This is a genomic window from Paraburkholderia sp. A1BS-2L (assembly GCF_051125205.1).
GTDB lineage: Bacteria > Pseudomonadota > Gammaproteobacteria > Burkholderiales > Burkholderiaceae > Paraburkholderia.
The window spans coordinates 629,422-860,107 of record NZ_CP120428.1; the positions used below are offsets into that span (position 1 = coordinate 629,422).

General features: G+C 61.0%; 186 protein-coding genes and 18 pseudogenes (2 of these 204 running past the window's edge). 123 read left to right on the forward strand and 81 right to left on the reverse strand.

The genetic code is table 11. The features are described from left to right. Nucleotides 1–55: the 5' portion of a metalloregulator ArsR/SmtB family transcription factor gene (locus tag P5W98_RS02805; RefSeq protein WP_421042450.1), read on the reverse strand. It extends 308 nt beyond the left edge of the window; the window shows 55 of its 363 coding nt (coding positions 1–55); the start codon lies at nucleotides 53–55; the stop codon falls past the left edge of the window. Between the two features lie 213 nt (nucleotides 56–268). Between P5W98_RS02805 and P5W98_RS02810 the strand changes: the two genes are divergently transcribed. Next, on the forward strand, nucleotides 269–1,177 hold the full coding sequence (locus tag P5W98_RS02810; protein WP_421042449.1) for an MBL fold metallo-hydrolase: 909 nt from the start codon (nucleotides 269–271) through the stop codon (nucleotides 1,175–1,177). A gap of 246 nt (nucleotides 1,178–1,423) precedes the next feature. On the opposite strand, the gene P5W98_RS02815 is transcribed toward P5W98_RS02810, so the two are convergent. Next, a complete protein-coding gene (locus tag P5W98_RS02815) occupies nucleotides 1,424–1,876 on the reverse strand; it encodes a host attachment protein (protein WP_421023180.1) in 453 nt (150 codons plus the stop codon). 290 nt (nucleotides 1,877–2,166) lie between these two features. On the opposite strand from P5W98_RS02815, the gene P5W98_RS02820 reads away from it, so the two are divergent. Next, nucleotides 2,167–2,832: a pyridoxamine 5'-phosphate oxidase family protein gene (locus P5W98_RS02820; protein ID WP_421042448.1), complete on the forward strand. Its 666-nt coding sequence runs from the start codon at nucleotides 2,167–2,169 to the stop codon at nucleotides 2,830–2,832. A 135-nt stretch (nucleotides 2,833–2,967) separates the two neighbouring features. On the opposite strand, the gene P5W98_RS02825 is transcribed toward P5W98_RS02820, so the two are convergent. Together P5W98_RS02825 and P5W98_RS02830 are read right to left on the reverse strand one after the other, a co-directional pair. Beyond that, nucleotides 2,968–3,102, reverse strand: a complete 135-nt coding sequence (locus P5W98_RS02825) for an entericidin A/B family lipoprotein (protein WP_035526646.1) — start codon at nucleotides 3,100–3,102, stop codon at nucleotides 2,968–2,970. Nucleotides 3,103–3,262: 160 nt separating this feature from the next. After that, nucleotides 3,263–4,369 (reverse strand): MraY family glycosyltransferase, encoded by a 1,107-nt coding sequence (locus tag P5W98_RS02830; RefSeq protein ID WP_421073557.1) that lies wholly within the window; start codon nucleotides 4,367–4,369, stop codon nucleotides 3,263–3,265. A gap of 182 nt (nucleotides 4,370–4,551) precedes the next feature. Between P5W98_RS02830 and P5W98_RS02835 the strand changes: the two genes are divergently transcribed. Both P5W98_RS02835 and P5W98_RS02840 read left to right on the forward strand, forming a co-directional pair. Continuing rightward, nucleotides 4,552–5,670: a PLP-dependent cysteine synthase family protein gene (locus P5W98_RS02835; RefSeq protein WP_434718213.1), complete on the forward strand. Its 1,119-nt coding sequence runs from the start codon at nucleotides 4,552–4,554 to the stop codon at nucleotides 5,668–5,670. A 143-nt stretch (nucleotides 5,671–5,813) separates the two neighbouring features. After that, complete coding sequence (locus P5W98_RS02840; RefSeq protein WP_434718214.1) at nucleotides 5,814–6,848, forward strand: glycosyltransferase family 2 protein; 1,035 nt, start codon at nucleotides 5,814–5,816, stop codon at nucleotides 6,846–6,848. Nucleotides 6,849–6,862: 14 nt separating this feature from the next. Here the strand turns inward: P5W98_RS02840 and P5W98_RS02845 are convergent, their stop codons facing one another. Continuing rightward, complete coding sequence (locus P5W98_RS02845; protein WP_421042444.1) at nucleotides 6,863–8,146, reverse strand: calcium-binding protein; 1,284 nt, start codon at nucleotides 8,144–8,146, stop codon at nucleotides 6,863–6,865. 597 nt (nucleotides 8,147–8,743) lie between these two features. On the opposite strand from P5W98_RS02845, the gene P5W98_RS02850 reads away from it, so the two are divergent. From P5W98_RS02850 to P5W98_RS02890, 9 genes are all read left to right on the forward strand, one after another. Then, a complete protein-coding gene (locus P5W98_RS02850) occupies nucleotides 8,744–9,808 on the forward strand; it encodes a sugar transferase (protein ID WP_421042443.1) in 1,065 nt (354 codons plus the stop codon). A 252-nt stretch (nucleotides 9,809–10,060) separates the two neighbouring features. Next, nucleotides 10,061–11,149, forward strand: a complete 1,089-nt coding sequence (locus P5W98_RS02855) for a polysaccharide biosynthesis/export family protein (protein ID WP_434718215.1) — start codon at nucleotides 10,061–10,063, stop codon at nucleotides 11,147–11,149. 128 nt (nucleotides 11,150–11,277) lie between these two features. Next, on the forward strand, nucleotides 11,278–13,446 hold the full coding sequence (locus P5W98_RS02860) for a polysaccharide biosynthesis tyrosine autokinase (RefSeq protein WP_434718216.1): 2,169 nt from the start codon (nucleotides 11,278–11,280) through the stop codon (nucleotides 13,444–13,446). 320 nt (nucleotides 13,447–13,766) lie between these two features. Next, nucleotides 13,767–14,870: a glycosyltransferase family 4 protein gene (locus tag P5W98_RS02865; RefSeq protein ID WP_421042440.1), complete on the forward strand. Its 1,104-nt coding sequence runs from the start codon at nucleotides 13,767–13,769 to the stop codon at nucleotides 14,868–14,870. Next, nucleotides 14,858–16,069, forward strand: coding sequence for a glycosyltransferase family 4 protein (locus P5W98_RS02870; RefSeq protein WP_421042439.1), 1,212 nt, complete (start codon nucleotides 14,858–14,860; stop codon nucleotides 16,067–16,069). The genes P5W98_RS02865 and P5W98_RS02870 overlap by 13 nt, the downstream gene beginning before the upstream one ends. Then, nucleotides 16,054–17,670 (forward strand): hypothetical protein, encoded by a 1,617-nt coding sequence (locus P5W98_RS02875; protein WP_434718217.1) that lies wholly within the window; start codon nucleotides 16,054–16,056, stop codon nucleotides 17,668–17,670. The genes P5W98_RS02870 and P5W98_RS02875 overlap by 16 nt, the downstream gene beginning before the upstream one ends. Before the next feature lie 16 nt (nucleotides 17,671–17,686). Beyond that, nucleotides 17,687–18,490, forward strand: a complete 804-nt coding sequence (locus tag P5W98_RS02880; RefSeq protein ID WP_434661723.1) for a glycosyltransferase family 2 protein — start codon at nucleotides 17,687–17,689, stop codon at nucleotides 18,488–18,490. Further along, nucleotides 18,487–19,593, forward strand: coding sequence for a glycosyltransferase family 4 protein (locus tag P5W98_RS02885; protein ID WP_421042436.1), 1,107 nt, complete (start codon nucleotides 18,487–18,489; stop codon nucleotides 19,591–19,593). Before P5W98_RS02880 ends, P5W98_RS02885 begins: the two co-directional genes overlap by 4 nt. A gap of 273 nt (nucleotides 19,594–19,866) precedes the next feature. Continuing rightward, complete coding sequence (locus tag P5W98_RS02890; RefSeq protein ID WP_421042435.1) at nucleotides 19,867–20,739, forward strand: methyltransferase, TIGR04325 family; 873 nt, start codon at nucleotides 19,867–19,869, stop codon at nucleotides 20,737–20,739. A 315-nt stretch (nucleotides 20,740–21,054) separates the two neighbouring features. On the opposite strand, the gene P5W98_RS02895 is transcribed toward P5W98_RS02890, so the two are convergent. Then, nucleotides 21,055–22,707 carry a flippase gene (locus tag P5W98_RS02895; protein WP_421042434.1) on the reverse strand — a complete coding sequence of 551 codons (1,653 nt, stop codon included), beginning with the start codon at nucleotides 22,705–22,707 and terminating at the stop codon, nucleotides 21,055–21,057. A 336-nt stretch (nucleotides 22,708–23,043) separates the two neighbouring features. Here P5W98_RS02895 and P5W98_RS02900 point away from each other — a divergent pair, with 336 nt between their 5' ends. The 3 genes from P5W98_RS02900 (at nucleotide 23,044) to P5W98_RS02910 (ending at nucleotide 26,255) form a co-directional block, all read left to right on the forward strand. Next, the gene (locus tag P5W98_RS02900) at nucleotides 23,044–23,829 is read left to right on the forward strand and encodes a glycosyltransferase family 25 protein (RefSeq protein ID WP_421042433.1); all 786 of its coding nucleotides are present in this window, start codon (nucleotides 23,044–23,046) and stop codon (nucleotides 23,827–23,829) included. Between the two features lie 153 nt (nucleotides 23,830–23,982). Next, nucleotides 23,983–25,170 carry a GDSL-type esterase/lipase family protein gene (locus tag P5W98_RS02905; protein ID WP_421042432.1) on the forward strand — a complete coding sequence of 396 codons (1,188 nt, stop codon included), beginning with the start codon at nucleotides 23,983–23,985 and terminating at the stop codon, nucleotides 25,168–25,170. Between the two features lie 101 nt (nucleotides 25,171–25,271). Next, entirely contained in the window at nucleotides 25,272–26,255 is a 984-nt protein-coding gene (locus P5W98_RS02910) for a cupin-like domain-containing protein (protein ID WP_421042431.1), read from the forward strand. A gap of 177 nt (nucleotides 26,256–26,432) precedes the next feature. Here the strand turns inward: P5W98_RS02910 and P5W98_RS02915 are convergent, their stop codons facing one another. From P5W98_RS02915 to P5W98_RS02940, 6 genes are all read right to left on the reverse strand, one after another. Next, nucleotides 26,433–28,763 (reverse strand): condensation domain-containing protein, encoded by a 2,331-nt coding sequence (locus P5W98_RS02915; protein ID WP_421042430.1) that lies wholly within the window; start codon nucleotides 28,761–28,763, stop codon nucleotides 26,433–26,435. An 18-nt stretch (nucleotides 28,764–28,781) separates the two neighbouring features. Beyond that, nucleotides 28,782–38,945, reverse strand: coding sequence for an amino acid adenylation domain-containing protein (locus P5W98_RS02920; RefSeq protein WP_434718218.1), 10,164 nt, complete (start codon nucleotides 38,943–38,945; stop codon nucleotides 28,782–28,784). A 426-nt stretch (nucleotides 38,946–39,371) separates the two neighbouring features. After that, entirely contained in the window at nucleotides 39,372–40,541 is a 1,170-nt protein-coding gene (locus P5W98_RS02925) for an acyltransferase family protein (protein WP_434718219.1), read from the reverse strand. Between the two features lie 203 nt (nucleotides 40,542–40,744). Beyond that, nucleotides 40,745–41,413 carry a 4'-phosphopantetheinyl transferase family protein gene (locus P5W98_RS02930; RefSeq protein WP_434718220.1) on the reverse strand — a complete coding sequence of 223 codons (669 nt, stop codon included), beginning with the start codon at nucleotides 41,411–41,413 and terminating at the stop codon, nucleotides 40,745–40,747. Between the two features lie 197 nt (nucleotides 41,414–41,610). Then, entirely contained in the window at nucleotides 41,611–42,528 is a 918-nt protein-coding gene (locus P5W98_RS02935; protein WP_421023203.1) for a glycosyltransferase family 2 protein, read from the reverse strand. Nucleotides 42,529–42,904: 376 nt separating this feature from the next. After that, nucleotides 42,905–44,686, reverse strand: coding sequence for an FAD-dependent oxidoreductase (locus P5W98_RS02940; protein WP_421023204.1), 1,782 nt, complete (start codon nucleotides 44,684–44,686; stop codon nucleotides 42,905–42,907). 458 nt (nucleotides 44,687–45,144) lie between these two features. Here P5W98_RS02940 and P5W98_RS02945 point away from each other — a divergent pair, with 458 nt between their 5' ends. The 4 genes from P5W98_RS02945 to groL all read left to right on the forward strand — a co-directional run bounded on the left by P5W98_RS02945 (nucleotide 45,145) and on the right by groL (nucleotide 50,749). Next, nucleotides 45,145–46,890 (forward strand): SulP family inorganic anion transporter, encoded by a 1,746-nt coding sequence (locus tag P5W98_RS02945; RefSeq protein WP_421079019.1) that lies wholly within the window; start codon nucleotides 45,145–45,147, stop codon nucleotides 46,888–46,890. Nucleotides 46,891–46,910: 20 nt separating this feature from the next. After that, entirely contained in the window at nucleotides 46,911–48,365 is a 1,455-nt protein-coding gene (locus P5W98_RS02950) for a DUF2252 domain-containing protein (RefSeq protein ID WP_421079020.1), read from the forward strand. Between the two features lie 408 nt (nucleotides 48,366–48,773). After that, nucleotides 48,774–49,064, forward strand: coding sequence for a co-chaperone GroES (gene groES / locus P5W98_RS02955; protein ID WP_028202123.1), 291 nt, complete (start codon nucleotides 48,774–48,776; stop codon nucleotides 49,062–49,064). 44 nt (nucleotides 49,065–49,108) lie between these two features. Next, entirely contained in the window at nucleotides 49,109–50,749 is a 1,641-nt protein-coding gene (gene groL / locus P5W98_RS02960) for a chaperonin GroEL (RefSeq protein WP_421079021.1), read from the forward strand. 128 nt (nucleotides 50,750–50,877) lie between these two features. On the opposite strand, the pseudogene P5W98_RS02965 reads toward groL, so the two are convergent. After that, nucleotides 50,878–51,265: pseudogene (locus tag P5W98_RS02965) on the reverse strand (transposase); the annotation flags it as partial. Nucleotides 51,266–51,639: 374 nt separating this feature from the next. On the opposite strand from P5W98_RS02965, the gene P5W98_RS02970 reads away from it, so the two are divergent. The 6 genes and pseudogenes from P5W98_RS02970 (at nucleotide 51,640) to P5W98_RS02995 (ending at nucleotide 56,608) form a co-directional block, all read left to right on the forward strand. Continuing rightward, on the forward strand, nucleotides 51,640–51,981 hold the full coding sequence (locus tag P5W98_RS02970) for a nucleotidyltransferase family protein (protein ID WP_434718221.1): 342 nt from the start codon (nucleotides 51,640–51,642) through the stop codon (nucleotides 51,979–51,981). Beyond that, a complete protein-coding gene (locus P5W98_RS02975; protein ID WP_434718222.1) occupies nucleotides 51,978–52,418 on the forward strand; it encodes a HEPN domain-containing protein in 441 nt (146 codons plus the stop codon). The genes P5W98_RS02970 and P5W98_RS02975 overlap by 4 nt, the downstream gene beginning before the upstream one ends. Before the next feature lie 521 nt (nucleotides 52,419–52,939). Next, nucleotides 52,940–53,350: pseudogene (locus P5W98_RS02980) on the forward strand (TCP-1/cpn60 chaperonin family protein); the annotation flags it as partial. Between the two features lie 244 nt (nucleotides 53,351–53,594). Next, nucleotides 53,595–54,614 (forward strand): IS110 family transposase, encoded by a 1,020-nt coding sequence (locus P5W98_RS02985; RefSeq protein WP_434718223.1) that lies wholly within the window; start codon nucleotides 53,595–53,597, stop codon nucleotides 54,612–54,614. Between the two features lie 477 nt (nucleotides 54,615–55,091). After that, nucleotides 55,092–55,295, forward strand: a pseudogene (locus P5W98_RS02990) (IS3 family transposase); the annotation flags it as partial. Between the two features lie 132 nt (nucleotides 55,296–55,427). Further along, nucleotides 55,428–56,608 (forward strand): IS3 family transposase gene (locus tag P5W98_RS02995; protein ID WP_421023114.1). Its coding sequence is split into 2 segments (ribosomal slippage): nucleotides 55,428–55,680 and nucleotides 55,680–56,608, totalling 1,182 coding nucleotides; the frame shifts between segments, so codons are not numbered across the junction. Between the two features lie 58 nt (nucleotides 56,609–56,666). On the opposite strand, the gene P5W98_RS03000 is transcribed toward P5W98_RS02995, so the two are convergent. Beyond that, nucleotides 56,667–57,518, reverse strand: a complete 852-nt coding sequence (locus tag P5W98_RS03000; protein ID WP_434718224.1) for a hydroxymethylpyrimidine/phosphomethylpyrimidine kinase — start codon at nucleotides 57,516–57,518, stop codon at nucleotides 56,667–56,669. 300 nt (nucleotides 57,519–57,818) lie between these two features. Between P5W98_RS03000 and P5W98_RS03005 the strand changes: the two genes are divergently transcribed. From P5W98_RS03005 to P5W98_RS03015, 3 genes are all read left to right on the forward strand, one after another. After that, complete coding sequence (locus P5W98_RS03005; RefSeq protein ID WP_008342674.1) at nucleotides 57,819–57,989, forward strand: rubredoxin; 171 nt, start codon at nucleotides 57,819–57,821, stop codon at nucleotides 57,987–57,989. 204 nt (nucleotides 57,990–58,193) lie between these two features. Then, nucleotides 58,194–59,735, forward strand: a complete 1,542-nt coding sequence (locus P5W98_RS03010) for a hypothetical protein (protein ID WP_434718225.1) — start codon at nucleotides 58,194–58,196, stop codon at nucleotides 59,733–59,735. A gap of 174 nt (nucleotides 59,736–59,909) precedes the next feature. Next, nucleotides 59,910–60,488, forward strand: coding sequence for a YqgE/AlgH family protein (locus tag P5W98_RS03015; RefSeq protein ID WP_035526577.1), 579 nt, complete (start codon nucleotides 59,910–59,912; stop codon nucleotides 60,486–60,488). 59 nt (nucleotides 60,489–60,547) lie between these two features. Here P5W98_RS03015 and P5W98_RS03020 read toward each other — a convergent pair whose 3' ends face one another. Then, on the reverse strand, nucleotides 60,548–61,681 hold the full coding sequence (locus P5W98_RS03020) for an RNA-guided endonuclease InsQ/TnpB family protein (RefSeq protein WP_434718226.1): 1,134 nt from the start codon (nucleotides 61,679–61,681) through the stop codon (nucleotides 60,548–60,550). 110 nt (nucleotides 61,682–61,791) lie between these two features. Between P5W98_RS03020 and ruvX the strand changes: the two genes are divergently transcribed. From ruvX to P5W98_RS03035, 3 genes are all read left to right on the forward strand, one after another. After that, the gene (gene ruvX / locus P5W98_RS03025) at nucleotides 61,792–62,238 is read left to right on the forward strand and encodes a Holliday junction resolvase RuvX (protein ID WP_434718227.1); all 447 of its coding nucleotides are present in this window, start codon (nucleotides 61,792–61,794) and stop codon (nucleotides 62,236–62,238) included. Then, nucleotides 62,238–62,762, forward strand: coding sequence for a bifunctional pyr operon transcriptional regulator/uracil phosphoribosyltransferase PyrR (gene pyrR, locus P5W98_RS03030; RefSeq protein WP_434718228.1), 525 nt, complete (start codon nucleotides 62,238–62,240; stop codon nucleotides 62,760–62,762). Before ruvX ends, pyrR begins: the two co-directional genes overlap by 1 nt. A gap of 133 nt (nucleotides 62,763–62,895) precedes the next feature. Beyond that, nucleotides 62,896–63,915 carry an aspartate carbamoyltransferase catalytic subunit gene (locus tag P5W98_RS03035; RefSeq protein ID WP_434718229.1) on the forward strand — a complete coding sequence of 340 codons (1,020 nt, stop codon included), beginning with the start codon at nucleotides 62,896–62,898 and terminating at the stop codon, nucleotides 63,913–63,915. A gap of 111 nt (nucleotides 63,916–64,026) precedes the next feature. Here P5W98_RS03035 and tnpA (P5W98_RS03040) read toward each other — a convergent pair whose 3' ends face one another. Further along, nucleotides 64,027–64,482, reverse strand: a complete 456-nt coding sequence (tnpA, locus tag P5W98_RS03040; RefSeq protein WP_434718230.1) for an IS200/IS605 family transposase — start codon at nucleotides 64,480–64,482, stop codon at nucleotides 64,027–64,029. A 40-nt stretch (nucleotides 64,483–64,522) separates the two neighbouring features. Between tnpA (P5W98_RS03040) and P5W98_RS03045 the strand changes: the two genes are divergently transcribed. From P5W98_RS03045 to P5W98_RS03055, 3 genes are read left to right on the forward strand one after another with little or no spacing between them, the layout of a single operon-like run. Then, a complete protein-coding gene (locus P5W98_RS03045; RefSeq protein WP_434718231.1) occupies nucleotides 64,523–65,800 on the forward strand; it encodes an RNA-guided endonuclease InsQ/TnpB family protein in 1,278 nt (425 codons plus the stop codon). 14 nt (nucleotides 65,801–65,814) lie between these two features. Then, nucleotides 65,815–67,101: a dihydroorotase gene (locus tag P5W98_RS03050; RefSeq protein ID WP_434718232.1), complete on the forward strand. Its 1,287-nt coding sequence runs from the start codon at nucleotides 65,815–65,817 to the stop codon at nucleotides 67,099–67,101. A gap of 39 nt (nucleotides 67,102–67,140) precedes the next feature. After that, on the forward strand, nucleotides 67,141–67,920 hold the full coding sequence (locus P5W98_RS03055; protein ID WP_434718233.1) for a lysophospholipid acyltransferase family protein: 780 nt from the start codon (nucleotides 67,141–67,143) through the stop codon (nucleotides 67,918–67,920). Between the two features lie 25 nt (nucleotides 67,921–67,945). Here the strand turns inward: P5W98_RS03055 and P5W98_RS03060 are convergent, their stop codons facing one another. Next, nucleotides 67,946–68,797 carry a symmetrical bis(5'-nucleosyl)-tetraphosphatase gene (locus P5W98_RS03060; protein ID WP_434718234.1) on the reverse strand — a complete coding sequence of 284 codons (852 nt, stop codon included), beginning with the start codon at nucleotides 68,795–68,797 and terminating at the stop codon, nucleotides 67,946–67,948. Nucleotides 68,798–69,192: 395 nt separating this feature from the next. Between P5W98_RS03060 and rfbB the strand changes: the two genes are divergently transcribed. The 12 genes from rfbB (at nucleotide 69,193) to P5W98_RS03120 (ending at nucleotide 87,220) form a co-directional block, all read left to right on the forward strand. Next, the gene (gene rfbB, locus P5W98_RS03065) at nucleotides 69,193–70,254 is read left to right on the forward strand and encodes a dTDP-glucose 4,6-dehydratase (RefSeq protein ID WP_434718235.1); all 1,062 of its coding nucleotides are present in this window, start codon (nucleotides 69,193–69,195) and stop codon (nucleotides 70,252–70,254) included. Nucleotides 70,255–70,265: 11 nt separating this feature from the next. Then, nucleotides 70,266–71,159 (forward strand): glucose-1-phosphate thymidylyltransferase RfbA, encoded by an 894-nt coding sequence (gene rfbA / locus P5W98_RS03070; RefSeq protein ID WP_434718236.1) that lies wholly within the window; start codon nucleotides 70,266–70,268, stop codon nucleotides 71,157–71,159. Beyond that, nucleotides 71,144–71,695: a dTDP-4-dehydrorhamnose 3,5-epimerase gene (gene rfbC, locus P5W98_RS03075; RefSeq protein ID WP_434718237.1), complete on the forward strand. Its 552-nt coding sequence runs from the start codon at nucleotides 71,144–71,146 to the stop codon at nucleotides 71,693–71,695. The genes rfbA and rfbC overlap by 16 nt, the downstream gene beginning before the upstream one ends. 7 nt (nucleotides 71,696–71,702) lie before the next feature. Continuing rightward, complete coding sequence (rfbD, locus tag P5W98_RS03080) at nucleotides 71,703–72,596, forward strand: dTDP-4-dehydrorhamnose reductase (protein WP_434718497.1); 894 nt, start codon at nucleotides 71,703–71,705, stop codon at nucleotides 72,594–72,596. Continuing rightward, nucleotides 72,596–73,495, forward strand: coding sequence for a glycosyltransferase family 2 protein (locus P5W98_RS03085; RefSeq protein ID WP_434718238.1), 900 nt, complete (start codon nucleotides 72,596–72,598; stop codon nucleotides 73,493–73,495). The genes rfbD and P5W98_RS03085 overlap by 1 nt, the downstream gene beginning before the upstream one ends. Before the next feature lie 230 nt (nucleotides 73,496–73,725). Continuing rightward, the gene (locus tag P5W98_RS03090) at nucleotides 73,726–75,708 is read left to right on the forward strand and encodes a glycosyltransferase family 2 protein (protein ID WP_434718239.1); all 1,983 of its coding nucleotides are present in this window, start codon (nucleotides 73,726–73,728) and stop codon (nucleotides 75,706–75,708) included. A 151-nt stretch (nucleotides 75,709–75,859) separates the two neighbouring features. Next, a complete protein-coding gene (locus P5W98_RS03095) occupies nucleotides 75,860–76,648 on the forward strand; it encodes an ABC transporter permease (RefSeq protein WP_434718240.1) in 789 nt (262 codons plus the stop codon). 70 nt (nucleotides 76,649–76,718) lie between these two features. Continuing rightward, complete coding sequence (locus P5W98_RS03100; RefSeq protein WP_434718241.1) at nucleotides 76,719–79,166, forward strand: glycosyltransferase; 2,448 nt, start codon at nucleotides 76,719–76,721, stop codon at nucleotides 79,164–79,166. Between the two features lie 63 nt (nucleotides 79,167–79,229). Beyond that, nucleotides 79,230–80,690, forward strand: coding sequence for an ABC transporter ATP-binding protein (locus P5W98_RS03105; protein WP_434718242.1), 1,461 nt, complete (start codon nucleotides 79,230–79,232; stop codon nucleotides 80,688–80,690). A 74-nt stretch (nucleotides 80,691–80,764) separates the two neighbouring features. Next, complete coding sequence (locus P5W98_RS03110; protein WP_434718243.1) at nucleotides 80,765–84,922, forward strand: glycosyltransferase; 4,158 nt, start codon at nucleotides 80,765–80,767, stop codon at nucleotides 84,920–84,922. A 24-nt stretch (nucleotides 84,923–84,946) separates the two neighbouring features. Continuing rightward, the gene (wecB, locus tag P5W98_RS03115; RefSeq protein WP_434718244.1) at nucleotides 84,947–86,074 is read left to right on the forward strand and encodes a non-hydrolyzing UDP-N-acetylglucosamine 2-epimerase; all 1,128 of its coding nucleotides are present in this window, start codon (nucleotides 84,947–84,949) and stop codon (nucleotides 86,072–86,074) included. A gap of 201 nt (nucleotides 86,075–86,275) precedes the next feature. After that, nucleotides 86,276–87,220 (forward strand): transposase, encoded by a 945-nt coding sequence (locus P5W98_RS03120; RefSeq protein WP_434718245.1) that lies wholly within the window; start codon nucleotides 86,276–86,278, stop codon nucleotides 87,218–87,220. Between the two features lie 132 nt (nucleotides 87,221–87,352). Here P5W98_RS03120 and P5W98_RS03125 read toward each other — a convergent pair whose 3' ends face one another. From P5W98_RS03125 to P5W98_RS03140, 4 genes are all read right to left on the reverse strand, one after another. Further along, complete coding sequence (locus P5W98_RS03125; RefSeq protein ID WP_434718246.1) at nucleotides 87,353–87,880, reverse strand: transposase; 528 nt, start codon at nucleotides 87,878–87,880, stop codon at nucleotides 87,353–87,355. Between the two features lie 299 nt (nucleotides 87,881–88,179). Continuing rightward, nucleotides 88,180–88,563 carry a GtrA family protein gene (locus tag P5W98_RS03130; protein WP_434718247.1) on the reverse strand — a complete coding sequence of 128 codons (384 nt, stop codon included), beginning with the start codon at nucleotides 88,561–88,563 and terminating at the stop codon, nucleotides 88,180–88,182. 1 nt (nucleotide 88,564) lies between these two features. Further along, entirely contained in the window at nucleotides 88,565–89,509 is a 945-nt protein-coding gene (locus tag P5W98_RS03135; protein WP_434718248.1) for a glycosyltransferase family 2 protein, read from the reverse strand. A gap of 41 nt (nucleotides 89,510–89,550) precedes the next feature. Further along, nucleotides 89,551–91,842: a hypothetical protein gene (locus tag P5W98_RS03140; RefSeq protein WP_434718249.1), complete on the reverse strand. Its 2,292-nt coding sequence runs from the start codon at nucleotides 91,840–91,842 to the stop codon at nucleotides 89,551–89,553. A gap of 299 nt (nucleotides 91,843–92,141) precedes the next feature. Between P5W98_RS03140 and P5W98_RS03145 the strand changes: the two genes are divergently transcribed. Continuing rightward, on the forward strand, nucleotides 92,142–93,293 hold the full coding sequence (locus tag P5W98_RS03145; RefSeq protein ID WP_434718250.1) for an IS110 family transposase: 1,152 nt from the start codon (nucleotides 92,142–92,144) through the stop codon (nucleotides 93,291–93,293). Between the two features lie 420 nt (nucleotides 93,294–93,713). Here the strand turns inward: P5W98_RS03145 and P5W98_RS03150 are convergent. The 10 genes and pseudogenes from P5W98_RS03150 to P5W98_RS03195 all read right to left on the reverse strand — a co-directional run. Further along, nucleotides 93,714–93,836 (reverse strand): annotated as a pseudogene (locus P5W98_RS03150) (IS5/IS1182 family transposase); the annotation flags it as partial. A 179-nt stretch (nucleotides 93,837–94,015) separates the two neighbouring features. After that, the gene (locus tag P5W98_RS03155; RefSeq protein ID WP_434718251.1) at nucleotides 94,016–95,596 is read right to left on the reverse strand and encodes a hypothetical protein; all 1,581 of its coding nucleotides are present in this window, start codon (nucleotides 95,594–95,596) and stop codon (nucleotides 94,016–94,018) included. A gap of 4 nt (nucleotides 95,597–95,600) precedes the next feature. Further along, the gene (locus P5W98_RS03160; protein WP_434718252.1) at nucleotides 95,601–96,047 is read right to left on the reverse strand and encodes a sugar 3,4-ketoisomerase; all 447 of its coding nucleotides are present in this window, start codon (nucleotides 96,045–96,047) and stop codon (nucleotides 95,601–95,603) included. Beyond that, complete coding sequence (locus P5W98_RS03165) at nucleotides 96,040–96,393, reverse strand: GtrA family protein (RefSeq protein ID WP_434718253.1); 354 nt, start codon at nucleotides 96,391–96,393, stop codon at nucleotides 96,040–96,042. The genes P5W98_RS03160 and P5W98_RS03165 overlap by 8 nt, the downstream gene beginning before the upstream one ends. 1 nt (nucleotide 96,394) lies before the next feature. After that, a complete protein-coding gene (locus tag P5W98_RS03170; RefSeq protein ID WP_434718254.1) occupies nucleotides 96,395–97,324 on the reverse strand; it encodes a glycosyltransferase family 2 protein in 930 nt (309 codons plus the stop codon). A gap of 4 nt (nucleotides 97,325–97,328) precedes the next feature. Further along, the gene (locus P5W98_RS03175; RefSeq protein ID WP_434718255.1) at nucleotides 97,329–98,279 is read right to left on the reverse strand and encodes a GNAT family N-acetyltransferase; all 951 of its coding nucleotides are present in this window, start codon (nucleotides 98,277–98,279) and stop codon (nucleotides 97,329–97,331) included. After that, the gene (locus P5W98_RS03180; protein ID WP_434718256.1) at nucleotides 98,276–99,196 is read right to left on the reverse strand and encodes a hypothetical protein; all 921 of its coding nucleotides are present in this window, start codon (nucleotides 99,194–99,196) and stop codon (nucleotides 98,276–98,278) included. The genes P5W98_RS03175 and P5W98_RS03180 overlap by 4 nt, the downstream gene beginning before the upstream one ends. Continuing rightward, complete coding sequence (locus P5W98_RS03185; protein WP_434718257.1) at nucleotides 99,197–99,880, reverse strand: acetyltransferase; 684 nt, start codon at nucleotides 99,878–99,880, stop codon at nucleotides 99,197–99,199. It abuts the gene before it with no gap. Between the two features lie 10 nt (nucleotides 99,881–99,890). Further along, a complete protein-coding gene (locus P5W98_RS03190; protein WP_434718258.1) occupies nucleotides 99,891–100,643 on the reverse strand; it encodes an SAM-dependent methyltransferase in 753 nt (250 codons plus the stop codon). After that, nucleotides 100,640–101,761, reverse strand: coding sequence for a DegT/DnrJ/EryC1/StrS family aminotransferase (locus P5W98_RS03195; protein ID WP_434718259.1), 1,122 nt, complete (start codon nucleotides 101,759–101,761; stop codon nucleotides 100,640–100,642). Before P5W98_RS03195 ends, P5W98_RS03190 begins: the two co-directional genes overlap by 4 nt. 581 nt (nucleotides 101,762–102,342) lie before the next feature. Between P5W98_RS03195 and P5W98_RS03200 the strand changes: the two are divergent. From P5W98_RS03200 to P5W98_RS03210, 3 genes and pseudogenes are all read left to right on the forward strand, one after another. Continuing rightward, nucleotides 102,343–102,795: pseudogene (locus tag P5W98_RS03200) on the forward strand (transposase); the annotation flags it as partial. A 4-nt stretch (nucleotides 102,796–102,799) separates the two neighbouring features. Then, nucleotides 102,800–103,948, forward strand: coding sequence for an ISAs1 family transposase (locus tag P5W98_RS03205; RefSeq protein WP_434718260.1), 1,149 nt, complete (start codon nucleotides 102,800–102,802; stop codon nucleotides 103,946–103,948). Nucleotides 103,949–104,128: 180 nt separating this feature from the next. Next, nucleotides 104,129–104,503: pseudogene (locus tag P5W98_RS03210) on the forward strand (winged helix-turn-helix domain-containing protein); the annotation flags it as partial. 1,089 nt (nucleotides 104,504–105,592) lie between these two features. Here P5W98_RS03210 and P5W98_RS03215 read toward each other — a convergent pair. The 3 genes and pseudogenes from P5W98_RS03215 to P5W98_RS03225 all read right to left on the reverse strand — a co-directional run bounded on the left by P5W98_RS03215 (nucleotide 105,593) and on the right by P5W98_RS03225 (nucleotide 108,265). Next, on the reverse strand, nucleotides 105,593–105,790 hold the full coding sequence (locus P5W98_RS03215) for a hypothetical protein (RefSeq protein WP_434718261.1): 198 nt from the start codon (nucleotides 105,788–105,790) through the stop codon (nucleotides 105,593–105,595). Between the two features lie 400 nt (nucleotides 105,791–106,190). Further along, nucleotides 106,191–107,411, reverse strand: a pseudogene (locus tag P5W98_RS03220) (IS91 family transposase). Nucleotides 107,412–107,419: 8 nt separating this feature from the next. After that, nucleotides 107,420–108,265, reverse strand: coding sequence for a tyrosine-type recombinase/integrase (locus P5W98_RS03225; RefSeq protein ID WP_434718262.1), 846 nt, complete (start codon nucleotides 108,263–108,265; stop codon nucleotides 107,420–107,422). 93 nt (nucleotides 108,266–108,358) lie between these two features. Here P5W98_RS03225 and tnpA (P5W98_RS03230) point away from each other — a divergent pair, with 93 nt between their 5' ends. From tnpA (P5W98_RS03230) to P5W98_RS03240, 3 genes and pseudogenes are all read left to right on the forward strand, one after another. Continuing rightward, nucleotides 108,359–108,850, forward strand: a complete 492-nt coding sequence (gene tnpA / locus P5W98_RS03230; protein WP_434718263.1) for an IS66-like element accessory protein TnpA — start codon at nucleotides 108,359–108,361, stop codon at nucleotides 108,848–108,850. Then, a complete protein-coding gene (tnpB, locus tag P5W98_RS03235) occupies nucleotides 108,847–109,203 on the forward strand; it encodes an IS66 family insertion sequence element accessory protein TnpB (RefSeq protein ID WP_434718264.1) in 357 nt (118 codons plus the stop codon). The genes tnpA (P5W98_RS03230) and tnpB (P5W98_RS03235) overlap by 4 nt, the downstream gene beginning before the upstream one ends. Nucleotides 109,204–109,299: 96 nt before the next feature. Beyond that, nucleotides 109,300–109,815: pseudogene (locus P5W98_RS03240) on the forward strand (IS66 family transposase zinc-finger binding domain-containing protein); the annotation flags it as partial. A gap of 32 nt (nucleotides 109,816–109,847) precedes the next feature. Here the strand turns inward: P5W98_RS03240 and tnpC (P5W98_RS03245) are convergent. The 3 genes from tnpC (P5W98_RS03245) to tnpA (P5W98_RS03255) are packed head-to-tail and all read right to left on the reverse strand — an operon-like array spanning nucleotide 109,848 to nucleotide 112,180. After that, nucleotides 109,848–111,434: an IS66 family transposase gene (gene tnpC / locus P5W98_RS03245; protein WP_434718498.1), complete on the reverse strand. Its 1,587-nt coding sequence runs from the start codon at nucleotides 111,432–111,434 to the stop codon at nucleotides 109,848–109,850. Nucleotides 111,435–111,452: 18 nt separating this feature from the next. Continuing rightward, nucleotides 111,453–111,821 (reverse strand): IS66 family insertion sequence element accessory protein TnpB, encoded by a 369-nt coding sequence (gene tnpB, locus P5W98_RS03250; RefSeq protein WP_421079050.1) that lies wholly within the window; start codon nucleotides 111,819–111,821, stop codon nucleotides 111,453–111,455. After that, the gene (gene tnpA / locus P5W98_RS03255) at nucleotides 111,821–112,180 is read right to left on the reverse strand and encodes an IS66 family insertion sequence element accessory protein TnpA (protein WP_434718265.1); all 360 of its coding nucleotides are present in this window, start codon (nucleotides 112,178–112,180) and stop codon (nucleotides 111,821–111,823) included. Before tnpA (P5W98_RS03255) ends, tnpB (P5W98_RS03250) begins: the two co-directional genes overlap by 1 nt. Nucleotides 112,181–112,227: 47 nt before the next feature. On the opposite strand from tnpA (P5W98_RS03255), the pseudogene P5W98_RS03260 reads away from it, so the two are divergent. From P5W98_RS03260 to P5W98_RS03280, 5 genes and pseudogenes are all read left to right on the forward strand, one after another. Continuing rightward, nucleotides 112,228–112,683 (forward strand): annotated as a pseudogene (locus P5W98_RS03260) (IS66 family transposase); the annotation flags it as partial. 488 nt (nucleotides 112,684–113,171) lie between these two features. After that, nucleotides 113,172–113,702: a hypothetical protein gene (locus tag P5W98_RS03265; protein WP_434718266.1), complete on the forward strand. Its 531-nt coding sequence runs from the start codon at nucleotides 113,172–113,174 to the stop codon at nucleotides 113,700–113,702. A gap of 78 nt (nucleotides 113,703–113,780) precedes the next feature. Beyond that, nucleotides 113,781–114,991, forward strand: a protein-coding gene (locus tag P5W98_RS03270; RefSeq protein WP_434718267.1) for an IS3 family transposase whose coding sequence is annotated in 2 segments (ribosomal slippage) — nucleotides 113,781–114,096 and nucleotides 114,096–114,991 — 1,212 coding nt in all. Because the reading frame shifts where the segments join, the coding sequence is not laid out codon by codon here. A gap of 79 nt (nucleotides 114,992–115,070) precedes the next feature. Next, nucleotides 115,071–115,754 carry a site-specific integrase gene (locus P5W98_RS03275; protein ID WP_434718268.1) on the forward strand — a complete coding sequence of 228 codons (684 nt, stop codon included), beginning with the start codon at nucleotides 115,071–115,073 and terminating at the stop codon, nucleotides 115,752–115,754. A 32-nt stretch (nucleotides 115,755–115,786) separates the two neighbouring features. After that, nucleotides 115,787–117,360, forward strand: a protein-coding gene (locus P5W98_RS03280) for an IS3 family transposase (RefSeq protein ID WP_434718269.1) whose coding sequence is annotated in 2 segments (ribosomal slippage) — nucleotides 115,787–116,255 and nucleotides 116,255–117,360 — 1,575 coding nt in all. Because the reading frame shifts where the segments join, the coding sequence is not laid out codon by codon here. Here the strand turns inward: P5W98_RS03280 and P5W98_RS03285 are convergent. The 6 genes from P5W98_RS03285 to P5W98_RS03310 form a co-directional block, all read right to left on the reverse strand. Continuing rightward, nucleotides 117,336–117,590, reverse strand: a complete 255-nt coding sequence (locus P5W98_RS03285; RefSeq protein ID WP_434718270.1) for a hypothetical protein — start codon at nucleotides 117,588–117,590, stop codon at nucleotides 117,336–117,338. The genes P5W98_RS03280 and P5W98_RS03285 overlap by 25 nt on opposite strands. Nucleotides 117,591–118,154: 564 nt before the next feature. Beyond that, nucleotides 118,155–119,768 carry a hypothetical protein gene (locus P5W98_RS03290; protein ID WP_434718271.1) on the reverse strand — a complete coding sequence of 538 codons (1,614 nt, stop codon included), beginning with the start codon at nucleotides 119,766–119,768 and terminating at the stop codon, nucleotides 118,155–118,157. Between the two features lie 155 nt (nucleotides 119,769–119,923). Next, nucleotides 119,924–120,322: a GtrA family protein gene (locus P5W98_RS03295; RefSeq protein ID WP_434718272.1), complete on the reverse strand. Its 399-nt coding sequence runs from the start codon at nucleotides 120,320–120,322 to the stop codon at nucleotides 119,924–119,926. Nucleotides 120,323–120,369: 47 nt separating this feature from the next. Further along, nucleotides 120,370–121,110 (reverse strand): SDR family oxidoreductase, encoded by a 741-nt coding sequence (locus tag P5W98_RS03300; RefSeq protein ID WP_434718273.1) that lies wholly within the window; start codon nucleotides 121,108–121,110, stop codon nucleotides 120,370–120,372. Next, a complete protein-coding gene (locus P5W98_RS03305; RefSeq protein ID WP_434718274.1) occupies nucleotides 121,107–122,423 on the reverse strand; it encodes an FAD-binding oxidoreductase in 1,317 nt (438 codons plus the stop codon). The genes P5W98_RS03300 and P5W98_RS03305 overlap by 4 nt, the downstream gene beginning before the upstream one ends. Nucleotides 122,424–122,426: 3 nt before the next feature. Further along, complete coding sequence (locus tag P5W98_RS03310; protein ID WP_434718275.1) at nucleotides 122,427–123,851, reverse strand: UbiA family prenyltransferase; 1,425 nt, start codon at nucleotides 123,849–123,851, stop codon at nucleotides 122,427–122,429. A gap of 392 nt (nucleotides 123,852–124,243) precedes the next feature. On the opposite strand from P5W98_RS03310, the gene P5W98_RS03315 reads away from it, so the two are divergent. The 4 genes from P5W98_RS03315 to P5W98_RS03330 are packed head-to-tail and all read left to right on the forward strand — an operon-like array spanning nucleotide 124,244 to nucleotide 128,975. Continuing rightward, complete coding sequence (locus P5W98_RS03315; protein WP_434718276.1) at nucleotides 124,244–125,089, forward strand: glycosyltransferase; 846 nt, start codon at nucleotides 124,244–124,246, stop codon at nucleotides 125,087–125,089. Then, nucleotides 125,086–126,042 carry an NAD-dependent epimerase/dehydratase family protein gene (locus tag P5W98_RS03320; protein ID WP_434718277.1) on the forward strand — a complete coding sequence of 319 codons (957 nt, stop codon included), beginning with the start codon at nucleotides 125,086–125,088 and terminating at the stop codon, nucleotides 126,040–126,042. The genes P5W98_RS03315 and P5W98_RS03320 overlap by 4 nt, the downstream gene beginning before the upstream one ends. 25 nt (nucleotides 126,043–126,067) lie before the next feature. Then, nucleotides 126,068–127,081 carry an MraY family glycosyltransferase gene (locus P5W98_RS03325; protein WP_434718499.1) on the forward strand — a complete coding sequence of 338 codons (1,014 nt, stop codon included), beginning with the start codon at nucleotides 126,068–126,070 and terminating at the stop codon, nucleotides 127,079–127,081. A 10-nt stretch (nucleotides 127,082–127,091) separates the two neighbouring features. Beyond that, nucleotides 127,092–128,975, forward strand: a complete 1,884-nt coding sequence (locus P5W98_RS03330) for a polysaccharide biosynthesis protein (RefSeq protein ID WP_434718278.1) — start codon at nucleotides 127,092–127,094, stop codon at nucleotides 128,973–128,975. Between the two features lie 51 nt (nucleotides 128,976–129,026). Here the strand turns inward: P5W98_RS03330 and galE are convergent, their stop codons facing one another. Both galE and P5W98_RS03340 read right to left on the reverse strand, forming a co-directional pair. After that, entirely contained in the window at nucleotides 129,027–130,055 is a 1,029-nt protein-coding gene (gene galE / locus P5W98_RS03335) for a UDP-glucose 4-epimerase GalE (protein ID WP_434718279.1), read from the reverse strand. Nucleotides 130,056–130,081: 26 nt separating this feature from the next. Beyond that, nucleotides 130,082–131,200 carry a glycosyltransferase family 4 protein gene (locus P5W98_RS03340; protein ID WP_434718280.1) on the reverse strand — a complete coding sequence of 373 codons (1,119 nt, stop codon included), beginning with the start codon at nucleotides 131,198–131,200 and terminating at the stop codon, nucleotides 130,082–130,084. A 295-nt stretch (nucleotides 131,201–131,495) separates the two neighbouring features. Here P5W98_RS03340 and P5W98_RS03345 point away from each other — a divergent pair, with 295 nt between their 5' ends. From P5W98_RS03345 to P5W98_RS03355, 3 genes are all read left to right on the forward strand, one after another. Continuing rightward, nucleotides 131,496–131,864, forward strand: a complete 369-nt coding sequence (locus tag P5W98_RS03345) for a CidA/LrgA family protein (protein ID WP_434718281.1) — start codon at nucleotides 131,496–131,498, stop codon at nucleotides 131,862–131,864. Next, nucleotides 131,864–132,565: an LrgB family protein gene (locus P5W98_RS03350; protein WP_434718282.1), complete on the forward strand. Its 702-nt coding sequence runs from the start codon at nucleotides 131,864–131,866 to the stop codon at nucleotides 132,563–132,565. Before P5W98_RS03345 ends, P5W98_RS03350 begins: the two co-directional genes overlap by 1 nt. Nucleotides 132,566–133,205: 640 nt before the next feature. Continuing rightward, nucleotides 133,206–133,859 (forward strand): hypothetical protein, encoded by a 654-nt coding sequence (locus P5W98_RS03355; RefSeq protein ID WP_434718283.1) that lies wholly within the window; start codon nucleotides 133,206–133,208, stop codon nucleotides 133,857–133,859. A 600-nt stretch (nucleotides 133,860–134,459) separates the two neighbouring features. On the opposite strand, the gene P5W98_RS03360 is transcribed toward P5W98_RS03355, so the two are convergent. Continuing rightward, nucleotides 134,460–135,470, reverse strand: coding sequence for a PRTRC system protein D (locus P5W98_RS03360; RefSeq protein WP_434718284.1), 1,011 nt, complete (start codon nucleotides 135,468–135,470; stop codon nucleotides 134,460–134,462). A gap of 112 nt (nucleotides 135,471–135,582) precedes the next feature. Between P5W98_RS03360 and P5W98_RS03365 the strand changes: the two genes are divergently transcribed. The 5 genes from P5W98_RS03365 to P5W98_RS03385 all read left to right on the forward strand — a co-directional run bounded on the left by P5W98_RS03365 (nucleotide 135,583) and on the right by P5W98_RS03385 (nucleotide 138,777). Further along, nucleotides 135,583–135,792, forward strand: coding sequence for a hypothetical protein (locus P5W98_RS03365; protein WP_434718285.1), 210 nt, complete (start codon nucleotides 135,583–135,585; stop codon nucleotides 135,790–135,792). Between the two features lie 108 nt (nucleotides 135,793–135,900). Next, nucleotides 135,901–136,059, forward strand: a complete 159-nt coding sequence (locus tag P5W98_RS03370; RefSeq protein WP_421042379.1) for a hypothetical protein — start codon at nucleotides 135,901–135,903, stop codon at nucleotides 136,057–136,059. Beyond that, nucleotides 136,059–136,304 (forward strand): hypothetical protein, encoded by a 246-nt coding sequence (locus P5W98_RS03375; protein WP_434718286.1) that lies wholly within the window; start codon nucleotides 136,059–136,061, stop codon nucleotides 136,302–136,304. The genes P5W98_RS03370 and P5W98_RS03375 overlap by 1 nt, the downstream gene beginning before the upstream one ends. Nucleotides 136,305–136,915: 611 nt before the next feature. Then, a complete protein-coding gene (locus P5W98_RS03380) occupies nucleotides 136,916–137,665 on the forward strand; it encodes a nuclease-related domain-containing protein (protein ID WP_421042377.1) in 750 nt (249 codons plus the stop codon). 638 nt (nucleotides 137,666–138,303) lie between these two features. Beyond that, on the forward strand, nucleotides 138,304–138,777 hold the full coding sequence (locus P5W98_RS03385; protein ID WP_421042376.1) for a hypothetical protein: 474 nt from the start codon (nucleotides 138,304–138,306) through the stop codon (nucleotides 138,775–138,777). 319 nt (nucleotides 138,778–139,096) lie between these two features. On the opposite strand, the gene P5W98_RS03390 is transcribed toward P5W98_RS03385, so the two are convergent. From P5W98_RS03390 to P5W98_RS03400, 3 genes are all read right to left on the reverse strand, one after another. Further along, complete coding sequence (locus tag P5W98_RS03390; protein ID WP_434718287.1) at nucleotides 139,097–139,903, reverse strand: hypothetical protein; 807 nt, start codon at nucleotides 139,901–139,903, stop codon at nucleotides 139,097–139,099. A gap of 55 nt (nucleotides 139,904–139,958) precedes the next feature. After that, nucleotides 139,959–140,414: a hypothetical protein gene (locus P5W98_RS03395; protein WP_434718288.1), complete on the reverse strand. Its 456-nt coding sequence runs from the start codon at nucleotides 140,412–140,414 to the stop codon at nucleotides 139,959–139,961. Between the two features lie 84 nt (nucleotides 140,415–140,498). Then, nucleotides 140,499–141,536 (reverse strand): integrase domain-containing protein, encoded by a 1,038-nt coding sequence (locus P5W98_RS03400; protein ID WP_434718289.1) that lies wholly within the window; start codon nucleotides 141,534–141,536, stop codon nucleotides 140,499–140,501. A 1,575-nt stretch (nucleotides 141,537–143,111) separates the two neighbouring features. Between P5W98_RS03400 and P5W98_RS03405 the strand changes: the two genes are divergently transcribed. From P5W98_RS03405 to P5W98_RS03420, 4 genes are all read left to right on the forward strand, one after another. Further along, a complete protein-coding gene (locus P5W98_RS03405) occupies nucleotides 143,112–143,360 on the forward strand; it encodes a FitA-like ribbon-helix-helix domain-containing protein (protein ID WP_434718290.1) in 249 nt (82 codons plus the stop codon). Beyond that, complete coding sequence (locus P5W98_RS03410) at nucleotides 143,357–143,788, forward strand: type II toxin-antitoxin system VapC family toxin (protein ID WP_434718291.1); 432 nt, start codon at nucleotides 143,357–143,359, stop codon at nucleotides 143,786–143,788. Before P5W98_RS03405 ends, P5W98_RS03410 begins: the two co-directional genes overlap by 4 nt. Before the next feature lie 124 nt (nucleotides 143,789–143,912). Further along, the gene (locus P5W98_RS03415; protein WP_434718292.1) at nucleotides 143,913–144,299 is read left to right on the forward strand and encodes a hypothetical protein; all 387 of its coding nucleotides are present in this window, start codon (nucleotides 143,913–143,915) and stop codon (nucleotides 144,297–144,299) included. 86 nt (nucleotides 144,300–144,385) lie between these two features. Continuing rightward, the gene (locus P5W98_RS03420) at nucleotides 144,386–144,562 is read left to right on the forward strand and encodes a tyrosine-type recombinase/integrase (protein ID WP_434718500.1); all 177 of its coding nucleotides are present in this window, start codon (nucleotides 144,386–144,388) and stop codon (nucleotides 144,560–144,562) included. A 173-nt stretch (nucleotides 144,563–144,735) separates the two neighbouring features. Here the strand turns inward: P5W98_RS03420 and P5W98_RS03425 are convergent, their stop codons facing one another. The 3 genes from P5W98_RS03425 to istA are packed head-to-tail and all read right to left on the reverse strand — an operon-like array spanning nucleotide 144,736 to nucleotide 147,210. After that, nucleotides 144,736–144,957, reverse strand: coding sequence for a hypothetical protein (locus P5W98_RS03425; RefSeq protein WP_434718293.1), 222 nt, complete (start codon nucleotides 144,955–144,957; stop codon nucleotides 144,736–144,738). Next, nucleotides 144,954–145,718 (reverse strand): IS21-like element helper ATPase IstB, encoded by a 765-nt coding sequence (gene istB / locus P5W98_RS03430; protein WP_434718501.1) that lies wholly within the window; start codon nucleotides 145,716–145,718, stop codon nucleotides 144,954–144,956. Before istB ends, P5W98_RS03425 begins: the two co-directional genes overlap by 4 nt. Then, the gene (istA, locus tag P5W98_RS03435) at nucleotides 145,705–147,210 is read right to left on the reverse strand and encodes an IS21 family transposase (RefSeq protein WP_434718294.1); all 1,506 of its coding nucleotides are present in this window, start codon (nucleotides 147,208–147,210) and stop codon (nucleotides 145,705–145,707) included. The genes istB and istA overlap by 14 nt, the downstream gene beginning before the upstream one ends. A 968-nt stretch (nucleotides 147,211–148,178) precedes the next feature. Here istA and P5W98_RS03440 point away from each other — a divergent pair. The 5 genes from P5W98_RS03440 to P5W98_RS03460 all read left to right on the forward strand — a co-directional run bounded on the left by P5W98_RS03440 (nucleotide 148,179) and on the right by P5W98_RS03460 (nucleotide 150,698). After that, nucleotides 148,179–148,454 (forward strand): plasmid mobilization protein, encoded by a 276-nt coding sequence (locus tag P5W98_RS03440; RefSeq protein ID WP_434718295.1) that lies wholly within the window; start codon nucleotides 148,179–148,181, stop codon nucleotides 148,452–148,454. Next, nucleotides 148,454–148,651 (forward strand): hypothetical protein, encoded by a 198-nt coding sequence (locus P5W98_RS03445; RefSeq protein WP_434718296.1) that lies wholly within the window; start codon nucleotides 148,454–148,456, stop codon nucleotides 148,649–148,651. The genes P5W98_RS03440 and P5W98_RS03445 overlap by 1 nt, the downstream gene beginning before the upstream one ends. A 13-nt stretch (nucleotides 148,652–148,664) precedes the next feature. Next, nucleotides 148,665–148,787 carry a hypothetical protein gene (locus P5W98_RS03450; RefSeq protein ID WP_421042365.1) on the forward strand — a complete coding sequence of 41 codons (123 nt, stop codon included), beginning with the start codon at nucleotides 148,665–148,667 and terminating at the stop codon, nucleotides 148,785–148,787. Nucleotides 148,788–148,882: 95 nt separating this feature from the next. Continuing rightward, nucleotides 148,883–149,674: a phytanoyl-CoA dioxygenase family protein gene (locus P5W98_RS03455; RefSeq protein ID WP_434718297.1), complete on the forward strand. Its 792-nt coding sequence runs from the start codon at nucleotides 148,883–148,885 to the stop codon at nucleotides 149,672–149,674. Between the two features lie 106 nt (nucleotides 149,675–149,780). Further along, nucleotides 149,781–150,698: a LysR family transcriptional regulator gene (locus P5W98_RS03460; RefSeq protein WP_434718298.1), complete on the forward strand. Its 918-nt coding sequence runs from the start codon at nucleotides 149,781–149,783 to the stop codon at nucleotides 150,696–150,698. Nucleotides 150,699–150,723: 25 nt separating this feature from the next. Here the strand turns inward: P5W98_RS03460 and P5W98_RS03465 are convergent, their stop codons facing one another. The 6 genes from P5W98_RS03465 to P5W98_RS03490 form a co-directional block, all read right to left on the reverse strand. Then, the gene (locus P5W98_RS03465) at nucleotides 150,724–151,551 is read right to left on the reverse strand and encodes an ABC transporter permease (RefSeq protein ID WP_434718299.1); all 828 of its coding nucleotides are present in this window, start codon (nucleotides 151,549–151,551) and stop codon (nucleotides 150,724–150,726) included. Nucleotides 151,552–151,579: 28 nt separating this feature from the next. Continuing rightward, nucleotides 151,580–152,827 carry an ABC transporter permease gene (locus tag P5W98_RS03470; protein WP_434718300.1) on the reverse strand — a complete coding sequence of 416 codons (1,248 nt, stop codon included), beginning with the start codon at nucleotides 152,825–152,827 and terminating at the stop codon, nucleotides 151,580–151,582. A 62-nt stretch (nucleotides 152,828–152,889) separates the two neighbouring features. Next, complete coding sequence (locus tag P5W98_RS03475; RefSeq protein ID WP_434718301.1) at nucleotides 152,890–153,936, reverse strand: polyamine ABC transporter substrate-binding protein; 1,047 nt, start codon at nucleotides 153,934–153,936, stop codon at nucleotides 152,890–152,892. Between the two features lies 1 nt (nucleotide 153,937). Continuing rightward, nucleotides 153,938–155,119 (reverse strand): ABC transporter ATP-binding protein, encoded by a 1,182-nt coding sequence (locus P5W98_RS03480; RefSeq protein ID WP_434718302.1) that lies wholly within the window; start codon nucleotides 155,117–155,119, stop codon nucleotides 153,938–153,940. 30 nt (nucleotides 155,120–155,149) lie between these two features. After that, on the reverse strand, nucleotides 155,150–156,307 hold the full coding sequence (locus P5W98_RS03485) for an SRPBCC family protein (protein ID WP_434718303.1): 1,158 nt from the start codon (nucleotides 156,305–156,307) through the stop codon (nucleotides 155,150–155,152). A 175-nt stretch (nucleotides 156,308–156,482) separates the two neighbouring features. Next, the gene (locus P5W98_RS03490; protein ID WP_035526463.1) at nucleotides 156,483–157,409 is read right to left on the reverse strand and encodes a LysR family transcriptional regulator; all 927 of its coding nucleotides are present in this window, start codon (nucleotides 157,407–157,409) and stop codon (nucleotides 156,483–156,485) included. Nucleotides 157,410–157,625: 216 nt separating this feature from the next. Here P5W98_RS03490 and P5W98_RS03495 point away from each other — a divergent pair, with 216 nt between their 5' ends. The 8 genes and pseudogenes from P5W98_RS03495 to tnpC (P5W98_RS03530) all read left to right on the forward strand — a co-directional run. Next, nucleotides 157,626–158,975, forward strand: coding sequence for a flavin-containing monooxygenase (locus P5W98_RS03495; RefSeq protein WP_434718304.1), 1,350 nt, complete (start codon nucleotides 157,626–157,628; stop codon nucleotides 158,973–158,975). Nucleotides 158,976–159,003: 28 nt separating this feature from the next. Next, nucleotides 159,004–159,441 carry a RidA family protein gene (locus tag P5W98_RS03500; protein ID WP_035526458.1) on the forward strand — a complete coding sequence of 146 codons (438 nt, stop codon included), beginning with the start codon at nucleotides 159,004–159,006 and terminating at the stop codon, nucleotides 159,439–159,441. 31 nt (nucleotides 159,442–159,472) lie between these two features. Further along, nucleotides 159,473–160,150 carry a DUF1028 domain-containing protein gene (locus P5W98_RS03505; protein ID WP_434718305.1) on the forward strand — a complete coding sequence of 226 codons (678 nt, stop codon included), beginning with the start codon at nucleotides 159,473–159,475 and terminating at the stop codon, nucleotides 160,148–160,150. Next, nucleotides 160,143–161,306 carry an acetylornithine deacetylase gene (gene argE / locus P5W98_RS03510; protein WP_434718306.1) on the forward strand — a complete coding sequence of 388 codons (1,164 nt, stop codon included), beginning with the start codon at nucleotides 160,143–160,145 and terminating at the stop codon, nucleotides 161,304–161,306. The genes P5W98_RS03505 and argE overlap by 8 nt, the downstream gene beginning before the upstream one ends. A gap of 896 nt (nucleotides 161,307–162,202) precedes the next feature. Next, nucleotides 162,203–163,507: a hypothetical protein gene (locus tag P5W98_RS03515; RefSeq protein WP_434718307.1), complete on the forward strand. Its 1,305-nt coding sequence runs from the start codon at nucleotides 162,203–162,205 to the stop codon at nucleotides 163,505–163,507. 256 nt (nucleotides 163,508–163,763) lie between these two features. Next, a complete protein-coding gene (tnpA, locus tag P5W98_RS03520; protein WP_434718308.1) occupies nucleotides 163,764–164,243 on the forward strand; it encodes an IS66-like element accessory protein TnpA in 480 nt (159 codons plus the stop codon). Next, nucleotides 164,243–164,596 carry an IS66 family insertion sequence element accessory protein TnpB gene (gene tnpB, locus P5W98_RS03525; protein ID WP_133792461.1) on the forward strand — a complete coding sequence of 118 codons (354 nt, stop codon included), beginning with the start codon at nucleotides 164,243–164,245 and terminating at the stop codon, nucleotides 164,594–164,596. The genes tnpA (P5W98_RS03520) and tnpB (P5W98_RS03525) overlap by 1 nt, the downstream gene beginning before the upstream one ends. A gap of 99 nt (nucleotides 164,597–164,695) precedes the next feature. Further along, a pseudogene (tnpC, locus tag P5W98_RS03530) lies at nucleotides 164,696–166,111 on the forward strand (IS66 family transposase); the annotation flags it as partial. On the opposite strand, the gene P5W98_RS03535 reads toward tnpC (P5W98_RS03530), so the two are convergent. Together P5W98_RS03535 and P5W98_RS03540 are read right to left on the reverse strand one after the other, a co-directional pair. Further along, nucleotides 166,112–168,190 (reverse strand): recombinase family protein, encoded by a 2,079-nt coding sequence (locus tag P5W98_RS03535; RefSeq protein WP_421042388.1) that lies wholly within the window; start codon nucleotides 168,188–168,190, stop codon nucleotides 166,112–166,114. Further along, nucleotides 168,177–168,380, reverse strand: a complete 204-nt coding sequence (locus tag P5W98_RS03540) for a hypothetical protein (RefSeq protein WP_213309052.1) — start codon at nucleotides 168,378–168,380, stop codon at nucleotides 168,177–168,179. The genes P5W98_RS03535 and P5W98_RS03540 overlap by 14 nt, the downstream gene beginning before the upstream one ends. Nucleotides 168,381–168,863: 483 nt before the next feature. On the opposite strand from P5W98_RS03540, the gene P5W98_RS03545 reads away from it, so the two are divergent. The 3 genes from P5W98_RS03545 to P5W98_RS03555 are packed head-to-tail and all read left to right on the forward strand — an operon-like array spanning nucleotide 168,864 to nucleotide 172,065. Further along, nucleotides 168,864–170,123 carry a site-specific integrase gene (locus P5W98_RS03545; protein ID WP_434718309.1) on the forward strand — a complete coding sequence of 420 codons (1,260 nt, stop codon included), beginning with the start codon at nucleotides 168,864–168,866 and terminating at the stop codon, nucleotides 170,121–170,123. Then, entirely contained in the window at nucleotides 170,120–171,064 is a 945-nt protein-coding gene (locus P5W98_RS03550; protein WP_421042386.1) for a tyrosine-type recombinase/integrase, read from the forward strand. Before P5W98_RS03545 ends, P5W98_RS03550 begins: the two co-directional genes overlap by 4 nt. Then, a complete protein-coding gene (locus tag P5W98_RS03555; protein WP_434718310.1) occupies nucleotides 171,061–172,065 on the forward strand; it encodes a tyrosine-type recombinase/integrase in 1,005 nt (334 codons plus the stop codon). The genes P5W98_RS03550 and P5W98_RS03555 overlap by 4 nt, the downstream gene beginning before the upstream one ends. 381 nt (nucleotides 172,066–172,446) lie before the next feature. Here P5W98_RS03555 and P5W98_RS03560 read toward each other — a convergent pair whose 3' ends face one another. Continuing rightward, a complete protein-coding gene (locus P5W98_RS03560; RefSeq protein ID WP_421023143.1) occupies nucleotides 172,447–173,712 on the reverse strand; it encodes an IS256 family transposase in 1,266 nt (421 codons plus the stop codon). 148 nt (nucleotides 173,713–173,860) lie between these two features. Between P5W98_RS03560 and P5W98_RS03565 the strand changes: the two genes are divergently transcribed. From P5W98_RS03565 to P5W98_RS03575, 3 genes and pseudogenes are all read left to right on the forward strand, one after another. Next, a complete protein-coding gene (locus tag P5W98_RS03565; RefSeq protein ID WP_434718311.1) occupies nucleotides 173,861–174,706 on the forward strand; it encodes a tyrosine-type recombinase/integrase in 846 nt (281 codons plus the stop codon). Between the two features lie 8 nt (nucleotides 174,707–174,714). After that, complete coding sequence (locus tag P5W98_RS03570) at nucleotides 174,715–175,920, forward strand: IS91 family transposase (protein ID WP_434718128.1); 1,206 nt, start codon at nucleotides 174,715–174,717, stop codon at nucleotides 175,918–175,920. Nucleotides 175,921–176,298: 378 nt separating this feature from the next. Further along, nucleotides 176,299–176,517 (forward strand): annotated as a pseudogene (locus P5W98_RS03575) (transposase domain-containing protein); the annotation flags it as partial. A 54-nt stretch (nucleotides 176,518–176,571) separates the two neighbouring features. Here the strand turns inward: P5W98_RS03575 and P5W98_RS03580 are convergent. Next, nucleotides 176,572–177,348, reverse strand: a pseudogene (locus P5W98_RS03580) (IS630 family transposase); the annotation flags it as partial. A gap of 131 nt (nucleotides 177,349–177,479) precedes the next feature. Here P5W98_RS03580 and tnpA (P5W98_RS03585) point away from each other — a divergent pair. The 3 genes from tnpA (P5W98_RS03585) (at nucleotide 177,480) to tnpC (P5W98_RS03595) (ending at nucleotide 180,070) form a co-directional block, all read left to right on the forward strand. Next, complete coding sequence (gene tnpA, locus P5W98_RS03585) at nucleotides 177,480–177,971, forward strand: IS66-like element accessory protein TnpA (RefSeq protein ID WP_434718263.1); 492 nt, start codon at nucleotides 177,480–177,482, stop codon at nucleotides 177,969–177,971. Then, a complete protein-coding gene (tnpB, locus tag P5W98_RS03590) occupies nucleotides 177,968–178,324 on the forward strand; it encodes an IS66 family insertion sequence element accessory protein TnpB (protein WP_434718264.1) in 357 nt (118 codons plus the stop codon). The genes tnpA (P5W98_RS03585) and tnpB (P5W98_RS03590) overlap by 4 nt, the downstream gene beginning before the upstream one ends. A 96-nt stretch (nucleotides 178,325–178,420) precedes the next feature. Next, complete coding sequence (gene tnpC / locus P5W98_RS03595; RefSeq protein ID WP_434718312.1) at nucleotides 178,421–180,070, forward strand: IS66 family transposase; 1,650 nt, start codon at nucleotides 178,421–178,423, stop codon at nucleotides 180,068–180,070. A gap of 276 nt (nucleotides 180,071–180,346) precedes the next feature. Here the strand turns inward: tnpC (P5W98_RS03595) and P5W98_RS03600 are convergent. Next, nucleotides 180,347–180,580: pseudogene (locus P5W98_RS03600) on the reverse strand (transposase domain-containing protein); the annotation flags it as partial. A 306-nt stretch (nucleotides 180,581–180,886) separates the two neighbouring features. Between P5W98_RS03600 and P5W98_RS03605 the strand changes: the two are divergent. Further along, complete coding sequence (locus P5W98_RS03605) at nucleotides 180,887–181,090, forward strand: hypothetical protein (RefSeq protein WP_213309052.1); 204 nt, start codon at nucleotides 180,887–180,889, stop codon at nucleotides 181,088–181,090. Continuing rightward, a pseudogene (locus tag P5W98_RS03610) lies at nucleotides 181,077–182,987 on the forward strand (recombinase family protein); the annotation flags it as partial. The gene P5W98_RS03605 and the pseudogene P5W98_RS03610, both read left to right, overlap by 14 nt. Here P5W98_RS03610 and tnpC (P5W98_RS03615) read toward each other — a convergent pair. The 6 genes from tnpC (P5W98_RS03615) to tnpA (P5W98_RS03640) all read right to left on the reverse strand — a co-directional run bounded on the left by tnpC (P5W98_RS03615) (nucleotide 182,913) and on the right by tnpA (P5W98_RS03640) (nucleotide 187,879). After that, nucleotides 182,913–184,544: an IS66 family transposase gene (tnpC, locus tag P5W98_RS03615; protein ID WP_434718313.1), complete on the reverse strand. Its 1,632-nt coding sequence runs from the start codon at nucleotides 184,542–184,544 to the stop codon at nucleotides 182,913–182,915. The pseudogene P5W98_RS03610 and the gene tnpC (P5W98_RS03615) overlap by 75 nt on opposite strands. Nucleotides 184,545–184,628: 84 nt before the next feature. Then, nucleotides 184,629–184,892 carry an IS66 family insertion sequence element accessory protein TnpB gene (gene tnpB, locus P5W98_RS03620; RefSeq protein ID WP_434718314.1) on the reverse strand — a complete coding sequence of 88 codons (264 nt, stop codon included), beginning with the start codon at nucleotides 184,890–184,892 and terminating at the stop codon, nucleotides 184,629–184,631. A 45-nt stretch (nucleotides 184,893–184,937) separates the two neighbouring features. Beyond that, the gene (tnpC, locus tag P5W98_RS03625) at nucleotides 184,938–186,470 is read right to left on the reverse strand and encodes an IS66 family transposase (RefSeq protein ID WP_434718315.1); all 1,533 of its coding nucleotides are present in this window, start codon (nucleotides 186,468–186,470) and stop codon (nucleotides 184,938–184,940) included. A gap of 63 nt (nucleotides 186,471–186,533) precedes the next feature. Next, nucleotides 186,534–186,869, reverse strand: a complete 336-nt coding sequence (gene tnpB, locus P5W98_RS03630) for an IS66 family insertion sequence element accessory protein TnpB (RefSeq protein WP_434718316.1) — start codon at nucleotides 186,867–186,869, stop codon at nucleotides 186,534–186,536. Next, a complete protein-coding gene (gene tnpA, locus P5W98_RS03635) occupies nucleotides 186,866–187,252 on the reverse strand; it encodes an IS66-like element accessory protein TnpA (protein ID WP_434718317.1) in 387 nt (128 codons plus the stop codon). The genes tnpB (P5W98_RS03630) and tnpA (P5W98_RS03635) overlap by 4 nt, the downstream gene beginning before the upstream one ends. A 162-nt stretch (nucleotides 187,253–187,414) precedes the next feature. Then, on the reverse strand, nucleotides 187,415–187,879 hold the full coding sequence (tnpA, locus tag P5W98_RS03640) for an IS66-like element accessory protein TnpA (protein ID WP_434718318.1): 465 nt from the start codon (nucleotides 187,877–187,879) through the stop codon (nucleotides 187,415–187,417). Between the two features lie 82 nt (nucleotides 187,880–187,961). Here tnpA (P5W98_RS03640) and P5W98_RS03645 point away from each other — a divergent pair. After that, a pseudogene (locus P5W98_RS03645) lies at nucleotides 187,962–188,255 on the forward strand (transposase); the annotation flags it as partial. Nucleotides 188,256–188,692: 437 nt separating this feature from the next. Here P5W98_RS03645 and P5W98_RS03650 read toward each other — a convergent pair. Next, nucleotides 188,693–189,754, reverse strand: a complete 1,062-nt coding sequence (locus P5W98_RS03650) for an IS110 family transposase (RefSeq protein WP_434718319.1) — start codon at nucleotides 189,752–189,754, stop codon at nucleotides 188,693–188,695. Between the two features lie 303 nt (nucleotides 189,755–190,057). Here P5W98_RS03650 and ltrA point away from each other — a divergent pair, with 303 nt between their 5' ends. Both ltrA and P5W98_RS03660 read left to right on the forward strand, forming a co-directional pair. Then, nucleotides 190,058–191,536, forward strand: a complete 1,479-nt coding sequence (ltrA, locus tag P5W98_RS03655; protein ID WP_434718320.1) for a group II intron reverse transcriptase/maturase — start codon at nucleotides 190,058–190,060, stop codon at nucleotides 191,534–191,536. A 938-nt stretch (nucleotides 191,537–192,474) separates the two neighbouring features. Then, nucleotides 192,475–193,068 carry a sterol desaturase family protein gene (locus tag P5W98_RS03660; RefSeq protein ID WP_434718321.1) on the forward strand — a complete coding sequence of 198 codons (594 nt, stop codon included), beginning with the start codon at nucleotides 192,475–192,477 and terminating at the stop codon, nucleotides 193,066–193,068. On the opposite strand, the gene P5W98_RS03665 is transcribed toward P5W98_RS03660, so the two are convergent. After that, a protein-coding gene (locus P5W98_RS03665; RefSeq protein ID WP_434718502.1) for an IS3 family transposase occupies nucleotides 193,057–194,255 on the reverse strand; the annotation gives its coding sequence in 2 pieces (ribosomal slippage) (nucleotides 193,057–193,940 and nucleotides 193,940–194,255; 1,200 coding nt in all). The genes P5W98_RS03660 and P5W98_RS03665 overlap by 12 nt on opposite strands. A 205-nt stretch (nucleotides 194,256–194,460) precedes the next feature. Between P5W98_RS03665 and P5W98_RS03670 the strand changes: the two genes are divergently transcribed. Further along, nucleotides 194,461–196,034, forward strand: a protein-coding gene (locus P5W98_RS03670; RefSeq protein ID WP_434718322.1) for an IS3 family transposase whose coding sequence is annotated in 2 segments (ribosomal slippage) — nucleotides 194,461–194,929 and nucleotides 194,929–196,034 — 1,575 coding nt in all. Because the reading frame shifts where the segments join, the coding sequence is not laid out codon by codon here. 42 nt (nucleotides 196,035–196,076) lie between these two features. Further along, a pseudogene (locus P5W98_RS03675) lies at nucleotides 196,077–196,184 on the forward strand (IS3 family transposase); the annotation flags it as partial. A gap of 170 nt (nucleotides 196,185–196,354) precedes the next feature. Here the strand turns inward: P5W98_RS03675 and P5W98_RS03680 are convergent. Next, the gene (locus tag P5W98_RS03680; protein WP_434718323.1) at nucleotides 196,355–197,086 is read right to left on the reverse strand and encodes a Crp/Fnr family transcriptional regulator; all 732 of its coding nucleotides are present in this window, start codon (nucleotides 197,084–197,086) and stop codon (nucleotides 196,355–196,357) included. A gap of 2,370 nt (nucleotides 197,087–199,456) precedes the next feature. Here P5W98_RS03680 and P5W98_RS03685 point away from each other — a divergent pair. The 12 genes from P5W98_RS03685 to P5W98_RS03740 all read left to right on the forward strand — a co-directional run bounded on the left by P5W98_RS03685 (nucleotide 199,457) and on the right by P5W98_RS03740 (nucleotide 210,467). Then, nucleotides 199,457–199,642 (forward strand): Flp family type IVb pilin, encoded by a 186-nt coding sequence (locus tag P5W98_RS03685; protein WP_434718324.1) that lies wholly within the window; start codon nucleotides 199,457–199,459, stop codon nucleotides 199,640–199,642. 112 nt (nucleotides 199,643–199,754) lie between these two features. Continuing rightward, nucleotides 199,755–199,943: a Flp family type IVb pilin gene (locus tag P5W98_RS03690; protein WP_434718325.1), complete on the forward strand. Its 189-nt coding sequence runs from the start codon at nucleotides 199,755–199,757 to the stop codon at nucleotides 199,941–199,943. Nucleotides 199,944–200,032: 89 nt separating this feature from the next. Next, nucleotides 200,033–200,581, forward strand: coding sequence for an A24 family peptidase (locus tag P5W98_RS03695; protein WP_434718326.1), 549 nt, complete (start codon nucleotides 200,033–200,035; stop codon nucleotides 200,579–200,581). Between the two features lie 106 nt (nucleotides 200,582–200,687). After that, a complete protein-coding gene (locus P5W98_RS03700; protein ID WP_434718327.1) occupies nucleotides 200,688–202,106 on the forward strand; it encodes an ATP-binding protein in 1,419 nt (472 codons plus the stop codon). A gap of 50 nt (nucleotides 202,107–202,156) precedes the next feature. Next, complete coding sequence (cpaB, locus tag P5W98_RS03705) at nucleotides 202,157–202,987, forward strand: Flp pilus assembly protein CpaB (RefSeq protein ID WP_434718328.1); 831 nt, start codon at nucleotides 202,157–202,159, stop codon at nucleotides 202,985–202,987. Nucleotides 202,988–203,098: 111 nt separating this feature from the next. Beyond that, nucleotides 203,099–204,940 carry a type II and III secretion system protein family protein gene (locus tag P5W98_RS03710; protein ID WP_434718329.1) on the forward strand — a complete coding sequence of 614 codons (1,842 nt, stop codon included), beginning with the start codon at nucleotides 203,099–203,101 and terminating at the stop codon, nucleotides 204,938–204,940. A 22-nt stretch (nucleotides 204,941–204,962) separates the two neighbouring features. Beyond that, nucleotides 204,963–205,268, forward strand: coding sequence for a hypothetical protein (locus tag P5W98_RS03715; protein WP_421042343.1), 306 nt, complete (start codon nucleotides 204,963–204,965; stop codon nucleotides 205,266–205,268). A 93-nt stretch (nucleotides 205,269–205,361) separates the two neighbouring features. Continuing rightward, nucleotides 205,362–206,573: an AAA family ATPase gene (locus P5W98_RS03720; RefSeq protein ID WP_434718330.1), complete on the forward strand. Its 1,212-nt coding sequence runs from the start codon at nucleotides 205,362–205,364 to the stop codon at nucleotides 206,571–206,573. Further along, the gene (locus P5W98_RS03725; RefSeq protein ID WP_434718331.1) at nucleotides 206,558–207,925 is read left to right on the forward strand and encodes a CpaF family protein; all 1,368 of its coding nucleotides are present in this window, start codon (nucleotides 206,558–206,560) and stop codon (nucleotides 207,923–207,925) included. The genes P5W98_RS03720 and P5W98_RS03725 overlap by 16 nt, the downstream gene beginning before the upstream one ends. Nucleotides 207,926–207,988: 63 nt before the next feature. Further along, nucleotides 207,989–208,960, forward strand: coding sequence for a type II secretion system F family protein (locus tag P5W98_RS03730; protein ID WP_434718332.1), 972 nt, complete (start codon nucleotides 207,989–207,991; stop codon nucleotides 208,958–208,960). A gap of 42 nt (nucleotides 208,961–209,002) precedes the next feature. Next, nucleotides 209,003–209,986 carry a type II secretion system F family protein gene (locus P5W98_RS03735; protein WP_434718503.1) on the forward strand — a complete coding sequence of 328 codons (984 nt, stop codon included), beginning with the start codon at nucleotides 209,003–209,005 and terminating at the stop codon, nucleotides 209,984–209,986. A 46-nt stretch (nucleotides 209,987–210,032) separates the two neighbouring features. Continuing rightward, nucleotides 210,033–210,467 (forward strand): MarR family winged helix-turn-helix transcriptional regulator, encoded by a 435-nt coding sequence (locus tag P5W98_RS03740; RefSeq protein ID WP_434718333.1) that lies wholly within the window; start codon nucleotides 210,033–210,035, stop codon nucleotides 210,465–210,467. A gap of 206 nt (nucleotides 210,468–210,673) precedes the next feature. Here P5W98_RS03740 and P5W98_RS03745 read toward each other — a convergent pair. Together P5W98_RS03745 and P5W98_RS03750 are read right to left on the reverse strand one after the other, a co-directional pair. Continuing rightward, nucleotides 210,674–211,225 (reverse strand): annotated as a pseudogene (locus tag P5W98_RS03745) (IS5 family transposase); the annotation flags it as partial. Nucleotides 211,226–211,747: 522 nt separating this feature from the next. Next, nucleotides 211,748–212,173: pseudogene (locus P5W98_RS03750) on the reverse strand (transposase); the annotation flags it as partial. A gap of 228 nt (nucleotides 212,174–212,401) precedes the next feature. On the opposite strand from P5W98_RS03750, the gene P5W98_RS03755 reads away from it, so the two are divergent. Next, nucleotides 212,402–213,211 (forward strand): TadE/TadG family type IV pilus assembly protein, encoded by an 810-nt coding sequence (locus P5W98_RS03755; RefSeq protein WP_434718334.1) that lies wholly within the window; start codon nucleotides 212,402–212,404, stop codon nucleotides 213,209–213,211. 11 nt (nucleotides 213,212–213,222) lie between these two features. After that, a complete protein-coding gene (locus tag P5W98_RS03760) occupies nucleotides 213,223–214,431 on the forward strand; it encodes a pilus assembly protein TadG-related protein (RefSeq protein ID WP_434718335.1) in 1,209 nt (402 codons plus the stop codon). A 109-nt stretch (nucleotides 214,432–214,540) separates the two neighbouring features. On the opposite strand, the gene P5W98_RS03765 is transcribed toward P5W98_RS03760, so the two are convergent. Both P5W98_RS03765 and P5W98_RS03770 read right to left on the reverse strand, forming a co-directional pair. Further along, nucleotides 214,541–215,380 carry a glycosyltransferase gene (locus tag P5W98_RS03765; RefSeq protein WP_434718336.1) on the reverse strand — a complete coding sequence of 280 codons (840 nt, stop codon included), beginning with the start codon at nucleotides 215,378–215,380 and terminating at the stop codon, nucleotides 214,541–214,543. After that, a complete protein-coding gene (locus P5W98_RS03770) occupies nucleotides 215,377–216,639 on the reverse strand; it encodes an oligosaccharide flippase family protein (RefSeq protein WP_434718337.1) in 1,263 nt (420 codons plus the stop codon). Before P5W98_RS03770 ends, P5W98_RS03765 begins: the two co-directional genes overlap by 4 nt. A gap of 320 nt (nucleotides 216,640–216,959) precedes the next feature. Here P5W98_RS03770 and P5W98_RS03775 point away from each other — a divergent pair, with 320 nt between their 5' ends. The 4 genes from P5W98_RS03775 to waaA all read left to right on the forward strand — a co-directional run bounded on the left by P5W98_RS03775 (nucleotide 216,960) and on the right by waaA (nucleotide 222,063). Beyond that, nucleotides 216,960–218,354: a phosphomannomutase/phosphoglucomutase gene (locus P5W98_RS03775; RefSeq protein WP_035527533.1), complete on the forward strand. Its 1,395-nt coding sequence runs from the start codon at nucleotides 216,960–216,962 to the stop codon at nucleotides 218,352–218,354. Between the two features lie 251 nt (nucleotides 218,355–218,605). Then, complete coding sequence (gene waaC, locus P5W98_RS03780) at nucleotides 218,606–219,607, forward strand: lipopolysaccharide heptosyltransferase I (protein WP_421042333.1); 1,002 nt, start codon at nucleotides 218,606–218,608, stop codon at nucleotides 219,605–219,607. A 163-nt stretch (nucleotides 219,608–219,770) separates the two neighbouring features. Beyond that, nucleotides 219,771–220,655: a Kdo hydroxylase family protein gene (locus tag P5W98_RS03785; RefSeq protein WP_434718338.1), complete on the forward strand. Its 885-nt coding sequence runs from the start codon at nucleotides 219,771–219,773 to the stop codon at nucleotides 220,653–220,655. A gap of 70 nt (nucleotides 220,656–220,725) precedes the next feature. Further along, a complete protein-coding gene (gene waaA, locus P5W98_RS03790; protein ID WP_434718339.1) occupies nucleotides 220,726–222,063 on the forward strand; it encodes a lipid IV(A) 3-deoxy-D-manno-octulosonic acid transferase in 1,338 nt (445 codons plus the stop codon). A 254-nt stretch (nucleotides 222,064–222,317) separates the two neighbouring features. Here the strand turns inward: waaA and P5W98_RS03795 are convergent, their stop codons facing one another. The 3 genes from P5W98_RS03795 to P5W98_RS03805 all read right to left on the reverse strand — a co-directional run bounded on the left by P5W98_RS03795 (nucleotide 222,318) and on the right by P5W98_RS03805 (nucleotide 225,829). Next, a complete protein-coding gene (locus tag P5W98_RS03795) occupies nucleotides 222,318–222,617 on the reverse strand; it encodes a flagellar protein FliT (protein WP_434718340.1) in 300 nt (99 codons plus the stop codon). 20 nt (nucleotides 222,618–222,637) lie between these two features. Continuing rightward, entirely contained in the window at nucleotides 222,638–224,227 is a 1,590-nt protein-coding gene (gene fliD, locus P5W98_RS03800) for a flagellar filament capping protein FliD (RefSeq protein WP_434718341.1), read from the reverse strand. A 165-nt stretch (nucleotides 224,228–224,392) separates the two neighbouring features. Further along, a complete protein-coding gene (locus P5W98_RS03805) occupies nucleotides 224,393–225,829 on the reverse strand; it encodes a flagellin (RefSeq protein WP_434718342.1) in 1,437 nt (478 codons plus the stop codon). Between the two features lie 290 nt (nucleotides 225,830–226,119). Here P5W98_RS03805 and P5W98_RS03810 point away from each other — a divergent pair, with 290 nt between their 5' ends. Beyond that, on the forward strand, nucleotides 226,120–228,225 hold the full coding sequence (locus P5W98_RS03810; protein WP_434718343.1) for a helix-turn-helix domain-containing protein: 2,106 nt from the start codon (nucleotides 226,120–226,122) through the stop codon (nucleotides 228,223–228,225). Nucleotides 228,226–228,321: 96 nt separating this feature from the next. Here P5W98_RS03810 and P5W98_RS03815 read toward each other — a convergent pair whose 3' ends face one another. Further along, nucleotides 228,322–229,737, reverse strand: coding sequence for a glycosyltransferase family 2 protein (locus P5W98_RS03815; protein WP_434718344.1), 1,416 nt, complete (start codon nucleotides 229,735–229,737; stop codon nucleotides 228,322–228,324). After that, a protein-coding gene (locus P5W98_RS03820; protein ID WP_434718345.1) for a HEAT repeat domain-containing protein crosses the window boundary here: on the reverse strand, nucleotides 229,734–230,686 show its 3' portion. Its footprint extends 91 nt past the window's final position; the window shows 953 of its 1,044 coding nt (coding positions 92–1,044); its start codon lies beyond the right edge, outside the window; it ends in the stop codon at nucleotides 229,734–229,736. The genes P5W98_RS03815 and P5W98_RS03820 overlap by 4 nt, the downstream gene beginning before the upstream one ends.

The following is a 230,686-nucleotide window of genomic DNA, read 5'->3' on the forward strand; positions in this document are numbered from 1 at the left end:
TCTCGGCGGATTCGCGCAGTGTCTCGCGCGCTTCAGCAGTAAGCGATGGGTTCATGTATGCAGGCGTCTGACACGCAATGGAATGGTGAGCACTGAGGTTGACGTACGCCAACTGACAGTTCATTGACAAACATTATATAAATTTATAGTATGTACGTCAATGAATCGTAGGTCGGGCAAACCGGCGTTCGAGCCGCGCAACCGCCTCGCAACCCGTCCCTTCATTCAACCCCTTTTCGGCAACACATCCGGCCAAATGGAGTTCCCGATGTCCGAGTCCATCCCCACTTCTGTCCCCGTGGCTACGCACGCCACGCACGCCACGCTCGTCGAGCCTTTCTTCGACCCGGTCACGTCCACCGTCACCTACGTGGTGCATTCTGGGCGCGGGTCGGCGTGCGCGATCGTCGATCCGGTGCTCGACTACGACCCGAAGTCGGGGCGCACGTCCACGGAATCGGCCGACCGCGTGGTCGCGTTCGTGCGCGAACACGCGCTCTCGACGCAATGGCTGCTCGAGACGCATGCGCACGCCGACCATCTATCGGCAGCGCCGTACCTGAAGCAGCAACTGGGCGGCCAAATCTCGATTGGCGAGCACATTCGCGAGGTGCAGGGCGTGTTCCGCACGGTCTTCAACCTGGGCGCCACGATTGCCGCCGACGGCCGCGAGTTCGACCACCTCTTCAAGGACGAAGAACGTTTCGAAGTCGGCCCGCTCGCCGCGCGCGCGATGCACGTGCCGGGCCACACGCCCGCGGACCTCGCCTATCAGATCGGCGACGCGGTGTTCGTGGGCGACACGCTGTTCATGCCCGACGTGGGTTCGGCGCGCTGCGACTTCCCGGGCGGCGACGCGCACACGCTGTACCGCTCGGTGCGCAAGCTGCTGGATCTGCCGGGCGAGACGCGCCTCTTCATGTGCCACGACTATCCGCCCGAGACGCGCGGCCCGTGCTTCGAAACCACGGTGGGCGACCAGCGCCGCGCCAACATCCACCTGCACGACGGCGTGACCGAGGAAGCCTTCGTGCAGATGCGCACCGCGCGCGACCGCACGCTCGCCATGCCCAACCTGATCCTGCCGTCGATCCAGGTGAACATCCGCGCGGGGCGCATGCCCGAGCCCGAGGACAACGGCGTGCGCTATCTCAAGATTCCGTTGAACGCGCTTTGAAGAGAGGCGGACGCGGGTTGCGCAATCCGCTACTACAAGCCTGCGGCGTGAAGTCGCCCGCGCCGCGCTCCATCGCGCTGATCGCCTTTTCGGCTAGCCGGCGGGCGAGCCTTCCATCGGCTGCGTGCGCCCATACATCGTCCATTTCCGGGGCTGAATGTGCGTTGTCGCCACCGGATTGCCGTCGCGGCGAGTGAAGCCGGCACGCAAAGTCCACAGACGTCCGCAGACGTCCGCAGAGGCGCCTCAGGTCTGCGCCCGTACGAAGCGCTCCGGAAAATGCGTGCGCAACGTGCGCGCGTCGAGCAGCGCGAGGTCCTTGTCGAGTTCAAGCGTGACGAGGCTGCGCGTTTGCGCGTCGAGCGCCTTGCGCAGCGCGCCGAGAAACGCCGGCGGCGCGGCCAGCACGAGCGTGCCGTAGCGGCCCGCGTGGCGCGCCTGGCCCAGCGTGGTCGCGACCTGCGAGGCGAACAGGCTGGTCTCGTGTTCGTGGTGCATGGTGTCGGGATCGCTCTGCTGGCGACCGGCGGTGGCGCGCTCGATGCGCCCCGAGCGGTCGGTCACGAGGCTCTGCTCGCGCACGCGGCCTTCCGGATGGAGCAGGGTTTCGATTTCCTCGATGGCCCCTTGCGGGGTTTCCGTCGCGAAGATGCGCGCGGTCACGCGGTTGGCGACGACGACCCAGATCATGTTCGACATGCGTGTCTCCCTGCCAGTGCCTCGGCGCAGTGGATGGCCGAAGCGGTGAGTGGACTCGCGCGGCGCGGCGCGAGTTTCAAGGGTAGCGCGTTCGCGGTTTGCGGTGGCGCGACATGGGCGAGTGCCGCATCGGGCGCGCCTCCTGCCGCGGCGTGGGTGAGGCGGCACGTTTGCGGCATGTCCGCGTCTTTCCGGATTTTGGGAGGATGATTCCAGCCGATGCCGGATTCTGTTTCCCTGCGGAAGGATCTATCTTGCAGGCTCCAGAGTGTGCAGCGAAGGAGCCGCAGATGAATACGTCCGCAATCCGCTATCCGAGCGACGTCGCGTTCACCCCCACCGTGAAGGCCATGCAGGCGCGCCTTGGCTCGCGCGACCTCTATGCGCGCATGGAAGCGCAACGCGGCTTCGGCACCGACCTCACGCCCGACGTGAGCACGTTCATCGAGGCGCAGCGCAGCGTGTTCCTCGCCACGGCGAACGCCGACGGCCAGCCCTACATCCAGCATCGCGGCGGTCCGGCAGGCTTCCTGCAGGTGCTGGACGCGCGCACCATCGCGTTCGCGGACTTCATCGGCAATCAGCAATACATCACCCTTGCTAATTTGACGGACAACCCGAAGGCGTATCTGTTCCTGATCGATTACGCGCGGCGCAGGCGCATCAAGATCTGGGGCGAGGCGCGCGTCGTGGAGGATGCGGCGCTGGTGCAGCGGCTCATGCCGGCGGGCTACAAGGCGCGCGCCGAGCGGGCGATCCGTTTTACGGTCACGGCGTGGGACAGCAATTGCCCGCAGCATATTCCGCAGCGTTTCGACGCACAGGACGTGAAGGCGGCGCTCGACGGGCGCGATGAACGGATCCGCGAGATGGAGACGGCGGCGCAGCGGCGCGAGGCGCGCGTGCGGGAACTGGAGGCGGAAGTGGCGCGGCTGCGGGAGTTCGCGCGCGGCTGAGGGTCAAACGGGCTGCAAGGTACGCAAAAACGTACGCAAAAACGTACACAAAAAACGCACTCGGCAAAACGAACGGAACCGGCCGCAAACATCGCTCAAGCGTCGTTGGCGGCCGGTTCCGGCGGTCAGGCGAGCTTACTTGGCTTTTTCGGCCGAATTCGTGATGGCGTTGCCGCCCTTCGAAAGATCCTGGCCGAAGCCGGCCATGGTGTTGCAGGCGGCCAGCGTGACAGTGAAGAGAGCGAGAGCAATCGCGAGATAGCGGCGCATTCTGGTTTTCCTTTTATGTTGACGACGACGGATTACGACGAATGTTCGGGCGCTCGCTGGGCTTGCCCGGCGGGGCCAGCGCGGCGCGTGCCGGAATTGTACGTGCGATCCGGGGACGTATGCGTAAGCACATATTTCCGCGGCATTTGCCCTTATTTGCTCAGATCCGCCGCTGATGCTTGCGCACCACGAGCCACTTGGGTGAGCGAAACCGCACGATGCTCACATAGAGCCAGACGTAAGTGAGCGCAAACACCACCACGAAGCAGAACAGGTGCAGCGTGTGGCGCCAGAACAGCGTGGCCGGAATCACGGCCACGAGACACAGCAGCCACAGATACGGCGAAGTGAGCGAATTGCGGCGGGTGAGCTCGCGTGCGGTGCGCGCGCCGACGGCCCAGCGCATCAGCCGCTTGTAGACGAGCATGTGCAGGTGCACGCCGTCGGGAATGCCCGGCGACATGCCGCGCACGAACTTCTTCCGGTAGATCGAGAAACAGGTCTCGAAGATCGGGTACATGAAGAGCAGCACCGGATACCACGCCGAGACGTCGCGGTTGCGCATCACCAGCAGGATCGCCAGCTCGCCGAGCATGAAGCCGATGAAGTACGCGCCGCCGTCGCCAAGAAAGATCAGGCCGGCCGGGAAGTTCCAGATGAAGAAGCCCAGCACCGCGCCCATCATGATGAACGACGCCGAGAGCACGACCGCGTCGTGCACCTGGAACGCGACGTAGGCGAGCGAGGCGAACATCATGAACGCGACCATCGAGGCGAGGCCGTTGAAGCCGTCGATGATGTTGATCGCGTTGGCGAGCGCCGCCACGGCCAGCACGGTGATGGCGCAGGAAATGACCGCGTATGAGAGCAGGAAGTCGAGCGGCGGCACGCTGATGCGCGTGACTGCGATGTCGAGCAGGAAGTACGCGAGCGCGGCGGCGGCCATGGTGCAGACGAGGCGCGCGAGCGGCGAGACTTTTTTGGTGAGGTCCTCGACGAGCCCGGACGCGAACGCGGGCAGCCCGCATGCGACGATGCCGAGAATGCCGCCCGACACGGCCGGATACGTGAAATGCAGCTGCGCCGCCGCGACGATGAGCCCGACGAGGATGCCCGTGCCGCCGATGCGCGGCACGGGTCGCGCGTGGAATTTCTGCACGCCGGCGAGGTCGGAGTCGACGGAGAATTTTTCATGCAGATGCGCGTAACGCACGATCAGCAGCGTGACCAGCAGCGAGACAAGAAAGCCGAGTGCGAAACTAAGCATGAAAGGTGAACGCAGGGCAGGAAGACGGAATCCACGATTATACAAAGGCGGCGGGGCGCGTCCGGTGCGCGGCCCGTGCCGAAGGCGCGCGGGCGTGGCGCCGGCTCCCCGCGCGCAGCGTCGAAACCTGGCGCGCACCCTTGTGCCATGATGGCCGGACCTTCAATTGACGGGATCCGCCCATGCCCCATTCCGCCTGGGTCCGCGAAGCGATCCGCAAGATCGACGCGGACTTCAACCGCTCCGCCGATACGCATCTCGTGCCGCTCGACCTGCCGGGCTATCCCGATCTGCGCTTCTATTTGAAGGACGAATCGAGCCATCCCACCGGCAGCCTCAAGCACCGTCTCGCGCGCTCGCTGTTTCTATACGCGCTGTGCAACGGCTGGCTTCACGGCAAGAGCACCGTGGTGGAGGCGTCGAGCGGCTCGACCGCGATTTCCGAAGCCTACTTCGCGCGCCTGCTCGGGCTGCCGTTCGTCGCGGTGATCCCGGCCAGCACGTCGCGCCAGAAGATCGAGGAGATCGAGTTCTACGGCGGGCGCTGCCATCTCGTGAACAAGGCCTCGGAGATCTACGAGGAGTCGCACCGCATCGCGCAGTCGCTGGGCGGCCACTTCATGGACCAGTTTACCTACGCCGAGCGCGCGACCGACTGGCGCGCCAACAACAACATCGCCGAATCGATTTTCCGGCAGATGGCGGCCGAGGAGCATCCCGTGCCGGCGTGGCTCGTATCGAGCGGCGGCACTGGCGGCACGATCGCCACGCTCGGGCGCTACGTGCGCTACACGCGGCACCTCACGCGCGTGCTTTGCGCCGACCCCGAGAACTCGGTGTTCTTCGACTATTTCCGCAGTGTGCTGGCGGGGCGGCCCGAGGCCGGGCTCACGCACGACATCGGCTCGCGCGTGGAGGGCATCGGCCGCCCGCGTGTGGAGCGCTCGTTCATTCCCACTTGCATCGACGCCATGGTGAAGGTGCCCGACGCGCTCTCGTTCGCGGCCATGCGTTACCTGGCGGGGCGGCTCGGCAAGCGCGTGGGCGGCTCGACGGGAACGAACTTTGTCGGCGTGCTGTGGCTGGCCGAGCGCATGAAGGCGCGCGGCGAGTCGGGCTCGATCGTGAGCCTCTTGTGCGACAGCGGCGAGCGCTACCGGTCGACCTATTACGACGACGCATGGTTCGCGGCCCAGGGCATCGATCTCGCGAGCGCCGAGGAGTGGATCGCGCGGGCCGTGAACGGCGAGCCGGTGTTCGCCTTGAGCGGGGCGGGCGGGGTGCAGTCCGCCGGGCTGTAGCGCGGGCCGAAAGGCGGGGCGCGCGTGATAGTATGGCGCCCGCGCCGGGGCGGGCGCCCCGGGAGCCCCCCAAGCCCATCACGGGCGCGATCGAACCCCGCGCTCAAACTCATACGCCCGCGCTCGCGGGCTCGTCATTGCCGATGCCTCAGGATCACTCGCAAGATCAAGGACCCGCCGAACGCAGCGAGCCACGCGCGAACGACGCTTCGCGCCCGCTCGTCTCGATGCTGCTGATTGCCTATAACCAGGCGGATGTCGTGGCCGATGCCATCGCCGGTGCGCTGGCCCAGACCTGGTCGCCGCTGGAAATCCTGATCTCCGACGATTGCTCGACCGACGGCACGTGGGCCGCCATCGAAGCGGCCGTGCGCGATTATCGCGGCCCGCATCGGCTCGTGCTCAACCGCAATGAGCGGAACGCGGGCATCAGCGCGCATCTCTCGAAGCTCGCCGCCATGAGCCAGGGCGACCTGCTCGTGGTGACCGCCGGCGACGACGTCTCGGTGCCCGAGCGCTGCGCGCGCCTCGTCGATTGCTGGAACGCGCTGGGGCGGCGTCCGGACCTCATCGCTTCCGACCTCGAAGAGTTCGAGAGCGCTGCGGGGCAGGCGGGCCGCATCGCGCCCACCGATCTCGACCAGTACAAGAATTTCGACGACTGGGCGCGCGAGCGCCCGTGGCTGGTGGGCGCGGCGCATGCATGGTCGCGGCGTCTGTTCGAGCGCTTCGGGCCGATGCTGCCAGGCGCCATGGCCGAAGACCAGATCATGACGTTTCGCGCGATCATGTCGGGCGGCGCGCACAGCCTGCGCGAGCCGCTCGTGCGCTACCGGCGCGGCGGGCTTTCGGGCAAGAGGCGCTATCGCACCGTCGAGCAGTTCATTGCGCGCGTGAAGCTCACCACGGCGTTCGGCCTCGTCGAGTCGGAGCAGTTTCAGCACGATGCGCAGATTGCGGGCGTTGGCGAGCCGATGCGCGCGCTGCTCGTGCCCAAGCTCGCGCGCGAACACTACGCGCGCGACGTGTTCGCGGCGCGCGGCTTCGGCGCGAAGCTCGGGCTGATGCTGCGCACGCCGGGCGTGAAGATGGGCTTCAAGGTCCGCATGTTCTTCTACGCCGCCTGCCCCTGCGTGTACCGGCCGTTTTTCGCGCTGCGCAATTTCGTGAAGCGTTGACGTCGCGACCAGGCTCAGGAGCGGGGCTGGCCACCAAGGGTTACTTCGAGCAGGACCGGGTGATCGGGTACGGCCACGCCGAGCTTGCGCACCTCCCGGTGGGTGGCGAGCGGTGCCGCCGATACACTCGGATCGTAAAGGTCGACGCGGCTCGCTGTCGCTCCAAAGTCGACTTCCACATTCGCGGGTGGGCTCGTGAGCGGGGCGCCTGCCGCGCGATCCCAAATCCGCGTTTCATTCCACAGTACCAGCACGACGCGGCCGTCCTTCTTCTGCAGCAGCAGACTGTTTGCCGACACCGGCATGCCAGATAGCGACCAGGCCAATGTGCCCGGCACTGCCCCATTGGCCCGATGCACGGCGTCCGCCCGCAGAATCGACGTGAGATTGCGGATCGCGTGAGCCACGGGCTTCGGGCTGTTGTCGTTGCGAAAAAGACCGAAGTGCATCTCGTTGTTTTTCTTCTGCGGATCGGGCTTCTGGTCCAGGAGTTCATAGACATAGGTCCGCTTCACGCCTGCCGCCGCCGCGCCCATATAGCCATTGAGGATGCCTTTGGCCTGCGTCGGCTCATCGACACCCAGCATGTACCAGCCAGACTGGGGCATCGAGAAGTATCCGAATTCGGTAATCACGATCGGCAGTTGGAACTTCTTGACGCTGTCGATGGCATTGCCCAGCCACCTGTCGCCGTTTGCCTCGTAGGACGGCTGTTCGCCGTTTTGCGGATAGAAGTGCTGGTTCGCGTAATCGGCGGCGTTCGCGCGGGACTCGACCGGCCTGGTTTCGTAGCCAGTGAGGTCGTAGACGCTCACGCCCGCGAGTTCCGGGCTGGCGTGTACGCGCGTATAGATCTCGCGCTGGACGGCGAGTCCGGCGGGGGTGCCGGTAAGGCCGCGATAGGTGGGCGGCCAGTTATTGATCTCGTTTAAGCCTTCGACGCTCGCGATGCTGCCGGGCACTGCTGTGCTCAGGCGCGCGATTTGTTCGATCGACTCGGTGATGTCCCCATGTACGAGGAAGTCGAATTTGACGCCGCGCTGCGCGAGATAGACATAGCTCGAGAACGGCGCGGCTCCGCTGGCCGGCGACGCGTCGCGAACATGACGAATGCCCAGCCACGCCAGATCGTCGGCGATGTTCTGCACATTCGCGTAGGCGCCGTCCGTGTAATTGACGTGCGTGTTGACGGCAAGCGTGTCGAGGAAAGCGTCGGCGGGCATTACGCGCATCGCATCGCTTCCCTGCGCCAACGATGCGCACGCGAGCGCGCCAAGGATCACGAAAACATGCGCCATGCGCGTGCCAGGCTGCAAGCGCCAGCGGGTGATGCACGAGTATCGGGAACGATGCCGGACGGCTGCGCGAGCAAGCAGGCTGTAACGAGTTACTAAGGAATCCTTCACGGCGCATTCCTCGCGTGGTGCGACTGCCGGTTTCGAGCATCTTGCTTCACGCGGGCGTCGCTGAACCGCTGTTTCTGCGGCGCAGACATTTTGACGTGTCCTGGAGTCCTCGTGTGTGGGATCGCGAACGGATGCGCATGACAAGTCATGCGCATATTTCAGTTGCAACCCATCTCCCGCTGGCGACCGGCCCCCGTGCACAGAAGCACACAGGGGCGCACGCATGAATGCATATGCGCGCCGCGCTTGCGGATTCGCACGCTACTGCGCGGACCGCATTCGTATTCAGAATTGACGTGGCGAATACGCTGCGCATTCAACCATCAAGGCATCTGAACACGATCGTGCGAAGTTGGTGGGATTGCGCACGGATCCCGGCGTGCCCGTTTCGTATCGTGTTGTTGTGGCTTATCAGGTCGTTCTCTCGCAGCAGCCTATCGCGACCGACCACGACAGTCTGACGAATACGACTCGCACTGGGGTAGGGATATGTCTGAACTAACGCAGCGCGCGATCGACATCGCGCTGATTGTGCTTGGCGCAGTAGGCGCAGTCCACCTGAACCCGAATTTTGCGCATGCAGGTGCCGTGCATCACCCTGACCCTACGCTGGTGGCGTTCTGCGCAGCGCTCGCCTTGTCGGTTTTCCCGGCCTGTGGGACCTATGGTTCGCGCGGCAGTCGTTCGCTTTTCAGCGTTGCGGGCCGCACGGCGCTCGCCTGGCTCGCCGTGCAGTTCTGTGGGCTCGTGCTGCTTTACGCAATTCATCATGATCATCTGCTGTCGTTGCCGTGGTTCATCTACTGGACGCTGACGACCGGCATTGCCCTGCTGGCGTCGCACACGCTGTTCTTTGCGGAATTCAGCGTGCTGCGGCTCACGCGTGCGTGGTGGCGCCGCGAGCCGCTCGAGATCGCACCGCGCAGTGCGGTGCGCAGTGCCGTCCTTGGACATGCGATGAAGCGGATCTTCGACATCGTCGCTGCGATGGCAGGCATCGTCGTACTTTTGCCGGTGCTTCTTGTCATCGCGCTATTGGTCAGGCTCGACGGCGGGCCCGCGTTGTATGGGCATACCCGCGTGGGGCGTCACGGCAAGACATTTCGTTGTCTGAAGTTTCGGTCTATGGTCGTCAACTCGGAGCAGGTGCTCAAGGAACTACTCGCGAACGATCCCGAGGCGCGTGCCGAATGGGAGCGCGAATTCAAGCTCAAGAACGACGTGCGTGTGACGCGGATCGGCCACTTTCTGCGGCGCACGAGCCTCGACGAACTGCCGCAAATCTGGAACGTGCTGCGCGGCGAAATGAGCTTTGTCGGGCCGAGGCCGGTTATCGATCAGGAACTGGAGCGCTACGGCGAGGCCAGCCAGTACTACCTGATGGTGACGCCCGGGATCACTGGTCTGTGGCAGGTGAGCGGACGCAATGACATCGACTACGCGACACGGGTACTGCTGGACGTCTCCTACGTGAAAAACTGGACCTTCCGCACGGACATGGGAATTCTGTTCAAGACCTTCTTCGTGGTGATTCATGGTCACGGCGCGTATTGAGCAGCGTAAGGACGCGGCCAGATAAGGATGCGGGCTTCCTGGAACATCGGGAACGCCCCGCGTGTGGGCAACGGGGATGGATGTAGCGGGATGTGGAGTATCGCAATGGGACTGAATGCGAAGCAGTCGAGCGGAGTGGCTCCCGCGTGCGTTGCGCACAATCGCGCAGTGTCGGCAATGTTGCGGCGCCAGGCCGCGTGTGTCGCCTGGCTGGCGCTCGCGGGGTTGGGCGGTTGCGCGTTGGCGCCGGGCATGACGGCCAGTGCGCCACCAGGCGGTGCCGCAGCCACGGCCAGTACGGTATCCGGCTCGCAGGTGCCGGACAGCATGGTGGCCAAGGGGGTCGTGGGTGCGCCACCCGGCCAGGTCATAGAGATCACGAGCCATCTAGTGGAAAAAGAGGCCGAGCAGCGGCCCAAGGGCATTCCCGCCGATGTGGAGAAGCTCTTTGCCACGCCCAAGCCATACGAGATCGGTCCGGGGGACATTCTCAGCATCGTGGTGTGGGACCATCCCGAGCTCAACCTGCCTTTTGCGGGTGGCGGCGCCGATGCCGCCAATGGTGCCAGTTCTGTCGCTCCGGGCTATACCGTCGATACCAACGGCTTTATTCAGTATGCCTATATAGGGCCATTGAAGGTTGAGGGTCTCTCGGAAATGGGCGTGCGAGATGTCCTTGCGGCGAAGCTCGCGCGCTACGTGCGTGAGCCGCAAGTCACCGTGCGCATCCAGACCTACCGCAGCAAACGCGTCTATCTGGATGGGGAAGTCAAAACGCCGGGCGTGGAAGTGCTCAACGACCGGCCCATGACTTTGCCGGAGGCGATCAACCGGGCGGGCGGATTCACCAACAACGCCGACCGTTCGCATGTCGCGGTGACACGTGGGGACACCACCGTGGAAGTGGACATGCCCGACATGATTCGCAAGGGCTTCAATCCTGATCGCGTCGTTCTGCGCGACGGCGACCTCGTGCGCGTCTATGCGCAGACGGACAGCAAGGTATTCGTGGTCGGCGAGGTGGAACGCCCCGGCGGTGTGGTCTTCAACAATGGACATATGTCACTGAACGAGGCGCTCGGCAACGCGGGCGGGATCAATCAGGCGTCGGGCGATGCCTCGCAGGTTTATGTCGTGCGTGGTCGCGATACCGGCAAGCCGGTCGTTTTTCATCTCGATGCCAGCAATGCCGCCGCGATGGCCACGGCCGATTCGTTTGATCTGAAGCCCAACGACGTCGTTTTCGTCGATACGTCAGCGCTCGTGAAGTGGAGCCGCGTCATCAGCCTGATTTTGCCCACGACCCAAGCCGCCGCGGCCAGCCGAGCGGTGGGTTTTTGATGGCGGCATGAACGCGCGCCCGCCACGGCAGCGCGTCACCGTATAAAGAGGAAAAGATGATTCGTCGCGATTACATGCTTGAGGGCCCTGCCGAGGTGGTTTTACCGCAGGCGCCCGAGGGCGGGCATATGAGCAATCTGCTCGACGTGCTGTACGCGGGACGCCGGACGATCCTGATCGTGACGGCGATCTTCACGCTGATCGGCTGCACGTATGCGCTGCTGGCGCCCGCTGTCTACCAATCGGACATGCTCATCCAGGTGGAGGAAGGGCAGAACCCTGCAAAAACGGCACTCGCCGACCTTTCCGCGCAGTTTGCGATGAAGACCGCAGCCACGGCAGAGATAGAAGTGTTGCGCTCGCGGCTGGTCGTATCGTCGGCGGTGAATGCGACGAAACTTTATATCCGCGCGACGCCGCACTATTTTCCGCTCGTGGGTCGCTGGGCCGCGCGACATCTGAATCTGAACGGATGGTCGGGATGGGGCGGTTACGCGTGGACCGACGAAGCCATCGACGTGACGCAATTCGATGTGCCGGATCGCCTGTACGGCAGCCCATTCCTCCTGACTTATCAGGGCGACGGCGCTTATACACTGTCCTCCGGCAGCATCAGGCTCGAAGGGCGTGTGGGCGAACCGCTTCACGCGCAGGCTGTGGGCGGTGCGATCGATCTTCTGGTGAACCGTATCGATGGGCAGCCAGGAACGACCTTTGATCTGATGCGCCTGTCCGAACTGCGTGCAATCCAGTCCTTGCAGACCGCGCTGATGATTTCTGAAAAAGGCAAGGAATCGGATGTTATAGGCGTTGCGCTGGAAGGCGACGACCCGGTCCTCACCAGCACCATTCTCAACGCGATCGGCACTGAATATATCCGGCAGAACGCGCAGCGCACGCAGGAGGAAGCGCAGAAGTCCATTGCCTTTCTCGACCAGCAACTCCCGATGCTCAAGGCGCAGCTCGAGAAAGCCGAGAACGAGTACAACACGTTCCGCTCGCAGCATGGCGCGGTGAATCTGGGCGCCGAAGCGACGGCGTTGTTGCAAAGCTCGGCACTCGCCCAGCAGCGCATCGCCGATCTGCGCCAGCAGCGCGCGCAGTTGATGGCCCGCTTCACGCCGGACAATCCTGCCGTGGTCGCCGTGGACGGACAACTGGCCGAAGCGCAGAAGTCGCTCGCCGACCTTGTGGGGCAGACGCGTGCGCTGCCGCCGGTGGAGCAGGGCCTCGTGCGCCTGCAGCGGGAAGTGACTGTCGATACGAACATCTATACGAACCTGCTGAACAACCGCGAGCAGATGCGTCTGCTAAAGGCCGGCCGCGTGTCGAACGTGCGCATGATCGACGCTGCGGTGCCAGGGGAACAACCCGTTCGGCCCAAGCGTGCCGTTCTGGTGGTCGCGGCGTTCTTCACTGGCCTTTTTGTCGGTGCCGCCATCGTGCTGCTGCGTCAACGGCTCAACCGCGGCGTGTCCATGGTGGACGAAATTGAAGTGCACACCGGCCTGGCCGTTTATGCAGCTGTGCCGCGCAGCCGCATCCAGCAATCCCTTACGCGGCGTCTGCCGCGCACGGCTCCGGGCGTAAACACGGTGCTCGCACGTACGGCCGTGTTCGATGCAGCGGTTGAAAGTCTGCGAAGCTTCCGCAGTGCGCTCGAATATTCGCTGGCCGATGCGGCTAATCGTGTCGTGCTGCTGGCGGGGCCGACGCCCATGGTGGGCAAGTCGTTCGTCTCGGTCAATCTGGCGGCGGTGTTTGGCGCATCTGGCAAGCGGGTGCTGTTGATCGACGCCGATCTGCGGCGTGGCTCGCTGAACCGCCACGTCGGTGTGCCAAGCGCCCCCGGCGTGACGGACATCGTCGACCGCAGTCAGAACTTCGGCGACGCGGTGCGCCGCGAAGTCATGCCAGGCGTCGACTTCATCCCGACGGGCGGCTACGTGACCAATGCGAGCGAGCTGCTGCGCGAAGACAGTTTCACGGAGTTCGTGGCTTGGGCCAATGACGCATACGACCTCGTGCTGATCGACGCGCCGCCGATTTTGCCGGTCGCGGATGCGGGGATCGTCGGCAAGCTCGCGGGCACGGTGTTCGTGGTCGCGCGCCAGGGCGCCACGAGCGTGGCCGATCTGCGCGAGTCCGTGCGCCGCCTGGAACAGGTTGGCGTACCGATTCGCGGCGTGATCTTCAACGACATGACATCGCGCCCTGGCCGCTACGGCAACCAGTACGGCACGTACGGCTACGCTAGCTACGGGTTTTCGAAGGACATGGGGCCGGCGAACCGGTAAGCGCATCTGGATTTATGTCGCAGTACGAATTTGACCGGCTGTGCGGCGCAAGCCGTGCAGCCGGCAAATTTCCCGAGCTTTAGCTCATCTCCCGGATTCAACCGCCGAGCGATCTCCAACGCTACCCGTGCAAGGACCGCGCAACGTGGTTCGCAAACTGACGTCGGATGCGCGGCGGCGAACATTTTTACTCATGCGCGTCGGTCACACTCTGGATCAATGACTGGCATCATGTGAGCCCGTCTAGTCCGGTCGTTTTTGGCAAGGTGACCTTGCGGGCGGAAGGTGACCGGGCCTGAACGATGTCCTGGAATCCGTCGATGAAACCCGTAGGCTTTCCCAATCTGCTGATCAATGGCCGTTTCCTCGCTCGCCGCGCGACGGGGGTCGATCGCTTTGCCTTCGAAACGATTCGTGCTCTTGACCAGATGCTCGAGGCTCGCGAGCCGCTGGTCGCCGAAGTGCGGGCTGAAATCGTCGTGCCGGAAGCCGTGGCAGGCATGGTGAATCCGTTTCGGTATGTCAGGCTTCGGGCGAGCGGTAAAGGCGGCGGCCTGCGCTGGGAGCAGTTCGCGTTGCCGCAGGCAGCGCGCGGGAGGCTGCTGCTCAATCTATGCAATTCGGGGCCGCTGCTGTGCAGGCGCCAGGTGACGGTGCTGCACGATGCGGCGCCAGCACGCGTTCCCGACAGCTACAGTCGGTCCTTCGTGGCCTGGTACCGCCTGATGGTGCCGCACCTCGGCCGCGTGTCGCAGCGGGTGATCACCGTGTCGGAGTTCTCGCGGCGCGAGCTATGCGACGCTTACCGGATTCCAGTCGGAAAGATCGGTGTAGTGCCTGAGAGCGGCGAACATATGTTGCGCGTGCAACAAGATGAAGCGGAAGTCACGCCTACGCTGAACGGGCGTCCGTTCGTGCTCGCGGTGGGAAGCCTCAACCGACACAAGAATTTTCAACTCGTCGCCGAGGCTGCGCGCCTGATTCCCGACGCGCAGTTCGACATCGTGGTCGTGGGCGGGGGCGATTCACGGGTCTATGGCAGTGGCCAGGATGCGCTGCCCGGGTTCGTGAAGCACCTCGGTTATGTGAGCGATGGCGCGTTGGCCGCGCTGTACAGGCGCGCAGCATGTTTCGTGTACCCGTCGCGCTACGAAGGCTTCGGGCTGCCGCCCGTCGAGGCGCTGGCGCTCGGCTGTCCCGTCATCGCTTCGCGCTTGCCTGCGGTGCAGGAGGCGTGCGGCGATGCGATTCTCTACACCTCGCCAGACGATCCAACCGAGCTCGCGCACCTGCTCGAACGGATCACGGGCGACGCCGCGTTGCGTGCAAGTCTGCGCGAGCGTGGTCGTGCGCGGACCGCGGAACTGACCTGGCGCGCCACAGTCGTCAAACTGATCGAGGAGATTTCGCCGTGGCTAATGTAACCCTCGCTCCCCCGCTTGCGAACGACACGCGCCGTTTCGGACGAGTGGCGCTCGTGCACGACTGGCTCACCGCCTACGCGGGCTCCGAGAAGGTCGTCGAGCAGATTCTTCAATTGTTTCCGCACGCCGATCTCTACAGTATCGTTGACTTTTTCCCCGAGTCGCAGCGCAGTGCATTGGGCGGAAAACATGCGACGACCTCGTTCATTCAGCATCTGCCTCGTGCGCGCAGAGCGTTTCGCAACTATCTCCCGCTCATGCCGCTGGCGATCGAACAGTTCGATCTCTCGTCCTACGATCTGGTGATTTCTTCGAGCCACGCGGTGGCCAAGGGCGTGTTGACCGGCCCGGATCAGGTTCATGTGAGCTACGTGCATTCACCCATTCGCTACGCTTGGGATTTGCAGCATCAATATCTGGCCGAAGCCGGCCTCGAGCGCGGGGTGAAGAGCTGGATCGCGCGCTCCCTGCTTCATTACATGCGCATCTGGGATCAGCGCACGGCGCATGGCGTCGATGCCTTTATCGCCAATTCGGCCTTCGTGGGGCGGCGCATCCGCAAGGTCTACGGCAGCGAAGCTGTCGTCGTTTATCCACCGGTTGACGTCGAGCGGTTCGAATTGCGCACGCAGCATGAGGACTTCTATCTCACGGCCTCGCGTATGGTGCCGTACAAGCGTGTTCCGCTCCTCGTCGAGGCGTTCTCAGCAATGCCCTCGCGGCATCTCGTGGTGATCGGCGAAGGCCCCGATCTGGCGCGCGCCGGTGCAGCGGCGGCGGGCAACGTGACGCTGCTTGGCTATCAGCCGGATGCGGTACTGGTCGACTATATGCAGCGCGCACGGGCGTTTGTCTTCGCGGCGGAAGAGGATTTCGGCATCTCGGTGGTCGAGGCGCAAGCCTGCGGGACGCCGGTCATTGCGTTTGGCCGTGGCGGTGTGCGGGAAATCGTCATCGATTCGACGGATCCGGAACGCAGTACCGGGCTCTTTTTCGGCGAGCAGAACGTGGCATCGATTGTCGATGCGGTGGAGCGCTTCGAGCAGCATCAGCCGTTCCGCCCGGACGTGTGCCGCCGCAATGCCATGCGCTTTGCGGCGGACCGTTTCAGGCGTGAATTCCTGAGTGTCGTCGAGCGCGCAATGGAGGGCAACGAGGCGCCCAGCGAGCCGCCGGCCCGGCGTTGGCGTTCTGCCTGAAGCAGCGCGAGACGAGAGCGTTTGCGCACGTACGCGCGTGCAGTCGGATGGGGGCGAGGCAAGTGGGACTGTCGATATTCGGAATCGTAGTCATCGTCAGCGGATTGGCGGCGCTTTATGCGTCGTATCGCGGCGCGATCTACGGGATGGCGGTGTTCGCGCTATTCGGATGCGCGCTTGCGCTGTCGTTGGGCGCGACGGGTGTGATGCCGGCGCAACTCTTTCTCGCCTTCTTCGCGCTGAGGGCCTTCAATCTCGTCGGTGGGCGCAAGCTTGCTGACGCATTCTCTTTGGACAAGCCAGGATTTTGGCTGCTCTGCACCTGCGTGTGGGGAGTCGCAGGCGCCATCGTGCTGCCGCGGTTGCTGGCCGGCTCTACGCTGGTGTTCCCGGTCGATCGCGATGCCACCGGTGCCGGCCAGGACATCCTGCTGCGTCCGCTCGCGCCTGTTTCGGGGAATTTGTCGCAGGCAGTCTATTGCATTGCAGACACGCTGGTGTATTGCTGCATGTACGCGTTTCTGCAATTTCGCGGTGTGTACCGCACGCTCGCGAACGCGATTCTTCTGCTCACCGCGCTGGATGTGCTCGCCGGCGTGATCGATATTGCGACGCACGCTGTTGGCGTAGACGCGCTTTCATTCGTGAAGACAGCACAGTTCGGCTACCTGACCGGCGTCGAGATGGACGGATTGGTCCGTATCAGCGGGACATTCAGCGAAACGTCGGGCTTTTCGGGCTTCACGGTTCCGCTCTTTGTCTTTTGTCTCAATCTCTGGCTGGTCGGCTTTCGTCCAAAACTGTCGGGCATGCTAGCCGCCTCGTCGGGGGCGCTGCTGTTGCTGTCCACTTCAGGGAGCGCCTATGTAGGGCTCAGTGGGTATCTGGTCGTGCTGCTGTTTGGTCGGCCCCAGCGCGTCGCACGCGCCGCTTCCGCGCGCAAGCACCGTATGTGGATCATGGGCCTGTGCCTGGGTGTGCTTGGGGCGCTCTATGTCGTGCTTTTCCTCCCCGCGGTGGCCGACGCGCTCGCGCAATTCGTCGACACCACGATATTGAGCAAGGCCGCTAGCTCGTCGGGCGTCGAACGAATGGGGTGGAACGCTCAGGGCGTGACCAATTTCTTCGATACCTACGGAATTGGTGTCGGCCTCGGCAGCATTCGCGCGTCGAGTTTCCTCGTAGTGCTGCTGGCAAGCCTCGGCATCGTGGGGGTCGTCTGCTATGGGCTATTCATCGGCAAAACGCTGTTCTCGCCGGTGTCGCCCCAGTACCCGTTCACAGAGCGCGCGGTTTGCTACGCAGCGCGGCATAGCACGATCTCGGCGTTGATCGTCGCTTCGGCGTCTGGCGGGGTATTCGAGCTTGGAGTGTGCTTCTACCTGATTGCGGCTGCGGCAGGCGCGCTCTCGCTGGCGCCACGACGCGTGCCCAAGCCGCGAACAACAGTCCGCTACGGACACGTGAACAATGAGGTAAGCGATGGAATCGAGTGTCAGCCCGGGGGAAACCGTGTCGAGAAAATGCATCCAGCCGTCGCCCGGAAAAGCGCCAAGAATCTGCCTGATTTTCGCCACGCGGGGCCGCGCAGAACTCCTTAAGCATGTCATCGCTTCCGTGGATGCGCAGACGCTGAAGCCGGAGCTGATCATCGTTTCCTGCGTGTTGAACGAGGATGCCGGCGACCTTGCAGATCGCCCCGGATTACTCGTGGTCAAGGGACGGCCCGGCCTTACCGTTCAACGCAATACGGCACTGAATCATGTGCCGGCCGGCTTCGACGTCGTGATTTTTCTGGACGATGATTTCCTCATGCATCGCACGTGGATTTCCGAAATCGTCGATGCGCTAAACAGCGATCCCACTATCGCCTGTGTTACGGGCACGCTACTCGCAGACGGCATCCACGGGCCGGGTCTGTCCATTGAACAGGGGCAGGCTATTCTCGCGCGCGCGAGCACGGCGAGGCAGGCGTTGACGGTGATTCCCACCCGGGGGCCCTATGGCTGCAACATGGCGTTCCGGGCAAGCAGCATTGCCGGCCTGCGTTTTGACGAGCGCCTTGTACTCTACGGCTGGCAGGAGGACCGTGATTTCGGAGGCCAGATCCGCAACCGGGGGGGACGCGTCGTGCGTATCACCAGCGCGGTCGGCGTGCACCTGGGAACCAAAGGTGGGCGGGTGTCGGGGCGCAAACTGGGCTATTCGCAGGTCGTCAATCCACTCTATCTGGTGAGCAGGAAGACGATGTCTGTGCGCGATGCGCTCGATCATGTCGTGCGCAATGTCGCCAGCAATGTGGTGCGGAGCCTCGCGCCGGAGCCCTGGATCGACCGTCGTGGTCGACTGAGCGGCAATCTGATCGGCTTTTGGGACTGTATGCGAGGAAGGCTGACACCTGAGCGAGCGGAGAAGCTATGAGCGCGGCGCCGTACAGGACGATAGCGTTCAACGGCAAATTCTTCGGGGCCGGGCCAACGGGTGTGCACAGGGTGGCCGAACAGTTGATCGCCGCGACCGATGCGCTGATAGCGAAGCAAACCGGCAGTGGCGTCGACTATGCGCTGGTGGTGAGAAATCGCATCGCCGTTCCACCTTACCGCAATATTCTGTGCGTCCGCGAAAACGCGCTGGCTCGCAGGATGCACCGCATAGCGTGGGAGCAATGCTATCTTCCGATGGCGCGCAGAAAGGACTTCATCCTCAATCTCTGCAACCTCGGGCCCCTGTTGCACCGTGACTCCGCGACGATGATTCACGACGCCCAGGTCTATTCCGCGCCGGATTCCTATTCGCCGGGTTTTCGGCTCTGGTACAAATTCCTTTTCTTTTTCATAGGCAGACGGCACAAGATTATATTTACCGTCTCGGAGTTCTCCAAAGGCGAGCTCGTGCGATACGGCATTGCCAGCGCGGAAAAGATCACGGTCATACATAACGGCTGCGACCACGTCCTGCTCGTCCAGCCCGACGCGCGGCCGCTGGCGGCTTTGAACCTTGAATCGAGGCGCTATGTTCTCGCGCTCGCCAACACCCAGAAGCACAAGAACATCGCCGTTCTGCTCAAGGCCTTTTCAGCGCCGGCGCTTCGGGACGTTGCACTCGTTCTGTTCGGGGGGGCGACAAAAGCCGACTTCGAAGCGCTCGGGCACGTCGTGCCTCCGAATGTGCGATTCGCGGGCCGCGTTTCCGACCCGGAACTGGCGGGCTTGATGAGCAATGCGGGGGCGCTTGCCTTCCCTTCGCTAACCGAAGGATTTGGCCTGCCGCCATTGGAGGCCATGGTGCTCGGCTGCCCGGTTCTTGCCGCTCCGCTCGGCGCACTTCCTGAGGTTTGTGGCGACGCCGCGCTCTATGCGGACCCGTTCGATCCGCATGCGTGGAGTCTGAAGATCCGCACGGTGCTCGACGATGAAGCGCTGCGTGAAGCGTTGATCGCCGAAGGTCGCCGGCATGCCGCCGCTTTTACCTGGGAAAGAGCCGCACGAGAGCTGCTGGAAGCGGTGAAAGCGGCCAATCAGTAATGCTTTCGGCACCAGGAGGTCGAGCGTTTCATCACGGTGCAACCTCATGTCAGGGCACGCCACGCTCGACCGGGTCGCCCCTGGGCCATCGGGGTGGGATGTTCGTCAACGCACATCTGGCTGATGGGCCGGGGAGTAGCCTAGAAGCACGGTCCATATCTGCGCCTGCTGGCGCTTCGACCTCTTTGTGTGCGCTGCCTGATGGACGCACCGCCGGGCACCTGGCGCCCGTTTAGACGGTACTCAAAATCCACATCGTGTCAGGAGATCGGTATGAGCACATACGATTCCGCCGTGAGACGGCAGCACCTGCGTCGTGGGCTACTGCGCATCGCGCGTGAGATCTCGGAGCTGCCTGGCATCAGGCTCTTGAGTGCGCCTCTGTACCGACGCTATTTTCGCGAGCCCTATCGCAGCGGAAACCTGTACTTTGGCGTCTACGACACTTATGAGGACGCGCTGGACGAGGCGCAGCGTATTTCTTCGGCGAAATTGCCCTCGACCTACGACGTCGAAGAAGTGACCACGAGATATCTGGATCAATTGCATTCGCTGCGGACATGCGACTACCCAGCGCTCTTCTGGATCAACCAGATCCTGAGTGCAGGGGGGCGCCGGATATTCGATATCGGCGGCCACCTGGGTCTCGCCTACTACGGATATCAGCATTACATTTCATTTCCGGCCGACCTGGTTTGGTGCGTGCATGACCTGCCTCACGTGGTAGCCGCCGGCAGGCGCCTTGCCTCGGAACGCGACAAACTGGGCGCGCTGAAATTCTGCGAAACGCCTCACGGAGCGGACGGCTTTGATGTGCTAATCAGCACCGGCGCGTTGCAGTACCTTGGATATAGCTTGCCGTCGCTGATTGGCGAGCTTTCGCATCCGCCGCGCCACGTTTTGTTCAATCTCATACCCTTGCACCCCCAAAAAGCATTCTTCACCTTGCAGAACCTAGGGGTTGCGGTGTGCCCGTACCGGGTGGAATCGATCGGGCGTCTGGTCGCCGACATGCAGGCCCTTGGCTATCGCGTGCGGGATCACTGGGACCTGAACGAGCGCCGCATGCGCATCCCCTTCAAGACCGAGTACGAAGTCGATAGTTACTACGGTTATTACTTCGAACGCGTGGCAGCGCAGACCTAGCCCTCGCCTTGCGAAGCGCTCCGAGCCGTGCGCTGGAACCGCGGCGGCTCGTCTGAATGCAGCGCGCGACAGGGCGATCATTCCCGAAGTTGGGCTTTGACCTATAGTCGGGCGAGCCAGGCAGTCGCTCAGCGCGATGCGCCACCGATCAGCTGGCCACGCGGCCACCAGCCAGAAAACTCCAGGGCGCACTTTCGATGGACGCGGCGATCGCGCGCCGTTCGATAAATGTCATGTTCGCTCGGACGAGGGCTCCGATGCCCTGATCGGAGCTGACAACCCGCAGACGGGCAGATGCGTGAAATCAGGGCTGCCCTAACGCAGGGTCCGTCCGATGCATGTCTCGGTAACACTGGAAGCATTGCTGCGCAAACGCGTGTCGCCGCAAGCCGCAGCCTCGGGTATCGCTTCGGAAGACATGGGCTGCTGACTGCATTCGCGGGTTGTGCGTTTGGGGGCGATCTCGTTGCACGCTACCTGAGCGCTTTTTCTTTTCCAGATGCGCTCGCGATTGCGCTGGAAGAAAGACGCGAGCACCGGGACGATTTGCGCGCAGGCGCCAGGCTCTGCCGAAATCGACCATGCGATGGCCGCGCAGGTGAGTCCCGCCCAGGCCGCCACGCCCGCGAGCGAAAGCGAATCCAGCACGAACGAACTCCCGTAGGCGGCCAGAATCAACAGTGCGGGCACCACGATTTGGCGAAGGTGTTGCCGGCCGAAATGCGCGGCCCAAAAGAGCAGGGCGCCATCGAGCGCGCATCGCCCGCTCCACGCAAGGGCCGCACCCAGTACGCCGAGGGCATGAAGCGCCCACCAGAGGCTGGCGATAAAAAGCACGATTTCGACTAGCTGAAACCGTGCCACGACGCCCGGTCGCCCCTCAGCCTGCAAATGACAAGACAGAACAGCCGCGAGGCAATTAATCCAGACGCCGAGCAGAATGGTCTCGCCAACCGAGGATGCACTGTTCGCGAAGTCGTGGCCCACCCACAACGAAAGAAACGGTCGCATCAGAAAGATGCCGAACACGATGGCCGGCGTCATCACGAGCGTGAGCCCGCGCAAGGCGAGCAGGGAAAGCTGGGCGGCATCGTGACCGCCGAGGGCGGACAGTCGCGGGAACAGCGTGCGGGTGATGACGGTTGGCACCAGACGCGCGCGTACAGCAAGGCTGAACGGCACCTGATAGTAGGTCACGGCTTGTGGACCCAGCACATGGCCGATCAGCAAGCGATCGGCCGTCTCGAGCACCGGCGTCGCGAAACCGGTAATGCTGATCCACGCGCCATAGGAAAAGAGCGGCCGCACATGCTTGCGGTCGGGTCCAGCGGCAAGCCGCAGCGGGAAAACATAGGCCATTGTGCAAAACGTGATGATGAGCGAGATCACGCTGGCAAAGAGGGTCGCGAACACGAGATAGTGCAGGTTCGGTCCGAACACGATCGCAACGCATAGCGGTAGCAGCTGGAACAGCATCATGACGACAAACTGCACGGCATTGGCGATGCCAAACTGTTCGCGCCCCGACATCGCCCCATTGCATGCGGCAATCACGTTCGTAAGCGGCACGAGAGCGCAGATCCAGGCCTGCGCGGGCCTGAGTTCCGCGCTCAGCAGGGGACCGATGTCGAATTGCGCGAGCATGACGTGCATGAGCGCAAATAACAGGAGCGCCCCGACGAGGCCGAAGCCCAGGTTGAGCAGCAACGCGGTCCAGAATACGGATTCCCGCTCGGCAGGTGTCGCGTCGGAAAGCTGTGCAATGCGGTTGGATGCGGCGAAGGACAGGCCGAGATCGAAGAATCCGAAATATCCCTGCAGCATCCAGAGAATGGCGAGTACGCCGAAGCGCTCCGCGCCAATGTGATGCAGATAGACCGGTGTACTGACGAGCGAAACAAAAATGGGTAGCACGCTACCCAGAAAGTTGAAGATTACGTTTCGTTTGAGTGTGGGCTTGGCGGTCATGATATGTGGCAGTCTGGGCCATCCCGGAACAGCGCGCTGCCGCCCGGCAAACAGGTTAGATCAATTGTGCCTGGTGGATCGTGGCCTTGTTTGTGCGCTTGCGTACCCCAGCGGCGCTTTCAGCCGAGGCTCCCAGACTGCCACGAGTGGCGGTGCGCGGTGGTCGCGAGACAGCCTTTCCCGCCCGGAATTGTTGGGCAACCCACCGACCGGTAATAGTAAGCCTTCTTACGATTGGTCAAGGCTGAGCGCGGCATGTGTCAAGGCGAGCGCCAACGCCGATATTCGCATGCGACGCAAAAAAGGGGGGGGCAACGCAGCACGTTGCCGGAGTCAATGAAGATATTCGTCATCAATCTCGACAGGTCCACCGACAGACTAAGCCACATGGCGGAGCAGCTCGACAGGCTGGGCTATGCCTGGGAACGGTTTCCCGCTTTGGGGCCCGCGCACATCGACGCCATGAGTCGAACACTGGCGCTGCCATTGCTGCGCGGCAAGTGCACCGCGCCCGAAAAGGGACTCGCGCTCAGTCACTACACCATCTGGAAAAAGGTGCTGGACGAAGGCATCGATCATGCGCTCGTGCTCGAGGATGATGTTCACTTCTGCCGGGACGCAAGAATGCTTGTCGAATCCATCCAGGAGAAAATATCCCGAGGATTTTGCTACGACATCATAAAGCTGGAGACATTCCTGGCGGGGATATTCGTTGACAGGCAAGGCATGAATTTGCCGGGTCACACGGGACTGCACCGGTTACGGAGCAATCACTCGGGCACGGCCGCCTATATCATTTCGAGAGATGGGTGCCGCAGGATGGTCGAGCGTTTTGCGCGAGCGGATCGCCCAGTGGATCTCGTCATGTTCGACGGCGATCTGGACGAAATGTCCGTGTTTCAATGGCACCCAGCGCCATGCATCCAGGACATGCTGCTAAAACATGGGAGCAAGGGGATGGCCTCTGATATCGGAGCGGCGCGATCCGAGGCGGATCATCGCTCCGGCTGGCTCGAGAGATTGAAATCGCCTTTGCGAGGCGCTTATTACTGGGTTGAAACGCTGCGTGTCTGGCATAGCGGGCGAATAAAAATTCGGTCCACGTATGTAGACGGAATTTGATTGACGGAGGCTCCCGAATTTGGCCTCTTTGATCCTCACGAACGGGGCAAGCGATCGCGAATTCGCCAACCGGTACTGACTTCGTGAAACTGTGCTGGGCGGCCGGTGTTGAACCGGCATGTTCACGGCCGATACATGGGAAAACCGTGTGCTATGTCTCGCTTTCGTAAAGTGGTGGTGGTTGCTGTCTGCGGCACGATGACCCTGGCCGGCCTCATCGCTGCGCGACTGGCCCTGCCCAGTCTGCTGCGCTCGCCTTCAGCCGCCATTGCTGCCGGGGCAGCAGAGGGTGCAGGGGCCGCGGGGGAAACTGGCAGGATACGATTTGCCGTGCTCGGGGATTCCGACAGCCAGTCCTACCATGACACGTTGTTGTTGGGCGATCCGGACGCGCGAGGGGGCCCCCGGCGTGCGACCACCTGGCAGTGGACCGAGGTGCTTGGGCGACTGCGCGGCGACCAGATTGACCTGGGCAAGTGGGGCGCGTGGGGAACCGGAAAGTATCGCGCCTATTTCGACGAAGCCTTCGGCTTGCTTGCCCGCACGCCCCCCAAAGACGACTACCGCTACAACTTTGCAGTCAGCGGCGCGACCTGCAACCAGTTGATGGGACATCCGCTGCGCGAGGCGATCCGGCTCGTGGACTTGATGAACACGGAGCCGCAGGCCTGGCGAGGCGGCATCGTTTTGATCCGCATCGGCATCAACGATATCGGTGCGCACGACGTACTCGATGAGTTGTCCCGTGACCGGAATGCAGCGCGTCCCCGTGCCCTCGTCGACGCTTGCATCAAGGAAATTGGCGCGGCAGTCGCTTTGATCCGCGCGCACCATCCCGACACCTATATTGTGCTCGTTGGCGTACTCAACAACGCGGACTGGTCCGCCGAGTTCGACAATTGGCAATCGGCCAGGCAAATGGCCAATATCGATGCTGGCATGGATCTATTCGATGATGGCTTGCGCAAGTTGGCCGCGGCCAATCCCCATGTCTACTTTCTTGATGATCGCGCCTGGTTCAGGAGCCTGTGGGGCACGCGCGACCCACAGGGCCGCCCGCATTACAAGACGGTGCGTCTGTCGCCAGGCTGGGCAATCACCAATACGTCCGGCGACGATCCGCACAACGCCGTCGTGTCGGACAGTCATGCCGGGGTCGTCTGGAATACCCTTTGGACGCAGCACCTCGTGGCTTCCCTGAATGCCGCATTGGGTTTGCATATCAAGCCGATCACCGATGCCGAGGTCATCGCGTTTCTGCAACCGAGCTTTGCTGAAAGCACGCAGTCAGCTTCGCCGGTGCGCGAGGAGGTGGGCGCAAGCCAGGGTGATCCGAAATGAATACAGGTGTTCGTCAGCGCACATCTGGCCGCCATGCGGGGGCGTAGCCTGAAAGCAGTGCTCTCCAACAAGCTGTGCTCCCCAACCTATGAAGGTGTGCCATGTCTGTATTCAGCGATGGTACCGTCTCGGCGAATTCGTCACATCAACTCCGCGCCGATGAGAACATTCTTCAGGTCTGCGAGAAAGAATTCAAAAGTAATTTCAATTTGCATCCGTTCAAATTCAATCATACGTTGCACGAAAGCGGCTTGTTCGAGATCCCTCGACTCGTCGAGCTCGCCAAGCGGATGATTGACAGAAAAGATGGTCATTTCTGTGCGCTTAAGCACGGCACCATCGACAAAAAATTCAGCGCTTTGTCGCGCAGCGAGCAACTGGCCGAGACGGTATCCCGTCTTGGCGAAAACGGCACATGGATCAAACTCACCCGGGCGCAGGATTACGACCCCGAGTATGCGCAGGTGCTTGATGTCGTGACATCCGAACTCGAGGACCTGTCTGGCTGGCCGCTACGCAAGGATATGACCTGGGTGTCGATGACGCTGCTGCTCACCTCGCCCAGGATCGCCACGCCTTTTCATATCGATCACGAAACCAACTTCCTTTTCCAGTTGCAGGGCTCGAAGGACGTCTGTCTTTTTCCTGCGACCGATCGCGAGTTGGTGCCGGAGCAGGAGATCGAGCGTTATTACAGCGGTAACTTCGAAGCGGCGCTGTATCGCCCGCAACTGCAGGATCGCGGCACGGTCTATCGGCTCTCCCCGGGGGAGGTGGTGCATCACCCCTCATTGGCGCCGCACTGGGTAAAAAACGGCGACAATATTTCGGTGAGCCTCAGCATCAACTACTGCATGAAGTCGCTCGAGCGACGTGCCCGGGTCTATCAGGCCAACTACCTTCTGCGCAAGATGGGCATCAAGCCGTTGCCGCCCGGACTTTCGCCGTTGCGTGACAGCTTGAAGAGGCGGGCCATTTCGGCGCTTGAGCACCGCAATCCAAAGTCCTTTTCCGATGTCGTCTACTCGCCAGTGAGCAGATTGATATCGCCGCTGAACGCGGTCCGGCGGCTGGTCAAGCGCTGAGCGCACACGCGGGCGTCGCATGCGTCGCCCGCACGGTCGCTTCTCATTTCGATCGCGCATTTCGATCGCGCTTCGGTTCACGAACGCTTCGCGCAAATCAGCTATCGCCCGGTCTGCTGGGACACGCCACGGCGTGCCCAGCAGTCCTCATCAAGCCGCTCGGCAACCCGCCGGCCTCTAGGCATTGGCGCGATTCAGGTCTGCCGTGGGAACATCCTGCTCGCCTGGAGCGTCGTCGACTGCAGGGTTGGCCCCGATTCCGCTCAGGCGCTCATGTAGTTGCTTTGCAATGACAGCGGCGCCGGCCGGGCGGAAGATCTGGTCGTGCATGCCCGGGACCGGGGTCACGGCCAGAGTGCCCGTTACCACCGATCGCCATCCCAGATCCCAGGCGAACAGCCTCCCCTTGAGCGCCTGATCGCTGCGGAAGATTTGCACGTCGCCGTCATAGGGCGCTGGACGATATCGCGCCTGCTGAGCCAGCAGATACTCGATGTACCAGCGATTCTCGGCAACGAGATGCTCCGAAGCGTCGCCCTTGATCAGGCCAAGCTTCAGCGCAACGTCTGCAATGTGGAGCCAGCGCACGATCCGGTACTGGTTGAGGAAGGCTGCCATGGAGGTCTCGCCGCGCATGGCCTTGCGAAAGTCGCGCGGGATGTTGTCTGCGCGCACCTGCATTTTGCGCAGCTGCCGGTCGTACCAGGGCATCGTTTCGCGATAACCCGGGCACCAGGAATCGTTGAGGATGATGAGTTCCACCGTTTCGCCCTCGCGCCGCAGCTGATGGGCCGCCTCCAGCGACATCGCGCCCAGCACGCAGTGCCCCATGAGGATATAGGGGCCTCTTGGCCGGGCGAGCCTGATGAGCCGCACGGCATCCGCTGCGATATCCTGGAAGGCCCGCTGCGGGAACTCGCGCGGGGCGCCTTCGGGCACCATCGGGATGTCGATGAGCGGCCGCTCACAGGCGAATTGCTGAGCCAGCCCGAAGAGCACGGCCGTGTTGTTGAGCGCGATGATGGGCGTTCCCGGCGCTTCCTCGTTGAACTGAACGATATTGCGCGCTTTCGCCTCCAGCTCGGCCTGACTCATGAATCCACTGGCGCCCACGCCTGCGACGGCCCCCGGCGTTCCTTTGCCGGGCACATTGACGTGAACCGGCGCCAATGGCCGTTGCGCCACGATCTCGACGGTTTCCAGTACCTCGCGCCACTTTGCGATATGGCGGTCGATCGTCTCCACATCGTAGAGATCCGTGTCGCCTTCACAGGAGATGCGCCAGCCATCCGGGCGCCGCACCATGAAGAAATTGAGGTCGTAGAGCGCGCCCGCATTGAATGAGGGCGAGGTCGTGGCGGCGAAATCGTGCCGGCGTACTTCATCGTCCATGCCGACAAAACTCTTTTGCAGAGCGAAATTGACGGAGCAAAGTGGCGGACGATCCTTTTCGGAAACTTCGCCAGCCAGCTCCATCATCTCCTCGAACGGCAAATGGAGATGTTCGATGGCTTCACTGAGCTTGGCGCCACACTGCGCGGTGACGGAGGCGAGCGTGCTGCCTTCGGGAACGTCGAGGCGAAGGATCACCGTATTGATGAGCGGGCCAACGACGCCCTCCAGCTCCTGCTGATCCCGCAGCGACATCTGGGTGCCCATGGAAACGCGGGTCTGGCCCGCCGCCGCTTGAAGCGCCATTGCAAGGCCCGCCGCCGCCACGCTGAAGAGCGTCACCCCCTGGGCCTTGGCTGCTGCTATCAGGCGCTCGCTCAGTGCGCCGGGCAGCAGCGTGGAGCGAATCACGCCCTGGAAGCGTCGCTCCTGAGGTCGGGGACGATCTCCGGGCACGTCGAAGCGGCTGAAATCCCGAAGCTCCTCGCGCCAATGGGCGCGCGCGCGATCGAGCGCGCCGCTCGCCAGGAACTCTTCCTTCCATAGCGCATAGTCGCCATGGTGAAGCTCGACATCGGGCAGTTCGGGGGCGTGACCGCCATGCAATGCGGCAAGCCCTTCCACGAGTTCGCGCACGAGTATCCCAAGCGACCAGCCGTCCATGACGAGCGAGTGGAAGGTCAGCTGCAACTCTCCCTGCGTGACCGACCTGGGCAGCCATACAGCCCGAAAGAAGGAGCGCGACGTCAATTCGAACGGTGTGCGGGCCTGCTCGCGACCGACTCGCTCGGCTTGTGCAAGGGCGGCATTTTCCTCGATGCCCGCGAGATCGACCACTTCGAGCTGGAAGGGCACGTCGCTCCAGACTTGCTGGCGCAGCCCTGCGCCCGTCATCAGGAAGCCGGTACGCAAGATCTCGTGCCGCGCGACCAGCTCGCCGAGCACCTGTTCGAGATTCGCGGCTTTCAGCGGCCCAGACAGCTGCAGCCGGAAGGCGATGTTCAGCGCCGAGGCGTTCGGCGATGCCCTCTGCTCATGCCAGAACCGTACCTGGCAGGCGGTTGCCGGGAAGAGGGCGTAGCCGGTCTCGAGCTCTTGAGTATCGGCGATGTTCAAGGCTATCCCGTTCATCGCTCACCCCTCGGCATGCCTGCGCTTGAAGTTGAGAATCGAAGGCCGCATGACGGCCGGAGCCTGCGTCGGCTCTTGCGCCTGCGTGCCATCGAGGCTCGCGGCCAGTTCGGCGATCGTCACGTTCTTCATGAGTTGGCGCGCATCCACGCCCAGCCCGCGTTCGTTCATTCGCGCGACGATGCGAAAGAGCTGGAGGCTGTCCGCGCCGAGGCTGAAGAACTTCTGGTCGATGTCGATGTACTGCAGGCCGAGGACGTCGCGCCAGACCGCGGCGATGGCGGCCTGAGTCGGCGTCAAGGCAGCGGGTTCGGCTGCTGCATTGGCCGCGGAGTCGGTCACCGGGTCGGTCACTGATTCGGCTGCTGTTTCGGCCACCGAGTCCGGCACTGAGTCCGCCGCTGAGTCGGCCACTGAATCGGCCACTGAATCGGCCGACACAGGCCCGGAGGGTGTAGTGTCGATTGCCGCCGCTTCGCTCGGCATGGGGGAGTGCGGGACCACCTTGAGCGCGGCGTGCGGCTGGCGCACGGGCGTGGCCACCATGTCCGGCGTTGGCACGGGCAGGGCTTTGCGGTCGAGCTTGCCATTGCTGGTCTGAGGCAGCGCGTCGAGCGTCATCCACAAGGTGGGCACCATATAGGCAGGCAACTGCGCGCCAACATGCGCCGCTACCGCCGCGTGGTCGGCCTTCCCGGAGCTCGCATCGACAAGGTAGCCCACGAGGCGGGCATTGCCGCTGACCGTATGCAGCGCGACGGCCGCTGCGGCAACCCCCGGCGCCTGGCGCAAGGCCGCCTCGATCTCCTCGATCTCGATCCGGAATCCCCGCAGCTTGATCTGCTGATCGCGACGGCCGAGGTGCTGCAGTGAGCCGTCGGCGAGCCGCTTGGCGAGATCGCCGGTGCGGTAGAGCCGGCGCGGCGCGGTGCCTTCGATCGCGACCGACTTGAAGGCGGCGTCGGTGAGATCGGGGCGGTTGAAGTACCCCTTCGCCAGGCCCGCACCGCCAATCCACAGTTCGCCGCTCACGCCTTGCGGCGCCAGATGCAGGTCGTCGGTCAGCACATGCAGTTCCGTATTGGCGAGCGGAGCGCCGATCACCACAGGTCCGTTCGCGTTCACGCGAGAAGCCGAAGACCAGATTGTCGTCTCGGTCGGGCCGTAGAGGTTCCACACCTGAGCGCCGGTTGCGAGCAGCGCGTCGGCGAGATCGCGTGGCAACGGCTCACCGCCGCAAAGGATCTTGAAGCCCTTCGGTGCCTTGAAGCCCGCCTCCAGCAGCATGCGCCAAAGTGTTGGCGTCGCCTGCAAGACGGTGGCGGCTTCTTCCTTCAGCCGCGTCACCAGCTCGTAGCCGGTGCGCACCTCTGCATGGCCGGCGATGAAGGTTTGCCCACCCACGATGAGCGGCAGGAATAGTTCGAGCCCCGAGATATCGAAGGAGAACGTGGTGACCGCGACGATGCTGTCCCTCGCCGTGAAGCCGGGGGCTTGCGCCATCGACAACAGGAAGTTGCTCAGCGCGCGATGGCCAATCTCTACGCCCTTGGGTTGCCCGGTCGAGCCCGAAGTGAAGATCACGTAGGCCGAATGCGCATCGGACACGACGGGCAAAGGCACGGCTTCGTCATCGCTTTGCTCGAGGAGGGCCTCGAGATTCAGCACGCGATGTGCGCCCGCTTCGAGCACCAGGCGACTGATTTGATCGCTGAGGATGGCGGCTGGCTCAGCGCCATCGAGGATCTGGCGCACGCGTGCGGGCGGCATCGTCATGTCGAGGGGCACATAGGCACAACCGGCTCGCCACACGCCAATCATGGCGGCCACGGTCAACGCCGTCCGGTCCATCGCGATGGCGACGCGTGAGTGCGGCGCGATGCTCGCCGCCACGAGCCGGCGCGCGATCTGGTTCGCGAGTGCGTCGAGATCGCCATAGGACAGGCTTGCCGTTTCGTCAGATACGGCGGTCGTATCGGGCGTCAGGCGGGCCTGCGTGGCGATCATTGCCGGGGCCGTCTGCGACAGATCGAAGGCGCACAGGGAAGCGTTCAGCTCGTCGCGAAGATGGTGGATCTCTTCTTCGCGCAAGAGCGGCAATGCGGCGACCGGCGTTTCGGGATCGCGCGCGATCGCGCCAAGCAAGGTCTCGTAGTGGCCAAGCCAGCGCTGGATCGTCGACTCGTCATAGATGTCGGTGTTGAAATCGCAGTCCAGACGCAGGCCGTGCGCCGATTCGATCACGTTCAGGAACAGATCGAAGTTGCTGTAGGCCTTCGCGTTCGGCGTAAAGCGCGTCGTCACGCCGGCCATGTCGAGCTCGCCGTCGACCTTCTCCAGGTTGAACTGCAGATCGGTGAGCGGAAGGCGGTTGAAATCGCGCTTGATGCCGAGGTCGCGCACCAGCGCGCCATAGGTGTAGTTCTGCCGGTCACCCGCGTCGTAGAGATGGTCGCGCACGGCCTTCATGTGCGTGGCGAAAGGCTTGTCGCGCTCGAACCTCACACGCAAGGGCAGGAAGTTCACGCAGTGCCCGACCAGCAGCGCTTCGCCGGCTTGAGACTGGCCCGCCATGGGTGCAGCGATGACGACATCGTCATTGCCGGACAGCCTGCCAAACAGCACCTGGGCCGCGCCGAACAGGGCGGCGAAGAGCGAGCAGCCTTGCTTCGAGGCAGCGGTCTTGACCTGCTTGAGCAGATCGGCACTGAGATGGCGTGTGGTCGATGCGCCGTTAAAGCTCTTGAGCGCCGGGCGCGGACGGTCGCCGGGCAGTTCGGGCTGCGGTGCCGGGTCGCGATGGAGATTCAACCAGAATTCGCGCGTTTGTTCATCGACGCCGGCCTCGTCCTGTGCCTTGGCGAAAGCGAGGAAGCTCTGCACTTCGTCGAGTTGCGGCTGCGTGCCCCACACTTCGGCTGCGTAGAGGGCAGCCAGGTCGCGCAGGATGATATTGATCGACCATCCGTCACAGACAATGTGATGGGCCGTGAACACGAAGGCCCACTTCTGGGCTTCAAGGCGCACGAGCGCGGCGCGCGCAAGCGGCGCGCGGGTGAGATCGAAGACTTCGCGCGCTTCCGCATCGACAATCTCCGCGAGTTCGCCTGCCCCATCGGCGTGGCCCAGGAGATCGATGAGCACGAGCGGAACGGTTGTGGCCGCATCCGCGTACATCGTGGTCCCGATGCGCGAGAAGTGCGCGCGCAACGCATCGTGGCGTGCAACGGTCGCATTGAAGGCGCGCTCGAAAGCGGCCTCGTTCAGCTTGCCCGTGAGTTCGAGCGTGAATGACTCGTTGAAGACGAGCGATGCTTCGTGACCCTGCTGAGCCGACATCCAGATTTCTTTCTGGGGCTCGGTGAGCGGCGATTGCACGAGCGGCTCGCGTTCGACCGGCTGCGTGCCAGCGAGGGCTTGCGTCGTTCCGCCGAGAATGCCCACGGCCTGGAGCGCCGCGAGGGTTTCGATGAAGGCGTCACCAATCCTGCGGATGTCCTCATCCGAATGGCTCGTGGTCAAAAAGCACGGGAAGCCTTCCATGATGTGGATGCCGAGGTAGCGCATATAGGCAAAGAACAGACTGCCCAGGCGGTCCTCGCCCGCAAAGTTGATATAGAACCAGCTCGAGAAGCATTCCGCCCGCGTGGCGATGCCGACTTTCTCCAGATGGGCATTGATACGCTGCACGAGGCCGTCCATGCGCGCGCCAAGCGTTGCCTGCAGCGCCGGGCCCGCCTCCTTCAGATGCAGCAGCACGGCTTTCATCGCCGCCAGGACGAGGGGATGACGCACGAACGTGCCGGCGAAGAAGGTGGGCGGGACTTCGGGCACCGACGCATCGCCGAATTGCCACTGGCCGCCGTCAAGCGCGTCCATGAATTGCGCGCTGCCGGCGAGCACCCCGACGGGCAGGCCGCCGCCGACCACCTTGCCATAGGTCGCCATGTCGCCCTTGATGCCCCAGTAGCCTTGCATGCCGGCCGGATGAACGCGAAAGCCGGTCACGACCTCGTCGAAGATCAGGGCGGAGTCGTTGGCCGCCGTGAGCTCGCGCAGTTGCTGCACGAAGTCCCTCGGCCGCAGGTTGGGGTGGCGCGATTGCACGGGCTCGATCAGGACCGCGGCGATGTCGTCGATGTTGGCTTTGATCCACTCGAGGCTTTCGGGCCTCGCGTAGGGCAGCACGAGCATATTGCCCACGGAGCTCTGCGGGATGCCCGGCGCGACCGGGAACGCACGCGGCTGGCCCGCTTCGCTGCCTGGCTTGACGAGGACTTCATCGAACTGGCCGTGATAGTCGCCGTCGAAGCAGACGACCTTGTCCTTGCCGGTCACCGTGCGTGCGAGGCGCATTGCTGCCATCACGGCCTCGGAACCGGTATTGCAGAACGTGACGCGCTGATGCCCGGTCATCTCGGCGAACATCTGGGCGACTTCGCCCGCAAGCGGGGACTGCGGGCCGATGGCGAAGCCCTCGGCCATCTGGGCGTTGACGGCTTCCACCACGAAATCCGGCGTATGGCCAAACGCGGTTTGACCATAGCCGTTGACCAGATCGATATATTCATTGCCGTCGACGTCCCAGATCTTCGAGCCCTTCGAGCGCTGGGCGACGATGGGATAGACGAGCTCCTTCCATTCCTCGCGAAAGCCACTGGCAGTGCGCGGGTCAGCAAGCACAGCGCGATAAGACTGGGTGCGCGCCTTGGAGGTGAGCGTCTTCGCCGAGTAGCGCGCCGCCAGATCCTCGACGAACGCCGTCTGGGCAGCGGTCATCTGCGCCGAGCTGGTTGCGCCGGGCTTGTACGCGTTAAAGCGCGATGGCCGGCTCTCGTCGAACTTGATCTCGGGGCAGGTGGCGCGCGAGGCGGCGTCGGGCACCGGCGCCGCAGGTGCGGCTGCGAGCTGGATTGGCGCCGCAGACGGGGCGGGTGCCGCCGCCGAGGGTTGCTGGAGCGCGAGTGGCGTCCCTTGAAGCATCTCGAGCTGACGCGCCATCAGGGACTGCATCGCAGCGAGCTGGTCACGGATGACCGCGTGGAGGTCGCCCGCCGCTGGCACGCCGGCCAATTGCGCGGCGACGATGGAAGCTGCCGGTGCCGCAGCGGCAGGCGGCGCGCTCGCGGCGGCCGTTGCGGCAGCGGCGGGTGCAGCGGAGGATGCAGCGGCGGGCGCAGCGGCCGCGACGGGCGCGATCGGCTGCTCGGGATCGGGCGGCAAAGCGCCATCGAGGAACGCCGCCAGGGCAGGCAGCGTGGGATAGTCGCTCATGATTTGCCGGAAGCTGATCGTGACATCGTAGCGGCGGCGAAGCTGGCGGGAGACTTGCCCCATGAAGAGCGAGTCGTAACCGAGATCCCAGAAGGTCACATCCGGATTGGACGTATCCGGCGCCTCGCCGGACATCTCGGCAAGAAGCGATGCCAGTTCGGCGACGAGACGCGGTTTGCGGTCGATTGGGGCGGTTTGGGCCATGGCGGTCTGGGCGATGTCGGTGATGGCGGCGGACGAGGCCGGCGCGGCTATTGGCGCGGCGTCCGCAGTCGGTTGAAGGGCAATGGCAGCTTCGGTGGTCGCTGCACTCGCCGCTGCGCAAGCAGGTGCAGGCGCAACGGCCGACCGAACTGCCGATCCGGCTGCCGACCCAGCTCCGGGCGCTTCAATCCAATGCCGTTCGGGTTCGAAGGGGTAAGTCGGCAGCACGATGCGGCGCGCACCTTCGGTCTGGACGGTTTTCCAGATCGGCGTGACGCCGTTGATCCACAGCCGCCCGGTCGCATCGGCGAGGACGGCAAGTTCCCGGTCGCGCATGGCGAAATCAGGCAGGGAGGCAACCGCGGCCAGATAGCGCTCCTTCGACAACCCTTGCATGGCGAAGGTCGTCAGCGTCCGGCCCGGGCCGATTTCGAGCAGAAGCGGCTTGCCTTCTGCCGTCACGGTGGTGAGCGCATCGCCAAAGCGCACGACGTCCCGGCAATGGCTGGCCCAGTAACGTCCCGACACGGGCTGATCCATGGCCGCCCACTGCCCGGTCACCGAGGATACATACGGGGTCTTTGGCGGTGCGAAAGACAGGCTGTCGGCGACCGTCGCAAGCGCTTCGACGACGCCGGACATCATGCGCGAGTGGAAGGCATGCGAGGTGTGCAGGCGTCGATGCTCGATGTCGCTCGCTTTGAGCGTGGCCTCGAAGGCCTCGATGGCCGCGAAGGAACCGGCCACGACGCTGAGCGTCGGCGCATTGATGGCGGCCAGATCGACATCGGCGGGCAGAAGCGGCCGCAATTCGGCTTCCGAAAGGCGCACGACGAGCATCGCGCCCGGTTCGGCCGACTGCATGAGCGCCCCACGCCTGGCAATCAGGTACAGCGCGTCGTCGAAGGCGATCGCCTCGGCCACGCAGGCCGCGACCAGCTCGCCGATGCTATGGCCAATCATGGCCGCCGGCTTGATGCCGCGCGAGATCCACAGTTGCGCCAGCGCGTATTCGACGAGGAACAGCGCCGGCTGCGCGTAGATTGTCGAACGGATGGGGTGCGCGGCGTCGTCCCCCTGGGCGGCATCGCTGAACATCAGCGTGCGGATGTCCAGCCCCAGGTGCGGCATCAGCGCCTGGGCGCCCTTGTCGATCCATTGGCGATAGACTGGCTCGGTGCGATAGAGCGCTTCTCCCATGCCGGGATACTGGGCGCCCTGGCCGGGAAACATAAAGACCACCGCGGGCGGGGTCTGAGGCGCCTGGGCTTCGATGGCACCCTTCTGAAGCTTCGCCTGGGCCTGATCGAGGCTATCGGCGATGACCACGGCGCGGTGGGTAAAGGCACGGCGACCCGTTTGGAGCGTCGCGGCCACGTCGGCGAGCGAGAGCGCGGGATGGGCCGCCAGATGGTCGGCGAGCCTTGCCTTCGCGCGATCGAGCGCAGGTGCGCTGCGCGCGGAAAGCGGCAAGATCTGGAGCCCTTCTTCCGCCTCGCACGCGCTGGCACGGCATGGCGCTTCTTCAAGCACTACGTGGACGTTCGTGCCGCCGACGCCGAAGGAACTCACGCCGGCGCGGCGCGGTGTGGGCCCTTGCGCCCATGGACGTGCCGCCGTGTTGAAGAAGAAGGGGCTGTTGGCTGCATCGATGGCCGGATTGGGCGAGCGAAAATGCGTGAGCGGCGGCAGGGTATGGTGGCGCAGGGCGAGTGCCGCCGATATGAAACCCGTTACGCCAGCCGCCGCGTCGAGGTGTCCGACATTGGCTTTGGCCGAGCCGAGCGCGCAGAACTGGCCGCCCTCGACGCCGCCGAGGCGGAATGCCTGGACGAGGCCGGCGAACTCAATCGGGTCGCCTAATGGTGTCGCCGTGCCATGGGTTTCGATATAGCCAACGGACGCCGGATCGATACCCGCCTCTGCGTGGGCAATGGCAATCGCGCGGGCCTGCGCATCGACACTGGGTGCCGTGAAGCCGACCTTGTCGGAACCGTCGTTGTTGATGCCGACGCCACGGATCACGGCATAGATTGGATCCTCGTCGGCGATGGCGTCGTCAAGGCGCTTGAGCAAGACGACGCCGGCGCCGCTGCCGAACACCGTGCCTCTGGCATCGGCATCGAACGGGCGGCAAACGCCATCGGGCGCGCCCATTCCGCCTTCCTCGTAGAAGTAGCCTCGCTTTTGCGGGAAGGTGATCGACACGCCGCCGGCCAGCGCCATTTCGCAGCGGCCCGCGCGAAGGTTCTCGACGGCGAGGCCAATCGCTGTCATCGAGGTCGAGCATGCCGTCTGTACCGAGATAGCGGGGCCGGTCAGGCCCAGCTTGTAGGCGGTGCGCGTGGCGACAAAATCGCCTGCGCCGACGAGCTTTTGATACTCGCCGATCTGAAACTGGCTCGTGAATTCGTCGATGACCGCGCGGTCGGACAGGACGTGCTTGAGGAAGTAGGTGTTCATCGAGGTGCCGGCGAACACCCCGACGGCGCCAGCAATCGTCGCTGGATCGTATCCGGCGTCTTCAAACGCCTCCCAGGCAATCTCGAGAAAGAGCCGTTGTTGCGGGTCGGTGAGCGCCGCTTCGCGCGCGAGCATTCCAAAGAAGCCGGCGTCGAAGCGATCGACGTCCGGAAGAATCGGCCGCGCTTTCACATAACTTTCTTCGCGCCTCGCGCCCTCGTCGAAACTGTCTTCCAGCTCCGCCACGTCGAAATGTGTGACGCAGTCGCGCCCCGCGAGGATATTGCCCCAAAGCTCCGAGACGTTGCGCGCCCCAGGAAAGCGTCCCGCCATGCCGATCACGGCGATCGCCCCGCCATGCGTGTCACCGCGGGGCTGGACAGAGAGCCCGTTCGCGTTGTCGAGCGTGGCGCGCATATGGGCGGCCAGCGCGTCAACATTCGGATGACGAAACAGGTCTACCAGCGCGATCGTTGACGCTACGTCGCGCATGATGATGGCGTGCGAGCGCATCAGGTCAAGCGAGCGCAGCCCAAGGTCGAAGAAGTTCGCGCGGCGATCGACGGGTTTGCCGAGAAGACTCTCGAAAACCGCCGCGAGCTTCTCGGCGATATCGTCATTGACCGGCTGCGGCGCGGCTGGTGATTCGGCTTGCGTATCAAGTCCAGCAAGCAGGGCTTTGCGATCGATCTTGCCGTTCGGCGTCAAGGGAAAGGCCGCGAGGACGCGCAGTTCCGCCGGCACCATGTAGTCGGGCAATGCCGTCTTGAGATGGGCGCGCAAACCGCTCAGGAAGACGGCACCCTCGGCGACATCGGCGACATCGGCGACATCGGCCTTCACGAAGCCGGCGATGGACTTGCCCGTGCGGCCTTCGAATGCCGCCACGGCGGCGTCGGCCACGCCGGGCGCCACGCGCAGCGCGTGTTCGATTTCGTCTAGCTCGATGCGTTTGCCGGCGATCTTGATCTGCCGGTCGTTGCGTCCCAGGAAAGCAATGGCACCGTCCGGGCGCCGCCGGACCAGGTCGCCGGTACGGTAGAGTTTGGCACCGGGGTTGAAAACGTCGTCGACGAATTTTTCCGCAGTCAGTTCCGGACGATTGAGGTAGCCAAGCGCAACGCCGTCACCGCCCGTGACGAGCTCACCGACTTCTCCCTCCTCAACAGGCTCAAGCTTGTCGTCCACGATGTAGACGCGCGTGCCCGCGATGGCCTCGCCGATGGGAATGGCCTCGCCATGGGCCAGGGCCTCGCCGTCGCGCGGAATGCGGTAGCAGCACGTGAAGGTCGTGTTTTCGGTCGGACCGTAGCCGTTGATGACCTGCAGCCCCGCGTGCGCCTGCATGACCTTGCGCACATGGATGGGCGAGAGCACGTCTCCGCCGGTGAGCACCTCCTTGAGCGGCTGGAAGGCTTCCAGCTGATAGTCGGCGAGCGCATTGAAAAGGCCGGCTGTGAACCAGGCGCTCGTGACGCCGAGCCGCGCCATTTCGGCGGCGATCGTGTCGAGCGAAGGCTGAACCTCGTTGATGATGGCGGCGCATCCGCCGTTGAGAAGCGGACCCCAGATTTCCAGTGTGCTTGCATCGAAGGCGAGGGGCGCGAGGTTGAGAAAGCGGGTGCGCGACGAGAGCTCAGTGAAAGACTGATCGTGCACCAGGCGCAAAATCGCGCGGTGCGGCACGATCACACCCTTTGGCTTGCCGGTCGAGCCGGAGGTATACATGATGTAGGCAGGATCGTCTCCACCGCAGGCTCGCAGCGCGGCGGGTTCGGCCGCCTCCGATGACGCTACGATATCCGCGAGATCGATTAGTACTCCGTCGAGCGCGCCAACGTCTGCGAGAGCCGCACCTTCGGCAACGATAAGCTTGGGCGAGCAATCTGAAACGATGAAATCGAGCTGCGCCCTGGGATAGGCCGGATCGAGCGGCACATAGACGGCTCCAAGACGCAGGATCGCGAGCATCAAAGCCAGCGTGTCCCGACTGCGCGGAACCATGATGGCGCAGCGCTCACCTCGTTCGAGTCCATGGCGGCTCAGGATGGTGGCAAGGCGGGCCGAACGCCCGGCGAGTGTGGCATAGCTTTCTTCGCCTGTTGCGTCGATCACTGCGAGATGATCGGCATGCTCAGCACATATGGCATCGAAGCGTGCTGCCAGGCCAGGTCCGTGATCGGTTTCGCCCGGCAGGGCGCCTGACAATCCATCTCTATGTGACATTTGCCGCTCTCCAATGATGGTGATGAGGGGCCTTGCAATGAGTCACGTCTCGCGATGCGAGCGCTATTCGCGCACCGATCGGCGGCCGGTCACGGTGGGGCAAGCAGCACGAGGCGATGCGCGTCTGATCCGTGTCTCAAGCGCGGCATGTGCTGTAAGTCAAATTTAATCTTCTTGCGGGTTACCGATCCGTTCGCCTTCGTACATACGTTGCGATGCAACAAGCACTACATCAAGGTGCCGGCGAGGCATGGTCCCGCGTGCCGCTAATGCGAGCCGGCAACGGAATCGAAGAGAGAGTGGCCGCACCAGGCCCAGAACAATGCAACGTCAGCGTGGCGAAGACGCCCGAAATGTATGGCTTGCAGGACCTGCCACGTCGGGGCGGGCCGCGTCTCGCACAGCCATGCGCACCATGCGCGGCGATCATCCAGCGTTCCGATCCGTCAATCCACTCGGTGTCATGGCCGGATGTCCTGTAAATCGCTTCGACAGGAAAGCGCGCACGGGTTCCTCGACGTATCGCGTCACGATGATTGCGCTCACGAACGTGACTGCGCATGTGACGAGTGTCGGAACGATCACCGATCCGTTGGGCGTGCCGACAAGCATGTATACGGCTCGGCCGATCGGAAAATGCAGGAGATAAATCGGGTAGGAGAGCCAGCCGAGAAACCGCGCGATTTTCGCTTCGAACACGCCCGCACAGGCGAGATTGGCGCCGACCATCACCAGGCAGGGTGCAACGCAGAAAATGGCGAACACCGGGTACATGCCGCGAAGCGACAGCGGAAACATGAACAGGAGCAGTGCACCGGCATACAAGCCGTATGAATTGCGAAGCACTTGTTTCAGTCCATCTATGATGCGCAGATCGACGCCGGAGATTTTTGTCTTATGGAGCAGGACGCCAATCGTGAAGCCGAATATTACGCGATAGAATCCGCCATCAATTCCTCTGCCAACCGAACCATCTTCGAGATCGACGATTGAGTGTCCATGAATCTCGAAACTGGTCAGGATGCCTGATATTATAAGCATGAGGCCGCTCGCGAAGATGATCTTGAGCATTGCGGGCCTGCCCAACCGGACGATGAACACGAACGCAATGCTTGCCACCATTTCAAAGAAAAGCGACCACGCGGGGGGATTGGTCGGGAATATTTCGCCGAATGTGAGATAGGCTGCAGCATCGGCGCCCGCCGTCGCCATGTTCGCGGTGCCGTAATGGGCAATGTACGGCGTGAAGAACAGGTTGGAGATGGTTCCAGAGATGATGCTGCGCATCGGATAGTTCGATATGCCGAGCGTTCCTGCCTCGATCAATACGGGCAAGCCCAGCAGCAACGAAATCACGAGCATGGGATAGAGTCGGATAATGCGCCTTTTTACATATTCATATGTCGTCATGCCGCCGAGGAGCCGTGCGCGATAAGAGTGAGCAATGACAAAGCCGCTCAGCATGAAGAACAGATCGACCGCCACGTACGCGTTCTTGAATATGGCGCCCTGGGTAATATGCAGCAGCATCACTGCAATGGCGGCGACGCCTCTCAAACCGTCCAGGGCATCGTATCTGCTGTTGCTCGGAGCCATCACACCCCCTGTCGTCCGGGACCCACAACCCCAAGGCAGCCGCCTGACACTCTGGCCTTAGCTGTCAATGAGTCTAGCGGCCCAGGCAGGACGCTTGTGTTCGGTGGGCAACGCAATGCCGGCGAAGCCGCAATGGAGCGAACGCCCGAAACGCCCAAATGGGCGCGCAGTCGTCAGGGCGGGGCTCGTGCGGGCGCCGCCGCTCAATTCATCTTAAGAATTGACCAGCCCGTGCGCCGGGCCGCCACCGCTCCGACACAGGCCGGACTCACCGGGAGGGTTCTAATGCGCCAATGTGTTGCTTCCAGTGTCTTGCCGCCGACCAGGCGGGGTGTCGTGTCACCGCGGCTGGAAAGATCGAACTCGAAGTGGCTGGCAGGCAGGATGAAGCCGGTGCCTAGTGCTTTCAGACAGGCTTCTTTGCGCACCCAGGTTTCAAAGAAAATGGTTTGCCGTTCGGCATGTGCTAGCGCGGTGAACTCGGCGCGCTCCCGGGGGGAAAAGACTTCAAGGGGCATCGACTCTTCGATCGGGCGAACGAACTCGACATCGACGCCGACCTCGAAACCACTCGAGATTGCAAGAACCGCCGTATTCTCGCTGTGGCTGAGGTTGAAGCAAATTCTCCCCTCGGGCGGCTGGGCCGCGCAAAAAGGCTTGCCTTCCGGGCCGTAGCCAAGCGCGATTGCCTGAGGCGGTAGCGCCAGATAGCGGCCGAGGATTCGCCTGAGCTCGCCTCGTCCCGCCACGTAGCGATGGCGATGCAGTGGGAAGCGGAATTTGTCGGCGCGCTCGCGTTCCTGTGCGGACAATATCTGCCAGTCCAGATTGAAATCGCCGCAGTCATCGAGATCCCACTGCCAGATATGCACGTCTTGTGACGACGGCGGTGGTAGGCGAGGAGAGGACATTGAGTAACTGGAATCAATGGTCGGCGGTGCTTGTCGATTCTACAGGATCGATGGGCGCGAACCGGCGGAGGGGCGTGGCAGCCCGATGCTCCGCGGAGCAAGGCTGCCGGAGTGTCTACATTCGTACATGGATAGCCCGGCAGAGCAATGCGTCGAATTTAAATTTTTTGCTTCACTCGCTTGATCATATTGATTCCGCTTCTCCCGACAATCAATCGCATAAAAGATGATATCTTTCCTTTTCCTGGTAGTTTTATTTCATTCGCCATAAGTTTTTTGGCGATATGAAATCTCGACAGTAAGTCGAGGTTTTTGTAAATCAATACGTTGAATACAAACCATGACATATGCCGCTTTGACATGAATTTTTCGTATTTTCTAAGAAATTTCCAGCTTGGCTCGCAATTGGTCCCGGCAGATAATCTTTTGGCATTTGCGCTCAACGAGTATTCAACCAGGGCTTCGTGCATATAGATGAATTCGCTGCCCACCATCTCCGCATTGATTGCAAAATCCCAATCTTGATGACGGCGCAAAGATGCGTCGAAGCTAATCAGCGGATACTGATGGCGCCACATCATAATAGATGAAGTTTGGCAATATCCGCCTTCCAGTAAAATGAAGTCAAACATCGATTGACCATCGTATGGAAACGGGTTGCCAGGTATGCGCCGGCTCCCGTCGACGAGCATGACGTTGCTGAACAACACCCGCGCGGCGTGTTGTGGAGGCTTGGGGCCAAGCGCGGCGATGCATCGTTCCAGCTTGTCCGGTAGCCATCGGTCATCCGCATCCAAAAAAGCGATCAGGTCACCAGTCGCTTCCTCTATGCCCCTGTTTCGACACCACGCCGCTCCGCGATTCTCGGGCTCGCGAATCAGGCGCAACGCTATCTTGTCTCCACAATGACTTGGCAATTCGAATTGCAGTCCCGATGCATCATCTATAACAATAATTTCGCGCGGAGCGATGGTTTGTCTGGATATTGATTCTATGGCGATAAAAAGCAAATCAACACGATTGTAGTGTGGAATTATTACGCTTACTCCATAGGGATTTTCGAAGTCGCGCCTCATCTCGTGCCTGATTTCGCTCTTGTATGAAGGAGAGTGTGTTTGCGTCGGATTGATGCGCCAGGACAGTCGCGCTGCATGCGTGACGCATATTGTGGATATCAAAGAATGGGCGCGTTCGTGCGCCATCGCACGTATAACGGGAGATCTAGCCTATTCGATGAAGATGCTTTCCTGTAAGTTGGCTCAATGTTTGATAAATGTTTGTTTTTTGAAAGCATAAGCGCGTCATGAGAAGTTTCCCTATACTGCCAGGCCGAACAAGAACTGCTCCCAGGGCCGTCCACCGCCCGCGCAAAAAGGCCCGCAGTTCGTCACTGCGGGCCTTTTTGCGTCTGGCGTCGGCGTCATTCCCGCCGTTAAGCAATGCAGGGATGTGTCAGCTCTCGAAGTGTGTCAGGCGATGCGCGACCACTCGCGTTTTAAGATGGTCGGCCAACCGGATCGCGAGAGCCATGATGACCATCGTCGGATTGGCATGTCCGCTCGTCGGGAATACAGAAGCGCCTGCCACGTAAAGGCCGCGTATGCCATGTACCTGACACGTGTCGTCCACGACGCTCGTCGCGGGGTTCATGCCCATTCGCGTAGTCCCGGCGGTATGGGCCATATCGTGCAAGACGAGCTTCGTCATGTCGCCGGTTGCCAGCTCCGGAGCAAATTCAAAGCCGATACCCGCGGCGGATAGATCCTGTTTCAGCAGTTGCGAGAACCTCAGCACGGAGCGCCTCATGAAAACTCCGGGCTCCCAGGTGACATGGGCAAGCGGGAGTTCGAGGCGATCGCGCTTGTCGGAGAGGGTAATTCGGTTTTCGGGCAGCGGTGTTTGCTCGCAGATCAGATTTAGCGTCAGCGCTTCGATCTTTCTCGCCGTGCCTTGGGTCACATAGTCTCGCGCCACAAAATTGGCATTCAGCAGAACTGCGGCGTCTGCAATCGCGCGGCGTAGCCGGTAGGGCACTTTCTGGCTGCCCAGGATTTTGCGACCGATGAGACTCAAGACGATTCCCGAACTTTTCACGACCAACAGCATGTCCGACACCGGATGCTCGCTCTGCCGCCTGATCAAGCGCTTGAGCGCGACCATTGGATCATCATCCGAAATATGCATGTGTGCAAAAACGGCCATGTTGGGCAGACGCTCGCCTTGTTGCACCTCATGGCGAAGAGCGAGTCCGTGAAAATACATAAAGGCCCGATACTTCAGGCGCAGTGGAAAAAAGCCCAGCAATGTGGCGACACGCGCGTGGCTATCGGGTGAAACAACGCCCAGCGCAATGCACGGATGGTCCGTCAGGTAGCGTCCGACGACGTCATGCTGATTTCCCAGCGCGCCGCCCGTGAGATCTTTCGACATGAGCAGCAGGCGGGCATTTTCTATCGCGCCGGCGGCAAGCACCACATGCGCCGATTCAATGGTTCGCCTCCTGCTACCTGAGAGCGACGAGATGATGTGCACGCCCGTTATCCCGTCTGCATCGACATTCACCGCGGAGACCGTCGCGTTAAAAAGGACCGTCACGTTCTCATGTGCTTCTCGCATGAAGTCGGGCCCGAATCGCATGATGTCCTTTGCGTCGTGACGAGAGCGGGAGAATTGCCAGAAGAAGGACGTCAAGTGCTGCATTCGCGAGACTTCGGCTGGTTCCTTCAGTTTCGCGGTGCCCCAGAACGTGCGGTCGTGGATGGTCGGTCCCAGGTCGAGCCATTCGGCTGCCCGGTCGATATAAGGTGCGATGGTGGCGCAATCGATTGGCCATCCGGAGTTTGGTATCCAGTCGCGCTGAATAAAATCCGTCGTGTCGAAGGGCGCAACCTTGCCCGCCCAGCCAGTCGTCGATCCCCCCAGTACTCGGCATCGGACGCCGAACTTCTGGATTTCGGCGCTCCAGAACTTCAATTGATATGCGTGGAATTTCTGACGCGCTTCGCGCATGCTCGCGTCGTTGAGGGCACCCTGTACTTCCACCTTGTTCAGCGCCTCGTGGCTGGAAGACTCCTGGAGTCCACCGCTTTCCAGCAGTAGAATCTTGAGCCCAAGGCCGGACAATTCGCGCACGATGGTCAAACCGGCCGCACCGCTGCCAACCACGATGAGATCAAACGGCTCGCACCCGATGGGCGACGCGGCGTCTGCTTCGAAATCGATAAAATGCGTCATCTCTCAACGACCTCGAATCGCGTTGAAGATAGCTTCGGATACTGGAACGGCGTAACGAATGCGACCGGCTCCAGTCGAAACGCGCCTGGAGCGCGGACTTGGGTCCGGCGCCAAGTCGGGATTGGCGGCATTCACCGGACGCGGTCTGGAATCAAACAAGATGAGGCCGGGTTTGGACCAAAGTCTCTTCGACACGCGTTGTCTTCCGGGAAGCTATCAACAGCTATCGATAGTTTCCGTTCGCTAGCTAACCCAGTGTGATTGGGTGGGGCGCGTGACTATTGACTATTCGTATAAAAGAGACGACGGTGTCAGTCTCGAATCAGGTTTGCTGTTGTCTCAATCGGATCCCATCCCCTGCCGCATTTCCTGACAAACGGTTTAAAGCAGGTTTTCAGCGGATTTTGAGCGTTTTGGGACGGGACAATCTCGCCACGACACCCGCTGGAGGCGACGACATGAAACCGGCTGCTGCCACGGAGTCCCGTCCGCATCGCCTGCCATTTCTGCAAGGCGTCTTGCCAGTCAAGCCTGCCCAGTTGCCGCACGACATCGTTGCGGGCATCACGCTCGCCGCGCTCGGCATTCCCGAAGTGATGGGGTACACGAAGATTTCCGGCACGCCCACCGTGACCGGGCTCTATACGATATTGCTGCCGCTGATTGCGTTTGCGGTGCTAGGTGCGTCGCGGCAACTGGTGGTCGCGGCGGACTCCGCAACCGCCGCCATCCTTGCGGGCGAGCTTACGACCGTCGCTGCGTTGGGAAGTCCGAAATACGTCGGGCTCACCAGCACGGTGGCCCTCGCGGTTGCCGTGATGCTCGTGATCGCGCGGGTGTTCCGGCTGGGGTTTCTGGCCGACTTCCTTTCTCGCAGCGCATTGATCGGCTTTCTGACCGGCGTGGGCGTGCAGGTCGCCGCCGGCGAATTCGCCGGGCTGATCGGGCTGCCGAAAGAGGGGCATGGCCCGATCATGCAAGCCGTCTCCGCATTCGAGCGCATCCCGGCAGCGCACCTTGCAACCGCGGCGCTTTCGTTCGGCGTGCTGGCGGTGATCATCGGCTGCAAGCGTTTCGCGCCGCGCGCGCCGGGTGCGCTGATCGCCGTGATCGGCTCGATTCTCGCGAGCGGCGTTTTCGATTTCGCGGGGCGCGGCATCGCGGTAACGGGCGATGTGCCGGGCGGCCTGCCGTCGCTGTTCCTGCCGCGCCTGACGGCGGCCGATGTCAACGAGGTGCTGGTCACGGCCGCCTCGTGCTTCATCGTCATCATCGCGCAGAGCGCGGCGACCGCGCGCGCCTATGCCAACCGTTACAACGAGAAGGGCGACGACAACGCGGACCTCGTCGGGCTCGCGGCCGCGAACGCCGCGGCGGCATTCACGGGGACCTTCGTCGTGAATGGCAGTCCAACCAAGACCGAGATGGTCGACGAAGCGGGCGGCCGCACCCAGATCGCGCATCTCACGACGGCCGCCATCGTGCTGCTGGTGCTGCTGTTCCTCACGCGCCCGCTAAGCCTCTTGCCCGCGGCGGTATTGTCGGCGATCGTTTTCATGATCGGCGTGAAACTGATCGACGCGAAAGGCATGGCCGAGCTCTATCGCATGCAGAAGGACGAGTTGATCGTCGCCTTGCTGACGGCGGGCGTGGTCGTGTTCGTCGACGTGATGCACGGCATTCTCGCGGCCGTCGTGCTGTCGCTGATCGCGCATGTGCGGCACAGCTACCGCCTGCATACGCGCGTGCTCACGCGCAGTCCCTCCGGCCACTGGGTTCCGCATCGCGTCGAGCCGAATCTGTTCGCGGTGCCAGGCATTGTCGTCTACCGGTTCGAAGCCGATCTGTTCTATGCGAACACCGGACGCTTCACCGAGGAAGTGCTGATGCTCGTGAACGAAGCGAATCCGGCGCCGCGCTGGGTGGTGATCGATGCGTCGGTGATCAACAACATCGACTACACCGGCGGCAAGGCGTTGATACAGTTGGCCGAGGAGCTCGACCGGCGCGGTATCGGCATTGCGGCCGTCGCGCTTCCAACGGGCGTGCGCCGCGAGATCGAGCGCTACAAGGCGCTGCGTGCGCGAGGCGCGCAGCGCGAGATCTTCGCGTCGGTCGATGCCGCAATCGAGGCGCTCGGCAACGTCGCGCCGGACACATCGGCGGCGTCGCCCGACGATGCGAAACCAGGCGAAAGCCAATGAATACCAGGAGGGGATGACGCGTGCCTAAAACCGTTGCAGATGAGCGCAATGTTCCTGCGAAGGAACCCGCTGGCCTGGGAGTTGCGGCTGCGCTCGAAGATCCGTCCATGCTGTTTGGCGGGCGCGGCTCGCTGGCGTCGCGAATGGGGCACGGCAAGGCGGCGCGCAAAAAGGCGCCGCGCGCGAAGCTGGCGGTGTGCAGGCTCGACGATCGCGATCCGCTCGCGTTGCTCGACGCATCCAACGTGGGCCGGGTGCCCGAGCTGATACCGATTCGCTACGCACGCATGGTCGCGAATCCCTTTGCGTTCTATCGCGGCGCCGCGCCGCTGATGGCCCATGACCTCTCGAAGCTCCCGAACTCCGGCGTGACCGTGCAGCTAGGCGGCGATGCGCACCTCGCGAACTTCGGACTGTTCGCGAGCCCGGAGCGGCGCATCCTGTTCGGGCCCAACGACTTCGACGAAACGCTGCCTGGCCCGTTCGACTGGGATGTGCGCAGGTTGGCGACCTCGTTCGTGATCGCCGCGCGCGAACGCGGATTGGCGACGCGCGATCAGCGCGCCGTGGTGCGGCGGCTGTGCGAGACGTTCCGGCAACAGATCGCCAGGTTCGGCGAGATGGATACGCTCGATGTCTGGTACTACCAGTTCAGGGCCGCGAGCATGCTCGCGATTGCCGATACGCTGGAGGAAAAACAGAAAGAACTGGCGGTGATCGAGAAGGCGCGGCTGCAGTCGTCGCGTTCCGAGATGGGGCACGCCACCGAGATCGTCAACGGCAAGCTGCGCATCAAGGACGCGCCGCCGCTCGTGTATCACGTTCCGCTGGCGAGCCCGCACGACCAAAAGCAGTACGAGGTGCAGGTCCGGCGGTTTTTTGCCGACTACCGCTTGACGCTGCCCGATGACCGGCGCGCATTGTTCGACCGCTATGAACTCGTGGATGTCGCCATTCGCGTCGTGGGCATCGGCTCGGTCGGGACGCGATGCTATCAGGCGCTTTTCATGGCCGATGGGGAGTCCCCGCTGTTCCTTCAATTGAAGGAGGCGCGCGCTTCGGTGCTGGAGGGTTATGTGCCGCCGAGCCGCTTTCCGAATCACGGCCAGCGGGTGGTTAACGGACAGCGCCTGCTGCAGTCGGCGAGCGATATCTTCCTGGGGTGGTCGAAGATGCGGCACACGGGAAACGACTTCTACGTGCGCCAGTTGCGGGACATGAAAGGCGCCTTCGATTTCACCGCCTTCGATGCCGAGGATCTCGGCGAATATGCGGTCTCCTGCGCGCACGCACTGGCCCATTCGATGGCCAAGGCGGGCGATCCGGCACTCCTTTGCGGCTATATGGGCAAGTCGAGCGCCTTCGACGACGCAATCGAACGATTCGCACTCGCTTATGCCGACCGGAATGAAGCCGACTGGGAGATTTTGAAGGCGGCGGTTAAATCGGGGCGGATCCAGGCCATTCGTCAGTGAGTCGATGTTTACGGGAATCCCCTGGGACGCTGACTAAAATTGGGGCGTGATCTCAGGGTCATGGCAGCCCGCCATGGGGCTCGGTGTCACCAGACAATCCACAGTCCAGCGAGCGGTCGCGATAAGTAATTGTTTATTAATGAAAAAATGACCGGTATTGCGCGGCTTGCGCCGGCGCGGCGAACTCGAATCCAGGTCACCGGGGTTCAAAATTTGGCACTTTTAGGCCGCCCCCGCACCCGAAAAAAACCCATCCGGCCCGTTCTTGAATTTGTCATTCCTCGTCCATATAATTAGCACTCACCGCATGAGAGTGCTAACAACTCTGGTGCCAAACATCGCTGGCTGGTGGTTGTCGTCAGCCAGGTTTTGTCTCTTCAAGTCCCAACCAAGATAGAGGATCTATCCATGAACCTTCGTCCTTTGCATGATCGCGTGATCGTCAAGCGCCTGGATCAAGAAACCAAGACCGCTTCGGGCATCGTGATCCCGGACGCAGCGGCAGAAAAGCCGGATCAAGGTGAAGTCCTGGCCATCGGCCCGGGCAAGCGCGACGACAAGGGCGCCCTGATCGCGCTCGACGTGAAGGTCGGCGACCGCGTCCTGTTCGGCAAGTACGCAGGCCAGACCGTCAAGGTCGACGGCAACGAACTGCTCGTGATGCGCGAAGAAGACATCATGGCCGTGGTGAACAAGTAAGTTCAGACCACCGCTTAATTCTCAAGAATTCAAGGAGTTAGAAGATGGCAGCTAAAGACGTCGTGTTCGGCGATTCCGCCCGTTCCAAGATGGTTGAAGGCGTGAACATTCTCGCCAACGCAGTGAAGGTCACGCTGGGTCCGAAGGGCCGCAACGTGGTCCTCGAGCGCTCGTTCGGCGGCCCGACGGTCACCAAGGATGGTGTCTCGGTCGCCAAGGAAATCGAGCTCAAGGACAAGCTCCAGAACATGGGCGCGCAAATGGTCAAGGAAGTCGCTTCCAAGACCAGCGATAACGCCGGTGACGGCACCACGACCGCTACGGTCCTGGCACAGTCGATCGTGCGCGAAGGCATGAAGTACGTCGCATCGGGCATGAACCCGATGGACCTCAAGCGCGGCATCGACAAGGCCGTTGCAGCAGCCATCGACGAACTGCGCAAGGTCAGCAAGCCCTGCACGACCAACAAGGAAATCGCTCAAGTCGGCTCGATCTCGGCAAACAGCGACACGTCGATCGGCGACCGTATTGCTGAAGCGATGGACAAGGTCGGCAAGGAAGGCGTCATCACCGTCGAAGACGGCAAGTCGCTGCAAGACGAGCTCGAAGTCGTCGAAGGCATGCAATTCGACCGCGGCTACCTCTCGCCGTACTTCATCAACAACCCGGACAAGCAAGTCGCTGTTCTGGAAAACCCGTTCGTCCTGCTGTTCGACAAGAAGATCTCGAACATCCGTGACCTGCTGCCGGTTCTGGAACAAGTCGCGAAGGCTGGCCGTCCGCTGCTGATCATCGCTGAAGACGTCGAAGGCGAGGCACTGGCCACGCTGGTCGTCAACAACATCCGCGGCATCCTGAAGACCGTTGCTGTGAAGGCTCCGGGCTTTGGCGACCGTCGCAAGGCCATGCTGGAAGACATCGCGATCCTGACCGGCGGCCAGGTCATCGCTGAAGAAACCGGCCTCACGCTCGAAAAGGCAACGCTGAACGAACTCGGTCAAGCGAAGCGCATCGAAGTGGGCAAGGAAAACACGACGATCATCGACGGCGCAGGCGAAGCCGCGAACATCGAAGCGCGCGTGAAGCAAATCCGCACGCAAATCGAAGAAGCGACCTCGGACTACGACCGTGAAAAGCTGCAAGAGCGCGTTGCCAAGCTGGCAGGCGGCGTTGCAGTGATCAAGGTTGGCGCTGCGACCGAAGTCGAAATGAAGGAAAAGAAGGCACGCGTGGAAGACGCGCTGCACGCAACCCGCGCTGCCGTTGAAGAAGGCATCGTCCCGGGCGGCGGCGTCGCGCTGATCCGTGCACGTACGGCAATCGCCAACGTGAAGGGCGCCAACGCAGACCAGGACGCAGGTATCAAGATCGTCCTGCGCGCAATGGAAGAGCCGCTGCGCCAGATCGTCACGAACGGCGGCGAAGAAGCTTCGGTGGTCGTGGCAGCGGTTGCAGCTGGCCAGGGCAACTACGGCTACAACGCAGCGACGGGCGAGTACGTCGACATGGTTGAAGCCGGCGTGGTCGACCCGACGAAGGTCACGCGCACCGCGCTGCAAAACGCAGCTTCGGTCGCAGGCCTGCTGCTGACGACGGACGCAGCCGTTGCTGAAGTGCCGAAGGAAGATGCTCCGATGCCTGGCGGCATGCCCGGCGGCATGGGCGGCATGGGCATGGACATGTAAGAACGGCTCGCGCCGCGATTGCATTGAAGTGCAGGGGACGCGTCGACAGGCGTGTTTCCCTTCCAAACAAAAAACCCGCTTCGGCGGGTTTTTTGTTTGGTGCGCACGGTTCGTCCTAAAAGGTTCGTTCAAAAAGCCGACTCGACTCGTTTGAATATTTCCAGCAGGCGAGCAAGCAAGCAAGTTTGAGGAATGCCTCGTGAATGTCGCTACGACGATCGAATCGGATACGAAGACGCCGGAAGTTGTGGAGCCACGAGTGAGTCCGTTCTACCACCTAGCGGAATTTGCCCAGACCGCTGCCATGTTCGGTTCGACGTCGTGCGATCACTGGTCTGATGCCACGATCACGCAAGCGCTGGCGATGTGTGTCGGAGTCGTAGCCGCGATCGCCGTAGATGACCTTAGGCTTGCGAAGTGGCCTGCCGCGCGTGCCGCGAATCGGGGAATGGCGTCGACCAATAGCAGCGATTGGGTGATGTCGTGACGGTTCGCGCCGGTTAATGTCACACTGACCCGAAAAGCTTGAAAACCCGGGCTTTTAATGGTTATCGTGAGGTGTGCCGGAGCGATCGTCTGGTGATATATTGGTGTACATGAACACGCCATCACCTCCTGTCGCAATAGACAACCGCATCCGCATGCGTGAGCTATGTGTACTCGCCGGGTCGCAGGGCGAAGCGGCTAGGCTCATTGCAAAGCAGACAAGTCGCCCGTGCAGCCTCAGTGCCGTGAAGTCGTGGACTTGCGATCCAGATACTTCGCGTGCCAGAACCTGTCACGATTGGGCCGTTGCGGCGCTCGAAAAGTCGCTCAAGAAATTGAGCAAAGCGGATTGATTTGATGTACATGTACACCATAATATATGGTGCCTGACACAGGAAATTCTTGTGAATCCGACTGTTGACCCTGCCACCGCTCGTGCGGCGGACGTGTTTCTGAAACGCATCGCGAACCGTTATCCGGTGAGTCGAGCCATTCTCTTCGGCAGTCGTGCTCGGCACGACAACACTGAAGAGAGTGACGCTGATATCGCCGTCATTCTTCTTGGCGAACACGGGGAGCGCACTGATATTGCCCTGGACATGGCGGGCACGTCGTTCGATGTGCTGCTCGAGACCGGCGTTCTGGTCGGGGCCTTGCCGCTTTGGGAAGACGAAATGGCGCATCCGGATCTATTCAGCAATCCGGTGCTGATTGAAAACATTCGCCGTGAGGGCATTCCCCTGTGACGAAGACGCAGAAGGATTTCATGGCGAAGGCAAGCCGCGCGCTCGAAGAGGCGCGGGTACTGCTCCAGGCCGAAGGCTACGAGGGCGCGTGCAACAGGGCTTACTACGCCATGTTCGATGCGGCCCATGCGGCACTGCTTGGCAGCGGAGTCATGGACAAACCGCCTGCAACGCATAGCGGATTGATCGCAGCATTTGGTTTGAAACTGGTGAACACCGGGGCGATACAGCCGGAGTCGGGTCGGGCGTTGCGGCAGGTTGAAAGCCTGCGAGGCATCGCGGATTACGGGGTTGAAGCTATTACGGCCGACAAGGCGCGTTGGGCGGTCAGCCAGGCTGAAGATTTCATATGTGTTGTGCGTCAGCTTCTCTCGCAGGATTTGACGAACAAGCCGACAGAGCCGGGTTCATCATCGACGCCCAGTTTCGATATCTGATTGCCGTCGGATAACAACCGGCGCGGGAGCGCCCCGTGTGGCCGGAAGCTGGGAGCGCTTTGCAAGCCTGCGAACGACCAGAACCCAGGCATCGTGGTTTGCCACATGAAGTCGTTGGTCATGTTTTTCGCAATCATGCCGGTGACGAACCCGGCAGCGGCTTGCCGTAGCCAATGTCGAGCCACTCGTGCTGTTCGCCCGCAGCGAAGTAGAACGCCCAAACTTAGGTCGCGTGTCAGGCGAAAGGGTATCGTCGATGCCCACCAGCGCCTTCGGCAGGTAGATCCGATTAGCGTCGATCCTGAGGTTCTGCGCGCTCGGCTACGATATCTCGTTGCCATAGCGCGGTCGCGCGCTGATCTCGAGCGTGCCGATGTCTGCCACGCCGAACAGCGCGATCAGGAGCGTGATGCCAGCCGCTGGTCAGAAGAAACCGGTTGAGCGTCGCGAGACCGGTGAGCCGGCATAGGAGCATCCGGGGCATACCGGCGATTCGCCACCGCGGGCATAGCATTAGCACGCTGAACAAGGAAACCACGACGATCATCGACGGCGCAGGCGAAGCCGTGAACATCGAAGCGCGCGTGAAGCAAATCCGCACGCAAATCGAAGAAGCGACCTCGGACTACGACCGCGAAAAGCTGCAAGAGCGCGTTGCCAATCTGGCAGGCGGCGTTGCAGTGATCAAGGTTGGCGCTGCGACCGAAGTCGAAATGAAGGAAAAGAAGGCACGCGTGGAAGACGCGCTGCACGCAACCCGCGCTGCCGTTGAAGAAGGCATCGTCCCGGGCGGCGGCGTCGCGCTGATCCGCGCACGCACGGCAATCGCCAACGTGAAGGGCGCCAATGCAGACCAGGACGCAGGTATCAAGATCGTCCTGCGCGCAATGGAAGAGCCGCTGCGCCAGATCGTCACGAACGGCGGCGAAGAGCCCGGTTCGCCGGGCTTTTTTGCGTACCGACATATTGACACATCTATGTTATGTAGCGCTTAATTATCATACTTCGCGACTGAGACGCGGCGCTTCTCGAAAAAACCAATAAGGAGAATTGATATGAACGCGTCCCACCCCGTGACCGAGTGAGCAAAGGACGGTGGATCCTCACGGGCCAACGGCATCGATGTGCCCAAAGTGGAAAATATGGAATTTTCCAAGGCGACCGGAGGATCCTGTGATGAATCGTACAGCAGTCGGTGTGGACATCGCAAAAAACGTGTTCCAGGTGCACTACGTCGATCAGGAAACGGGTGAGCTTGTGAACAAGCCGATCAAGCGGGCAAAGTTCCTCGAGCACTTCGCGAACCGGGCACCCTGCGTGATCGGGATGGAAGCGTGCGGTGGAGCGCACCACTGGGCCCGGCAACTGATGAAGATGGGCCACGAGGTGAAGCTGATGCCGGCAGAGTTCGTGAAGGCGTTCAACATACGTAACAGGAACGACGCGGCGGATGCCAAGGCGATCTGGCTGGCAGTGCAGCAGCCAAGCAAGTCCGTCGCGATAAAAACCGAGATGCAGCAAGCGATGCTGGGGCTCCACCGTATGAGGCAGCAATTGATCAAGTTCCGAACGATGCAGATCAATAATCTGCGAGGATTGCTGACGGAATACGGCGAGGTGATGAGCAAGGGCCGGGCCAAGCTGGACAAGGAGATTCCGTTGGTACTTGAGCGGATTGCTGAGCGCCTGCCCGCAGTGGTCATTGACACGCTTCGCGAGCAGTGGAACGGACTCGCAAAGCTGGACGAGCAGGTGGCGCAGATCGAGCGCCGCATGCGCGAGTGGAAGAAGGAAGACATCTCGGTGAAAGCCATTGCCGAGATTCCCGGCGTCGGGCTACTGACGGCAACGGCCGCAGTTGCAATGATCGGTGATCCGAAAGCGTTCAGTTCTGGGCGGGAGTTTGCCGCGTGGGTTGGCATCGTGCCGAAGCAGACGGGTTCAGGTGGCAAGGTGAACCTTCACGGCATATCGAAGCGAGGCGACACGTATCTCCGCACACTGCTGATCCACGGTGCGCGTAGCGTGATTGAGAACGCAAAGGAACCCGGTGAATGGGTCGAGCAGATGAAGAAACGGCGGCCAAAGAATGTGGTGATCGTCGCATTGGCCAACAAGATGGCGCGGACGATCTGGGCGGTGCTTGCCCATGGCCGGCCGTATCAGAAAGGCTACGTGAGCGTGAAGCCGGCTTAGGCGGGTCATGCGAGGTAGAAGGTCAACGTTTAACACAGGGTGAACGTCGAAAGGTTGCGCAGCTATCGAGTGTGATGACGAGCAGGTAGGACCTGGGACTTGCTAAACCTGAATTCCCCCAAGAGCTTCGAGCTCGCTAGGAGAATGAGGCGCGAGTCAGCGGATTTCATAGGGGCCCGCAGCGGCAACACCGGCTGCAAGAAGGCCGGATATAGAGCTGCAGCCCATCCTGTCTATCAAAACACAAGAGAGCTGTTGCAAACGGGACGCGTTCATATAGAGGGGTAATGAGCGCATGGGGATTCTTGATCATGCTGGCTATCAACGTCGGGTCGGTAGTTTGCCTGTACCGGGTCATCGAGAAGATCGCCAACCGGTACAGCCGACCGGATCGTCACGAGCGCTGGTGGAAGGAATGAAAAACGCGGGCACGAGGCCCGCGTTTTTGTTAGCGGGGCAGCCGATGGATGAACGGCCAACTGTCTGGACAACGCCCCGATGGAGAGCTTCTTTGGCACATTGAAGTTCGAGTTGTTCAGACTGGAGCGCTTCATATGCGTAGCGCAGTTGGGCCGCACGTTGGACGACTATATCCATTACTACAACCACGAGCGCATCAAACTCAAACTGAAAGGCCTGAGTCCCGTGCAATACAGGACTCAGGCCCTCCGTTCTCGCTAAACTTTAACTGTCCAACTTTGCGGGGTCAGTTGTTCACGATGCGTTTTTTCGTTTTTGCGTCCTGAGCTTCCCCTGAAATTTCGCCTTCCAGCAGGTCGTGTGTAAACTCGACCCGAAGGAAGGAAAGAATCGATGTTCAAAATACCGAAGCAGGCATACACCGCGGAGTTCAGGACGCTCGCGGTACAGCGAGTGAAGGACGGGCAAGGCGCGCGGGACGTTGCTCGTGAACTGGGGATTTCACACCAGTCGCTGCGCAACTGGGTCAAGGCCGATGAGGCAGGCACGCTCAATGGCGCGGGGGCAAAGGTTGTCACGCCAGAGCAGATGGAGCTGTCTCGCCTGCGGGCTGAGAACAAGCGTCTGCAGATGGAACTTGAAATCGCAAAAAAAGCGGCGGCGTTCTTCGCGAAGGACCTCCTGTGAAGTACGCCTGGATTGATTCGCATCGCCGGCACTATCCGCTGTCGGCGCTGTGCGGGGTCCTCTCGGTCAGTCTGAATGGCTATCGCGCGTGGAAGCGCGGCGGCACGCCCGCGCGCAAGCGGCTCACAGATGCGCAGTTGCTCGCCCTGATCCGGTCTATCCATGCTGCGGTCAAGGGCGCCTATGGCTCGCCACGGATGACCGAGGAGATTCGCGCACGCGGCTTCCCGGCCAGCAAGGAGCGGGTTGAGCGGCTCATGCGCGACAATGGCATCCGGGCCCGTCACAAGCGCCGTTACCGCGTCACGACGGACTCGAAGCACAAGCTGCCGGTTGCAGAAAATCTGCTGGCTCGCAACTTCACGCCGACGGCGCCGAATCAGGTCTTTACGTCGGACATCACGTACATCTGGACCGATGAGGGCTGGCTGTATCTTGCGATCGTGCTGGATCTGTTCAACCGGGAGGTCGTCGGCTGGTCGATCAAGCCGCGCATGACGGCTGACATCGTGACGGACGCGCTGACGATGGCGTGGTTTCGACGCCGGCCCGAGCCCGGCGCGCTGCTTCATTCGGACAGGGGCAGCCAATACGCCAGCGACGACTTCCAGCGCAAGCTGGCGCAATACGGCATGCACTGCTCGATGAGCCGCAAGGGAAATTGTTGGGACAACGCCCCCACCGAAAGTTTCTTCAACAGCCTGAAGAACGAACGGGTGCATGCTACGCGATACCGTACCCATCAGGAAGCGATGACGGACTTGTTCGAATACATCGAAGTGTTTTATAACCGCAGTCGTCGTCATTCGTCGCTCGGCTTCATATCGCCGGATCAGTTCCTGCAAAACTGGATCAAAGCTCAGCAGACCAAGGATGCGGCTGCATAACCAAGGGCCTCTGGAAGGCGAAAAACCGAGGGAACCTCATCCGGTGCGCGACCTGGAATCAGGCGTCGTCGGGAGACGCTTCCCCGCCCTCGACATCGTCTTCAGCGTCATTACTCCGCGCCCAGAAAAACCGGTCTGGCACCCACGCCCCCATCCCCGGCCTGAATGCGCTCTGCACTGCCTGATAGAGGTATTCCTGCGCCTCGCGGACCGCCTCGGGCGGCTCTTGCCCGTTGGCGAGCAACGCGGCGATCGCCGACCCAAGCGTGTCGGCCAGCCCCATCATCGGCTGGTTCGAGCGGTCCCAGAAGTCCTGGCGCAACTGGCCCTCTTCGCTGTAGAGCGTGTTCACCACGCGGTGCGAGCCTGTCTCCATCGAGAGAATGTATTCGCAGCCCGTGGAGAGCAGATGCGAGATCGCGGTGTCGATGCTGGGCGTATCGGCATCGCCGTCGGGTTGCGCGAGCGCGAGCAGCACCGAGACGTCAGCAACGAGCACGGTGGTTTGCGGCACCAGCAGGTCGGTGACAACTTCGCGCAGTTCGTCGGCGGCAAGCACGTGCTCGTCGTCGAGGGTGAAGTCGGGCGCGACAACGAGCGGCATCTCGTCGTAGTCGGCCACCACTTCGGCGATCGCGCTGACCACTTCGGCGCGCGTGCCTGCGCCCACCTTGAACGCCGACACGGGCATGTCTTCCAGCAGCATGCGTGCCTGGGCCGCGACGGTTTCGGGATCGAGACCGGTGACTTCGTCGCAGCCGGCCGAGTCGCGCACGGTGTAGCCGGTGAGCACGCTCACGCCGTGGCAGCCCATGCTGGCGAGCGTGAGCAGGTCGGCTTGCAGGCCGCCGCCGCCGGTCGGGTCGGAAAGGCCGAAGGTAAGGACGATGGGAGGGGTGTCGCCGGGCATGTACGTTGACGCGAAGTGTTGGGTTGGCTCGTGGGTGTTGCGGATGCTGGCGCGGCCATCTCGCGCCGATGGTTCGATTATGCGGCCTGGAAGCGATTGCGGGGGACGGATGGCCTGCTGCCTGCGAGGGATTTTATTGTCTTGACAGCACGCCAGGCGCAGAAGTCGGGTGCCGTCATAGTTGCTAGGCATGGAATCGGCAACACGGTACCATCATGGCTCCTGTTTTTCCGACAATTTTCGATCGTCCGCGGCGCTTGCCCGCCGGCGGCTTTTTGGACTTTTCGACGCGGCATAAGAATGGAATATAGAAGCTGGATGTGCCTGATCTGCGGCTGGATCTACGATGAAGAAGCCGGTTTGCCAGACGAAGGCATCGCCCCCGGCACGCGCTGGGAGGATGTTCCCATCAACTGGACCTGCCCTGAGTGCGGCGCACGCAAGGAAGACTTCGAGATGGTCCAGATCTGACGCGTCTTGGGCGAGGCTTCGGCCTGGTCTTCATCAGCTGTTTTTAGTACCGTTGTCGAACGTTTTGCCGGCTTTCCGTGGCGCCCGTGGTTGGCGTCCGCGCTTTTTGCCTGATCCCGCCGGTCTTCGCGCGAGGTGGTAGTCGGCCAGCCGGTCGGCTCGCCGCTTTTTGCACCGCATCGCAACTGTTCCAGGCACTGTCTCATGAGCCTTCATACGACGTCGGTTGCCCGTTTCGAAGCCTTGCCCAATCCGCGCGGGGGGCATGTGCCGTTCGCGCACGCGGCGCTCGCCCAGGCGCTGGCCGCGCTCGACGAGCAGCGCGATGTCGCGCGGCCGCTGCGTCAGGCGGCGCGCGCGTTGCGCGACGCGGGCTGGTTCGCGGCCGCGCGCTTTGCGGACACGTTGCTGCTGGCCTCGCCGCTCGCGCTGGCGGCATCGGTGCCCGCGCCGCCGCCGCCCGGCATGCCGCCGCGGCTCGCGCACGATCACGATAACGCCGATGAGGGCCACATTCGCGAGGCCTTTCGCGATGCGCTGATCGATCTGGTCGGCGCGCTCGAGCGTCACAATCTGCGTGAACTGGCGTGCTCGCCGGTGCTGTATGCGCGCCAGCGCGTGCTGTTCGAGGCGCTCGCCTCGCATGGGGCTGGCGTCGTGCTTGCTTACGAGGATGTCGCGCTGTCTGGTCGGCCCATTGCGGTCGCCACGCTGGCCGCGCAACCGGGGCAGCGGCTCGCGCAGATTCGGGCGCGCTACGAGGCGGCCTTGCTGCCCGCGTTGAAGGCGCGCATGGCCAACGGCAGCCGCGCGGCGGAGCAGTTCGCGCAGGCCGCGTTCGGCGAGTTGGACGCGTGCATCGCGGAACTCGCGAGCGCCGATGTCTACGACTTCTGGCGTCTCGCGTCTGCCTGTGCCCGGGTGCTGCGCAACGGCGTGACGATCTGGGGCGATGGCCCCATGCGCTCGTTTTACGCCCGTTGCAATCTGTTGATCGCCGAGCAGGCGCGCGGCTTGCGCGTCGCGCCGCAGTCGTTCGTGTGCGTGGCGCTTGCGGTGCTGTGGCGCGATTACGCGCTCTTTGGCGCCGCCGCGGAAGATACCGCCGACGTCGACCTGCTGCTCGACTATGGCCTGACCGTGGACTGGCATGTCGCGGGCACCCAGGCCTCCGAGGCGCTGTGGGAGGCGGGCAGCGCGCAGGCCGATGCGCTGGCGGCGCGCGTGGCGCCCACGCGCGAGCTGGGCGCGCTCGTGGTGAACGGCAACGCGTACGAAGATTTCCTGCAGACCGCCGATGCCGCCATGCTGGAGCTAGGCACCGCGTCTCGCGCACTTTCGCTGCGGCCTGCTGGCGCGCCCGCGGATTGCGCGGCGGCGCTCGTAGCGGCGGATGCGGCGTATCGCATCGGCGCGGCGGCGTGGGCGCTCGGGCTTGGCCACGTGGGCCTGCTCTCCGACGCGCTCGGCCTTGCCTGGCGGCGCACCGCGCACGCGGCGGCTGGCGGGGCGCGGGGGGCGCAGGGGGCGCAAGCAGCGTCGGGCTACGTGGCCGTGGAAGCACCGGGCGCGCAGGCGATCGAACACGCCAACGAGGCGCTGCGCGCGATGTTGCACAAGGTGGCGGCGGGCGTCGCGCAACCCGATGCGAGCGCGGCGGTGCGCGCCCTTGGCGCGGCAATTGCGGCGGGCGCAACCAGTGGTGTTGGCGAAGCGGGCGCGGCGGCGCAACTCGCGCCGCGTTGAAGCGCATCGCTTTGTCCGGCGTGCGTTGGCGCACAGGTGCGTCCACATACGCCTCGGCGGCCATGCCGCCGGGTCGGCTGCGCGTGATAGAGTGATCACCTAATTGCTACGGAGCGCTGGAAAGTGCGTTGAGGCCAACCGCCGTTACGTATCGTCTTTGCTAGAATTCAAACCATGTCCAAGAGTAACGATCGCATCAATCTGACCAACCAGTTCCTGATCGCCATGCCCAACATGGCGGACCCCACGTTTTCAGGAACGGTGGTCTATCTTTGCGATCATTCCGAGCGCGGCGCGCTTGGCCTCGTGATCAACCGTCCTACCGATATCGATCTCGAAGCGCTGTTCTCGCGCATCGATCTCAAGCTCGAAATCGAACCGCTGCTGCACGTGCCCGTCTACTTCGGCGGCCCGGTGCAGACCGAACGCGGCTTCGTCCTGCATGCCCCCAAGACCGGCACGAACTACACCTCGTCGATGTCGGTGCCCGGCGGCCTCGAAATGACCACCTCGAAGGACGTGCTCGAAGCCGTCGCCAGCGGCACCGGCCCCGAGCAGTTCCTGCTCACGCTCGGCCATGCCGGCTGGGGCGCGGGCCAGCTCGAAGACGAAATCTCGAAGAACGGCTGGCTCACGGTCGAAGCCGATCCGAAGATCGTTTTCGACGTGCCCGCCGAAGAGCGCTTCGAAGCGGCGCTGGCGCTGCTCGGCATTTCGTCGACGATGCTTTCGGGCGAGGCGGGCCACGCTTGACTGCTCCCCTCCCTGAAGGGAGGGGATTCCCACTTCACTGAATGCAACCCAGCATCATCTCAACGAGACATGGGATTTACGCTTTCTCCATGGGCTGACACCGCGAGCCCCGCGGCCAAAACATTACGAGCGGCATTCACGTCGCGATCGTGGATCGACCCGCACTCCGAGCATGTCCACGTGCGCACGCCAAGGGGCATTTTCTGCACCGTATGGCCGCAGTCGCTGCACCGCTTGCTTGACGGATACCAGCGGTCGATGCCGATGAGCATGCGTCCGTACCACTCAGCTTTGTACGTCAGTTGCCGCACGAACTCCGACCAGCTTGCATCGCTGATCGACTTCGCCAGGCGGCTGTTCTTCTGTATGTTGCCGACGGCAAGGCTTTCGATGGCGATCACTTGGTTTTCGTTTATCAACCGGGTCGAAAGTTTGTGCAGGAAGTCCCTGCGGGCGTCTGCCACCTTGGCATGCAGCTTTGCAACCTTCAGCTTCGCCTTTACGCAGCGAGCCGATCCCTTCTGTTTCTTCGCGAGCCTGCGTTGCAGCTTGGCGAGCGTGTTCTCGTACTTGCGGAACGTGTTCGGCGCGCTGATCTTTTCTCCAGTCGAGAGGGTTGCAAAGTGTGTCAGCCCGAGGTCGATTCCGACCTGCCCTGTCACTTTTGTCTTCTCCGACACCATGTCGTCGCAAAGGATAGAGACATGGTATCGACCCGCCGTATCTTTGGACACGGTAACAGTCGTCGGCTTTACGCCCTTCGGCAACGTGCGTGACCAGCGGATTGCCAGCGGCTCGTTCATTTTCGCCAGCTTGAGTGCCGCGCCGTCCCACCTGAAAGCGCTCGTCGTATATTCGGCTGACTGGACGCCGTCCTTGCGGCGGAAATTCGGGTACTTCGCTCGCTTCGCGAAAAAGTTGACGAACGCCGTTTGCAAGTGCCGAAGCGCCTGCTGGATCGGAACCGAACTTACTTCATTCAACCAGGCATGTTCTGGTGTCTTTTTTAGTGCTGTTAGCGCAGCGGAGGTTTCGTGGTAGCCAATACGCTCCTGGCGCTGGTACCAGGCGTCGGTACGCAGTCGAAGCATGTAGTTGTAGGCGAAACGCGCGCAGCCAAACGTTCGGGCAAGCACTACGGCTTGCTCGGGCGTCGGATAGAACCGGAACCGGTACGCGCGTTTGATGTCCATGGCTCACACGATATCATGCGCTTGTGTGAAGTCGATGCAGCCATGGAGACTTCGGACACGCTCCTTTCAATCCCCGTCGGGAACGACGGAGTTTCTTGGAGCGAAATCTAATGGGCGTGGCTGCAGGGCGAGGCGCCGCCGAGGCGACCTTGCTGGCGTTCGACTACGGCGAGAAGCGCATCGGCGTGGCGCTCGGCAATGCGCTCACGCGCAGCGCCCGCGCGCTCACCGTGATCCAGAACCGCAGCATCGACTATCGCTTCGAAGCCGTCAGCGCGTTGCTGCGCGAATGGCAGCCCGATCTGCTTGTAGTGGGCCTGCCGTGTCATCCCGACGGCACGCCGCATGTCATGACGAAGCTGGCCAAACGCTTTGGCAATCAACTGAACGGCCGTTTCAATCTGCCCGTGGTCTGGGTGGACGAGCGCTATTCCTCCGTCGACGCCGAATCGCGCCTGCGCGAACGCGGCGAGCGCGCGGAGCATGTGGACGCCGAAGCGGCCTGTGTGATCCTCCAGCAGTACCTCGACGAAAACACGCCTCAATCATTCCTGTGATGAATACACCTGACGCTGAGGCGCTGTACCGCGCCGTTCTCGAGCAGATTCGCGCGGCTTACCCGGACGGCGCGTTCGGCGCAGCCGATGGCGTGGCGATTGCCGGCATCCATAGCGGCGGCGCATGGCTGGCCGAACGGCTCGCGCACGACGTTGGAGCCACGCAATGGGGCGTGGTGAACGTCGCGCTGCATCGCGACGACTACGCGAAAAAGGGCCTGCACAGCCAGGCGAGCCCGACCGCGCTGCCGTTCGAAGTGGAAGGTCGCCGCATCCTGCTCGTCGACGACGTACTGCACACCGGGCGCACCGTGCGCGCGGCGCTCAACGAACTCTACGACTATGGCCGGCCCGCTTCGGTCGAGCTGGCCGTGCTCGTCGACCGCGGCGGGCGCGAGTTGCCCGTGGCGGCGCGCTTCACCGGCGGCGAGATGCGGCAGGCGGACCCGGACTCGACGCTCGTGCTCGAGCGCGCCGACGATGGCCGCTTCGCGTTGCGCATCGAACCGCGCGAGGCGCACTGACCGCACTGCCAGAACGAGGCCTGAGCGAAGCCATTAAGCACCGCCACGCTCGGGCAACATCACCGAACCCGATACCAGCGGATCCGCCGAGACCCGGCCAGATCCAGTCAGACACCCGCGCAGGAATTTCGCGATGAACACACAGCCCACGCCGGCACCAGCCGCACCGGACGACAAACGCTTTCGCTATGGCTTCTTGAAGGGCAATCCGCAGCTCACGAAGAACGGCGAACTCAAGCATCTGCTCACGATCGAGGGTCTGCCGCGCGCGATCCTCACGCACATTCTCGACACCGCCACGCAGTTCGTGAGCGTTACCGACCGCGACGTAAAGAAAGTGCCGCTGTTGCGCGGCAAGTCGGTGTTCAACCTGTTCTTCGAGAACTCCACGCGCACGCGCACGACCTTCGAGATCGCGGCCAAGCGCCTCTCGGCGGACGTGCTCAACCTGAACATCAACGCCTCGTCGACGAGCAAGGGCGAGTCGCTGCTCGACACCATCGGCAATCTCTCGGCGATGCACGCCGACATGTTCGTCGTGCGCCACGCATCGAGCGGCGCGCCGTACCTGATCGCCGAGCATTGCGCGCCGCACGTGCACGTGATCAACGCCGGCGACGGGCGCCACGCGCACCCGACGCAGGGCCTGCTCGACATGTACACGATCCGCCATTACAAGCGCGACTTCACGAATCTGCGCGTGGCGATCGTCGGCGACATCCTGCATTCGCGCGTCGCGCGCTCGGACATCCACGCGCTCACCACGCTCGGCGTGCCCGAAGTGCGCGCGATCGGCCCGCGCACGCTGCTGCCGGGCGGACTCGAGCAGATGGGCGTGCGCGTGTTCCATAACCTCGACGAAGGCTTGAAGGGCGTCGACGTCATCATCATGCTGCGCCTGCAGAACGAGCGCATGAGCGGGGCGCTGCTGCCATCGGCGCAGGAGTACTTCAAGAGCTGGGGCTTGACGCCCGAGCGGCTCGCGCTCGCCGCGCCCGATGCGATCGTGATGCACCCGGGGCCGATGAACCGCGGCGTCGAAATCGATTCGCAGGTCGCGGACGGCCCGCAGTCGGTGATCCTCAACCAGGTGAGCTTCGGCATTGCGGTGCGCATGGCGGTGATGGGCATCGTCGCCGGTAACAACGATTGAAGCGGCGAGAACAACAGGGGCGGCACATGAACATTGGCCCGCGCATTCCCCTTCCTTATCCGACCGGTTCGCTTGCGAACCCATAGGCGAAGCCAGCCGAACAGGATAGGGTCAAGTGGGTGGTTTTGCCCTTTTCTTCACGCCAGACTTTCTGGCGTGCTCCTCTGTGCCCTGAGCCTCCACATAGGCACGCACCGTTTCCAGTGTTGCACCGCCGACGCTCCCCACAAAATAGGCACGGTTCCAGAACGCCGGCTTCCAATAGAAACGGGCAAGGTGTTCGGCAAACCTGTTGCGCGCTCGACGGGCACTTGCAGTCTTCAGGTTGTTCACAAGGACCGATATGTCGAGCGCCGGATGGATGTCGACCAACATGTGTACGTGATCTGGCTCGCCACCGAATTCGACTAGTTTGCAGTGCCACGCGGCGAGGACTTCGCCAAAGGCCGCTTCGAGGTATTCGAGCAGTTCGGGCGACAGCGTTTTCCTACGATACTTAGTCACAAAGACTATGTGTAGCTTAAGGCTATAAACTGCACGCGAGCTCGATCTGTTGGCGGTTTCCACGTTTGCGCCTTAACGGATTTGGTGTGCTATTGTATTTCCCATGGAACGCCGCAAAGTCACCTTTAAGCTGTATCCGAGCGCTCGTGATGCCAAACGCCTTACGGGTTGGATTCGTTTGCACTGTGAGCTTTATAACGCGGCGCTGGAGGAGCGAGTCGACGCTTACCGGAAGCACGGCAAGTCGATCTTCTACTGCGATCAACAAAACGCCCTACCGGAGATTAAAGCCGCACGCCCTGAGTTCGTCGAGTTGGGTTCGCACGCACTACAGCAAACGCTTCGTAAACTGGACCTTGCGTTTCAGGCGTTCTTCCGGCGGGTCAAGGCCGGGCAGACGCCGGGATTCCCGCGCTTTAAGGCCAACAAGCGGTTCGGCGGCTTCTGCTACCCCGATCCCGCAGGATGGAAGCTCATGCAGCTGGGTGGTCGAGGTGCCACGATTCGCCTGGGAAGCGGCAAGGATGCTATGTGGATTCGCGCTCGAGGCCAGCATCGTTTCGGCGACGGCGCGAAGTCAAACGACCTGACGATTACGCGCAGGAACGGCGAGTGGTTTGCGTCTGTCACACTGCGCGTATCTGAGAATGCCGTCTTGCGCATTCGCACTGCTGACGAACATCGCGGCATCGACCTCGGCCTCACCGACTGGGCCACGTTCGACAACGGCGAGACAATCGCGAATCCCCGTTTCGTGCGCACAAACCTGCCGCGTCTCGTTGACCTTCAGCGTCAGCGATCGCGCAAGAACAAAGGTTCGTGCCGGTACAAACGCCTGGGCCGTCAGATTGCGAGCCTGCACGCCCACATCAGGGACGTGCGCCGGGACTTCATCCATAAGCAGACCTCGCGCCTCGTCGCGTCGTGCTCAGTCATCGCAACGGAAGAGCTGGTTGTATCGAACATGAGCCGTTCGGCCAATGGCACGCAGGACAGGCCCGGCCGGATGGTCAAGCAGAAAGCTAGCCTGAACCGGGAAATTCTATCGGCTGGGTTTGGCATGGCGCATCAAATGCTCGCGTACAAAGCGGTAGAGGCTGGTACGCGCCTGCATTTGTCGAATACGCGCCAACTCAAACCGTCGCAGCGGTGCTCGTCGTGTTGGGAGATTGTGCCCAAGATACTCGCGCACCGCGTGCATGAGTGCCCGCATTGCGGCCTCAAGATGCAACGCGACCAGAACGCAGCGTCGGTTGTTCTGATTGACGCGCACACGCCTGGGACGGGCGTGGCGGCGAGACCTAAGCCCCTGTCGCGGAAACGCGCCAAGTTAAAGTCTACGACCCGCGAAACCCCCGCTACAATCTCGACCGACGTTTAGCGGTGGGAGAGTTCATGATTCACATTCAAGGCGGTACGCTGATCGATCCGGCGGCCGGCACCGAGCTGCAGCAGGACATCTATATCGAAGCGGGCAAGATCGTAGCGCTAGGCGCCGCGCCCGCGGGCTTTTACGCGGACAGAACGCTCGACGCGAAGGGCCTCATGGTCGCGCCGGGTCTCGTCGACCTGAGCGCGCGGCTGCGCGAACCGGGCTACGAGCACAAGGCCACGCTCGACTCGGAAATGAACGCGGCGCTCGCGGGCGGCGTGACGAGCCTCGTGTGCCCGCCCGACACCGATCCGGTACTCGACGAAGCGGGCTTGGTCGAAATGCTCAAGTACCGCGCGGGCAAGCTCGAACGCGCGCATGTGTATCCGCTCGGCGCGCTCACGGTCGGCCTGAAGGGCGACGTGATCACCGAGATGGTTTCGCTCACCGAAGCCGGCTGCATCGGCTTCACGCAGGCCGACAAGCCGATCGCCGACACGCAGGTCCTGCTGCGTGCGCTTCAGTACGCGAGCACCTACGGCTACGCCGTGTGGCTGCGCCCCCAGGACGCGTATCTCGCGAAGGGCGGTGTGGCCGCAAGCGGCGCGCTGGCTTCGCGGCTCGGGCTGTCGGGCGTGCCGGTGAGCGCGGAAACCATCGCGCTCTTCACGCTCTTCGAGCTGATGCGCGTGACGGGCGCGCGCGTGCACGTGCAGCACCTTTCGTCCGCAGCGGGCGTTGAGCTCATGCGCGCGGCGAAGGCCGAAGGCCTGCCCGTGACCTGCGACGTCACGGCCAACCACGTGCATCTGATCGACATGGACATCGGCTATTTCGATGCCCAGTTCCGGCTCGACCCGCCGCTGCGCCAGCAACGCGACCGCGAGGCGATTCGCGCGGGTCTCGGCGATGGCACCATCGACGCGATCTGCTCGCAGCACACCCCCGTGGACGACGACGAGAAGCTGCTGCCGTTCGCCGAAGCCACGCCGGGCGCGAGCGGGCTCGAACTGCTGCTGTCGCTTACTGTGAAGTGGGCGCAGGAAGCAGGGGTGCCGCTTGCGAAGGCGCTTTCATCGATCACTTCGGCGCCTGCCGGGGTGATGCAGCGTGAGGCAGGGCGACTTGCCGTAGGCGCACCCGCCGACCTCTGCGTGTTCGATACGAACGCGCACTGGCGTGTCGAGCCGCGCGCGCTCAAGAGCCAGGGGCACAACACGCCGTTCCTCGGCTACGAACTGCCCGCCGTGGTGCGCGCGACGCTGGTGGCGGGGCGCATCGGCTTCGAACGCGACGCCGGGCATCACTAAGGATCATCGAGCGCACTCGCCATCGCCATTCGTATCGCCATGAGCCTCTTTATACGCAAAGCCCGGCTGCTCGGGCACCTGCTGCGCGGCGCCTGGACCGTCGGCGTGCGCTTTCCGCGCGCGACGCCCCAGGCGCGCCACGCCATGAACCGCGCCTGGTCGCTCAGGATGCTCGAACTGTGCGGCATGAAGATCGTCGTGCATAACGACGCGGCGCGGCTCGACGCGGGCGCGCTCGTCGTGAGCAATCACATTTCGTGGATCGACATCTACGTGATCAACGCGTGGCGCCCGACGCCGTTCGTCTCGAAGGCCGAGATCCGCAATTGGCCGCTGATTGGCTGGTTCGCGCAGAATCTGGACACCGTGTTCATTGAGCGCGAGAGGCGCAGCGACGCGCACCGCATCATGCACGAACTGTCGGCGCGCCTTGGGCGCGGCGAACTGATGTGCGTGTTTCCGGAGGGCACGACCACCGACGGCCTCGCGATCAAGCCGTTTCACGCGAATATGTTCCAGGCGCCCGTGTCGGCGGGCGCGCCGGTGCAGCCCATCTGCATCCTCTACGAAGACGCGCAGGGGCGGCAGTCGGCGGCCCCCGCGTATATCGACGATGTCTCGCTCAAAGAGTCGCTCGATATGTTGCTCAAGGCCGGGCCGATCACGGCGCATGTGTATGTATGCGAGGCGATCGAGCCGGGCGATGATCGCCGCAGGCTCGCGGCGCAAGCGCAGGGAGCGGTGGGGGAGGCGCTGGAAGTGCTGCGCTCGCCGGGGCGGATGGATCGGCAGGGGCTGCGCAGCGGGGTTGGCGCTTGAGGCAGGGCGCTTGCGCACCGCGCGTTCAGCCCGAGACCGCGCGGCAGCTCGAGCAGGGCACCTGAGTGAGCACGCGCTGGTGGGGATCGGCTTTCAGGCTCACCGCCGAAAGACGCGCGCCCCAGACGCAGCCCGAGTCGAGTCCAACCAGGTTTTCGCGCAATGTGAGGCCAAGCGCCGCCCAATGGCCGAACACCACGGTGGCGTTATCGGTCTTGCGTCCAGGCGCGTCGAACCACGGCATAAAACCTGGAGGAGCGGAATCGAGCCCGCCGCTCGTGGAGAAGTCCATGACGCCATCGGCGTTGCAAAAGCGCATGCGCGTAAGCGCGCTGCAGGTGATGCGCAGCCGCTCGATCCCCTTCAGATTCTTCGACCAGCGGCTCGGCTCGTTGCCGTAGAGGCCGGCCAGCACTTCTTTCCAGTTGTCGCCACGCAACGCCTTTTCGAGCTCGCGCGCGAGTTCCAGCGTGAGTTCCACATCCCATTGCGGCAGCACGCCGGCGTGGACCATCAGCATGCCCTGGTCGTAATGCGCGATCGGACGATGACGCACCCAGTGCAGAAGATCCTCGGCATCGGGAGCGCTCAGGATGTCGTCGATGGTGTCGCCCTTTTTCGATTTGCGGATGCCTGCCGACACGGAAAGCAGGTGCAGATCGTGATTGCCGAGCACCGCCACCGCGCGGTCGCCGAGCGCGATTACCTCGCGCAGCGTCTCGAGCGAATCGGGGCCGCGATTGATGAGGTCGCCCGCGAACCAGAGCGGGGTGTCGGCGGAAGGGCCGGCCTTGGCGAGCAATTCGCGAAATGGGGTAAGACAGCCTTGAAGATCGCCAAAAGCGAGGGGCGGCGGAAATGGCGCGTGCGTGGTCATCGAAACGAAAACAGGTGTGGATCAGCTGCGGGTCAGCGTGACTGTGTGTCGGGGCAAGTAGACGACGGTATCACAGGAAAACGATTGCGGTATGGGCGCCGGGTGAATTGTCTGGTTCGTTTGGGCGCAAATTGACGCAGGCGGGCAGCCGAATAATTACGTGCCGGAGCGAAAGGGCGAGAAATTGTCAAGCTGTTTCAAGATGTTAGGGGTATGGCTTTCGCTCAAGCTGCCCGTATAATTGCTGTTACAAAATCAGAGTCAAAGTATGCTGCGTGGATAAAATCAGGCGTTATCGTGCCTAAAGTCCACTGTTTACAGCATCCTTTCGAGCGTCTGGCCACGGGGATTTGCGCCAGACCAGCCTCCAATCTCGCGTCAAAAAAGGGAGTTCCATGATCCTGGTAACGGGCGGTGCCGGCTTTATCGGCGCCAACTTTGTGCTTGACTGGTTCCGTCAATCCGAGGAAGCCGTTCTGAACGTAGACAAGCTGACCTACGCGGGCAATCTTGGAACCTTGCGCTCGCTGCAGGGCAATCCGAAGCACGTTTTCGCGCGCGTGGACATCTGCGATTGCGCTGCGCTCGACGCCCTGCTCGCCGAGCACAAGCCACGCGCCGTGCTGCATTTCGCTGCGGAAAGCCACGTCGACCGCTCGATCCATGGCCCTGCTGACTTTGTTCAGACCAATGTCGTCGGCACCTTCACGCTGCTCGAAGCCACGCGCCAGTACTGGAACACCCTGCCCGAGGCGGAGAAGGCCGATTTCCGCTTCCTGCACGTGTCCACGGACGAAGTGTTCGGCTCGCTAACGGATACCGACCCGCAATTCTCCGAAACCACCCCGTACGCCCCGAACAGCCCGTATTCGGCAACCAAGGCCGGCTCCGACCATCTCGTGCGCGCCTACCACCACACGTACGGGCTTCCGGTGCTCACCACGAACTGCTCGAACAACTACGGTCCGTACCAGTTCCCTGAAAAGCTCATTCCGCTGATGATTGCCAATGCGCTCGCCGGCAAGCCGCTGCCCGTGTACGGCGACGGCCAGAACGTGCGCGACTGGCTCTACGTGGGCGACCACTGCAGCGCGATCCGCGAAGTGCTCGCGCGCGGCCAGTCCGGCGAGACCTACAACGTGGGCGGCTGGAACGAGAAGAAGAACCTCGAGGTCGTGCACACGCTGTGCGACCTGCTCGACGAGATGCGGCCGAAGGCTGCGGGCTCGTATCGAGACCAGATCACCTATGTGACGGATCGCCCTGGCCATGACCGCCGCTACGCGATCGACGCGCGCAAGCTCGAGCGCGAACTGGGCTGGAAGCCGGCCGAGACGTTCGAAACGGGTCTTGCGAAGACGGTGCGCTGGTACCTGGATAACCAGGCCTGGGCGGACGAGGTTGCCTCGGGCGACTACCGCAAGTGGGTCGAAACGAACTACGCGCAGCGCGCGTAAGGGCACCCGACATGGCGCGCAAAGGCATCATTCTCGCCGGCGGTTCCGGCACGCGGCTCTATCCGATCACCCATGCGGTCTCCAAGCAGTTGCTGCCGGTGTACGACAAGCCGATGATCTATTACCCGCTGTCGACGCTGATGGTGGCGGGCATCCGTGACGTACTCATCATCTCGACGCCACAGGACACACCGCGCTTCGAGGCGATGCTCGGCGACGGCAGCCATTGGGGCATGAACATCCAGTACGCGGTGCAGCCGTCGCCGGATGGGCTCGCGCAGGCGTTCATCATCGGCCGGGAGTTCGTGGGCAACGATCCGTCGGCGCTGATTCTCGGCGACAACATCTTCTACGGCCACGATCTGGCGAAGCAGCTCGAGCGCGCGGATGCGCAGGACACGGGTGCGACGGTGTTCGCGTATCACGTGCACGATCCGGAGCGCTATGGCGTGGTCGAGTTCGACAAGGGCTTCCGTGCGCTGTCGATCGAGGAGAAGCCGGCGCAGCCGCGCTCGAACTATGCGGTGACAGGCCTGTACTTCTACGACAACCGCGTGTGCGACATCGCGGCGGACATCAAGCCGTCGCCGCGCGGTGAGCTTGAGATCACGGACGTGAACTCGCGATACTTGAGCGACGGTGCGCTGAATGTGGAGATCATGGGCCGGGGTTACGCTTGGCTGGATACCGGCACGCACGACTCGCTAATCGAGGCGGCGACGTTCATTGCGACGCTGCAAAAGCGTCAGGGGCTCGTTGTTGCGTGCCCCGAGGAAATTGCCTACCGCCGGCAATGGATCGATGCGGAGCAGGTGCAGAAGCTTGCCGCGCCCCTCGCGAAAAACGCATACGGCAAATATTTGTTGAACATTCTCACGGATCACGTTGCATGGCCATCACGGTAACCGCTACGGCGCTCCCCGAAGTCAAGATCATCGAGCCGAAGGTGTTCGGTGACGCACGCGGCTTCTTCTATGAGAGCTTTAACGGACGCGAATTCGAGGAACTGGTCGAGGCCGGCGTGGAATTCGTGCAGGACAATCATTCGCGCTCGGCGAAGGGTGTCCTGCGTGGGTTGCACTACCAGGTCCAGCATGCTCAGGGCAAGCTCGTGCGCGTGGTGGAAGGGGAGGTGTTCGACGTTGCCGTCGATATCCGCCGCAGTTCGCCGAATTTCGGCAAATGGGTCGGCGTGCACCTTTCGGCCGAGAATCATCGGCAACTGTGGGTGCCGCCAGGCTTCGCGCACGGCTTCGTCGTGATTTCGGAGTCGGCGCAGTTCCTGTACAAGACCACCGACTACTGGTTCCCCGAGCACGAGCGCAGCATCGTGTGGAACGACCCGGAAATCGGCATCGAATGGCCGATCGAGTTCGAGCCATTGCTGGCGGCGAAGGATGCGGCGGGCAAGCGGTTGGTAGAAGCAGAAGTCTATGCGTGAGGATTCGATGGACATCCAGCCGACGATTCTCGTCACGGGTGTGAACGGCCAGGTAGGGTTTGAGTTGCTGCGCAGCTTGCAGGGCTTGGGGCGCGTGATTGGCCTTGATCGCGCGGCGCTCGATCTCGCCGATCTCGATCGTGTGCGCGAAGTTGTGCGCGCAACGAAACCGTCGATCATCGTGAATCCTGCGGCGTATACCGCTGTGGACAAGGCAGAATCGGACGAAGCTACGGCGCGGCGGCTCAATGCCGAAACGCCCCGGGTGTTTGCCGAAGAGGCTGCGAAGTGCGGCGCAACGCTGATCCACTATTCGACCGATTACGTGTTCGACGGTACGAAAGACGCGCCGTACGTGGAAACCGATGCGGTTAATCCGCAGAACGTCTACGGTCGCACCAAGCTCGAAGGCGAGCAGGCGATTGCGGCGAACGGCTGTGCACATCTGGTCTTGCGCACGAGCTGGGTCTATGGCCGGCGCGGCAAGAACTTCCTGCTGACGATGCTCAAGCTTGGCGCGGAGCGTCCTGACCTTCGCGTGGTGGCCGACCAGATCGGGGCGCCGACATGGTCGCGCACGATTGCCGATGTGACGGCGCATATCGTCGCGCAAGGATTGGCGGCTCAGCGCGGCGGCAGTGCGCAGTGGTGGCGTGAGCGTTCAGGCATCTACAACCTGACGGCCGGCGGCGCGACGTCGTGGCATGGTTTCACGCAGGCCATCCTTGGTATCGCGATGGGCGATAAGGCCCCGAACGTGCTGCCGATCCCGGGTTCGGAGTATCCGGTGCCGGCGAAGCGTCCTGCGAATTCGCGACTGGCGGGCGACAAGCTTGCGAACACGTTCGGGCTGCGACCGCCGATGTGGGACGAAGCGCTGCGCCTTTGCCTCGAAGACTGATGGATGCAAGCGTGGTTGGCGATGCCGGGACAGGCACGGTCGTTGTGTTTTACCGTCCCGATGCGGGGTGTGTCGCGCGGGCGAACCGGCTAGCCAGTCTTGGCCCTTGTGTGGTGGTCGACAACACCGAGCAGGTGTACGACCCCGCCGCACTTGGGCTTGACCCGCGCGTTTACTATCTGCCGAACGGAGCCAACCTGGGCATTGCCACGGCGATCAACCAGGGCGTCGAGGCGTTGATCGCGTGCGGCTGCACGAGTGCGATTCTTTTCGATCAGGACAGCGAGGCTTCGGATGAATTGCTGCGTACGCTGCCGCTTACGTTGAAGAGCGAGCTCGAGCGGGGGACGAAAGTGGCGCTCATCGGCCCAGCCTACGAAGACGGCAGGCTCGGCGGGATTGCGCCGTTCGTGCGATTCGGAATGTGGCGCCTCAAGCGGGTTGCGCCGGTTGGGACCTGTCCGGTCGAGGTTGATTTCCTGATCACTTCGGGGTCATGTATCAATCTCGCCGCGTGGTCAGCTATTGGTCCGATGGACGATGCTTTGTTTATTGATTTCGTCGATCTCGAGTGGTGTATTCGTGCACGGTGGAAGGGTTACAAGGTGCTGGGCGTGCCGTGGATCGTCATGCGCCACACACTCGGCGACGAGCCAGTTCGGTTATTTGGACGGCCGTATCCAATGCATAGTCCGGTGCGGCACTACTACTTGTTTAGAAACGCGGTCACACTCGTGCGTCGCTCGTATGTTCCGTGGACGTGGAAATCGACCGAGTTGATCAAACTTCCGGTTCGGTTGCTGGTGTATGCATGCTTGCCGCAGGAGCGGACTGCTCATCTACGTATGGCGTTGCGCGGTCTTTACGATGGTCTGCGCGGGCGCTTGGGGCACCTGTAGGGCGAGGGTGGCTGCCCGTGCACGTGCGAAGTACCGTGCCACTCGTTTGCTGGTGCGGATATCGGCTCTTTGGATTCGGAAATCATCAAATGTTCTGTGGCTATGAGGACGCAAATGAATATGCAGACCGATAACCATCGGATAGCTGGCGGTGCCGGTGCTGATTCAAAGCGGACGGCGATCGAAACTCGTCCATCGAGCGTGCGGTGTTGCGTAATCGTGTGCTCCCGTTGGAAGTCGAGGTGATTGCATTGAGTCATTCGGCTTCTTGGCGGACCACTGCGCCTTTGCGTAATCTAGCGCGCTCCCTGCGGGCCGCGCGGTTGGCGTATTCGATCGTGCGTCGCCAGATACAAACTCGCGGCGGACTGGTGGGCGCATTTAAATTCTGCGGCTCGATCGTCAGACGCGAAGGCTGGTCTGGCGTGACCGCGCGAGTCAAGCGTTTGCGCAGGGGCGGCGGATTCGCATCCGCGCCAGTGTCCGCCGAACTCTACCGAGACTGGATTGCGCAATATGATTCGATCACGCTAGAGCAGGAAAAGGGGCTGGTATCTGAGATCAATATGTTGGCGCGCAAGCCCCTGATTTCCGTCATCGTTCCTACCTACAACAGTGACGAAAAGCTTTTACGCGAGATGATCGAGTCGGTGCAGGCACAGATCTATCCGCATTGGGAACTCTGTATCGCCGACGATGCATCGACTCAGCCACATGTGCAAAAGTTGCTGAGATCAGCTGCTGCTGCCGATAGCCGGATCAAGATTGCTCTGCGCGAAAAAAACGGCCATATCTCGGAAGCGAGCAATAGCGCACTCGCACTGGCGACGGGCGAATATGTAGCGCTGCTGGATCATGACGACCTGTTGCCGCCGCATGCCTTGTACATGGTCGCACGCTATATCAATCTGCACGCAACCGGCCGTCTTTTTTATAGCGACGAGGATAAGCTCGACGAAAAAGGCACGCGAACGATGCCGTACTTCAAGAGCGACTGGAATCCCCTGATGTTTCTCGCGCACAACATGTTCTCGCATCTGGGCGTGTACGAGACAGCATTGGTGCGCGAAGTCGGTGGTTTTCGCAAGGGTTACGAAGGGAGTCAGGACTACGACCTCGCGTTGCGGTGCATTGACGTTGCCGGGCACGAGGCCGTCGTTCACATCCCGCATGTCCTGTATCACTGGCGTATCGTCGCGGGGAGCACGGCGGGCAGTGGCGAAGCGAAACCCTATGCGCTGCAGGCGGCGATCCGCGCCATGGAGGATCACTTCAAGCGCATTGGAATCGACGCCACCATCGATAGTCCGGACGACTCTGCAGGCACGATGCGCGTTCGCTACGCGCTGCCTGAACAGCAGCCGCTCGTGTCGATTGTCATTCCGACGCGCGACGGCCTTGAGTTGCTTGAGCAATGTATCGACAGCGTGACGGAGAAGACGCTGTATCGCAATTACGAGATTATTGTGGTCGACAATGGCAGCGTTCAGTCGAAGACCATGGCGTATTTCGAACGGATTTCGAGGCTGCCGAACGTACGGGTAATTCGCGACGATGCTCCGTTTAACTTCTCTGCTCTTAATAATCGTGCAGTCGATATTGCGCGCGGAGAGTATGTTTGTCTGATGAATAACGACGTCGAAGTAGTTTCACCAGAGTGGCTCGGCGAAATGGTGAGCGTCGCATGCCAGCCGGGCGTAGGCGCAGTGGGCGCCTGCCTGTGGTATCCCGACGATACGTTGCAGCATGGTGGCGTGGTGGTCGGACTGGGTGGCATCGCTGGGCACATGCACCTCAAGTTGGAACGCGGGGAGTTCGGCTACTTCGGCCGCGGCGTTACGCTGCAGAATCTGTCTGCCGTGACGGCCGCTTGCCTTGTTGTCAGTAAGGAGATCTACAAGGAAGTCGGCGGACTCGATGTTGAACTCGCCGTGGCCTTTAATGATGTCGATTTCTGCCTGAAAATTGCGAAGGCCGGTTATCGCAACGCCTGGACGCCGCACGCCGAGCTTTACCACCATGAGTCCGCCACACGTGGCTCCGATCTTGCCCCTGAAAAATATCAGAGGTTCCTCGAGGAGATTCGCTGGATGGAGCGCCGTTGGGACGGATGGTTCACGCGTGATCCGGCGTACAACCCGAATCTGACATTGCAGCTTGATGACGGGCCCTTTGCGCTGGCGTTTCCGCCACGGATCGGGCAATTTGAATGATTGTGCGGCGCAGCAGTTCAATTGACGCGTGCCGTTGCGCTACGGCAGAATGCGGAGCTGACTTCCGGGTCGTTCTGTAATTTTTACAAGGTTGATCCGGGATCTGTGTGGGCATCTCGATTGTGAGGATGCCGCCCGTTGGGAATATTCCATGCAAGTTTCTATTTTGCAGCATCGTTCGCTGTTGCGCGATTTTGTGCGTCGGGATTTGGCGACCAAGTTCAGAGGGTCGGTGCTCGGCTCCATCTGGATGGTCGTCACGCCGATTCTGACCCTTGTCGTCTATTTCTTTGTTTTTAGCGTCGTGTTCAAGGCGCGCTGGTCGAATGGCACCGCGGGCAGCAGCGAGTCCGCGTTAGTCCTGTTCAGTGGCTTGATTACATACACTTTCTTTTCGGAATGCTTTCTGCGCGCCCCAATGTTGATGCGCGAGAATCCAAATTTCATCAAGAAAGTTGTTTTCCCGTTGGAAATTTTGCCGCTTGCCATCACGCTTTCGGCTTTGGTCAATGCGGCGATCGGCTATGGCTTGCTTTTAGTGTTCTTCCTCATTTTCGTCGGTCTGCCGCCGCTCACAGCCATCGCGTTACCGGTTGTGCTGCTGCCGATGTTTTTTGCCGTGCTAGGTGTTGCGTATCTGCTTTCTTCATTGGGTGTTTATCTACCTGACATGAAGCTTGCCGTGCCGCCGATCGCGATGGCTCTCATGTATTTGAGCCCGATTTTCTATCCGCTCGAAATGGTTCCGAAAGTGCTGCGTCCTATGGTCGGATGGAATCCTTTCACTCCGGTACTCGAAAACGTGCGTCACGTATTCTTCTTTGGCTCGTGGCCGGACTGGACAGGGTTGGCCATTCAAGTGGCCGTGTCGCTCCTGTTCCTGCGAGTATGCTACTGGTTCTTTATGAAAACGAAAAAGGGTTTTCCGGACGTTCTCTAAGCTGCGCGGGAAATAGCGGTGATGCCATTGCCAGATCGTCGTTGGCAGTGAAAGTGAAAATTATTTTGAAATGGCCAATAAAGTGAAGGTTGGGATCGTAATCGTCACCTACAACTCTGCAGACGTGTTCGCACTGGCTGCCGAGAGCCTCGTGCGCACTCGCAGCGACACGAAATTTGCTGTCGCGGTCATCGACAACGCGTCGGCGGATGCAGAGCGTGTCGTGTCGCGCCGCGTGTTCGATGAAGCAGTCTCGCAGGGTGTGTTTGAGGGCGTCTTCTTTCAGCAGGACAAGAATCTCGGCTTCTCAGGCGGGAATAACATCGGCATCGAGCATTTTCTGAAAGATCCGTCGATCACTCACATCTGCCTGCTGAACAGCGATGTTATCGTCACGGACCACTGGCTCGACTATCTCGTCGCGCAAGACAAGGATGCGATCGGACCGCTAACCAATGCGTCGAACAACGAGCAGGGCATTCCCATCCCGTATGAATTGGGCGACCGGGCAAAAATCCCCCAAGGCAGCGCCGCATTCGACCTCGAATCGCTAGAGCGTTTCGCACGCGATCGTAGAGACGGCTGGCTTGGTGATGTCGTTGAATCCGACTTTCTCAGTTACTACTGCGTGCTGTTTTCCCGCCTGCTTATCGAGCAGGTTGGGCTTCTGGATACGCGCTTTTTCCCCGGTGCCTACGAGGATGACGACTACTGCGTGCGCACGTTGCAAGGCGGCTTCAAGATGCACGTCGCGCGAGATGTGTACATGCACCATTGGGGCTCGGCGTCGTTCGGCAAGTTGGACGCTTTGGAGGCTCAAGGCTTCGCCGCTGCGAATCGTGCGCGCTTCGAGGAGAAGTACGGCCGCACGTGGAACGACCGCACGTATCTTTCGGTGACCGCATGGAAGGACGACGCGTTATTTGCAGTAGGCGAGCGCAAGCATCCGCCGCTGCATTGTCAAATGCACGATCTGTATGCGGTGCAACTGACACGACTCGTCGATGGCCTCGAGAGCTACAGGACTCACCTCAAGCACGAAATCGCCAGTCGGCGTTCCGTGCAGGCGCGCGACCTGAAAACGATCGTGTTCGGCGACTACCCCGATGACGACTCCACACCTCCTTCGTTGGTGCCGGCGATCCAGTCCATCTCTGCCGAGGTAGCGCAGTATCTGACGACAACCGGCGAATGGGCCGACGAAGATACGCGCGAACGCTTGCGTAAGCGCTTCGTGGCGCTGGAGAAGAGCGTTGACGCGTTGGTGGCGGAAACCAAGGGGTTACTCGCGACGCTCAATGCCATTCCCGCGGCGGCTCCTGAGGCGGGAACTGGCTGGCGCGCTCGTATCGCGGCGCGACTCGCAAAAGCAGCGGAGTTTCCTACTTCACGCGTGAGCCGAATGGCGAGGGCGCTGGAGTTTATCGACCTCATGATCGGCGGCAACGGCATCATGTTCGTTGCGCCTTTTCCGACCAAGGCGCGCGAGCGCGATGGATATTTTCAGCGCGTGAGGGCGATCGATTCGCTGTATCCACAGAGTCGTCGCGTGTATTGCGATGTGCGCGAAGGTGGTGCTCCCAAACCGTTTATCGAGCGCGCGGAGAAAAATTCGTGGGTGCTGAACGTGGAAATGAATTCGCGCGCTCATCGTTATGCGGCGTGCCTGCTGGCCTTCCGCTTCAAGCGTGTGTATTTTCATAGCGTGTTGCGCATGGCGAATCGGATTGGTGAAGCGCTATTGCGCGTTCCCGGCGTCAAGTGGGTTCTCGATGTCCACGGTGTGGTGCCGGAAGAATTTCGGATGCACAACGATTTCTACTCGGCACGCATTCACGACGACTGCGAACGCAATGCCGTGGAGAATGCCTCGTTCGTGGTGGTGGTCTCAGAGTCGATGGGAGCGTATCTCGCGCACAAGTATCGTGATCTGCTGCGTGCCAAGGTGATCGTCCTGCCCATTTTTTCGGCGGACGAATGGAGCGATGCTGCACGCAGCTATGTGGACGGCAAGCCCGTTGTCATCTATGCGGGTGGAACTCAGAGGTGGCAGAAGGTGCCGGAGATGATGCGGGTCGTGCGCGACGCGGTCGACTATGCTCATTGGTGGATCTATACGCCCGACGTCGATGTGATGCGCAATGCTGCGGCGCCTGAAGTCGTACATCATCCGCAATTTCATGTGGCCAGCGCCACGCGTGCGGAGCTGAGCAAGATATATGAAAGTTGTCACTTCGGCTTCGTATTGCGCGACGACATGGTCGTGAACAACGTGTCATGTCCGACCAAGCTAATCGAGTACCTTGCGTTTGGTATCGTGCCGATCGTTGATACGCCGAATATCGGTGATTTCAATGCCAACGGCATGCGATATGTCACTGCGGAGGACTTCTCGAAGGGCTTGATTCCAGGTGAAGCCGAGCGGCTCGAAATGGCTGCGCACAATCGTGCCATCTGTGTGCGGCTTGTAGAGCAGAAAGCGGCTGGCGAGCAGCAACTCGTTGCAGCGGTGGCCTGACGCAACGTGTACGTTTGACGCCTGATTCCTGAATTTGATTGAAAGATTTGCAAGAGAGTGTCCGTGGACGATTTAGCTATCGATGTTCGCAACCTGAGCAAGCGTTACGAACTTTATGCAAAGCCGCAGCATCGTCTGATGCAAATGTTGTTCCGCGGACGTCGTCAGTTCTTTGGCGAATTTTGGCCACTGCGGGATATTTCGTTCGACGTGAAGAAGGGCGAGGCGGTTGGCATTGTCGGTCGCAACGGCGCGGGCAAATCGACGTTGCTGCAGATCATCGCTGGCGTACTCGCGCCGACCCAAGGTGACGTCACCGTGCGCGGACGCGTGGCGGCGTTGCTCGAACTCGGCAGTGGCTTCAACCCGGAATTTACCGGGCGCGAGAATGCGTACCTGAACGGCTCGATCCTTGGCTTGACGCGCGCCGAGATGGATGCGGCAATGCCGGAGATCATCCGCTTCGCGGCCATTGGTGAGTTTTTCGACCAGCCCGTCAAGCACTACTCGAGCGGTATGATGGTCCGGGTCGCATTCGCCGTGCAGGTGCAATTGAGTCCGGACGTGCTGATTGTGGACGAGGCGCTCGCGGTCGGAGATGCGCTGTTTCAAAAGCGCTGTTACCAGCGGATTCGCGAACTGCGCGAACGCGGCGTTGCGATCCTGTTTGTTTCACACGATATCGAGTCCATTCGCACCTTTACGGATCGCGCTCTGCTACTCGATAAGGGGCGCTTGGCCGTGGCCGGCCCGTCATCGGAAGTCGTGCTTGCCTATCGCAAACTGCTCCACGACGAGGAAAACAAGGCGAAGCAGGGGGAGATTGCGGAGCATAAGGCGGCAGTACAGGCGCGCGCAGCGAATATGCAGGAGGAGCAGGCGGCGAAGCTAGCGGAAGCTGCACCAACTGCGCTGGAGCCTGCCCAATCCGAAGCAGTGTCCAGCACGGTCAGCGAAGCCGTGGAAAAGGCGTTGGATCAGCCCCATGAAGACGCGCGTTTCGAGTTCGGCAGCCGTGAAGCCATGATTTCGGATGTCACGGTCTTCGACGGTCAGGACGAGGAATGCACGACCTTCTACACCGGTGACAAGGTCAAAATTGCCGTGAAGTTCACGATTCGCGAGGACATGGACAAGCTCTATGTGAACCTGCGCATTCGCAACAAGGAAGGCATCAAGATGTATTCTTGGGGCACGTTCAATCAGGACGCTGAACTGATGGCGCACAAGCGTGACGGGTTCATCTTCTGGGATCAGAAGTTCCGTGCGGGGGAGGAGCACACGGTTGTGTTTACGATGGATTCGTGCGCGTTGGGTGAAAATTTCTACGAAGTTCAGGCGTCGCTCATCCACCAGCAATCAATGAACTTTTCCGATCAGGCAATTTTGCACTGGATCGATGAGGCTGCGTTTTTCATGGTTCGGGCGCGAGTCGACACGCACTTCTTCGGCGGGGTTTGCGACTTGCACATGCGTGCCGATTTGCAGCCGGCAGACCGCGTGGCGTCGGAGCATATCGCCTGAAAATGTCAGAGTTGACTGTGCCCGGCGTGGCCCGCGCGGACTTTTAATCAGCCTGTTTTCACTACTGTATAACTGTGCTGAAGCCAATCGAACTGGAAGTATTCTTGCGCCAATGCCTGATCTGTTTCGGGCATGGGCGCATTTTGTATGTCGGCGGCAATACCGTCGATGTTCTGAGGTTTCTGCTGAACGCGGGTGTCGACGCCCTGGCGCTCGTGCATTCCGAAGAGGACGCAATGCGTGTGGCACCGTTCTTTTCGAGCGCGCGTGTGGCGACCTTCAAAGCTGGTATGGCGCTTGATAATGCGTTTCCGGCAACGAAGTTCGATGCGTTGATTGTCGTCGAGGGCAATGGGCCTGAGTTGGAGGTCACTCGTCTAGTCACCGGTCAGGTTCGGGAAGCGTCAATCGAGCAGGTTGCGGTTTTGACGCAATGGGACTCGGGCGGCGCAATCGTGTTGGCGGCCGACTCGTGCGTTGGTGGATTGCTCGCAGGAGACCTGAGGCGGCATGCGCGCTCGCGCACTGCCGTTTTTCAGAGTCCGTTTCCGCCGGCTTGCGAGTTCAAATCGTGGTTCTTCGAAACGCTACCTGAATCTGCCGCCGTCACAAACGCCGAGTCGCTCGATGTCCTTAGGGGAGCCGACTCGGCTTCAATCGCGGCGCTCTCTAGCGTGACGGAGATGTGTGAATACGTTCGCATTGGTGATTCGGTCTGCGTATTCGATACGCGTGGCGGTAGCGCCGCGCGCGTCATCGAACAGAATAGTGCCCCTCGCCGTGTGTTCGCTTTCGTGCCCGACGAGTCGGCCTTGCGCTACGCGACGGCGAATTACGGTCCGGTCGGACGTGTGCGTTTCGACGTGTATGCGGCCGCGGTCGCAGTGGACGAGTATTTCGATGTCCTCGTCGCAACGGACTGCACGCGCGTACCAGCCAGCTTGCTACAAGGGCTGTTTGAGCGTCTGCGTCCTGGCGGGCGCTTCATCATGAGTGTGCCGGAGTATGAGCGCGGCGTTGCGCCGGCGGCTCAATCCACTGCGCGCGCATGGTTGCGAGCAATTGCCGGTGATGTCGCAGACCGGCTGATAATTGAAAAGGCGTTTCGCGTAAATGTTGCGCTGGCGGCGGAGAACGCGCGAACGTGGCGTTTGGCGGGCTTGGATGAGCCGTTGCAGCCGGAGGCTGGCGGGCTGATCGTCGTCGCGATGGTTGATCCGCTCACCGCGACCACTGTGCCCTATGTCGAGACGACCTTTGAAACGCTAGCGTCTGATGATTTCGCAGTCGTGCCCGGTGCGGGCGACATGGCAAATCCATGGCTCTTCAAGAGCATGATCTCGATCGGCATGCGCCTGACTAATAACGATGCGCTTGCCGAACTCAATGATCGTGTAATGGCGTCGCTACCGTCCGAGAGTGCAGATTTTGGCGCCGCGCTTTGCGGGCAAGCATACCGCGTGCTCGGAAAGGGGCCGTCTGTGGCCGAGGCGCACGCCTGCATCGAGCAGATCGAATCGTATCTTGGCACCACCGGGTCGTCGCCGCAGCAGTTGCGTTGGTCGGTTTCGCTGGCGTTTGTGGCGGCAAAGCTCGCTCAATGCATTGGCGAACTCGATCGGTGCGAGCATTTGGCGTTGCGCTGTGCATCGATGGACCCTATGCCGTTCAGTCCTCTGCTGGGCACGAAGATCGTCAGTGCGCTCGATCTGGCGGCGTCGCTCGCACTCGTACGAGGCGATTGCACCGCCGCACGTGAGCGGCTTGTTCGCGCAGTGCGCACGGTGCGCCGCCTGCTGTCCGGAGACTGGATCAATATTCTCGGCAACGAGGACAAGCCGTTGAGCTTCGGCTTGCCGGAAGTCGCACAGGTCGCCGAGGCCGGCGCCCGGTGTGCCTACCTACTCAATTTTCTCGACGATTCGCAGTTTCGGAGGGGGCTCGTCTGGTGGGAGCATCGAGGGTATTACGAGCGCATTCTTGACGACGGCACGCGGCGGACTGAATCGCTGGAAGCCTACGCGTCGACACAGTTGCGCAATGCCATGCGTCTCGAAGATGTCATTGTCGAAAAAAATAACGAATGCGCCAGGCTTGAAGGGGTGATCGCCGAGAAAGAAGCGGAGCGCCTGCGGCTCGAAGGTTTGATCAAGGAGAAGGAAGCAGATCGCTTGCGGCTCGAGAGCGTGATCGCCGAGAAGGAAGGGGAGCGTTTGCGCTGCGAAGGCGTTATTGCCGATAAGGAAGCCGAGCGATTGCGGATCGAAAAGGCGTTGCTAGAAAAGGAGCGGCAACGGGCGACGCTTGAGGCGCTGCTTGTCGCGGAGCACGCGACGGCGCAGGCGCGAGAGGCGTTTCAACGGGCGGCGGATGAAGAAGCAGCGACCGCCAATGCGTTGGGCCGAGGATTTCGACTGAGGTGGAATTTGAAGAGACTTTGGAATGTACTTACGCGCGGTTTGAGGCGCACGGTGGATCCCACAACGTCGCCGCCAGATCCTATGCCGGCGACGCGGCCCGTGCAGCCCGCCGAACCGGTGGTTCGTCAGCCCGTCGCGCCGGTTCGGTTCGACGATTTGGCTGGCCGTTGGCTCGCACAGATCAGCGGTGCCACCCATGTGCCGGTGCAGCTTAGCGATGCGGCCGTTGCCGTGTCGGGGATATCGGCGCCGACAGGTGCGTCGGCCGGTGGCTTGAAACTGGTCACAGCCAGCGAATTGAGCGCGCTGCGCAGCGCCGAAGGCGAAGTAGTTGTCGCGCTCTTCGGAGAGCATGACGATGTCTACGCCTTGCGTGCGCAGGTGTACGACAAGATTGACCTCTGCATCGCGATGGACCGCCAGTCATATGGCAGGCTGTCTTTGCTGCATCCGCTCGTAGTACAGGCTGGGCCTGCGCAGGCCGTCGATACCGCGCAACGGTTCTGTGCAGCGATCGCACAGGAGCGCCGTCTGCGCGTCGGCAGGCCGTCCAACGAGGTGGCCGATGCACCCGTAATCATGCTTCAGGTCGACAATTTCATGGTCGGTGGACTGGAGCGTGTCGTGTTCGATCTGCTTCAACATCTCGCGGACCGCGGCTTTCGGCCGATGCTCGGTGTGACCGGTGAGATCGCACCCGAAGCCGAGGCGGAATCGAAAGAGCGTCACTTCGCCTGTGTGCGCTTGCCCCAGGAGCCGGAGGCGCTGCGCGCCGCGCTGGTGGCCAATCAGGTGGCATTGGTTAACGCGCACTATTCGTTGTCGCTTGTGGAAGCCTGCGGGGCGCTGCGAATTCCGTTTATTCAGACCGTCCACAATATGTATATGTGGCTGGATGAGCCGAGCAAGGAAAAGTGGCGGACTGCGGACCAGATTACTGACGGCTATATCTGCGTGTCAGCGAATGTCGCGATGTTTGCGGACGTGAATCTGCGTCTGGCGCGTGAGCGGATGTTAGTGATTCCGAATGGTGTCGACGCCGCGAGCCGCGTGCCGCTCGGCTTGCCTGAATCCGACGAAGCGTTGCGTGCCGAGCTAGGTTTCCCGAGCGATTCGCCGGTCTTCGTAAATGTGGCGTCGATCAACCCCGTGAAGGGCCAGGGGCTGCTGATAGACGCGTTTGCACGTGCCCACGCGCAGCGACCCGGTATTCGTCTTCTGATTCTTGGCAAACATGCCGACGTGGGCTATGCGCAGTTTTTGCGCGAGAAAATTGCCGGCTACGCCCTGCAGGATGCGGTGCTGATGCCGGGTTATCGTGCGGACGTTCATCGTTTCGTCGACTTGGCGCGAGCCGTCGTTATGCCTTCTTTCACCGAGGGCTGGAGCCTCGCGATTTCAGAGGCCGTGCAGCGGCACGCGCCCGTAATCGCAACCGACGTCGGCGGGGCGCACGAGCAGCTGGTCGATCCGGCAAGCACTGTAATTCGTGCCTGGCGTGACGAATGGGCCTCGCTCGATGGTCCGGCGTTCTATCATGCGATCGCGAATGAAGGCGAGTTCCATGCCGTGCGCGATGAACTCGCCCGGGTGCTCGTCGAACACGCAGACCGTTTGCCGCGCTCCGCGCGCAGCCAGCTGCGGAAGTCGTTTACGTCAATGACACCTGCCCAGGCCTACGAACACCACGTAGAGGTGTTCGCCGCGGTGCTGGCGCGCCGACACGCGACGCCTGTGCGCTATGCTTCTTACCGGCCGCAGCGGCAGAGCCGCCATGTTGACGCAGATCAATCGGGCGCTGACGCACGCTGATTTCAACCGTTTTCGATCATCACCATGTCCAGGAAAAAAGTAGTTGTATTTGCGGGCACACGGCCCGAAGCCATCAAGGTCATCTCGGCGGTGCGCTCGTTGCGCGCTGCGCCCGAGGATTTCGATTCGTGTCTGTGCTCCGTCGGGCAGCACCGGGAAATGCTGATGCAGGCGTTCGCCGACTTCGGTATCACGCCCGATGCGAGCCTTCACGTGATGGCGAAGGATCAGACGCTTTCCGGGTTGAGCTCGCGCCTTTTCTCGGCGATCGACGAGTTCCTCGAGAATCACCAGCCTGATATCGTCGTCGTGCAGGGCGATACCATGACTGTTCAGGTTGCATCGCTTGCTGCGTTCTACCGACGCATTCGCGTCGCGCACATCGAGGCAGGGCTGCGCAGCGGCAACATGCTCGCGCCGTTCCCGGAGGAGCTCAACCGCCGCATCACGTCGCTCGTGGCAGATGTGCATTTCGCTCCGACCGAGCTCTCTCGCGACAATCTGCTTTCCGAACGCGTGCCTGCTGAGCGTATTCACGTTACCGGTAACACAGTGGTGGATGCGTTGTATCTGATGATGGAGCGCCTGAAGAGCGAAGACGTCAGGCTGCCGGAGCGCGTCGAGAAGGCGCTCGAAGAGGGGCGTCGCATCATCCTCGTCACCGGTCATCGGCGCGAAAGTTTCGGTGCGGGTTTCGAGAATATCTGCACCGCACTGCGTGAGTTGGCGAGTCGCTATCCGGAGGACCGCATCATTTATCCGGTGCACATGAATCCCAAGGTGCGCGAGACGGTTAACCGGATTCTGGCAGGCAATGATGGCATCTACCTCGAAGAGCCGCTCACCTACAAGCCCTTCCTCAAATTGATGGCGGCGAGTCGCATCATCCTGACCGACTCCGGTGGAATTCAGGAAGAAGGTCCGGCGCTCGGCAAGCCGGTTCTCGTGATGCGTGATGTCACCGAACGTCCCGAAGGCGTGACGGCCGGCGTCAACAAGCTTGTCGGCACGGACGTCGCGAACATCGTGTCGTCGGTCTCGGAACTCCTCGATAACGCAGATGCATATCACCGCATGTCGGCCGGCAAAAATCCCTTCGGTGATGGTACGGCCGGCCAGCAGATCGCCACAATCCTGAAATCGTTGGTGTGATCGCATGCGTGCCCGGGCTCTTTGAAAAGGCAGACCGGGCGGCGGGTGCATTGCTGACGTCAGAGGCGCGCATGATTGCCCAGAGGCGGGAAAAGCGGTGCGTATCCGGAAGTGGCAAACACTTTTGCAATCACGATCATTGTCACGATCGCCGGAACTCGGCCGCTTCCCGAGTTTCTCGCATGAGTCAACCTGAGGCTGGTGCTGGACGTGCAGGTCAGTGCGGGCAAACAGCACACGTCGGCGCATGCGAAGGCCGGCCTGGGCCGGGTGCTCGACGAACTGGGTAGCCGGCGTCCGGCGATCGTGCGTGGCGATTGCGGCTATGGCAACGAAGGCATTCTGGTAGAGCTGGAGCAACGACAGCAACCGTACCTGCTGAGGCTGCGCCAGACGAAGAACGTTCAGCGGCTGGTTGCGCGACAGTTCGGTCGCCGCGACTGGAGCCGGCCCGATGCACAGGGCTGCCAGGTCGTCGAAGATCATCTGCAGCTCACGGGCTGGTCGGCGAAGCGGCGCGTCGTGATCGTGCGCCGGCGCATCCGCGACGGGCTGGCTCGCGAAAGCCGCGATACCAGCGGGCAACTCAGGCTGACGCTGGCCGACGATACCGTGCTCGACGCCGACCCGATGTGGGAATACACGGTACTGGTGACCGACATCCGCTATCCGCTGGAGGCCATCGCCCAGCTGTACCGGGATCGCTGCGACTGCGAAAATGGTTTCGACGAACTGAAGAACCAGTGGGGGCTGGGCGGCTTCGCCACACAGGACATCGCCCGCTGCCAGACGACGGCACGGGCCGGCGCGCTGGTCTACAACTGGTGGAGCTGGTACTGCAGGGCCGCCCATCCAGGCGCACGTCTCGAAGCGGTGACGAGCCGGCCTCTGCTACTGGCAGCGGGCGGAACGATGGCCAGCCATGCCGGACAGACGCAGCTATATCTCACGCCGCTGCATGCGAAGGTCGTCACGATCAAATCGCTGGTCGCCAATGTTCGCGCGGCTCTGGAGCACGTCGCGCGCTTTGCGGAGCAGTTCTCGAAGACCGACCGATGGCGCGAGCTGCTGCGCTACATCTGCGCACGTATCATCGCGTCTGCACCGCTGCAACGGACTTCGATCGCGACGATCGCGACCGGGTAACTGCGGTTTTTAGGTTCAATTGAGGAGTCGACATGAAATCGCCGTTGCGAAAGCAACGGAAGTGGCCAGACTGTGTGGGCACCCTGAAAAAACGTGAAACTGGCCGTCTCGCGGCGCGCCAGGCTCAGCGGATCACGGGACGCTCAGGTCGTCCAGGTCGAGCCAGGCCATCGCCAAGGGCATGCAGGCAAGGCATGCCCGCCAGAACGACATCGTGTCGGTTGTGCGGCCGAGCTCGGGGAAGCGGCTGCGCAGGAGGAAGGCGAAAACGGGGGTGCGCTCGCGCAGCCAGCGCCACCAGCGACGCACGGTATTGCGGCTGAGACCGGTCACCTTCGCGGTGCTGCGCAGGGACAGGCCGAAGAGCATCAGCGCGAGAACCAGTTGCTGCAGGGCCCATGCGTACCACCGCCGCGGGCAGATGCATAGCGGCAGACGCGAGCAGGTGCGGCCACACGACTGGCAACAGAAGCGTGCAACGGGCACCGGGTTGAGTCTGGCGCCACTGCTGCGGTCAGCCTTGCGGCCGTAGAAACCGTGGCCCCAGAGTCCGCCGAAGCCGCAATGTGGGCAATGACTGGGGCGGTAGGACTGCGGGGTGGAGATGACAGAGCGAAGATGCTGTTCGAGAGAGAGGAATGCGCGTACGATTCGTCGCATAGGCTGGTCTGTTGTTGATTCGAGAGTTGGCTTGGAACCCGTCTCACGATATCACGGCAGCACCGGCCTTCTTTACGCCCCTCGTGTCCCGCGCTGCGCGCGGTGAAGTTCAAAAAATCGTTCCCGACGTCCGCGAGATAAACGCCTCCCGCTAAAACTCAAATAGTTCGGGACGTAACAGTTGTAAAGTCTAATGGAGCTATGGCTGTATCCAACCGATTACACGACCTATAGATTGACCTGCCGTGCCTCACGCTAAATCTGCGTATCGTGAGGCGCGGGACGTCTATAGGTGAGATCTATCTGCGAAACACCCACAATTTCGCGGAGGCAAAGTTGATGATCATGCCGGCAAGGGATCCTGCCGCAATGGCCGCAATCGGGCTCCAGCGGACGGACGGTAGCGCTTGAAGTGCCAGCACATACGTCACGTAATTGCACGCTCCGCCGAATGCCATGGCCAGCAGATATTCATGCCATTCGCGCCATGCCGATTTGCCTTGAATGGGCTTGAAGGTCAGGCGCCGATTGATTTGCCATGTGGAGAACGCTGCGCACAGGAATGAGACCAGGCGTCCCCAATAAGGGCCGCAGCCGAGCGGCAATATGAGGTATAGAACCCCGGCGTCGACGATGAAGCCGATTCCGCCGGCGATGGCAAATCGAAGAAATTGTCCGCGCATATCAGGGACGGGGTCTACGGCATGCTGGGATCGACAAGTACACAAGGCGCTTGAATTCGTTGCGGCCTCGCGTGACCGTGTCAAGGACAATGCCGCAGGTTAGCAAGATGCCGCCGAGAATCATGAGGCCGCTGCTCAGAATGACGGTAGGAATGCGCGGAACGAGGCCGGTCTCGGCATATGTCTCGAATACGGGGATTGCGAGAATTACGGACAGCAACGCGCAGATCGCAAAACCAATCGAAAAGAACGCCAACGGTTTTTCTGTTTTAAACAGCTTCAGGATCGTCATCAAAATCCTGAAGCCGTCACGGTACGTATTGAGCTTGCTCTGTGAGCCTTCTGGACGTGAGCCATAGTTCGTGTCGAGTTCGGCGACCGGCATACGCATGCTCAATGCGTGCACCGCGAGCTCGGTTTCAATCTCGAAGCCGGTAGAATGTGCGGGAAAGGTCTTTACATAACGACGAGAAAAAACGCGATAACCCGACAGCATGTCATTGAACGTCTTGCCGAAAATCACCGCTGCGCATCGTGTAAGCATGACGTTGCCGAAGCGATGCCCGAGGCGGTAAGCGGATTGCTTATCGCTTAGGCGTGAGCCGACGACCATGTCGAGATGCTGATCGACGAGCAGGTCGACCAGCGCGGGTGCCGCGGTAGCATCGTACGTGGCGTCGCCGTCCACCATGATGTAGACATCTGCTTCCACATCGCTGAATATGCGGCGAACGACATTACCCTTTCCCTGCAACGGAACCGGTATGACATGTGCGCCGGTACGGCGCGCGATGTTTGCAGTGTCGTCCACCGAATTGTTGTCGAATACGTAAATTTCCGCTTGCGGCAGGCTACGCAGAAAATCGCGAACGACAGTGGCAATCGCGGCCGCTTCGTTATAACAGGGAACTACGACGGCGATGCGGAGTGGCGAGGTGTTGTCCATACTATTCTGATTTAAATGCGTGCGCGAACCCGATGTATGCATTATGACGAGACAGAGAGCCGGCGCTTGCGGCTTCTGACGATGTCCCACGCGAGTAGCAGCGCTCCTGCGCAGAATGCAGCATAGGCCCAGACAATATAAGGGGGGGTGAAATCGAACTCCACCGTGGACTTGCCTTGGGGCAACGGAATGCGCTGAAAGATCTCACCGGTATGTTCGATCGGAACCTCGTATCCGTTGACGGCTGCGGTCCAGCCGGCCATATGCAACTCCATGCGCGTCAGGTGGGAGGGCTTCGAGCATTGTGCCTCGACGCTGTCGCGCGACGAAGACGTCAGGCGGCAAGCCGGAGCGTCAAAGTATGGGGCGGGGGCAGGCAATTCGATAATGGTCATGACACCGTCTTCAAAGACCACCTTGGCGCCGGCTTGCCGGTTCGTTTCGACATAGTGTTTGAGCGCAGCCAAGCCCGGCGTATCGAGTGCGTGGGCAGGTGCTAGAACATATTTCACGCCAATCCCGCGGTAAGCGTCGATATTTTTAAGTAGATTATCGACTGCTGATGGCCCTTGAAGATCGTTGCGGCTCGTCCCGGTAAACAAAATTGGCGGCGAATTGCTGTCGAGGTGACGTTCGACGTAGTCCGTCCAGTCTTTAGGGATCGGTAGGTCATTGTGATTGATTGATGCTATACCGAAGTACGAGCCGTAGTTAGGCTGGACTGGACCAAGCGTGGTGAATCGTTGTATGCCAATGTGCTGTTGCAGATATTTCACACCGCCCAGTTCCACCGTGCCCCGGGACGGATGACTCATAACCGGTACCTCGAAGGCCATGATGGCCTCAATGATCAGCAGGCCGGCTACCCATTTTGCGCGACGGCCGGGAGGCATCGTGACGCAGGAAACGATCACAGCGACTACAAATATTCCCAGGAGGAAAAGGCCGTTGATGATCGCGAATTTGCTGCGAAGCGGGAAGGAGTTGAAATGGGCAACACATGCAGCGATCAGGCAGGCACACGCCACGAGTGCGATTACGGCGAGAAGTCGCCGTTTATTGAAGCTACTCGCGAGGTCACTCAAGCCGAGGGCTGACAGAACACAGAGTGCGAATTCCCATGACGGAGGGAGATAGCGGTAGAACGCTGTTAGCTTGAACGCCGGGATGAGCTTCATCAGAATGACAGTGCCTGGCGCGCCATAGGAAATGGCAATCGCGACAAAGGCCCAGGCAAACAGGAGAATTCTGAGTCCTCGCAAGTTACGGCCGAAGGTGCCATATAGGGCAACCGCGGTCAGGACGCATCCGGCGTAGCCGCCAACCGAATCCCAGAACGGACCGTAAATAGGATGCTGGAAAATCCCGCCAAATGCGTACGGAATCCAGATAGCCAGAAGGAATGCCGGATTGAGCGAAACGATGGTGAATCCGTCGCCTTGGTGCCCACCGGAATTTGCTACAAGCAGGTAGTCGGCGAAAGGAACCAGGATCGGGGCGGCAATAGCAAGTGCCGCGATGCCACCGACGATAATCCGAAGGAGAAATTGAACTCGTGCTGTGGGTACTACCGACGGCGCCCTGACCAGCGTCCAGGCCAGAATGAGCAATCCGTCGAGATATGCGACTTCTGGAAAACCTGCGTACAGCGAAGCTGCGAGACCGATCGTCATCCAGGCTGCACCTCCGGCAGCCTTGCTATTGACGCGCTCGCGCAGGGTCTCGATTCCATAAAGGGTGAGCGGTAAAAACGCGATCGGATTGATGACAGCATTTGCGAGCCATGCAAATGTCCCGTTGAATTCAAAAGCGATTGCACCGGCAAGCGCCGCAAAGCGCGCGCACCCGAGTTTGCGAAGGAGTGCCCAGGTGGACAGTCCCGCCATGATCTGCAAGACAATGTGCTCATACAACTGGCCGTTGTGGAGCGTAAGCAGCCACGTGAGCGGAAATAGCGCCGCTGCCTGCATCTCTCCAACGAGTGGCGCGCCGACACCTTCGAAGTGATTCCACCACGGGATATGTCCGCTCAGAATCTCCAGAGCAGAGCGATGCCCGAGTGCATGGCTCGTGAAGGCAAGGTTGGGGTCGATGGTCGGCAGCGGTGGAAAGCCGCCAAACGGACCTCTTTGAAGGCCGGAAGCCAATCCGGAGTAAAGCATCATGGGGTCAGCAATTAGCCAACCGAGCAGCAATGGGGCCTTTACAAGAATTGGCGCTAGAACCAATATCCACGCAGGCCGGTTCGAGGTTTGTATCTGGAATTTGTCTCGCCCCGACGCAAATTGGAACATCGTTTTTCTGGATTTTGAGGAGTTGAAGTTGTGTAGCATGCTAGCATTTGTCCGCAATACTCTACAATGGCTTCGAATTGTCTGATACGACTTGCGTTTGATCGGCCCGACGACGAATGAGAGGTTGTGTCGAGCGGTTCCGCATTGCCTCGCATGCACGTCCAATTGGGCAAATCATCGAGACCGCATTTGCGGGATGTCGAAGCTGCCGCTCGGCGAGTTCGCGACGACGCTGTGCCTGTTCTTTTGATTAGATGCTATGTGGGAGGGCAGCGGCAGTAAGCCTGACTGGAGTAAAACGGGATTTGCACACTCGTTTTCTCCAAAGGAGCACGCAAATGGACGCGTCTGACACAGCCCTCCATGGGCAGAATACGACGGTGGTTGTCCAGCTGTACATCGCTTTTGAACTGGGCGAGAAGAGCTGGAAGCTCTCACTGGGTGATGGCCGGCGCGCGCCCAGCCGCTGTACGGTCACCGCGGGGGACACCACGGCGGTTCTTGCCGCCATCGCGAGCGCGAGGGTGCGCTGCCATCTCGGCGCCGACGCCCCTGTCTACAGCTGCTATGAAGCTGGCCGCGACGGGTTCTGGCTGCACCGCTGGCTGACGGGACAGGGCATCGCCAATCTCGTGGTGGATTCGGCCAGTATCGAGGTGAACCGCCGTGCCCGTCGTGCCAAGACGGACCGGCTTGACAGCGACAAGCTGCTGTCGATGCTCATCCGCTATCACACTGGCGAACGGCGTGTGTGGGCGGTGGCGCGCATCCCCACGCCCGAGCAGGAAGACGACCGGCGCCTGCACCGCGAGCTCGAACGCCTGCGGCAGGAACGCACCGCGCATACCAACCGGATCCGCTCGCTGCTGGTGCTGCACAATCTTCGGGTCAGGTCTGTCGGCGGCCGCATCTGGACGCACTGGTGGACCCGGCAGCGTGAGCTGCTCGCGCCCGGTCTGCGCGCCGAGATTGAGCGCGAATGTGAGCGGCTCGCGCTGGTGCGCCAGCAGATCCGCACGCTCGAAGTGCAGCAGGACCGGCAGGTACGCAGCGGCGCGCACCCCGGCATGGCGTTGCTGGCACAGCTTGCGGGAATCGGTACCGGCAGCGCGTGGACGCTGGTCAGGGAACTGTTTGGCTGGCGACAGTTTCGCAACCGCCGGGAACTGGCCGGTTGCCTAGGCCTGACGCCCACGCCGTACGCCAGCGGTACCAGCGAGGTTGAACAGGGTATCAGCAAGGCGGGCAACCGGCGATGCCGGTGGCTGATGGTGGAGCTCGCCTGGAGCTGGCTACGCCTGCAGCCCGGCAGCCAGCTCAGCCACTGGTTCAACGAGCGCTTTGGTGGTGCCGGCAAGCGGCTGCGGCGCATCGGTATCGTAGCGCTCGCACGGCGTCTGGCGATTGCCCTGTGGCGCTTTATCGAGCACGGCGAGATCCCCGAGGGCGCGATACTCAAGTCGGGAGCAGCTAACACCGTGAGGGCCTGAACCACATGAGACGCGGCGACAGCATGTAAAGGTCAACGCGCCCGGAACACCCTCGGGTTACCCATTGCGGGTGACCGTGTATTTAGATGGGGCGCGTCGGTAACAGGGTGGCGCCAGCGCTTCGCGCATGCGGCATGAGGTGACCGGCCTGCCAGGCCGGCACGGATAGAAGGTCGAACCCGCACTGGCCGGGGCAACAGACACCCTGACCTGAATGACATCGACATGCCAGACTGCAAATGGTGTCGGTCGTCAGCGTCACAACCTGTGACTCACGGGTTGTCTACGGCCAGTCTGCGTCTGGTCGTAGCAGGCGACCACGCAAACTGGACGTAGACAACGGGCAAGGAGATTTACTTCGCATAACAGAGTATTTATCTTGAGCGGGGCTTGACTTCTGGTTCCCCATAGAAGAGGGTGTTAGCAACTTTGGATAATCGGCACAGCATGAACGAGCATCAACATTGCGAAGACGACGAAATGAAGCCCTGCAAGCGTCTGCGGAAGTCGCTCGTAATGTCGGGCGAGCCGCCGGAATCGGCTCGACGACGTCGATCGCGTCGAGACGGCGGCGTTGACCATCGGCGTTGGCGGCCTTGTCCAGAGGACTCAGCTCAGTCGTCGGCGGGCGCTCCGCGACGACATTCCGGAACTCGCTGACATTCGACGCGCGTCGGGCGACGATGTCCGTTGCTCAGATCAACAATTGCTTCCAACTCCGATCAGCGCCGACGGATGTACACATCGGCCTCGAATGAGCCATAGTCGCGCACGTCGGAGCGCCCGACTGCGCCGACGTGACGATATTGCGGAAGTTGCTTCATTGCTTCCGTCAGTTCGCGACGCCCGGGCAAATCTCTGCGGGTGGATGCGATCACATCCGCTGGACATTGCTCTATGGCCCGCTTCAAGGCCGGCTCGTCGAGATGCAATGTGACGAACATAAAGGTCAGGTTGCTGAGCGCATAGCACGGCGGACGCAGCCCGGTGAGCGGATACAGAATCAGCATCGCGCCGCTCGAACTTAGCGTGGCGTGCGGAGGCGCCACGCGGCGAATCTGTTCCGCCATGAGCAGGTAATTGCTGTGCGCCACGGAATCCTCGGCCCAGTACCGGCCGCGAGTCTCTTTGAAGGCAGGGTACGTGAGAGAAGCGTAAATGTCGCGGACATACTTGAGCTGAGGAAGCAACGAAACCAGCGAGACGGCCAGGCACAGTCCGCCGGCCGCCACGGTCCACGCTCGTCCCGCGCCCGTCGATCTCGCGACACCCCAGCCAAGGCTCGCAATGCCGCACAGCCCGATCAGCGACCACGAAAAATGATAAGGAAATCCGATCTTAGCGAGCGGCTCGATGAGCGCAAGCAAAGCGACCGCGGCCCAGAAGGCAAACGATCCGAGGTACCGCGACGACCCTCTGCGAATCGACACGACGAGCACAAACACGGCCGCCACGAAACTCAGCAGAAGCGCGCCGATGCATGTCCGCGCAGCGAGTGCGCCGTTCGATTCGAAGAGCGCCCATCGCGTGAGCGCCAATGCGCCATAACCGGCGCCGGCGTCGACGTATCCGGCGATGAGACTGGCGAGTCCTCCTGGACCGCGAAGCATCGTCAGGAAAGCCAGGACGAGCGCGCCTGCCGCGAGCCCGCCCAGAGCATAGTATGCAAGCGCACGGACGCCTCGGAATGCAAGAACCGACACGGCGCCGAGCACTGCGGCAACGGCGAGCGTCTCGCGTAAAAGCACGCCGCATGCAACGAGAACACCGATGACGAAATACCTGGATGCGCTTGCCCGCTCAACCGACATGAACAACACGACCGCATAGAGCAGCGGGCATAGCGCGATAAAGAAACTGTTCTTGAAGCCGTATTGAATGAATACCGGATGGTTCAGCAAAGCAAAAAAAATCGCGACGATGAAAGCGCTTGCGGTCCTGCTTCCGCTTAATCTCACCGAGATGCGCAGCATCAGGACAGCGGCCAGCGCGTCCGGAACGATATCGACCAGTCTCAGTGCGAAAATCGGATTGATATCGAGCGAATAGACAAACGATGTCAACAACGAATAAAGCATCAACATGCCTTCATTCGGCAGACGCATGTGTTGCGACAGCGCGTCGTGCATGATCAACGCGTAGTAGGCGTAGAAGCCCTCATCTGTCGATGGATAGCCGCCCAGGACAGCCAGCCGAAGGGCCACCACGACGAGAACGACGAATGACGCGGCGGCGACATGACCCGCATGGCCGCGCGCCGAGGCCAATGCAGGCCTCGAACCATCATTGAATGCGTCGCTCATCCGGTCAGACCTGTTTCGAGCCGGAATCCTTCATCAATGACAAATAGACCTCATAGTCGCGGATATAGTCGGCTTCGTTGTAGCTGTCGGAAGCGAGCACCAATGCAACCGTGCCAGGATCGAAGTTCACCTCCGCTGCCCAGATCAACGGGGGAACGTGCAGCCCCCTCCACGGTCGATTCAGATGGATGCGCGATCGTGATCTTCCGTCGTCCACTTCGACATCGAAGCTACCCGACAGACAAATCAGGAACTGATGCAGCGTATGGTGCGCATGCGCCCCACGGCTCTCTGCCGTCGGAACATCGTAGAGATAGAAGACTCGCCGGATTGCGAAGGGAATCTGGACGTCGTTCTCGATGAACGTGAGATTGCCACGTGGATCGTTGATCTTCGGCAGTTCATGGAGCTTGCAATCGGCGACGGTAGGGAACGATGCGGGCTTAATCATTGAAGATCGCGCGAGTGAATATGAACATTGCCGGAACGGTGACACAGATGACGATCAACGGTGCGATCTGCGCCGGAACGTGCAGTATATCGACGCAGAGCCGCAGTATACCTAATCCCAGTGCGTAGTTGATCAGATACGCGAGCGGATATCTCGCCGCCGTGCGCAGGCTCAGACTCTTCCTGAATACCCACTTCGCGCTCAGGAGATAACCAAGCGCGATACCCGCAGCGTAGGTGACGGAATAAGCCCATGCGTACGGCAGGAACTTGAGCAGGCACAGATACAGGATATACGTGGACAGCGTATTGATCGCTCCGGAGATCAGGAATCGCTTGAACCTCATTTCACCAGACCTGCTCAATGACCGTTTCTGGGCGCCGGTTTGTTTCTTCGAAGATGCGCCACAAGTACTCTCCGATCAAACCGAGCATCACGATCACGAGACCGAGCATAAAAGAGATCAGCGAAACCACCGTCGCAAATCCGGGAATCGTGTTGAAGTGAAGCAATGCGCCGATGATGACGACCGATCCATACCCGAAGCTGCACAACGATATGATCGTGCCGATGCCCGACATCACGCGAATGGGCGTGATGGAGAAACCGAGCATTATGTCGAGGAACGCTGTCAGTTTCTTGCGAAAGGTCCAGCCGGATTTTCCGAATTCCCGCGCAGGACGGTGATAGGTGATCACGCTAGGCTCGTATCCGAGCCAGTAAGCGAGGAGCGGAGTAAAAACCGATTTCGAGCTATGCAGAAGATGCGGCAACAGCGCCTTGTCCATCAAGGCCATGTCGTATCCGCCCTCCGGATAGTCGCGAATGACCAGCATGCGCAGCAGTTTGTAGTGGATGCGCGAAAAAAACTTCGACACAACCGGATCGTCCCGGGTTTCGCGCTCGCAGATGACAAACTTCGAGCCTGCCAGCCATCGGTCGACCATTTCGTTGATCAGCGTCGGCGGATCCTGCAGGTCGGCCGCCAAGACGATGAAAGCATCGCCCGTCACGAAACGGAAACCCGTTTTCGAACAGTGGACCGCGCCAAAGTTGCGCGTCAGCTTGACGACCGTGGTAGCGGGCCGGGTTTGCTTGAAGTCGAGCAACAGTTGGAGCGAATTGTCCTTGGATCCGTCGTCGACGAAGATGAGGTCGAGAAGCAATTCGCGCTCGAGCAACGACTGCTCGAGCGCGTTCAGTTGCTGGAAGAGAGAGGGCAGACTTCCGGCATTGAAGTACACCGGCACGACCACGGATATTTTTTTCGGACTCACGGTCTCAAATCGTCAATTCGTAAAATTCATGGGCAACACCGCCACCGCCAAACTCGGACTTGAACCGATACAACCCGTCGTTCAGCACCGTGCCGGCCGACTCATTACTCGTTCCGAAGTCGAAATAGCGCGCGCCGCCGGTGCGTGCTTCCTCGATCGCAGCATCGAAAACCGCATCGAGCGCAGAGACCTGATTGCCGCGCTCGCTCGACGCGATATATTGAGCATGCCATACAGTTGTCGAGTTGAAGAACAGAACGCCCGCCACGACCTGCCCTTCAATGAAGGCACACCGCAACTGAATTTCATTCGGGAAGCGCGAAACAAGCAAGGCTATTTCATCGAACGTGTGAACCGGTACAGCCTCGTGCCGGCGAGCGAGTGTTTCGCCGAGAACAGACCAGAACGCACGCAGCTCACCTATGGTTGAACCGAGCGTCACGACTTGGTGCGCCTTGCGTCGGGCGCGGCGCCGGCGCTCGCTGACAGGCCGCTGATGACTCAGGTCAATCGCACATGAAAGGTCGCATCGAACGCGCTGCGCGCCATGGCGGAAAAGCGCATAGACGTCGTCTTGCGCGGGGACGCGCGCGTAGATGAACGGAACGAGCTTGTAGACAAGCTTTCGAACATGCCGGTCACGATAATGGCTCTTCAAAGCGCCGATCGCATCGATCATGCGTTGCCCCTGAAGGCGCCCGTCATGTGCAATGCCACCGTACGTCGCACCTGGGTGGCTCACAACGGAGTGCGCATCTCCCGTCACCCGCGCCGCCGGAAACACGCCGGTTAGACGCTGGTCATCGAATAAAAGGACAGACGCGTCTTCGAAGCGGTCACCGTGATAGGAGAGGAAGCGTCGGGTATGCAGCAGGGTCGCGTTGTCCGATGCACCGCACCAGTCGTCCCAGACTTGCGCGTGTTCGGGGTCGTATTCGACGATATGAATGTTCACTTGATCAGTTCCGCCACCCCGAAGCCGGTGACGCCGAAATCGTTGCCGTTATAAAAGCACAGGGTTCTCCCGCCCGTTTCGACGACCGCTGCGTACTCGACCGTCTGATCGTCCCAGCCGGACACGGAAACATCGAGCCCCATCTGATCATCCAGGCGCGTCCACTGCAGGCCGTCCGGGGATTCGGCGTAGCCCATGCGGTAACCAAGCGGGTGCTTCTTTCTGACGCTATAGAACATCTGGTAGCCGTCATGCCGTTTCACGACATAAGGCCGTCCAAAGCCATGCTCGACATTGCGATCGAGCGGGAAGAGACGAGCTCCCGCCTCGGGCCACTCGATGCCATCGCGCGATTCGATGTAGTGAAGGTTATAGACGGGCATCGACTTTCCTTCGATTTCCTCCCACTCGCTTCCGGCAACGTACCACATCCGGTAGACGTCACCGTCGAGCATGACGAAAGGACCGCCGCGAATGTGCAGCTCCTCGGGAGATCGCTCGAGAACGGGTGTGCTTCGAGCCCGCTCGAATGTCTCACCGCCATCGCGACTGATTGCAAGGCCGGTTAGCAACCGATAGCGAATCTGATGACAGATCTCGAACCCGACGTAATACATGGCTAACGTGCCGTCGGGACGCGCGATCACGCATGTCTGGAACACGCCGTTGTCATCGAAAGCGCCCGGCACGCCCACGTCAAGCGCGGGATTGTCGGACACACGCTGAACGCGCGTCGGCTCGGCGGGATTGATGTCGACAAAACCGACGCGGCCAATACCCTTCTCATCACGGCCCTGCACATAGATGCGCAAGGATCCGTCGTTCAAAAAGACAGGTGTCGGGCATGAAGCATGAGTCCGGGCCCACCACAGATCACGAACCGGGCACCAGACGACGCCGAGTTTTTTCCATTCCATTTATTGGTCCGCGCTTACTTTGAAGAAGCGTCGGGCGCTGACTTTCGCCGGCTCCGATTTCGCTCCGCCGAACAGCTTGTCTGCTTCCGTGTCTCCGGTGATCGACACTCCCGGTCCGATCCAGTTGCTTTCTCCGATGTTGACATTGTTGCCGACCGTCGAATTGACGCCCATGAACGTGTGGCGTCCCACGTTGCAGAACCCGGAGATCACGACCTGCGAGGAGATGAAGCAATGATTGTCGATCGTGCTGTGATGGCCGATGTGATTGCCGCTCCACAACACGACGTTATCTCCGATTCTGACGAACGGTTGAACAGTATTGTTCTCGAAGATGAAGCAGTGTTCCCCGATCACGGCATTACGCCACACGAACGCCTTCGAGCTGATATAGCTGGCAGGCGCATAGCCCTTTGCCTTGCATTGCTCATAGAGGCGCGCGCGCAACCGGTTCAGTTTCGAATAGACGATTGCGGCATAGAAATCGACCGATTGCGGCGAATAGAACTCCTCGATGCGCTCGAGCGGCACGACGGGCAGATCGAAAAGGCACTGACGGGTCATGAACTTCGATTCGACCGCGAAACCGACGACGTTGTACTTCGAATCGTGAGTGAAATACTCGTAGGCGACTTCCGCAAACGCGCTGTCCCCGACGATCACCAGATCGCGATCTTTTTCCATTGGTCGGCCCTCAGGGTCGTTGGATCAGAATATCTTCGCGGCGATTCGCCATTGGCAGCGAGCGCGCTTGCGGGAGCAGATAGGCATCGAAGCCGGCAGACCGCGCTCTGCCGAGAATGGCGAAAACAATGGCGTCGTCAATCTGATCATGTTCGATCTGATTGAAGCGAACCACGGGTTCGTCGGCCGTGCGCATGAAATCCTTGTGAAAGCGGATGCCCGCTTCGCTCGAAAAGAACCGCTTGCGCTTCGATACATTGGGGATATCGCCGATGAGCATCTGACCACCGGGTGCGAGCAAGGAAAGCGAATCGTCCAGAAAGCGGAAAAACGCCGTGTCGAGCACGATGTATTGCAGCACGCTATAGCAAAGAATGACATCGACGGCCCCGCTGAGCCCGTCGATCAACTCGGGACAGTCGGGATAAGGCGCCGTAACCTTGCTGAGGAATGGGCGGTCATCGAGTTGCCGCAGCATTTCTTCGCTATCCACCAGCGTGAGCGAGTGGCCATTTCTCTCGCAAAGATTAATCAGCATGTTCGGCAGATCACTACAGCCGGGACCGATATCCAGCACGGTTTGCTGTTGACGTTGCAGGTTATAGAGCTTGCCTGCAATGTCGTCGAATATCTGCCTCTCGAATCCTTCCCGATACTCGTCCGGAAAACCGATGCGCTCATATTTCGATAGCGATTCGTCCCGTGCCAGGCGACGGAAGTCTTCGAAGCCGATTTGCGAAGTGCGATTCTTTGGCTTTTTCATTGCCTCGGTGCGCGATCAAAAAATGCGTGGACAGCCGCGATCACATGATTCACCTGCTCCTCCGTCATGCCCGGGAAACACGGCAAAGTGAGAATTTCGGTGGTGCTCTGCTCAGTCACGGGCAAATGGACATCGTGCGCGGCGGATGCGGTTGCGTAGGCACGCTGGTAATGATCGGGAATCGGATAATGGACTTCCGACGCGACGCCTCTTTCACCGATGAACGCGCGAAGCGCCTCGCGCTCTCGTGTGCGAATGACGTAAAGGTGCGCGACGTAATCGTCATCGACCGACGCAGCGGTTCGCACGGGCAAGTCGGCAAACGCCGCGCCGTACCGTCGCGCGACGGCCTTACGCTCGGCGTTCCAGCCATCGAGGTGCGGCAACTTCTCGTGCAAGATCGCAGCCTGCACTTCATCCATGCGGCTATTCCTTCCGCCTGCCGTCTCGACGCTGTACTTCGTATTCCAGCCGTACTGGCGCAGCACCTTCACCTTCTTCGCGAGAGCTTCGTCCGAACACGTGACCGCGCCACCGTCGCCCAATGCGCCGAGGTTCTTGGTGGGATAGAAGCTGAAGCAGCCGAACGTGCCGAAGCTGCCCGCCATCCGCTGGCCGCGCATGGCCCCATGAGCCTGCGCGCAATCTTCGATCAGGGGAACGCCCGCTCGCGAGGCGATTTCCGCGATGTCCTCGATGGCCGCGAGTTGTCCGTACAAATGGGTGACGATAATTGCCTTCGGCTTATGGCGCAGCAGCGCCTCGCGTAACGCCGATGGCGACATGGTCAGGGAATCGGCATCGATATCGACATAGAGGGGATTCGCACCGATGGCATGAACGGCGGTGCTGCCGTAAAAGCCCGCGTTCGCGACGAGCGCCACGGAGTCGTCCCGGGTCACATCGAGTGCGCGTAGCGACAGTTCGAGCGCGTCCGTGCCGTTGGCGAGTGAAACGCAGGCGCCGACCCCGACATAGTTCGCAAACGCGCGTTCGAAACCTGCCACTTCGCCGCCCAAAATGAACCAGTGGCTATTCGCGACCCGGCTGAAAGCTCCGGTCAGATCGATACCGCGATTTGCCGCTTCGACCGAAAAGAGGGGAACCTTGCTGGCCATACGGCAATAACCTTCATTGGAAATGACAATCGACAATACCGTGATTTGTAAAGGAATCGGACAGCCGACCAATGCGGCGGCACCAGACCTTCGCGAGGCCGTATTGTGTCACGCACAAAAAAAACCCGCAAACGCGGAGGTTCGACCAAGCTTCCACGCATAAGCGCGATTACGGGTTCAGTGCTACCTGGAAAGGTTTCGACATTGCTGCCGCCATTAGGCTCGATGAGGGCGCATCGAGCGGCTCGTTGTTTCCAAGAGAGCCGCTCAGCACGCGACAGCGCACGAAGACCGTCCAACCCTGCGATACGGCCTTGTTTATTCTACCCCATATCTGTTTGTCAAGAGTTCAATGGGAATATTGTAACGCCCCGTTACCCGCCCGATGAATTCGCCGTGACTCACCGAACTCGACTTTAGACATTCAGCACCCCGATGAGGGGCGCTGGAAAATGGTTCGGAATTCGAAAACAACTTGACATAGACAGGCAATCGTGGGGCCGCCGCGCTGCTTGTGCGAGGTTTTAGCGCAAGCAGCGCGGCGGCCAATGAGAATCGTTTTCGGTTCTCTTGCGATAGCCATGTCACTGTCGAAACGCACTGAGTTTTACCTGAGCCAATGGATCAACGTTCTGCTTACCGCCGTGCCGATTCGCTCGCAAACCAGCTTCCTCGAGCTGCTGAGCGGGTGCATGATTTCGCCCGAAGGATGGGTGAGCCGCGCGATCTCGGCCATTGGGTGTACGCGCCACTGGACGGCGTATTTCAAGCTTCTGGAGCGTGGCACCTGGCGTACGGTGCCGCTCGCGCGAGCGCTGCTGAGACTGGTGCTTGCCGTCTTGCCCAGCTGCTCGCTCACCATGGTCCTGGACGACACGCTGATCATGCGCTGCTCGAAGAAGGCACCGGGCGTGGCGTGGCGACGCGAGCACAGCGGCAAGACCAACCGGCCCAAACGCGTCTGGGCGCAATGCATCGTGACGCTGGGTGTGAGCGTACTGGGTAACGGGGGCGTCGGCATGGTGCTGCCGATCCCGGGTGAGCGGGAACAAGGAAGTGCAGGCGCTGGTGGCGATATTTGGGGATCTGCCGGATACGCGGGTGACGGGGCGCTGCGATCACGATCTGCTCGATATCGTGGTACTGGCGCTATGTGCGGTGATGTCGGGAGCCGAAGGCTGGGACGACATCGAGGCATGGGGAAAAGCCCGGCAGGCGTGGTTGCAGCAGTACCTGAGGCTGCGCAACGGGGTACCCGGACATGACACGATCCGTCGAGTGTTCGAGTCGCTCTCGCCGGCGGCATTGGAAAGCCAGTTTGTGGAATGGGCACAGGGCGTATGTGGCGCGCTCGACGGGCGAGTGATCGCGATTGATGGCAAGAGCCTGCGTGGCTCACGTTCAGCCGCGCGCGGCCTGAATGCGCTGCACCTGGTGTCAGCGTATGCGGCAGAGATGGGCCTGACGCTGGGGCAGCGCCCGTGCGAAGAGAAGTCCAACGAGATCGAGGCGATCAAGGCGCTGCTGCCGACGCTGGCGCTCGACGGTGCCGTGGTCACCATCGACGCGATCGGCTGCCAGACGGCGATCGCCGGGCAAATCGTCGAGGGCGGCGGTGATTACGTGCTCGCGGTCAAAGACAACCAGCACACGCTGGCTACCGCGCTGCGGGAGTTCTTCGCCTGTCTGAACCAGCCGGGCTATGGGCCCCGTCCCAGTCATCTCCACGAAACCGTGGACAAAGGCCACGGCCGCTTCGAGACCCGCCGCTGTACGGCGGTGGGTGAACTCGACTGGCTCGACGCCATCGAACTACGTGCGCGCTGGCCGAACCTGCGCTCGGTGGCCTGCATCGAGTCGCAGCGAGAGATGAACGGGCAGCACCAGAGCGAGACGCGCTATGTGATCAGTTCACTGCCGGCCGACGCCGAACGCATCCTGTATGTCGCCCGTACCCACTGGGGCGTCGAGAACGGCCTGCACTGGTGCCTGGACGTGACCTTCAACGAAGATGCCAACCCGATCCGGTTGCGCAATGCTGCGCTGAACTTCTCGTACCTGCGCCGGCTCGCCATCAACCTGTTCCGGACTGACACTTCGCGCAAGCTCAGCTTGCCCAAACGACGCAAGCTTGCGGCATGGGAGCCCGACTATCTCGCTCAAGTCTTGAAACTACAGAAAATTTGATGCTCCAGCCCTGATTTGCCCGCCCATCGGGGTTGCCAGCATTGCGACGAGTGTTACTCATAGGTCAGTAAGTTAGGGAACTAACTCGTCGAATGAAAGTCTATCGAGTCGTGTCATTCGACGGAGCTACGGATCGTGAAACGAGACGGAAGAAGTCTGGCGCACAACATTCTCGAAGAGATGCGCATTCTCGCGCTTCAGCGAATGAATGAAGGGGAACATCCCGATGCGGTTTCGGCGTCGTTTGGAATGCATCGTTCGTGGGCATACAAGCTGAGGGCGAAGGCTCGGGGCCAAGGGCGAGGTGCGCGTGCATTGCGCTCGACTCAGGCGACAGGCCGCCCGCGCAAGCTCACGACCGCTCAGGAGCAGCAGGTGCTGCGCTGGATCAATGGCAAAAACCCGATGCAGTATGGCTTTGACTTCGGGCTTTGGACGCGCAATCTGGTACGCGAACTGGTGCAACGTAAATACGGTACGACGCTGAGCCTCGCCTCGATCGGTACGATGCTGGCGCGTCTGAACCTGACGCCGCAAAAGCCTCTGCAACGCGCTTAGCCACACGCCTGGCGATGGCCCCCGAGCGCTGACGAGGATTTTTAGCTCCGGCCTCGGTCGTGCGCATCATGAGTTCTTCCCGGGTGCGCAGCTCGCCCGCCTCCAGATTCCAGCCAACCAGGCCGAGCGAGTCGTCGCCTTCACGACGGCCATGTGGGTGTGGAACAAGGCAAAGACTCTCGCCTCGCGTCCTGCTTACGCGCACCGGGTACGGCTTGAAGTCGAGCACCAGCGCGCTGATGCTGCTAAAGAGAGCGTCAGCCCACGCGAGCAGGGCGGCCTGTGCTTCGACGTCAGGCACAGCAGTCGGCACTGAAGCATCCTGTTGGCGGCGCGGCACCCTTGCATCGGCGCAGAAGTCGTCGTTTCTGAAGAATTCACGTAGCATCGACAACAGACTGCGCTGATAGTGGGCGATGGAATTGCGGTTCAGGTTGCCCAGCGAGACCTGTTCGCGCTTCTCCGCGAAGTAGCGATGAACCGCCTCTGCGGTAGCCTCCTCGTCACAAAGCACCTGATGCAGGCTTTGCCTGTCGGCCCAGTTGACGAACTGAAGCACGCCGCGCAGTGCTGTACTGATTGTGCCCGGACGCATCGCACCAAATGTCATACGCCCGGAAAGCTGGGTCACCAGCAGACGTACGATCCTGGCGCGTTCGCTGCTGAAGCTTGTTTGGTCGAAAGTGTGTCGCGAGCGCTGTGGGCTCGACGTGTCACGCGTCAGATAGCAGATCTGACCGATATCGGAACGTTTGCTGACGCCTTCCCACCTGAGCAGCGCCCGCTCGGGGTGCAGCAGCGTCGTGCCTTCCGCGAGCGGCATGCGAACTTCCTCGTACTGGCGGCTCATGATGCCACCGCGGTGTTGAGGGTGCGCGTGACCAGCGTCGACAGGTGCGCTCCCCAGCCGTCCTGTACAGCGTCGAACAGCTTGCGATTATCGCGGTAAGCGAGGTAGCGTAAATGTGCTGCAGCACAAACGGTTATGTTTTGCCGAAACTTATGTTGCCGCGAAGACCGGAATGCCATTCTTGCGGCACCCGCGTTCGAAACGCGGCAACATAACCTTTGTCCGCTTATCAAGCGTCAAAGGGCTTTCAGGAAACTCATGAGGCCAGCATCAGTATGCCAAGGCCTGGTCCTCTTCTCCTTCGGTAGATCGCAGAGGGCAAGCGCTTTAGCCTTCATTTCCAGGTCGACCTCCGCATAGATATGGGTGGTATCCAGAGATACATGCCCCAACCATGCCCGAATGGTGTTGATGTCTACGCCTGAACGAAGCAAATGGACGGCACAGGTGTGCCGCCTATCTCTATCAAGAGATAGAGCAGAGATTTTTTTGGTTGGCGATCGCGGCTACGGACGCGTGAACAGGCCGGTCGGGGGCAGTCCGCGATCGGTAATCAAAAAAATGTTTGTGCTAAACCGCTCCGCAGGCGCTGGCGTCTATGGGCGTTGAATGCTCGTCGGCGTGATTTGTGATGCCCGGCGCACGGGTGGCGCGCGCCAGAACCGGGCGGTTGGCCGGGCGCGTCGTGCGAAGACAGCCGAAATGCGGACGTCAATGGGTAAGGAATGCGGAGTGTCGCGGCATTGTGATGGTGCGACGACGCCAGGGCACGCGTCGGTTCGCGTTGGCCGCGTGGGGGAAGACCAACGTGGGCGGGGGTGGTGCTGATGCCGGTCAGTGCACATGGCTGGGGTCAGGTGGAGCCCGAGCGAGGATGCCAGGCGTGCGGCTAGGCAGTGCACCTTCGATACGGACCATGTGGCCCTTGCCGCACACGGGGCAATCGCGCAGTGACCTGCCGGTGAGCCGCTGGTAACGGTCGCGGTAGTCTTCCGCGATGATGGGTGACGCAGCGGCAGCCGGCTCGACGCCGAGCAGCCGCCGGCAGGTGGTCAGGCGCGCCGCCCGATGGCGATTGGCGAGCCACCCGTAGCTACGGATGCGCTTGAAGCCGTCGGGCAGCACGTGCAGCAGGAAGCGGCGGATGAACTCGTCGACCGTCAGGGTCATGGTCCTGTGGCGGGCTTCGTGACGGTAGTCCTTCCACTGGAACAACACCGAATCGCCATCAAAGCGCAGCAACCGGTTATTTGAGATGGCAACGCGATGCGTGTAGCGGCCAAGGTAATCGAGTACCTGGGCCGCGCCGCCAAACGGTGGTTTCGCATAAACGACCCACTCCGCCTGGGCGGCGGGCGCGAGCCAGGCGGCGAACGCTCGCAGATCACGCAGCGGCTCGAGTTGGCCATGGAAGCGCAGCACGCCAGCGTCGAACGCGCGGCGCAGCTGCTCGAGAAAGAGGCGGCGAAACAGGCGCGAGAGCACCCGCACCGGCAGGAAGAAGCCGGGCCAACAGGCGATCCAGCGCTCACCGTCCGGCGCGATGCCACCGCCCGTTACCACGCAGTGCACGTGCGGATGGTGCAGCAGATTCTGCCCCCACGTGTGCAGGACCGTGATGAAGCCGATCTCCGCGCCCAGGTGTTTCGGATCGGCGGCGATCGTGCGCAGCGTCTCGGCGCTGGTGCGAAACAGCAGATCGTAGAGGGTCTTCTTGTTCTGGTACGCGAGCGTAGCGATGGGCTCGGGAAGTGTGAAGACGACGTGGAAGTATTCGATCGAGGGGAGTAGCTCGGCGCGCCGGCGTTCGAGCCATTGCGCGCGGGCGAGCGACTGGCACTTCGGACAGCAGCGATGGCGGCACGAGTCGTAGGCAATGCGCTGATGACCACATGTATCGCACTGCTAAACATGTCCGCCGAGCGCGGCGGTACGGCACAGCTCGATGGCGCTCATCGCGCGGCGCTGGGCGCGACTGAGGGCGTCGGCATGGTTCTGCCGGTAGTAAGGCCCGCAGCGGCGGAAGATGTCCGCCACCTCGAGCGCCGGTCGCATCGCCGGCTTCAGAAGTATGCGGGAGGTATGGGTTCAGGCGGGATGGGTGCGGGGCGCGGCAGCAGGTCGAAGGGACTGGTGGTGGCACACACGGTGCTCGTAGCCAGCTTGAGATACCGGGCTGTGGTCGCCATGCTGCGATGTCCCATCAGCAGCTGGATCCGGCGTACATCGGCGCCGGTTTCCAGCAGGTGCGTGGCGAACGCGTGGCGCAAAGAATGTGGAGTAACGGGTTTGGTGATGCCGCTGCGCTGGCGCGCAAGCGCGCATGCCTCGCCGACTGCGCAGCGCGTGATGGGCCGCCCGGGAATGTTGCCCGGAAACAGCCACTCCCGCGGGTGAGCATCCTGCCAGTACAGTCTCAGGATCTCGAGCAGTCGCGGCGAGAGCATTACATAGCGGTCCTTACGGCCTTTACCCTGGCGGACGCGAATCATCATCCGCTTGCTGTCGATATCGGTGACCTTCAGGTGGACGACTTCCGATACTCGCAGGCCGGCCGCGTAGGCAGTCATCAGGATGGTGCGCTGCTTCAGGCTCGGAATGGACTCGAAGAAACGCGTCACTTCGTCGAAGCTCAGGATGACGGGCAGTTTCACGGGCCGTTTGGGTAACGGGAAATCCTCGTCACTCCAGTCGCGCCTGAGCGTGATCCGGTACAGGAAGCGCAGCGCGCCGACGGCCAGTTGGACACTGGCGGCCGCGAGCTTGCGTTCGTTGGTCAGGTGGATGATCCAGGCACGGATCTCCTCGGGACCGAGCACCTCGGGTGAGCGCCGGAAGTGCCGGGCGAAACTGGAGACTTGCAGCAGATAGGCCTTCTGGGTGTTGTCTGCAAGGTTGCGGATCTGCATGTCATGCGTAAGCGGTAATTTCGGCTCATCTGGAACGTGCGGGTAACCAGGAACAAGATTGCGTCCGCAGCTTACACATTGCGGACGCAGATCATGACTGACCTACAAACTGACTTTGACTTCCTGCCCCTTCGGGTAATTGGTAAATCGGCCGACGGCAAGAACCGGTACGACCGGGATAGCAAGCGCAAGCTGATCGAGGCGTGCCAGAAACCCGGCGCTTCCGTGGCCGGGCTGGCACTCAAGGCCGGCGTGAACGCCAACCAGCTTCGCAAGTGGATTTCCCTCGATCGTATAAAGACACGCTCCCGGTCTGCACGGCAGCCGGAACCAGCCAGTACGTCGGCATTCGTTCCTGTTCTGGAAGTGGTCGATGCCGAGCCTGTGCACCTGCCAGCCAGGCCATCCCTGTCCGACCCCCAGCCGGCCGTGAAACGGCCCGAGCCGATGCGACCCTCGCAACGTGCACCGTTGCCTTCACGCCTGGTGGCTCAGTTGCCCAACGGCGTCAGTCTTGAACTCGAATGTGACCAGCAGGATACGGCACTACTCAAGGCGATGATCGATGCGCTGAGGGCGAGATGATGCTGCGCTTCGATCCCGATCTGAAGGTCTACCTCTGTCGCGAGCCTGTCGACTTCCGTTGCGGCATCAACACGCTCGCGGCCCTGGTCACGGAGTCGATGCAGCTGGACCCGCTCGCCCGCGCCGTGTACGCCTTCCGCAACCGCAAATGCGATCGCGTCAAACTTCTGCTGTACGAGCGCACCGGATTCTGGCTGCTGCTGCGCCGGCTTGAGGAAGACCGTTTCGTCTGGCCGAAGCGAGCTCAAGAAGTCATCGAGATGACGACCGAGCAGCTTCACTGGCTGCTCGACGGTATCGATATCGACGCCGTTCGTCGCCATCCTGTGCGCCGCTACCTGCACGCCAGCTAGTCTGCGCAAAGGCGCGTTGCACGTAAACAACGGCGGCGCGCTTTTTACGGGTTGACGTAAACCCACGGCGCGCCGTGCTCCGCTATCCTGGAGCGCATGAATCATCCCGATCTCAAGCACGTACCCAGCGCCGTCAGAGGCTATATCCGCGATCTCGAAGAGCGCGCGACACAGGACATTGCCCAGCGCGACGCTCAGATCGGCGAGCTCAATCAGCGCATCGAGCAACTCGAAGAACAGATCCGCCTGCTGCAGGCTGAACGCTACGCGCCAAAGAGCGAGAAGCGCAAGGATCGCGTGTTCGACGAGGCCGAGCAGATCGCCCGCACCGAACCCTCCGACGAAGAAGACGAGGGTGTCCAGCCGGCGCTGCCCGAGACCGGACTGCCCCCGTCCAGTCAGCCTGAACGAAGCAAGGCTGGCCGTACTCCACTGCCGGCCTATCTCAAGCGCGGACGTGTTGAATACGACCTGCCGGAGGACCAGCGAGGCTGCCCGTGTTGCGGCAATACGATGCATCGCATCGGCGAGGACGTCAGCGAACAGCTGCACGTCGAAGTCAAGTGGACCGTGCGGCAGAATGCACGCTCCAAATGGGCATGCCGGCACTGCGTAATCGGTAATTCACCGACGTCCTTGCGATATCAGACGTCCTGATGCAAGGGCGAGCGCAACGGATTGTCGGCGAAGAGCGATTTCCACATGCGCGGCGTGAGTTCGTGCACGCGCGACGCCGGGTGCTGGCCCACGCGCTGCAGCACGTCGACGAGATAGTCGTAGGGATCAATGTCGTGCAGCTTGCACGTCACCAGCAGGCTTTGCGCGATACCGATTTGCCTGGCGCCGAGTTCGGTCCAGCAGAACATCCAGTTCTTCTTGCCCATTGGAATGGCGCGCAGCGCGCGCTCCAATGAATTCGTATCGATCTCGACGTCCGGATCGTCCAGATACAGCAACAGTCCTTCGCGGCGCTCGCGTACATAGGCCAGCGCTTTCGTGAGCGGACTGCTCGGCAGCAAGCCTTGCGCCTCAAACTGCCTGTCCACCCAGACGAAGAACTGCTGCGCCGCCGGCTTCGCATATTGCTGCCGCCAGGCGCGCTTGCCGGAGCCTGTCAGGCCCTTCTGCCGAATGTCTTCCTCGACGCGATACAGCGCGCCGATATGCTCCAGCGCTTCGGCCACCCGTGCCGGCTCGATCTCCTCTGCCTTCACGAACGCACGTCTGCTGTGCGCCCAGCACTGTGCGTGGGCGAGTCCCGTCTTCTTTGCATACCAGGCGTATGCCTTGTAGCCGTCCGTGTGCAGCACGCTGCCAGTCGCTGCGGTTTGCCCGAGCAACTGCTCGACGTGCTCCTGCCGCCGGCTCGGCTGGTAGTGGAAGCATATCTCCTCGCGCTCGCCCATTACAGGCCAGAAGTACGCCGACTTCATCTTGCCGGGGCCGTCCCGCCCGGCCTTGATCGGCGTCTCGTCCATGCGCTTGACGCGCGAGCTCAGGATCGATTGCCACTGCGCGTCGTGGATTGGCTCGATGAGCGCAATGGCCGCTTGCGCGATCTGCGTGAGCCACTGCCGCGACACGCGGATGCCACATTGGGCAAGCCGCTGATGTTGACGGTACAGTGGCAGGTGGTACACCAGCTTGTCGATGAGCAGCCCGGCGATGAACGACACATCGGCGCGGCTGCCTTCGATCACACCAACCGGCGCCGCAGGACACGACAGCGCCTGCGTATCGCGCCGCTTGATCACCGGGCGCACGTACCTGAGCACGACATAGCTGCCGGGACGCTGGGCCAGCCGGTGGCTCACACGCTCGCCGATTACTTCGTAATCCTCGGGATCGAGTCCTTTGGCTTCGGGGTTCGCAACCGGGATGACTTCGACCGGTACCTTGCCCTCGTCGAAGAACAGTGTCGATTCGTCGACATCCGCACGCCTGGGCGGGGCGCTGCGCTCGTGGCCGGCTATGCGTGTCTTCCTGCCTGGAACCGGTGCATCGGGCACGGCATCGAAGGCTTCGCCCAGCGTGCCTTGTGGCGCATCGGGCTGGACGATGCGACGCTCGCTCTTGCGACCGAACAGCTGGCGCTGGAACCACGCGACTTGCGCGCGCAATTGTGCGTTCTCGCCGAGCACCGCATCGCATCGCGCCGACAACGCCGCCACGCGCGCGGTGAGCGCAGCGATGGTCTCGTCGGTGGCGGCTGTCGATGGCATGGCCACCATCATAGGGCAAGGTATGCCTCATGGCCAGGGCCTCACAGGTGATTGTGGCTGCGGGTGCCGGTAACGATGCCGCTGCCGGATGACCTCGATTCCCTCCAGCAACAGCTTCAGTTGCGTGACATCAATCTCACGCGTATCCACCCGGTTCCAGTTGGCCAGAAAGCGGCCTTGCTCGAGCCGCTTGGCCCAAACGCACCAGCCGCTGCGATCGAAGTAGAGCACCTTGATCTGCGTGGCACGACGGTTGATGAACGCGAACAGATGCCCCCCAAGTGGATCGACCGGCATGCTGTGGCGCGCGATCGCGTACAAGCCATCGAACGAACGCCGCATGTCCACGGGGGCACCGTACAGGAACACGCGCACCTGCTGTTCCGGAAAGAACATCAGCTTCTCGCGATCGTGAGAACGATGCCGCCGGGCAGATCGAGGCGGATCGTCAGATTCGCCTGTCCAGCCGGGGTGCCCGGCTCGACGTGCGTGTCAGTTGCCGCAATGGTACCCAGATCGACAAAGGCTGTGCCTGCGGTGGGCACATCCGCACCACGCGGTGATGCCGGGCTCTGCAAGCGCCGCCGCCAATGATAGAAGCGAAACTCCGACACCGACTCCTCGCGGCAAAACGCTCTGACCGTCTGTCCGCACTCTGCAAAGCGCGCTAGCCGCTGCCGCCATGCAGATTCCACTTCCTCTCGCTTTGCTGTTGCACTCATCGTCTGCTCCTGATCGGACTGAACGAGGAGCATTCTGCAACGACACTTACGCGAACTCTATAACGCTCATGGCTTACCGCTTACCACGTGCCGACTACACATACGACCTGCGGCAAAAGCACAGTGTCCCGCTGCTCGACGCCTTCAAGACGTGGCTCGACGAACTGGCACCGACTGTGGCGCCGCAGAGTCTGCTTGGAAAGGCAATCGCGTACACGCGCAACCAGTGGCAATATCTGAGCCGTTACGTAACCGATGGCCGAGCTCCGATAGATAATAATGTTTGCGAACGTGACGTCAGGCCGTTTGCCGTCGCAAGGCGAAACTGGCTATTTAGTGATACTCAAGATGGCGCGAAGGCGAGCGCTACCGTGTACAGCTTGATGCTGACTTGCAGAGCTTGCGGTGTCGATCCATACGACTATCTGATGCACATACTCACCGAAATGCCGCAGCGCGCACCGGATGCTGATGTGACTGATTTGCTGCCGTTCCGCTACGCCCAACAGCAGCGGGAAAAAGCGCAGTCCGACTGACAAACTGGATGCGCGTCAGCACGCTGACAGCCGCGCATGCTCACCACCCTGACGCAGACATCGCTGGTTGATCTCGACCGTCGCGATGCGGCTACGCTTGCCCACTGGCTGCGAACGATTCTCCATTCGGTGTGCGGAAATCATCGCTTACTGTCATGCAGCATGCGTTCGCGCAGCGGTGTCATGGCGAACCTCCTGAAACAGTGGATGGAATGCCCGATCGGGCACTTCCATACTGCTCCAGGTGGACGGCCTGCCATGCCGGCGGTTCGGCAGTAGACGACCGTGATGGTCGAACGCCAGATATTGACGTCCACCATTCCCCCCAATACCGCTTCAGCGGTTTAGTACAGGCGGCACTATCTTCCCTTCCGAATTATGTCTTGTAATTGCATGAAGACGGCTTTTCCTAGTCAAACAGCCGACGCCGGATAGAGATAATCTTGAACTCCTTCCATCAGCTCCCCACGCCGGGGAAGGAGGTCATCGTGAAGTACACCATTCATGATCGGGTCACGCCCTCTCATGCGCCAGAAGGGCCGCTTGCAGCCCATTTGATATCGTTTGCGGATGCGATCAGCGCCCAGGGATACAGCGCGCAGTCCATGAAGCAGCAGATACGTATCGCCGCATGCTTTAGTCTTTGGCTTAAGCAGACAGGTGTCAGCGTAAAGGACATCTGCTACGACCACGCGACACGGTATTTGCGCTTTCGCGCCCGACATGTGCAACCTTACCGTGGCGATCGGGCTGCACTCCGTCATCTCATCGATTTTATGCGGAGTGAGGGCGTGATTCCTGTCGAGAAGACAGCAACACGTCGGGTGCCACCGGCTGAGATCTGTGCACAGGCATACGCGGAGTACCTGCGCGATGCTCGGGCTCTCGCCGATGCAACGATCAACTACTACGTGCCATTCGTCTGCGACTTTCTCCGCCATTGTTTCGGTAACGGGAAGGTCAACTTATCGCGATTACGTGCCGTGGATATCGTGAGCTTCGTTGGAGTAGCCCCCTGAAACACCGGACACAGTCTCCCACTTAAAATTACGGGTAGGCATAAGACTGTGTTTTTGACTGACACCAGGCAGGAAGTGATGGAAGTGTTGACGGGCCCGGAGCGTCGGCGGCGCTGGACGGCGGAGCAGAAACTGGCGATGGTTCGAGAGAGTTTTGAACCGGGGAAATCAGTTTCGTTGGTCGCGCGGCAGCACGGCGTGAATCCGAACCAGTTGTTCCACTGGCGCAAGCTGTACCAAGACGGGAGCCTGTCAGCGGTCAAGGCTGGTGAGGAAGTGGTTCCGGCATCGGAACTGGCCGATGCGCTCAAGCAGATTCGTGAGCTGCAACGCATGCTCGGCAAGAAGACTATGGAGAACGAGATTCTCCGCGAAGCAGTTGAATATGGCCGAGCAAAAAAATGGATAGCGCACGCGCCCTTGCTGCCGGAGGACGGCCAGTGAAACTGGTTTGTGAAGTTCTCGGCGTGTCGCGCTCGAACGTATCGGCGCAGCTTGCTCGACCCGCCGATTGGCAGGATGGCCGCAAGTCCAGGCAAACCGATGATGCGCCCGTGGTTGAGGAAATCCGCCGGGTGGTCGTTGATTTGCCGAGCTACGGCTATCGCCGGGTGTGGGGCATGCTGCGCGACGAGCGTGAGGCCATGGGACTGGTGCCGTTCAATGCGAAGCGTATCTATCGCGTCATGAGCGCGCATGGACTGCTGATGCAGCGCCGCACCGCACCGCCCCGTCCTCAGCGACGACATGACGGCAAGGTGGCCGTGGCGCGCAGCAACCAGCGCTGGTGTTCGGATGGTTTCGAGTTCCGGTGCGACAACGGCGAGCCGCTGCGCGTGACGTTCGCGCTGGACTGCTGCGACCGCGAGGCGATGAGCTGGGCGGCCACGACGGCAGGCCACAGCGGCGACATCGTGCGCGACGTGATGCTCGCAGCGGTGGAAAATCGCTTCGGCAATGCGCTGCATACGCCATCCGAAATTGAATGGTTGAGCGACAACGGTTCGGGCTACACAGCCGACGAAACACGCCGGTTTGCGACAGGTATTGGTCTGAAACCGTTGACCACGCCCGTGTGCAGCCCGCAAAGTAACGGAATGGCCGAGAGCTTCGTGAAAACGATGAAGCGCGATTACGTTGCCTTCATGCCGAAGCCGGACGCGGCGACTGCTGCACGCAACCTGGCCATCGCGTTCGAGCACTACAACGAGAAGCATCCCCATAGCGCGTTGAAATACCGCTCGCCCAGAGCGTTCCGTCGCGCAATGGATTCAGCAACCTTAGTGTGATGCTGTGTCCGGGATTACAGGGTCAACTCCATTCGTGCAGTACCGTGCACCAAGTTTGCATTTGAAGCGAGCCAAGCTAATGACCACTGCACTGCGCTCCTTTCTACGCTATGCGCGCTATCGCGGCGACGTTACGCTGGATCTGGCTGCCGCCGTTCCGGTCGTCGCCAACTGGTCGATGCCGTCAATTCCTCGAGCGATTTCTGCGGAGCAGACGCGACAGTTGCTGGCTAGCATCGATAGACGGACTGCAATCGGGCGGCGCGACTACGCCATCCTGCTCCTGCTTGCGCGATTGGGGTTACGCTCTGGTGAGGTGGCATTTCTCGAGCTCGATGATATCGACTGGCGCGCCGGCCAGGTGAGCGTGCACGGCAAGAGTGGGCAACGCAGCGAGATGCCCCTACCTGCGGACGTCGGCAAGGCAATTGCCGCTTATTTGCTGCGCGGGCGTCCTCATAGCGCCAGTCGTCGCGTATTTTTACGTGCAAAGGCGCCCATCACCGGTTTTCGTGGACCATGTGGCGTCGGCTCCCTCGTCCGACATTCGCTTCAGCGCGCTGGCATCGACGCACCCACGATGGGTGCTCATCAGTTCCGCCACGGCCTGGCCACTCAGATGTTGAGCCGCGGGGCCTCGCTCAGCGAAATCGGCGAGGTGTTGGGTCATCGTGATCCCAACACTACGAGGATCTATACGTCGGTAGACATCAAGGCATTGCGCACACTTGCCCCCCGGCGGCATAGTAGTTGTCGCCTCTGAACTTTCTTATCAAGAAGAGTCAGAGGTACAAGTTGAAGACGAAACAAACGTATTCTGTTGAGTTCAAGGAGCAGGCGCGCTCGAAAGTTCTGCAGCGCGGGAACCGAACGGTTGGAGCCGTCGCCGACGAATTGAACGTGAACGTACTGACATTGAGGAATTGGATGAGAGGCACCGCCGCCGCGAACCGGAGCTCGAATTCTGGACACGCAAGACGTCCGGAAGACTGGTCGCTTGAAGAGCGCCTGATGGCCCTGCAGGAGAGCCACGGCCTGGTGGACGAAGCATTGAACGGCTGGTGTCGGGAGCGCGGCCTGTTTGCGCATCATCTCGCGCAGTGGCGAGCGGATTTTTGCGCCGGTGGTGCAGCCGGTGGCCGACGTGAGAGCGCCCAGGAAGTCCGGGATCTGAAGCAGGCGAATGTGCAACTGCAGCGTGAGCTCAAGCGCAAGGAGCAGGCGCTGGCCGAAGCTGCGGCGCTGCTGGTGCTGCAAAAAAAGTACCGTGCGCTCCTCGGGGACGAGGCCGAATGACGGCCCCTGAAGAGCGCAAGGCATTGATCGGTCTCATCAACGAGGCGACCCTGGCCGGGGCTCGGCAGGCACACGCGTGCAGGATTCTGGGGCTCAGCGCGCGCACAGTTCAGCGCTGGCAGCGCGGCGAACCTGGCGCGGTGGACGGGCGCTCGCTACGGCACCACGAGCCGCGCCACAAGCTAACTGCCGAGGAACGCGCCGAGCTTCTGGCGGTCGCGAACTCGGCCGAATTTGGTCATCTGCCGCCAAGCCAGATCGTGCCGCGACTGGCAGACCAGCAACGCTATATTGCCTCGGAATCGACGTTCTACCGGGTACTGAAAGCCGAGAAGCAACTCGCGCACCGGCGCAGCGAACGGCCAGCCCACGCACGCAGCAAACCCCGTTCGGTTTGCGCCGACGCGCCGAACCAGCTGTATTCCTGGGACATCACGTATTTGCCGACGACGATCCGTGGACAGTATTTTTATCTGTACCTGTTTATGGACGTATTCAGCCGAAAAATTGTCGGCTGGCAGGTCTATGCGGAGGAAAGCAGCGTGCAGGCCAGCGAAGTCCTCAGGGACCTCTGCGCGCGCGAAGCGATACAGTCCGGCCAGGTGATTCTGCATTCGGATAATGGTGGCCCGATGAAAGGCGCGACGATGCTCGCCACCCTTCAGGCGCTGGGCGTCATGCCGTCGTTGAGTCGCCCGGGCGTGAGCAACGACAACCCGTGTTCCGAGTCGCTGTTCAAGACCCTGAAGTACCGGCCGGCTTATCCGCTCAAGGCGTTCGATACCCTGCTCGCCGCGCGCACCTGGGTGGGCGCGCTGGTGCGCTGGTATAACCACGAACATCGTCACAGCGCGATCCGGTTCGTGACGCCAGCGCAGCGCCACGCCAACCTCGACCAGGACATTCTGGATCGACGGGCGGCGCTTTATGAGACTGCACGGCAGCGCAATCCACTGCGATGGAAAGGCCCAACGCGCAACTGGCAGCGGGTACATGCTGTGCACCTGAACCCGGATCGAAGCGACAACCAGGGCGTCGCCCTAAATCGTCACCAGGAGAAGAAGGCCGCCTGAAATTTAATCGTTGAGGCGACAACTAGCTTGAAAATTTCCGCGAATAACGCTATCACCCGCATCCGCGCGCGAAGGGTCGTTGTACGAAGACGGCGATCCCGGCAGTACAGTTCATAGTCGCGCAATGCCGTGCTCATGCGTGCGGGAACTTGTATCGTCTTGATGTCGGTGACGGTGCGCTCAATATGCCCTTCATGCGAAAAGCTATCGAGAACCTTGAGGGAAAACACGATATTCCGCCGCCACCGCTGGCCATAGTTCAGGCATGAATTGATGGCAAAACAGGTAAGACCGTGGCCACGGAAATCTGACCCGCACAGCGTGCCTCGAGCACACGGATCTATTGAGAACTTGGCCAGCGGATTCCATCAGGGACAGCGGCAACGCCGCACCGAAAGTCCGGATGTATGAGTGCAATCTCTACCTTCGAGCCGTCAAAGACTGAAAGGTTGGCAAACCGGGGGCGTCCATGTATGTGCGGGGGGTGTTCAGCAACGGACATCCCTATCGCGATCCTATGAGTAATACGACCACAGGTGTTATCACAACGTCTCAAGGCCAATCGCAGCAAATCGTGGCATCTTTCTCGACGGGGCAGCAGCAGATGCTCGCCTTTCCGACTTCCCGAATGAGCTTGTCTGCGACGACGACGGTGTACCTCAACGGGTTGGCGTCATTCGGCGCGCCTACAATGACCTGCAACGGCTTCATTCGCGCGCGCCGCATTAGATAAGAAAGCCTTTAGGCTTCGTCACGGCGATCCCCCGACATTCGTGGGTTCGCCGCGCTTTATGTCAATGCGTGTGAAAAGCGCAAACGGTTTCGCCAAGGATTTCCTTGCATGCTAGCTGGCGGCACGCTCCTGGCTCGCACATTTCCGTGTCAGCCCCGAGGCGCTTAAATATGGGCGTCAAGTCTTCAACGGTTTTTGTCCAATACAGTGGGACGCGCATGTTGTCCGACAGCTCCGAAGTCACCTGCTGGAGGTAGGCGTTCCCGCTTTGGATCATTCGAGTGGTCTCGTATCCGACGATCCCGCCGTTGATCAACAGCACCGCAGCCAAGGCGTAAGCTGCGACGCGCCGCTCCAACAAACCCAGAATCGCCACAACAGCCACAAAGATGTAAAGCTGTGGGTTAAGGCGCGCCCACCAGGACTCGGGGCTGATCACGCAAAGCGTTGCGAGTATTACAAGCAGCGGCGCGGTGCTGCGGACTGACTTTCTACACAATGCTCCGAGAGCCAAAGCAGCAATGCATGCGCCTCCGAATAACGGACCCCATCCTCCCCACCTTGGATCAATGGCGCCCGAGTATTTCAGTTCGAGCTCATCGACGGTGAATGGCACCTTGATCACCGGAACGCGAGGTGTCGACTTGTCGAACGGGTTCTCGTTTCTGGTTCTGCCGAAAACGCTCAACCCAAGTTGAGAAAATCTGTTGAGCGCATGAAACTCGGGCGTCGTCTGGCCGGAGATCAGCGTTTTGATTCTGCCTTCCCCCATCGCCGGATAGAAGATGTGGTGACCCTCGACGAGATTCTTTACGTATGGATTGATCGCGAGGATTGAGAAGGTTCCGACAAGCGCTGCAATGTGCCAAGCGCGCAGACCAAGCGTAACTTTCCTCGCTCTTGCGAGAATGAACAGGCCGCCCACTAGCAGCGTAGAGAACACGAGGCCGGTGTGTTTTAGCGTCGCAGCACCGATCGATGCCAATGCAAACGCAATGATCAGTTGTCGAGAACTCTCGCGCCAGAAGAAACCATAGATACACAGCACCTGTATAGACAGCAGGGCGGCCATGCAACCGTCAACGTAATGCGTAAATATCTGCGAAACGATAATCGGATTCGCGCAGATACACAGGACGCCGGTTACTCTAGCGAGAATGGGCGCGCCGCGCATCACCGACCACGTGACTAGTGCGGCTGCTAGCAGGAGTATCAGGTTGATACTCTTTCCGAACTCATAATTGCCCGTCATCTTCATCAGGGCAGCGGAGTAGAACCACGACAGCTTCGGATAGCTGTTGATGTAGATTGCATATCGTCCGGTCAGCGACGATCTCAGAAAGTCAAAGTGCTCGGCGAGTTGATAGATGCCGTTCGCATGGTAGCCAAGGCCGTCGCTTGAGAAATCGAAATAGATGTTGGACACTAGCGCACAGCCGACGATTAACAGGCTGGCGCCAATAGTGCAACATAGACCCCGCATCCTTCCCATATAGATCGCCCAGCCGACCATAGCCGTAAGGCCATACGCTGGCACCCAAGTAGTAACGATGTTCGGTGCATTCACCCCCTGCATCACAGCAAAGAGCGCCGCAGTTGCAATGATGAACGTTAGTAAGCAGGTTGCGAGGGCGAGAGGAAAGTCGATGGCGCGCTTTGCGCTTGATATGTTCATTATTCTACTGAGTACGTTCATTATTCTACTGAGGCGTCAGGCTTAGGCGTAGTTGAAAAGTCCTTGTGGCTACACCGTCATGCCGACGGCACGTCAAGCGGGCCAGTCGGTGACCAGTCTGTGCTTAAGAGCCCGATTAATCGATTAATCGATCGTCAGGCGAATACGAATTTTTTGTCGAGGCGGTACTTTACTAGGTAGCCGATCACCAGCCCAATTGTGCCACCAGTAAGGCGTGCTGTTTCCGTGCCGAAGAGATGGTCTGCGCTGAACTCGAAGCCCCAAAAGATGGCAGTCGTTGCGAGGCCCATGGTCGAATACAGAATGAAACTTTGAATGCCGTGCGCGATGTCGCGGTGTTGGTATTCGAAGATCCAGACTTTGTCGAGGAGGAACTTCACGCCGAGGCCTACCGTCGTACCGGCCAGTACCGAGAGAAGCACGGCAAAAAGGAGGGGAGCGAACATAAGGTAGATTTTCTGTGTGCCGATATTTGCTGCGATTGAGATCGCTGAAAAAAGGGAATAAAGGACGACGATCTTGGTGCGACTCATGACGAATGTTGGTTACGGCGGTTCGAGTGAGGCGGCTGCCGTGCTGCTTAAAGCGACGCGCGTTTGAACATGACGCGCGGGATTGAGCGAATGATCAGCATGATGTGTTGCCAGAACCACGGCGTATAGAGAACGTCCGTGTTCTTTTCGATGGCGCGCGTGATTTCGCCGGCCACCTTGTCCGGGGTCGCAACGAGCGGACCGGGGAGCGGCAGGCCTTCGGTCATCGGCGTGGCGACGAAGCCGGGCTTGATCGTGACGACATGTGCGCCGGCCTTGAAGAGGCGTGCGTTCAGACCCTCGCAGAAGGCCGAAAGCGCGGCCTTCGCGCTCCCGTACAGATAGTTCGACGGCCGGCCGCGATCGCCTGCCACGGACGAAATGACGGCGATCGTACCACGTCGCTGAGTCTCGACCAGATTCGCGATTGGTGTGAGCAGACCGATGATCGACGTGACGTTGGTGTTGAATTCGCGCATCGCAACGGCTGCGTCGGCCTGGCACTGCGCCTGGTTGGGAAGCGTGCCAGGCGCGACGAGTACGATGTCGAGCGCGCCAAGTTCGGCTTGACAGCGCGCGAGCATCGCCGCGTGCTGCTCGACTTCGTTGACGTCGAGTTGATAGCACGCCGCGAGTTTGGCGCCACGCGCGGTGAGGTCATCGGCGACTTGCTGCAGCCGTTCGCCGTTGCGGGCGACGAGGAAAAGGCGCGCGCCTTGCGCGGCCCAGCGGCGGGCACAGGCTGTGGCGATGGCCGAGGTTGCGCCCACGATGAGGATATTCTTCATGTTCGAGTCGTTCGTTCCCAGAACCGCGAAAGCATCGCGGGATCTCGCAGGTTCTCTAGTTGCTGCCATTGCGGGTAGGCGGCCCGAAAATCGGCGCCGGACATATGCGCATCCTTCGCCGGATACATCCGGCCGTGCGCTTCGCTTACGATTGCGTCGAGTCGCGCAAAAAGCCGTGCATTTTGCGCATCGCGCTGCGGGAAGTCGAGCGCGAGCGACGTGCCTTCGCGCGGGAAGGAGAGAAGCCCCGGCGAGCGGATGTCGCCGCAACGCTTGAGTACGGCGAGAAATGAGCCCGTGCCGCTCGTCGCGATTGCGTCGAGAATGGCTCGGATAGCGTCGCGCGCGGCCTCAGGCGGCACCACGCACTGATACTGCTGGAAGCCTTTGCGCCCGTAAATGCGATTCCATTCGAGCAGGCTGTCGAGCGGGTAAAAGTAAGCATCGTAGCTAACTTTCGAGCGCGTCTCACCGCTACGCTGGCGGTGATAGTACAAGCCGTTGAACGCATGCAGGGTCAGCGGATTGAAGATGGGGACGGGCAGCGTCATCGGTACGGTGCGCTTCTTGCGCCGGTCGACTTCGAGCGGCCCATCCGCGGCGTGATCGCCAACCATGAATATGCCGCGCCCAAGCGTCGCCCCCCGACTCTGGCAGTCCACCCATGCCACGCTGTATTCGTGCAGTGGATCGAGACGTTCCGAGAGCCTGAAGAACTCGTCGAGGTTATTGAAGCGGATGCTCGTCTGGTCGATCAGGCTGGAGCGGATCGGCATGAGCTGGATTTCCGCCCAAAGGATCAGGCCCGTGAGACCCAGACCTCCAATCGTGGCGGCGTAGAGTTCCGGATATGCGTCCGGCGCACATTCGATCAGGCTGCCGTCACTACGTGCAAGGCCGAAGCGGCGCACGTGGCGGCCGAAGGTGCCGCGGACATGATGATTCTTGCCGTGCACGTCATTGGCAATTGCGCCGCCGAGCGTCGCGTATTTGGTGCCGGGCGTGACTGGGAGCATCCAACCGCGCGGGATTGCGATTTCGAGGATCTGTTCGAGCGTGACGCCGGGTTCCGCGCGCAGTACGCCGGTCGCCCAGTCGGCTGCAATCAGGCGGTCCAGCGGCAGGGTCTGTAACACATGGTTCGAGGTCGCGAGGCAACTGTCTCCGTAGCTGCGGCCGTTGCCAAACGCAAGTGCGTTGCCGTGTGCCTCTATCGTCTCGCGCCAGGTCGCCATGGCGCGGTCGCGCCATGCTAGCGCGTGCGCTTGTTGCGGGAGGGCTGGGTACCGCCCCCAGGATAGCACCGTACTCATTGGTTAGGTCGCCGCCCAGAACACTAGGCAGCAGAGGGCTACGACCGCGATGCTCACGCGGTCTCGTGCGGCGAACACGATCGGGTCGTCGTGCATGAGGCCCCGGTGTGCGATGATCCAGGTGCGGCTGATCCAGTAAAGCAGCAGCGGACATGCGAGCCAGATGGCTTGCGCATGCCGGTAGAGCTTCGCCGTGTTGCCGTCCTGGATGTACAGCGCGAGGACGAGCACCGAGAGGTAGCCCGACGCCGTGCCCAGCGACGAGATGAGTGGCAGATCGCTAGGTACGTAGCCGCGCCCGCGCGTCTTGACGAGCCCGCGCGCCTTCATCGAGTGCAACTCTGCGTAGCGCTTCACAAGCGCGAGGCTCAGGAAGATGAACATCGAGAACGCGAGCAGCCAGAAAGTGAGGTGCGTGCCAATGGCGGCCGTGCCGGCGACGATGCGAATCGTGTACAGTATCGCAAGCACGACCACATCCACCATCACCTGCCGCTTGAGGTACATCGAGTACGCGAGCGTGAGCACGTAGTAGCCCACTAGCACGGCAGCGAATCGCCAGGGGAGGAAGAGCACAGTGAGCACGAAGGCGCCCACGAGTAAGACAGGAAAGAGTCCGATCCCCCAAGTGAGCGGCAACGCGCCGGATGCGAGCGGGCGCTTGCGCTTGGTCGGATGGTGCCGGTCGTCTTCGAGATCGAGCAGGTCGTTGAGCAGGTAGACGCTCGACGCACAGAGCCCGAAGGCGAGGAATGCGAGCAGCGCTGCGGCGATGACGTCCGGGTGGTCGAGCTTATGCGCGGCGAGGAGCGGGAGGAAGATCAGCAGGTTCTTCAACCACTGGTGCAGGCGCAACGATTTCGACCAGACTTTCAGCGTCGGTGTTCGCGACTCGATGACGCGTTCGACATTGCCGATCTTGCGAGCGGCGCGCTCGACCCCGCTCGACGGATTAACGACGTAGGCTCGCGCCGCCGATTGCCACACGGCGATGTCGTCGTGCGAGTTGCCGGCATAGTCGAAATTCCTCTCGCCGAACTCGGCCACGAGCTTGTCGCGCTTGCGATGCGACGAGAGATTGACGCCGTTTGCCGTCGCGAAGGTCTGGTCGAACAGGCCGAGGTGATCGGCGATGGCATGCGCATAGCGCTCGTGGCTCGCGGTCGCGAGCACGAGCGGGCGTCCCGCATCGCGCTCTTCCTTGAGCCAGCTGAGCACCTGCGGGTCATAGGGCAGGACTGTGACGTCGATATTCATGCTCTCGGCAAGCCCCGCCTTGAGAGCCGGCTTGCCACCGCGGGCAAGCCACATGAGCGGCCGGTAAAACCGCAGTGGCGCCGATTTGAGATAGGCAAATCCCGATTCGATCAGCACATCCGATCGAATCAACGTGCCGTCCAGGTCAACAACGAGTGGTCTGCTGCGCATACAGTTGGCCAGTGGCAACTTAATTCTATGAAATGGTCTATCCGGTGCGCTTGCCTGGGCGCGTGCGCCAGGTGCGATTCCGTGCGTCAAACCGCAGAATTTTAACCGGATATTGTGACGCTGTTACATTTATGTCGGTTCTTAATTTATCGGGAGGCCGGGCAGCTTCGATAAGACGCGTGGCGTATCTCCCGCCTATGATTGGGGGCGCAGTCGGGGGTGCGTTTCACGCGGCTTGTTGATCGCAGCTCTATTCGGTTCGCATTGTCGTGTGCTCGTAACAAATGGCAAAGCGAGTTGCCGGAAACGTGCATTTTTAGGAAACTAGACATTTTTGCTGGCCCCTTTTATTCAGGTGACGCGTAAAGCGTACCGAATCGTCGCGTTACCAGATGACAGTGAGTGCGGTATCTAGCATGGATCACGGCGGGGTATCCGTCTCGGTGGTCGTTTTTCATCCCGACAGGCAGTTGCTCGGGCGGACGTTCGCGAGCCTGGCAGCGGCAGGTACGGCGTTGGAGCGGGTCAGGCCGGGGATGCCGATTCACCTCTATCTGATCGACAACGGCGGCATGCCGGACATGACGAGCATGCGTGCCTCGTTGTCACAGGCAGGCATTGAGTGCACGACCCTCAGCGGCCACGGCAACATCGGCTACGGGCGCGGCCATAACCTTGCCATCGAACGGACATCGAGCCGCTACCACCTGGTGCTCAATCCCGACGTGGACATCGAGCCCAGCGCGTTGCTCGAGGCGGTGGAGTTCCTGGAGGCTCACCCGGAAGTGGGATTACTTACGCCGGCCATCGTCGACGACAGCGGCCAGCTCCAGTACCTATGCCGCCAGTACCCGACGCTCATCGACCTGTTCGTGCGCGGCTTCCTGCCGCGCGCGGCGCGTCGGCCTTTCGAGTCGCGCCTTGCGCGATACGAAATGCGCGCGCAGATCAACGAGCGCGACACGCTATGGGATCCACCGATCGTGAGCGGCTGCTTCATGCTGTTTCGCACGAAGGTGCTCAAAAAGCTTGCCGGGTTCGACGCCCGTTACTTTCTTTATTTCGAGGACTACGACCTGAGTCTGCGTGCCCATGATGTCGCACACGTCGTCTATACGCCTGCGGTGCGGGTGCTGCACCACGGCGGTGGCGCGTCCCGCAAGGGATGGGCGCACATCCGGATGTTCGTGGCGTCGGCGTACAAGTTTTACAACCGGTTCGGATGGAAGTGGCTTTGAGCAGCATATTGGTGACGGGCGCAAATGGTCTGATCGGGCGCGCATTGTGCCGGACGCTGGCCGGCCATGGCCATGATGTGACCGCGCTGGTGCGGCGTGGCGACGTCGGTGTCGATGGCGTGCGCGAATGGCGTCACGGTGCGGCGGATTTTGTGGGATTGCTGGAGGCTTGGCCGGACGACTTGTCGCCTGATTGCGTCGTTCATCTGGCCGCGCGAGTTCACGTGATGCGCGATGAGGCGCCGGACCCGCTGGCGGCTTTTTACGCAACTAACGTCGAAGGCACTCTGCGCGTCGCCCGCGCTGCCCACGCCCGGGGCGCGCGGCGGGTGGTTTTCGTGAGCAGCATCAAGGCTGTCGCGGAGTCGGATGGAGGCGCGCCGCTTGCCGAGTCCGCGCAGCCCATGCCGGTCGATCTGTACGGCCGCTCGAAGCTCGCGGCGGAGGAGGCGCTCTGGCGCCTGAGCGAGGAAACGGGGATGGAAGTCGTTGTCGTGCGCCCGCCACTTGTGTATGGGCCAGGCGTCGGCGCCAATTTTTTGCAGATGATGGATGCGCTTTGGCGCGGTGTGCCGCTGCCGTTTGGCTCGATCGATGCGCGGCGCAGCCTGATGTACACGGAGAATCTGGCCGACGCGCTCATACACTGTGCCAACGACGCGCGAGCCGCGAACGCCTGCTTCCACGTGGCCGACGCGGATGATCTTTCGGTCGCGCAACTGTTGCGAGGCGTGGGGCGCCATCTGTCGAAGCCCGCGCGCCTAATTTCCGTTCCTCCGCGTCTACTGCGCGTGGCCGGGGTGCTCACGGGGCGCGCAGCGCAGATGGAGCGTCTGACGACGAGCCTGCAAGTCGACACGTCTCACATCTGCGAGCGGCTCGGCTGGCAACCACCGTTTGTAGTCGACGAAGGGCTGGAAGCCACTGCAAAGTGGTATCGAGCGTCGCATTAATGTGTGGAGAACGCCTGCGTTGAATTTGCAAGTCCACATTTCGTCCCTGCTGCACGCCACCTCGATTGCGCTGGCGTGCGGCGTGTTGTGTGCCGCTATCCTCGCGCTCCTGTTGAAGACAGGTCTCGCGTGGCGTCTCGCCACCGATATCCCGAACGAACGTTCTCTTCACGAGCGGCCGACTCCGCGTGTCGGCGGGTGGGGCATCATGCCGGTGGTCGTACTCGCGATTGGGCTTTTGGCCCCATCGCTGTGGTTGATCGCTGTTGGCGTTGCCTTCCTGGCTGCGGTATCGCAAATCGACGACCGCCGCGGCTTGCCCGCGCGCGTACGTTTTGGTGCGCATTTCGTTGCCGTGCTGGCCCTTGTCGTTGTCTATCCGGCCCCGATTCCCTGGTGGTGCCTCGCGAGTCTGGCGTTTTTGATGTTGTGGCTGGTTAATCTCTACAATTTCATGGACGGCTCCGATGGTCTTGCCGGCGGTATGGCGCTGTTTGGCTTCAGCACGTACGCAATTGCCGCGCTGTTCGGGCCGACGCCGATGCGGGAACTGAGTTGGGCTTGTGCGGCGGTCGCAGGTGCTGCGGGCGGTTTTTTGCTTTTCAATTTCCACCCGGCGAAGATTTTTCTCGGCGATGCCGGGTCGATCCCCACGGGCTTTCTGGCCGGTGCGCTCGGCTACTGGGGCTGGCGCAACGGCGCTTGGCCGATCTGGTTCCCGGTGCTCGTGTTCTCGCCCTTTATTGGCGACGCGTCTATCACGCTGATCAAGCGGCTTCTGCGCGGCGAAAAATTTTGGCAAGCGCACCGCGAACATTATTATCAACGCATGGTTCGCCTTGGGACCGGTCATGCGGTAACGGCACTGACGTGGTATCTGATCATGTTTACCGGCATAATACTTGCTCTTTGGGCGTTGGCATTACCCACGGCCTTGCAGTGGGGGATCGTTGGAGGTTGGGCTGTCGTTCTTGTTTTGATGGGCGCGGCAATTGACATGCGCTGGCGCCGTTTCCAGTCCCTTAGCAGACAACCCTGAGGTCGAGCTGATGCTTCGCAATAAAGCCTCTTGGCTCTCATTCAGCGCCTTTATCTTTGATATCGGCGCGGTGGCCGCCGCATGGCTGACGGCCTATCTTCTACGCTTCAACGCTTCCGTTCCAACTGAGTTCAGGCATGGTGCCGTCGACAACCTGGTCTGGGTGTTGCCGGTCTACGCCATCATGTTTCGTATTTTCGGGCTGTATCGCGGTATGTGGGTTTTCGCGAGCCTGCCCGATCTGATGCGCATTTCGAAGGCGATCGTCTCAGCCGCGCTAATAGCGATGGTGGCGTCGGTCATGCTGCAGCCGTCGCCGATTATTCCGCGCTCGGTGCTAATCGTCTCGCCGTTGCTGCTGTTTTTCGTCATGGGCGGCGCGCGCGCTCTCTATCGCGCGACCAAAGAATTTTATTTGTACGGTGGCCTTGTCGCGCAGGGCAAGCCTGTGATTGTCGTAGGTGCGGGTGGGGCCGGTGCAAGTCTCGCGCGCGAGTTGTCGCGCTCGGCGGAGTGGCGCCTCGTAGGGCTGCTCGACGACGATCCTGCGAAGAAGGGCCGCGAGATCTACGGCTACAAAGTGCTGGGACCGATTGGCGACATCGAGCACTGGGCCAGCACGCTGCGCTGCGATTTTGCCATTATCGCCATTCCGTCCGCGTCGGCGGAGGTGCAGCGTCATGTCGCTTCCCAGTGCCTGCGCGCGGGTGTGAACGCGCTGATGTTGCCGGCTTTGACCGAACTCACTCCTGGTCAGGGTTTTCTTTCGCAGGTCCGTAACATCGATCTCGAGGACCTGCTTGGTCGCGATGCGGTCAATATCGATACGCCTCACGTCGAAGCCCTGTTGAGCGGACGGGTGGTCATGGTAACGGGGGCGGGCGGCTCGATCGGCTCGGAACTCTGTCGCCAGATCCTGCGTTTCGTGCCCGCGCAACTCGTCGCGCTCGATCTGTCCGAATACGCAATGTACCGGCTCACGGAAGAAATTCGCGAGCGCTTCCCAGAACTTTCTGTGGTATCCATTATCGGAGATGCTAAGGACTCGCTGCTGCTAGACCAGGTTATGGCGCGTTACACGCCTTACATCGTGTTCCACGCAGCGGCATACAAGCACGTTCCGTTGATGGAGCAACTCAATGCCTGGCAGGCGATCCGCAACAATGTGCTGGGCACGTACCGCGTGGCACGTGCGGCGATCAAGCACCAGGTCCGCCATTTCGTGCTCATTTCGACCGACAAAGCCGTTAACCCGACGAACGTGATGGGCGCGAGCAAACGCCTTGCCGAGATGGCCTGTCAGGCAATGCAGCAGACGAGCGAGCGTACCCAGTTTGAGACCGTTCGCTTCGGTAACGTATTGGGCAGTGCGGGTAGTGTGATTCCCAAGTTCCAGCAGCAGATTGCGAAGGGCGGTCCAGTGACCGTTACGCATCCGGAGATCACGCGCTTCTTCATGACGATTCCCGAGGCTTCGCAGCTCGTGCTGCAAGCCTCCAGCATGGGACATGGCGGCGAAATCTTCATTCTCGACATGGGCAAGCCAGTCAAAATCGTCGATCTCGCTCGCGACCTGATCCGTTTGTATGGGTTCACCGAGGAGCATATCCGTATCGCTTTCACGGGGCTGCGCCCGGGTGAGAAGCTATACGAGGAGCTGCTTGCGGACGATGAGACGACTACGCGTACGCCGCATCCCAAGCTGCGTATTGCGCGTGCGCGTGAAGTGCCTGAGCACTTGCTCGACGAATTGCTGCCTTGGCTGATGCAGCATCGCGTGCCGAACGACGATGAGGTGCGCAGGGATTTGCGCCGCTGGGTGCCGGAGTATCAGCCATCCAGCCCGCCCAAGCTGCAGAGCGTGGGTGGGACGTCGGCGCGAGTGGCCGGCTAAGTTTTGACGGCGAGGACCGACCGGTCCTCGCGTGGTGAACGCCGCTCTTTCTTACTCAAACCCTCGCGGATTCTTCTCCTGCCAGCGCCAGTGATCGACGCACATGCGCTCGATCCCGAACTGCGCTTTCCAGCCGATCAGCTTTTCTGCCGTTGCAGGATTTGCATAACACTCCGCGATATCGCCAGGGCGGCGCGCGACGATCTCATACGGGACAGAGCGACCCGATGCCTTCTCGAAGGCCTTCACGACTTCGAGCACGCTATAGCCTTGGCCGGTACCGAGATTCACGACAAAGCCCTTGTCAAGGGAAGCCAACGCATCAAGCGCCTTGATGTGTCCCAGCGCGAGGTCGACCACGTGAATGTAATCGCGCACGCCCGTGCCGTCCGGAGTCGGATAATCGCTGCCGAAGACGCGTAGTTTGTCGAGCTTGCCCACCGCCACTTGCGCGACATAAGGCATGAGGTTGTTCGGAATGCCGGCTGGATCCTCGCCGATCAAGCCGCTCTCATGCGCGCCCACCGGGTTGAAATAGCGCAGCACGGCAATACGCCACGTCGGGTCGGAGAGCGCGACGTCGCGCAGGATTTGCTCGGCGATCAGCTTGGACTGGCCGTACGGGTTCGTGGCCGAGAGCGGGAAGGTCTCGTCGATGGGCGAGCGCTCGGGTACGCCATAGACGGTTGCGGACGAACTGAACACGAACTGCTTGACGCCGTGCTGGCGCATCACGTCGAGCACGACGAGCAGACCGTCGAGGTTGTTGCGGTAATACTCGATCGGCTTGGCGACCGATTCCCCCACTGCCTTGAGCGCTGCGAAGTGGATTACCCCAGTGATCTTGTGTGCTTCGAAAATGCGCGTGAGCGCCTGAGCGTCACGCACGTCGGCTTCGTAGAACGAAATCGGTTTCCCGGTGATCTGCGTCACGCGCGCGAGCGATTCTTGACGGCTATTAATGAGGTTATCGACGACAACTACGTCGTAACCGTCATTGAGGAGCTCGACGCTGGTGTGGGACCCGATAAAGCCAGCACCGCCCGTGACGAGAATTGTGCCCTTAGAGTTCGTTGCCATGCGATGTTCCGTTCCTCTCCAATTGTTCAAAACGTCAATCCGGTCAATTCCCGAATCAGTTCCCGGTAGCGTTGTACCACAACCCGTTCGTCGAATTCTTTCGCAATTTTTTTCCGGCCTCGCTCGGCCATGGCTGCGCGCGCAGAAAGGGCCATATCGATCATGCGGGACAGTGCGGCCGCGAGCGAAGCCGCATCGCGTGCCGAGCAGAGAAGGCCATTTTCGCCATCCGTCACCACTTCGCGGCAGCCAGGCACGTCGGTCGCCACGATCGGGCGGCCCATCGCGCTCGCTTCCATGAGCGTGCGCGGCACGCCCTCGCGGTACGACGGCAGGACGACGCAGTCCACATCGGCGATATAAGGGCGCACATCGGTGGTTTCGCCCAGATACTCGATTACGCCTTCGCGCTCCCATGCGGCCACTTCATCGCGTGTAATGGCACTCGGATTATCGACGCCCACCGGGCCCAGCAAGCGAAACCGCGCATGCGGATAACGTGCTCGCAACTGCCGCGCGGCCTCGACATATTCGCCCACGCCCTTGTCCCAGAGCAGCCGGCCGATCAGCACGAACGCAAACGCTTCGCGCTCGGGCAGCGGGGTGAATGCGTATTCGTCCAGATCGACGCCTTCGCCATGCAGCAGGCGCGCGCGTTCGGGATGCGCGAGCAGGTTCTCTTGCTGGAAGGCGGCTTCGTCATCGCGATTCAGGAACCAGATTTCACGCGGGAACCGGAACGCGAAGCGATAGAGGCGCTTGGCAACTTGCGCCGCGCGGCTCTTCTGGATGAATACATAGCCGAGCCCTGTCGTGACCGCTACCGACGGCACGCGCGCGAGCCACGCCGCAACCGAGCCATAGATATTCGGCTTGATCGTGTAATGGAACACGACGTTCGGCCTGAGCGCGCGATAGTGCTTGAAGAGGGCGAGCAGCATGCGCAGGTCGTCGAGCGGATTCGTGCCCTTCGAAGCGACAGGCAGATCGACGCAGTTGCAGCCCATCTGCTCGAGCGGCTCGAACGTGCGGTCGCGCGGCGCGATGATCGTGACTTGCGCGCCGGCTGCGTTGAGCGCGCGCAGGAAGCCTTGGCGGTAGGTATAGATCGCCCACGCGGTGTTGCAGACGAGGGCGATGTGCAACGGGAGCCGTTGGGGCGGGGCTTCACGCCGGGCAAGCGCGGATGGAGCAGCGGGGGAATTCACGAAGGCCTGTTCGCTGTTGAGCGTCGATGTGTGGAGGAGGCGGGGGCACGGGTCTTGCGGGCTGCGCCGCCGGGGCCACATTTTAGCCGAGCGTGGATGCGTCTCGCCGGAGCGCTCAAACGGGCACCCGATAAATACCGTAGGTGCCCGTCACGCTGCGCGTTCGCCTCTCCTCGGCTACACTGCCGGCCGCGCGGACCGCCGCCGCGCGCAATTTTGCCAAATCCCAGCCATGCTCCGTTCCCTGGCCGCCCTCCTGATCTTCCAGTGTCTTGGCGAGAGCGTTTCCTACGTTTTCTCGCTGCCCGTTCCCGGTCCCGTGATCGGCATGTTGTTGCTATTCGCATTCGCAATGTTCCGGCCCAATGCGGCCGAGGCGATCGAGCCCACCGCGCTCGAGCTGCTGCGCCATCTTTCGCTGCTCTTCATTCCCGCGGGCGTGGGCATCATGGTTTCCGCTCAGGCCGTGCGCGGTGAGGCGCTTGCCGTGATCGCGAGCCTCGCCGTGAGCACGACGCTTGGCATTGCCGTCACGGCGCTCGTCACGCGTGCGTTGATGCGGCGTCAGCGCGGCCGCGAAAACACCGGGGAGGGCGCGTGATGCATACGCACCTGCCGTTCGCGAAGCTCGACGCCATCTGGGTCTACCTCGCGGCCTCACCGCTGCTCGGTCTCACGGTCACGCTCGTCGCGTATCTGATCGCGCTGAACATCTACGCCCGCGCGAAACACAACCCGCTCGCCAACCCGGTGCTGATTGCCGTGGCGATCGTCGTCGTTGCGCTGAAGATCACTGATACGCTGTATCGCACCTATTTCGAAGGCGCGCAGTTTGTCCACTTCCTGCTTGGGCCCGCAACGGTCGCGCTTGCGCTGCCGCTTCTTGGCGGCCTCGTGGCGGGTTCGCTTACCGCAATAGTCTCGGCGGTCGGTATCGCCAAGATGTTCGGCGCTTCGCAGCAAACGCTTGCGTCGCTGGCGCCGAAGTCGGTTACAACACCCATCGCCATGGCGGTCGCCGAGAAGGTGGGCGGCGTTCCTTCGCTCACTGCGGTGCTCGTGACTTCTACGGGCGTGTTTGGGGCGGTGCGCGCGCGCTGGATTCTCGATGCCGTGCGCGTGCGCGAACCCGAGGTGCGTGGCTTTGCGATCGGGGTGGCGTCGCACGGTATCGGTACGGCGCGGGCGTTTCAGGTGAGCGAGATGATGGGCGCGTTTTCGGGCCTCGGCATGGGTCTGAACGGCGTGTTTACAGCGTTCGTCGTGCCGGTTCTGCTGCCAGTACTTCTTCGGTGGATGTAAGCGATTCCGGCACATCGGGCGTGATGCCGCGCTGACAATCTCGGGGCACACGAAGCGAGCGGAATCCGTCGATCGATGTCATATCGTGCGTGCAAGGGCGGCCCGTTCCGAGAGGCCGCGTGTCCCCAGATTACTCGCCGATTTGAGTTCAGAGTCTGCGGCGCGCGTCCTTGTCAGGCGCCTGAACGCCTTCGACCGGAATGGTGGTGTTTTTGTGAAGCTTTTGGACTGCCCGCGATTGCATGCTTAAGCCATACTATTGCACGAATTGAACGTTCCAAATTGTTTGCCGTAGGAAAAAATCCTCGAAAAATTAAATGCTTACAATGGGTCGATTGTACGATGGAGACGCAAACGCGTGCAGGCGCCTGCACGGCGCACACCGGAAAGGTGCAGTTTTTTAGCCAGCTTTTGGTCCTCCAACTTGCCGGGTACGCCACATAGTTGCACATTTTGAACGCGCGAAAATTTCAACAAGATGGAAAATTATCTTTAGATTCAATACTGCCCAACGTGTTTGCATGATGATAGACAAATCGCTTTCAGGCACGTGGCACGCCACGAACAAGAAGCATGCTATTTTCTCGCAACAACTTTTTTCGCCTTCCGCAGGCGACAAGCGCTTTAAACGATGACTGAAATGAGCGACGATTTGCTGGAGACCGATAGGGCTCTTAGCTGCACGGTCCACAGGGGTCTTCGCACCCTCTCAAAAGCCGGGCCCGTGGACCTAGGCAACTTCTATAGCTACGACCTGGCGACCGGGCTTTGGCCATCTCGAAGTGCCATGGCGTCCGCGCTCTCTGTCTCGGTTAGTCACATCTCCAAGTGCATTTCGATCAGTCGCCTGCCGAAGCCAGTCGTGGAAGCCTTTGGGGGCTCGGACTACGTCAGCTTCGGATTGGGCAAGAAGCTGTTGGACATAACCCGAAAGCTCGGAACCGACGAGATATGTAAGCGCGCGGCGAAAGCCAAAGCCTTGAAACTCGTTCACGCGAGCGACGTCCTGCGGTTGCTTGACTCCGGTGTCCCTCCTGCCCCCAAGAATCTGCGACTATGGGTCTCTGTCGAGCGCGGCGCGAAATCGCTTCGCATACAGGGCCCAGATGCCGAGAAGCTGATTTCGCATATCGACGCGCTAGAAGACGCTATCAAGGCGTGTATGTTTAACCTCAATCTGGCTCAACAAGTCAACGCTGAATTTATAGCTAATCTTCCACCCCACTCCGGGGACGGCGGTATGGCGTTCGAATCATTCAGCCCTTCATTTCGGAGAAAACGCCGAAAGAGGTAAAGGCCGGACCCGATCCGCGGCAACACTGCCGACGATCGACGCATTCCATCATGTTGAGCGCGTCTGTCAAACGATTAGCCGGCGTGCTACGCCATTACCGAATTGATGCCATGGGGTGGACAATCGGACTCTTCGTCGGCTCGGCTGACTTATGGTGTACCGGTAGCCCGCAACCATAGGCGTCAGTTGCGTGCGCGACGAACGACCGGTGCACCATGAGGCGAACTGCATCATTGGGTGTGATACTTGCAGCAGTACGGCGGCGCTCAAGTGCGTGTGGCTCGTGGAAGTGGCACGCCAGCAGGCTACCCAGATTGGAGCTGAAGCCCTGCGCAATGTCCGCTGCGTTGCCTGCGCGGGTCTCAAATCCCCTGGTCACAATCGCGTCTGTGGTTTTTAACGCCGACTTTGTGCCTGTACGCACGATGCAGGCTCGGGATCCGACGTTGGCGCATGCCGTACGAGTTCTCGAAGCAGCGTCGTTTCGCCAGGCGATCTCAATAGCGCTGCGCGCTCGCGTCGATGTGCGCCGGTCCAATCGCTGATAGAGCAGCGGTGAGGCGAGACGGGTCATAGTCATGCGCATCAGGAATTTTTCGTTCAATCCGCGCGGCGCTCACGCGCGAGCCCAGCTTCGCCGATCATCCGGAACCCGAGAACATTGGCGAGGCATGGGGAGTCGATCACTTCGATGATGACGCGCGGGAAGGCACGACGGATCGCGGCGGCGTAGAGTGCTATACCGCCGCCCGAAAGGATGATTGAGTGCACGTCGGGCAGGGGGGCGATGCGGTTCTGTAGATCCATCACAACATCGGCGATGATCGGCGCGGACAGTTCGATATACGGTGCAAGTTCGACATTTCTGCCATAAAAGAAAAAGGGCGACTTCTCGCGCAGAGCCTTATCAATGAGTTCGATCTCGTCGACTTCTTCGTCCTCGTCGCGTGAAACGAGCTTCGCGATGCGCCGGACGATCTGCGATGTGCCGCCTGGCATGCCACCGCTGCGGTTGTAATCCATCGCGAAGCCGTTCGCGTAGACCCAGTCCGTCGTGAAGCAGCCGACGTCGACAACCAGGTGCGCATCGTCGCGTCTGAAGTTGTCGCCACGACAGCTGGCCGCGAGCACGAGCGAACCAAAGGGCTGCGGGATGACCACCACCTTCTCGACGATGACGCGGCCGTGGCCGAAGTCGTGCTCGCCGACGAATCGCTGCTTCAGCACTGCTGAGTCCTTTTCAAAATTGCGCATGGATGCGCCGAGAACGAGCCGCTGGATTCGAGTGACACCAGCGAAGCAAATCGCGCCGAAGAGCAACGCGGCGTAGTTGTCGGACAGCACGAAGTCGTCTCCGAGCGCACGGCCGGTCCTGCCATAAGCGGCGGTGAGCGGGACGCCGGGGCCGACCTCGTAGTCGATGCGTCCGATGGTGATTTTCGCGATCTGGCGCACGGCGAGCATGCTCTCGCCATCACCCCAAAGCAAGCGGGGCGGTGCCAGCGGCGCAAGCGACGGAAACATGCCAGTCACAACCCTGCCACTGGCGGCGCGGAATGCCCATTTCGTATTGCCGTAGCCGACGTCGACTGCGAAGACGGAGGTATGCACGGTGTGTGTCCTGTTAAAGCGGTATTGGCAGGATTGAGGGATAAATCGAGGGCGAACGAATTCGATTGGCTTTTCCAAGAAACCCAGACTTGTATTCGGAAATTGCTCCGCAATGCAAGCAACGAGAGCGCAGAGTTTCGACTCTGCAACATTCAGTCTATCGCTCGCGACGCAACGTCAAGACGGCAAAATCTCGCGAAAACATGGGGTCTTTTGCTTGCTTTCGTTTGCCGATCTCAACCGTCCATCGGAGGACTCCAATGAAGTCGTGCCCGCGTTTGGCGGCGCCCTTGGCAGTCAGCCCGAAGCCGGCTTTGAATGAACGGCACGCGCCTTGACTTTGCAATGGGCATGCGATTCTGAAATCGGGCTGCAGTGACGCAGCCCGGCGGCATGCACCGTTGTATGCCCCTCAACTGGAGAAACAAACATGGAATACAAACTGATCGATGCCATTCTTCACGGTCAACGTCTGGGCGAGCCACTCACGTGGATTTACCTTGCAGCACTCGTTGCTGTGTCGATTGCTGGATGGAAGTTCGGCGAGCTCGCCTTTGAGGTTTCACAACAAGTTAAGGATGAAGACTGATGGATCGGCTCGAAAAGGCATGGGCCCGATTCAAGGGGTGGCCGTGGCTCGCACAGCGGGACGTTATCGCGGCGGCGCTCTACCTGCTCTGGCTGCTTTCGGTCTGGATCTACAGTGAGGGGCTACACGACGGGGCCGAGGTACTGGGTGTCGTCTCCAGCATCGGCTTTTTCTTCGCGATTGGCGGTTGGTACATCCTGAGGGGCGCGCTCTTCATTTTGGCTTGGTGGCTGCGTCTCTTCTAGCGGAGCCAGCGCACCCGATAAAGTTGAAACGACCGCGTCGGGCGCGAGCCGATCGGCATAACCGCTCATGCTGTGCGCCCGACGTCGCTTCCTCGCGCCGCTCGCTCACGAACTATTTGCGCGTAGCCGCCCTGGAGCGAACTGGCGGTCCCGCCCGTTACCCAAGCATTCGACGGACGTGGCGGGTCGGGCGATGCGCCTCACGTCTGATCAACGTTGCATCAGCAGGGCGCCCTGCGGTGTAAGTGACTCGGAGCCCGGTTTCTGGCGCGTCGTCAGAGAGCACTGGGGCGATCTCCGTCCACGAGTTCGGGCCATTGCGCACCTGACAAGTTTTCGTCCGTAGACGGCTCAGGCGTCTGGGCAAGCAGCCCGACGAGCGCGCGGGGTTCGAGGTGTGGGGCCGCCGCAATGCTCGCTAATTCGCGTCACCGCTCATCCGAATTCCGGATTGTGCAGGCGCCTGAACGCAAAAAACCGGAAAGCTCAACAAAAAGTGCAGCTTTCCGGGTTCAGCCGTGCCGGCGCCCGAAACGCAGGCGCGCTTACTTGACATCGAAACTGGCGCGGCAGACTGGATTCACTACCCCCTTTCATTTGGAGTGGACAATATGTCTGGTCTGATTGTACTTTTCGCGCTCGGCTGTCTCGGCTACTGGCACAGTACACGCTCAAGCAACGCGCGCCTTGGCGGCAGGCGCAATTCTGGGCATTTGGCACAATATGAGCCTTCTGCGCAGGCCAGGCGTGCGCAGCAGCGTGGTGAGGCGGGCGAGGCCGCCGTGCTTGCGGAACTGCGGCGTGTGCTCACATGGCTGTGCGGCGCTAACTTCCATCTGCATGACGGCGCGGTGCTCATCCACCATGCTCCGGGCACAGCCTTTCCGACCGCTGAGATAGACCATCTTGTCGTGACGTCCTTTGGCATCTTCGTCATCGAGACCAAGAACTGGAGCGGCTCGATTACCCCCGGGGCACATCGCGACGAACTCGTGCGCACGGGTGCCGACGGCGCTCGCGAGATCCGACGCTCTCCGTTAGCCCAGAACCGCACCAAGGTGGCTTTCCTCAGCGACAAGCTACCGTGCGTCTGGCCAATCGATGGTATTGGGGTATTCGCGTCACCCGATTGCAACCTGCACCCCGACCTCCCGTTGCCGCTGATTCACATCAGCGAACTCGGGCACTGGATGCGCCAGCGACGCCATGAGTTCGCCATCTCTGGCCGCAAACCGGTCAATGTGAAGACAGCGTGGCAGGCCATTTTACTCAACGCATCAATTTCGGAAAGTGAAATCGTCGCGCATCGCAATCGCGTACGAGATAAGCCTAAAGGTCTCGCTGACGATGGGGGACAATGATGAGCTGGAGTTTCTTCGTACTGGGTGTTGTGCTCGCTACTGCCGGTACGATGGTTACATGACGAAGAAGAGCCGTGAGGCCGATCGTGAGCACCGCTCGCGTTCGAACTGAACGGTCGGCTGCCGCGTCGGATTCAACTGTCCATTTCAATCATGGCCGCGCCTGCGGGTGCGGCTTTATCTATTTCTCGGCGCTTTTCATGCTTTCTATGCCTGGACTCCCGCGCCCGGTGCGTCAGGCACCATACCGGTCGGCTTCGTCGGCAAGACACGTAGGCAGGGCTTGCGTGATAGTGCACGAAAGGACGCTGCCTGCACTGGCACTTCACACGCAGACGTGCACGTGATGTGCCATCGCGGCTACAAAAGAGAGAACAAAAAGCGTCGTGCTTCAAGGCGATATCAGTTTTCGATATACGCCTTTTCCATTCCATTCTGTAGCTGGGATCAGTGTCCTCTGTCCAGACTCAAGCGCTTGGCTGGTGTTACGCCGGCTGGCACTCCTCTGAATTGATTCCCATAGACGTCCTGATGATGCTCTCCTGCGAAAACTTGACTTTGCGAATTTGGAGAAATACTGGATTGGCGAACGTCCTCCGGAACGGCGCTCGCTAACCTAGTTAGTCAGGAGAGTTGAGATGACACGTGAAGAAACGCCTCGATGCCCGCGTGACCAGAATGTCGTTAGTGCACCATGCGAATGCGCTTTCGAGATGCTTGACCATGGAGCAAGCGAAGAACGATGCACCGTCAAACAAACGATTGACGAATCCACAGCAGAGAAAGAGAACCACGGGGCTGTGGCTGGTTGCCGTTGCCTGCGTGACGTGAGATACGGTACCGCACGGGACAACTGGATAGCCTCTTATGTCCGTACAAGACTTAGAACGATGGCAGACGACACCTTCGCAATGTCACGCTGCACTGCTGAGTTTGCGGCACGCGCGGTGCAGGATCGTTTCCTCTTGGATACGGATGCCGTACTGAAACGAATCCTTGAACTCGCTGCACTTCGGTACCTGCGTGACGGCTCAAGTACGGTCACGCAGGAGGACGTCGAGGTTGCCATACGCTCTCTTGCATTTCCGCACCAAGGACAGGTCTTCGGGTGACCGGTGCTGGCGAAGGAATGCAGGCTGGTCTTCCGTGAGAGGCTTGGCCAATTGCTGTCGGACGCAGATCGGCGCACAGCGGATCGAGCCTGAACGCACAGCCCAACGGGTAGGGTATGGACTACTTAGAGTCATTCGTCAATCGCCATCATAGGTTCCGATGCCGGGGTGCCGGGGCTTTCGTAGGTGATCAAGTGGCATGGCTCGGAGCCTTTCGGCGAGCGAAACGCGATTGATCGCATGGGTCAACGGACCATGAGTGGAAGCGGCCCGTTGACCCTCCATGCGGTGGCCTCGTTATCAGCGGGAATAAAAGCCCTTAATCGAGCGCCCCCGTACGCGCGCGCTTACGGTTCGTAGTGGGCGCGCATTCGGCACGCCACTCGTCCTGCGAAATGCACGGTAGTCCGAGCGCTTTGGCGGCGCATTTAAACGTATCGGCGGTGCCCAACAGATCGCGCTGTGCAATCACCTTGTGGGCGAGTGCATGCACGATTTTCTCTGGCGCGCCGTTGAGTCGGGCCGCAGTCAATTCCGTTTCGAAATCGACCGTGCGGTTCAGTACAGCAGCAATCGGCATCTTGAATTGCTGTGCCTTCGCGAGAGATATCGACGCCGGAAGGATAGCTTCAGGCGATGCCGTGATTTGAGCTTCACGGGCGTACTCAACGACAGTCGGGTAAGCGTCGTCGAACCGGGCGTCTGCCGGGATATCGGTACCCAGAATCCGGATGCCCGCCGGAGCGACTCCCGCCGCGCAGATCGCGGTCAGTGTTTCTACGGCAGTCTGCTGTGATGCAGTATCCGGGGACACCGAGACAATGATCGTTTTCAATTCGACAAGAACGTGACGTCTTGCCTGGATAAACCCGATTACGGCGTTTCGATCTTCATGCGAGACGTCGATGATGCCTCCTCGCGGGGAAGTCATCATGGTGCAGTAGTGGTCCTCAAGCGAATTTTCATTTTCCGTCTGGGATGTCTTGCTGCTCCCATGCTCACCATTCGCATCAAGCGGGCCTGGTTTGAGAAGCAAACCACCCGTCTGTGCGTGAAGGAGTTGTGCTGCCGATGCTTGCGCTGCGCTGTTCGAGCTTTGGAAGTGAGCGACAATCAGATGCGTCATTGTTGTTCCTGCGATGGTCGTTAGTGAGTGGGAAATGAATTAAGCGAGTGGCTTCTTACGTGACAGAATCTTCGACGTGCGCGGGATCGCTCGCGCTCGCTTCGCGCTTGTTACGGCGTCTCGTGCTTCGGGCGAGCTGTGAGTATTCGAGTGGTCGGTACGTTCTCAAGCGGAAGGCATCCCATTGACGATTTTGAACAGGACGACGAACGCGTGGGATGACGATGGAACGCAGTATCTTGGCGTTGTAGCCAGCGTGAAGGCACACGAGAAGAACCGCGCTAAGCGCGACGAGGGCGTCGTCGACGTGACAATCCTGGTAATCGAGAAACGTTGCGTACGCGCGAAGCGACTCCTCAGGAATGTCGAGAATGGAGGACGGCGCCGTGTCGTGTGACTTCAAAAAATTTTCGAACTGAAGCCATAACGGCAGCAGTGTCTGAGCGGCTTTGTTGCTGCTATATCGTGATAGCGCAATGCGAACCTCCTCTGAGAGTTTGGATTCCAACATTTTTTATTTGCCTCCTTTAGACGTATGGGCCGCGATTTATTGACAATTGGTTTGTAATGCGAATTACATGAGTTTTCTCTGCTTTCAGGGTCCCGCGTGATTCGTCCGTACACGGCGTCCGCGTGCCGGCCCCCGACGCCGATGCTTCCAAGCATTGCCGTGCTGCACACGACTACCCGCGCTAGCGATTGCGGGCATAGCAGCGTTTTCTTTGCGAGCTTCTCTTAACGATACGAAGTCACTCGGAAGGTGGATCTTTTCCGGAAAGCGATGGCGAATCTGCCAGCAGTAAACATCCAGGATCATCTTCACTCGTGACGGCCCATGTCCAAGGCGGTCCGATAGCTGGGTCAGTACCTCGACAGGCGGTACCCCGCGATCGAGTGCGGCATTGGCAAAATCGACCGCATAAGTGAATCTCAGGCTGTGACTTCCGAGCTCTTTGCGCATCGGCAATTGGTCAAAGCGCGCTTTCAGGCGGGACTTTGCGCTTTTGAGGTCATCGTTGCAGCCGCTGATCAGTTCAAAATCGCGATCGCGGCAAAACGCCAGTGCAGCGTTGATTGCGTCGAGCGTCTCTTCGACGTGGTGCGCAAGTACCTCAGTACGACGCGGGCGTCCATTCTTCGCTCCGCGTTCGATTGGCAGACGTCGATTCCCCTCCAGAATCAGATCTCGCCACGTCTGCAGTGACTTGCCGCACATGAGCGCTTCGCGCATGCGAAGTCCCAGCCAGCGCATCAGGCGAACCACGTGCACGACACCGTCATCGAGCTTTTGTGCTGCGGCAAGCAGTTCGTTGAACTCCTGAGGTGTGCGGGCACGGTGCCTGCCATGCCGCTCGCGTCGCTCAAGCTGGAGAGCCCGGCTTCCAGTTGAACAAGACATGTTCTGTCCGGCCGTACCCTGTATTACTGAGAGCGATGCCCGATAGTTTGCGAGCGTGCCAGGCTTCATATCCCCGGCAACCAGGAACCAGACAAAAAACTCGAGCATCCAGTCTTCCGCTTCGTCGACTGCTTCGAGCGTGTGACCAATCCGAGCCATAAAGCGCGAAAACTCGCTCCAGTGCAAACGACGGTGTTTCTGTGAGTCTTTGCTTCCGCCGGCCTCGCGGCTCATTTGTGCGGCGTGGTTTACGCCTCGTGACCTTCTACCCATAGGAGTCCTTTTCTGTGGCTGGTTTTTCCGCCTGTACTTGACCTCATGCGCGGGCGGGAGCGCGAATGAGGACACCCTCTTGCCATCGTTGGCGATGGCGACGTGTCCGAAGAGGGCACGTGATTGAAACGAGCAGACTCAACGAGGGTGCGACGTTGAACTGCTGGCATGCGGGACGGCAAATCGGCGGGCAGAGGCGGTTTAGCTGAGGGTCCCCGGCGGGTGCCGGTGGAAAGGTCTGCGCGCTTGGAATCGAGAGCCCGGGGCGGAATGAACATGGCGCGTCGCATCGCGACGCATTCGATGTTCAATCGCATTCGTGTGCATGCAGCACATGGGCGATGACGGCTCGCTTGAGAGCGAGCACGAGTTGGGCGGATTCCCGGTAGAGCACGTCACACCGGGGTCGCGCTGGATGGCGGATGAAAGGATTGGAGGGCGCCAGAGTGGCGCGTCGCAGACCGAAGCGATCGATGAGGTCGTTCGCTTCAAGACGTAGAGGAGGCCTACTACCGTCCAAAAGCGGAGAATCGACGCATGTGGTTGATTCCCGGCTGTACCGGGAATCAACTCACGTCTTGGGATAGGCCCCTGAATCGGAAGAGGTCACAGTGCGGTTTCCGCGCGCGAAAATTGCTTTCCGCCCCGACATGCCGCACGACCTTTTGGGGAGCATTTGGCTCCCGCGAGGGCAAAAACGATGGGCGATTGGTTAGCCGCCTATCGACATCGGACCACGGACGACAATCTGGCCCGAAGCCACGCGACGCGAAACATTTCGTTGGATTTTCAGTGACTCCCGCGTGTAGCCAGTCAGTGCTGGCGTAAGAACTACGAAGTGCGGGAATGGCATGTTCCATCGCCCCCAAGGTTGGTCGAACCAGGAGGCATGAACAATCCGGAAGGGAACTGGAAACGCGTGCCGTCACATGCGCGCGCGATGACCCGTTCGGCTGGCGAAGAAGCAGCCGCTGACGGGGACACCCAATGAGTCTCACATTCCTTGGGCTAACCCGGGAGGGCTAGATCAGCATGTCAAAATATTCGGGCGATACGCCCCCAACCCCCAGAGGGGGTGGAAAGGTCGATGCTCGTAACGTGAGCGAACGGTGTGCAAATTAGATCCTGATCGCATGGTGGACGTCAAGCGTTATCTTCGCGCTATGTGGTCGTCCCCCAGGCGATTTCCGAGCCGCCATTCAGTGCGTGCGCGGATACCCATTCCGGTTGAGCGACGCCCACGGAAGGAAGCAGGAAAAAGTCTTAAAGGGAACCGGGCAAGGGTGAATGCCAACTGCCTTGAAGCATTCATCTTTTTGAGACGAAAACACCCCCAAACCCCCAAGAGGGGGCTGGCTAGGTCGATGCTCGCGATGCGAGCGCAAGTGCGCAGATTAGATGTCAATCGGTTGGAGACGTCAAGCGCTATGTGTGTAGACGGTAGGGCATTCACTGCAAGCTGCTGGGGTAATTGCTGTCATTGACTGCAATGCATCCAATGACTACACTTAACTCATCCCCCAACCGGAGGCCACCATGGCAGTCATGACCATTCGCAATCTCGACGAGCTGCTAAAGGCGCGGCTGCGTGTTCAGGCAGCCCGTCACGGGCGCTCGATGGAGGAGGAGGCGCGCGACATCCTGCGCAGCGCGTTGGCCGCCGAGCCACTGCAGGGCGACAGCCTGGTCGACACGATCCGCCGGCGCGTGGCGCCGTTCGGCGGGGTCGAGCTCGAGCTGCCAGCCCGTGAGTCGATCCGCGAACCGGACCTGGGCGTCGCATGATCGTGCTCGACACCCATGTGCTGTCTGAGCTGCTGCGCCCCGCGCCGGATCCGGCCGTGCTGGCGTGGTTCGGCCGGCAGTCGCGCATGTCTCTGTTCGTCACCACGCTTTCGCGCGCCGAGATGCTGTACGGCGTGGCGCTGCTGCCGCCCGGTGCGCGACGCGAGGGGCTGGCCGCAGCGATCGCGGCCATTTTCGACGTCGACTTCGCCGGCCGCGTGCTCACGTTCGACTGGGACGCGGCCGACGCGTATGCCGTGCTCGCGGCGAACCGCCGGCATGCCGGCCGGCCTGTCAGCCAGATTGACGCGATGATCGCCGCGATCGCGCGCTCGCGCGGCGCCGCGGTTGCCACCCGGAACGTGAAGGATTTCACGGGCTGCGGGGTCGACATCGACGACCCCTGGGGTGTGCGCCGCCCGGCGTGACGCATCGTCCGCAGTTTCACCGCCCCGCCGGTTTTCACCATCCGTTGAAAGCTACTTGTCCAGTGAAATTCCATGTTTTCATTGAATTGGTTAATTTCAGCGAATGTTGAAAGGGGTGCTTTAAATGAAAGGCGGAGAGAGTCGCGCTAGCGAGGCGCTTGAGCAGTTGCTCGAAAAGATTCCGATTATCGAGATCAAAGACATCACGTCCGAAGCCGCGTCCAGCCAATGGCAGCCGGACATGGTCGCCCGACTGCTGGTCGACGGCAGGCCGCATGTGATCGTCTGCGAGTACAAGTCGAACGCTCAACCACGATACGCTCGTCCAGCGCTGCTGGAACTGCGCGACTACGTGCAGCGAACTCCGCTCGCCACACCCGTCTTCATGGCGCCCTATACTTCTTCCGCAGTCAGACAACTATGCGAAGAAAAGGGCGTCGGCTACCTGGATCTGGAGGGGAACGCCCGCATTGCCTTCGGCGGCGTGTTCATCGAGCGTATCGCGGCCTGATGCCATGAGCCCACCTAAACCTCACGCAGCAGGGCGGACCATTCGAGTTGAGCGTCAAGCGGCGTATCAGCTTTGACGGCGAGCCAGTGGAGTATTGGGCCGCCGACAGCCTCCAGAGCTACGTCACCAGCCTGTACCGTGCGGCTGGACTGGGAGCCGGGGACAGCAGTCATTCCGGACGAAGAACGTTCGCCAGCCGCCTCATCGCTCAAGGGCACTCGCTTGATACGGTCCAGATTCTGTTGGGCCATTCGCAAACTTGACCATGCAGCCCCATATATTGACGTATCGGATCGCGAGTTGCGGGACGCTGTTGCAGCGGTTCCAGGTGTTGACGGCTGTGTAAATCCGACACTGGACGGCGGCGCAAGGTCGAGTAAATCGCTCAACAACGAACGGCAACGGCGGCCGATGCCGGCCGCCGGTAAGCGTCGTTTCAGAACGGGTCCGCGATATCATCAATGCCGCCGACGTTCGGAGGCGATCGCTGTTGACGGATCAGCTCGTGCAATTCGACGCCGTAGCGCATCCAGATACGCGCACGCAGATCGCTGAGCAGCTCAAACACGGCGAACGCCTGCTGGGGCGACCATTCGGTATCGATCAGGAAGTCCAGCCCGCGAGACAGGCCCGATGGCAGGTGCGTACGCCGGCTCATGACTTTTTCTCCAGGCGCGTGGCGTTACGCCTGCTGGCGCGTTGCTCGGAGCGCTCGCGCGCTTCCTTGACGCGATACGACTCGCCCTCGATTGCAATGACCTCGGCACGATGCACGAGACGATCGACCAGCGAGACGACGCAGGCCGCATTCGGAAACACCTCTGACCATGCCTTGAACGGTTTGTTGGTCGTGACCACCGTGCTTGCGACACCGTACCTGCGGCTGACGAGCTCGAACAGCAGGTCGGCATGGCGGTTCGAGTACGAGAGGTAGCCCACTTCATCAATCACGAGGACTTCAGGCGAAGCGTAGCGATGCAGGCGGCGGCGCAGCGCCGAGTCGCTGTCGAGCGCGGCCAGTTCGCCGAGCATCTGGCCAGCCGTGGTAAAGAGCGCCGTGTAACCATGGATGAGCGACTGGTACGCAAGGTTCAGCGCGAGTGTCGACTTGCCCACGCCGTTCGGCCCGATCAGCACGACGTTGGACTTCTCCCTGACGAACTCGAGTGCCATCAATTCCTCGAGCGCGACGCGGTCGATACGTTTGGGCCATTCCCAGTCGAAGTCGGCGAGGGGTTTGAAGTTACCCAGGCGGGCGTCGCGAATGCGCCGTTCGAGCGAACGGCGTGTGCGCTCCTGTTCTTCCCACTGTACCAACGGTTCGACCCACGACGCCTCGGCAATCTCGCTCCAGTGCGCCAGCAACCCGTATAACCGCAACGCATTGGCACGCTCCTGCAACTGCTCAGTCCTGTTCATCATCGGCCTCCCGCGTGAGCTGGTCATAGATGTCGAGCCGGTGTGGTGTTACCAGTTTGTCCTTGTCGCGCACGTGTTCCGGCAGTTTCACGGCGACCGGTGGAGGCGCGCCGCGCTCAACCCTGCGGCGCTCCAGCGCCAGACGTACCGGATTCTGGTGAGGCGCGGCGTCGCTCGCGAGAGTTTCCTCGATTGCCGCCTGCAACTCGGTGGCGCCATAGCGGTCGAGCAAACGCAACAGCTGCGCGGTGATGTTCCCCAGGTTGCTACCGCGCTCGGCCGCACGCAGGATCAGGATCCGGGCAGCCGGTGCGGCGCGCGTGAGATGGTCCAGGCCGCGATGATGACGGGCCTCGCGTTTGCGCTCGACGAGCGCATCGATATGCGCAGCGATCTCGACCTGTTCGCCGCGATCGTAGCTGCGCGCATGCTCGGCAACGACATCGGCGCCATCAAGGATGCGTACCCGGTGCTGATCGGCACGTACCGTGAGGGTGCGTTGCACGTGGGTGTGGGGTACCGAGTAATCGTTCAGGTCGAAGCGCGCATAAGGTGTCTTGCCGACTTTCACGGGCAACTGCAGTTCACACGGGTACGGGTTATCTGGCAGCACAAGCAGACTGGGTCGCTCACGCTCGAAGGCCTCGCGTACACTGATCTGCGGTTCCTCACGACAGGGACGCTCTGCTGCCAAGCCCACGCACCACTGTGCCGCCTGGGCGTTCAGGTCATCGAGATCGTCGAACTTGCGGGCCGCAAAGAAGCTTTCCCGTGCATACCTGATTGCCCTTTCGACGCGACCTTTTTCGTTGCCGCGTGCCACGGCCACTGGCCGAGGTTCGAACCGGTAATGGCTCGCAAATGCCAGCAGCGCAGGATTGAAGCGGATCGCATCGCCCTGACGCTCGAGCACAGCGCTGCGCAAGTTATCGTATTTCAGGACCCTCGGCAGTCCAGACCATGCTTCGAAGGCGCCCACGTGGCCCGCCAGGAAGCTGTCCATGCGGGCATCGAGGAAGAAGCGCAGCCAGATCTGGCGCGACCACGCCAGCACCATCACGAAGGCCATCAGCGGCCGGCGCGCGCGACCGATCTGCAGATGGCCGAATGAGGCCCAGTCGACCTCACCCACTTCTCCCGGCATCGTGCGCAAACGCAGATAGGCTTCAGGAGTCGGGCGCGGCCTATGGAGCGCGACCATGTGCCGGAAGTGGTGGATATTGCCCCGGTAACCACGCTCGGACACCATCGCATACAGGCGGCTCGCCGTGAGCGAAGGGAACTTCCTGAGCGTCTCATGGATGAAGGGCAGATAGGGATCTATCCGCGAAGGCCGCTGCACAGCGCCCAGCCGTGGCAGACCCGCCTGGGCGAGCACACGCTGCACGGTGCCGCGATGTACATGCAGCTGGCGCGCGATGGTGCCGCAGCGCCACTTCTCGACATGGTAATAGCGCAGGATCTGCGCCTCCAGTTCAGCCTTGATGGTCATGGTTCGCTTCCTCCTTTATCCGTAGCAGTACGAATTTCATGGAAGACCCGACGGCGTGATGGCCCATGACGCAAGAATTCGCATGCGCGGCAGCAGAAACGGCAATGCCCGGTAGCCAGCGGTGTAGCAGCAATCGTGGGGATGGCCACGCTGGCCGACGTCGTCGATGTCGAAGCCAGTAGAGCATCAGCGGCGGGACCAGTGGAACCGTGATGCGTCACCTTATTTCGCTTGTCGCGAAAGCGGCGCATCCTGGCGGCATGTGCAGAACGTCCGCGCCGGCTGCGCTGGTAGCGGCGGCCAGCCTCCCGCTGACTGGCCCGGCGGGAAGCCAAAGCGCAGTCGCGACCGCAGTAGATCTGGCCACGATCGCAACGGCGGCAGACGATGACCTGCGCCCGGCAACGGGCGCACACGTACAGGCGGCCCGTGGGCGGCTGCATTGGCGGTTCCTCCAGAACGCCAAAGAGGAGGAGTCGAACAAGGTCGACGGGCCGCGTGAGCAATGCGATACTGACCGCTCACACGGCTGTCCGGCCGGCCGACAGGCCTGCCATGTGGATATCCCTTGTGGAGGTGCGGCGCCGGACTGGACTTGGCGGTTGAGGCCGGCGCTGCGCCTGTTGTTCTTCTTCGGCAAACGCCTTTCTACCATGTGGACGGCATGCCCCGATGCAGGGCACGTCTCCAGTCGCCCTACGGGCTCCCTTCACCGTGCCCTGCATCAACATCCCGGTCACGATGCGTTGGTCATTTCCGCTAGTTCTTTTTTGCTCTCGCGTCACGCCGTCTCTATGTGACGCCGCCAGATTTGCGCGGATTTAGACCGCTATCGACACCAGGCGACGGCTAAAGGATCTTTGCCCTGCGGCCGATAAGAGACGGGATGCGCACCCAAAGCCGCTTGATTTCGCTTGCGAGCAGGCCTAGCATGTACATGCCATGTGCATGTACATTGAGGAATGGAAATGGCAACTGCAACGGAGCGGATCGTCGTGCAGGTCACGGCGGTTCAAAAGCGTGCGATCGCGCAGACCGCCAAGCGTCTCGGATTGAATGTGAGCGAATTTATGCGCCAGGCCGCGCAGGGGTTCACGCCATCCGAGGATGAGCAAGAAGTTCTTGCGCTGGTCGAGCGTGTGAACGCATCCACGAAGGAAGCGAACGATGCGCTCGATGATGCGCTTTCGTTCGTCGCGGAGTCGAATAAGCGCATCGCGGCCATGACAGGGGGCAAGCAGTAATGGGCGTGACTGACAAGGTATGGGATGCGCTCACGACCGTTATCAAGATGAACGACAAGGTGGTGTCGCTGGCTGGTACGGTCAAAGAGCAACAGGTGAAGATCGAAGGTCTCACGGAGCGCGTGATTCGCCTGGAAGCGACACTGGAACTTTTGATGCGCGCGGGCGGCGACAACAAGAAGCTTCCCCGCTCTTAAGAGGGAAACCGCGATGGACAAGCACCTGACGCTGCTCGACCGAGCACCGCCGCATAAGAAAGCCATTGGTCGTTGCTTCGTCGCCGTTGCAGTTGCGCTCGATGTAGAACTCGCCGTCATCGCACCACCAGGATAAGACTTTGCTGGTTCAGTTATAGGATTTTGTTAATTTCGCGAAGCAATCTGTCATGTCATTCTCGCTCAACACCACCGAACTGAAAGGAGAGGAGCATGCTGAGCGCCGAGCGAAAAGCATTTGCACGCGATGGAGTGAGCGTTTTGCGGGGCGTGTTCACTGATTGGGTGGACGTTTTACGCGATGGCGTGGACTTCAACGCAAAGCACCCCGGGCCCGATTTTCGCGACTACACCAAGGGCACGTCCTCAGGACGGTTCTTCGGAGACTATTGCAACTGGCAGCGTATCGAGCCCTTTCGCCGGTTTGTCGAGGAAAGCCCGGCGGGACGCATCGCAAGAGAACTGATGGCATCGAAGCGTGCACGCATCTTTCACGAGCACGTTCTCGTCAAGGAGGCGGGCGCCGACAAGATCACGCCCTGGCATCACGACGAACCCTACTATTGCGTGAGCGCCGAGCAGTCGGTGAGCATGTGGGTGCCGCTCGATCCGGTGCCGCGCGAAACCACGCTCGAATTCGTCGCCGGCTCGCATCGTTGGGGAAAGCTCTTTCGGCCGAGGAAATTCACCGGTGTCGCGTATGACCGCAACACTGATGGACTCGAAGAAATGCCGGACATCGACGCTCATCGCAGCAACTACGAGATTCTTGGCTGGGATCTGAAGCCCGGCGATGCAGTGGCTTTTAACTATCTCACGGTGCACGGTGCGCCGGGAAATCGTTCGGAGTCCGTATCCCGACGCGTAGTGTCGTTTCGCTGGCTTGGCGACAATGCCGTGTATGTCGACCGAGGCGGCGAAACTTCGCCGCCGTACCGCCATCTGGCCGATCGATTGACGCCGGGCGATCCGCTGCCGGAAGAGGAGTTTCCGTTCGTTTTCTGATCGCGCTTCGCGCGCAAGCGGCCAATACGTCGGAATGCGTTGGGTAACCGGGATAGCTCAGCCACCGTTATCATTCATGGTTTGAGCCCATACCCAGCGAGCCCGAATGTCGCCTCCATTCACGTTGCGCCAGCTGAAATACTTCGTTGCCACGGTGGACTACGGGAGCGTTGCGCAGGCTTCGCGAAAACTCTTTATCGCGCAGCCGGCGATATCGGTTGCCGTCAAGAGTCTCGAAGAAGGGTTCGGCACACAGCTCATCATCCGGCATCATGCGCAGGGTATTTCACTGACCCCAGCCGGCGCCAGATTCTATGAGCGTGCAAAGGCGCTGCTCCAGTCGGTACACGAGTTCGAGCAAAACGCGCTTGCCGATGGAGACGTTTCATCCGGCCGGGTGGACATCGGGTGTTTCGAGACATTCGCGCCGCTGTATCTGCCGAGTTTGATTCGCGGCTTCAATACGCTTTATCCCGGCATTGAAATCAAGGTGCGGGATGGAGATCAAGACGAGCTTCTGCAAGGGCTGGAGAAAGGTCGATTCGATCTTGTGGTGGTGTACGAGCTGGGACTCGACGAGACACTCTCCACTCATCCGCTGACGGCGGGGCAACCTCCCTATGTCCTGCTGCCGGCGATGCATCGGCTTGCCGGGGCCGCCAAGGTCAGTCTCTTCGACCTGTGCGACGAGCCGCTGATTCTGCTCGATGTCGCGCCGAGCAGAGACTATTTTGTCGGTCTGTTTGAACCTTACGGACTGAGCCCGAAAGTAGGGTTCAGTTCACCCTCGCTGGAACTGGTTCGCGGCATGGTGGGCCAAGGATTCGGATATTCCCTTTTGGTCACGCGGCCGCATTCACCGACCACCTATGACGGGCACGAAGTCGTTGCGCTCGAGATCGCGGAGTCAGTTGCCTGTTCGGGCCTCGTGGCTGCGTGGCTCAAACGCAATCAACTGACCGTGCCTGCTCGATTGTTCCTGGAGTACACCGCTGCTCGATTCCGCTCGATGTCCAGTTCCTGAGCCTGTTCGCCCGTCTCTGGCCAATTCAGATCAGCGCTTGATTCGCGGCTGCCGCGCGACTACGCAACCAGTTGATGCTCATGAATAGCACCACGGCGAACACAATCAGCATGGTCGCCACGGCCAGAATCGATGGATCGATGGAGTCCCGGATGCCGCTCCACATCTGTCGCGGAACGGTCTTTTGATTGGGGCCGCCGATGAACAGAATGACGATCACTTCGTCGAACGAAGTTGCAAATGCGAATACGCTTCCCGTCGCGACCGCAGGCGTGATCATCGGAAGCGTCACGCGCCTGAACGCGACCCATGGCGGCGCACCGAGCCCGGACGCTGCGCGCAGCAGGCTCTGATCGAAAGACAGCAGCGACGCCGTCACCGTGATGACGACAAACGGCGTGCCGAGCACGGCATGCGCAAGAATAACGCCGGGGTACGAATTCACGAGCCCGAGCGGAGCGAACACAAGATAGAAGCCTGCCGCGACGACGACAATCGGCACGATCATCGGGGAGATGATGATCGGCATGACGATCGAACGTAGCGGAAACTGCGTTCGCGACAAGCCGAGCGCCGCCAGCGTCCCGAGACAGGTCGCAATCAGCGTGGACGCAGCGCCTATCCCGACACTGTTCAGAAGCGCGAGTTGCCAGTCCGGGCTCGTGAGCGCCTGCTCATACCAGCGCAGCGAGAATCCCTGCAGCGGATATGAAAAGTACGAGCCGGAGTTGAACGAAAGCGGAATGATCGCGAGGATCGGCGCGACCAGAAAGAACAGAACGAGCGCGCAATGCACGCGTGCCCAGCGGAAGGCGACGCGCTCCGTTAGTACCGTATTGCGTTTGTCTTGCATGATCGTTCCTGTGTCTAAGCCCCGTTTCTCAACCGAACCGCAAACGGTCGATTCCGACGATGCGGTTGAAGATGAAATAGAAAATCGCGGTAAAGATCACGAGATAGGCCGATAGCGCGCCCGCGAGTCCCCAGTTCAGTTGCGTGTTCGTCTGGTTCGCGATGAGCTGGCTGATCATCTCGTCGCCCGCGCCGCCGAGCAGGGCCGGCGTGATGTAGTAGCCGAGCGCCAGCACGAACACCAGGAAGCAACCCGCACCAACGCCTGGCAAAGTCTGGGGAATATAGACGCGCACGAAAGCCGTGAAGGGGTGCGCGCCCAGCGACTTGGCTGCGCGCAGATACACGGGCGACACGCCTTTCATCACCGAAAAAATCGCGAGAATCATGTAAGGCAGCAGCACGTGAGTCATGCCGATCAATACGCCTGTGCGATTGAAAACGAGCGGCATGGGATGCGTTACGATGCCGAGGCTCATCAGCAGGCTGTTGACCACGCCGCCCGGTTGCAGGAGCACGTACCACGCCGTCGTGCGCACCAGCAGCGACGTCCAGAACGGCACGATGACGAACAGCATGAGCCGGCTGCTGCTTTTCTCGGGCAGATTCGCGAGCAGCCATGCGACCGGATAACCGAGCAGCAAGCAAAGCAAGGTGACGGTGAAGCTGATCGAGATCGTGCGCAGGAACGCTTCGCGATAGACCGTGGCGTTCGCCGGCAGCGAGACGATCGAGCCTTGAGGCGTCACCTTCGCATCTACGGCGTTCAACAGATAGTCGGGCGTCGGCGAAGTGGCGGCGCGCTTGAGCAGACGCCATGTCTCGGGCGAGTTCCAGCGTTCATCGATTTCGATCAGCGCCGGCTTCCACGCGGCAGGCGCATCATGGCGAACGCCGCGCGCCGTTTTCAACAGCAGGCTGCGGAATTCCGGTTGCGCGAAGTTCATGCGCCGCGCGACAGTGCCGAGTTCTCCGCTTTGCTGCGCGTCCTTGATTCCGGTTGCGAGCAGGGCGAACGTGTGTTCGTCGGGCACGCCATGGCCGTCCCATGCATCGAGTGCGCGGGATAGCGCTGGCATGCTGTCGGGCACTTCGCTGTTCTGCACGCTGCGGGAGAGCAAAAGCGCGATGGGTGCAATAAACGTAGATAGCAGGAATGCGATTAGCGGAAGCGCCAGCATCAGCGCTCGAATCGAAGCACGGCGTTGCGCCTTTTGATAAGACGCGCGGCCGGCGGCTCTCGTCGGAGAGCCCGTGGCCGGAGAACTGGCCGTCATGGGCTTATGGGTAGTCGCGGTCACAGCGGGCTCTCTTTCGATGGGAGTTTTACTGCGGGGTATTACCGCGTCAGCCAGACCTGGAAGCGCTTGTTGATCTCGTCGGCGTTATCGGCCCAGAAGGTCGAATTGATCTGGATGGCGCGCTTGAAGTTATCGGGCGCGGTCGGCAGATCGGCGAGCCGTTGTTTGTCGACGAGCGCAATCGCATCCTTGCGCGGCGGCGCATAGGCGATGTACTTCGAAAGATCGGCATAGGCTTTTGGCTGCGATGCGAAAGCGATGAACTTCGCAGCCTCGTCGGCATGCTTGGCGCCCGCCGGGATGCCCCACCATTCATAGTCGTAGACTTGCGCATCCCAGACGATCTTGAACGGTTTCTGGTCCTTCTTCGCAGCGTCGTCGATTCGGCCGTTGTACGCCTGCGTCATCACGACGGCGCCATCGGCGAGCAGTTGAGGCGCCTGCGCACCGGACTCCCACCACACGATGTTCTTCTTGATCGTGTCGAGTTTCTTGAATGCCCGATCAACGCCCGCTGGCGTTCCGAGGACCTTGTATACGTCTTTCGGATCCACGCCATCGGCAATGAGCGCCCATTCCATTGAACCCTTCGGCGATTTGCGCAGGCCCCGCTTGCCGGGGAATTTCTTCAAGTCGAAGAAGTCGCTGATGGTCTGCGGCGCCGTCTTGAGCTTGCTCGCATCGTAGGCGTAGACCGTGGACCACACCATGCTTGCCACCGCGCAGTCGCTGATGGATCCGGCAATGAAGTCGCTCGTATTGCCAAGACTCTTCTTGTCGAACTTCTTGAGAAGCCCTTCGTCGCAGGCCGTGATCGCGTCGTTGCTTTCGAGATCGATGAGATCCCATGTCGTGTTTTTTGCCTGCTCCATCGCCGCAAGCTTCGCGAGGCCGCCATCGTACGATTCCAGCGAAAAATTAACACCGGTCGATTGCGTGAATGGATCGAAATACGCCTTTTTCGCCGCCGCCTCATAGGCGCCGCCGAAGGTGACGACATTGAGCGTCTGCGCGGCTTGCGCCGAAACGCAAGCGAAGGCGACTACAGCGAGTGCAGCGCATTGTGCTTTGATGTGAGTGCGCATATCAGTTGGCTCCTGCGGGTGCGGTCGAAATGATGGAAGGTGAGGGCGATGCTGGGGGAGGCACTGCGGGGGCGCTGCGAGGCACGCTCGCAGCGAGAATCTTGCAGTCGTCGTGGCGCCAGGCCACCTCGATGGTGTCGCCGGCCGCAGGCAAGCTGTGGCATTGCGTGTTGGGGACCTTCACAACGAGCGCGTCGCGCGAGCCGAGCGTCAAATGCACCCGGTGGTGATCGCCGCAATACACGAGTTCCTGCACCCTGGCGCGCACGACATTGCTTTGTGCGTCGGCCTGCATGTCATCGGCGCCGTGAATATGCGCGCGCTCGGGCCGCAAGGCGAGCATCGCCTCGTTGCCTTCGCTCAGGTCTTGTTCGCAGCGGCCGCGAATGATGCTGCCATCGGAGAGCATGAGGGTTGCCCAGTTGTCCTTCACCGTCACGACGCGCCCACGCAGGCCGTTGTTCTCGCCCACGAAGTTCGCGACGAAGGCGTTGCGCGCGTTTTCGTAGAGCTCGGTGGGCGACGCGGCTTGCTGGATGCGTCCATCGGAAAACACCGCGACCCGATCCGACATGGTCAAGGCTTCCGCCTGATCGTGTGTCACGTAGACGATCGTGAGCGACAGTTCGCGATGCAGTCGCATGATTTCGTACTGCATGGTTTCGCGCAGCCGCTTGTCGAGCGCGCCGAGCGGCTCGTCCATGAGAACGACGCTGGGTTCGAAGACGAGTGCGCGCGCCAGTGCGACGCGCTGCTGCTGTCCGCCCGAGAGTTGCGCTGGACGCCGGTTTGCCAGATGCGGCAGCTCGATCATCTCCAGCGCTCGCTTCACGCGCACTTTCTGGTTCGCGCGGCTCACACGTCGCACGGACAGGGGAAATGCGACGTTCTCCGCAATCGTGAGATGCGGAAAGAGCGCATAGTTTTGAAAGACCATGCCGATGTCACGCTGATGCGGTGGCTTGTCGTCGAGACGTTTTCCGTCGAGGCGTATTTCGCCTTGCGTGGGCGACTCGAAGCCAGCAAGCATCATGAGTGTGGTCGTTTTGCCCGACCCCGACGGACCAAGCAGCGACAGAAACTCGCCCTTTCGCACATCAAGGTTCAAATCGTCGACGACGTAATTCGCGCCGTCGTACGACTTGCTCACACCTGAGAACGAAATGAAGGATCGGTTAGACATCGTGATAGCGTCCTCTCGAGGGTGCTTCAATTAGCGCGCAGTGAGCTTCGACGCGAGATAACGGGCGAAGTCAAAGTTCGGACGTTCGAGGTGGCTCAGGTGGCCGGGCTTGGCAAGCGGCGCATGCACACCGCGAAACACGGCTTCCACGCCGCGCTTGTCTTCCGCATTCACTTCGTCGAGCAGTGTCTTGAGCGTCGCCATGTGCGCGTTGGCTTCGGGATCGGCGATGAATTCGGGCGCAAGCCCGCCGCCAAAGCGGATATGCACGTGGCCGACGCCTTGCGGCTGCAACACCAGATACCAGAAGTAACCTGGCGTAAGAGTGATGAGATGCGTCGGATAGACCGCGAGCAACGCGGTGGTCTTGCGCCAGTGCCCGGTCAGGCGGTTATTGTCCGGATGGGCATTGCCGATAGGAAGCGACGCTTCTTTCGTGATCCAGTGATAGTTGAACGCGGGATAGCCCGGCGGGCATTCCATCTCTTCGAGTCTGGAATGCGGCCCGACCGTTGCGCGATGCAGCATCGGCAGGTGATAGCTTTCCATGAAGTTTTCGGCGAGGATTTTCCAGTTGGTATCCCAGACGTGCTCTTCATAAAAGGTCTCGACATAGTCCGTCATGCCGTATGCGCCAATCAACTCGCCCAGTTGCGCGAGCTGCTGATGAACCGGCTGTGCATCTTGATCGAGTGTCACGTAGATCCAGCCTTGCCATTCCTCGCAGCGGATCGCCGGCAGCTGGTAGCTTTCCTTGCAGAAGCCCGCTTGCTGGTCCATCAGCGGCGCGCCCTTCAGTGCGCCGTCGAGTCCGTAGTTCCACGCGTGATACGGGCAAATGATTCGTCGTATGTTCCCTCGGCCTTCAAGCAGAACGGACATGCGATGCAGGCACACATTCGACATTGCGCGCAGCCCCATCTTTTCGTCGCGCACCACGACGACCGGTTGAGACGCGATATTCGCGGTCAGGTAGTCGCCGGGCGCTTTCAGCGCACTCGCACGCCCCACGCATTGCCATTCCTTCGCAAAGATCGCGCGCTCCTCGAGCGACAGGAACTCGGGCGATGTGTACACGCCAGGAGGCATCGAGCGCGCATCGCTGAATGGTCGCTCGCAGCCGGCCACAAGCGCGTCGACCAAAGCATGGGCGGCCATTTGCACGGTGTGCACGGTGGGGTTTTCCATGAGGCGCTCCTGATGTCGAGTGCGTTCGCGCGACGGGAAGGTCTGCGCTTTAATCGCGTTGTCTGGGAGGTAATCTACCAAGCCAAATTACCAGTCAAAATATTGTTTTCGGATACTAAAGACAGGATTTGGCTATGCAGCCTGCGAAGCATGTCCACTCCGTTGTGAGGGACGGTTATATGTCGAGCTTCAGGCGGCGTATATAGCTTTCGCTAAACGATGAGAATCGGGACACCACCTGGCGCGCCTTCATCGTTTTCGATTGGGCGATTCCGAGCGTCGTCGCGTTGACGTTGTCCCTGAATCGCTTGATCACGAACTCGCTGCCGTCGACGGTTCGCGTCGAACTCAGCGGGAAGTTCAGGATGCTGTAGCCAAGGCCGTTGGCAACCATCCCCCGCACCACTTCGGGCTGGGATGAACGAAAGGCCGGCACGGGCCGGCTGCCTACGGCATCGAAGAGCGCGGCGAAATAGTCCCGGCTGTGCGGCAGGTCCAGCATCACGTAGGGTTCGTCGATCAGGTCCTGCAGCGATACCTTGCGCGCGCGGGCGAGCCGGTGCGTGGCTGGCAGGATCGCGTAAGGCGGCAAGGGGAGCAACGGGGTAAACGCGATGTCTTCGGTCAGATCGAGGCTATAGGTGAGCACGATGTCGAGCGAACCGTCGTGCAGGCCCTTTAATAGCTCGTCCTGATGCGCCTCGATGGTGCGAAAACTGATGCCACTGTGCTCGCTCGTAAAACGGCTGATCAGCCCCGGCATGAGCGGCGGCGCCAGAGAAACGAGGCAGCCGAGCGCAATCGATCCCGTCATCCCGCCGTCCATTTCGGTGGCGGTCATCTGCAGTTCTTCCGCAATCTTCAGGAGATTGCGTGCCTGGCCGAGAAGATCGCGCCCCGCTTGAGTGAGCGACAGGCCGCTCGCGTGATGCCGGATGAACAGCTGCACGCCGAACGAGATCTCGAGATCGGCCAGAGCGGTCGAGATGGACGGCTGCGAAATATGCAGCCGCTTTGCAGCGGCCGTGAAAGACAGGACTTCGGCAGTCACTACAAAGTACCGCAACTGGCGCAGCGAGTAACGCAGCGGCTGACTTTCCATAAGCTTCGCTCCCGGTTGACGTCCTCAGATGGATCGCATTGTGAAGTGATCAAAAATCACTGCATAGCCGAATCCAATGCTCTGCATTTTTTTAATATATTTTTCGGATTGTGCAAGCCGGCGTAGATTCCTATCCGAAAGATCACGCAGGGTGTCTGGAGGCCGCGCGAGGTCGATTCAAGCACACCGAATTTTGCTCCTTCGAAGGACTCAGCCATGACAGTCGAAATAAAGGCAACGGACACGCTCGTTGTGGGCGCAGGGCAAGCTGGCATCGCCGTGAGCGAACACCTGGGCAAGCTCGGCGTCCCGCATATCGTGCTCGAGCGCGATCGCATCGCCGAACGCTGGCGCACCGGGCGATGGGACTCACTCGTCGCCAATGGACCTGCCTGGCACGATCGCTTTCCTAACCTCGAATTCGCCGATTTCGATCCCGACGGCTTCCCGGGCAAGGAGCAGATCGCAGACTATTTTGTTGCCTATGCGAAGAAGTTCGACGCGCCGATTCGCACCGGCGTCGAAGTAAAGAAGGTCGTGCGCAATGTCGGGCGGCCCGGATTTACCGTCGATACATCGGCCGGAACGATCGAAGCGCAGCGCGTTGTTGTCGCGACCGGGCCGTTTCAGCGGCCCGTGATTCCGCCGATCGCACCGAACTCGGATCGACTCACGCAGATCCACTCCGCCGACTATCGCAATCCGCAGCAATTGCCCGAAGGCGGCGTGCTGGTGGTCGGCGCGGGATCGTCGGGCGTGCAGATCGCCGATGAATTGCAGCGCTCGGGCCGGCGCGTTTATTTGTCGGTCGGCGCGCACGATCGTCCGCCGCGCGGATATCGCGGACGCGACTTCTGCTGGTGGCTCGGCGTGCTCGGCGAGTGGGACGCGGAAGTCATGAAGCCCGGCCGCGAACACGTGACCATCGCGGTGAGCGGCGCGCGCGGCGGTCATACGGTCGACTTCAGGCGTCTCGCGCAGCAGGGCATCACGCTCGTTGGCCTGACGAAATCGTTCAACGATACGACCGTCGCGTTCGAAGCCGATCTCGCCGATAACATCCGCCGCGGCGACGAGAACTATCTGTCGCTGCTCGATGCAGCCGATGCCTATGCTCGACGCAACGGCCTCGATCTTCCTGAGGAACCCGAAGCGCGCATCATTGGCCCCGATCCTGAATGCATGACGCATCCGCTTGCCGAACTCGATCTGGCGAAGGCAGGAGTAACGTCGATTATCTGGGCCACCGGTTATGCCGTCGATTTCAATTGGCTCAAAGTCGATACGTTCGACGAGAAGGGCAAGCCCAAACATCAGCGCGGCGTCGCGAAGGAGCCGGGCATCTATTTCCTCGGCCTGCCGTGGCTTTCGCGCCGTGGCTCCGCGTTCATCTGGGGTGTATGGCATGACGCGAAACATATTGCCGATCACATCGTCACGCAGCGCAAATACCTGACCTATTACGATACGCCGCAACAGCATGTGGAAGACAAGCGCGCGGGAAGCGCCGGAAGCGCACCTGACGAGTCGTGCGTGCGCAAGGTCAGCGAGATGGGCGTGAATTGATTTCAAAACTATCCAGTAAGGTACATCGATGAGTCAACCTACGCATACCCGTATCCGCATGTTCAACACCAAGGATACGTACCCCAATCAATCGCTCGATAACGATCTTTGCCAGGCCGTGCGTGCCGGCAATACCGTTTATGTGCGCGGCCAGATTGGCACGGACTTCGATGGCAATCTCGTCGGTCTCGGCGATCCGCGCGCGCAGGCAGAGCAGGCGATGAAGAACGTGAAGCAGTTGCTCGAAGAGGCGGGCAGCGATCTCTCGCATATCGTCAAGACGACGACCTATCTCACCGACGTGCGCTTTCGCGAGCCCGTGTATCGCGAAGTCGGCAAATGGCTCAAGGGTGTGTTTCCCATTTCCACCGGTCTCACTGTCGTGGCGCTGGGGCAGCCGGAATGGCTGATGGAAATCGACGTGATCGCCGTGATTCCCGATGGATGGGTGCCGCCGCAGGCCTGAAAGACGTTAAAGGAGCGTTAAAGGAGAGGACATGACTTTTTCTATCGTCGGGCGTTGCGAGCGGACCGGCCAGCTTGGCATCGCGATTAGTTCATCGAGCATCGCGGTGGGCGCGCGCTGTCCGTGGGTACGCGCGGGCGTTGGCGTGGTCGCGACGCAGAACGTCACGCTGCCCGCGCTCGGTCCGCGGATCCTCGACCATATGGAGAGTGCGAAGCTCGATCCGGCCGCAGCGCTGGATCGCGCGTTGGGCGAGAGCGAATGGAGCGAGTACCGGCAGGTGACGGTGGTTGATGCACAAGGGCGCATCGCGTTTTTCAGCGGCAAGCAAGCGCTCGGCACGTATCACGCGGTCGCGGGCAAGCAGTGCGCCGCGGCGGGCAATATGCTCTCGGGCCTTCACGTGATCGAGGCGATGATTCCCGCATTCGAGAGTGCGTCGGGTCATCTTGCCGATCGATTGCTTGCGGCGATGCATGCGGCGCTCGCGGCGGGCGGCGAAGCAGGGCCCGTGCATTCGGCCGCGCTGAAAATCGCCGGGGAGCAGAGTTGGCCGCTTGTCGATTTGCGCGTCGATTGGGCCGATGACAATCCCATCGGCAAGCTCGATGGTCTCTGGCAGGCGTATCAGCCGCAGATGCAGGACTACGTCACTCGCGCATTGAACCCGACCGCCGCGCCAAGCTATGGAGTGCCAGGCGATGAGTGAAATGACGAGCCGCGATCTGCTCGAAAGCCTGATCGGCTTCGCGACGGTCAGTCGCGATTCGAATCTGAAGCTGATCGAGTTTATTCGCGACTACCTCGCGCAACTGCACATCGAGTGCGAGCTGTTCTACAACGCGGAGCGTACGAAGGCGAACTTGTTCGCGACCATCGGGCCGCGCGATCGTGGCGGCATCGTGCTGTCGGGGCATACAGACGTCGTGCCGGTCGACGGACAAGCATGGAATGTCGATCCGTTCAGGCTCAGCGAGCAGGACGGGCGGCTCTACGGACGTGGTACGGCCGATATGAAGGGCTATCTCGCGTCGGCTTTGGCGGCGGTGCCGCTGTTCCTCGAAAGCGAATTGAAGATTCCGGTGCATCTCGCGTTTTCTTACGACGAAGAAGTCGGATGCCTGGGCGTGAGGCCGATGCTCGCCGAGCTGGAAAAGCGTCCGCACAAGCCGCTGTTGTGTCTGATCGGTGAGCCCACCGAACTGAAGCCCGTGCTTGGCCACAAAGGCAAACTTGCGATGCGCTGCCAGGTGAAGGGCGCGGCTTGCCATTCCGCTTATGCGCCGTATGGCGTCAACGCCATTCAGCACGCGGCGCGTCTGATCAACCGTCTGGAAGAGATAGGCGAGCGCCTGGCGCGGCCCGAGCATCATGACGAGCGCTTCGATCCGCCGTATTCGACCGTGCAGACGGGTGTCATCAAAGGCGGCCGCGCGCTCAATATCGTGCCGGCGGAATGCGAATTCGATTTCGAGGTGCGCGCGTTGCCGGGTTTCGACGCGAGCCAGGTTGCCGACGATTTGCAGGCGTATGCGCAAACGGAACTGCTGCCGAAGATGCGCGCCGTGAAGTCCGATACCGAGATCCGCTTTGAGTTGCTGTCCTCCTATCCCGGACTCGCGACGCCGCCAGACAGCGAAGCCGCGCGTATTCTGTCGATGCTCAGCGGCTCCCGGGAGTTTGGTACGGTCGCGTACGGATCCGAGGGCGGGCTATTCAACTTCGCAGGCATTCCTGCTGTCGTGTGCGGCCCGGGCAGCATGGACCAAGGGCACAAACCCGACGAATATCTGACGGTCGAACAACTTCACGGCTGCGATTCGATGATGAAACGCGTGGCGCGGTACGCTGTTGACGCGGGTTGATGCGTCTCGTCACGTCTCTTGCCGTCGATCAACGGGCCTAAAAACACCTAAGTCTGCCGATCGGCCGATTGCCTCGCGTTTACACGCAATTGGCCTCGGCCAAATGTTGTCGGCCGCACATACCACCATGCCGTCATTCGTACGGCTGATCACTCCTTAACCCGCCGAACGCCCAATCGCGACGTTTCTGCCAAAGCGATGGTTGGCTGCGCAACGTGTCAACTGTCGAAACGACGGGCTTCCTGAGGGCGCGTGGTCCAGCGCTCGTCTGTCGGATTCTTTATTTCGGATTTCCTCCCGCTTTCAATCGCTCAGTGAGGTAGCGAACGGTTCGCTCTCTGTGTCGCGGATACCTTAACGACACGTAAAAGGGAGGCGGCCGCGCTGAGCAATCAGCGGCGCTGCTTGAGATGGCGTCCACGGTCGACGTCGAAGAATTATTAATTGGGAATCCAAAATGAAAAAGAAGGCCCGGGGGGGGAAGGAATGGGTGCCACTGAAAGTTCTGGCGATGCTGGCGGTTAGTCTGCAAGCGGGGACGGGGGTGGCTAGTCCATCTACTGCAGGGAACGCGCCGGACGTCCTCGCAGATGGCACAGGTCTGTCATTCCGGCAAGGCGGCATCGATTCACCTATGGGCGCAGCTGACGCTTTGGCTGCGACCGGTCAGCAGATGCCAGGCGGCGCGCGCGGCGCGGGAGTAGGTGTCGGCTCGGCTGCGAGCCCGGGGCCGGGCGCGGGCGATGGCAGCGGGTCGGGCGGGCCCGGCACGGCGGGCGTTGCGACGGACGGCGGCCCGGGCGCCGGCACCGGAAGTACGGGTATTGGCAGTGGGGGCGGCCTCGCTGCCAGTGTCGGTGCCAACGTGGGGGCAGCCGCAGCAGGAGCTGCAAACGGTGGCAGAGGTGACGCTGGAACAACGGGTGGTGGCGTGGGAGGTTCCACCGCGGGTAGCTCAAGCAGCGGTGGCGCAGGTGCTGGAAGCACGGGTAGCCAAAGCAACGGGGGCCAGCAGGGTGCCGGTGGTCAGGGCACGGGAGCGCAGGCTGGCAGTGGCCAAGGTAGCGGTGCGCAAGGTGGCGGTGCGCAAGGTGGCAGTGCTCAGGGTAGTGGTTCGCAAGGTACCGGCGGTCAAGGTGGTAGTGGCCAAGGTAGCGGTGCGCAGGGCGGCGGTGGTCAGGGTGGCGGTTCACAAGGTACCGGCGGTCAAGGTGGCACTGGTCAGGGTAGCGGTTCGCAGGGTGCCGGCGGCCAGGGTGGCAGTGGTCAGGGTAGCGGCTCGCAAGGTACTGGCGGTCAAGGTGGCGGTGGTCAGGGTGGCGGTTCACAAGGTACTGGCGGTCAAGGTGGCGGTGGTCCGGGCGGCGGTTCGCAAGGTACCGGCGGTCAAGGTGGCAGTGGTCAGGGTAGCGGCGGCCACGGCAACGGCGGTCAGGGCAATGGTGGTCAGGGCAACGGCGGTCAGGGAAGCGGCGGCCAGGGAAGCGGTGGTCAGGGAACCGGCGGCCAGGGAAGCGGCGGCCACGGTAACGGCGGTCAGGGTAGCGGCGGCCAGGGAAGCGGTGGCCACGGTAACGGCGGTCAGGGTAGCGGCGGCCAGGGAAGCGGTGGTCAGGGAAGCGGCGGCCAGGGTAGCGGTGGCCACGGCAGCGGTGGCCAGGGTAGTGGCGGCCAAGGTAGCGGCGGCCAGGGTAGCGGTGGCCACGGTAACGGCGGCCAGGGAAGCGGTGGCCAGGGAAGCGGTGGCCAGGGAAGCGGTGGCCAGGGTAGCGGCGGTCACGGTAACGGCGGCCAGGGAAGCGGCGGCCACGGTAACGGCGGTCAGGGTAGCGGTGGCCAAGGTAGCGGTGGCCAAGGTAGCGGCGGCCAGGGTAGCGGTGGTCACGGTAGTGGTGGCCAGGGTAACGGCGCCAACGGTAACGGAGGCCAAGGGAGCGGAGGCCAGGGTAGTGGCGGTCAGGGCAACGGTGGTCAAGGTAGCGGCGGCCACGGCAACGGCGGTCAAGGCAACGGCAACGGCGGCGGGCACGGCGGTACGCACTAGAAATCAATCGACTGCGGGCGCCTGGAATCCCCTTGCAATGAACAGTCAGACCTCGCGACTGCCTGCTCCAGAAATCCTCCCCCTTCACGGGGCGGAGGATTTTCAGCCTGAAAAAGCGCATTCTCTCCGTGTGAAAGCGGGGCTGACTAAACGGTGAAAATTCCCGAAAGTCACCGGTCCATGCGACGCCTATACGGCTGGCTATCGCGACGGGGCAAGCCCATCTGCCGCCACAAAACGCGATTTCCATTACTCATAGGTCAGTAAGTTAGGGAACTAACTCGTCGAATGAAAGTAAGCGATGATTTCCGCACACCGAATGGAGAATCGTAAGCGCGAAATAATGCACACCTAGCATCAGCAGTCGGAAAGAGGCAAGCTGCGTCCGCAGACTTGAATTGCGGACGCAGATAATGACCGACACTGACTTTGACTTTCTTCCCCTGCGGGTGATCAAGACATGTGCCGATGGCAAGCATCGATACGATCCCGAGGGCAAACGCAAGCTTATCGAGGCTTGCCGGCGGCCTGGTGCATCGCTGGCTGGTCTGGCGCTGAAGGCCTGCGTGAACGCCAACCAACTGCACAAGTGGGTGCGTCTGAAGGAGCGGCGGGAACGCGCTGCTGACGCGACTGCTGACGTTGGGCAACCGTCGTCGGCATTCGCAGCGGTCGTCACGGTCGACGAGGCGTCCTCGATATTGGCCCCGAAGGTCGCTGTGCCGCGTGAGCAGCCATCGACGTCACGGCGCGAACTGTTTCAGCCTTCACGCCCGGCATCGACCGCGCGCCTGTCAGCGACGCTGCCCAACGGGGTCGTCGTCGAGCTCGAGTGTTCCGGCCGCGATGCTTCACTCGTGAGCGCGATGATCGCCGCACTGGGAGCGCCCTGATGTTCCGCTTCGATCATGACCTGCTGGTGTACCTGCATCGCGAGCCGATCGACTTCCGCGCCGGACTGAACACGCTGGTGACGCTGGTCGAGCAGTCGATGCAGCTTGACCCGCTCGCGCGAGCCGTCTTCGGGTTCCACAACCGCAAGCGCGACCGCGTGAAACTTCTTCTCTATGATCGCGCGGGGTTCTGGCTCATGATGAAACGACTTGAGGCAGACCGGTTTGCCTGGCCCCGTCGCCAGCAGAGCGTGGTCGAACTCACGACGGAACAGCTTCACCTGCTGCTCGACGGCGTCGATCTCGACGCGCTGCGCCGCCACCCAGCACGGCAATACTGCCACGCGAGCTGAAGCCCGGTGTCGCCGCCGTTGCAGGTAAACAACGGCGGCCCCAGCCGTTACAAATTCGCGTAAACCTGTTTGGCTCTGCGATTCGCTATCGTGGAGCGCATGTCCCCTCCCGATCTCCCCCGACTCCCGCGCACCGCCAAGGCCTATATCCACAAGCTGGAAGAGCGCGTGGCGGCTGATGCGCTGCTCATTGCCGAGCGCGACGCCAGGATTGACGAATTGACCCGGCGCCTGGACGCGCTTGAGGAGCAATATCGTCTTGCGCTGGCCCGACAGTACGCACCGAAGAGTGAGAAGCGCAAGGACCGCGTGTTCAACGAGGCGGAACAAGCCGTCCAGGATGAACCTGAAGAAGAGAACGCCGGCGAAGTGCCCGTGTTGCCGGACACCGGGTTGCCCGAGGTCAAGCCTGCCGAAACACGCAAGCCCGGACGCCAGCCGCTGTCTGCGGATCTGCCGCGCGAGCGCATCGAGTACGACCTGCCCGAAGAGCGCAAGAGCTGCCCGTGCTGCGGCGAGGCAATGCACCGCATGGGCGAGGAAACCAGCGAGCAGTTGCACATGGAAGTCAAGGTATCGGTGCTGCAACACGCGCGCTTCAAGTATGCATGCCGGCACTGCGAGCGTCATGGCATGCGCACGCCGATCGTGATCGCGCCCATGCCGGTACAACCCTTGCCGGGCAGCCACGCGAGCCCGTCGATGATCGCCGCTGTCACGCTCGGCAAGTATGTCGATGGCACGCCGTTGTACCGGATGGAGGATGTGCTCGCGCGCTCAAACATCGCGGTCAGCCGTGGTACGCTGGCGAACTGGATCATCCGCCCCGCCGAGTTGCATTACAGCCGGCTGTATGAAGCGCTCAGGCAGATCCTGCGGGGACAGGACCGAATCCACGGTGACGAGACGACAGTCCAGGTTCTGAAGGAAGAAGGCCGGAAGGCGCAGGACACGTCGTACATGTGGGTGTACAGAAGTGCTGAGGATAGCGAACAACCGGTAGTGCTGTTCGACTATCAGACCGGGCGTGGCCAGGAGCATCCGAAAGCCTTCCTTGGTGACTATGCGGGTACGCTGATGACGGACGGCTGGCCCGCGTGGCGCACCCTCAAGAATGCGACCCATCTTGGATGCCTGGCGCACGCCAGGCGAATGTTTACGGACGCGCAAAAAGGGCAAAAGAACAAGCCAAGTACGCGTATCACGCGGGCGCTGGAGTTCTTCCAGGCGCTGTATCAGGTCGAGGCGCTCGCCAAACAGACGTTACCCGATGGTGAGGCATTGGCTGACCACCGGTACCGGCTGCGGCAACAGCACAGCGTACCATTGCTGGATGCCTTCAAGGCCTGGCTCGACGAACTGGCGCCGAAGGTGTTGCCCAAGAGTCTGCTCGGCGAGGCGATCGGCTACTGTCGCCGGCAATGGCCTTACCTGAGCCGCTACGTTGAAGATGGTCGCCACGCGATAGATAACAACATCGTCGAGCGCGACATAAGGCCATTCGTGATGGGGCGTTCATTGTGCACCTCCTTCCGAAACCTCGATAAACATTGGGATTTGTCCTTCGACATCGTTGCGACACGGGCGATGTTTGCGTGCCAGCGCCGTCGTAACAGCTTCGCTTCGCAGATCGCTTTCCCTGATCTGCCATGGGGCGTCAGGCATCACCTGCTCGGCGGGCAGGATGCGCTCCTTGATCAGGCGGCGGATTGTGTGACTGGTTACGCCAAGGCGTTTCGCAGCCTCGAACATTGTTAGCCACTCTCCGTCCTTCTGCGCCGATTTGTAGGCGTGAATGTCTCTCACCTGTCGCATGGCCCTGACGCGATTCGCCGTCCAGGTCATGCCCTGTCCAGTGCGTAAGCCCATCCGGTTTAACGACGCAGCGATATCCTGATCTGACCACCGGCCCGCCATGCTGCGCATCACGGCGAGTGCTTCATCGGACGTGTTGCGCCCATGTTCACCGGTCTTCGGCTTGCGGATACGGAGCTCGGAATGCTGACCGCCTTGCCAGTGGATCGTGAGGGTAATCTCCCCTGCGGTTTCGTCGACATCGGCAACGATATCGACAATCAATGCGCGAACGAGTTGCTGGCGCACGCGCATGGTGACACCCGGAGCATTCCAGGCGGCAAGCAGATCCTCTGCGAGCTTCGTAAAATCGGGAACCGGCGCGTTTGCCTCGGGTGAAATCACCGCCTCCAGACGAGCCTGGCAAGCCTGCACGCGGCGCAATGCCGCCTCCCAGTTCTTCTCCAGCTGGCCGGCGATGAGGCGGTTGTCGGGATCACAAGCGGCATAGCGCCGTTCGGCCAGCGTGGCGTCGTACTGGGCCTGCTGCAACTCAAGCTCTACAATCCGTCGCTGCTCGATCAGGGTATCGATGTGCATTTGCTCAGCCTGCTGGGCGGCTTCAATCGCCAATGGCTCCACGACGCGCAGAAGTTCCTTGCCAATGGCAGCATCGATACGGGAGCCGCCAAAACTCATGCATTTCGATCGCGTGTCAAAACGGTGGCATCGATAGACTGCTCGCGGCACTCGTCCAGTATAAGCCACCGACAGCCGGCGTCCACAGCGCGCACAGGCAAGCAGGCCGGAGAGCAACGCGCGTCCTCCACGGCTCGATTTTACGTCACCCGCCTTGCCATATGTGTTGGCAGCGAGCTGCTTCTGGTTTCGTTCGAACTCCACCCAATCGATGTAGCCTTCGTGATGCTCCCGAAGCATGACCTCCCAGTCCTCATATGGCTTGCGATGCTTGTAGCTCTTGCGCGCACGGCCGTCCACGATTTCCATGCGCTTTCCGCTCTTGCCGTACACGTAGGCTCCGGCATAGAACGGATTCTTGAGCACCGATATCACGTTACGATAGCGTATCGGAGTCCAGTCGAAGTGCGTCAGCGTGCGGCCATCCGAAGGTCGCGGGAAGTGAACCTGCTCGCTCTTCAGTGATAAAAAAACCTGTCGTGCACTGCCCAGTTGCTGAAAGCGCGAGAAGATCAGGCGTATGACTTCCTGCAGCCGAACATTGGGATCGAAACCCAGACCGATGTCGCGATGCCAGATATAGCCAATGGGCACGCTGATACGCAATTCACCCCGGTGTGCCTTCTCCCTCTTGGCATCGAGCATGCGCGTACGCAGCACATTGAGTTCAAATTCACTAATGCTGCCCTTCATGCCCAGGAGCAAGCGGTCGTTAGCCCGGCAAGGATCGTACACGCCATCGAGATCGATGACCCTTGCTTGAACGAGCCCGCAAAGTTCGAGCAGGTGATGCCAGTCGCGACCATTACGCGCAAGACGTGATGCATCCAGGCACAGCACCGCACCGACTTCGCCAGCGCACAATAATGCGACCAGACGATCGAAACCGGGCCTCGCAACCGTGCCGCTCGCTGAGCGCCCCAGATCGTCATCAATGACTTCAACATCGCGAAATCCACGGCGCTTTGCTTCCTGCACGAGTTCATACTGGCGCCGCTGGCTCTCGAGGTTCAACTGAACCTGTGCCTGACTTGACTGCCGGACATAAACCACCGCCTTGCGCTTGAGAAGATCTGCTGGCAACCGATCACCGTTCGTCATCGTCACGCTCCTTCTCGGTCGCGACGCCGGCGGCGTGCATCAACAGGTTCGCGAGATGCCTGGTCGTGATTGCGCGTTGCGCCGCGCTTATCCCCTGAAGCTCGATGGTGTCGAATGCCATGCTCATCTGGCGCAGCATCGGCCGCGACGATTGCGGTTCTGCTGGATCGACGTTTGGCTGCTTGCCCATTGCGTTTCTCCCTGACGATGGTGGAATCGTCTGGGCAGTTTGCTCGCAAACCTCGACCAGCAAGCAGTTGGCACAGATTGCACAACGCCGATACGGTGACCCTCGGGTCACCGAGGTCCATGGATGAACATACAACCGCATCGAGCATCCATCCTGCAATCGTCTTGACATCGCCGCTGCCGGCCTGAATATGAACTAGCCAACCTGGGCCGCGCCGCTCGACATCTCTGACCTTGACGCGCCGTCTGTACAGCGGATGCCAGCGATAATGAACCTCCACGTCCTGCCCGATATGGGCAGAATGAACGGGAAATTGTCGTCGGAAGAAATTATCGCCACCCGGTAGTTATCGAAGGTTCGCCCCCTGCGCGCGAACAGTAGTCCCTGTTTCTACGGTTGGAGTCCAGTCGGGCCGTGTCCTGAAACCTTCCATAATTTGGAGTACTTTCCTCTTGCTGTCTTGTCGTTTTGAGGAGAGTCATCATGCAAACGCACTCGCGCGTCAGACCCGGCCACATCCTTGCGCAACGGTGGTTTTCCAAGGCAGGCTTGGGGGTGCATGCGGATTCATACTGCCGATATCTGACCGAACGTGGATACCGGCAGGTAACCGTCGAGAGCTATTTCCGGAGTGTCGCGCACTTCGTGCACTGGATATCGGGTCAGGGAATTGGTCTGGGTGAACTCAGCGGACCATTGATTGATCGATTCATCTACGGACATCTTCCGCGCTGCCGTTGCGCGCGCAAATGTAAAAGAACGGGAGCCGACATGCATGCTGCACTGATGCGTTTCGTGGAGATGTCGGCTGCCGCCCATGCGAAGCCAGTATCGAATGTGTCAGCGTCCATCACACAAGAGCTTGTTGATTTCGACCACTACTTGATGGAAGCTTGCGGGCTCACCGACTGCACCCGACGTACACGGAAGCTACATGTCGGAGAATTTCTCGTTGATCGGTTTGGCACCCGCAGGGTCGACATTTCCATGCTCAAGCCGGAGGATGTATCCCGCTTTGTTCAGCACCGCACGCGTGGACTCGCACCCGGCACCATCAGGGGCGTGAGCAATTCGCTACGTCGCTATTTCCGATTCAAGGCCAGTTACGGTATCCCAACTACAGCACTCATCGCTGCATTGCCGCGTGTACCTTCTCCGCGGCTCGCAGGGTTGCCCGATGTGCTGTCGGTTGACGAGATCAGGCAACTGCTCGGTGCCTTTGACCACAACAATCCAACCGGCATGCGCGACTATGCCATTACACGTTGTTTGCTAGACCTCGGCTTGAGACGCACAGAAGTCGCGCACCTGTGCCTTGGTGACATCGACTGGCGTGCCGGGACCTTGAATTTGCACAGTAAAGGCGGTCGGATCGACATCGTGCCGTTGCCCCGACAAACCGGCGAAGCAATCGCCAAATACCTGCAGTACGGGCGCCCTCTAACGACGCGGCGCGAGGTTTTTGTACGTCATCGTCCACCACTCAATGCTGAAGCCAATCTGGACATCGTGAGAAACGCGGTGCGCTACGCTGCTGAACGTTGCGGACTTCAGCACCGAGTGCGCGGGACGCACATCTTCCGGCACACGATGGCATGTCGGATGACGCAAGCCGGCACCCCATTTAAAGAGATCGCCGACGTACTGCGTCACCGCTGCCTCGACACGACGTCCATTTATGCGAAGGTGGACGTTCCATCGCTTCGGCGCGTGGCGCTGCCCTGGCCGGGGAGGCACTCATGAACCGCCCCAATTCGTTCATGCCGTGGGTCAACGACTACCTCGCAATTCGCCGTCAAGTGGGCTATGCGCTCAAGGCGGAAGGCGAAGCGCTTCGCGACTTCGCTCGATTTGCCGAGCGGTTCGGCTATCAGGGGGCGCTAACCAGACAGCTTGCCATTCGATGGGCCAGTAGTTCTCCCGGCGGTCGGCGGTTAACGGCAGCACGAAGAATCGAGATGTTACGGCCGTTCGCCAGATACTGCCAGCAATTCGATCCCGCGACGGAGGTTCCTCCACGATCGCTGTTGGGTCCGGCACGTCGTCGATTGGCGCCACATATCTTTAGTGCCGCCGAAATCGTTGAGCTAATGGCGGCCTGCGATGGTCTTTACCCGCCAGGCGGCTTGCGCGGCGCAAGCTGTGCGACCATCTTCGGATTGATGGCGTCGACGGGCCTGAGAATCTCGGAAGCGACGGCGCTCAACCGTTCGGATGTCGATCTTGAACATCAGCTACTGTGTATTCGGCGCGCGAAACTTGGCAAATCGCGCTGGGTCCCGATACACCACACTACGGCTCGCGCGCTCCAGCGCTATGCGAACACTCGTGATCGCGAGCCTCTCACCGCGAACAGCGATGCGTTCTTCGTTTTTGACTATGGACGCCCGGCCTCCACACGAAGTGTCGAGTATGCCTTTCATGTTCTCCGCGACACATTGAAGTGGCAACCTCGCGGTGGCCATGGCCGGCTCCGCTTGCATGACCTAAGACATTCGTTCGTCTGCCACAGGCTAGAGGACTGGTACGCGCGTGGACTGGACGTAGATCGCAGCATTCTTGCCTTGTCGACCTACCTCGGGCACGTCAAAGTTACCGACACGTACTGGTATGAGACAGCCACCCCGGAACTGTTAGCTATCGCAGCCCAACGCTTCGTGAGCTGCCGGCGAGGTACATCATGAGCAAGCCTTCTATACAACCGTTTCCAGCGCTACTTCAGAAGTTCTTTACGCAGCGCCTGCAACAGCAGCGTCACGTAAGCCCACGCACTGTGACGGCTTACCGCGACAGCTTCCGCTTGCTGTTAGCCTTTGCTTACCAACGGCTGCACAAGCGTCCCTCCGATCTTGCTATAGAAGATCTAAACGCTTCGTTTATTCTCGAGTTTCTACGCCACCTCGAGCAGGATCGCCACAATTGCATCCGAAGCCGCAACGCGAGGTTTGCCGCCATCCGGTCGTTCATGGAATATGTTTCGTTCGAAGAGCCTTCAATGCTGGCAATTGCGCGATCCGTATTGGCAATTCCGATGAAGCGGTACGAGCAACCTCTTGTCGGATTTCTGTCTCGTGAGCATATCGAAGCGATTCTCGCCGCTCCTGACACGCGAACGTGTACGGGTCAACGTGACCACATCATGCTCGCAACGCTGTACAACACTGGTGCGCGTGTTTCCGAGCTTCTTGAGATGCGTGTATCCGATCTCGTTTTCGGCTCGACCGCATGGATACGCATTCACGGCAAGGGTCGAAAGGAGCGCTCGGTGCCGCTGTGGCCGGACACGGCCAGAGAACTAAAGCGCTGGCTGAAGGAGTATCCGCGGAGTCCTCACGAACCGCTTTTTCCTAGTCGGTCCGGTGCCCCACTAACACGAGTCGGGTTTGCCGAACGGTTGAACCGCGCAGTCGAGGAAGCATCGAGGAAATTTCCTGAACTTGCGCGACGCCGTGTCCATCCGCATCTTGTTCGGCACTCCGTAGCGATGCATATGCTGCAATCCGGCGTCGATATTACCGTCATCGCGCTATGGCTCGGTCACGAAAGCCCTGTTACAACCCATCGCTATGTTGAAGCCGATCTTGGAATGAAGGAGCGGGCGCTAAAATCTCTTCAGGCGCCTTCGCGGAAGCCCATCCGATATCGACCTGAAGACGATGTCCTTCGCTTCCTGCAGACCCTATAGTTATGGAAACCTGATCGACCGGGTACGCTCTAAACGTGCCGATTTGTCAATCGACGGTCCCGCAAATGCGGGACCTTGCTGGCGTTTTCTGCTCTCATTCGCTCGCGTAGCCGGACGAACCTTCGATAACAACCGGGTGGCGATAATTTCTCTTGTACTAACCCGCTGACGCGGGAGGGGGCGGTGAGCGAAGGTCTGTGGCTGACGTTTCGAGGGGTACGGTTTCCTACGGCAGACCCCGGCGAGGGGTGAGCGGCATCTCCAGGAGCAGTATGTGAACGCCCGGTTGGGCATTCCATCCACTGCTTCCAGGAGGTTCGCCATGACGCCACTTGAGCTAACGTCAATAGTGGTGTATGAGCTTTTTGATGGCGGTCGATTTCAAGCGGCGAGTTTCTGCTGAACCGGCCGATCGTCTTGCACCGGTTCGCCGTCCTTGAAGGCAACGCCCTCGAGCAACAGCTTGATCTTCTCCGGGCCGTTGATACGGCGCCAGGTTTTCTCAGCTTCCTCGATCAGCTTGAATGCCAGTCCGAGGAAGGTTGGTCGCGACACGCAGTTACGCGTGCGCGTCGTACGGTGGCGCACCGTCGCGAACGTCGATTCAATCGCGTTGGTCGTGCGCAGATGCTGCCAGTGCTCGGCAGGGAATTCGTAAAACGCGAGCAAGCTCTCCCGGTCCTTCTTCAACGTCTCGCTCGCCTTCGGATATTTGGCTGCATAGATCGACACGAAACGATCGAACGCGGCGTGCGCATCGGCGCGGGTCGCGGCCATCCAGATCGATTGCATGTCGGCCTTCGCGCGTGCCTGTTGCGACTTGGGCAGCGCGTTCAGTACGTTGCCCATCTTGTGAAACCAACAGCGCTGGCCACGCGTCGCCGGAAACACCTCTTCCAGCGCCGCCCAGAAGCCCATTGCGCCGTCGCCGACAGCCAGCCGTGGACCTGCCGTCAGACCGCGCTTTTTCAGGTCGAGCAGAAGCTCCAGCCACGACGCTTTCGTCTCGCGATACCCATCGCCGATCGCCACACGCTCTTTGCTCCCGTCCGGTTTCACACCAATGATGACCAGCAAGCATTGCCCGTCGGAGTTCTCACTGCGCAGCCCCGTGTGAATGCCGTCGACCCACCAATAGACGTAGTGCGACCCGGACATGTCACGCCGGCTCCAGGCCACATGCTCGTCGGCCCATTGCGCCTTCAGCCGGCTCACCACGTTGGCCGACAAGCCCTTGGCGTCATCGCCCAGCAGCACGCGCAACGCTTCGCCCATATCGCCCGTCGAGATGCCCTTCAGATACAGCCAGGGCAGCGCTGCGCTCACGCGAGGCGACTTCCTCACATACGGCGGCACGATCGTCGAATTGAACTTCACGCCCGACCCCGATCGATCGCGCACCTTCGGCACCTTTACCGCAATCGGCCCGGCGGCCGTCAACACCTCGCGCTCTGGCAAGTAGCCGTTACGCACCACGGCGCGTTGCCCGTGCAAAGTCTTGACGTTCGCGAACCGCTCCATCAGCTCCGCCAACTCCGCTTCGATCGCTTGCTGAATCACCTGCCGCGCTCCCTGGCGAACCAATTCGTCCAGGCCAAGCCCGACTCCCGATAGACCGACGACTGCTTTTTCCGTATCCTTGCTCATGGTGGATGGTTTGATGTTTGCTGGATTCCGACTTCGACAATCAGATTCTCAGCTGAAACCTCCACCGCCTTCAACTTCCCGCCTCAACTCCCCCGTACACCACTTCCGACTTTAGCTCACGCCACTTCGCCAACGCATGCTGCATGACATGCAGATCCGCAACCTTGCGGAGAACACCCAGACATCCTATCTGATTCAGGTATCCAGTTTTGCCCGCCACTTTCGTCGCTCCCCAGAACTGCTGGGCCCCGACGAGATACGGTCGTGGCTCATCTATCTCAGGGAGGAGCGCAAGCTCGCTCCCAGCAGCCTTGGTCCAGCGATTGGCGCACTGCGGTTTCTCTACCGCGTAACGCTCAAACGCGACTGGAGCGACGAGGACTTTCCACTACCGAAGAAGCCATTGAGACTCCCCGTCATTCTGAGCTCCGATGAGGTAAAGATCTTCTTCGACGCGATCCCCAGTCTGAAGCATCGGGCCATCCTGATGACCGCGTATGCTGCCGGTCTGCGAATTTCAGAAGTGGCGCACCTGAAGGCCACCGATATCGACAGCAAGCGCATGGTTATCCGTGTGAATCAGGGTAAAAACCGTAAGGATCGCTATGTAATGCTTTCGCCGCGCCTGCTTGATGTCCTGCGAACATACTGGCACGATGCTCATCCGCGCGACTGGCTTTTTCCTGGCGATATCCCCGGACGTCCGATCACCCCGACCGCGATCAGGCTGGCATGTAGCCTCGCGCGGGAGCGAAGCGGCATCCAGAAGCCAATATCCCCGCATTCCCTGAGGCATGCGTTTGCCACCCACCTGCTCGAAAACGGTACCGATGTTCGCAGGATCCAGCTTCTCATGGGGCACAGGTCCCTTGCAACTACTTCGAAGTACTTGAAAGTTGCAACCAGCACGGTGTGTGCTACCGCGAGCCCCTTCGATCTGCTCCCGCATCCCGAACCCATTCCGTCTGCGACCGCTGCACCCGAGTACTTCTGATCGCAGTCATGCGCCCAGCGCTCGAAGTGGCGGATATTTTCCGTCAAAGCGGAGCGATCTTTCGGCAAGCCCATGCCGAAGCGATCAGTCGTGCCCAGCGTCGCGTGATGAGCGCCATCGAGCTATGCCGTACCGCCGCGCTTGGCGCCCATCTCGAACAGTGCGATGCCTGCGGACATCAGCGCATCAGTTACGACTCATGCCGCAACAGGCATTGCCCAAAGTGCCAGTCGCTCGCGCGTGCACAGTGGCTCGAACGCCGGCACGCCGAACTGCTTCCACGGGTGGAGTACTTCCATGTCGTCTTCACACTGCCCGAATCCATCGCGGCTCTCGCGTACCAGAACAAACGCGTGCTTTACGACATACTGTTCCGCGCGAGCGCCGAGACGCTGCGCACGATCGCCGCCGATCCGAAACACCTGGGCGCCGAGATCGGCTTCCTCACTATCCTGCACACGTGGGGGCAGAATCTCTTGCACCACCCGCACGTGCATTGTGTCGTGCCCGGTGGTGGCATCTCCCCGGACGGCGAACGCTGGATCGCCTGCCGCCCCGGCTTCTTCCTGCCCGTGCGGGTACTCTCGCGGCTGTTCCGGCGGCTCTTTCTCGACGAGCTGTGCCGCGCCTTCGACGCTGGCATGCTGCGTTTCCACGGCCAGCTCGAGCCGCTGCATGATGCCCGCGCGTTCGCTGCCTGGCTTGCGCCAGCTGCCAGGTCGGAGTGGGTCGTCTATGCCAAGCCACCGTTTGGCGGTGCCGAACACGTGCTCGATTACCTGGGCCGCTACACCCATCGCGTGGCCATCTCCAATAACCGGCTGCTCGCCTTCGACGGGCGCAGCGTACAGTTCCGGTGGAAGGACTACCGGCACGAGTCCAGGCAAAGGTGCATGACGCTCACGGCTGACCAATTCATTCGCCGCTTCCTGCTGCATGTACTACCTGACGGCTTCAAGCGCATCCGCAGCTACGGGTGGCTCGCCAACTGCCACCGTGCCGACAAGCTTGCCACCTGCAGGCGGCTGCTCGGTGTCGAGGCTCCCGCTGCTTCGCCCGCCGAGCCCGGGGAAGACTACCGCGACCGCTACCAGCGACTCACTGGCAAGTCACTACGCGACTGCCCCGTATGCGGCAAGGGACACATGCACCGCATCGAGGATATGCCCGGCAGCCTGCCACGGGCCCCACCAGGTCACCACCATGCGCGCTAGTTGCCACCGCACCTGTTTCAGTACACGTTCGCCTGTCCTGTGGAGGCCAGCGCGGCCAGACTCGTGCCTTCGATCTGCCAGCTCAGCAGCAAACTCCCAAAAGGCGGGGAACTTGCCTGTTCACGCGCACATTCCCGCTTCCTTTGCGCGTAACGCTTCGCACTCTTGCTGGAAATCCATGTCTGATAGCTCCCGCACGACGTCACAAACTACCGCAGTGGTCATTCAATGCCCATAGCGGCCACCGCCTGTGGAGCGGCTTACTACAAACATTTTTTTGATTACCGGTCGCGGATCCGGTCCGACGACATGGTGATGCGCTGGTTGCCGCGACCGCCAACCAAAAAAATCTCTGCCTTAGAGAAGTCTTTCCATAAGAGAAAAAATTGGCTCTTCAGTGATACGGTGGCTGGCGCGAAGGCGAGCCTGAACCTGTATTCTCTGATCGAGACAGCAAAGGCTAACGATGTCGATATCTATCGATATCTCGTCGATCTGTTCAAGGCACTGCCCTATGCGAAAACAGCCGACGACTACGAGGCATTGCTTCCCTGGAGGCTCGGAAAACCTGCGCGCGATACCAATGTCACGGCGTAGCTGATTCCCTATCAAAGCGCAAGGGGCCGCAGACGTGGGTTCAATGAGCGCTTACTTTTTGTGTGCAGGTAGTCCGTCGACAACCAGATGAACCGGCCTCTTGCGATTGAACATCAACTTCTTGAGCAGCACGACGAACAGTTCGCCACTGAGCCCGCCTTCGAATGTCGCAAACCAGAAAGCGCCCTTCGAGTTGACAGCGGACGCTGCGCTCATACTTTGCCGTTGCCCAGGGCGCTCTACGACGGGTGTTTCGCCCCGTGGCGCCCAAGTTTTGCCATGTACCGAGTCAGCTCGAAAGCCAGATTCGTCCCAGAAGAAAATGTCCGCCTTCTGCTCACGAGCCCGCTTGGCGATGGACGGATACGTGTCATGTTGCCAGCGCTCAATTGCCTCCGGATCGCGCTGGTAAGCGCGTTGCAGAGGCTTTTGCGGCGTCAGGTTCAGACGCGCCAGCATCGTACCGATCGAGGCGAGGCTCAGCGTCGTACCGTATTTACGTTGCACCAGTTCGCGTACCAGATTGCGCGTCCAAAGCCCGAAGTCAAAGCCATACTGCATCGGGTTTTTGCCATTGATCCAGCGCAGCACCTGCTGCTCCTGAGCGGTCGTGAGCTTGCGCGGGCGGCCTGTCGCCTGAGTCGAGCGCAATGCACGCGCACCTCGCCCTTGGCCCCGAGCCTTCGCCCTCAGCTTGTATGCCCACGAACGATGCATTCCAAACGACGCCGAAACCGCATCGGGATGTTCCCCTTCATTCATTCGCTGAAGCGCGAGAATGCGCATCTCTTCGAGAATGTTGTGCGCCAGACTTCTTCCGTCTCGTTTCACGATCCGTAGCTCCGTCGAATGACACGACTCGATAGACTTTCATTCGTAAGCGGTAATTTCGGCTCATCTGGAACGTGCGGGTAACCAGGAACAAGATTGCGTCCGCAGCTTACACATTGCGGACGCAGATCATGACTGACCTACAAACTGACTTTGACTTCCTGCCCCTTCGGGTAATTGGTAAATCGGCCGACGGCAAGAACCGGTACGACCGGGATAGCAAGCGCAAGCTGATCGAGGCGTGCCAGAAACCCGGCGCTTCCGTGGCCGGGCTGGCACTCAAGGCCGGCGTGAACGCCAACCAGCTTCGCAAGTGGATTTCCCTCGATCGTATAAAGACACGCTCCCGGTCTGCACGGCAGCCGGAACCAGCCAGTACGTCGGCATTCGTTCCTGTTCTGGAAGTGGTCGATGCCGAGCCTGTGCACCTGCCAGCCAGGCCATCCCTGTCCGACCCCCAGCCGGCCGTGAAACGGCCCGAGCCGATGCGACCCTCGCAACGTGCACCGTTGCCTTCACGCCTGGTGGCTCAGTTGCCCAACGGCGTCAGTCTTGAACTCGAATGTGACCAGCAGGATACGGCACTACTCAAGGCGATGATCGATGCGCTGAGGGCGAGATGATGCTGCGCTTCGATCCCGATCTGAAGGTCTACCTCTGTCGCGAGCCTGTCGACTTCCGTTGCGGCATCAACACGCTCGCGGCCCTGGTCACGGAGTCGATGCAGCTGGACCCGCTCGCCCGCGCCGTGTACGCCTTCCGCAACCGCAAATGCGATCGCGTCAAACTTCTGCTGTACGAGCGCACCGGATTCTGGCTGCTGCTGCGCCGGCTTGAGGAAGACCGTTTCGTCTGGCCGAAGCGAGCTCAAGAAGTCATCGAGATGACGACCGAGCAGCTTCACTGGCTGCTCGACGGTATCGATATCGACGCCGTTCGTCGCCATCCTGTGCGCCGCTACCTGCACGCCAGCTAGTCTGCGCAAAGGCGCGTTGCACGTAAATAACGGCGGCGCGCTTTTTACGGGTTGACGTAAACCCACGGCGCGCCGTGCTCCGCTATCCTGGAGCGCATGAATCATCCCGATCTCAAGCACGTACCCAGCGCCGTCAGAGGCTATATCCGCGATCTCGAAGAGCGCGCGACACAGGACATTGCCCAGCGCGACGCTCAGATCGGCGAGCTCAATCAGCGCATCGAGCAACTCGAAGAACAGATCCGCCTGCTGCAGGCTGAACGCTACGCGCCAAAGAGCGAGAAGCGCAAGGATCGCGTGTTCGACGAGGCCGAGCAGATCGCCCGCACCGAACCCTCCGACGAAGAAGACGAGGGTGTCCAGCCGGCGCTGCCCGAGACCGGACTGCCCCCGTCCAGTCAGCCTGAACGAAGCAAGGCTGGCCGTACTCCACTGCCGGCCTATCTCAAGCGCGAACGTGTTGAATACGACCTGCCGGAGGACCAGCGAGGCTGCCCGTGTTGCGGCAATACGATGCATCGCATCGGCGAGGACGTCAGCGAACAGCTGCACGTCGAAGTCAAGTGGACCGTGCGGCAGAATGCACGCTCCAAATGGGCATGCCGGCACTGCGAACGCCATGCCGAACGCACCCCAGTCGTGCTTGCACCCATGCCGGTCCAGCCGATCCCGGGCAGCCATGCCGACGCGTCGGTGATCGCGACGATCACGACCGCAAAGTACGCCGACGGCATGCCGCTGTACCGGATGCAGAACGTACTCTCACGCTGGCAGATTCCGGTGAGCCGCGGCACGCTCGCGAACTGGATCATCCGCCCCTGCGAGCTCTACTACACCCGCCTGTACGATGCGCTGGTCAAGACGCTTCTCTCGCAATCATTGATCCACGGCGACGAAACGACGCTACAGGTACTCAAGGAGCCTGGCCGGGCTGCGCAGAGCAAGAGTTACATGTGGATATATCGCAGTGCCGAGCACTGTGCCGAACCGGTGGTGCTGTTCGACTACCAGGCCGGGCGGGGTCAGGAGTATCCGAAAAAATTCCTCGGCGACTATAGCGGCATGTTGATGACCGACGGCTATAGCGCCTGGCGCACGCTCAAGAACGCCACGCACTTCGGATGTGTCGCGCACGCCAGGAGGCTCTTCGTCAAGGCCGACAAGGCGGCCGCGCAGAAGCAAGCCACTGGCGCAAAGAAGGTGCCGAATGCCCGTGTAGCGAAGGCGCTCGAGTACTTCCAGGCGCTTTACCGTGTCGAGGCACTGGCCAAAGGCGATCTGCCCGCCGGGCGCACACGTGCCGACTACACATACGACCTGCGGCAAAAGCACAGTGTCCCGCTGCTCGACGCCTTCAAGACGTGGCTCGACGAACTGGCACCGACTGTGGCGCCGCAGAGTCTGCTTGGAAAGGCAATCGCGTACACGCGCAACCAGTGGCAATATCTGAGCCGTTACGTAACCGATGGCCGAGCTCCGATAGATAATAATGTTTGCGAACGTGACGTCAGGCCGTTTGCCGTCGCAAGGCGAAACTGGCTATTTAGTGATACTCAAGATGGCGCGAAGGCGAGCGCTACCGTGTACAGCTTGATGCTGACTTGCAGAGCTTGCGGTGTCGATCCATACGACTATCTGATGCACATACTCACCGAAATGCCGCAGCGCGCACCGGATGCTGATGTGACTGATTTGCTGCCGTTCCGCTACGCCCAACAGCAGCGGGAAAAAGCGCAGTCCGACTGACAAACTGGATGCGCGTCAGCACGCTGACAGCCGCGCATGCTCACCACCCTGACGCAGACATCGCTGGTTGATCTCGACCGTCGCGATGCGGCTACGCTTGCCCACTGGCTGCGAACGATTCTCCGTAAGCGCTAAATCCAGCACACCGAATGGAGAATCGTTCGCATTTCAGAGGCGAGCGAGGCTGCATTGCGGCGGTCTGGCGTGACCGGCGATGTCCACGACTGCGCCCTGGGGCTACGCGCCGGGCCTGATGGGTGGCGCGCAATCGGCAGATCAGCTCTCGCTCGTTTCGGCTTGCCGTTTCGCGTAGTTGAACGGCAGCAGGTCCGTGATGTCGGCGTCCGGTGCGCGCTGAGGCAGTTCTTTCAACACGTGCAGCAGCCAGGCATGGGGTTCAACGCCGCACGCCCGACACGTGAGCATCAGGCTGTAGACCATTGCACTCGCTTTTGCACCATCCTTAGTAGAACTGAAGAGCCAGCTCTTGCGCCCCGTCACAATTTCCCGTTCATTCTGCCCATATCGGGCAGGACGTGGAGGTTCATTATCGCTGGCATCCGCTGTACAGACGGCGCGTCAAGGTCAGAGATGTCGAGCGGCGCGGCCCAGGTTGGCTAGTTCATATTCAGGCCGGCAGCGGCGATGTCAAGACGATTGCAGGATGGATGCTCGATGCGGTTGTATGTTCATCCATGGACCTCGGTGACCCGAGGGTCACCGTATCGGCGTTGTGCAATCTGTGCCAACTGCTTGCTGGTCGAGGTTTGCGAGCAAACTGCCCAGACGATTCCACCATCGTCAGGGAGAAACGCAATGGGCAAGCAGCCAAACGTCGATCCAGCAGAACCGCAATCGTCGCGGCCGATGCTGCGCCAGATGAGCATGGCATTCGACACCATCGAGCTTCAGGGGATAAGCGCGGCGCAACGCGCAATCACGACCAGGCATCTCGCGAACCTGTTGATGCACGCCGCCGGCGTCGCGACCGAGAAGGAGCGTGACGATGACGAACGGTGATCGGTTGCCAGCAGATCTTCTCAAGCGCAAGGCGGTGGTTTATGTCCGGCAGTCAAGTCAGGCACAGGTTCAGTTGAACCTCGAGAGCCAGCGGCGCCAGTATGAACTCGTGCAGGAAGCAAAGCGCCGTGGATTTCGCGATGTTGAAGTCATTGATGACGATCTGGGGCGCTCAGCGAGCGGCACGGTTGCGAGGCCCGGTTTCGATCGTCTGGTCGCATTATTGTGCGCTGGCGAAGTCGGTGCGGTGCTGTGCCTGGATGCATCACGTCTTGCGCGTAATGGTCGCGACTGGCATCACCTGCTCGAACTTTGCGGGCTCGTTCAAGCAAGGGTCATCGATCTCGATGGCGTGTACGATCCTTGCCGGGCTAACGACCGCTTGCTCCTGGGCATGAAGGGCAGCATTAGTGAATTTGAACTCAATGTGCTGCGTACGCGCATGCTCGATGCCAAGAGGGAGAAGGCACACCGGGGTGAATTGCGTATCAGCGTGCCCATTGGCTATATCTGGCATCGCGACATCGGTCTGGGTTTCGATCCCAATGTTCGGCTGCAGGAAGTCATACGCCTGATCTTCTCGCGCTTTCAGCAACTGGGCAGTGCACGACAGGTTTTTTTATCACTGAAGAGCGAGCAGGTTCACTTCCCGCGACCTTCGGATGGCCGCACGCTGACGCACTTCGACTGGACTCCGATACGCTATCGTAACGTGATATCGGTGCTCAAGAATCCGTTCTATGCCGGAGCCTACGTGTACGGCAAGAGCGGAAAGCGCATGGAAATCGTGGACGGCCGTGCGCGCAAGAGCTACAAGCATCGCAAGCCATATGAGGACTGGGAGGTCATGCTTCGGGAGCATCACGAAGGCTACATCGATTGGGTGGAGTTCGAACGAAACCAGAAGCAGCTCGCTGCCAACACATATGGCAAGGCGGGTGACGTAAAATCGAGCCGTGGAGGACGCGCGTTGCTCTCCGGCCTGCTTGCCTGTGCGCGCTGTGGACGCCGGCTGTCGGTGGCTTATACTGGACGAGTGCCGCGAGCAGTCTATCGATGCCACCGTTTTGACACGCGATCGAAATGCATGAGTTTTGGCGGCTCCCGTATCGATGCTGCCATTGGCAAGGAACTTCTGCGCGTCGTGGAGCCATTGGCGATTGAAGCCGCCCAGCAGGCTGAGCAAATGCACATCGATACCCTGATCGAGCAGCGACGGATTGTAGAGCTTGAGTTGCAGCAGGCCCAGTACGACGCCACGCTGGCCGAACGGCGCTATGCCGCTTGTGATCCCGACAACCGCCTCATCGCCGGCCAGCTGGAGAAGAACTGGGAGGCGGCATTGCGCCGCGTGCAGGCTTGCCAGGCTCGTCTGGAGGCGGTGATTTCACCCGAGGCAAACGCGCCGGTTCCCGATTTTACGAAGCTCGCAGAGGATCTGCTTGCCGCCTGGAATGCTCCGGGTGTCACCATGCGCGTGCGCCAGCAACTCGTTCGCGCATTGATTGTCGATATCGTTGCCGATGTCGACGAAACCGCAGGGGAGATTACCCTCACGATCCACTGGCAAGGCGGTCAGCATTCCGAGCTCCGTATCCGCAAGCCGAAGACCGGTGAACATGGGCGCAACACGTCCGATGAAGCACTCGCCGTGATGCGCAGCATGGCGGGCCGGTGGTCAGATCAGGATATCGCTGCGTCGTTAAACCGGATGGGCTTACGCACTGGACAGGGCATGACCTGGACGGCGAATCGCGTCAGGGCCATGCGACAGGTGAGAGACATTCACGCCTACAAATCGGCGCAGAAGGACGGAGAGTGGCTAACAATGTTCGAGGCTGCGAAACGCCTTGGCGTAACCAGTCACACAATCCGCCGCCTGATCAAGGAGCGCATCCTGCCCGCCGAGCAGGTGATGCCTGACGCCCCATGGCAGATCAGGGAAAGCGATCTGCGAAGCGAAGCTGTTACGACGGCGCTGGCACGCAAACATCGCCCGTGTCGCAACGATGTCGAAGGACAAATCCCAATGTTTATCGAGGTTTCGGAAGGAGGTGCACAATGAACGCCCCATCACAAACGGGCGAATTGAATTTTCACAGGCGTTGTTACAGATTGGCCATGTTGCGTTTTCAACATAACGGCATAGCTTGGGCCACTGATTGCCGAGATAGCCCAACGCCTGGCCCAGCTTGCCGCCTGGCAGCGTCGTCTGTAGGTGCTGGTCCAGTAACTTCTTGATTTCGCCCAGAACCACGCGGCTGTAACGCTGGCGAAACCGCATGCAGCGCTGCGGTGCCTTGCGCGCACGCTCCTCAGCAGCATACAGCTTGCCGATCAGATGAAGGAACTGCGTAGCCGGTTGGTGCATCCCTCGGGCTTCCTTGGGAATGACTTCTTCGGACTCCACAAAGTAACGGCGTGCGTGCGTCCAACAACCAAGGTGGACCAGTCCGTTCTTTTTTGCGATGACATCATACACGGCGCCGCCGTCGCTCATCAGCGCTGCACCCTCGCGCATGCCCGCCCATAGCTCGTCGCCATGCTCGATATGATGACCCGGCGCGTAGCTGTACAGCCGCACGGGTGGCCCCAGTGCGTTCATCTGCACCCAGACCGCGCTTTTCGACTGCGCCGCGCGACCCGGCTCCTTGAGCACCTGGACATTCGTTTCGTCGCCCTGTGTAACTCCACTGTCGAGCAGTACGTCGCGCATCAGATTGATAACCGGCTGGCTCGCCTGGCCCACCCGGATCACAGAGGCTGCCAACGTATTGCGCGAGATGTCACCACCAAAGCGGCGCAGCAGCGCCGCGATCCGGTATAGCGGCAGCCCGTCCATGAACTTCGACAGGACGATCCATGCCAGTGCCGCTTCAGTGAACAGCCCTCGGGGAATAATGCGAAGCGGTGCCGGCGCGACCTTCAAGCCATGATCGCATTTCCGGCACGCATACTTGACCCGCTCGTGACGGATCACCTGGATCTTTTGCGGGATGATGTCGAGCTGCTCGCTGACCTCGAGGCCGATCTCAACCAGTTCGGTGCCATCCTGCGCACAGAACCGCTCGGCCTCCGGGATCTCGTAGCGAACCACGACGCGCGGCAACGCCGGATCCAGCGGCTTACGACCACGCTTCTTGCGTTTGTGCGCCGCCACTTCGGTATCCGGACCGTCTTCCAGCACCGGCAGCGTCGCTGCTGTCGACGCCAGCATCTCGGCTTCGTTCAGGAACAGATCTTCTTGCCGGGGATCGCGCTTCTCGCTCTTCGCACCGAACAACCTGCGCAACATGACCTGCAGCTGCTCTTTTGCGAGATCGCGCTCGACCTTCGCCACCCGCAACTCGCCGCGCAGTTCGTCGCGTTCGGCGCGCAACGCGTCAAGCTCATCGCGCGCGGCGATGAGCGCATTGAATTCTTCGACGGTAATCGAGAGGCGTTCGCGGGTCATGACGCAACCATAGCGAATTGCCGGCTCCAGTGGGTTTACGTCATTTCGTAACACCCGCGCCTGTGTCGCATGACTGCAACACCATCACACGTGCTCATAGCGTCGCACGGGATGCCTGCGCATTGCCTGCAGATCGATGCCTTCAAGCAACCAGTGCAACTGCTCGGTGTTCAGCTCAAGCACCGTTTCGCCCCCACGTGGCCACGCGAACCTGTCAGCTTCCAGGCGGCGCAGCATTAACCAGAATCCGTTGCGCTCCCACAGCAGCAGTTTCAGGCGATCGGTCCGTCGGTTCCGAAACACGTAAACCGCTCGCGCGAATGGATCCAGTCCCAGCGCGTGTTCCACCGTAAGCGCCCGGCAAAGACACCCCTCAGCCTAAATTGCCGTCAATCAAGCTGCGGCAGGCGCCCAGCGATGCGGCAGAAGTGCGGCGATGTCGTCGGCTCGATGGGTGGGCAAGCGATTGAGGACGTCTTTCAGATAGACGTACGGATCGTGGCCATTGAGCTGCGCGGATCGAATCAAGCTCATGATCGCAGCGGCGCGTTTGCCGGCGCGCAACGAACCTGCGAACAGCCAGTTCGAGCGGCCCAGGGCCCAGGGACGAATTTGGTTCTCGAGCCAGTTGTTATCGACAGGCACGTGCCCATCGTCCAGATAACGCGTGAGCGCCACCCATCGCCTGAGGCTATAGTCGACTGCCCTGGCAATTGCCGATCCCTCGGAGACCAGCTTGCGCTGAGCAGCCATCCACTCATGTAGCGCATCGGCGATTGGCCGGGCGCGCTCCTGGCGCACTTCACGCCTACGATCGGGCTTGAGTTCTGCAACATCGCGCTCAACCGCGTAAAGTTCGCCGAAGTATTTCAACGCCTGTTCGGCGATTTGACTTTTGTTGCTGGCGTGCAGCTCAAAGAACTTTCGGCGCGCATGAGCAACACATCCAATTTCCGTTATGCCCAGCTCGAATCCGGCTTTGTAGCCTTTGTGGTCGTCACATACCAGCTTGCCGCGCCAGTCACCGAGGAACGTGCGAGCATGTTCACCCGCGCGGCTATCGGCGAACTCATAGACGACGGCGCGCACGTCCGCGAACTGCGTGGTGGCATACGCCCATACGTACGCGCGCTGCGTCTTTCCTTTCCCGGGAGTCAGCATTTGCACCGGCGTTTCGTCGGCGTGCAGCACACCTTGCTGGAGAAGCACTTCGCGCAGCGCGTCGACCAGCGGCTGCAACCGTACGCCGCAAACCCCGACCCACTCGCCAAGCGTTGATTGCGGGATCGCCAGGCCGGCGCGCTCGAAGATGCGTTCCTGACGGTATAGCGGCAAGTGATCGCCATATTTGGCAACCAGCACCTGTGCGAGCAAGCCGGCGGTGGGAATGCCCTTGTCGATCACATGCGGCGCAACGGGTGCCTGTACCAGCGTCTCGCACGCCTTGCAGGCCCACTTGCCTCGGATGTGGCGCTCGACCGAGAACACGCCCGGCGTATAGTCCAGCTTCTCGCTGATGTCTTCGCCGATGCGCACGCGCTGGCAACCGCAGGAGCAGTTAATGTTGTCGGGTTCGTGGCGGATGTCGGTGCGCGGCAGGTGCGGCGGCAACGGCGTGCGCTTTGGTTTCTGACGTTGTTTGCCCGGGGCCGTATTCGACTGTAGCTGCTCAAGCTCGGTTTCGAGTGCGGCCAGATCAGCGTCGATCGCCTCATTGAGCAGGCTCATCTGCTCGGGGTTGAGTTGCTCGCTGCGCTTGCCGAAATGCAGGCGCCTGAGCATGGCAATCTCGTGTGTGAGCTGGTCGATGCGCGTCTGACGGTAGCGCAGTTCCCGCTCGTTCTCACCAGCCTGGGCCATCAATTGCGCAGCCAGCGTGCGCAGTTCATCGGGGCTCAGGACGTCGAGGTTGGCGGGCAGGTTCATCCGGCCAGTCTGCCAGAACCCGACCCGCCGCTGCAAGCAAGCCAGTTTACTTCTGCGGGGGTATTACACGAGCGTGATCGCGTGATCGTGCGCAAGGGTCTGCCAGGGCAGTCCCGTTACGAGCGCTTGCAACTGCTCAGGATTGAGCGCCGTGGCGATCGCCTGAGCACCATTGGTCCAGATAAACCGCCCCTTGTTCAGGCGACGCGCGGCCAGCCAGATGCCAAAACCGTCGTACACAAGCACCTTCATACGCGTCGAATGCTTGTTGGCAAACAGGTACGCGTGGTGCGGGCGCGCCGCGCCGAAGACCTTTACGACACGCGCCAGGATCGTATCAACGCCGGCGCGCATATCAATGGGCTCCGTTGCCAGCCAGATCGCATCGATGCGGATCATCGCAGCCACCCTTGCAGCCAGGCGGCGCAATCCGCTGCCGCGCAAAGCGGCCAGCGTACCGTCACGACCGCCGCCCCGCGGCGCACCTCGATCTGAATCTCAGTCGAAGTGGGAGCCACGCCCGGCGCTTCCAGTTGCAACGGGATGAACTCCGCCGGCGGTGCACTCATCGACTGGCGCGCCTCGCGCGCGACATCTTGCTCTTCCCGGGCGGCGACCCAACGCCGCAACAGGTTCGCATTCAGCTGGTAATGCAGCGCCACCGCGGCGATCGACACATTTGGCTGCATCGCCGCACAGATCACCTTCTCCTTGAACTCCTTGCTATGCCGCCGCCGCCGCGTCGGCTGCACTACTTCCCGGATCGCTTCACTCTCGTTCATAGCGTACACGTGTCCACTTAAAAATTAGGTGGACACGATCGTCGCTTCCTCGACCTATCGGTTCAAGGTGAGATTGCCGGGGGCTTACGTTCCACCATCGTCGACAAGCCGGCAATGCCCTTGCGGAAATCAACGGCGTCGCGATGGACGTAAACTTTTACGTCAGCGTCGAAGCGGAACATGGTGACTCCCCAGTGATTCCACCATCGCTGTCACCAGCGCCGCATCATGATTGGTACACTCCAGCCGCAAGACAACGCCGTTGGGCAGTTCGGCAACCAGCCGTGAACCCTGGGCGGCCTGCACGGGCACCGATATCTCGCGCGGCTCGCAGGCCACCGCATGAGCCCGACTGAGCGCAACCACGGGAACGAAGGCGGGCGAAGTCTCGACAACCCGCTCCCGGGCTACGTCGCCGAGCCCATGCTGCTGCTCGTACTTGGTAATCCACTTGCGCAGCAGATTTGCGTTCAGCCCGTGCTCGAGCGCAATACGGGCAACGGAAACGCCCGGTCGCAGGCACGCCTGTACGAGTTCATCCTTGGCTTGAGGATCGAAACGCCGACGCCGGCCCTCGCGCTCAAACCCTGCTACCAGGCGCTCCTTCAGTTTGCTGTCCTCTGGCATGGTGTCCACCTATTCGTTGAAGTGGACACCAGCTTGCCCTGGCATTCATCGCGACGAAAGTGCGTCGGCAATGAGCGCTTACCACAAAAAGGCCGTCGTAAAAGATTACGTTGCCAGTACTGACGGAAAGCTCACCCTGCATTTTCTTCCCGGCTATGCGCCGGACCTCAATCCAGATGAGCTGGTGTGGAGCCACGTGAAGCGAACAGGCGTGGCGCGAAATCCTTTGCGTAAAGGCGAAAAACTCGGTCCGAAAATTCATGAGCAACTTGCACAGGTTAAGCAAAACCCTGAGCTTGTTCGTTCGTTTTTCAGGCATCCGTCTGTCGCCTATATTTCTGAGTGCGCCGGGAGACCGGCAAGGAGTAGGTGGTGAAAGTCCACTACGATGAAGGAGTAGCGACCCACATCGACCCCGAGCCGTGCGCAGGCCTCCGCGAGGATGCCGGCGAAGCGTCGGCAGGGGAGCGTGCGGGCCAGCCTATAAGGACCTCCCCGATTTAGCAAGATCGGTTTAGCAGTGATCGAGTAAGCGCCTTTGTCATAGATTGGGACTTGCGTGGCAGGAACGGCGGCGAGACAGACTGCATGCCTATAAACGGCCTTACTGGGCGCGCTGAAGTCGTTGCGCCCGGGCCCGGATAGTAACCGCGCAGCGGGACTCCATTCATTGAGCGGAATTTGCGCTGAGCGCATCGCCTTGCTGGCCTTCGAGTTCGCCTGCTGCCGGTCTGACCTGTCGCTATCCTTGCGTGTTACGTCCTCAACCATGAAGTCAATTCAGTGTGGAAATGGTGCATTCGGGTTCAAGCCTTACGCGCCCGCCGCCCCGCCATGGCGGGCGGGCGCATGCGATGGATCGAAATGTTCGCCCTTGGCGAGCACCGCCCACAGGATGCGAGCATGCTTGTTAGCGACGGCAACGAGGGTGCGGGAGTAGCCCACGCGCGCCTTCAGCTGAACGATCCAGCGGGAGAGCCGGTCGTTGCGCCGGGGCGCGGTGAGGACCGCGGAGCGCGCGCCCTGGAACAGAAGCGTGCGCAGATAGTCATTCCCCTGTCTGGTGATGCGGCCGAGCCGCTGCTTGCCGCCGCTGCTGTTTTGCTTGGGCACGATGCCGAGCCACGCGGCCATCTGCCTGCCGTTTCTGAACTGCTGTGCGTCCACCACGGTCGCGACGGTGGCCGATGCCGTCAGCTGCCCCACGCCGCATACTTCCATGCAGCGCTGTGCCTGCGGATCGTGGTTCGCGTGGTCGCTGATCTGCCGGTCCAGCCACGTAATCTCTTCATCTAGTGCCTGCCATTGGGTCCAGCCGCGCATCAGAGCTTGACGGGCTGGACCGTTGAGTTCGTTGCTGCCGTCCTCAATGTGTTCGACGAGTTGTTTGCGCAACCGGTGGATGCCTTGGGGCAGGAAGACGCCGAACTCGCCCAGCAGCCCTCGCAACCGGTTCACGAGTGCGGTACGCTCCTCGACGAATCCGGTGCGCATACGGTGAAGCACCAGCACGTTCTGCTGGGCTGGTGACTTTACTGGAACGAAACGCATGTTAGGGCGACCGGCGGCTTCGCAGATAGCTTCGGCGTCCTGAGCATCATTCTTCGTCTGAGCGCCGCCTTTTCGATAAGGCGCGACAAATTGCGGGGGAATAAGGCGTACCTGATGTCCAAGTGCGTGCAGTTTTCGGGCCCAGTAATGGGCGGCACTGCACGCTTCCATGGCGACGAGGCACGGCTGCAGATTAGCGAACCAGCTCAGGAAGTGCTCACGGCGAACGGCCTTGCGGATCACAACGTGCTCTGAGCGGTCAACGGCATGAATTTGCATGACGTTCTTCGCCAGATCCACACCGACACGCATAATCTGTTCCATGACTGCCTCCGCCCGGAAGGTTGTGTAGCACGAGCAATGATGGCACCCAAAAGGTGCGGGTGCTGAGAGGGAGGGCCTTACTAATTCATTGAGCCGCGATAGTATAGAAATCCCGGGTGCCGACGCGGTTCAGAACGCGGAAGGCAACACGTCGGGGCGCGCCAACGCGAGTGCCCTGACGACCCGGCGTGGTCGGAGACCCTGGCACGTACGGACGCTTCTTGCGCGGGAACCGGGAGATCTCCCGTTTGGCCAGTCGCAGCACGGACGGGTCCGCATCGGGAAGGCGAGGAGCCGAAGCCGATGACGAACGGACGGGAGAAGTCAGACTCCGCCGTAGTAGCGACGAAGCCTGCGAACAACGCTGGGAAACCGGCTGCGGAGTGGGTGGAGCGAAGGGCGGGGACCAAGGGGAACACGGGTCAGTCACACACGCACCGGGCGCAGAACCGGGCAAGCGTGCCACAGAGGCTGGAACGTGTACGGCAAGCTGCAAGGCAGCGGAAGAAGGAGCGGTTCACCGCGCTTCTGCATCACGTCACAGTCGACCGACTGCGGATGGCGTTCTTTGCGCTCAAACGCAATGCGGCTCCCGGAGTGGATGGCCTGACGTGGCGGTACTACGAGGCAGGATTGGAAGAGAATCTCCAGCGCCTGTTCTCGCAGGTACAGTGCGGAGCGTATCGGGCACTGCCTGTTAGGCGACAGTACATACCGAAGCCGGACGGCAAACAGCGCCCGTTGGGGATCGCCGCGCTGGAAGACAAGATCGTCCAGCGTGCGGTGGTGGAAGTGCTGAACGCGATATACGAGGAAGACTTTCTCGGTTTCTCGTATGGGTTCCGGCCCGGGCGCAGTCAGCATGATGCGATGGACGCGCTGGCAACGGCCATCACACGCACCCCGGTGAACTGGATTCTGGACGCGGATATCCGGAGCTTCTTTGACGGACTGAGTCAGGAATGGCTAGTCCGCTTTCTGGAGCATCGGATCGGCGACCAGCGCATCATCCGTCTTGTGCGCAAGTGGCTCAAGGCGGGCGTTCTGGAAGACGGTCAATGGAGCGTCAGTGAAACGGGTACACCTCAGGGTTCAGTGGCCTCGCCGCTGTTCGCGAATGTGTACCTCCACTACGCTTTCGACCTGTGGGCCAACCGTTGGCGACACAAGGAAGCTAGAGGCAACGTTGTCATTGTGCGCTTTGCCGATGACATCGTGGTCGGCTTCCAACATGAAGACGACGCGCGGCGTTTCCAGGCGGCGATGCGAGAGAGGCTGGAAGAGTTCTCGCTTGCGCTACACCCGGACAAGACGAGGTTGCTGGAGTTCGGCCGCTATGCAGCGGCCAACCGCCAGAGTCGGGGCCTTGACCGACCGGAGACCTTCGCCTTTCTGGGCTTCATCTTTATCTGCGGACGATCGTCTCGTGGAGCCTTCCTGCTTCTGCGGAAGACTCGCAGCGATCGCATGCGGGCGAAGCTCAGTCAAATCAAGGAGGAGTTACGGCGGCGCATGCATGAATCGATCCCTGCACAAGGGCAATGGCTCAAGCAGGTGGTTCGTGGCTATTTCGCATACCACGCGGTACCTACGAACTCGCGGGCACTGGCTGCGTTTCGTCACCATGTCACCGCTCTATGGCGGCGCGCGTTGCGGCGTCGCAGCCAGAAGGATGGAATGACGTGGGCCCGAATGAAACGTATTGCCGACGCCTGGCTTCCACAACCTCGAATTCTTCACCCATGGCCCGACCGCCGCTTTGCCGTCAAACACCCAAGGTAGGAGCCCGGTGCCCGAATTGGGCACGCCGGGATCTGTGCGGGGGGTGTTCAGCAATGGACATCCCTACCGCGATCCTATGAGTAATCCACAAGGTCGGAGCCACCGGAGCCTGTGCGGCACGACCTTGTCACCGGCATGCCCAGCTCGGTAATTCCGTCCAGGTTAATGCAGTCGACCTGATGCAGCGGGCCGACCCCGACCGAATCTTGACTTGTTGATTACCGTCCAACGGGGAACATCGTGAAAGCCATGTTAGGTGCGACGCTGTATGTGCTCGCGCACGGACACGCCCCGCGCGGACATGCAAACATTTCACGTCCCCGCCGCGTAATGCGGAAATTGATGACAATTTTTGTTCACGCGATGATGCACAGCGACGCGAAGAAAGCGACAGCAGAAGCAAAGCGAGGCAATGTAACCCTCATCATGCTGTGCTCATGATGAGTGCATTCACTTTCTGGCTGTCGAGCGTGATGGCAGGTGCTGGATTCGGTACGTCCAATCTGTTTGGAGATCTGTTCATCTGGTCGTCCGTACTGCTGCTGCTTGTGTCGATCGCCCTTGATACCGAATAGGTATGCCTTTACCCCTAGTTCTAGGCGCAGGTCACCTCTTCCGCTGCAGACCACTCACGTGCGCCGGCGCCCTTTCTATACGCGAAGGGACCGCATGTTCGCGCGCTATGCGTCCAAGCGCACACTCGGCACCAAAAAATTACCGTAACGTCATATTTGAACAAATCGGGGCACTGTAGATTCGATGTCAGAAAAATAAGCAATTCCGGGGGGGCAGTCATGATTCATGATGTAATTATATTAACTATTAATTCGTACGTGGCATATCTATTTATTGTTATAATTGGGCGATTAATAGAGGGGTGGGCAAATTAACTTGATGTTAATCTATTAAATTCGATTGGATTAAATCTGCGATGTGCGTTGCTCAATGCCTTGACGCAGGCGATCACTCTGGCCGTCGTGCCAATCGTTACCGTCGTTACGGTCAATGCCGCGGGCGGCGGATGGTTAGTCTTGCCACCTTCAGGATGGATGCTATTTCCCGCCTTCCTGCTATATGCATTTACAATGGATTTTTTTGAATATCTTTTCCACCGTGCGCAGCATCGTATCCCTATCATGTGGGCTATGCACTCACTTCACCATAGCGATAGTGCGATGAACGTATCCACAACACATCGTCATCACTGCGTTGAATTTGCAATTAAGTCAATGATCATTTACATGGTTGGCGGAATTATTTTTAAGGCTAATTCATCGATAATGGGATTGTATGTATTATTAAATTTATTTAATTTTTTTGCGCACATGAATTTGCGGGTGGGATTCGGTAGATGGTGGATGGTTATTAATTCCCCGCAATATCATAGAATCCACCATTCTTCCCTGCGCGAACATTGGAACCGCAACTTTTGTGGCCTGTTTCCGATCTTCGACGTGATTTTTCATACTTTCCATAGGCCGAATGGAGTTGCCCCCGTAACACAGGACACGCGGACACCGTTAGGTCGATGACACCGCAGCACGCCTGAACTCGCGAGGCGAGCGGTATTTCAGAGCTTTATGCGGGTGGCGCTCATTGTAGTGTTCAAACGCAATAGCCAGACGCGAGAGCGCCGTTGGTGCGTCAGGCTTGTCCATATAGGCGACGTAATTGTGCTTCATGGTCTTCACGAACGATTCGGCCATGCCATTGCTCTGGGGCGAACGCACCGGCGTGGTCAGCGGCTCAAGGCCCAGTTCTCGAGCGAAGCTGCGTGTGCGGTGGTCGATGTAGGCCGAGCCGTTGTCCGACAGCCATTCAATGGGCTGCGCGGCCTGCGTGGTGCCGAAGCGCTGCTCGACGGCTGCCAGCATTACATCGCGCACCACATCACCGCTATGTCCGCCGGTCGTCGCCGCCCAACTAATCGCCTCCCGGTCGCAGCAGTCCAGCGCGAACGTTACGCGCAGCGGCGTGCCGTCGTCGCACCGGAACTCAAAGCCATCGGAACACCAGCGGGTGTTGCTGCGGTCCACAGCAACGCGACCGTCATGGCGCCGCTTGTCTCGCCGCACGCCGGGGCGGCGCAGCAGCAACTGGTGCTCACGCATAACCCGATACACGCGCTTGGCGTTGACGCACGGTGCGCCAGTCTGCTCTCGACTACGGCGCAGCAGCGCCCAGATACGCCGATAGCCGTAGGTCGGCAGGTGCGCTACGTGCCCCCGAATTTCCTCGACCAACCCGGTATCGTCAGTCGGGCGGGCACGGCGGCCATCGCGCCAGTCAGACGAACGAGCCCGCTTCACCACCACGGTAGAGCGCGCCACGCCGAGAACTTCGCAGACCGTCTTCATCGGTCGTCCCCTGGCAGCAAGGGCGAGCGCGCAATCAGGTTTTTTGACCGGCCCCAATCCACGGCTTCTTTCAGGATTTCGACTTCCAGCGTCTTCTTCCCGAGTAGCCGTTGCAGTTCCTTGATTTCCTTGATGGCGGCGGCCAGCTCAGATGCGGGCACAACAGATTCACCTGCCTTCACCGCCGCCAGACTGCCTTCCTGGTATTGCCTGCGCCAGCCGAACACCTGGTTGGCGTTGACGCCGTGCCGGCGTGCCACGGCCGACACCGAAGCCCCCGGCTCCAGTGTTTCCTGCACGATGGCGATTTTTTCCTGCGCCGTGCGCCGACGACGGCGCTCCGGCTCGGTCAGAATTTCGATACTTTCCACGTAATGACTAGGCTTACTGATAGGCACAAGACTATCCCTTATTTTAAGAGAGTCCTCGTGTCCTCAGATACGTGGGGCCGCTCCACCGAAGAAGGATGAGTATCCGCCGACTGGTCTTGATACGGGAGAATACCCCCCGGCGGCATAGTAGTTGTCGCCTCTGAACTTTCTTATCAAGAAGAGTCAGAGGTACAAGTTGAAGACGAAACAAACGTATTCTGTTGAGTTCAAGGAGCAGGCGCGCTCGAAAGTTCTGCAGCGCGGGAACCGAACGGTTGGAGCCGTCGCCGACGAATTGAACGTGAACGTACTGACATTGAGGAATTGGATGAGAGGCACCGCCGCCGCGAACCGGAGCTCGAATTCTGGACACGCAAGACGTCCGGAAGACTGGTCGCTTGAAGAGCGCCTGATGGCCCTGCAGGAGAGCCACGGCCTGGTGGACGAAGCATTGAACGGCTGGTGTCGGGAGCGCGGCCTGTTTGCGCATCATCTCGCGCAGTGGCGAGCGGATTTTTGCGCCGGTGGTGCAGCCGGTGGCCGACGTGAGAGCGCCCAGGAAGTCCGGGATCTGAAGCAGGCGAATGTGCAACTGCAGCGTGAGCTCAAGCGCAAGGAGCAGGCGCTGGCCGAAGCTGCGGCGCTGCTGGTGCTGCAAAAAAAGTACCGTGCGCTCCTCGGGGACGAGGCCGAATGACGGCCCCTGAAGAGCGCAAGGCATTGATCGGTCTCATCAACGAGGCGACCCTGGCCGGGGTTCGGCAGGCACACGCGTGCAGGATTCTGGGGCTCAGCGCGCGCACAGTTCAGCGCTGGCAGCGCGGCGAACCTGGCGCGGTGGACGGGCGCTCGCTACGGCACCACGAGCCGCGCCACAAGCTAACTGCCGAGGAACGCGCCGAGCTTCTGGCGGTCGCGAACTCGGCCGAATTTGGTCATCTGCCGCCAAGCCAGATCGTGCCGCGACTGGCAGACCAGCAACGCTATATTGCCTCGGAATCGACGTTCTACCGGGTACTGAAAGCCGAGAAGCAACTCGCGCACCGGCGCAGCGAACGGCCAGCCCACGCACGCAGCAAACCCCGTTCGGTTTGCGCCGACGCGCCGAACCAGCTGTATTCCTGGGACATCACGTATTTGCCGACGACGATCCGTGGACAGTATTTTTATCTGTACCTGTTTATGGACGTATTCAGCCGAAAAATTGTCGGCTGGCAGGTCTATGCGGAGGAAAGCAGCGTGCAGGCCAGCGAAGTCCTCAGGGACCTCTGCGCGCGCGAAGCGATACAGTCCGGCCAGGTGATTCTGCATTCGGATAATGGTGGCCCGATGAAAGGCGCGACGATGCTCGCCACCCTTCAGGCGCTGGGCGTCATGCCGTCGTTGAGTCGCCCGGGCGTGAGCAACGACAACCCGTGTTCCGAGTCGCTGTTCAAGACCCTGAAGTACCGGCCGGCTTATCCGCTCAAGGCGTTCGATACCCTGCTCGCCGCGCGCACCTGGGTGGGCGCGCTGGTGCGCTGGTATAACCACGAACATCGTCACAGCGCGATCCGGTTCGTGACGCCAGCGCAGCGCCACGCCAACCTCGACCAGGACATTCTGGATCGACGGGCGGCGCTTTATGAGACTGCACGGCAGCGCAATCCACTGCGATGGAAAGGCCCAACGCGCAACTGGCAGCGGGTACATGCTGTGCACCTGAACCCGGATCGAAGCGACAACCAGGGCGTCGCCCTAAATCGTCACCAGGAGAAGAAGGCCGCCTGAAATTTAATCGTTGAGGCGACAACTAGCTTGAAAATTTCCGGCGAATACATCGAGATCTTCTATAACCGGCAGCGCACGCAAGCTCGACTTGACTACCTGTCACCTGTAGCATTCACGCAGCGATACTACCTGAATCAGGTCGCTGCTTAACCCGTTGGCGTCCACGCGTTCCGACCGACCTCAGACGTACCACACGGCAAACACGGCGCCCGCAGCGGCCAGACCATGCACGTCGCACGCGCCAATGACGGGCGTGCCGAGTAATTGCGGTTGGACGGCTCATCGCTCGTCGCACCGACGTCGCTTTCGTGCGCAGCGCTTCACTCCACCTTTTCTTCGTGAAGGAGTGGCAGGAGGCGTTCGAACTCGCGGCGCACGAGACCGTAGCACTCGCAGGCCCGGGCTTCGAGACCCTTGCGGTCGAGCACGCGGATGCGGCCGCGGCTGTGGTGGATGAGACCATCGTCGTGCAGCTTGCCGGCCGCTTCGGTGACGCCTTCGCGGCGCACGCCAAGCATGTCGGCGATGAGCTGCTGCGTGACCGTCAGGTCGTTCGAGGCCACACGGTCCACTTCGATCAGCAGCCAGCGGCAGAGTTGCTGGTTGAGCGAATGATGGCGGTTACAGGCCGCGGTTTGTGCCACTTGCGTGAGCAGTACATGCATATAGAGCAGCATGAGGCGGCGCAGGAAGTCCGAACGCGCGAAGTGTTCTCTGAGATCTTGTGCACTCATGCGATACGCAAAGCCCGTGCATTGGACCTGCACGCGATTGGGCATGGCTTCGCCGCCCGTCAGCACGGGCACGCCGGTCATGCCTTCGCGCCCGATCGCAGCGATTTCTATCGAGCTGCCGTCTTGCATCGTCGAGAGTATGGAGATGATTGCCGTGGTCGGAAAATACACGTGGTGAATGCGCTGGCCGGAATCGCAAAGCAATTGCTCGGTACGTAGATGGACGAGTTCGAGGTGCGTTGCGAGTGCGTGCCATTCGTGTGATGGCAATGCACCGAGCAAGTGGTTGCCGTGCAGATCCGATTGAAGGGCTAGCATGATTGGTCCCCGTGCGAAGCGGCTTTTCCCGCCTCCTGTTTTGTCATTCCGGCCGCCGAACCGCTTGTTGTTGGTCGCTCCCATAGCGACTGCTGGCTCGTCTTGCCGACCCCGTAGGCCCGACTGCGTTCGCGATATCGGTTGTATGCGTCACGCTGTATGGCGTATCACGCCAAGCACGGTATGTGCCAGTGCGCTGGAAACCGCGAGCGCGCGAGCTTTCGAGAGCGTCACGCCCCGAACTCGCCGACGTACCCCCGCGTTTTTGTTTCAGATATGTACGACGTGTCACCTGAACACTGCCGCCGGCTGAACTTGATTAACTTGCAAATCATTGATTCGACTTGATTATTCTTCGTTTCGGCGCGGGGGCGAAAATGACGCCATGCTGAAACACGCTCATCCGGAGCCCAGGCCGCATAGCCGGGACGTGCGTGGAACCGTTCGAATTTGATTCATCTGCGTCGCACTGCGTGCGCGCTGCGGGCGCACTGCACAGAATCGTTCTGTCCTGAAACATGCGCGTTACGACTCCTTGCGCAAAGGGCCTTACGTCGTTGTTCGCGCAACTATCACGCAGGCGCGTCACGGGCGTGCGCAGAGGTTGACGTCGCAGCCTGCCCCCCGCGGTCGTCGACGAGTAAAAAGTCGCGTTGATCGGTATTTAATCTTGGACAAACGCCTTTATTGCGTGCCATGGCCAAGACAAAGCGTGCGCAACGAGCATATGCCCTGTGCGAGTGAGTCCGCATCACGTCCCCCGCGCAAACATGGTCCGCTTTATCTGCTGCAACGCCCCGCAGGTCGTCACGAAGTGCAGCAGGCTCCTCGCAATCCCCCCCGAATCTCCCCCAGCTCAGCAGGTTAAGATACTGCGTTTGCAAACGCAGCGTGAAGGCGCCGCCGCTTCGTCGCGCTCATACCGCATTCGTTGAGCCCAAGCTCGTCACAACGACAAGTACGTTTCTACTCCGGAGACCGCCATCGTTTGGCGGACGAAAATTTCCGTGTTCATCGGAACTCGCGGGATTGAAGCCAGTTTGGCTGTGACAGCAACCGGTAACCAGGCGATTTAATTCGGTTATCCGAAGCGTGCCTTGGCTGTGTAGCAACTGGTGGCGCTGGACTGTAACGTACGCGGATCCGAAATGTGTGAGTGACGTTGGGTTTTATGTTCGGGGCCGCACAGTGCTAGTATGGCGAGAAATCAGGCTCGCAGAGGGGTTCACACACGACTAAAGGGTAGATTTGTAACCCGTGTATCAATCATGTAACAAAGTGTGAATTGAGCGTCGAAACGGGTCTTGTCCAGCGCACCTCGTGCGCTTTCTACGTGTTTCTCCTGGCAGTCCAACCCACTCCCTTTCACAGGCTACCCATTTCGCTTACACCCAAGCGACTGCGGTTGCAAACGTTTGCCGTGCCAAAACGCCCGGCAGATCGGGCAATCCAGCCTGGCTATACGCTTTCGCAGACTGAAAGAAACGACTCCTCCCATGCGCGCCAAGCGTAATGGTTGCGTCATAGTCCAAGACCGTCTTCGCGCACTTGCGCCGCCACGCTCGGTGTAACCGTTGTATCAAAGGTGTAACGAAATGTATTTTTGAGGAATGACTGGCATGGTGTGTGCGGAGTGTGCGTGCCATGCGTGTTTCCTCCTACGGGTCGACCGATCCGCTTGTTCGGTGCAAGGATGAGGTCGATATACGCGCGATCTCCCCACCAAACCTTTACGCGGCCAAAAGGCTTCTGGGATCGGGCGGCCGGTTCGGGCGAGTCACTTCGGGTGTCTGAAGGAAAGATCTGCTGGGAACCGGCGGGGAGACTTCTTTCCCCGACCAGCGCCGCCCGCCCTCTATAACGATCCTGGCGATTTCTGAGGGTCGTGTTCAAAGATGAAACATTTCTTGAGCCGTTCGCCCTCCCAGATCTTTTACTTCGCCAAACAATTCAATTCAATCAAGCCTTTCCGGCTAGTTGGCACGCTCCTCGCTAAGTAGGGTCCGCAACGGTGACGCGTTGCTTGCGAAGTACCAGAGCAAAGCGTCACGGTTTCCGGCGTCGCAGGATTGCTGACGGGGGAATCAATCCTCGATGCCGAAAACTTCAGCCTCTGACATGTCGGTTACGGCAGTCGATGCTGAAGGCAGGGAGCAGCGATCACGGCCTCGGCGGTTATCGACGTTCCCGCAGTGGTGGCATAGGGGGTGGTAAGCGGCGCATCGCACAGAGGGCGATTCGACTCAAGCCTAACCTCTTAGCCAGGCTAATCCGGGCTATACAGCGTGCAGCCCTTTAACCGATGCTCGGTCCCGCAGCGGGCATGTTTGACTACTTGAGTTTAAAACTTCATCTCCAAGGAGCTTCAAAATGCAAAAGACTCTCGACCTGATCCGTGCCTTTGCCCGCGAAGAAGATGGCGTGACCGCAATTGAATATGCGCTGCTCGCTGCTTTGGTCGCCGTTGGCATCATCGTCGCCGCCACGGCTCTCGGCCAGCAGATCAGCGCCACGTTTGACTACATCAGCGCTCAGCTGAAAGCCGCAACGCCTTGATTCGAGCAACTGTCCGCGAGGAACGGCTTCCTGATGGGGAGCTGCTCCTCGCTCTACTGCGGCTCAATTGACATGGTAAACGAATAACCAGAAATCGCGGTGGGGGGGGGCCATGCAGGAAATGCTCTGTTTGATTCGTGAGCTGTTATGTAAGGAAGACGGCACCACCGCGATCGAGTACGGACTGCTCGCTGCGTTGGTTGTCTTGGGCATTGTTACTACGGTGACGACGGTTGGTGGCGCAGTCGTCGATCTTTTAAACGTCGTCGTTAACGCATTCAAAAACATTGTGTTTCCTTAATTGAAAACACTCTAGATGAGGCTGACTACAGTCTCCTCCTGGCGCATCTCATCGCTTGGCTGTGGCGGAAAGGAAAATCGGGGAAATCCATGAACACATTCGAATTTCCGGTTGGCTTGTGCCTGCTAGCACTGGTCGCAATTGCCGCAGGTACAGACTTGCGTACACGACGCATCCCGAACTGGTTAATCCTGAGCGCGCTTGCGCTTGCGATTGCAGTTCAGGGGCACCTGCATGGCGCAAGCGGTGGCAGTAGCCGTTGGGTGCTCGGCATGTTGACGGGAGGAGGTCTGTTCTTCCCGCTTTATTTGCTGCGCGGGATGGGGGCTGGCGATGTGAAATTGATGGCCGCCGTGGGTGCGTTCGTCGAACCTGGCGTAGCGCTACAGATTGCAGTGTTTACCTGTGTGATCGGCGGCGTATGGGCACTGGCGGCTATCGTTATGCGGGGCACTTTGAAATCGGCCGGTGAAAATGTTCTCGAAATAGTGTTGTCGAGTGTAGGGCCGTCCGGGGGGGATGTCAACGTAGGTAAAAGCGCAAGAGCCGCTTCGGTGGGTTCGTTGCCTTACGGTGTGGCCATTGCTTTGGGCACTTTGGGTGTGATGATGCTGAATGCCTGGCAAATTGCGTTCTAAGTTTTATTCGATCAATCAGTACTGCAGTATTCGATACCAAGCTAGAAAGTAAATAGAAACAAACGTAGCAAGCCGCATCTGCGGCGCGAGAAACCGGGGGAATAACGTGAACGACAACTTGAAATCAGCGTCGGCGGACGGCAATCGCCTCTACGATGTCAATCGCACCCGCGCGAACGCCGACCACGTCGAAACGGGTTTGGTGGCAAGAGCGCCTCGCACCGTCGCCGAGGTGGGCCTCGATCAAAACTTCCTGCTGGAACTGGTCGCGAAAACTGCATTCATGGTCGGCAAGGTTTCCTTGTCGCAACTGGTTCAGCGTCTGAAGCTCGGCGCGAGCGTCCTCGACAGCGTAGTGGCATTCGCTGTACGCGAACGTGTGCTCGAAATCGTGCGACGTGGAGCAAGCGACATCGATGTCGAGGTTCAGCTCACCGATGGCGGGCGCAAGCGTGCGGCCGAATTCGTGAGCCATTGCCGCTACGTTGGGCCTGCGCCCGTGTCGCTGGCCGCATATGACGCCGTGCTGCAGCGTCAATCGGTGCGCGGCGCGCATGTCACGCGTGCCGGCATGCGTGCGGCATTCGGGGGCCTGACGGTTAAGGATGCGCTGCTCGACGACATTGGCGGCGCGATCAACAGCGGCAAGCCCCTGATCTTCTTCGGGCCGCCGGGAGGCGGCAAGACATCGCTGGCCGAAAGACTGGGACGGCTGCTGCCGGGGCAGATTGCCGTGCCGTATGCGATTGCCGTCGAGAACGAAATCATTCAGATCTTCGATCCGCTTATTCACCGCGTTTGCGAGCGCGCGCCCACAGAGGACGCGCGGGGCGCGCCGCTCGACGCGCGCTGGCAAGTCTGCCGCCGGCCCATGGTGATGTCCGGCGGGGAGCTCACGCTCGAGATGCTCGAGCTGGGCTACGACAAATCGAGCGGCTTTTACCAGGCACCGCCGCACGTCAAGGCCAACGGTGGCCTCTACATCGTCGACGACCTCGGGCGTCAACGCGTGGCGCCGGCTGATCTGCTCAATCGCTGGATCGTGCCGTTCGATCGCGGCCGAGACATGCTGACCCTGCATACGGGCTCGCGCTTTTCATTGCCCTTCGACGTCATGGTTACGTTTTCCAGCAACTTTGCGCCGGGGGATCTGGGCGACGAAGCCTTTTTCCGGCGCCTCGGCTGCAAGCTGTACATCGGGCCGCTCGAGCTTGTCGAGTATCGCGCGGTCTATGAGCAGCGCTGTGCGGAACTGAACGTGGCAAGCGATGACGGCGCGTTCGAGTACCTCGCTCATCACTTGCACATGTCGTCCGGCCGGCCGCTGCTGGCGTGCTATCCGGGAGATCTGTTGCGCATCGTGCTGGCCAATGCCCGCTATCTGGAGAAGCCGGCCGTTGCGGACAGGGTAAGCCTGCTGCGCGCCTGGAATAGCTACTTCGCAGTGGTCGGCGAGCATGAGAACCCGCCGCCTCAGCAACAGGGAGGCGCGGAGTGGGCAGCAAAAAAATTCGCGGCCGGTTAGCCGGCCGATGACCGAGGGCAGGACGTGGTTCACGTATCAGGAGACTCATCATGAAGAACGTACGCGCGCTAGTGATGTTGCTGATTGCCGCCGTCGCCGGACTGGGCGCGGTCGCGTTGGCCTCACGCTGGATGTTGGATCGATCGTCGGGCTCGACGGCCAAGGTTGCCGTAGCCGCGGTCGACATCAATCTGGGGCAGCGCCTCAATCCCGAATTCATCAAGATGGTCGACTGGCCTTCGGGCAGCCTGCCGCCCGGCGCATTCGTCGACGCCCAGAAACTCGACGGCAGGGTGCTGAAGACGAGCGTGCTGCGCGGAGAGCCGATCCTCGACGGCAAGCTGACGCCGCTCGGTACGCGGGGTGGGCTGTCCGCGGTGATCGCTGAAGGCCATCGTGCGATCACCGTGCGCGTCAACGATGTGATCGGCGTAGCTGGCTTCGCACTGCCTGGCAATTACGTGGATATCATCGTTAGCACCCAGCAAGACAAGGGCAACAAGGGCAATACTGACGACAGCATTTCCAAGATTGTGCTCGAGAAGATCCTGGTGCTGGCGGTCGCGCAGGAGGTGGGGCGTGACGAAACCAAGCCCAAGGTCGTCAATGCGGTCACGCTCGAAGTGACGCCCGAGCAAGCTGAGAAGCTCGATTTGGCGCGCAGTGTTGGCACGCTATCGCTCGTGCTGCGTAATCAGGTCGATACGGTGGTTGCGCCGACTATAGGCGTGACGAAAGCCACGCTGCTTGGCGAGAAGGCTGCGCCGGAAGTCGCACCGGTGAAGCCGATTCGCACGCACTACGTGGCACGGCGTCCTGCCGCGCCGCGCGACTGTATCGGCGTGCTTTCAGGTGTGCTGAGCAGTGAGGAGTGTTTCTAGGCGCGCTGCGGCCGAATCAACGAAGACAGAAGGCCGCATCGAGAACCGCTAGAACGACAGGACCGAAAATCTAAATTGAATCGGGTAACGGTGTAACGGGGGCGTGACGAAATGAAAACGAAACTGGAATTCGCGTCGGGCAGCGAGATGCGCTGCCGCTCGCTGGGCGGCGTCATGTTTGCCACGGCGTTGTGTGCCGGCATGCTGGCTTCCCAAAGCGCTACGGCGCAGCAGATGTTCGAGAGCCCGGCGCTCGCGCGCGGCCGCACGAACATGCCCGGCGGACGCGCGCCTGCGCCGATGACCATCGCCATGGCCCCGGTGCCAGCCGCACCAGCTGCGGCACCGTTGCGCGGCCCGAGCTGTACTGGCGTGATCGGCGAGGAATCGAACGTCGTGGTCGCGATCGGGAAGTCGACGCTCGTGCCCTTGTCCGAACCGGTGCGCAACCGCACCCTCGGCAATCCGGCAATCGCTCAGGCCACCCTCGTGTCGCCGCGCACTCTTTATCTCGTCGGTATGGCGGTCGGCACGACGAACATGATCGTCCAGGGGCGCAGCGGCTCCTGCCAGATGATCAATGTGATCGTCAATATCGACCCCGAGGGGCTGCAGAATTCCCTGCGTCAATTGTTGCCCGATGAGACCGGCATTCGCGTCTCGACCGCAGCCGGCAATCTCGTGCTGACCGGCCATGTCTCGAGCGCGCCGGCCGCACAGCAGGCGGTGGAGATTGCGCAGGCCTTCGCGGCCGCACAGCCGACGCAGCAGCAACAGTCGGCCAGTGTGAACTCGGGCAACGGCTCGACCTCGTCGATGCAGCAGAACACGAGCAGCAGCAAGGCGGCCGACGTGATCAACATGATGACGGTGGACACGCCGCAGCAGGTCATGCTGGAAGTGAAGGTGGCAGAGGTGTCGAAGACGCTGATGAACCAGATGGGCTCGGCACTCAATATCCAAGGCGGGTTCGGTTCGTGGACCGGCGCACTGGTCACCAGCATGCTCCAGGGCGTGAGCAGCGCCTTCCTCGCCAGCAAGGCGAACAACCGACCATTTAACGTCGCCGTCGATGCGCAGAATACCGATCAGCCCGTCAAGATTCTGGCCGAACCGAATCTCGTGACGATCAGCGGCCAGGAGGCATCGTTCCTCGCGGGCGGCAAGATCTTCATACCGGTGCCGCAAAGCAGTGGCGGGGGAGCGACCACCATCACGCTGCAGCAAGAGGAATTCGGTGTCGCGCTGAAGTTCACGCCCACCGTGCTCTCTGGTGGCAGGATCAACCTCAAAGTCGCACCTGAGGTATCAGAACTGTCGCCAACGGGTGCCCAGTTGACCGCGCCCAACGTCAACGGCGCAGCGGTTATACCGCTGATCACGACGCGGCGCGCCGCGACGACCGTCCAGATGCACGACGGCGAAACGTTCGCGATCGGCGGGCTCATCAAGGACAACATCTCCGGCACGCTGAAGGCGATCCCGGGTATCGGCGAAGTGCCGGTGCTGGGTGCGCTCTTTCGCAGCACGTCGTTTCAGCAGGACCGCACCGAACTGGTATTCATCATCACGCCGCATCTCGTGAAGCCGATGCGTACCGCGGACGTGCCGCTGCCGACCGATAGCTTCGCGAAGCCGAACGAAGTGGACGTCTATGCGACCGGCGTGATGGAAGGCCGGGGCGGCAAAGTGCGCGCAGCACCCGCAGGCGATGCGCCGCAGCCCGCGCCTGTTCCAGCCCCAGCGCCGGCGCCTGTGCCGTCGCAGCAACCGGTCAGTTCCGTTGCGCCGGTCACGTCGTTACGCAATGGCACGGATACGACCGCGAGCGATACACGAGTGGAGGTAGCTCCGGTCGAAAACACCACGGTGCACGTCGCGGCGGTCGATACCGGCACGAATGAGCAACGCGAACTAAATGCGAGCACGCCGGACGATGCCGGCCACCACTGACGCCAAGTCCAAGGGGAACATCATGAAACTCATATTCACAGTTTTTATGCAGCGCGCCGCGCTGGTTCTTCCGGCAATGCTCGCGCTCGGCGGCTGCATGACCACGACGCCGGTGTGGGACGCGCATTTCGGCGAAGCGGTCCGTGCGGTCAAGCAGGCACAAATCATCGACCCGAACGCGGCCGAGCACGCGCAATCGGCTAGCGGCGTGGACGGCAAGTCGGCGAACGCGGCCATGAACACCTACGACCGATCGTTCTATCAACCCGTGGTGACACCGAATCCATTCGTCATCGGTGTCGGGAATGGCAGTTCAGGCGGACAGTAAGAGAGCGGCTTTGGGGAACCGGTATTGCGGGCGCGGTGCATGAGCGTACGAACGGTTCGAACTTCGCCCGCACCACCATTCAGGAAGAATCAAATGATCGACATTCTGATAATTTCGCCGGACTCCGCTCACGCCACCGCGGTCGAGCGGGTCATCAAAGCGGGCGAAACCCATCATCGCGTGAAGACCACGAATGCGCCGCTGGAATCGCTGCACGCGAACCAGGAGGGACTCGATGGCATCGATCTGCTGATTTTCGACGGCGAGCAGATGGGCGAGCGCGACTTCGACACGCTCGCCGCGCTGCTCCACCAGCGCCAAGGCCTCGCCAGCATGCTGCTTACGCCGGCTCCTTCCGCCGATCTGCTGATTCGTGCGATGCGCGCGGGCGTGCGCGACGTACAGCCGTGGCCTGCCAGCGCCAATGACCTCAGACGCGCCATCGATGGCATTGCCCGCAAGATTCCCGGCGCGCGGCGCGAAGGCAGGGTGACGTCCTTCGTCTCGTGCAAGGGGGGCAGCGGAACCTCTTTTCTGGCCGCGAATTTCGGCTTCGCCGCAGCGGCGCTCGGCAAGCGCACGCTATTGGTCGACCTGACCCAGCAATTCGGCGAAGCGGCGTTTTTGGTGTCCGAGATGACGCCACCGGCCACGCTTGCCGATGTCTGCGGCCAGATTGACCGGCTCGATCCCGCCTTTCTCGATGCGTGCCTGACCCACGTGAGCGACAGTTTCGACGTGCTGGCTGGCGCGGCTGATCCCGCCAAGGCAAAAGAGGTCAAAGCCGAGCACGTGCAGCGCATCCTGGATATGGTGCACGACCAGTACGACGTCGTGGTGCTCGACATCGGTGAGAGCATCAACAACGTGTCGATTGCGGCGCTCGATCGCAGCGAATGGATCTTCGCGGTCATGCAGCTGAATCTGCCCTATCTGCGCGCGGGCCGCCGCCTGCTCGACATCTTCCGCTCGCTCGGCTATCGCAGCGAAAAGATTCGCCTCCTGGTCAACCGGTATGAAAAGAAGGGGTCCATCGGCGTCGCGGATCTCGAGAAAGCCGTCGGACTGAAAGTAGTCAGCCTGATTCCGGACGACAGCGCGTCGGTCTCGGAGTCAATCAATCAAGGTGTGCCGATTTTGCAGCTCGCCAAATCCAGTGGCGTAGCCAAGGCCATCAATGAGCTTGCGCGCAATCTGTCGCCCGCTTCATCCGGTCAGCGTGGGGGCATTTTGCAGCGGCTCCTTGGCAAATCGTCGTCCGCCGAAGCGTCCGATAAGGGAGAGATGAAATGGAAAGCATCCTGACATTGCGCGAGCAGTTCTTCGAACATAACGACGCGTCTGCCCGCGAGCCGGGTGCCAGCCGCAACAACATGGCGAAAAGGGCGTATCAGGAACTCAAGAGAAACGTCCACCAGGCCATCATCGACCGGGTCGAGCTCGAAAAGCTTCAGCGCCTTTCGAACGAGCAGATTCAGCAGGAGCTGGCGCAGCTGGTCGAGCGCATCGTCGAAGAGGACAACGTTCCCATCAACGAGATCGAGCGCCGTCATCTGGTGCGGGACGTGCGCGACGAGATGCTGGGCTTCGGGCCGCTCGAGCCGCTGCTCGCCGATCCAACGGTTTCTGACATTCTCGTCAACACCTACAAGCAGGTGTACGTCGAGCGGCGCGGCAAGCTCGAGCTCACCGACATCACGTTCTACGACGACGCTCATCTGATCAAGGTGATCGAAAAGATCGTCTCGCGCGTCGGCCGTCGTGTCGACGAATCGAATCCGATGGTCGATGCGCGCCTGCCTGACGGTTCGCGTATGAACGCGATCATTCCGCCCTCGGCGATTGACGGGCCGCTGCTGTCGATTCGTCGCTTCGCGGTCAATCCGCTGTCGGTGAACGATCTCGTCGAATACCAGAGCGTCACGCCGCCGATGATGAAGGTGCTCGAAGCATTGTCCGCGGCGAAGGTAAATGTGCTGATTTCGGGCGGTACGGGCAGCGGCAAGACGACGATGCTCAACGTGCTGTCAGGATTCATTCCCGCCGACGAGCGCATCGTGACGATCGAAGACGCTGCCGAACTGCAACTGCGCCAGGCGCACGTGCTGCGGCTGGAGACGCGCCCACCCAATATCGAAGGCAAGGGCGAGATCACCCAGCGTTCGCTCGTGCGCAACGCGCTGCGGATGCGTCCGGACCGGATCATTCTCGGCGAAGTGCGCGGCGCCGAGGCGCTGGACATGCTGCAGGCGATGAACACGGGGCACGAAGGTTCGCTCGCGACGGTGCACGCCAATACGCCACGTGACGCGCTGACTCGCCTCGAAAACATGATCGGCATGGCGGGATTGAATCTGCCGCAGAAGGCCGCGCGCCACCAGATCAGCTCGGCGATCGGCGTCGTCATTCAGGTCGCGCGCCTCACCGACGGGCGCCGAAAGATCACCAGCATCCAGGAAATCACGGGCATGGAAGGCGACGTGATCAACCTGCAGGAAATCTTTACTTTCAAGCGAGCGGGGGTCGACAAGAACGGCAAGGTTTGCGGCCATTTTTGCGCGACGGGCGTACGCCCGAAATTCTCCGATCGGCTTCAGGCCTTCGGCGTGGCGGTTCCGGACAATGTGTATGACCCGAGTGTGCAATTTCCCGTGTAGCGTGCGCGGTACGTGGGTATCGGGCGAGTGAGTCCGATGCCCGGCTCAACAGGGAGCGTTGAGATGAATTTTCTATTCTACGGATTCGTCATCCTGGCATTCTTCTCGGTCCTTCTCTTGGTCGAGGGCGGCTCGATATGGTGGCAGGGGCGTTATGGCAGTGCGGCGAAGCGCCTGGAGAGTCGCATTCGCACGATGTCCGCGAGCGGACATGGCAATGCGGTGTCGATTCTCAAGCAGCGCGAACTGAGCGCGTCACCGTGGTTGACGCGTCTGCTCGCGCGCGCACCACGGATCCATGCGCTCGATCGCTGGCTCGTGCAGTCCGGGCTGAGCTGGTCGGTGGGAAAGTTTCTCGCCTACACTGTATTTCCGCCGCTCGTGGTGGCACTCGTCGCACGAATAATTTATATGCCGCTGCTTGTCGGGCTTGCGGCGATGGCAGTCGCAGGGTGCTTTGCATGGCTCAAGGTCAATCACGCGAAGGCGAAGCGTCTTAAGCAGATCGAGCAGCAATTGCCCGAGGCCACCGACATGATCAGCCGGTCACTGAGGGCAGGGCATTCGTTTTCGACTGCGCTTGGCATCGTGGGCGACGAACTGCCCCAGCCGCTCGGCGGCGAGTTTCGGACGACATTCGACGAAATCAATTTCGGTGTGCCGTTCAACGACGCGTTGAGTGGGCTGGCAAACCGTGTGCCGATCAGCGATTTGCGATATTTTGTTGTGGCCGTTCTGATACAGCGTGAAAGTGGCGGCAACTTATCCGAGATTCTGACGAACATTGGCCAGCTTATTCGCGCTCGCCTGGCGCTACTCGGCAAGGTCAGAGCGCTTTCAGGCGAGGGGCGGCTCTCGGCATGGATTCTCGGCGCGCTTCCGTTCGTAGTGGCGTCGATTATCTCCATGATTAATCCCGGTTTCATGCGTATTTTGTGGACCGATCCCGCCGGTATGAAGCTGGTCGGTGCCGCAGCGGTCAGCATGGTTATCGGCGTGATCTGGATGCGAAAAGTCATTCGCATTCACGTTTGAGCAAGGTGGTTTCTTTATCTACTCAGGAGATGGGTTTGTCCCATACCCGCCATGAAAACAGAACAGCTTATCTTGATGGCCGTTGTTTTTGCCATTGTTACGGTGGTCGCATTTAGCGCGATGGCATTGCTGGTGCCGGGCGCCACGCGTCGTCGCCTCGGTCAGCTCACCGACAACGGGCAAGGGTCGCCGCAGGGTGTCGACGATCCTGAGGCCAAGTGGGTGAAGAAGATCATAGAGGTTTCAAAGCCGATCGCCAAACTCTCCGTTCCTAAGGAGGGTTGGGAAAACTCGCCGCTACGAGTCAAATTCATGCATGCGGGCTGGCGCGACCCGTCGGCATCTGGGATTTACTTCGCTGCCAAGAGCATTTTGGTCCTCACGCTTCCGCTCGTGGCTTTCCTGGTTGGCGGCCGAGCACTGATTGAAAACACGCACCATGCCTTGGTCCTCGTGCTCCTGTTGGCGGCGGCAATTGGCTACTACTTGCCCAGCTTCGTGCTGACGCGTCAGGTGCGTCTGCGTCAGCGATCTATTTTCGAAGATTTTCCTGATGCGCTGGACCTGCTGACCGTCTGTGTCGAGGCGGGGCTCGGACTCGACGCGGCAATCATGAAAGTGGCCGACGAGATGCATCTGAAGAGCCCGGCGATCAGCGAGGAACTGCAACTGTTGCTGCTCGAACTTAGAGCCGGGCAGAGCAAGGAAACCGCGCTCAAGAACCTTGCGCTGCGCACCGGCGTGGACGAGGTGGACGGGCTGGTGGCGATGTTGATTCAGGCAGAACGTTTCGGCACGAGCATGGGCGATTCGCTGCGCGTGCACTCGGAAAATCTGCGGTTGAAGCGCCGGCTCCGGGCCGAGGAGGCGGCCGGCAAGATCGCGCTCAAACTGCTCTTCCCGCTGATCTTCTGCATTTTTCCGACGCTGATGCTGGTCTTGCTTGGCCCCGCGGTCATTCAGGTCATGCGCGTGTTGCTGCCGACGATGGCCGGCCATGCCGATGCGGGAATGCCGATCAACTGACGACTGGAGATGAAGCATGCCCCCGTGTCAACGAGAACGTGTCGAGGTGGTCAAGCTCCGCTTCATGCTGGGCCTCAAGCTGGCTGCCTTTAACCAGTTCGTCGCCACGCGGATGGGACTGAACGTAACGGACCTGAAGTGTCTGGAGGTGGCATGGTACGACGAGGTCCAGCCGGTGACGCCCGGTCGGCTGTCGAAATTGATGGGGCTGTCTCCCGGAGCAATTACGACTTCGATGAAGAATCTCGAAAAGGCCGGCCTGATTAAGCGGGAGACCGACCCGACAGACAGGCGGCGCGTTTTGTTGCGCTTTATGCCAAACCGGCGTACGGCGATCACGGGATATTTTGAAGCCGTCAATCGCAATCTGGCGGATTTTGATGAAACGCTCGATAGCAGCGAACTCGAAAGCGTCAGGAAGTACCTGACCGGCTTGATGAAGGTCCTCGACGAGTTCATGGAAGAACATCAGGTCGAGTAACGGGGCAGGCGAAATGAGTCGAACAAAAAAATCGGCGGATGCGATGACGACGAAAATGGGTGGGGGCATGCAACTCGAAGCCGCTTCGGTCGGCGGACAGGTGGCAGTCACACTCCAGGCGAAACAGCCTCTGCACGAAATCGTGCTGGAGAGGTGTTTTTGCATAAATCGAGCGTAAGGACGGAGTGACCTCCATGTTTTCGATCTCAGGCGATCCGGACGGACTGCGGGCGGGCAAGCGCCGCCATGCGGTTGAGCACCCCTGCACGAATCGAAACCTCGGCCGCTTGGGAGCCGATCTCGCGCGTCCACAGGCATGGGCCCGTGAGTATCTTGAGCCGATCCATCAGGGTCTCGGCGAGCGAGCGCCGGTGGTAGCCACTCTCTTGCTTCCATTCGCGCCTGCTGCTCTTCGCGATAGCATCGATCGCCGCATTGCGCCACGCCGCGCCGGGCGTGGAGTCAGGCCAAGGCATTGCGCCCTCACGCGGCGGGATCGCTGGGGTGGCCGCGCGCGAGGCAATTTACACTTGGCACGGCGTGGTGTCGTAGGCGCCGTCACCTCCAATGGTGTCAATCGGCACGTCATTCGGAATCTGGTCGAGCAAATCGGGCAGCATTTCGCTATCTCCCTCGTCTCGATGCGTCATCAGCGCAGCGCAGATCTGGCCGGTGTTCGCGTCCATCGCGAGGTGCACCTTGCGCCAGGTGCGACGCTTGGACCAGCCATGCTTGCGCACCTTCCACTCGCCTTCGCCATTACGCGCAAGAGAAAAAAAATGGACATCAGGCGGAGCCTTGAAAATACTGGGATCTGCTGTCTGCGAGGTGTCCATAAGATTATCCGAAAAAGTGGACAGAACGGCCGTCGGAGTGTCCATCTTCCGCCCCAAGTTTCGCATGGTCGGAAGCCCGATAAAGCCGGGTGTCCGACCATGCTAGAGCGTGTCAAACCATCGTGCGTCAAGGGTCCACTTCGCCGGGCTTCGCCCGCCCTTGACCGGTTCAGCGGTGTCACAGAACCACGATCGAATTTGATGCGTCACTACGCGCGGTCGGTTATACGGTGGAAGCTTCCCGAACGTAAAGTCGACGCAGGCGAAGCAGCCCAAGCGCCCGGCGCGCGACGGCAGTGTCGCGGTCAACGACCTCGGTCAGTGGCAGTTGCCGGATGGCAGTTCGTCTTGCCGTCATCACTCAGTTTCCCTGCTGTGTTCGTGTTAATGTCCGCTTTAACACAGCCTGCGAGTATCACGAAATCGCTCTTGACTTGCGCATACGCCGTAGACCTTCAGTCCGGTACTGTCGACGACGAGGTGGAATGGCTTGCAGGTGTGCAGCACTGGCAGCGCGACCTTCAGTGTCTGCGCGCGACGGCTCAGGGTCGTGCAGTTGGGCACCGGCAAGCCAGGGAAGGCAAGCTTGCGCAGGCTCAGCGCGAACTCTTGCAGCGCGCGCAGCGGCAGGTGAAAGACCTGCTTGAGGCCGAGCAGCGTCTGTACGAGCGCATCCGGATAGACGCAGGGGCGGCCACGAACGTGTTTGTCCAGCTCGGGCGGCGCCGCGAACAGGCTTGGGTCGATCAACATCGTCACGTCACCTCTAGCAACGAGGCCTACGTTGTACCGCGCCCAGTTCTTGACGCGGTATTTGGACCGACCCGCATTACCCTGGCTATTGCGAGTCGTGTCGGAATGCCTCGTGATGGGCTTTTCACTCTTCTCAAGGATCCCCGTCAGTCGGGATTGGACGCCATTCGCGTTTCTGTATTCGATTGCGGCCACTTACTACTTTCTCGCGGTGCATCTTGGGCCCGGCGTGAAGCGCGTGCCGGAGGCAGTCGGTGTGGGGCTCCAAATTGCGGGAGGAGCTGGCAGACATTCGCGAAAGCCTTCCCGCGGCGCTCATTCGGCCTTCTGCCGGCGAACCGCGGCGTGGTATCGAGTGGTGCGTACCGGGTGATGCGTCATCCGATGTACTCAGGATACTTCGTTACTGATATCGGGTTTTCGCTCGTTAATTTTGGTATGCAGAACATAATCGTCTATTTGGTGCAGTTCGCCTTGCAGGCGGCGAGAATCGTGCGCGGACAGGGGCCACTTTCGGACGATGCTCAATATCGTGAATACAAGGAAATTGTTCGTTACAGTTGGTTCCGAGGCTATTCTGAACGTTTCCGCGCGGAACTTTCGGGCGATTCTGTTCGCATCGAGTTTATTAGTCGCTACAACCAAGTTCGATCAACGGCGCGGAGCTTGCGAGTAGTTTTTACGGGGAGAAGTACAATGACAAACTGTCAAAAGCGTGGGTATCGCAGGCGAGTTCCAGCCATTCGTCTTAAAGAAAGCCAAAAGGGCGTGGCGGCGGTGGAGTTTGCGATCGTGCTGCCCGTCTTGCTGCTGATCTTGTTCGGGATCGTCGAGCTGGGCATCGGCCTTTACGACAAAGCAGTGATTACCAATGCCAGCCGCGAAGGTGCACGCGCTGGAGTCGTACTGAAAACCCCGAAGCCCAGTTCCGATGACGTGAAGGGTGTCGTGACACGCTACACGTCAAACTACCTGATGACGTTCGGTCAGCAGAATACGCCCGCGGTCACGACCACTGGCACTGGTGGTACGTTTGGTCAGCCGCTTTCGGTAACTGTGACCTATCAGTACAACGGACTGGGTCTGGGGCAGATACTGTCCGCGATCACAGGCCCAATTACGCTTTCCGCCACCACCGTGATGAACAACGAATAGAGGAGGCCATCATGCGTCGGGGGAACAAAGGGAAACAAGAAGGTGCCGTGGCGGTCACGGTTGCTTTGTTCATGGTCTTTCTGCTGGGCATAGCGGCACTGACCATCGATATCGGCAATCTGCTGGTTGCGCGCAACGAACTCCAGAATTCTGCTGATGCAGCCGCGTTGGCTGGTGCGGCGTGTCTTTATCAGCGTACCGAATGCAACAACACCACCGTACCGGAGCCGGACTGGTCGGACGCACAGGCATCAGCGGTGAGTTTTGCGACGGACACATTTCCAGGCTGCTTCCAACCCCAGCCTCCAAATGCGCCTCCAAATAAGAACTTGGTTCAAGGTTGTTTTGTCAAAACAGTGTCGACGGCATCCGGCTACTGGAATGTCACGGGCACGCCCGCGGGTCTTCAAATGCCTGGTGCGCTTGCACCGGGTAACAACGACATGCCAGCAATTCAGGTGACCGTAGCCAAGGATCCGTCCAACGCCAATGGCGGGATACCCACGTACTTGGCCGCAGTGCTGGGCGTCAATATCCTGAAGGCGAGTGCGACGGCGACCGCGGTGATCTCGCGACCAGGCTATGTCGGTTCGCACGGATTGTTCCCGTTGGCGATGCCGAAGTGCATGTACGACGAGTTCTGGAGCACGGCCAACAACGCGCCGGTCCTTTACCCTAATGGCCCGACGCTCGATTCGTCACAACCACAATCACAAACGAACGGTGATCCTTACTTGTTTAACATCGGTTCGCCCTACCACGTAACAGCGGACTGCCTTGCTGGCCAGTGGACCACCTTTAATCCTTCGGCCAATGGAGGATGTAGTTCGGCTCAAAGTGACCAATGTATCGACAACATGATTACGGGTGGTGGGAATACAGGGGCACTCGGTATCGGCGATTCGATTTTCGTGAAGAGCGGCACGGCGAACAACCTGTTCAAGGACACGAACGCTTGTAGTGCAGCGGCTCCGAATCCGGTGAATCGGACTTGTGAATGGGTGTCAGTGCCGGTGGTGAATTCGGTAACATCCAGCACAACCGGCTCCTCCCAAGCCGTCGTGGCATTTGCTTGCCTTCACGTTCTGGGAGCCAAGAACGGGTCTAATCCGTCCGTGACCGTACAGATGAGCGCCGATCAGTCCAAATGCACGGTGGCTAACTCAGGCGGGGTGGGGCCGAATTACGGGGCGATTACGCCGCCTCGGCTCGTGCAGTAAGTATGGCTTTACCCGAACGGGCACGGCGACGCCGTGCCCGTTCACGGTGCCGAGGGGACCGTTGCGCAGCGGGCTGACGGCGGCCACCGACGCAACGCGCGCCCTTCGCTCACGCCCCTCGTGCGAACACTGTACGCTTCATCCGCTGCAACGCCCCATAGGGCGTCACGAAATGCAGCAGGCTTTTGGCAATCCCAATCCAGTCGCGCCAGTTCAGCACGTTCAAATACCGTGCCTGCAAACGCAGCGTGGACACAATCTGCTGCCGCCGCTTCGTCGCGCTGATACCGCCTTCGTTAAGCTCGTAATAAAGCCCGAGCTCAGGCAGATTCGCGCAGTCATAGCGTTCCATCAGCCGCAAAAACAAATCGAGGTCCTCGGCGGCCGGATACCGCACGCGATAATTCCCCACCGCCAACACCGCGTCGATTCTCAGCATCACCGAAGGATGCACGAGAGGCGAGCGCAGCATGCGCGTGCGGCGCAGCGTGCGCGCGTCGGCGGCGGGGCGCAGCATGAAGAGCGGCGCGCCGGCACGATTCACCACTTGCGTCCACGTACCGAGCGCGGCCAGCCTTGGCTCGGCTTGCATGCGCGCGCGCTGCTTCGCAAGCCGCTGCGGCGCGGCGAGGTCGCCGGAATCGATGCGCGCGGCGTAGCGGAAGCCGCGCGCCGCAAGGGCTTCCACGCCAGCCTTGAGTGCCCGCTCGATGCCGCCGTTTTGCGGCATGCGCAGCACCTCGATCTGCATGCCCGGAACGTTCGGCGCGACGATCGGCGGCGTGCTGCCGTCGTCGACGACTAGCGCGTACACCGGCGCGTCTTCCGCGAACGAGGCGAGCGTGCGCTCTACGTCGGCCTGGCCGTTGAAGGCGGGCATCAGCACGGCCACGTCGGCGAGTGTGCCGGTGCGTGCATCGGCTTGTGTGGCGGCGGGGGAATTCGTCATGAAGCCAATTTGAAGCGGATGTAGTAGAAGTTCACGCAAGCCGCCGCAAGATAGCCGCACGCGAGCCCGACTAGCGCGCCATACGACCCCATGCGCGGAATCGCCACGAGGTTCACGGCGAACGCCACCGCGAGCGCGAGCAGCCATTTGGCGAGCAGCACGAACTTCGCCTGATATTTGAGCACGACGAGGTTGCCGATCGCCTCGACGCCCGCGGGCAGCGAAAGCCACACGGCCCAGCGGAAGATGCCGATCGCGCCCGCGTAGTCCGGGCCGAACACGTGGCCGATGATGAACCCGGCGAGCGCATCAAGAACGATTGCGCCCGCAACCATTAGCGCGGTGGTCATCGCGAAGAGACGCACGAGGTTGCGACGAAGTTGCGCGGTTTGCTGCACGCGATAGACGAAGGCGGGCGCGATCGTCTGCGAGAGCATGAGCGCGAGCGTGATCCAGTTTTCGTTGAGCTGCTGCGCGGCCGAGTAGCGGCCGAGATCGGCGAACGAGATGGTGCGCTCGAGCATGAGCCGGTCGAGCTTCAGGAACAGGTACATGCAGATGAGCCCGAGCCAGAACACGGTGCCCGCCGTTGCGAAATGCTTAAAGAGCGCGCGGTCCACATGCCAGCCGAGCTTGCCGCCGTGCTGACGCCGGAAATAGAGCACGAGCGCCGCGCCGATGGCCGCCGATTCGAGCGCCCAGAGCCAGCCGAAGCTGGCGGGCGCGAAGGCCGCGCGCGCGAGCAGGAACACGAGCAGCGCCTTGACCACGGCCGTGCTCATGCTCGCGAGCAACTGCGGCTTGCTGTACGTCATGCTCTGCAGCCAGGCGTTGATCACGCCGACGAACGGCTCGCGAAACGGCATCGTGACGGCGAGCCCGGCCAGCATCGCGCCCACGAGCGGGTCGGGTACGCCCAGCGCGATGCCGCCCCAAGTGACGACGAGCGCCGCCGCCGAGACGCCGATGCGCAGCGCGAAGGCGCTGCCGAGCACCGTGCCCAGTTCCTCGCGAGGTTTGTTCACGATGGTCGGCACGAGAATTTCGGCGCCGCAGACCCAGGTGATCGGGGCGAGCACGAGCAGCAGCGTGTTCGCGTATTGCCATTTGCCGAATATATCCGGCCCGAAATAGCGCGCGAGCACGCCGCTGATGACAATGGCCACGGCGATCTGCGTGATGCGCTCCAGGCCGAGCCACACGATGTTTGCAAACGCGCGGCGGACGTCCGGGTTCGCGTAGCGTTTGAGGCTCAGCATCGGCGGAACACGCCGGTCGTGCCCGTGGCGCCTGCGTTGAGGCAGGCACGCTGCGTGCTGAGCCATGCGCCCAGGTCCCGCCCCACCAGATCCGGCGCGGTTTTTGTCGTCTGAAGGAAACGGTGAGGCATTAAAATAGGTGCGTAATCAGCAGATGACCAACAGGTAACCAACAAGAGCCCCGGCCGGACGACGGCCGACGCCAAAAAACGGCAATTATAGTTGTAACGATTCCGACTTTTCGTAACCACTGGCCCCGTCAGCCGGGGGAACCGTGTTACGAATACATTCCGACTTTCTATCGCACTGTGAGCCTCACTATGATTTCTCAATCGATTTTTAAGGCCTATGACATCCGTGGCGTCATCGGCAAGACGCTCGACACCGACACCGCACGCGCGATCGGTCGGGCGTTTGGCAGCGAGGTGCGTGCGCAGGGCGGCGATGCGGTGGTGATCGCGCGGGACGGCCGTATTTCGGGGCCAGATCTTTCGGCGGCGCTGGCCGATGGCCTGCGCGCTGCGGGCGTGGATGTCGTCAACGTGGGCATGGTGCCCACGCCGGTCGGCTATTTCGCGGCCAGCGTGCCGCTCAAGCTCGCCTCGGGCGAGCGCAGCATCGACTCGTGCATCGTGGTCACGGGCAGCCACAATCCGCCCGACTACAACGGCTTCAAAATGGTCCTGCGCGGCAAGGCCATCTACGGCGAGCAGATCCAGGCGCTGTATCAGCGCATCGTCGACGAGCGTTTCGAGTCGGGCGCGGGCACCTATGCCGACTACGATATCGCCGATGAATACATCGCGCGCATCGTGGGCGACGTGAAGCTCGCGCGCCCGATGAAGATCGTCGTGGACACCGGCAATGGCGTGGCGGGTGCGCTCGCGCCGCGTCTGTTCAAGGCGCTCGGCTGCGAACTGGTCGAGCTCTTCACCGAAGTCGATGGCACCTTCCCGAACCACCATCCGGATCCGGCTCACCCTGAGAATCTCCAGGACGTGATCCGCGCGCTCAAGGAAACCGATGCCGAAGTGGGCTTCGCGTTCGACGGCGACGGCGACCGCCTCGGCGTGGTGACGAAGGACGGCGAGATCATCTACCCGGATCGCCAGCTCATGCTGTTCGCGGAGGAAGTGCTTTCGCGCAATCCGGGCAAGCAGATCATTTACGACGTGAAGTGCACGCGCAATCTCGCGAAGTGGGTGAAGGAGAAGGGCGGCGAGCCGCTCATGTGGAAGACGGGCCACTCGCTCGTGAAGGCGAAGCTGCGCGAGACCGGCGCGCCGCTGGCGGGCGAAATGAGCGGCCACGTGTTCTTCAAGGACCGCTGGTACGGTTTCGACGACGGCCTGTACACGGGCGCGCGCCTGCTCGAGATCCTGACGCGCGTGGCCGACCCGAGCAAGCTGCTCAACGGCCTGCCGAATTCGCACTCCACGCCGGAACTGCAGCTCAAGCTCGAAGAGGGCGAGAACTTCGCGCTGATCGCGAAGCTCCAGCAGAACGCGAAGTTCACGGGCGCCGACGACGTCATCACGATCGACGGCCTGCGCGTGGAGTATCCGGACGGCTTCGGTCTCGCACGTTCGTCGAACACGACGCCGGTCGTGGTCATGCGTTTCGAGGCCGATAACGATGCAGCGCTTGCGCGCATTCAGGCCGACTTCAAGCGTGTGATTCTGGCCGAGAAGCCGGATGCGAAGTTGCCGTTCTAATGCCTGAACGGTTTTTTGCGCTGTCCCGACGTTTGATCTCTTTAACGTCCGCCTGATTCCGCGCTAACGCGGCAATCCAGAGCCAAAGCGGCGCCGTGCGGTTCTCCCGCCCGGCGCCGCACTGTTTTCGGAACCGGCTGTCAGGGCGCTGATTCCAGCGCCCATATCCGCACTTTCTTCCCGCTTTTTCGCTTAACTTCGTTTGACGCGCTAAAATTGCGGACCTTTTAATCAGTCCGCCTATTTCTGCCTTGAGCGTGCAAAAGATCCTCATCGTGCGCGTGTCGTCGCTTGGCGACGTCGTCCACAACATGCCCGCCATCGCCGATATCCGGCGGCGGTATCCCGACGCCCAAATCGACTGGCTCGTCGAAGAAGGCTTCCAGTCGCTCGTCGAGCTCGTGCATGGCGTGCGCCGCGCAATTCCGTTTTCGCTGCGCCGCTGGCGCAAGGGGCTCTTCTCGGCGGCCAACTGGCGCGAGATTGGCGCGTTCCGCCGCGCGCTCGCCGCCGAGAAGTACGACCTCATGATCGACTGCCAGGGGCTTATCAAGACCGCGTGGGTAGCGAGCTGGGCGCGCGGGCCGCTCGTCGGCCTCGGCAATCGCACCGACGGCGCGGGCTACGAATGGCCGGTGCGCCTGTTTTACAACCGCTCGATCCGCATCGAGCCGCGCACGCACGTGGTCGAGCGCACGCGCCAACTGGTTGCGGGCGCACTGGAGCTGCCGCCGCCGCAGCCCACCGACGACATCGAGTTCGGCCTCGACACCTACCGCGCGGCGCAGGCGCTCGCGGGCGTCGGCCTGAATCTGCCGGTGCCCTATGTGGTGTTCGTGCACGCCACTTCGCGCGCGGACAAGCAATGGCCCGAGGCGCACTGGATCGAGCTGGGCCAAGCGCTCGTGCGCCGCGGCGCCTCGATCGTGCTGCCGTGGGGCAGCGAGGCCGAGCGTGCGACGAGCGAGCGTCTTGCCAAAGAGTTCGGCGAGGCGGCCATCGTGCCGCCCAAGCTCGCGCTGCCAGCCGTAGTCGGCCTGATCGACGGCGCGGCGGCCACGGTGGGCGTGGACACCGGTCTCGTGCACATCGCGGCGGCGCTCAAGCGCCCGACGGTCGAGTTGTACAATTTCGCGACCGCCTGGCGCACCGGCGGCTATTGGTCGCCGAAGGTCGTCAATCTCGGCACGGCGGGGCAGCCGCCCACGCTCGCGCAGGTGAAGGGCGCGCTGGCGGGCTTCGGCCTGCTTTGAGCAGGCTGCGCGCCCGAGGTCACATTAAGTCACATCAAGTCGCATCAGGTCGCATTAAGGCACGTAAAGGCATGTCAAGGCGCGCCACGCGGCACGCGCGGTATAAGGGTCGGCGCCGGGCATCCCGCCAGGCAACCCGATCCATCGCTTCCCAGGGGCGACTATGAACGAATCCCAGATTATCGAAATCACTTCCGCCGACTGGCACGGCCAATATCTTTCACAGCCGCGCGAGACGCTGCTCGATGCCGTCGAGCAGGGCAAGGTCCTGTATTTCCCGAAGCTCGAGTTTCCGGTCGAAGGCGGCGAGCGCGCGCTGCTCGATCCGGCAATTGCGGACCCCAAGCGCAAGAACATCAGCCTCGACCCGAATGGCGGCGCGCTGCGCGGCGTGCTGGGCGACACGGTCACGCAGTCGGCAGTGCGCGCGTTGGTCGCGCGCTATCAGGCCTGCGCGCGCACACTCGTCGACGGGCTCTTTCCCGAGTACAGCGGCAAGCTGCGCGTGGCGCCCACGAGCCTGCGCCTGCATCAGGTGGAAACACGCCAGACCTCGTGGCGCAAGGACGATTCGCGCCTGCACGTGGACGCCTTTCCGTCGCGCCCGAACTATGGCGAGCGCATCCTGCGCGTGTTCACCAACGTGAACCCGAACGGCGTGCCGCGTGTGTGGCGCGTGGGTGAGCCGTTCGAGGACATGGCGCGGCGCTTCCTGCCGAACATCAAGCCGCAGATGCCGGGCTCGGCCTGGCTGCAGAACCTGCTGCACATCACCAAGTCGCCGCGCAGCGAGTACGACCACCTGATGCTCCACCTGCACGACAGCATGAAGGCCGATCTCGACTATCAGAAGACGGCCCCGCAGGAGACCATCAACTTTCCGCCGGGCTGCGTGTGGGTCTGCTTCTCCGATCATGCGTCGCATGCGGTCATGTCCGGCCAGTTCATGATGGAGCAGACCTTCTTCCTGCCGGCGAAAGACATGGTGCACCCGGAATGGGCGCCGCTCGGCATTCTCCAGCGCATCAAGGGCAAGGAACTCGTTTGAAGCCGGGCTTGAATTTCATCGCGGGTTCGCTCGCCTGGGCGTGCATGATGCCTCGCATCGCGGAGGCCCGATGCTAAGGGCCGTCTATCGCGCGGCCTGGTGGCTGATCGCGCCGCTCGCGGTGCTGCGTCTTTTCGTCCGCTCGCGGCGCGAGCGCGGCTATCGCGAGCATATTGGCGAGCGGTTCGGTTTTGGCATCGGGCGCGTGCCCGAGGACGACGCGCCGCTCATCTGGGTGCATGCGGTGTCCGTGGGCGAGACGCGCGCGGCGCAGCCGCTCGTCGACGCGCTGCTGGCGGCGCGCCCCGACGCGCGCATCCTGCTCACGCACATGACGCCCGGCGGACGTGCGGCGGGCGAGCAGCTATTCGGCGATCGCGTGCTGCGCTGCTATCTGCCGTACGACATGCCGCGTGCCGTGCGGCGCTTCCTGCGCGCCTGGCGTCCGTCGCTCGGCCTCGTGATGGAGACCGAGGTGTGGCCGACGCTCATCGACGAATGCAAGCACGCCGACGTGCCGCTCGTGCTCACGAACGCGCGCATGTCTGCGCGTTCGTTCAAGCGTGCGGCGAAGTTCGGCGCGCATGCGCGCGAGGTGTTCGGCGGCTTCACGCGCGTGCTCGCGCAAAGCCCGGCGGATGCCGAGCGCCTCTGCGCACTGGGCGCGCGCAATGTGAGCGTGCTTGGCAATCTGAAGTTCGATATGGCGAGCCCCGCCGCGGTGGTGGCGCGCGGGCGCGACTGGCGCCGCGCGATCGGGTCGCGGCCCGTATGGGTGGCGGCGAGCACGCGCGAAGGCGAAGAGGAGTTGGTCCTGCAGGCGTTCGCGACGCTGGGTGTAGAAGACGCGCTGCTGATTCTCGTGCCGCGCCATCCGCAGCGCTTCGACGAGGTGGCCGCGCTTGTCGCGCGCAAGAATCTCAAGCTCGAGCGGCGCTCGCGATGGGTCCAGAATCCGGCTCCAAATCCGACGCCAACTGCTTCGAAGGTGGGCTCCGCCGCGCCGCATGAAGGCGTGCGCGCGTTGCCGCAGGACGTGAACGTGCTGCTTGGCGACTCGATGGGCGAGATGGGCGCGTATTACGCCGCCGCCGATCTTGCGTTCATCGGCGGGAGCCTGTTGCCGCTCGGCGGCCAGAATCTGATCGAGGCGTGCGCGGTGGGCGTGCCCGTTTTGATCGGCCCGCACGTGTTCAACTTCACCCAGGCCACCGCCGACGCCGTGGCGGCCGGCGCGGCGTTGCAAGTGCAGGATCCCGCCGATCTCGCGCGCGCATTGCGCGAGCTCTTCAACGACAAGCCGCGCCGCGTGGCGATGGCCGCGGCAGCAGCGGCGTTCGCGGCGCGCCATCGTGGGGCGACCTCGCGCACGGTCGACATTTTGCAGACGCTCGTATTCGACATATGACTTCGTGCGCGAATGCGCACGAGCACCTGACGTCTTTGGGTGATCAACTTTCGGTGTCGGCTGGCCTGTGGGTCGATCGTTTCATCTTCGCAACCATCAAAGGGCTTGCTGAGAAATTCGACTGACTGGGGCTGGAAGAGGTAGTTCTCGGGGTCGGGTGTTTGCGGACCCGTTCGCGATTGCCAACGAAGCGCCTAATCGCGCAATGGCGCCGTGTGCGCTACATAACGACTTCCATGCGGCACGCTCCCCAGTTACAGAAGTGAGACCTGCTCGTACGTTCGTGCCTGACAAGTCGCTTGCATGGCTGCCTGGTATTCGTTGTTCAGCTCGGTCGTCGCATTTCGCGCAGCTTCAGTTATCTGGGCGTCGATCGCTTGAATCTGCTTGAGCGCACTGAGTGTCGCGGACGGCGGCTGCGCGGAAAGTGACATAATCAGCGGTGAGCGCTCGATCGCAAGTTGCGACGCCTGTTCCCATTCGCCCACGGCCACCGCCTGTTCGATAGCCTTGGTGAGTTGCGAGATGCGCTCGATGTCGGCTAAGGCTTGCATGGAGTGTGGTCTCGTTTCCGTCAGTTCTTGTTGGTGGCCATCGCGCCCGCGCTGTTCTGGCCGCCGAATAGCTGCGTGAGATATTGCTGGTTGTTGCTCATCGTCGCCATCAGCGTATTGAGCGCCGTGAATTGCGCGGTGTACATGCTGGTGAGTTGCGACTGATACGTGGCGAGCGAAGCCTGCTGCGTCGAGAGATTCGTCAGGTCCGTGTTGAGCGCCTTGGTGCGCGTCTGGATCGCGCCGCTGCTCGACAGATAGCTCGTGATATTGGTGTTCAACTGCGCGGCCACGCCGTTGGTCGAGCTGAACAACTTGGCCACCGTGGCCTGGTTGTTCTGCAGCGCGCTGCTCAATGTGCTGCTGTCGACCGCGAGCGAACCGTCGGCATTCAGCGTCACGCCGATTGTTGCGAGACTCGTGGTGGTGTTGCCGTTCTTCACGCCCGTCGCGACGATCGAGGCCAACTGGTTGCGCACGAGGTTCAGCGTGGAGTCGCCGAGCAGCACGCCCTGCGAAGTCGCGGTCGAACTGTACGCGGTGAGCGTGCCCATGGTCGTCACGAGCGTGTTGTAGAGCGTGACGAAATTGTTGATCGCATTCGACTGCGAACTCGTGTCCTGCGCGATCGTGAGCGTTTGCGGCGACGTGCCCGTGGCGTCCACCGATGCGGCGCTCAGGCTCAAGGTGACGCCCGCGAGCGCGGAAGTCACCGAGTTCGTTGCGCTGGTCACGCCGGTGCCGTCGAGCGTGAAGTACGCATCTTGCGCCGCGGTGGTCTGGGTCCAGTTGGGCGTGGCTGGCGAGCCGGAAGTCTGTACGTTGCTGAGCGTCGACTGATTGGCCTTGAGCTGCGCGCTGGTCGCGCTCGCGTTGCCGCTGAGCGACGTGCCGGGATTGCCGGTCACCGCCAGGCCGTTCAACGGGTCGCCCGAGGCCGTATCGCTGACCTGGATGCTGATGGCGTTCTGCGATCCGGTAGCGTTCGCGTGCAGCACGAGGTGCGCGCCATCGGCGCCGTTCACGACCGTGGCCGTCACGCCAGGATTGTTGCTCGCGCTGTTGATCGCCGCCGCAATGCCGGAAACTGTGCTGTTGCTGCTGTTCAGCGAAATCGTGGTGCTCGCGCCGCCAATCGACAGCGTCATCGTGCTCGGCACCGAAGCGAGCGGCTGGCTCGCGCCATAGCCCCTCGACGTGAGGACCTGCGCGGTCGCGATCTGCGCGACGTCGATCGAATACGTCCCAGCCACCGCTCCGGTGGTCGCGGTGGCCGCAATGCCGGTGCCGCTCGTGCTCGCCTTGAAGGCGTTGACGGTCGTGCCGTCCGAGAGCGAGCTGAGGCCCGCCTGCAGCGCCGAAAGCGCGGCCGAGAGCGTGCCGTATGCGGAAATCTGCGTGTTGTCCAGTTGCGCCTGCGAGGACAGTGTCGCGGCCTGGCCCGCGATCTTGCTGTTGACGAGCGCCGTGACGAGCGAGCTCACGTCCATCGACGAATTGCCGGTCGAGCCGCTGATGACCGACTGCGCGGCTTGCTGCAGCGCGCTGTTGGCCGATGCTGCGGCGCTGGAGGCCAGATTCGCGTTCGAGGTACCGGATACGGTGGACATGAAGGGGCTCCGTGCGTCGGCGATGCCGGGTGAATCGGTTCAAATACGGTTCGGGTTTAAAAACGCCAAACGGGAGGCGATCCTCCCGGTTGGCAAGCGCCGCGCGCCCCGGGTATGGCGGGCGGAACGCGCGGCGCGTACTGCTTGACTCACATGAAGCGCTTGTTACTGCAGGAGCTTCAGGATCTGCTGCGGCTGCGAGTTTGCTTGCGCCAGAACCGAGATACCGGCTTGTTGCAGAACCTGGGCCTTCGAGAGGTTAGCCGTTTCTTGTGCGAAGTTGGCGTCTTCGATCGACGACTGGGCGGTCGCCAAGTCGGTCGACTGGGCTTGCTGCGACGCACCGATTGCGCTGAAGCGGTTTTGCGCAGCGCCGAGCGTTGCCTGAAGGTTATTCACCGTTGCAAGCGCGTTGTCGATCGAGAGCATCGCGTTGTTTGCACCTGCTTGCGTGCCGATGTTGATCTTGTCCACCGTGTTAGCGGTAGCGACGTTTGCCACCACGATACCGCTGTCCGTGACACCCGTGCCGAGTGCCGCGCCCAGTTTAGCGGAAGTCGTAACCGGGGGGCCGCCAGCGGGTGCAGTATAGCCCAGTGCGGTCTTGACCTTCGCCAGCACCCCAGCCGAAAAAGCAGCGCCGTTTTGATCGGTAAAGGTCAGATCGCCTGCGCCGTCCGACTTGACCGTGACCGCAGTAATGTCACCGACCTTACCCGCCACGGCATCCACACCGGTCGTGGAGTCGATGTTCAGGCCCGTAATCGTACCGAGAGTCGTGCCCGCAGCCGGTGCCAAGGCCGGATTCGTACCTTCCGCTGTGTTGATTGCTGCCAGTTGAGTAGCCGACTGGTCCAGCGGACCACCCGACTTGATTTGGAGCACGCCACTTGTGCTTTGCGTGAACAGGGCTGCACCCGTGAAAGCCACAGAGTTGCTATTTTGGTCGGTCAGAGTGTAGCCGCCGTTACCGTCCGACACGATGTTCAGTTGTGTGACTGCGGGGGTAGTGCCCGCTGCCGCTGCCGTGCCGGTTGCGGTGAGCGAAACAGCCATCGAACCCAGAACGTTGCCCTTCTGGATATTTCCGCCGCCGATTGTGGCCGCGCTCATGTTTTGGGTCAGACCCAGCGAAATCGTCTGGCCGACGTTAGCGCCAACCTGAAACGACACATTGCCCATCGTGCCATTCAGGACATTCATGCCGTTGTACGTCGTTTGCGACGCAATACGATTGATTTCTTGAAGCTGCTGATTCACTTCCTGTTGCAGAGCGGAGCGATCGTCTGCCGTCATCGAGCCGTTGGAAGCTTGCGTTGCCAGTTGGCGGACACGTTGCAGGCTCGATGTCAGCGAGGCCAGGCCCGACGAAGCGGTTTGAACGATGGAGATACCGTCGTTCGAGTTCGACACGCCCTGGTTCAGACCGTTGATCTGGGTCTGCATGATGTTCGAGATCGCAAGACCCGCTGCATCGTCCGCTGCGCTGTTGATGCGCTTGCCCGACGAGAGGCGCGTAATCGCTTGCGACAGCGCGCTGCCAGAGCCGGTCAGGTTCTGTTGCGCGACGAGCGAGTTGATATTGCTATTGATTCCGAGCATGGAAATTCTCCTGATTGGGACTGAGCCCGTTTGCGCCACGGCGACCGTGGCGTCGGCGGACTGTCAAACGCGTTGTTTCGACCGCCATGCCTAGGCTAACGACCTTTCACCACGGAACTTTAGAGGGACACATGTAAAAACTCGTCTGTTGCCGCCGTGGGGACAATAAGCCCCTCGGAGGCGATACCAGACGAACAGGACCGAAGTACGCCGTCTTTTCAGCGGATGCTCTTGCCTGCGGATATGAGACGCTCGCCTATTACGAATTTCATGTCATACGCTTCTCGAACATGTCCATGCCCACAAATGCTGCCGAGGATGGCGAGCGTCCCGCCTCGGATCGGGACGCTTTCAGTCAGGTTGCCGCAGCGCGCGCGCGCGCACGGCGGGAGGAGCTGGGTCTCTCGTGGGAGGCGCTGGGCGCGCTCAGCGGACTGGACAGCTCAGCCCTTGGCCGATGGGAGATGAAAGGGATTCCCCGCTCACTGACGGATCGTGAGCGGCAGGCTTGGGAGCGTGCCCTGGAGGTTCCCTCGGGATGGCTGTTCGGGGCTGACGAGAAGGCAGCTCCAGGCGCCCCCCATGCCGAGGCAGGCCCGCGCGCGCGTGCGCGCAGGGATATGCTCGGGATAACGCGCCGCGCCGTCGCCGCGAGGATCGGGATTTCAGTCGACACGCTCGCGCGCTGGGAGCATGAGGGTGTTCCGACACGGATCAAGGGCGCCCAGGTCGCAGCATGGGAGCACGCACTCAGGGTTGACGCTGGCTGGCTGCTTGGCGAGGCATTTTCTACCGTCGCAAAGACTGCCCGGCCGCGCGTCGTCTGCCCCGCGATAGACGCTCGCTCGGCAATCATTGATGTGACTGCTCGTATTGCTGCCGTCCAATTCGAGAGGCTTGCCGCAGGCGATGCGCGGGTTGAGCGCGAGCGCGTAAGCGCGAGGATATTTGCGCAGCGCTACGGGGTTGACCCGCAAATGAGCACCTCGCTTGCTGCGATCGCTAAACAGCACGGTATTGTCGAGTCGCGTGTCAGCCAAATCCTTAAGGCACTTAACACGACTGCACAGGGGCTCGACATCGATGCCGTTGTATTTGAGCGTATTCGCGAACAGGCAGACCCGCATCTGCCATGCACTTTGGATGAGCTGGAGGCGCTGCTGCGCCCGTTGCTCGGTGAGGGACTAAAACTTGAGGATGTGGGGCGGTTCAGCGTCGACATCCTGGGCAAGCCCCTGCTCGCATTTGTTAAACGCCGTGTCAACGGGCGACCGGAGATCATGGTGACCTCGCCGGACGCGGGGGACTCGGTTGCCGATGTCTCAGTGCACGACACCGCCATTGGCGAGATGGCTCGCGCCATGATCCGGACTGCGGGCGTTGCCCACATGGGCTTGCTCAAGACCTATGCCCTGGAAGAGGGGTGGGCGACGGAGGTAATCGCCAAGATCCGGGCCGTGCTTGAGCGGACAGCGGGGTTCGAGTGGCTTGAAACACCTGAGGGCGGTAACCCACAGTGGTTCTGGTTTCAGGGCTATGCGACCGAGCGCAATCTCATCCTTGACGCGACGAGACGGGTGCTCGCCGTGGCTGCGGGGCTCGTCTCGTTCGATGACATCGTGGGTGCGATTGGCCGACTTCGGACAACGCGGGCGCGGCGTGCCGTGTTCTCGCCAATGTTTGATGTTCAGCCTCCAACGCGAATCATCTGGGCGCTGCTGCAGCGACAATCCTGGCTATCCGTGCTCAGTCCGGAAGCCGGTATTCGATCTATTCAGAACATTCACCCGCACGACGTGTTGCCACCGTCGGAGCTAATCGTGTATGAGGCTCTGCGTGGAGCCGGTGGCGTGGCGACCCGTGCATGGTTGTTCACTCATCTGGTCAGAAGCGGCCGGATGGACGAAACAAGCTTTCGCTCTGTGGTCCTTTGGGCTCCGTCCGTTACGCGACCTTACCGCGGGGTGTATGCGATACGGGGGATCCAGCCCGATCCGAGTGTCCTTGCAGAGGCGCTTCGGGACAGTCTCGCGCGTACAGGTTCACTGTTACCGGTGGAGCTGGATATGGACGCCGGGCGCGCGGTTTTCCATCAAGTCGTCAATGACTGGCATGTGCGGGGCGGTTGGGTGACGTTACCCGCTTCACTTGCGGCCCATGTGCCGCAAATGCGATATGCAGTTCATCCCGATGGGGGCGAGATTGAGGTTTGCTCGAGCGAGAGGGCCGCGATCGTGATCAAAGGGATATCTCGCATTCTGCATGCGCGCGGCCTGGGTGTGTGCGACGTCATCAGGCTGACGTTCGATCTGCGTGCCAATCGTCTGCTCGTGGACCTTGTAGCGCAAAACGAAGATGCTGAAGATACGTTATCGACGCCTCAGTTCGATGATTGAGAAAAGAGGTGGCTCCGGTTCGATATCTGTCAGATTCATTTTTCCCATGACCGGTATCTGAACACAGACGGGGTGCCAACTCAGTGACGCAATCGACTAGCGTGTGTTGAATCCGACCCGGGTCATCACCCCCCAGGACTTGTCTTTGCGCAGGAACTGCCACCAACCGAGCATGCGCCAGTAGCTGTTCAGCTGACGGTAGCCAAAATTCTCAACGACGGCGGCCAGCGCCAGCCGCAGCAAGTCGCCCAGACGCGGGTATGGGTGCGTTGCAAGTTCGGCCAGCACGAGCGACGAGACGCTGAGAAACATGCCAAAAAGAAAGACCAGCGAAAGGAACGCCTTGAGGTACGAGACATTGATCCAGGCGAGGGCCCAGAAGGCAGGCAACATGATATAGCCCGACAGTTCGGCGAGCGGCCCGAGAACATCAACGATCAGGATCTGCCCCATGCCGAGCCAGCCGATACGGCCGTAGCTGGACCGGAACAGCATGTCTCGCTGCTTGAAGAACACTTCCAGCGCACCGCACTGCCAGCGGCAGCGCTGCCCCTTCAGCACGCGCAACGATTGCGGCGCTTCCGTCCAGCAGATCGGATCGGTCAGGAACGCGATGTTGTACGCTCGGCGCTGATCCCGCAAATGCCGGTGTATCTTGATCACCAGATCGAGATCCTCGCCGATCGTATCCGTCCCGAAGCCGCCGACCTGAACCACCACGTCGCGCCGGAACAGGCCGAACGCCCCCGAAATCAACATCAGCGCGTCCACGCCGCTCCAGGCGACGCGTGCCAGCAGGAACGCGCGCAGATATTCGATGGACTGCACGAGCGGCAGGAAGCGCCGCGGCGCGCGCATCTCGACAACCCGTCCGCTCTGAATGCGGCACCCGTTCGCCACGCGCACCACGCCGCCGACTGCCACCGTTCGTTGCGGGTCCTCGACGAAGGGCCGGACAATGCGCAGCAATGCGTCGGACTCCAGCAGGGAGTCCGAGTCGATTGCGCAGAACAGCGGCGCCCGCGCCAGGTTGATCCCGGCGTTCATCGCATCGGCCTTGCCGCCGTTTTCCTTGTCTATGACGAGCAGGTTCGGATGGACGCGCGATACATAGATGCCGCGAATCAGCTTATGCGTGACAACCGCGTCAAACGTGCGCTGGGTTGGCATCAGCTCGAACGCGTCGGTCAGCACGCCCAGCGTATTGTCCGTCGAGCCATCGTTGATGACGATCACTTCGGTCAGCGGATACTCGAGCGCGAACAGCGCCTTCACACAGTCGACGATCCCCAACTCCTCGTTGTAGGCCGGTGCCAGCAACGCGATCGGAGGGGCGCTCGCGCCATAGCGGCGCCAGAGCTGGATACCCCCGCTTTTCGCGCCAGGACGGATCATGCCACCGATCGCGGCGACGATCTGGAACAGGGACAGCGCGTTCTGCAACACGTTGACGGTCAATATCACGGTCACGATGCCATGCACGACCAGGGACAAGATGTCATTCGCGCTCACGATGCAATCTCCTTGCGCTCCAGCAACGTCAACGCAGCGACGTCGCGCGCCACAGACGGCTCGCCCTGCGCCGCGCGCTCCAGAATGTGGTAACCGCGCCCGCCTTCCATCGCGAGGGCCTCCGCCGCCCGGAACCGGCCCCACCAGTTGGTGTCGCTCAACAGTGTCTCGATCTCTGGGTCGAGGGCTTCGACATTGATCTTTCCCGCCGCTTCGACTGCCGCCACCCTGACATACCACACGTCATCGCACAGTAGCGCCCGCAGCGACGAAGCGGCGAGTGGATGATGCAAGTGGCCCAGCGCACGCGCGGCCGCCGCTCGTACGTCAGGCTGCCGCGATCGCGAGGCGCACGTGAAGACAGGAATCAGCGCGTAGTCGCCGGACGCGGCCAGCGCGCGGATGGCCACGCTGCGAAGCCGTGGCAGCACCTGATCGTCCGCGACGAGCGCGATCAGATCCGACATCTGACGGCTCGCCAGACGCTCGAACAAATCCTGGGTCAGCATCGAGCCGGTCAATCCGCCCAGCTTGTCGATGACCTGTTTCAACGGCACGTGAAGTCCCCGTCGCGCCAGCGCCCAGGCGGCTGCAAGGCATACCGTGGCTTTGCGGTCCTCGAGGGCGCCGATCAAGGCGCGGGCCGAGACGTCATCTTCAAACAACGCGAGCGATTCCGCCGCGCGCCGCCGTATCCCCGACCGGTGCCGTCGCAAGTCGCGCACCATGCGCTCCTCCAGCCCCAACCGGTTGGCCAGTCGTATCAGCCGGACATGCTCATCGCCGAGCAACTGGCCTGCGAGCCTGAGTACCAGCGACGTCAGCAGTGCCGGGTTGCGGCGCGCAACGCGTTCGACCTCGGCGAGGCCCGCTTCCGGCCCGACGAGCCAGACGATCAGCTCATGCGACAGCGCCTGCGCCAGCTCCGTATCGCGCGACGCCAGCCACC

Bases quoted from the DNA above. Each gene is read 5' to 3' on its own strand.
- P5W98_RS02810 (WP_421042449.1), top strand. From the start codon at position 269: ATGTCCGAGTCCATCCCCACTTCTGTCCCCGTGGCTACGCACGCCACG.
- P5W98_RS02815 (WP_421023180.1), bottom strand. From the start codon at position 1,876: ATGTCGAACATGATCTGGGTCGTCGTCGCCAACCGCGTGACCGCGCGC.
- P5W98_RS02820 (WP_421042448.1), top strand. From the start codon at position 2,167: ATGAATACGTCCGCAATCCGCTATCCGAGCGACGTCGCGTTCACCCCC.
- P5W98_RS02825 (WP_035526646.1), bottom strand. From the start codon at position 3,102: ATGCGCCGCTATCTCGCGATTGCTCTCGCTCTCTTCACTGTCACGCTG.
- P5W98_RS02830 (WP_421073557.1), bottom strand. From the start codon at position 4,369: ATGCTTAGTTTCGCACTCGGCTTTCTTGTCTCGCTGCTGGTCACGCTG.
- P5W98_RS02835 (WP_434718213.1), top strand. From the start codon at position 4,552: ATGCCCCATTCCGCCTGGGTCCGCGAAGCGATCCGCAAGATCGACGCG.
- P5W98_RS02840 (WP_434718214.1), top strand. From the start codon at position 5,814: ATGCCTCAGGATCACTCGCAAGATCAAGGACCCGCCGAACGCAGCGAG.
- P5W98_RS02845 (WP_421042444.1), bottom strand. From the start codon at position 8,146: ATGGCGCATGTTTTCGTGATCCTTGGCGCGCTCGCGTGCGCATCGTTG.
- P5W98_RS02850 (WP_421042443.1), top strand. From the start codon at position 8,744: ATGTCTGAACTAACGCAGCGCGCGATCGACATCGCGCTGATTGTGCTT.
- P5W98_RS02855 (WP_434718215.1), top strand. From the start codon at position 10,061: ATGACGGCCAGTGCGCCACCAGGCGGTGCCGCAGCCACGGCCAGTACG.
- P5W98_RS02860 (WP_434718216.1), top strand. From the start codon at position 11,278: ATGAGCAATCTGCTCGACGTGCTGTACGCGGGACGCCGGACGATCCTG.
- P5W98_RS02865 (WP_421042440.1), top strand. From the start codon at position 13,767: ATGAAACCCGTAGGCTTTCCCAATCTGCTGATCAATGGCCGTTTCCTC.
- P5W98_RS02885 (WP_421042436.1), top strand. From the start codon at position 18,487: ATGAGCGCGGCGCCGTACAGGACGATAGCGTTCAACGGCAAATTCTTC.
- P5W98_RS02890 (WP_421042435.1), top strand. From the start codon at position 19,867: ATGAGCACATACGATTCCGCCGTGAGACGGCAGCACCTGCGTCGTGGG.
- P5W98_RS02895 (WP_421042434.1), bottom strand. From the start codon at position 22,707: ATGACCGCCAAGCCCACACTCAAACGAAACGTAATCTTCAACTTTCTG.
- P5W98_RS02900 (WP_421042433.1), top strand. From the start codon at position 23,044: ATGAAGATATTCGTCATCAATCTCGACAGGTCCACCGACAGACTAAGC.
- P5W98_RS02905 (WP_421042432.1), top strand. From the start codon at position 23,983: ATGTCTCGCTTTCGTAAAGTGGTGGTGGTTGCTGTCTGCGGCACGATG.
- P5W98_RS02910 (WP_421042431.1), top strand. From the start codon at position 25,272: ATGTCTGTATTCAGCGATGGTACCGTCTCGGCGAATTCGTCACATCAA.
- P5W98_RS02920 (WP_434718218.1), bottom strand. From the start codon at position 38,945: ATGTCACATAGAGATGGATTGTCAGGCGCCCTGCCGGGCGAAACCGAT.
- P5W98_RS02925 (WP_434718219.1), bottom strand. From the start codon at position 40,541: ATGGCTCCGAGCAACAGCAGATACGATGCCCTGGACGGTTTGAGAGGC.
- P5W98_RS02935 (WP_421023203.1), bottom strand. From the start codon at position 42,528: ATGAGGCGCGACTTCGAAAATCCCTATGGAGTAAGCGTAATAATTCCA.
- P5W98_RS02940 (WP_421023204.1), bottom strand. From the start codon at position 44,686: ATGACGCATTTTATCGATTTCGAAGCAGACGCCGCGTCGCCCATCGGG.
- P5W98_RS02945 (WP_421079019.1), top strand. From the start codon at position 45,145: ATGAAACCGGCTGCTGCCACGGAGTCCCGTCCGCATCGCCTGCCATTT.
- groES (WP_028202123.1), top strand. From the start codon at position 48,774: ATGAACCTTCGTCCTTTGCATGATCGCGTGATCGTCAAGCGCCTGGAT.
- groL (WP_421079021.1), top strand. From the start codon at position 49,109: ATGGCAGCTAAAGACGTCGTGTTCGGCGATTCCGCCCGTTCCAAGATG.
- P5W98_RS02985 (WP_434718223.1), top strand. From the start codon at position 53,595: ATGAATCGTACAGCAGTCGGTGTGGACATCGCAAAAAACGTGTTCCAG.
- P5W98_RS03000 (WP_434718224.1), bottom strand. From the start codon at position 57,518: ATGCCCGGCGACACCCCTCCCATCGTCCTTACCTTCGGCCTTTCCGAC.
- P5W98_RS03005 (WP_008342674.1), top strand. From the start codon at position 57,819: ATGGAATATAGAAGCTGGATGTGCCTGATCTGCGGCTGGATCTACGAT.
- P5W98_RS03010 (WP_434718225.1), top strand. From the start codon at position 58,194: ATGAGCCTTCATACGACGTCGGTTGCCCGTTTCGAAGCCTTGCCCAAT.
- P5W98_RS03015 (WP_035526577.1), top strand. From the start codon at position 59,910: ATGTCCAAGAGTAACGATCGCATCAATCTGACCAACCAGTTCCTGATC.
- P5W98_RS03020 (WP_434718226.1), bottom strand. From the start codon at position 61,681: ATGGACATCAAACGCGCGTACCGGTTCCGGTTCTATCCGACGCCCGAG.
- ruvX (WP_434718227.1), top strand. From the start codon at position 61,792: ATGGGCGTGGCTGCAGGGCGAGGCGCCGCCGAGGCGACCTTGCTGGCG.
- pyrR (WP_434718228.1), top strand. From the start codon at position 62,238: ATGAATACACCTGACGCTGAGGCGCTGTACCGCGCCGTTCTCGAGCAG.
- P5W98_RS03035 (WP_434718229.1), top strand. From the start codon at position 62,896: ATGAACACACAGCCCACGCCGGCACCAGCCGCACCGGACGACAAACGC.
- P5W98_RS03045 (WP_434718231.1), top strand. From the start codon at position 64,523: ATGGAACGCCGCAAAGTCACCTTTAAGCTGTATCCGAGCGCTCGTGAT.
- P5W98_RS03050 (WP_434718232.1), top strand. From the start codon at position 65,815: ATGATTCACATTCAAGGCGGTACGCTGATCGATCCGGCGGCCGGCACC.
- P5W98_RS03055 (WP_434718233.1), top strand. From the start codon at position 67,141: ATGAGCCTCTTTATACGCAAAGCCCGGCTGCTCGGGCACCTGCTGCGC.
- P5W98_RS03060 (WP_434718234.1), bottom strand. From the start codon at position 68,797: ATGACCACGCACGCGCCATTTCCGCCGCCCCTCGCTTTTGGCGATCTT.
- rfbB (WP_434718235.1), top strand. From the start codon at position 69,193: ATGATCCTGGTAACGGGCGGTGCCGGCTTTATCGGCGCCAACTTTGTG.
- rfbA (WP_434718236.1), top strand. From the start codon at position 70,266: ATGGCGCGCAAAGGCATCATTCTCGCCGGCGGTTCCGGCACGCGGCTC.
- rfbC (WP_434718237.1), top strand. From the start codon at position 71,144: ATGGCCATCACGGTAACCGCTACGGCGCTCCCCGAAGTCAAGATCATC.
- rfbD (WP_434718497.1), top strand. From the start codon at position 71,703: ATGGACATCCAGCCGACGATTCTCGTCACGGGTGTGAACGGCCAGGTA.
- P5W98_RS03085 (WP_434718238.1), top strand. From the start codon at position 72,596: ATGGATGCAAGCGTGGTTGGCGATGCCGGGACAGGCACGGTCGTTGTG.
- P5W98_RS03095 (WP_434718240.1), top strand. From the start codon at position 75,860: ATGCAAGTTTCTATTTTGCAGCATCGTTCGCTGTTGCGCGATTTTGTG.
- P5W98_RS03100 (WP_434718241.1), top strand. From the start codon at position 76,719: ATGGCCAATAAAGTGAAGGTTGGGATCGTAATCGTCACCTACAACTCT.
- wecB (WP_434718244.1), top strand. From the start codon at position 84,947: ATGTCCAGGAAAAAAGTAGTTGTATTTGCGGGCACACGGCCCGAAGCC.
- P5W98_RS03125 (WP_434718246.1), bottom strand. From the start codon at position 87,880: ATGCGACGAATCGTACGCGCATTCCTCTCTCTCGAACAGCATCTTCGC.
- P5W98_RS03130 (WP_434718247.1), bottom strand. From the start codon at position 88,563: ATGCGCGGACAATTTCTTCGATTTGCCATCGCCGGCGGAATCGGCTTC.
- P5W98_RS03135 (WP_434718248.1), bottom strand. From the start codon at position 89,509: ATGGACAACACCTCGCCACTCCGCATCGCCGTCGTAGTTCCCTGTTAT.
- P5W98_RS03140 (WP_434718249.1), bottom strand. From the start codon at position 91,842: ATGCTACACAACTTCAACTCCTCAAAATCCAGAAAAACGATGTTCCAA.
- P5W98_RS03145 (WP_434718250.1), top strand. From the start codon at position 92,142: ATGGACGCGTCTGACACAGCCCTCCATGGGCAGAATACGACGGTGGTT.
- P5W98_RS03155 (WP_434718251.1), bottom strand. From the start codon at position 95,596: ATGAGCGACGCATTCAATGATGGTTCGAGGCCTGCATTGGCCTCGGCG.
- P5W98_RS03160 (WP_434718252.1), bottom strand. From the start codon at position 96,047: ATGATTAAGCCCGCATCGTTCCCTACCGTCGCCGATTGCAAGCTCCAT.
- P5W98_RS03165 (WP_434718253.1), bottom strand. From the start codon at position 96,393: ATGAGGTTCAAGCGATTCCTGATCTCCGGAGCGATCAATACGCTGTCC.
- P5W98_RS03180 (WP_434718256.1), bottom strand. From the start codon at position 99,196: ATGGAATGGAAAAAACTCGGCGTCGTCTGGTGCCCGGTTCGTGATCTG.
- P5W98_RS03185 (WP_434718257.1), bottom strand. From the start codon at position 99,880: ATGGAAAAAGATCGCGATCTGGTGATCGTCGGGGACAGCGCGTTTGCG.
- P5W98_RS03190 (WP_434718258.1), bottom strand. From the start codon at position 100,643: ATGAAAAAGCCAAAGAATCGCACTTCGCAAATCGGCTTCGAAGACTTC.
- P5W98_RS03195 (WP_434718259.1), bottom strand. From the start codon at position 101,761: ATGGCCAGCAAGGTTCCCCTCTTTTCGGTCGAAGCGGCAAATCGCGGT.
- P5W98_RS03225 (WP_434718262.1), bottom strand. From the start codon at position 108,265: ATGCAGATCCGCAACCTTGCAGACAACACCCAGAAGGCCTATCTGCTG.
- tnpA (WP_434718263.1), top strand. From the start codon at position 108,359: ATGACTGACCTACAAACTGACTTTGACTTCCTGCCCCTTCGGGTAATT.
- tnpB (WP_434718264.1), top strand. From the start codon at position 108,847: ATGATGCTGCGCTTCGATCCCGATCTGAAGGTCTACCTCTGTCGCGAG.
- tnpC (WP_434718498.1), bottom strand. From the start codon at position 111,434: ATGGTGGCCATGCCATCGACAGCCGCCACCGACGAGACCATCGCTGCG.
- tnpB (WP_421079050.1), bottom strand. From the start codon at position 111,821: ATGTTCTTTCCGGAACAGCAGGTGCGCGTGTTCCTGTACGGTGCCCCC.
- tnpA (WP_434718265.1), bottom strand. From the start codon at position 112,180: ATGCTCCTCGTTCAGTCCGATCAGGAGCAGACGATGAGTGCAACAGCA.
- P5W98_RS03275 (WP_434718268.1), top strand. From the start codon at position 115,071: ATGACCACTGCACTGCGCTCCTTTCTACGCTATGCGCGCTATCGCGGC.
- P5W98_RS03290 (WP_434718271.1), bottom strand. From the start codon at position 119,768: ATGAACATATCAAGCGCAAAGCGCGCCATCGACTTTCCTCTCGCCCTC.
- P5W98_RS03295 (WP_434718272.1), bottom strand. From the start codon at position 120,322: ATGAGTCGCACCAAGATCGTCGTCCTTTATTCCCTTTTTTCAGCGATC.
- P5W98_RS03300 (WP_434718273.1), bottom strand. From the start codon at position 121,110: ATGAAGAATATCCTCATCGTGGGCGCAACCTCGGCCATCGCCACAGCC.
- P5W98_RS03305 (WP_434718274.1), bottom strand. From the start codon at position 122,423: ATGAGTACGGTGCTATCCTGGGGGCGGTACCCAGCCCTCCCGCAACAA.
- P5W98_RS03310 (WP_434718275.1), bottom strand. From the start codon at position 123,851: ATGCGCAGCAGACCACTCGTTGTTGACCTGGACGGCACGTTGATTCGA.
- P5W98_RS03315 (WP_434718276.1), top strand. From the start codon at position 124,244: ATGACAGTGAGTGCGGTATCTAGCATGGATCACGGCGGGGTATCCGTC.
- P5W98_RS03330 (WP_434718278.1), top strand. From the start codon at position 127,092: ATGCTTCGCAATAAAGCCTCTTGGCTCTCATTCAGCGCCTTTATCTTT.
- galE (WP_434718279.1), bottom strand. From the start codon at position 130,055: ATGGCAACGAACTCTAAGGGCACAATTCTCGTCACGGGCGGTGCTGGC.
- P5W98_RS03345 (WP_434718281.1), top strand. From the start codon at position 131,496: ATGCTCCGTTCCCTGGCCGCCCTCCTGATCTTCCAGTGTCTTGGCGAG.
- P5W98_RS03350 (WP_434718282.1), top strand. From the start codon at position 131,864: ATGCATACGCACCTGCCGTTCGCGAAGCTCGACGCCATCTGGGTCTAC.
- P5W98_RS03355 (WP_434718283.1), top strand. From the start codon at position 133,206: ATGAGCGACGATTTGCTGGAGACCGATAGGGCTCTTAGCTGCACGGTC.
- P5W98_RS03365 (WP_434718285.1), top strand. From the start codon at position 135,583: ATGCAAGCAACGAGAGCGCAGAGTTTCGACTCTGCAACATTCAGTCTA.
- P5W98_RS03370 (WP_421042379.1), top strand. From the start codon at position 135,901: ATGGAATACAAACTGATCGATGCCATTCTTCACGGTCAACGTCTGGGC.
- P5W98_RS03375 (WP_434718286.1), top strand. From the start codon at position 136,059: ATGGATCGGCTCGAAAAGGCATGGGCCCGATTCAAGGGGTGGCCGTGG.
- P5W98_RS03380 (WP_421042377.1), top strand. From the start codon at position 136,916: ATGTCTGGTCTGATTGTACTTTTCGCGCTCGGCTGTCTCGGCTACTGG.
- P5W98_RS03385 (WP_421042376.1), top strand. From the start codon at position 138,304: ATGACACGTGAAGAAACGCCTCGATGCCCGCGTGACCAGAATGTCGTT.
- P5W98_RS03390 (WP_434718287.1), bottom strand. From the start codon at position 139,903: ATGACGCATCTGATTGTCGCTCACTTCCAAAGCTCGAACAGCGCAGCG.
- P5W98_RS03395 (WP_434718288.1), bottom strand. From the start codon at position 140,414: ATGTTGGAATCCAAACTCTCAGAGGAGGTTCGCATTGCGCTATCACGA.
- P5W98_RS03400 (WP_434718289.1), bottom strand. From the start codon at position 141,536: ATGAGCCGCGAGGCCGGCGGAAGCAAAGACTCACAGAAACACCGTCGT.
- P5W98_RS03405 (WP_434718290.1), top strand. From the start codon at position 143,112: ATGGCAGTCATGACCATTCGCAATCTCGACGAGCTGCTAAAGGCGCGG.
- P5W98_RS03410 (WP_434718291.1), top strand. From the start codon at position 143,357: ATGATCGTGCTCGACACCCATGTGCTGTCTGAGCTGCTGCGCCCCGCG.
- P5W98_RS03415 (WP_434718292.1), top strand. From the start codon at position 143,913: ATGAAAGGCGGAGAGAGTCGCGCTAGCGAGGCGCTTGAGCAGTTGCTC.
- P5W98_RS03425 (WP_434718293.1), bottom strand. From the start codon at position 144,957: ATGAGCCGGCGTACGCACCTGCCATCGGGCCTGTCTCGCGGGCTGGAC.
- istB (WP_434718501.1), bottom strand. From the start codon at position 145,718: ATGAACAGGACTGAGCAGTTGCAGGAGCGTGCCAATGCGTTGCGGTTA.
- istA (WP_434718294.1), bottom strand. From the start codon at position 147,210: ATGACCATCAAGGCTGAACTGGAGGCGCAGATCCTGCGCTATTACCAT.
- P5W98_RS03440 (WP_434718295.1), top strand. From the start codon at position 148,179: ATGGCAACTGCAACGGAGCGGATCGTCGTGCAGGTCACGGCGGTTCAA.
- P5W98_RS03445 (WP_434718296.1), top strand. From the start codon at position 148,454: ATGGGCGTGACTGACAAGGTATGGGATGCGCTCACGACCGTTATCAAG.
- P5W98_RS03450 (WP_421042365.1), top strand. From the start codon at position 148,665: ATGGACAAGCACCTGACGCTGCTCGACCGAGCACCGCCGCATAAGAAA.
- P5W98_RS03455 (WP_434718297.1), top strand. From the start codon at position 148,883: ATGCTGAGCGCCGAGCGAAAAGCATTTGCACGCGATGGAGTGAGCGTT.
- P5W98_RS03460 (WP_434718298.1), top strand. From the start codon at position 149,781: ATGTCGCCTCCATTCACGTTGCGCCAGCTGAAATACTTCGTTGCCACG.
- P5W98_RS03465 (WP_434718299.1), bottom strand. From the start codon at position 151,551: ATGCAAGACAAACGCAATACGGTACTAACGGAGCGCGTCGCCTTCCGC.
- P5W98_RS03470 (WP_434718300.1), bottom strand. From the start codon at position 152,827: ATGACGGCCAGTTCTCCGGCCACGGGCTCTCCGACGAGAGCCGCCGGC.
- P5W98_RS03475 (WP_434718301.1), bottom strand. From the start codon at position 153,936: ATGCGCACTCACATCAAAGCACAATGCGCTGCACTCGCTGTAGTCGCC.
- P5W98_RS03480 (WP_434718302.1), bottom strand. From the start codon at position 155,119: ATGTCTAACCGATCCTTCATTTCGTTCTCAGGTGTGAGCAAGTCGTAC.
- P5W98_RS03485 (WP_434718303.1), bottom strand. From the start codon at position 156,307: ATGGAAAACCCCACCGTGCACACCGTGCAAATGGCCGCCCATGCTTTG.
- P5W98_RS03490 (WP_035526463.1), bottom strand. From the start codon at position 157,409: ATGGAAAGTCAGCCGCTGCGTTACTCGCTGCGCCAGTTGCGGTACTTT.
- P5W98_RS03495 (WP_434718304.1), top strand. From the start codon at position 157,626: ATGACAGTCGAAATAAAGGCAACGGACACGCTCGTTGTGGGCGCAGGG.
- P5W98_RS03500 (WP_035526458.1), top strand. From the start codon at position 159,004: ATGAGTCAACCTACGCATACCCGTATCCGCATGTTCAACACCAAGGAT.
- P5W98_RS03505 (WP_434718305.1), top strand. From the start codon at position 159,473: ATGACTTTTTCTATCGTCGGGCGTTGCGAGCGGACCGGCCAGCTTGGC.
- argE (WP_434718306.1), top strand. From the start codon at position 160,143: ATGAGTGAAATGACGAGCCGCGATCTGCTCGAAAGCCTGATCGGCTTC.
- tnpA (WP_434718308.1), top strand. From the start codon at position 163,764: ATGACCGACACTGACTTTGACTTTCTTCCCCTGCGGGTGATCAAGACA.
- tnpB (WP_133792461.1), top strand. From the start codon at position 164,243: ATGTTCCGCTTCGATCATGACCTGCTGGTGTACCTGCATCGCGAGCCG.
- P5W98_RS03535 (WP_421042388.1), bottom strand. From the start codon at position 168,190: ATGACGAACGGTGATCGGTTGCCAGCAGATCTTCTCAAGCGCAAGGCG.
- P5W98_RS03540 (WP_213309052.1), bottom strand. From the start codon at position 168,380: ATGGGCAAGCAGCCAAACGTCGATCCAGCAGAACCGCAATCGTCGCGG.
- P5W98_RS03545 (WP_434718309.1), top strand. From the start codon at position 168,864: ATGCAAACGCACTCGCGCGTCAGACCCGGCCACATCCTTGCGCAACGG.
- P5W98_RS03550 (WP_421042386.1), top strand. From the start codon at position 170,120: ATGAACCGCCCCAATTCGTTCATGCCGTGGGTCAACGACTACCTCGCA.
- P5W98_RS03555 (WP_434718310.1), top strand. From the start codon at position 171,061: ATGAGCAAGCCTTCTATACAACCGTTTCCAGCGCTACTTCAGAAGTTC.
- P5W98_RS03560 (WP_421023143.1), bottom strand. From the start codon at position 173,712: ATGAGCAAGGATACGGAAAAAGCAGTCGTCGGTCTATCGGGAGTCGGG.
- P5W98_RS03565 (WP_434718311.1), top strand. From the start codon at position 173,861: ATGCAGATCCGCAACCTTGCGGAGAACACCCAGACATCCTATCTGATT.
- P5W98_RS03570 (WP_434718128.1), top strand. From the start codon at position 174,715: ATGCGCCCAGCGCTCGAAGTGGCGGATATTTTCCGTCAAAGCGGAGCG.
- tnpA (WP_434718263.1), top strand. From the start codon at position 177,480: ATGACTGACCTACAAACTGACTTTGACTTCCTGCCCCTTCGGGTAATT.
- tnpB (WP_434718264.1), top strand. From the start codon at position 177,968: ATGATGCTGCGCTTCGATCCCGATCTGAAGGTCTACCTCTGTCGCGAG.
- tnpC (WP_434718312.1), top strand. From the start codon at position 178,421: ATGAATCATCCCGATCTCAAGCACGTACCCAGCGCCGTCAGAGGCTAT.
- P5W98_RS03605 (WP_213309052.1), top strand. From the start codon at position 180,887: ATGGGCAAGCAGCCAAACGTCGATCCAGCAGAACCGCAATCGTCGCGG.
- tnpC (WP_434718313.1), bottom strand. From the start codon at position 184,544: ATGACCCGCGAACGCCTCTCGATTACCGTCGAAGAATTCAATGCGCTC.
- tnpC (WP_434718315.1), bottom strand. From the start codon at position 186,470: ATGAACCTGCCCGCCAACCTCGACGTCCTGAGCCCCGATGAACTGCGC.
- tnpB (WP_434718316.1), bottom strand. From the start codon at position 186,869: ATGATCCGCATCGATGCGATCTGGCTGGCAACGGAGCCCATTGATATG.
- tnpA (WP_434718317.1), bottom strand. From the start codon at position 187,252: ATGAACGAGAGTGAAGCGATCCGGGAAGTAGTGCAGCCGACGCGGCGG.
- tnpA (WP_434718318.1), bottom strand. From the start codon at position 187,879: ATGCCAGAGGACAGCAAACTGAAGGAGCGCCTGGTAGCAGGGTTTGAG.
- P5W98_RS03650 (WP_434718319.1), bottom strand. From the start codon at position 189,754: ATGGAACAGATTATGCGTGTCGGTGTGGATCTGGCGAAGAACGTCATG.
- ltrA (WP_434718320.1), top strand. From the start codon at position 190,058: ATGACGAACGGACGGGAGAAGTCAGACTCCGCCGTAGTAGCGACGAAG.
- P5W98_RS03680 (WP_434718323.1), bottom strand. From the start codon at position 197,086: ATGCTAGCCCTTCAATCGGATCTGCACGGCAACCACTTGCTCGGTGCA.
- P5W98_RS03685 (WP_434718324.1), top strand. From the start codon at position 199,457: ATGCAAAAGACTCTCGACCTGATCCGTGCCTTTGCCCGCGAAGAAGAT.
- P5W98_RS03690 (WP_434718325.1), top strand. From the start codon at position 199,755: ATGCAGGAAATGCTCTGTTTGATTCGTGAGCTGTTATGTAAGGAAGAC.
- P5W98_RS03695 (WP_434718326.1), top strand. From the start codon at position 200,033: ATGAACACATTCGAATTTCCGGTTGGCTTGTGCCTGCTAGCACTGGTC.
- cpaB (WP_434718328.1), top strand. From the start codon at position 202,157: ATGAAGAACGTACGCGCGCTAGTGATGTTGCTGATTGCCGCCGTCGCC.
- P5W98_RS03710 (WP_434718329.1), top strand. From the start codon at position 203,099: ATGAAAACGAAACTGGAATTCGCGTCGGGCAGCGAGATGCGCTGCCGC.
- P5W98_RS03715 (WP_421042343.1), top strand. From the start codon at position 204,963: ATGAAACTCATATTCACAGTTTTTATGCAGCGCGCCGCGCTGGTTCTT.
- P5W98_RS03720 (WP_434718330.1), top strand. From the start codon at position 205,362: ATGATCGACATTCTGATAATTTCGCCGGACTCCGCTCACGCCACCGCG.
- P5W98_RS03725 (WP_434718331.1), top strand. From the start codon at position 206,558: ATGGAAAGCATCCTGACATTGCGCGAGCAGTTCTTCGAACATAACGAC.
- P5W98_RS03730 (WP_434718332.1), top strand. From the start codon at position 207,989: ATGAATTTTCTATTCTACGGATTCGTCATCCTGGCATTCTTCTCGGTC.
- P5W98_RS03760 (WP_434718335.1), top strand. From the start codon at position 213,223: ATGCGTCGGGGGAACAAAGGGAAACAAGAAGGTGCCGTGGCGGTCACG.
- P5W98_RS03765 (WP_434718336.1), bottom strand. From the start codon at position 215,380: ATGACGAATTCCCCCGCCGCCACACAAGCCGATGCACGCACCGGCACA.
- P5W98_RS03770 (WP_434718337.1), bottom strand. From the start codon at position 216,639: ATGCTGAGCCTCAAACGCTACGCGAACCCGGACGTCCGCCGCGCGTTT.
- P5W98_RS03775 (WP_035527533.1), top strand. From the start codon at position 216,960: ATGATTTCTCAATCGATTTTTAAGGCCTATGACATCCGTGGCGTCATC.
- P5W98_RS03785 (WP_434718338.1), top strand. From the start codon at position 219,771: ATGAACGAATCCCAGATTATCGAAATCACTTCCGCCGACTGGCACGGC.
- waaA (WP_434718339.1), top strand. From the start codon at position 220,726: ATGCTAAGGGCCGTCTATCGCGCGGCCTGGTGGCTGATCGCGCCGCTC.
- P5W98_RS03795 (WP_434718340.1), bottom strand. From the start codon at position 222,617: ATGCAAGCCTTAGCCGACATCGAGCGCATCTCGCAACTCACCAAGGCT.
- fliD (WP_434718341.1), bottom strand. From the start codon at position 224,227: ATGTCCACCGTATCCGGTACCTCGAACGCGAATCTGGCCTCCAGCGCC.
- P5W98_RS03805 (WP_434718342.1), bottom strand. From the start codon at position 225,829: ATGCTCGGAATCAATAGCAATATCAACTCGCTCGTCGCGCAACAGAAC.
- P5W98_RS03810 (WP_434718343.1), top strand. From the start codon at position 226,120: ATGTCCATGCCCACAAATGCTGCCGAGGATGGCGAGCGTCCCGCCTCG.